This window comes from Cellulomonas carbonis, assembly GCF_014636275.1.
Classification (GTDB): Bacteria; Actinomycetota; Actinomycetes; order Actinomycetales; family Cellulomonadaceae; genus Actinotalea; species Actinotalea carbonis.
In genome coordinates, this window is record NZ_BMEB01000004.1 from 115,343 (window position 1) to 344,793 (window position 229,451).

Below are 229,451 nucleotides of genomic sequence, written 5' to 3' on the forward strand. Positions count from 1 at the left end.
CTCCGTCACGCCGCGCCCGGGCGTGCGCGCGCTCGCCGCGGCCGCCCGGCGCGACGCCGGGGCCGCGGTGCGTCACCTGCGCGCCGGTGGCGTGCGCCAGGTCGTCGCCAAGGTGCGCTGGCGCCTCGCCCGTCGGCGCTGAGGTTCGTCCGGGCAGGTCACCCGGGCGGACCCAGGTCCGCCGGTCTGGCCCCGGCCTCCGCGCCCTCGTGGCGGCCGGCGGCCCGTCCGGCGTGACCGGACCGACCGTCAGCGCACCGAGCGGTGGTTCACGTACGGGTCGTGCGCCGCGAGCGCGAGCGTGCGCTCGACGAGGTACGCGCGCTCCCACGGGCGGACGTCCGCGACGCGCGTCGCGGACTCGTGGTGGTGCAGCGTCGCGAAGGGCGTGCAGACGACCCGAAGGCCCGTCGCGCCGACCTTGTGGCAGAAGTCGACGTCGTTGAACGCCATCGGCAGCTCCGGGCTGAACCCGCCGACCTCGACGTAGAGGTCGCGACGCGTCAGCAGGCAGGCACCCGTGACGACGAGGAAGTCCATGTCGACGACGCGCGCGCCGAAGTTGCCCGTGTCGTCCGGGGCGCCGCGGAACGCGTGGACGGGCAGCCAGCTGTCGTCGTGCACGATGCCGACGTGCTGGATGCTGCGGTCCTCGAACAGCAGCTTCGCGCCCACGACGCCGACGGTCGGGTCCTGCGCGACGGACACCATGCGCTCGAGCCACCGCGGCTCGAGGACCTCGGTGTCGTCGTTGAGCAGCAGCACGAGCTCGCCGCGCGCGGCGCGGACGCCCTCGTTGACCGAGTGCGAGAACGAGAACTCACCCGTGACGGGTGCGACGACGAGCCGGTCGCCGACGACCTCCCGCGCGATCTCGACGACGGAGTCCGGGGTGCCCTCGCTCGGGACGAGCACGAGCTCCCAGCTGCCGTAGGTCGTCCGGTCGACGAGGGACCGCAGGCAGGTCTCGACCAGCAGCGTCGACTCGCCGCGGACCTCGCGCACCCCGCCGCCGGTCGGCACGACGACCGACACGAGCGGGGGCGGGTCGGGCAGCGCGCGCCAGACGCGGAGGAACCCGTCCGGGTGGGCGACCTCGACGGTCGCGTCGATCCCGAGGCGCTCGTAGCGCCGCTCGACCGCACGACGCCCGGCCTCGACCGTGGCCGGGTCGGCGGGGGGAGGGGCTGCGCGGGTGACGCCGACGACCGGGACGTGCTCGATCACGGCCGCGCGCTCCGTCGCACGCAGGTGGAGGTCCCACTCCTCCGCGCCCGCCGTCTCGGGGCCGAAGGCGCCCTCGGCGAGCGGTCGGCGGACGAGGCACAACCGGCCCAGGTAGTCCCAGCCCTCGAGGTAGGAGGGCACCCAGTCGGGCTTGGTCTGGATGCCGTCGATCCCGGCGGCCGCCCACTGGTCGTCGGTGTAGAGCACGTCGACGGCCGGTCGGGCGGACAGGTACTCGACGAGCGCGGGCAGCACCCCCGGCTCGACCTCGTCGCCCTGCCCGAGGACCCCGACCCACGTCGCACCGGTCGCGTCGAGCCCTGCGGCGAGGACGGCGTGCGCGGGGCCGTCCCACGCCGCGTCGGTCCACGTGACGGAGCGTGCGGCCCGCGTGACGGCGGCACGGTCCGCGGGCGTCAGGCCGCCCCCGGCGACGACCGCGCGCCACGGACCCCTGCCCTGCCGCTGCAGCGACGCGAGCGTCCGCCCGAGCGCGGCGAGGTCGGCACCCGGCCGGACCAGGACGGCGACGGTCTGCGTCATCGTCCGCCGACGCCGGCGCGCACGACGCGCACGGCGCGTCCGGCGACCGAGCGCGCCTTGCGCAGCGCGCGGCGCGGGAGGGGGCCACGGGCTGCGCGAGGGTCGGCCAGGCGGGCCTCGAGCGCCGTGATCCGGGCCTCGCGCTCACCGAGCGCCAGGGACTGCTCGTGCAGGAGGCGCGACCGCACCGCGACCGCCTCGCGCAGCACCGCGAGCTCGGCCGTGAGAGCCGTGAGGCGCCGCTCGAGGACCTCGGCCTCGGTGGTCCGGGCGACGTCGGCCATGCGCTCGTGGCCTGCGCGGTCACGCTCGGCGAGGGTCGTGTGCCAGGGGGCGCCGGTCTCGACGCTGAGGGGGTCCGACGGCATGCCGACGAGGGTAGAGCATGCGTCGATCATGCGGACCCCGCCCCTAGACTTCACCCGATGCGCATCGTCCACGTCTCGGCCCACTACCCGCCGAACCTCGTCAGCGGGGGGACCCTCGTCCCGCAGCGGGTCGCACGCGAGCTGGTGCGCCGCGGGCACGAGGTCCACGTGTACGCGGGACACCTCGACCCCGAGCGCGAACCGCTGGAGACCTGGGACGAGGTCGACGAGGAGGGCGTCCGCGTCCGCTGGGTCGTCACGACGCCCTGGACGGCGTGGTCGGACCCGCGCAACAGCCTCAACCCCGACGTGACGCAGGACTTCGAGCAGTGGCTCGGCGAGGTGCGGCCCGACGTCGTGCACGTGCACTCGCTGCAGACCCTCGGCGCGGGTCTCGTCGCGGCCGCGCGGCGCTCGGGTGCGGCCGTCGTCGTGACCATGCACGACTTCTGGTGGACGTGCGCGCGGCAGTTCCTCGTCGCGCCCGACATGACGCCGTGCTCGCTCGTCGTCGACTGCGGCGACTGCCCGTGCGCGGCGAGCCACGACTGGCTCGAGGCGCGCAACGCGCGGCTGCGGCCGCTGCTCGACGAGGCGCACGTCGTGCTCGCGCCGTCCCGCAGCGCGGCTCGGGTCATGGCGGCCAACGGCGTCGACGCGCGCCGGCTGCGCGTCGACGAGAACGGGCTCCCGCCCGACGAGCTCGCGGTCGACGCGGGGGTCGCGGCCGACGGTGAGCGGGCCCCGGGCGCGCCGGCCGACCGGGCCGACGTCGCGAGCGGGCCGCTGCGCCTCATGTTCGCGGGCGGCACGGACCCCATGAAGGGCCTCGACGTGCTCCTCGAGGCCGTCCGGGCGCTGCCCGACGACGGCTCGTGGCAGCTCGACGCCTACGGGGTCCAGGACCGTCCCGTCCCGCGCGGGGTCCGCGCGCTCCCGCCGTACGGCCGGCACGAGCTCGCGTCGGTGCTGGCCCAGCACGACGTGCTCGTGCTGCCCTCCGTCATGCGCGAGTCGCACTCCATCCTCACGCGGGAGGCGCTCGCGGCGGGGCTCGCCGTCGTCTGCACGGACACGCTCGGGCCCGAGGAGGCCGTGCACCACGGGGTCAACGGGCTCGTCGTCCCCGCCGCGGACCCGGACGCCCTCGGTGACGCCCTCGGCCGCCTCGCCGCGGACCGTGCCCTCACCGCGCGGCTGCGCCAGGGCGGCCTCGTGGCGCCGATCCGGTCGCTGACGGACCAGGTCGACGGTCTGGAGGACCTGTACGGCGAGGTCGTCGCCGGGCTCACCGGACCCGCCGAGGTCACCGTGACGGACGACGCGACGCTCGAGGCCGAGGAGGCCCTCCTGCAGCGCGTCCTCGTCGTCGTCGGGATCCAGGGTGCGGCGCTGCGGTACCGCGCGCACCTGCCCGCCGAGGCCCTGCGCCTGCACGGCGTCCGGGCGGTCGTGCGTCACTACCGCGACCCCGAGCTGCCCGAGCTCGCCGCGCGCGCGGACGCCGTCGTGCTGTACCGCGTGCCCGCGACGCGCCAGGTCGCCGACCTCGTCGCGGCGATCCGCGCGCGACCGCGCGCCGTGCCGGTCGTCTTCGACATCGACGACCTGATCTTCGACCCGGGCCTGCGGGGCCAGGTGCACGGGCTGCACGTCCTCTCGGAGGACGAGGAGGCCCTGTGGTGGCGCGGCGTCGCGCGCTACCGGACGACCATGGAGATGTGCGACGCGTACATCGGCAGCACCGAGGCGCTGTGCGAGCACGCGACGACGGTCACGGGGCTGCCGTCGTTCCGGTTCCCCAACGGTGCGGGACGGGACCTCGCGCGGCTGAGCGAGGAGGCGATGCGCGCGCCCCGCGAGGACGGCCCGCCGCGCATCGGCTACTTCAGCGGGACCAACACGCACGACGCCGACTGGGCGGTCGTCGAGCCCGCCGTCGTGCGCGTCCTCGCCGAGCGCCCCGACGTCGAGCTCTGGCTGGGCGGCATGCTCACGACGGGTCCCGCGCTCGAGCCGTACGCCGACCGGGTCCGGCGCCTGCCGATGCTGCCGTGGACGGAGCTGCCCGCGCGGCTGCGCCAGGTCGACGTCAACCTCGCGCCGCTCGTCCTCGACAACCGGTTCAACGAGGCCAAGTCGGCGATCAAGTGGCTCGAGGCGGCGCTCGTCGGCACGCCGACCGTCGCGTCGCCGACGCAGCCCTTCCGCGAGGCGATCACCGACGGCGAGACCGGTGTGCTCGCGGCGACCGAGGACGAGTGGGCCGAGGGCATCGGCCGCCTGCTCGACGACGCGCTCCTGCGCCGTCGGACGGGGAGCCTCGCACGGCGCGAGGCCCTGCTGCGCTGGGGCCCCCACACCCAGGGTGCGGTGTACCTCGACGCGCTGCGGCGCGCGGCCGCCGTCCGCCGGGACGTCGGCCCACGACGCCCGACGGGCTGGGAGCCGGTGCTCGACGACGAGCCGTTCGACGCCGCCGAGGCGTGGGTCGACCCATACCCCCTCCCGCGCCGCACGACGGCAGCATGGCGGTCCGCCGTCGTCGCGACGGCCCCCGGGCGCAAGGCCGCGGCGGCCTACCGCGTGCTGAGGACCGCGGGTCCGGGTGCCGTGGCGCGCAAGACGCTCCAGGTGGCACGCCGCTCGACCGCGCGCTGAACGCTGCCGCTCGGTCCGGGTGACCGGCCGACGACGGCGGCGCGGCGGGTCGGCCTGCCCGTGTCGGGGCTGGTAGGAAGTCCTGCGACCCCACCCCTTCCCGGGGGGTGTCACGCCGTCCTACGCTCGAAGAACCCGTCCGGGAGGACGCACCGTGAAGACCCTCCGTCGACTTCTCGCCGCGACCACGGCGGCCGCCGTGACCGCCGTCCTCGCGCTCGTGCCGGTCGGCGCCGCGCAGGCCGCCGAGGAGGTCTACCCGGCCCCGTCGTCGGGCTACTGGACCGTGGACGGCCGCGGGTGGGGCCACGGACGCGGGATGTCGCAGTGGGGGTCACAGGGTGCGGCGCTCCAGGGCGTACCGGCGCACCGGATCCTCTCGTTCTACTACCCGGGCACCAACCAGCACTTCCTCGGCAACCCGCGGGTCACGGTCGCGCTCACGCGGTACGCGCCGACGTCGTCGGTGACGGTGTGGAGCCCGCGCGGTCGCACGATCCGGATGGGCGGGATCAGCGCCGAGCAGATCCTCCCGGCGGGACGCTGGACGGTGACCGTCTCCGGCGGGACCGTGACGGCGCAGCGACGCGCGCACGGTGACCCCACCGGACCGGTGACCGAGACCCGGACGTACACGGGTGCGCTGAACACGACGGTGCTGCGGTTCGAGTCCTGCACCGGGGCCACGGTGTCGACCTGCGACCAGGGCGGCATGGTCGTCGCGCCGTCGTCGACGTCGACGACGGGCCGCTGGTACCGCGGCGACCTGCAGATCGTGCCCACGGGCAGCGGCGGCGGCGCAGGCTTCGACGTGCGCAACGGCGTCTTCATGGAGGACTACCTGCGCAGCGTCGTCCCGCGCGAGTCGCCCGCGTCGTGGGAGTACGCGGCGCTCGAGGCGCAGTCCGTCGCCGCCCGCAGCTACGCGTGGCACAAGGTCGTCAACGGCAACCCGCTGTGCGACACGACGGCGTGCCAGGTCTACTTCGGGCGCGGTGACGCGAACGCGGCGGGCGACGTCACGGAGCCCTACGAGCACGCGCGGACGGACGAGGCGATCCGGCGCACGGGCGGGACGGTCCTGTACTACGGCGGGCGGATCGCGTTCACCGAGTTCTCGTCGAACAACGGCGGGTGGACCACCGCGAGCGACGTGGCCTACCAGGTCGCGAAGGAGGACCCCTGGACGGGTCCCTCGGCGCCGCGCACGACGTGGGAGCAGCGGCTCACCGTGGCGGCCGTCGAGCAGTCGTGCCCGTCCGGCGGGAAGCTGCGCAACCTCGTCGTCGTGAGCCGCACGGGCCTCGGGCCCCTGGGCGGCCGCGTCACCAGGGCCCGGCTCGAGTGCACGACCGGGAACCGCGAGATCTCCACCCCCGCGTTCGGGATGTACTCGAGCTGGTGGAAGCCCCGCCCGACGACGCCCGTCCTGGGCAGCCCCGCGATCTCGGCCACGACGACCGCGCCCGGCCAGCCCGTCGTCCTCGGCGTGACGCCGAACGTGAGCATGTCGTGGACGCTCACCGTGCGGGACACGAGCACGGGCCGCGTCGCGCAGACCGTGACCGGGAGCGCGACCGTGGGCGTCCGCTTCAACGCCGGGTGGGACACGAGCTACAGCCCGCGGGCCGTGGGCGTGTCGCCGTACGTCGGCCCCGGGGTCTACGAGCTCACGCTCGTCGGCAAGGACGCGACCGGGAAGACGACGGCTCCCGTGGTGCGCAGGGTCACCGTGACGAAGCCGGCGGACCCGCCGCGCGTGGCCGCCGTGCCGCTCGTGCCGAACGCGGGGTACGTCGCGCTGCCGCCCAAGCGCCTGCTCGACACGCGCACGACCTTCCAGTCGCTCGGCGCGGGGCAGCGCGTCGACCTGACGGTGCTGGGCCGTGAGGGCATCCCGACCACCGGGGTCAGCGCGGTCGTCCTCAACGTCACGATGGTGACCCCCACCACGGACGGGCACCTGCGGATCTGGCCCGCGGGCTCGAACCTCCCGAACGCGTCGGCCGTGAACACGACCGGGCGGCGGACGCAGGCGAGCCTCGTGACGGTCGGTGTGGGCGGCCAGGGCAAGGTGAGCCTGTGGAACGCGGCGGGGACGACGCACTACCTCGTCGACGTGCTGGGCTACTACACGACCTCGCTGACCACCTCCTCGCGCTACCTCGCCGCGCAGGCGCCCGTCCGTGCCGCCGACACGCGCTCGGGCGGTCCGCTCACCGCGACGACGCCGCTCACGGTGGACGTCGCCGCCGCGCTCGGCCAGCCCGCGGGCTCGATCTCGGCCGCCACGGTCAACGTCACGACGACGAGGGCCGGCGGCAACGGGTACGTCGTCGCGTACGGGTCGGGCGCCCTGCCGCCCACGTCGACGGTCAACCACATGCCCGGCGCGGACGTCGCGAACCGGGCGGTCGTGCCCGTCGTGAACGGGAAGGTCACCGTGGCGCTGCGCGGTGCCCCCGCGCACGTCGTCGTGGACGTCACGGGCTGGTACGCGGCCCGCGGCGCGACGACGGGTGCGGTCTTCACCCCGGTCCAGCCGAGCCGGCTGCTCGACACGCGCTCCGGGCGTCCGCTCGGGGCGGGGGAGACGCGGTCGCTCACCGTGACCGGCGGCGTCGTGCCGAACGGGGCGACCGCGCTCGTCGGGACGCTGACCGCCGTCGAGCAGACCGCGCCCGTGACCCACGCACGCGTGTGGCCCGCGGGTCTGCCGCTCACGCCGACGTCGGACCTCAACTCCGGGAGCGGCCGGACGCAGTCCAACACGGTCGTCGTCCGCCCGGGCACCGGGGGAGCCGTCCAGCTCTACAACGACGCGGGCCAGTCCGACCTGATCCTCGACGCGGTGGGCTACTTCCGCTGAGGTGCGGTCCGGCCGGGCCCTCGGGCTCGGCCGGACCCACCGCCCGGTGCGTGGCGCGGCTACGCGCCGTCGTCGTGCGGCGGCTCCAGGCCGGGGCGGCGGACGCCCGCGTCGCGGTGCGCGTCGAGCTCCTGGCGCAGGAGCGCGACCTCCTCCGCGAGCGTCCGCGTCTCCTCCTCGAGGTTCGACAGCTCGACGCTGAACTGGACGAGCACGACCAGTGCGATGACGCCGCCGACGAGGAACAGCAGGTTGACGGGGGTCTGCACGCCGAGGAGTCGGGCTGTCCCGACGAGCGCGCCCGGGAACGCACCGAGCAGGACGATGCCGGCGCCGAGCACGAACCACGCGCTCGCGTACTTCTCGCGCACCCGGCGGGAGCGCAGCAGCACGAGCATGACCGCGACGGTGAGCACCGCGAGGACGAGCGCGGTCGCGTAGGCCGTCATGCGTGCTGCTCCGGGGCGCTCGAGGTGCTCGGTGGTCTGGTGGCCGCGGGCCGGCTCAGCGCGACGACGAGCGCGAGCAGGGCCCGGACGAGGAACACGGCGGCCTTGACCGGCGACTGCGACGGCGTCCCGCCCTGCCGGGCGCGCATCGTCACCGGGACCTGCCGCACGGTCAGCCCGGCACGGGCCGCGAGCACCAGCGCCTCGACCGTGTCGCCCAGGTACTCGGCGGGGTACTCGCGCGCGAACAGCACCAGCGCCCGCGGCCCGACGTACTTGAAGCCCGACGTGGTGTCGGTCAGCCGCGTGCGCGTGACGCGCGACAGGATGACCGACAGCAGACGCATCGCGGCGCGCCGCGGGCCGCGGGCGGCGTAGCTCCCGACGCCCGCGAACCGTGCGCCGATCACGAGGTCGGCGCGCTCGTCGGCCGCCGCGCGCAGCAGGTCGGGGACGGCGAGCGGGTCGTGCTGCCCGTCCGCGTCGAGCTGGACGACACCCGTGTACCCGTTCCGGACGGCGTACTTGAAGCCCGCGCGCATCGCGCCGCCGACGCCGAGGTTGTACGGCAGGTCCAGGACTGCGGCGCCCGCGGCCCGCGCGAGCTGCGCCGTGCGGTCGGTCGACCCGTCGCTCACGACGAGGACGTCGGCGTCCAGACCCGAGGCGCGGACCTCGGCGAGCACCGCGGGGAGCGCCTCCTCCTCGTTCCACGCGGGGATGACCACGAGGAGGCTGCGCGGGGACGGCGTCGGCACGGTCAGAGGCTACCGGCGCGCGTCGCGACGAAGCCGAGCTCGTCGAGCGTCGCGGCGATCTGCTCGCTCGGGCGGAACCGGTCGAGCTCCGACGGCCGCCGCAGCTCGCGCCACCCGTCGAGGAACGCCGTCAGCCGGGCCGCGTCCATGCGCGTCAGGACGACGTTGGCGCCCAGGCCCTGGTGGCGCTCGGTGCGCTCGCGGTGCACGGCGCACGGGACGCCGAGCACCGCGCACTCCTCCTGCAGCCCGCCCGAGTCCGTCACGACGAAGTCGGCGCGCGCGAGCATCGGCAGGAACGCCGCGTACGCGCGCTTGTCCCACAGCTGGAAGCGGTCGTCGAAGAGGTGGTCGAGCCCGAGCTCCGTGATGCGGGCTCGCTCGCTCTCACCCGCGACCATGACGAGCGGCATCGCGTCCCGCGACGCGTGGAGCGTGCGCAGCACCTCCTCGAGGCGCTCGGGCTGGCGCAGCAGCTCGAACCGGTGCAGCGTCACGAGCCCGTAGTGCTCGGGCAGGCCCTCGACCTCGGGGGCGCGCTCGAGCGCGCGCCGCAGCGCGTCGACGACGGTGTTGGCGCCCGTCTCGACGACGACGCCACGGGCGCGTCGCAGGTTCGCGACCTCGCGTGAGGTCGGCGCGAAGTGCAGGTCGGCGAGGCGCCCGACGACGCGACGGTTGAGCTCCTCCGGGAACGGGCTCAGCATGCTCCCGCTGCGCAGACCCGCCTCGACGTGAGCGACGCGCGCGCCGACGACCCGCCCGAGCACCGCGCCCAGGACGGTCGTGAACGTGTCGCCGTGCACGACGACGAGGCCCGGGCGGCCGTCGCGCGCGAGGTCGGCGGCGAGTGCGCGGCGCTCGGCGACGGCGGTCCGCAGCACGCGCAGCGCCCACGCGGGCACCTGCGCGACGCGGCTGATGTGCGCGAGGTGCCGGCGGGGGACGAGCCACCGCTCGGGGTCGGGTGCGCCGAGGTCGCGCAGGGTGGGCTCGACCTCGTTCGTGTGCTGGCCGGTGCTCCACAGCGCGACGTCCGCGCCCCGCTCGACGAGCGCCTCGCGCACCGGTGCGACCTTGATGAGCTCCGCGGTGGTGCCCGCCACGAACGCGATCATCGACCCGCCTCCCTGGGTCCGGTGACCCGTATCCTGGGGCCCCACCGTATCCCCGCGGCCCACCCGAGGAGCGCAGCCCATGGTCGTCGAGCCCCTGGGCGTCGTCGTGCCCGTGATGGACGAGGAGCGCTGGGTCCGCCGCTGCGTCGCCGCCCTCCACGCGGCCGCCGAGGTCGCCGGGATCACGCTCGACGTGCTCGTGGTCGACGACGGCAGCACGGACGCGACCCCGGCGGTCCTCGACGAGATGGCGGACCGCGGCCTGGTCCGCGTGCACCACCAGCCCAACCGCGGCCGCTTCGAGGCCCGGCGCACCGGTCTGGAGATGCTCACGACCGAGGACGTGCTGCTGGTCGACTCGCGGGTCCTGGTCGACCCCGGCGCGTTCGCGCACGTGCAGCGTCTGCGCGCGGAGGACCCCTCGGCCCGCGTCTGGAACGGGCACGTCGAGGTCGACACGTCGAACCCCTACGCCGCGTTCTGGTCGGGCATCACGCGCGTGGGCTGGCGCGCGTACTTCGCGCGTCCGCGGCACGTCTCCTACGGACCGGAGGAGTTCGACCGGTACCCCAAGGGCACGACGATGTTCCTCGCGCCGCGTCGGACGCTGCTCGAGGCGGCGGGCGCGTTCACGTCGCTCTACGACGACGTCCGCCTCGCGAGCGACGACACGCGCATGCTGCGCGAGGTCGCGCGGGCCGAGCGCATCCACCTCTCACCCGGCTTCTCGTGCCGCTACCACGGCCGCGACTCGCTGCAGGGCTGGCTCCGGCAGGCGTGGTTCCGCGGCACGACGTTCGTGGACGGCTACCTGGGCGACGCCGGCCGCGCCGTCCCGGTCGCCGCGGGCCTGACCGCCGCGGCGGCGGTCGCGGGCGCCCTCGCCGTGCGGCGCCCCCGGACCGCGCTCGCCGCCGCCGCTGCGGGCTGCGCCGGGCTCGCGGGCCTGACGGCCGCCTCGGGCGGCACGGCGCGCGAGGTGCGCGCCGTCGCGGGTCTCGCCGTCCCGTTCGCGGCCGTGTTCGGCGCAGGTGTCGCGCGCGGGCTCGCGCTCGTGCTCCGGTCGCGGTGAGCCGCGGGGGCGCGCTCGGACCGCTGCGCAGCCTCGGCACGGTCGGCGGCGCGCTCCTGGCGAGCAGCGCGCTCGGCTACGTGCTGCTCGCGCTCGTCGCGCGGGTCCTGGAGGAGGACCGGTACGCCGTCTTCCTCTCGGCGTGGGGCGTCGTCTTCGGCCTCGGCAGCGTGCTGTCGGTCGTCGAGCAGGAGGTCTCGCGCTACGCCGCGGAGGCCCGCGCTGCGGGCCGGGCCACCCCACGCGCGGCGACGCAGGTCCTGGCGCTCGCGGGTGGTGCCGCCCTCGCGGTGTGCGCCGCACTCGCGCTCTCCCCGCCCGGTGCGCGCGTCTTCGGGGGGCTGCCGGTCCTCGGGCTCCTCGCGTGCGTGTCGACCGCGGGGTTCGCGGTCCAGTTCTTCGTCCGGGGCGTCCTCGTGGGACGCGGTCTGCTGCGCCCGTACGCGGCGGTCCTGCTCGTCGAGGCGGGCGTCCGTCTGCTCGTGGCGGGCGCCCTCGCGCTGTGGCTGGCCGCCGCCCCCGCGGGTGGCCCGGACCGGACGGTGGCGATGGTCGCCGCCGTGGTGACCGGCAGCTTCGCCTGGGTGGTCGCCGTGCGGCGCGTGCGGGGCGAGATGGCGTCGGCGGGGCCGAGCGAGCCGTGGGGCGCCCTCGCGCGCGACGTCGCGGTGCTGGCGACCGCGGCGGGGCTCACGGCCGTGCTGCTCACGGGCTACCCGAGCCTCGTCGTCCTCGTCGTCGGCGACAGCACGGGGCTCGCGGCCCTGTTCGCCGCGGTGACGGCGACGCGCGTGCCCCTCCTCCTGCTCGCGCCCGTCCAGGCGCTCGCCGTGCCCGCCGTCGTCCGGCTGGTGCTCGCGGGCCGCACCGACCGGCTGCGGATGCTGCTGGTGCGCGGAGGGCTCGCGCTCCTGGCGGTCGCGGCGGTCGGCGCCCTGGGCGGCGCGCTGCTCGGGCCGTGGGTCGTGGCCACGGCGTTCGGGTCGCAGTACCGGACGTCGGGCACGACGGTCGCCGTCCTGATGGCCGCGACGGTCGTCGTCGGTGGTGTGCTGCTCGAGTCGGCGGCGCTCCTCGCGCTGCGACGCAGGCCCGCGATGCTGGGGACCTGGGCGGCCGCGGCGGCCACCGCCGTCGTGCTGCTCGCGACCTGGCCCGGGACGGCGGAGGACCGCGGCGTGGCGGGGCTCGGCGGGGCCGCCCTCGCGGGCGCGGTCTGGGCGACCACGGCGCTCCTGCGCGCGACGCGCGGTGAGCCGGTCCGCGGGCACCAGCCGGGAGCCGCACCCGTTCCCGGACCGGGACCCGAGCCCGGTCAGAGGTAGAAGCGGTCGACGAGCGCCGCGAGCGCGAGCACGTGCAGCGTCCACATCGCGAGCGCGAGCACCCCGAGTACGGCCACGTCCCACGTGCGGGTCGCGGAGTCGGCCGGCGCGACGACCATCGGGTCGACCGTGCCGCCCGAGCGCGCCTCCGGGACGGCCACGGCGGCCGACGACGCGCCCGGCCCGCCCGCGGGGCGCGAGCCGGCACCCGTGCGCCGTCGTCGGGCGTACGCCACCCACGGAGCCGTCGTCAGCGCGGGGAGGGCGAGCAGCCCGGGGACCGCCATGAGCGCGTAGCGGCCCTGCAGCAGGCCGTCGTTCCCGTCGTTGAGGTAGCTCAGGAAGCCCGCCGCGAGCAGAGCGCCGAACGTGCCCACGACGAGCGCGAGCGTCGTCCAGGTGACGGCGGTGCGGGCGTCCCACGCGGCGCCCGGCCGTCGGCGGGCGAGCGCGACGACGAGCCGGCCGCCCTGCAGGACGACCCACAGCAGCGCGAGCGCCGCGGTGAGCAGCATGCCCGCCCAGATCCAGCCGTACGCGGGGGCCGGCAGCAGGACGTCGAGCCACGAGAAGCGGCCCCACAGCTGCTGCCCCCAGCGCAGCTCGGAGACGGCGAGCCCGTCGCGCGTCTGCAGGCGCAGGTAGTCGACGAGGCTCCGCGAGACGCCGTCGGACGCGGGCAGCGTCGCGGCCCCGATGTCGAGCAGGCGCCGCACCAGGACCCACGGCCCGTACGTCACCAGGACCCCCAGGCCGACGCCGAGGGCCGACGTCCCGAGCAGGCGCACGCCCTGGCCGACCGGCGGCCGACGCGTGAGGACGCCGCAGACGAGCCCCGCGACGACGACCGGGACCAGACCCACGCCGTACGGCTTGCCGAGCAGCGCGAGACCCACCCACGCGCCGCCCACGACTCCTGCGAGCAGCCCGACCCGCCCGCGCGCGGCCCCGAGCGCGGCCGCGAACGCGCCGACGCCCGCGGTCATGATGAGCGCGTCGTTGTTGACGATCGCGTACTGGTGCGCGACCACCGGCTGCAGGACGACCGCCAGGGTCAGCAGCACGGGCGCGGTCCGCCCCGCGGGCAGCAGGCGGCGCGCCGCGACGAGCACGAGGACCGCCCCCACGGCGCCGAGGGCGACGCTCCACAGGCGCATCGCGTCGAGCCGGTCCACGACCGTGCCGGGTGTCACCTCGTACAGGGCGGCCGCGGGAAGGTAGTAGCCGGGCGGGTAGCCCGAGGCGGGGGCCGAGCCGTTGGACGTCGGCGATGCCTGCGCGAGCGCGGCCTCGAGCTCGGCGTACGCCTCGTCGGTGAGGACCGCACGGTCGCCGGGCGGGGACGCGAGGCGGTTGTGGAAGTCCTCGAGGAGCTGGAGCTGGGGGCTGTAGTACTGGTCCGACCCCTCGTGCCACTCGCCGGGGCGGGGGAGCGTGCCCTCCTCGGCCACGAACTGCGCGTACGCCGCGTGCGCCGCCTCGTCCATGCCTTCCAGCGACGGCAGGACGGTCGCCCAGACGAGGCCGCGGCACACCGCGAGGACAGCGAGGCACGCGGCGACGGCCCGCCAGCAGCCCGCGAGCGCGAGCGCCGCCACGCCGGCTGCGGCGCCGAGCAGCACCCAGGTGACCACGGCCGCCGGCTGACCCCACCACGGCGCACCCGTCGCCGCCACGTCGAGCGCGTGGACGAGCTGCGACCACGTCGACCCGGCCTCGTACTCCAGCGCGGTCGCCGTCGCGACGCCGTCCGCGACGAGCGCCGCGTCCTCGGGGCCGAGGCCGGTCGCCTCGACCGGGGCGACGACGCCCTCGGGCTCGCCGACCCACAGCGTCACGGCGTCGTCGACCGCGGCGGCCGACCGGTACTCGACCACGTACGTACGGCCTCCGCTGTCCGCGACGGGCGGGAACGTCGCGACGACGGACGAGCCGTTGTCGCTCAGGGACCCGCACGGGACCGCTCCCGCGTGCACGAGCCCGCCGGCGTCGTCCGTGACGGTGACGTCGACCTCGCAGTCGGACCGCCCACCGAACGTCCCGAAGCTCGAGCTGACGCGCGTGAGCCCGTCCTGCGTCGCGAGCACGGGCTGACGGACGACGACGCCCTCGCTGAGCGCTGTCGCGAGCACCGCGGTGGTGCGGACCGTCTGCGTGACCGCGCCCTGCACGGGTCCGGGGTCGCGGACCAGCGTGACGAGGGCCGTGACGACCAGGACGAGGACAGCGGCCGCAGCGACCACCACGCGGCGTCGGCGGTCCGTCGGGCCGGTGGTCGCCGCGTCGTCGGTCCGCTCAGCCATCTGGTCCCCTCGTCCCCCCACCCGGCCGCCACCGGGGACGGACGGGCCCCGCGGTGCGGGCCGAGGGAATCCTAGTGGCGGACCTCGAGCCGTCCGCCGCGATCGCGCACCGCGTCCAGGACGCCTCGCGCCATCAGGACGGCCCGCCTCGCGCGCGGTGCGACGAGCAGGACGTAGAACCCGACGTACTTGACGATCCAGGCGACGTAGCCGACCCGCCAGGCGGCCGGCATGAGGTCGGTCCGGACCAGGAGCAGCGTGTTGCGCACCATGTAGTAGTTGCGCACGGGGGAGTGGACGTGGACGGGCCGCCGCCCCGGGATGCGCTGCGTCCGGTCACCGAGCTGGTGGTCGAGCCGCGCGCCGACGACACCGAGCAGGTCGAACCCGGCGCGCCGCGCACGCAGGCCCCACTCGAGGTCGACGTGGTCGATGAACCAGTCCTCGTTCATGGGCCCGACGGCGTCGAGCGCGGCGACGTCGACGAGCGTGCCGGACGCGATGAGGAACGTCGCGGGCACGAGCGCGCCGTCGACGTCGGGCACGTCGGCACGGCGCGGGCCCCAGCGGCGGTCGGCGAAGAGCAGCGCCGCGCCCTCGTTGCGCTCGTCGACCGTGACCGGCCCGACCGCGGCGACCGGCCGGGCCCCCGCAGCGCGGCGGGCGCGGGCGTCGGCCAGGCCGCGCACCAGGCGCTCGACCATGTCCGGCGCCGGGAGCGAGTCCTGGTCCGACAGCAGCACCAGGTCGGCACCGAGTCCACGCGCGCGCTCGATCCCGCGGTTCTGCGCTGCGGCGATCCCGGTGTTGTCGCCCAGCTCGAGCAGCTCGGCACCCGCGGTGGACGCGACCACCGTGCGGAGCGCCTCGGGGTCCGGGGTGCCGTTGTCGACGACGACGGTGCTCGCGACCTGCGGCGCGAGCTCCTCGAGGAGTCGCGCGAGCGGCTCCGGCCGCGGCCGGTACGTCACGACGACCGCGACGACGAGGGGGACGTCAGCCATCCAGCGTGGCCAGGTAGGCCTGCACGTCCTCGAACCGCGGGAGGAGGCCGCGCTCGCGGGCCTCGGCGAGCGTCGGGGCGGCCTCGTCCTTGGTCGACAGCTGCGGCTCGAGCGGGCGCCCGTCGCGGCCGACCGTGGGCCACTCGACCGCGACGTCCGGGTCGAGCGGGTGGATGCCGTGCTCGCGCTGCGGGTCGTACCCCGACGAGCACAGGTACAGGACGGTCGAGTCGTCCTCGAGCGACATGAAGGCGTGCCCCAGGCCCTCGGGCAGGTAGATCGCGCGCCGGTCGACGTCGTCGAGCAGGACCGAGTCCCACCGGCCGAAGGTCGGGGACCCGACGCGGATGTCGACGACGACGTCGAGGACGGCCCCCCGCGCGCACGTGACGTACTTGGCCTGGCCCGGCGGCACGTCCGCGAAGTGGATGCCGCGCACGACGCCCGCGGCCGAGACCGACAGGTTCGCCTGCCGCAGGTCGAGCCCGTGGCCCGCCGCGTCGCGGAACGGTGCGTCCTTGAACCACTCGAGGAACACGCCCCGCGGGTCGCCGAACTGCTGGGGGGTGATCTCCCACGCGCCCGCGACCGCGAGCTCCCGGTACTGCACGTACGTCTCCGTCCGACGGTCGGTCAGGGCCGTGCCAGCGTAGCCCCGCGCCGTCGCGACCCGCGGCGGCCCGGGGGGTCAGGGCCGGCGGCTAGCCTGTCCCGGACATCCCCCGTCGGAAGGAGACGCCGTGCGTTGGCTCGTGACCGGTGCCCACGGCATGCTCGGCCAGGACCTCGTCACCCGGCTCGGGTCGGGCGGGCACACCGTGACGGCCGTGGACCGCGAGGCGGTCGACATCACGGAGCCGGCGGCGGTCCTCGAGGCCGTGCGGGGTCACGACGTGGTCGCGAACTGCGCGGCCTGGACCGCGGTCGACGACGCCGAGACGCGTGAGGGCGACGCCTTCCGGATCAACGCGGTCGGGGCGGCGTCGGTCGCGCGCGCGGCGGCCGCGGCGGGCGCCCGGGTCGTGCACGTCTCGACCGACTACGTGTTCGACGGCGACGTGGGCGGCCCGTTCGACGAGCACGCCCCGGTCGCGCCCCGGACGGCGTACGGGCGGACCAAGGCCGCCGGCGAGTGGGCCGTCCGCGCCGAGGCGGCCGACCACCTCGTCGTGCGCACGGCGTGGCTCTACGGCGCACGCGGCGCGTGCTTCCCGCGGACGATCGCGCGGGTCGCGCGCGAGCGCGGGGGCCTCGACGTCGTCGACGACCAGCACGGGCAGCCGACGTGGACGGTCGACCTCGCTGACCTCCTGGTCCGCCTCGTCGAGCAGGACGCGCCGGCGGGGACGTACCACGGCACGTCGTCGGGCCACACGTCGTGGTGGGGCTTCGCGCGCGCGGTCGTCGAGGCCGCGGGGATGGACCCGGAGATCGTCCGGCCGACGACCAGCGAGGCGTTCGCACGTCCGGCGCCGCGGCCCGCGTGGTCGGTGCTCGGGCACGACGCGCTGCGCGCGGCCGGGGTCGAGCCGATCGGTGACTGGGCGGACCGGTGGCGGACCGCCGCGGAGGAGGTGCTGGGATCGTGACGGTGACCGGGGCACGGCGGAGCGTGCGGGTCGGCGACCACCAGGTCGGGGAGGACCACCGGCCGTTCGTGGTGGCCGAGATGTCGGGCAACCACAACGGCGACCTCGGTCGCGCGCTCGCGATCGTCGACGCGATCGCCGAGTCGGGTGCGCAGGCGGTCAAGCTGCAGACGTACACCGCGGACACGATCACGATCGACGCGGACGGGCCCGCCTTCCGGGTCTCGTCCGGGCACGAGCTGTGGGGCGGGAAGAACCTCCACCAGCTCTACACCGAGGCCCACACCCCGTGGGAGTGGCACGCGCCGATCTTCGAGCGCGCGCACCAGCACGGGCTCGTCGCGTTCTCGAGCCCGTTCGACGACACCGCCGTCGACCTGCTCGAGGACCTCGGCGCGCCGGTGTACAAGATCGCGTCGCTCGAGATCGGGGACCTCGCGCTGCTGCGCAGGGTCGCGCGCACGGGCAAGCCCGTGATCCTCTCGACGGGCGCCGCGACCGTGACCGACGTCGACACCGCGGTGCGGACCATCCGCGCGGAGGGCAACGACGACGTGGTCGTGCTCGCGTGCACCTCCTCCTACCCGGCGTCCCCCGCCGAGTCGAACCTGCGCTCGATCCCGGTCCTGCGGGACACGTTCGACGTCGTCGTGGGGCTCTCGGACCACACCATGGGCATCGGCGTGGCGGTCGCCGCGGTCGCGATGGGTGCGACCCTCATCGAGAAGCACGTCACGCTCGCGCGCGCCGACGGCGGCGTCGACTCCGACTTCTCGCTCGAGCCCGCCGAGCTCGCTGCCCTCGCGGCGGAGACCGAGCGGGGCTGGCAGGCGCTCGGCACGGTGCGCCTCGAGCCGACGCCGGGGGAGTCCGAGAGCCGCCGGCTGCGCCGCTCGCTGTACGTCGTCCAGGACGTGCGCGCGGGGGACGCGGTCACGCCCGAGAACGTGCGGTCGATCCGCCCGGCCGGTGGTCTCGAGCCCGCGTACCTGCCCGTGGTGCTCGGTCGCACGTTCCGTACCGACGCGGCCCGCGGCACGGCGCTGACCTGGGACCTCGTCTGACCTGACGCGACGTCGTCGGTCGGGCCGGTCCCGGCCGACGACTCAGCGCGCCGGGGTGGCCGGCAGCTTGACGAACGCCGTGACGACGTCGTCGCCGCGCTCGGGCGACGGCACGTAGCCCGCGCTCGTGAAGAGCCGGCCCGAGGCGGCGTTCTCCGGCCGGACGACGGCGAGCAGCCGCGGGTCGGGCCCCGCGAGGGCCCGCCACGCCTCCTCGGCGCAGGTGAGCACCGGAGCCGCCCAGCCCTGGCCACGCGCGTCCGGCGCGACCGTGATCGAGACCTCCCACAGCCCCGCCTCGGCGGTGCGGTCGAAGCGCACCGTGCCGACCGGGACCTCGTCGCGCGCGCTCTCGAGGACGAGGAGGAGCCGGTCGTCGTCGGCGAGCACGCGCGTGAGCCACGCGGTGTGCTCGGCGGCCGTCACCTCGCCCGTGCTGCGGGACGCGGCCCTCGTCGCGGGGTCGTTCCGCCAGCCACGCAGGAGGTCGGCGTCGTCGGCGGTCGCCGCGCGCGCGCGCACCGCCCGGCCGTCGGCAGCACCCGCGCCCTCGTCGTCGGCGTGGTCCGTCCCGGCCCCGGCGCGGCGGCGTGCGCGGTCGGCGACGACGTCCTCCCACGCCGCGACGACGCGCGACGCGCCGTCCGGGTCGACGACCCTCGGGCCCGCGGCAGCGAGCCGCCCGCGCGTCGCGGGGTCGGACAGCAGCGTCGCGAGCCGGCCGGCGGTCGGCCCCGCGAGGTCGTCGGGCGTCCCGAGCCCGGCGGTCAGCCCGAGGCCCACCGCACGCTCGTAGCCGATCCGCTGGTTCTCGGCCACCACGACCGCACCGGTCGCGACCCCGACCGCGGCGAGCTCCCAGACCGTCGTCCCGGCCGCGGTCACCACGACGTCGTGCGCGGCGGCGAGCGCGGGGAGGTCGTCCTGCGGGCCGACCAGGCGCAGCGGGAGGTCCGCCCCCGCACGACGCACGTCCTCGGCGTGGTCGGGCCGGACGATCACGGTGACCGCACCGGTCCGGACCCCGGTCCGGGCGATCGCGGCGACGACCGCCGCAGCCGCACCCGTGGCGTCGGTCCCGCCCAGCACGACCAGGACGTGCGGGTCACGTCCGGCCGGGGGTCGCGCGAGGTCGTGCGCGCGCGCCACGGCCGACCGCATCGGCGCGTGCCGCACGCCCAGCAGCACGGTGCCCGAGCCGTCCGCGGGCCGTCCGGCCGCCTCGGCCCCCGGGGTGGGGTCGACGACGACGTCGGCCTCGCGTCGCCCGAACGGCCCGTCCTCGACGCAGGAGAGCGCGCCGCCCGCCTCGCGGATCGCCGCACGGAGGCCCACGACCGGCGCGTAGTGGTCCACGTGCAGCACGTCCGCACGCGTCGCGCGGACCAGCGCGGCGAGGCGTGCGGGATCCAGGTCCGACGGCGGCAGGTGCGCGTCGGCGGGGACGTCGCCCGGGCCGTCGAACGGCAGGAGCGGGACGCCGCTCGCGGCGAGCAGGCGCCGGCCGAGGGGTGCCGTGACGCGCCCGACGACCGCGACGCGCCACCCGCGGGCCGTCGCGGCCTCGGCGAGCGCGAGGCAGCGCACGAGGTGCCCGACGCCACCCGCGGCGGTCGCGTCGCAGCGCAGGAGCGCGCGCATCAGCCCTCCTCGAGCGACTTCTGGCGCACGTCGGCCACGATCTCCCGCAGGTCGGGTCGCGACCTGAGCAGCGCGACGAGGTCGCGCCAGGCGGGCGGCGCGTCGCCGAGCTCGTCCGCGACGGCCGCGAGGAGCCGCGCGTCCTCGGGCGTGTCGAGCGTGACGCGCAGGTCGTGTGCGTCGGGCGTGACGACGAGCCCCAGCGTCCGGCAGCGCCCCGGCTCGCCGTAGAGCCAGGACGTCACGTGGACGCGGTCGTGGTCCGTCGCGCGGGCGTCCGCGAGGTCGAGCGCCGCGGCGGACACGAGCTCGACGTCGAGGCCGCGGGGCAGCGTCCGCACGAGGGTCGTCGCGACGTAGTCGAGGTCGGGCGCCGCGCGCCACGCCGCGGCGACCAGACCGATGAGCGCGGGGTCGAGCAGCGGGCAGTCGGCCGTGAGCCGGACCACGGCGTCCGCCCGTGCCGTGTCGCGCGCGAGCACGAAGCGCGACAGGACGTCGTCCTCGCTGCCGCGCACGACCGCGACGCCGAGCGAGGTCGCGAGGTCCGCGACGGCGTCGTCGCCCGGGGCGGTGGAGGTCGCGACGACGACCTCGTCGACGCCCGACGCGGCGCGGGCCGCGCGCACGACCCAGCCGAGGACCGGGCGGCCCGCGAGCGGGAGGAGGACCTTGCCGGGCAGGCGGTGCGACCCGGTCCGGGCCTGGACGACGGCGACGACGCGGGGGGCTGCGTGCGAGGGCTCGGGAGGCACCGTGCCATGATGCTCTACCGGGGCCGCCGCCCCCGAACGTCCCCGCGGCCGTGCCGCTCGTCCCCTCCGGGAGTCCCTGCATGTCGCTGCTCAGCGGTTCGTCGATCCTCGTCACGGGAGGCACCGGGTCCTTCGGCAAGGCCTTCCTGCGTGAGGTCCTCGACCACCACGACCCGCGGCGCGTCGTCGTCTTCAGCCGGGACGAGCTCAAGCAGTACGAGGTCCGCCGCCTGCTCGGCGACGACCCGCGCCTGCGCTGGTTCATCGGGGACATCCGCGACCGCCGCCGCCTCGAGCGCGCGATGCACGGGGTCGACCTCGTCGTCCACGCCGCCGCGCTCAAGCAGGTCGACACCGCCGAGTACAACCCCTTCGAGTACGTGCAGACCAACGTCCAGGGGTCGCAGAACGTCATCGACGCCGCGATCGACGCGGGCGTGAAGAAGGTCGTCGCGCTGTCGACCGACAAGGCGTCGAGCCCGATCAACCTCTACGGCGCCACGAAGCTCTGCGCCGACCGGATGTTCGTCTCGGGCAACCACTACGCCGCGGCGTACGACACGCGCTTCTGCGTCGTCCGGTACGGCAACGTCATGGGCTCGCGCGGGTCGGTCGTCCCGGTGTTCCGCCGCCTCGCCGAGGAGGGCGCGTCGATCCCGATCACGGACATGCGCATGACGCGGTTCTGGATCACGCTCCCGCAGGCCGTGAAGTTCGTCATCGACTCGTTCGCACTCATGACCGGCGGCGAGCTGTACGTCCCGCGCATCCCCAGCATGCGCGTGACCGACCTCGCGCAGGCCGTCGCGCCCGGGTCGCCGATGCACGAGATCGGCATCCGCCCGGGGGAGAAGCTCCACGAGGAGATGATCGCCGCGGACGACTCGCGCCGGACGGTGCGCCTGGGCGACCGGTACGTCGTCATGCCCTACGTCCACGGCTGGGGCTACGAGCCGCCGGCCGACGGCGTCCCGGTCGAGGACGGGTGGACCTACCGCTCCGACACCAACGACCTCTGGCTCGAGCCCGACGAGCTGCGCGACATGGTCGCGCGGTTCGCCTGAGGAGCGTCGTGCTGCCCTACGGCCGCCAGTCCATCGACGACGACGACGTCGCCGCGGTCGTCGCGGCGCTGCGCAGCGACTGGCTCACGACCGGTCCCGCCGTGGCCGAGTTCGAGGCCGCGGTGTCGGCCGCGTGCGGGGACGTGCCGGCCGTCAGCGTGACGTCCGGGACGGCCGCGCTGCACGTCGCGTACGCGGCCGCGGGTGTCGGTCCGGGTGACGAGGTCGTCACGACGCCGCTCACGTTCGTCGCGACCGCCGCGGCAGCGGCCCTGCACGGCGCGACCGTCGTCTTCGCCGACGTCGAGCCCGACACGGGCAACCTCGACGTCGAGGCCGCCCGGGCCGCGATGACCGAGCGCACGCGCGTCGTCGCGGCCGTCGACTACGCGGGGCTGCCGGCGGAGCCCGAGCGCTTCGCCGAGCTCGCGCACGCGCACGGCGCGCTGTTCCTCGAGGACGCCGCGCACTCGATCGGCTCGCGGTGGGCGGGCCGTCCCGTGGGCGCCTTCGCGGACCTCACGACGTTGTCGTTCTTCCCGACGAAGAACCTCACGACCGCCGAGGGCGGCGCGGTCCTGGCGACCGACCCCGGGCTCGAGCGGCGCGCCCGGCTCTTCAAGAACCACGGCCTGGTGCGTGAGCCCGACGCCCAGCGGTGGCCCGACGAGGGTCCGTGGCACCAGGAGGTCCACGAGCTCGGGCTGAACTACCGCCTCCCGGACGTGCTCGCGGCGCTCGGCACGTCGCAGCTGCGGCGCCTCGACGCGTTCCGCACGCGCCGGGCCGAGATCCACGCCCGCTACGACGAGGGGCTCCGCGACCTCGACGGGGTCCGCACGCCCGCCCACCGCGCGGACGCCGAGCCCGCGTGGCACCTGTACCCCTTGCGCGTGCTCGACGGCCGCCGCCGCGAGGTCTTCGAGTCCCTGCGCGCCGCGGGGATCGGCGTGCAGGTCAACTACATCCCGGCGTACTGGCACCCCGCCTTCGCGGACCTCGGGTACCGCAGGGGCCTGTGCCCGAACGCCGAGGCGTACTACGAGCAGGAGATCTCCCTCCCGCTGTTCCCCGACCTCACGGACGCCGACGTCGACCGGGTCGTCGAGGAGGTCCGGCGCGCGGTCACCGGCCGCTGACCCGATGACCGACGGCCCCGTCGAGGCGCCCGCAGCCTCGGCCTCGCGCACCGTCCTCGGGCGCGGCTCGCTCTACACGCTGGCGACGGCGGCACCCGCGCTCGCCGCGGTCGCCGTCGTCCCCGCCGTGACGCGGGCGCTGCCCGTCGCCGAGTACGACCTCGTCGCGGTCGCGACGGTCGTCGTCCAGGTGACCTACATCCTCCTCGGCCTCGGCATGGGTGCCGCGATCACGCGTCAGCACCTCCTCGACGCCGCGGGCGCGACCGGCTCGCGCGTGCTCGTGCTGCAGGGCGCCGGGCTGGCCGGGGTGCTGGGTGCGGTCGCGACCGCGACGTCGGGCTGGTGGTCCCCGCTCGTGCTCGGCCGGCCCGCCTCGACCGAGCTCGTGCTCGCGCTCGCGGCCTCGCTGGGCGGGGCCTGGATGGTGCTCGCCCAGGCCTACCTGCGGGGCGAGGACCGGGTCCGGCCGTTCGTCGGGCTCGCCGCGCTCGCAGGCCTCGTGGGCCCGGCGCTCGGGCTGGTCGGCGTGCTCGCCGTCGAGCGCAGCGCGACGGCGTACCTCGTGGGCCTCGCGGCCGGCTACGTCGCGGCGGGGCTGACCGGGCTCGGGCTCGTGGTCGCGTCGGGTCCCGCTCAGGGGCGCCGGGGTGGTCTGCGCGCCGCCCTGCGGATCGGCCTGCCGACCGTGCCGCACCAGGTGAGCCTCTACCTCGCGCTCGCGGGGCTCGTCGTGATCGCCGACCGGCTCCTGGGCGAGGGCGGCCGTGCCAACGTCGCCCTCACGTTCGGTGCCGGGGCGACCGTGGTGACCGCCGGTCTCAACAACGCGTGGGCGCCGCTCGTCTACCGGACGCCTCCCGCCGAGCGGGGACGCGTCCTGACCGAGACGACCAGGTCGGTGGGCCTGGTCACCGTGACGCTGTCGGGCGGCCTCGCCCTGCTCGCGCCCTGGGTGCTCGCCGTGGCCGCGCCCGCGCGGTACGCGACCGACGGCCTGGTCCCCGCGCTCGCGCTCGCCGCGGCGGCCGCGGTCCCGTCCGTCGTCTACCTCGCGAGCGGGCACCTCGTCTTCGCCGAGGGACGCACGCACGGTCTCGCGGTCACGACGCCTCTCGCGGTCGCCGGGGGCCTCGCGGTCGCGGCCGCCGCCGCGTCGTCGTGGGGCGTGACCGCCACGGGTGCGGGCTACCTCGGTGCGTACCTGCTCCTCGCGACGGGCACGACGGCGCTGCAGCGGCGCGTCGCGGGCCACGCGTGGTGGCCGCCGGGCATGCCGCTCGTGCTCGCGCTGTGGGTGCTCACGACCCTGGGGGGTGTGCTCCTGCCGACGGACGGGTCGGGGGCTGCGTGGCGCTGGGGCGGCGCCGTGGTGCTCGTGGTGGTCGCGGCCGCAGCGCTCAGCGGGCGACGTCCGCCGTGGGGACGACGACGGGGAGCGGCGCACCCGGCGGGATGACCCGACCGATCGGGTGCGGCAGGTAGGACGCGGCGGCGACGAGGAACCGGGTCGCCGACAGCGCGGCGGCCGCGGGGCCTGCGGCTGCCGGCGCCGCCGTCGGCGCGACCGTCGGGGCGGCCGTCGGCGCGGGATCGCCCGCGGCGCCGCGCCGACGTCGGACGGTCGTGACCGCGCGGCTCGCGGGTGCGCTCACCCAGTGCTGCCACCACGGGCCCACGCGCAGCGCGCGGTCCCAGCCGAGCAGGCGGACCAGCTCGTCGGGCTCGCGCAGGGACGCCAGGCCGAGCTCGTCCGCGGCGACGGCGCGGCGGTCGGCGAGCGGCACCGAGTCGTCGTGCATCTCGGGCCACAGCGTCCGCACGCGCGCGAGGGCCTGCGGGTCCTCGCCCTCGAGCGCCATGCCGTCGCCGTGCACGGCGGTGTCGATCCCGAGGGCCGCGGCGTACACGACGGGCGTCGAGAGCCGGTTGGAGACGACGCGCCCGGCGCCCGTGAGCAGCGTGTGCAGGCGACCGAGGAACGCCGGGTCGGTGCGCTCGCCGAGCGTCACGCACGTGTGGCCGGCGTCGACGTACGCCCTGACCACCGCGGGGTCGCGCGCCTCGACGTGGTAGAGGCACACGGTGGACGGGCCCTCGGTCCGCGCCCACTCGCGCGCGACCGCCCGGTGGTCGCCCTCCAGGCGCTGCGTCGCGATCCCGTGGACCGGCAGGATCACGGTGCCGTGCGGACCGGCCACCGTGCCGGTGCCCCCGGCCGCGCCCTCGTGGGAACCGTCACCCGGCGCGCTCCGCGCGTCGAGCGTGCCCAGCGCGGAGCAGAGGTAGAGCCACGGCGCGCCGATCGGCACGCTCGCGCGGTCCGCCGACGTGGGGTCCCACGCGCGCGAGCGGTGGCTCCACACGAGCAGACGGCGGTCGGCGGGCCCGTCCGCGGCGCCGATCCGCGGGAAGTCCCGGAAGTGCGTGCCGAGCGGCGAGACGGCGGTCCACCCGTGCTGGACCAGGCCGCGCACGTGCCGCGGCGCGGGCAGGCCGAGGTAGAGCGCGAAGGCGGCGCTGTGGCCGTAGTAGTGGTTCTGCGACTCCACGGGAGGGCACTCTACGGCGGCGGCCCCGCGGGACGGGCCTTGTACGCTGGTCCGACCCTCCCTCGGACCCTGGAGCCCCAGCCGGTGCGCAACACTGACGCCTGCCTGGTCGTCCCCCTGTACAACGAGGCGACCGTCGTGCACGACGTCGTCGCCGCGGCACGGGCGACCTTCCCCACCGTCGTCGTCGTCGACGACGGCAGCAGCGACGACTCGGCAGCGCGCGCCGAGGCGGCGGGCGCGATCGTCGTGCAGCACCCGATCAACCTCGGCCAGGGCGCCGCGCTGCAGACAGGGATCGAGGTCGCCCTCCGCCTGCCCGGGATCCGGTACGTCGTGACGTTCGACGCGGACGGTCAGCACCAGGTCGCGGACGCCGAGGCGATGGTCGCGCGCCTGCGGGCCGGCGAGGCCGACGTCGTCTTCGGCTCGCGCTTCCTCGACGACCGCACCCGGCCCGGTGCCCTCAAGCGGCTCGTCCTGCGCGCCGCGATCGCCTACACGAACCTCACGACGGGCGTCCGCCTGACCGACGCGCACAACGGGCTGCGCGCCTTCACGCGCGAGGCCGCCGCGCGGCTGGACGTCAAGCAGAACCGGATGGCCCACGCCTCCGAGATCGTGGAGCAGGTGGGCAGGTCGGGCGTGCGCCTCGTGGAGCACCCGGTGCACATCCTGTACACCGACTACTCGCGCTCCAAGGGGCAGTCGGTCCTCAACGCGATCAACATCCTCACCGAACTCCTCTACAGGTAGGTCGCCGCCGTGCTCATCAAGGTCCTCCTGCTCGCCGCGATCGCCCTCGTGGTGGTGCTCGGCATGCGAGCCCCGAGCGGAGCGCGGCACCTCGCGATGCGCCGGATGGCCCTCGCGGGCTTCGCGCTCTTCGCGGCGCTGTCGGTCGTGTTCCCCGACGCGTGGAACGAGGCGGCGGGCGTCGTCGGCGTCGGGCGGGGGACGGACCTGCTGCTGTACGGCCTGATCATCGCGTTCCTCCTGTCCCTCGTGACGATGTACCGCAGGCACCGCGAGATGGAGCGGCGGCTCACCCTGCTCGCGCGCCGGCTCGCGATCGACGAGGCGATCGGCCGCTTCCCGCCGACCGCCCCTGCGCCGCCCGCGCCCACGGCGCCCCCCACGCCGCCGACGACGACGGGGGACGACCGTGCGTGAGCGCGTCCGCGCGGCCGTCCGGACGCGGGACCCCCGCGCCGTCTTCTGGGCCGCCTTCCTCGCGATGGCGGCCCTGGGCGGGGTCTGGGCGGTCTCGAACCCGATGGCCGCGTCGCCCGACGAGCCGAGCCACATCGTCCGCGCGGTCGGGATCGTCCGCGAGCGGTCGCTCGGCGAGGAGGTCCGCGTCGGGATGCGGCAGGTCGAGGTCCCGCGTGTGTACGCCGCGACGCTCGAGATGCCCGGCTGCTACGCGTTCCGCGCCGACCAGCCCGCGAGCTGCTCGTTCGTCGACCTCACGACCCCGGCGGTCGACCAGCCGGCCACCACGACCGCGGACGAGGGCAACCCGCTGTACTACGCGATCGTCGGCCTGCCGAGCCTGCTGCCGCCGTCGCTCGAGGCCGCTTACCTCATGCGCATCGTCAGCGTGCTGCTGTCGAGCGCGCTCGTCGCGGCCGGCCTGCGGTCGCTCGCCGAGGCGCGGCTGGGCGGCTGGGCCGTCCTCGGCGCGGGCGTCGCGACGACGCCGATGGTCGTCTTCATGGCGAGCACGGTGAACCCCAACTCCGTCGAGGCCACCGCCGCGATCGGCCTGTGGCTCACGCTCCTCGCGGCGCTGCACCGCCCACGGCCCGAGCTCGCGCTGCGGCAGTGGTGGCGCGCCGGGGTGCTCGTGGTGCTGCTCGTCAACGCGAAGGCGCTCTCGCCGCTCTTCCTCGCGCTGGTGGTCCTCACGGTGCTGGTCACCGTCCCGTGGCGCCGGACGGCGGCCGTGCTGGCCGACCGGAGGCCGTGGCCCGGGATCGTGCTCGGCGCCGTCGGCAGCGCCGCAGCCGTCGCGTGGACGGCGGTCAACGGCGCCGTGTCGGGCGGCGACGTCGTGAACCACCCGGACCTCGAGTGGCGCGGGGCGCTCGAAGGGGCCCTGTCCCTGACGACGTTCTACTACGAGGGCATGGTGGGCCGGTTCGGCTGGCTCGACACGCGCCCGCCGTCGTGGACCTACTACTGGTTCACCGCGGTGCTGGGCACGGTCCTGGCCGCGGCGTGGGCCGTCGCCCGACGGCGTCAGCGCGTCGTCGTCGCCGTGCTCGCCGTCGCCGTGTGGCTCGTCCCCGTGGCGCTGCAGGTCCCGAACGCGCGCTACCTGGGCCTGCCGTGGCAGGGCCGGTACCTGCTCGCGGTCGCGGTCGGCGTGCCGATCCTCGCGGGCCTGGCCGTGCAGGCACGGGTGACCGCGATCCCGCGGCGCGTGACGCGCCGCGTGCTCGTCCTGGGCGTGACGACGCTCGGCGTCGTGCACCTCGCCCAGCTCCTCGCCAACCTGCGGAGGTACGTCGCGGGGACCGAGGCCCCCTGGTTCGAGCCCGTCGCCAACCCCTGGTACCCGCCCGTGCCGCTCCCGCTCGTGCTGGTCGGTGCCGTGGTCGCGGTCGTGGCCTGGAGCGCCGTCCTGGGGTGGTTCGCGCTCGGCCGCACGGCGCCCGAGGCGACCGACGAGGGGCTCGCCGACGTGGACGGGGTCGTGCGGGCGCACGACGACGGCACGACCCGCCCGCTCGACCGCGCGTCCCGCCCGCTGGACGGCTCGCCTGCCACGGGGAAGGGTGCCGGCGCGGCCCCGAGCGGGTCCGTCGCTGGGCCGTCGGCGGCGCCCAGGTGCTGAGCGCCGCCGAGCCGGTCAGCGCTCGGTCTCGAGGAGCCCGAGCAGGTAGGTGCCGTAGCCGGACTTCACGAGGCGCTCGGCACGCTCGCGCAGGCCGTCGTCGTCGAGGAAGCCCTGCCGCCAGGCGACCTCCTCGGGCGCGCCGATCTTCATGCCCTGCCGGTGCTCGATCGTGCGGACGTAGTCCGAGGCCTCCAGCAGCGAGTCGAACGTCCCCGTGTCGAGCCACGCGGTGCCGCGGGGGAGGACCTCGACCTGGAGGCGGCCCTGCTCGAGGTACGCGCGGTTCACGTCGGTGATCTCGTACTCGCCGCGGGCGGACGGCTCGAGGTCGCGTGCGATCGCGATCACGTCGTTGTCGTAGAAGTACAGACCCGGCACCGCGTAGCTCGAGCGCGGCTTCGCCGGCTTCTCCTCGAGCGACAGGGCGCGTCCGTCGGCGTCGAACTCGACGACGCCGTACGCGGTCGGGTCCGCGACGCGGTACGCGAACACGGCACCGCCGTCGACGTCGTGGAAGCGGCCCAGGCGCGACCCGAGGCCCGGTCCGTAGAAGATGTTGTCGCCCAGGACGAGGGCGGCGCTGTCCGTCCCGACGAAGTCCGCACCGAGCACGAAGGCCTGCGCGAGGCCGTTGGGCTCCGCCTGGACGGTGTACTCGATCGAGATGCCGAACTGCGAGCCGTCGCCGAGGAGCCGGTGGAACTGCTCGGCGTCGTGCGGCGTCGTGATGACGAGCACGTCCCGGATGCCGGCGAGCATGAGCGTCGACAGCGGGTAGTAGATCATCGGCTTGTCGTACACCGGCACGAGCTGCTTGCTCACGCCGAGGGTGATGGGGTGCAGGCGTGTGCCGGACCCGCCGGCCAGGATGATTCCGCGCATGGGCCCCAAGTGTGCCGTACGTCTCGCGCACGGCGGGCACGGGTATGTCCGGTTCGTCCCGTTGCTACAGTGGCCGACGACCTCACCCCGAGCGGGAGGACGGCCTGTGCACCGCCTCGAGAACCCTGTCCGCGAGTACGACTGGGGGTCACCGACGACGATCCCCGAGCTCCTCGGTCGTCGACCCACGACGAAGCCGGCCGCGGAGCTGTGGCTCGGCGCCCACCCGTCGGCCCCGTCGACGGCGCTCACGCCGGACGGGCCGGTCCCGCTCGACGAGTACATCGGCGACGACCCGGCCGGCGTGCTCGGTGCGGACGTCGTCGCGCGCTTCGGCGCGTGCCTGCCGTACCTGCTGAAGATCATCGCCGCGGACAAGCCGCTCTCGCTCCAGGTGCACCCGTCGGCGGACGCCGCGCGTGCGGGGTTCGAGCGCGAGGAGCTCTCGGGGGTCGCGATCGACGACCCGCACCGCAACTACAAGGACCGCAACCACAAGCCCGAGCTGGTCTTCGCGCTCACGCCGTTCCAGGCGATGTGCGGGTTCCGGGCACCGCGCCGCGCGGCCGAGCTCGTCGCCGGGCTCGACGCCGAGCTGGCGCACGTGCTCCACGCGGACCTGCGCGCCGACCCGTCGTTCCGGGGGATCCGGGCGGCGTTCCGCCGCCTCCTCGACCCGCACGACCCACCCACGGCCGCCCAGGTCGGGGAGGTCGTCGACGCGTGCCGCGAGCGCCTCGCCGCGGGCTCGCCGTCCCCGCGTGCGGACGGCACCGTGGTGCTGCTCGCCGAGCACTACCCGGGTGACCCGGGCGTGGTGACGTCGCTGCTGCTCAACCCGGTCACGCTGCAGCCCGGCGAGGCCCTGTTCGTCCCGGCGGGTGGCGTCCACGCCTACCTCTCGGGGACCGCGGTCGAGATCATGGCCAACTCGGACAACGTGCTCCGCGCGGGGCTCACGTCCAAGCACATCGACATCCCCGAGCTGCTCGACAACGTCGACTACGTCGCGGCCCCGCCGATCCGTGTCGCGCCCGAGGCGTTCCACGGCTCGACCAAGGCGTTCTACGCCCCGGTCGACGACTTCGAGCTGTCCTTCACCCGGCTGACGGACGGCGCGGTGCACCCGCTGCCCGGTCGGGGGCCCCGTGTGCTCCTGTGCCTCGAGGGGGCCGTGACCCTCGAGTCGGCGACGGGCGACAAGCTGGACCTCGTGCGCGGCGAGTCGGCCTTCGTGCCCGCGCGCGACGGGTCGCTGGTCGCCTCGGGTGTCGGCACGGTCGTGCAGGCCGACGTCCCCTGACGCGCGGAGGACGTCGGCCCGCCCCCCGCGTCAGACGAGGCGGCCCACGCGCTCGGTCTCGACCAGGTGCTCCCGACGCGCCGCGTCCTCGGCGAGCGCGGTGGTGACGTCTGGCGACGTGAGCACGACCGAGCCGTCGGCGCCGAAGACCACGACGGCCGCCGCGACGACCGCGAGGGCGTCGTCGTCGCGCGCCTGCAGCAGCGCCCGGTAGGCCACCGACTCGTCGGCCGCGTCGAGCCACTCCTCGCCGGGCCAGCGGGCGTCCGCCGTCTCGCGCGCCCACGCGCCGAGCTCGGCGTGCGCACGCGTCGTCGCCCCGGGGCCGAGGGTGCGGACCGCGCACGCGGCAGGGGAGTGCTCGCGGACGTACGTCAGCACGTCGCCGTAGCCGAGCACCGCCGCGGAGGAGTCGGTGACCCCCGGGGGGAGCGCTCCGTCGAAGCGCCGCGCGAGCGCGGGGAGCGCGACGGCGACGACGTCGGCGGGCGTGCCCGCCCAGCGCTCGGGACGGTCGGTCACGACGACGGTGCCCGCCTCGACCGTGCCCGGGTCGTCCGTCGCCACGCACGCGCCGGCGCGCCACGCGGCGAACGCCCAGACGACGGTGCGCCAGTGCGGCGGCAGGTCGAGCACGACCTCGGACGCGGGCCCCGCGTGGAACTCCTCGACGAGGAGGTTGGTCGCCTTCGTGACCCAGTTGTCGAGCACGTGGCCCGAGAGCTCGATGCGCTCGCCGTCCGGGCCGTACCAGGTGAGCCGCGGCCGACCGGGGTCGGCGGTGACGGTGCTGAGGACGCGGGGGAGGAGGGCACCGGACGGGGCCGGCGGCTGCTGGTGGGGGGTGCTCGCGGTCACACGGGACAGCGTAGGGTGTCCGCTTCGTCCACCTCTGCCCGCCGAACGGGTGCTGATACCACGCTCCGGCTTGACCCTCACGGATGACACGCGTGTAATTTGACTCATGCCGTCCCGACAGCCGTCGATGGTGGACGACCGTGAGGGACAGCATGCAGGACGCCCCGAGGGGACCAGGCGGCACGGAAGGCTCTGACATGTGGAACTTGCTCGACGACGACGCATCGTTCCTCGCGCCGCCACGCCCGACCGAGGGCGCGACGGTGCTGCCGCTCTTCGGCACGGCGGACGAGGACACGGCGCTCGGCTGGCAGGAGCGCGCGCTGTGCGCGCAGACCGACCCTGAGGCCTTCTTCCCGGAGAAGGGCGGCTCGACGCGCGAGGCGAAGAAGGTCTGCCTCGGCTGCGACGTCCGCGCCGAGTGCCTCGAGTACGCGCTCGCCAACGACGAGCGCTTCGGCATCTGGGGCGGGCTCTCCGAGCGCGAGCGCCGCAAGCTCAAGAAGCGCGTCGTCTGAGCGCGCCCCCGGGCGCGCCACAGGACCTCATGACTGACGGCAGCGCCTCCGCAGCGGTGCCCCGGCGCCATCGCACGTCCTCGGTCACGGCCGTCGTCGTGACGCGCGGCGACACCGAGTACGCCTCCGAGACCCTGACGGCGCTCGCGGGGCAGGTCCGCCCACCGGCCCACGTGCTGCTCGTCGACGTCGGGACCGAGCCCGCGCACGTCGCGCGGACGCTCGCCGCCCAGCTCTTCGCCGGCCCCGACGCGCCACGCCTCTCCGTGGTGGAGGCGACCCGCGCGCGCACCTTCGGGGCGGCCGTCCGGGCGGGCCTGGACGCGGGCTCGGAGGTGCTCGGGCGCGACGACTGGCTGTGGCTGCTGCACGACGACAGCGCGCCCGCCCCGGACACGCTCGCCGAGCTGATGCGGGCGGTCGAGATCGCCCCCTCGGTCGGCGTCGCGGGCTGCAAGCAGCGCACGTGGTCCGGTCCGGCCCGAGTCCTCGAGGTGGGCGTCTCGACGTCGCGGTTCGGGCGGCGCATGACGGGCATCGAGGGCGCCGAGGTCGACCAGGGGCAGTACGACGGCCGCGAGGACGTGCTCGCGGTGGGGATCGCCGGTGCCCTCGTGCGTCGTGACGTCTGGGACGCGCTCGGCGGGCCCGACCCGGCGCTCGGCCCGTTCGGCGACGGGGCGGACCTGTGCCGCCGCGCCCGCCTCGCCGGTCACCGGGTCGTCGTCGTCCCGAGAGCGGTGGTCCGCCACGCGCAGGCGTCGCTCGCCGACCCCGTGTCCGGTGCCGTGGTCAACCGGCCGGGCTGGGACGCGCGCCGGTCGGCCCGGGCGCGCCGCGAGGCCTACCTCCACGGCCAGCTCGTCGGGGTGCCGCTGCCGCTCGTCCCCGTCGTGACGGTCCTCGCCGTGGTGAGCGGCGTCGTCCGCGCGCTCGGACGGCTGGTCTCCAAGGAGCCGCACCTCGTGCTCCCCGAGCTGGTGGCGCCCTGGTCGGTCCTCGTCCGCCCGCTGCGCGTGGTCCGCGCGCGCCGACGCCAGGCCGCGACGCGTCGGCTCCCGCGGCGGTCGCTGCGCCCGCTGCAGGTCACGTGGCGCGAGGTCGTCCGCCAGACCCGCGACCGTCGCCTCTCGGCGGCCGAGCGCCGTCGCCACGCCGAGGCGCCGAGCGAGCTCGAGCTCCGCGAGCTCGCGGCGCTGCGGCGACGACGCCGTGGCACGGGCCTGCTGGTCCTCCTCGGGGCCGCCGCGGTCACCACGGCGGTGCTCGGACCCCTCGTGACGCGCGTGCTCGCAGGCGAGCGGCTCACAGGCGGGACGCTGCCCGGCGCGGCGTCGTCGGCGCTCGAGACGTGGCGCGTGGTCCGCGCGGCCTGGGTGCCCGCCGACCTGGGCCACCCCGGTCCCGTGGACCCCGCGCTCCTCGCGACTCTGCCGCTCGCCGCCGTCGCCGGGTCCCTGTCGGTGGGGATCGGCGTCGTGGTCCTGCTCTCGCTCGTCCTGGCCGCCGCCGGCGCGTGGTTCGCCGCGGGTGCCGCGACCCGGTCCGTGGCCCTGCGCGCGTGGGCGGCCCTCGTGTGGACGGCCGCCCCGAGCCTGCTCGTGGGTGTCGCGGACCTGCGCTGGGGTGCGGTCCTCGCGCACGTCCTCCTTCCGTGGGTGCTCCTGGGCGTCGCACGCGGCGTCGGGGCCGCGCGAGTCGACGTCGTCGCCTCCGGCCTGCTCGGCGCCCAGCGCCTGGTCGACCGGGCGCCGGACGCCCCGCCGGTCCCGGGGACGCTCGCCGTCGAGGACCGGTGGGCCGGCTTCGGCGACGACGACGCCGACGACGTCGACGGCGCCGACGACGTCGACGGCGCCGACGACGACGACGGCGAGGACGCCGACGCCTCCCAGGACTTCGAGGTCCCGTCCGAGCGCGCCGGGAAGGTCGCCGGCTCCGGCGGGTCGGAGGCGGTCGACGCCGTGCCGGCCCGGTCCGTGCCCACCCAGAAGGTCCACGCCCCGGTGCCGAACCCGGTGCCGAACCCGGTGCCGAACCCGGTGCCGAACCCGGTGCCCACGCCGGAGCCGCCCGTTCCCGCCCACGCGGTGCCGGCCCACCCGGCGCCCGCCCCGCTGCCCGTCCGACGCGCACCGGCCTCGCTCGCGGCGCTCGCCGGCGGGTCGCTCGCCCTCGCCGCGGCGTCCGCCGGCGCACCCGTGCTGCTGCCGGCCGCGCTCCTCCTCGTGCCCGTGCTCGCGCTCGTCGTGCCGCGTCGCCGCGTCCTGTGGCTCCCGGTCCCCGCGCTCGCGCTCCACGCCCCCGTGGTCGTCGAGGCGGTGCGGACGTGGGGTGACGGTGGCTGGCGCGCGCTGCTCGCGGACCCGGGGGTCCCCGTCGCGAGCACGGCCGCCCCCGCGTGGCAGCAGCTCCTCGGGCACCCGGTCGCGCCCGACGCGCTCCCGTGGTTCGACGGCGTCGCGGCCGAGGTCGCGCTGCTCGTGGCCGGAGGCGTCCTCGTCCTCGTCGCGGCCCTCGCGCTCACCCGCGGCTCGGCGCTGCGCGCCGCGTGCGTCGGCTGGGCCGCCGCCGCCGTCGGCCTGCTGGGCGGCGCGCTCGCCGGTCGCGCCGTCGTCGCGCGGTCCGGCGACGCCCTCGTGACGGCGTGGCCGGGCGGTGCCGTCAGCCTCGTCGTCGCGGGGCTCGGCGCTGCCGCCCTGGTCGGTGCCGACGGGTTGCGGTCCCGGCTCGCGCGGCGCTCGTTCGGCTGGCGCCAGCTCACGGCGGGCCTGCTGACGGTGCTCGCCGTGCTTGCCCCCGTCGTCGTGCTCGGCACCTGGACGTACCAGGCGCTCGTCGCGCCCGGAACGGCCCTGGCTGCACGGACGACGGACGTGGCCGTCGTCCCGGCCGTCGGTCGGCAGCTGCAGTCCTCACCCGACGACGTGCGGGTCCTCGCGGTCGGGGCGCGCTCGTCCGACGAGGTCTCGGCGACGCTCCTGCGCGACGACGGCGCACAGCTGGTCGAGTGGTCGCGCAGCGTGACGGCGCGTGAGGTCGCCGGGTCGTGGGACGCCCCCGGGCCCGTCGGCCCCGACGACGCCGAGCAGGAGCTGCTCGCCGTCGTCGGGACGCTCGTCACGGGCACGGGTGACGACGTCGCGCAGGACCTCGCCCTGCTCGGGGTCGGCGCGGTCCTCGTGCCACCGGCCGCCGACCTCGACGCGTCCGGAGGGCCCGGCGATGCGGACGCCGACCAGGACGGCGGCGCGGACGCCGTCGCCCGCACCGCGCGGACCGAGCTCGTCGCGCGGCTCGACGCGACGCCCGGTCTCGAGCGGGTCACCGAGACGGGGTCCGGCATCATCTGGCGCGTCGCACCCGGCGCCGGGACGACGACGGCGTGGGCACGCCTCGTGGGCGGCGACGCCGTGCAGCCCGTCGCGTCCGACGACGGCACGGTCCGGACCCGGGTCGAGGCCGGGGGGCCCGGTGCCGAGCGCCGGCTCGTGCTGGCCGAGCGTGCCGACCCCGCGTGGCGCGCGACGCTCGACGGTCGGCCCCTGCGCTCCGTCACCGAGGGCTGGCGTCAGGCGTTCGAGGTCGGCGAGGACGGGGGGCTGCTCGTGGTGACGCGTGCGCCGACCGAGCGCACGGCCTGGACCGCGGTCCAGGGGTCGGTCCTCCTCGTGACGCTCCTGCTCGCGGTGCCTGTCCGACGACGGCGTGGAGGGACCCGATGACCGACGAGACCCCACCCACGGCTCCCACCGCTCCGGCCGCGGGCACGTCCGGGACGCGCGCGGAGGTGCAGTCCTTCCGGCCACGCGTCGGCGCCGCGCGGCGCGTGGCCCGCGCCGCGGCGCACGCCGGCGCCGCGCTCCTCGTCCTCGGTGTCGCGGCCGGCGTCGCGGTGCTCGACGAGAGCGTCGACCGGCCGGCGCCCGTCGAGGCCGGGGCCGACGCCGTCAGCGTGCCGCCGGCCGCCGTCCGGCTCGTGTGCCCGGGGGGCGTGCGCCTCCCGACCGAGCCGGTCCCCGGTGAGGACGTGAGCTACGACGCGCAGTTCGACCCCTCGCCCGAGGACGCCGTCGAGCGGCTCGTGGCCGTCCTCGACGGGGCCGGCGACGCCGGCGTGGGTCCGATCGGCGGGGACACGACCGGCCTCGACGTGGCCGAGGACGCCGGCGAGGCGACGCTCGAGGACGTCGACGGCGGCTCGGTCCTGGAGGTCGTCCCGGAGGACGTCGTCGTGGCTGCCGGCGTCGTCACGGCGTCCGTGGGCAGCGGGGACCTGCGGGGCATCACCGCGGCGGGCTGCGTCCGGCCCGCCGCCGAGCAGTGGCTGGTCGGCGGGGGCACGTCGGTCGGCTCGAGTGCTCGCCTGGTGCTGCAGAACCCGGGTCGCACCGCGGCGAGCGTCGAGGTCGACCTGTGGGGCCCGGCCGGACCCGTCGAGCTCGCCGGTGCGCCCGAGTTCCTCGTCCCGGCGGGGTCCGAGCGGGTCGTCCTCCTCGAGGGTGTCGCCGCGGACCAGCGCCGGGTCGTCGTGCGTGTCACGGCGAGCGGCGGGCTCGTGGGTGCGTACGTGCAGGACAGCGAGCTGCGCGGGCTGGTGCCCGCCGGCGTCGACCACGTCGTGCCGGGTGCGGCGCCCTCGACGCGCCAGGTGGTGCCTGGGATCGACGTGCCGACGACCGAGGTGGAGGGGGCCGACCCGGCGCTCCTGCGCCTCCTGGCACCCGAGGCGGGCACGACGGCGCGCATCTCGCTCGTCGGACCCGAGGGGGTCGTGCGCCTACCCGGCGCCGAGGAGGTCCGGCTCGAGGCCGGGACGGTCCTCGACGTGCCCCTCGGCGGGCTCGCGCAGGGCGGCTACACCGCGGTCGTCGAGGCGGACGAGCCGGTCGTCGCGGCGGCCATGGTCACGCGCGGGCGGTCGGTCGGCCGCACGGACGGGGTCCGCACCGACCCGGTCGACCGTGCGTGGGCAGCCTCTGTCCGGCCCGGCGGCACCTCGGCCGTCGCGCTGCCGTCGGACGTGCCGGGCCGTCTGGTGCTCGGCGTCGTCGAGGGCGACGGTCCGCGGGTCGTCGAGGTCGGCGTGCGGCTGCTCTCGACCGGAGGCGGGGTCGTCGCCGAGGGCACCGTGACCCTCACGGAGGGCCGCAGCACGACCGTGGGCCGCGCGGAGCTCCTCGAGCTCGTCACGGGCGAGGAGGCCGCCGCGGACGACGTCGGCCGGGTCGCGGGGGTCGTGGTGGGCACCGACGACGAGCGCGTCGCGTGGGCGTCGGTCCTCACCGCGCCGCTGCCGACCGGGGACGTCGTGTCGGTGATCGTCCCGACGCCCGCGCTGGAGAGCCGCACCGAGGTCGCGGTCGCGCTGCGCTGACCCCGCCCGCCCGCCCGCCCGCCCGCGCGCGCGCAGGCCGGGCCCGTCGCGCACGACCTCAGCGGTCGGTGCCCTCGGGGCCGACGGCGCGGGTCTCCCACGCCTCGCGAACGCGGAGCCCGAGCCGCGCCGCGGCGCGCAGCGGCCACTGGTACGCGTGCGGGTAGTGCCGGGCGACGTAGCGTGCGGCGCTGCGGTGGTGCGCGCGGATCATGGGCGCGGGACGCTCGCGCCACGACGTCCCGCCGACGTGCGTGACGGCCGCGGACGGCACGTGCACGTTGGCCCAGCCCCGGCGGCCGAGACGCTCGCCCAGGTCGACGTCCTCGAAGAACATGAAGTAGCCCTCGTCGAAGCCGCCGACCTCCTCGAACGCCTCCCGGCGGAGCAGCAGGCAGGACCCCGACAGCCACCCGGCGGGCCGCTCGTCCTGCGACGCGGCGTCGCTGCGGTAGGCGCGCGTCCACGGGTTGTCCGGCCAGACCCGGCCCAGGACGGCGTGCCCGACGCCCGACGTGAACGACGGCAGCGCGCGCGCGGACGGGTAGCGCGTCCCGTCCGTGTTGAGCACCGCGGGGCCGAACGAGCCGCCACGGGGGTACCGGTGGGCGGCGTCGACGAGGGTGTCGAGCGACCCCGGGTGCCACACGATGTCCGTGTTGGCCACGACCACCCACGGCTCGTCGCCGTCCTGCGCGCCCCGGTTCGCCGCGGCGCCGTAGCCGAGGTTGCGGCCCGCACGGAGCACGACCGCGCCCGCGCGCGAGGCGACGTCGTCGACGACCGTCGGGTCGTCGCCGTTGTCGGCGAGGACGAGGGTCACTGGTCGCGTCGTGGCCGTCCGGAGCGACGCCGCGAACTCGGCGAGCTCGGGTCCGGGGTTGTAGGCCACGCACACGACGCGGATCGCGTCGCCGTCCCGAGGGGTCGAGGGCTGGTCGGCCGGTCCGGAGGGCGTGCTCATGGTGGGGTCAGCCTAGCCGGGGCCCGTCGCCCCGACGGCCTGACGACGGGCGGGCGGCGAGGCCGGTCGGACGGTCGTGGGAGAGGAGCGGACGGACGGGGACGGACGGGGACGGACGGGGCCGGACGGGGCCGGACGCGGTGCTCAGCCGCGGTAGTGCGGGTCGACGTCCTCGGGGGGACGCGAGAGCAGGTGCGCGACCTGCTCGACCAGCACGTCGCGGACGAGCTCGGCGAGCTCGCCCTCGTCGACCGCCCGCGTCTCGACGGGGCGCCGGTAGACCACGATGCGCGCGGCCGTGCCGACGTCGGCGGGGAAGCAGCGCCCCAGCGGGACGCCCCCGCGCTCCCAGGGCGCAGGCTGCGACGGCGGCACGTCCTCGACCGCGAACTCCGTGCCCTCGAGCTCGTCCGCCCACCGACGCTCGAGGCGCTCGACCTCCTCGAGCACGGTGTCGTCGAAGCGCTCGGCGCGCGTGCGGTAGGCGGGCAGCGACGGCGGGACCACGAGACCGCGGGGTCCGCGTCCGCGACGGTCACGTCGACGCGTCCCGACGGGCCCCGCGTCGCGCGCGGGACGGACGGGCAGGGTCACGTCGTCCACTCTAGGCACCGCGACCACCGTCGGCGCGCGAGCCTGCAGCACCCGGGGGGAGGGATCTGCCCCTACCCGTCACCCGACCGGCGGTGCCCGGGTGGACGGTCGCCGTGTCGCGGCGGCCGTGTCGGTGCAGGCAGGTACTCTCGCTCGGGTGAGGTCAGGACGGCAGTGCTCCCGCAGCGCGTGCGGACGCCCGGCGGTGGCGACGCTGACCTACGTGTACTCGGACTCGACCGCGGTCCTCGGGCCGCTCGCGATGCTCGCCGAGCCCCACTCCTACGACCTGTGCAGCGAGCACGCCGGGCGCCTCACGGCGCCGCGCGGGTGGGAGGTCGTCCGGCTCACCCCGGAGTTCGTGCCGGTCGGCCCGAGCCCCGACGACCTCGTGGCGCTCGCCGAGGCGGTGCGCGAGGCAGGGCGCTCGACCACCGAGCAGCCTGCGGTGGAGCCGGCCGTGGCCGAGACCGCGCGGCGGGGGCACCTGCGCGTGCTGCGAGGCGAAGGGGGCTGACATGGCGGACGCCACGGGCGCAGGGGGCACGCCGCGGCGTCGCAGGTCGGCACGGCCAGCGACGCCCGAGCCCGCGGCCCCGACCGGTCCCGTCGGGCCCAGCGTGTGCTCCTCGTGCGCGAGCGACGACCTGACCCGGCTGTCCATGGTCCTCGCCGACGGCACCGACGTCGTCTTCCTCTCGTGCCGACGGTGCGAGAGCCGGGAGTGGGTCCAGCCGGAACCCGACGGTGGCTGGTCCTCGATCCCGATCGACTCGGTCATCGCGCGCTCGGCCCGCCGACGCTGACCCGGTGGCCGGCCCACCGGTGCGGAGCGGTCCTGACCGTTGCGCGGCGTCGGAGCGCGGCGTCCCGTCACGTGCTGGTCACCCGCACGTGACCCCCGCGACGCGACGGCCGCGGCAGAGTGGGACGGCGCCCACCACGAGGGCGCGCGCCGACCGTCGTCCCACGACTGCCTAGGATGCCCGCGTGACCCATGCCGCTACGCCCGACCTGCCCGATCTGCCCGACCTCTCCGGCCTCATCAAGGCCTACGACGTCAGGGGTGTGGTCCCGGACCCGTTCAGCCCCGAGGTCGCGCGTGCGATCGGCGCCGCGTTCGCCGACGTCGTCGTGCTCCCCGGTGCCTCCGGGCCCGGGCGCGCGACCGCCGTCATCGGCAACGACATGCGGCCCTCGGGACCCGACCTGGTGACCGCGTTCGCGGACGGGCTGACGCGTCGGGGCGTCGACGTGATCCTCATCGGCCTGTGCTCGACCGACGGGCTCTACCACGCGTCCGGCGCGCTCGACCTGCCCGGCGCGATGTTCACCGCGAGCCACAACCCCGCCGAGTACAACGGCATCAAGATGTGCCACGCGGGCGCCCGGCCCGTGGGCGAGGACAGCGGGCTCGCCGCGGTCCGCACGCTCGCCGCGCGGTACCTCGCCGAGGGGCTCCCGGCCGAGGTCGCCGTCCCGGGCACGACCGAGAACCGCGAGATGCTCGCCGAGTACGCGACCTTCCTGCGGACGCTCGTCGACCTCGGCGGCATCCGCCCGCTCAAGGTCGTCGTGGACGCGGGCAACGGCATGGCGGGCCTGACGGTGCCCGCGGTGCTCGGCACGGCTGCGGGTCTGCCGGAGCTGCCGCTCGACGTCGTCCCGCTGTACTTCGAGCTCGACGGGAGCTTCCCGAACCACGAGGCGAACCCGCTCGAGCCCGAGAACCTGCGCGACCTCCAGGCCGCGGTCGTCGAGCACGGTGCGGACATCGGCCTCGCGTTCGACGGCGACGCGGACCGGTGCTTCGTGGTCGACGAGCTCGGTGCCGCGGTGAGCCCGTCCGCCGTCACCGCGCTCGTGGGTCTGCGCGAGGTCGCGCGCGAGCTCGAGGCCGGCCGCACCCCGACCGTGATCCACAACCTCATCACGTCCCGCGTCGTGCCGGACCTGCTCAGCGGGGCCGGGGCGACCACGGTCCGCACGCGCGTCGGCCACTCGTTCATCAAGGCCGAGATGGCGGCGAACGACGCCGTCTTCGGGGGCGAGCACAGCGCGCACTACTACTTCCGCGACTTCTTCTTCGCGGACACCGGGATGCTCGCGGCGATGCACGTGCTCGCGGCGCTCGGCACGTCGACGACGCCGGACGGCCGCCCCGTCACGATGTCCGCGCTGGCCGAGGCCTACGAGCCGTACGTCGCGAGCGGCGAGATCAACTCGCGCGTGGACGACGTGCCCGCCGCACGGGCCCGCGTCGTCGAGGCGTACGTGACGCAGCAGGGTGCGGGGCCGGTCGAGGTCGACGAGCTCGACGGGCTGACCGTGTCGCACTGGGACGACCACCCCCGCTGGTGGTTCAACCTCCGCGCCTCGAACACCGAGCCGCTGCTGCGGCTCAACGTCGAGGCCGCCGACGAGGACGTCATGGTCAAGGTGCGCGACGACGTGCTCGCACTCGTGCGCCAGGGCACGATGGTGGCCTCGACGCAGCCTGAGGAGGGGTGATGAGCGGGACGGACCACGGCCTGCCGGGGGACGACGGCCCGCGGCTCGACGCCTGGGTGCGGGACATCCTGCGCTGCCCCGGCTGCGGCTCACCGCTGCGTGACGGCACGCGCCCCGACGGCTCGCCCGAGCTCGTGTGCACGGGCGAGTCCTGCGCGCTCGCGTACCCCGTGCGGGACGGGATCCCCGTGCTGCTGGTCGACGAGGCGTACCCGTCCTCCGGGACCGTCTGAGCGCTCGCCGGTGCGTCGTCGTCCCGCGCGCGTGAGCCGGCCTGCCCCGCCGCTGGGCCCCGCCTCCGACCCCGCCTGACTCGCCGCGGGGCCGGGCTCCGTCAGTCGACGGGGTCCGGCACCGCGTGCGGGAGGCGGTGCAGGAGCGAGGCCTCGGCGCGCGCCCGGTCGGCCGCACGCATGCCCCGGTCGTACTCGCGGTCGCGCCGCTCGGCGAGGACCGCGGCGATGAAGCGCTCGGGATGGGTCCCGGGGGGAGGGCCCGGGGCGACGTAGCCCTCGATCTCGGCGGCGAGACGCACCCCGAGCCGTTCGCGGGACGCGGGGTGCAGCGTGGTCGCGCGGCCGAGGAACTGGCGTGCGGAGAGGGCGACGCCGTCTGGCAGGCGCCGGATGTCGGTCCGGGCCGCCCACGCCGCGAGGTCCGGCGGCATGACGAGCGGTGGCAGCGCGCGTTGACCGCCGCGCACCCGCACCGCGTAGGTCCCCGCCACGACGTCGCCGAGGCGCTTGCCCTGCGGGTGGACGAGCGAGGTGATCAGCGCGACGGAGCCCAGCGTGAGCCACAGCTCGCCGACGCCGACGAGCGCCCGGACGACCGCGTGCCGGAAGCGCACGGGACCTCCGTCGTCGCGCACGACGCGGATGCCGGCGGCGAGCTTGCCGAGCGAGCGCCCGCGCGTGAGGGTCTCGACGGCCGTCGGCACGACGACGAGGAGCAGGACCACGCCCGCGATGCCGACGGCTGCACCCGCGGCGTCGTCGAGGCCCTGCCCCAGGGTCCCCATGAGCGTGAGGACCACGGCACCCGCGACGAGCGTGACCGCCAGGTCGACGACGGCGCCGAGCGTGCGCGTCGCGAACGACGCGGGCCGCGCGTCGAGCACGACGCCCTCACCGATGAGGATCTCGTCCGACACGTGCCCTCCCGTCGCGGCCGCGGTCCCGCCCGGGACCGCTGTGGCAGGCTACCGGTCGTGGACCTCGACGCCTTCTCCGCCGTGCACGGTCCGACCTGGCGGAGGCTCGACGAGCTGGCGCGGCGTCGCCGGCTGTCGGGTGCGGAGGGCGACGAGCTCGTGCGCCTCTACCAGGAGGTCGCCACCCACCTGTCGGCCGTGCGCTCGGCCGCGCCCGACCCCGCGACGGTGTCGCACCTCTCGGACGTCCTCGGCCGCGCGCGCGCGGCGATCGGGGGAGCGCACGAGCCGTCGTGGCGGGACGTGACGCACTTCCTCGCGCGCGCCCTGCCCGCCGCGCTCTACCGGATCCGGTGGTGGACGGTGGCCGTCACGCTCGCCTTCTGCGTGGTCGCCGTCGTCGCCGGGTTCCACGTCGCCCTGACGCCCGAGGCGCAGGCGGCCATGGGGACGCCGGCCGAGCTCCGCGCGTACGCCGAGGAGCAGTTCGCGGCGTACTACAGCACGTACGACTCGAGCAGCTTCGCCGCGCAGGTGTGGACGAACAACGCGTGGATCGCGGCCCAGTGCGTCGCCTTCGGGATCAGCGGCGTGTGGCCCGTGTGGGTCCTGTTCCAGAACGCCGTGGGCGTGGGCGCGGCGGGCGGCGTCATGGCGCTGCACGGCGGGCTCGCGGAGTTCTTCCAGCTGATCCTCCCGCACGGCCTCATGGAGCTCACCGCGATCTTCGTCGCGGGGGCAGCCGGCCTGCGCATCTTCTGGTCCGTCGTCGACCCGCAGGGCCGCCCGCGGGGCCGCGCCGTCGCGGAGGAGGGGCGCGCGCTCATCACGGTCGCGCTCGGCCTGGTCGGCGTGCTCGGCGTCTCCGGGCTGGTCGAGGGCTTCGTGACGCCGTCGGACCTCCCGTGGTGGCTCAAGATCGCCATCGGCGCCGTCGTCCTCGCGGCCTTCTGGGTCTACGTCCTGGTGGTCGGTCGCCGGGCGTACGCCGACGGCGAGTCGGGCGACCTGCGCCGCGGTGAGACCGCGGACGTCCTCCCCGTCGCGGCCTGACCTGGCAGCGGCTCAGAGCCGCCCGGCCGCCTTCAGGGCGAGATAGGTGTCGGCGAGCCGCGGTGCGAGGTCGTCCGGCAGCGCGTCGACGACCTCGACGCCCCGCTGGCGCAGGCGGACGCTGACCGCGGCCCGCTCGAGGTCGGTGCGCTCTGCCGCCGCGGCGTCGTAGACCTCGGTCGCGTCGCCGCGGCGCGTGCGCATGGCCGCGACCTCCGGGTCCGCCACCGACGCGAGGACGACGGTGTGGTCGCCCGCGAGCGGTCCGACGACCGGCAGGACGCCGCTCTCGACGGCCGCGGGCTCGAGCGAGGTGAGGAGCACCACGAGTGCGCGCTGGGAGAGCCGCTGCCGGACGGCCGACACGACGCCGGGCCAGTCCGTCTCGACGAGCGCCGGCTCCACGGCCGCGAGCGCGTCGGCGAGGGCCGGCAGGAGCCGGGGGCCGTGGGCGCCCGCGACCTGCGCGCGCAGCCGTCGGTCGTAGGCGATCAGGTCGACCCGGTCACCCGCGCGCGCCGCGAGGGCCGACAGCAGGAGCGCCGCCTCGATCGACGCGTCGACCCGCGGCACGTCGCCGATCCTCGCCGCGGACGTGCGTGACGTGTCGAGCACGACGAGGACCCGCCGGTCGCGCTCGGGGCGCCACGTGCGCACCACCACCTCCGAGCGCCGCGCGGTCGCGCGCCAGTCGATCGAGCGCACGTCGTCGCCGATCACGTACTCGCGCAGCGAGTCGAACTCGGTCCCGGCGCCGCGGATCTGCACGGCCGTGCGGCCGTCCATCTCGCGCAGCCGCGCGAGGCGGCTCGGCAGGTGCCGACGCGACGCGAACTCCGGCAGCACCCGCAGCCGCCCGGGCACGTCGAGCGACACCTGGCGAGCCGCGAGTCGGAGCGGCCCGTAGGACCGGACGGTGACCCGGTCGGCGAGCCGGTCGCCGCGCCGCGTGGGTCGCAGGCGCGTCACGAGCCGACGCGCCTCGCCGGGCGGCAGGTCGACCTCGTGCCGGTTGGGGCCCGTGCCCGCGGACGGCTGCCACGCGTCACGGACCGTCGCCCGCAGGCGCCGGCGTGAGCGGTTGGTCAGCGTGAGCGTCGAGCTGCTCGTGTCGGTCAGCCGGACCGAGCGCGGGACCGTCCGCTGGACGGCGACCTCGCGCGGCGACGCGGCGAGCGCGACGTCGGTGCCGCACGCGAGCACGACGAGGAGCGCCCACAGCAGGACCGTGGCCGTCGTCGGCAGGAGCACGACCACGACCAGGCCCGCTGCGGCGAGCGCGGCTGCGCGCCAGGTGAGCGCCATGCGTCAGCGCGGCACGGGGACGGCGCCGAGGACCGTGTCGAGCACGCTCTCGGTGGTCACGCCCTCGAGCTCCGCCTCGGCGCGCAGCTGGACCCGGTGCCTCAGGGTGGGGTGGGCGAGCGCCTTGACATCGTCGGGTGTCACGTAGCCGCGGCCCGAGAGCCACGCCCAGGCGCGCGCGGTCGTCAGGAGCGCGGTCGCACCGCGCGGCGAGACGCCGAGCGCGAGCGACGGCGACTGCCGCGTCGCACGGCACACGTCGACCGCGTAGCCGAGCACCTCCGGCGCCACCTGCACCTGCGCCACCTCCGCGCGCGCACGCGCCAGCTGTGCCGCGTCCGTCACGGGACGGACACCCGCGGCGGCGAGGTCGCGCGGGTCGAAGCCGAGCGCGTGGCGCCGGAGCACCTCGATCTCGTGGTCCCGCTCGGGCAGGGGGAGCGTGAGCTTGAGCAGGAAGCGGTCGAGCTGGGCCTCGGGCAGCGGGTACGTCCCCTCGTACTCGACCGGGTTCTGCGTCGCGATGACGAGGAACGGGTCGGGCAGCGGACGCGGGGTGCCGTCGACCGACACCTGCCGCTCCTCCATCGCCTCCAGGAGTGACGCCTGCGTCTTGGGGGGCGTCCGGTTGATCTCGTCGGCGAGCAGGAGGTTGGTGAAGACCGGACCCTCGCGGAACGAGAACTGCGCGGTGCGCGCGTCGTAGACGAGCGAGCCGGTGACGTCGCCTGGCATGAGGTCGGGCGTGAACTGGACGCGCTTGGTGTCCAGCGCGAGCGCGGTGCTGAGCGTCCGGACGAGGAGGGTCTTGGCGACACCCGGGACGCCCTCGAGCAGCACGTGGCCCCGGCACAGGAGCGCGATGACGAGCCCCGTCACCGCCGCGTCCTGCCCGACGACGGCCTTGCCCACCTCGGCCCGCAGCGCGCCGAGCGCGTCGCGGAGCTCGGTCGACGGCCGGAAGCCGTGCGCGGGGACGTGGCGGTCCGCCGACGCACCGGTCGGTGCCGTCGTCGGTGCGGCGTTCGGGGCGGCCGTCGGTGCGGCCGGCGGTGCTGCCGCAGGCGTGCCGACCGGCGGTGTCGGCGTCGTCGGCGGGGTCGCGGGCGGCGCCGGGGGTCCGGGCGGTCCGGGTGGCTGCTGCCAGGTGGGTCCGGTCACGTGCGATGAACCTCGCTCTCGAGCTCGTCCAGCTGTCGGGCCAGGCGCAGCAGCCCGGCGTCGTCGGTGGGTGGTGGTCCGTACAGGAGGGCGGTGACCTGCTCGGCGGGACGTCGGGTCGCCCGCGCGACGGCGTCCACGACGTCGGTCGCGCCGGCCGAGCGCGGGAGGCCGAGCCGGCCTGCGGCGCGGCGTGCGGTCCCGGCCCGCAGCGCGGCTGCGGCGTGGCCGCGGGACCGGGCGCGGCGGTACAGCCGGGCACGTCCCTCGGTCGCCTCCGCGGCGCGCACGGTCACGGGGAGCGGCTCGGTGACGAGCCGACCCAGTCGCCGCGCACGCCACAGCGCGACGACGGCGAGCACGAGGCCCAGCTGGGCGGCGACGGGGCCCACCCACGGCGGCAGCAGCGCGAACGGGTCGGTCGCGGACTCGCCGGTGTCGGTCGCGCTCGGCAGGTACCACACGAGCTCGTCGTTCCGGCCGAGCAGGTGCAGTGCGAGGGCGGCGTTGCCCTCGTCGGCGACGTAGCGGTTGGTGAGCACGGAGCCGTCGGACACGAGGGTCACGCGGGCCCCGTCGACCGTCGCACTCGCGACGCCACCGGCGCCGTCCGAGCCGGTGAAGCACACGGACGCGGCGTCCGTCACGGCGACGTACGGCCCGCCCGAGGTCGTGAGCGTCCCGGCCGCTCGTGCCGCCGGGTCGTCGCAGCGCGGCTCGACGGTGGTCGACGCGGACCACACCACGTCGACGGCGCCCCCGGTCAGCACGGGGACGTGCCAGTCGTCGGGGCTCACGACCACGAGGTCGGCACCCGTTCCGCGCACCCGCTCGACCTGCTCGTCGGACAGGTACCAGGTGCTCGACACCAGCAGCGTCACGCCCGGGCCGGCGGCGCGTGCCGCGTCGGCCGTCGTCGACACCGGGGTGATCGTCACGCCCTGGCCGGTGAGGACCTGCGCGACGGCGCGCGCGCCGTCCGCCTCGGGGTTGTCGTGCCCGAGCGGGTCGGTCGACGTCCTGGGCTCGAGGACCGACGCGAGGGCGGCCGCGACCAGCACCCCGAGGAGGACCACGAGCGGCCAGCGTGCGCGCCGCCAGCGCGAGCGCGCGCGCCCGCGCGCCGTGGTGCCGTCACCGAGGACGGCGCCCGGCGCGACGTCGGGAGCGACGGTGGCCGGGGTACCCGTCGGCGGGACCGGGCGCCCCGCCGTCGTGGGCGCGCTCATGCGTCGACCTCGACGGTCGCCGCGGGCACGTCGGTCGGGGCCGGCCGCTCCTCGGCGACGCGGCGGTCGAGCCCGCGCAGCCACGCGTCGTCGTCGGCGTCGGCCTCCGCGTCGCCGTACGCGACGTCGTCGAACAGCGTCGCCGCGCGGGCGAGGTCCGCTGCCACGCCCGGCAGCCGTGCGCCGGCCTCGACGCCGGCCTCGTGGGCCGTCCGGCCCGGGCGCTCGTCGAGCACCGCGCGCTCCTCGAGCGACCGGAGCACCGCCCGGAAGCGCTCGAGGACCGCCTCGGACCACCGGCCGCGCGCCGCGAGGGCGTCGGCGGCGGCCCGGAGCTCGGCGGCCGTGCGCGTGTCGTCGCCGAAGACCTCGACCGACGCACGGGCGCGCCGCGCGCGCCGCACGGGCCCGGCGACGACGAGGGCGACGACCGCGCCGACGACGACGATCGCGCCCACGACGAGCGCGGCCGTCCGCACGTCGAGGTTGCCCGACGCGGTCCGGAGGTCCTCGAGCAGCTCGGAGACCCAGCGGAGGACGGCGTCCAGGAGGCTCGGGGGCTCGTGGTAGATCGGGTCGGCGAGCTCGTCCTCGAGCCAGCGGCGGGCGGTGTCGGCGTCGGGATCGACCGGCACGTCGGACGGCAGGTGCAGCAGGAGCGCCCCCACGACGGACGAGGGCGTCACCTGGTGCCCGTCCGGCCCGCCCCGGCCTCCGCGGCCGCCTCCGCCGCGCGGGCGAGCTCGACGTCGAGCCCCTCGCGGCGGATCCGCAGGTCGATGTAGAGCAGCGCGACCACGGAGGCGATGAACACCGTCGTGATCGTCTGGGCGATCCCCGTGCCGATCGTCGTCACGAAGATGTAGCCGGCCGACGTCGGGTCCGGGAACACCAGCAGCGAGATCACCGCGGCAGGGACGGCGACGATCTGCGTCACGAGGCCGACGACGACGGTCGCCAGCAGGTAGATGCCGAGCAGCCGCCAGAAGCTCCCGCGCGTGAGCCGCCACGCGCGCTTGACGGTGTCGACCACGCCGGCCCCCTCGAGGACCAGCGCGGGCGGTACCAGCAGGAGCCGGATGCTCAGCCACACCGCGACGACGACGCCGACGAGCCCGCCGAGCAGGCCGACGGCGATCGCGGCACCCACGGCGTCGCTGGTGGCCAGCAGCACGACGGCGCCCACGACGATGCCGACGACCAGCAGGATCGCCACCTGGCTCACGACCGTGAAGCCGAGCAGGACCCAGACGCGGCGTCCGTAGCGCGACCAGAGCTCGCCGACGGTCACCTTCTGCCCGATGACCGCGCGGCTCACGGCGGCCGTCAGGAGCCCGGTGAGGATCGCGGTCGAGACGAGGTACCAGGGGACCGCGCCGACGGTCGCGAGCGACGAGGCGAGGGAGTCGGTCAGCCCGATGTCGCCCGAGGGGTCGAGGAACGCACCGGTCCCCGCGAGGCTCCGGCTGATCGAGGGGATGACGAGGTACTGGGTCAGCCCGCTCAGCACGCTCGCGGTGAGCACGACGAGGGCCGCGAAGCCGAACATCACGCCCGGGTTGGCGCGGACGGAGCGGAAGGCGCCGTCGAAGATCTCGGCGAGCCCGAGGGGGCGTAGCGGGACGATCCCGCGCTGGACGGGGACGGGCACGTAGCCCGCGGGGGCGCCCGGGGCTCCGTACTGGGGTGCTCCGTACTGGGGTGCTCCGTACTGGGGTGCGCCGTACCCCTGGGGCGGTGCTCCGTACTGGGGTGCGCCGTACTGCGGTGCGCCGTACCCCTGGGGCGGTGCGCCGTACTGAGGTGCGCCGTACTGAGGTGCCCCGTGCTGAGGTGCGCCGTGCTGCGGCGCGGGCGCCTGCGGCACGGCGGGCCCGGCGGCGGCGTCGGCTCCCTGCGGGGGCTGCCCGTAGGTGGGCTGCCCGTAGGTGGGCGCGCCGTACGTGGGAGCCCCGTACGTGGGAGCGCCGTACGTCGGCTGGGCGTCGCCGGCCTGGCCGTACCCGGGCCGTCCGTGCTCGCCGGTGCCGTACCCACCCTGGCCGTACCCCACCTGGCCGTAGGGCGACGCGTCGCCGCCCCAGCCCGCGGGCGGCTGCGGAGCCGCCGGGGCACCCTCGGGGCGCTCGCCCTGCGGGTTCTCGGGGTGCTCGGGTCCGCTCACGGGTGCTCTCCTGACGACGCACGGCGGCGGCGAGGGTCCGCCGTCGCGCGCCCCATCGTGCCACGCTGACGTGCGCGTCCGGGGGACGCGCGGCGGCCCGTTCGCGCGGCGTGCACGCCGCTGACCTCCGGGATGACACCATGGGGCCATGAAGGGTCGCATCCTCGTGGTCGACGACGACGTCGCACTGGCCGAGATGATCGGGATCGTCCTCCGCTCGGAGGGCTTCGAGCCGTTGTTCTGCGACCACGGCGACGAGGCGCTGGGCGCCTTCCGAGCAGGTCAGCCGGACCTGGTGCTCCTCGACCTCATGCTCCCCGGCAAGGACGGGACGGAGATCTGCCGCCTGATCCGGGCCGAGTCCGGTGTGCCGATCGTCATGCTCACGGCGAAGAGCGACACCGTCGACGTCGTCCTCGGCCTCGAGTCGGGCGCGGACGACTACATCCCCAAGCCGTTCAAGCCCAAGGAGCTCATCGCCCGCGTCCGCGCACGGCTGCGCCGCACGGACGAGCCGACTCCCGAGCACCTGACCATCGGTGACCTGCAGATCGACGTCACGGGGCACCGCGTGACGCGCGACGGCCACGTCATCCCGCTGACCCCGCTGGAGTTCGACCTCCTGGTGGCCCTGGCCCGCAAGCCGTGGCAGGTGTTCACGCGCGAGGTCCTCCTCGAGCGCGTGTGGGGCTACCGGCACGCCGCGGACACCCGGCTGGTGAACGTCCACGTCCAGCGTCTGCGCTCCAAGATCGAGCACGACCCGGAGCACCCCGAGATCGTCGTGACCGTCCGCGGCGTCGGCTACAAGGCGGGCACCGGGCCGTCGTGACCGGGTGGTCGCCGTGACGGGCCCCGCGGCGCCCACCGGGCGGGGCGCCCCGGCGGGGCGGGTGGAGCGGCTCGCGGCTGCCGCCGAGCGTCGCGCGTCGGCCGCCGTGCACCGCTGGCGCTCGTCGCTCCAGCTGAGGGTCGTCACGTCCGCACTCGCGGCCGGCATGGTCGCCGTCGGGCTGCTCGGCGTGTACGTCTCGGACCGCATCGCGGACGGCCTGTTCGAGCAGCGGCGCGAGGAGGTGCTGCAGGAGAGCGCGCGCGCGACGCAGCAGGCGCAGGCGACGTTCGCGGCCTCGACCGCCTCGACCGGTCCCGAGCTCCAGACGCTGTTCTACGACCTCGTCCCCGCGCTGCAGACCGGCGGCTCGGGCAGCCGCGAGGTCTTCCTGCGCAGGTCACCCGGGGACCTCCCGCCGCTCCTCGTCAACGACGTCTCGACCGACCCGGCGCTGGGTGGGCTCATCACGCCGGACCTCCGGCAGGCCGTGCGGTCGGACGAGAGCCAGCGCTGGGTCTCGGTCGGCATCCCCCTCGGCGACGGCACGCTCGCCCCGGGGCTCCTGATCGGGTCCGCCGTCGAGGTGCCCGCCGCCGGGGACTACGAGCTGTACTTCCTGTACGACCTCGCGGCCGAGCAGGGCACCCTCGAGTTCGTCCAGCGCACCCTCGCGCTCGCCGGCGTGGGCGTCGTCGCCGCGCTCGGGGCCCTCACGTGGCTCATGACACGCCAGACGGTCCAGCCCGTCCGCAGTGCGGCGCGGGTCGCGGAGCGGCTCGCGGACGGCCACCTCGCGGAGCGGATGCCGGTGCGCGGGGCCGACGAGATGGCGACCCTGGCCCGCTCGTTCAACGAGATGGCCGAGAGCCTCCAGGACCAGATCATCCGCATGGAGGACCTCTCGCACCTGCAGCGGCGGTTCGTCTCGGACGTGTCGCACGAGCTGCGCACACCCCTGACGACCATCCGCATGGCCGCGGAGGTCATCCACGCGTCGCGCGACGAGCTCGACCCCGCCGCCCGACGCTCGGCCGAGCTCCTGCGGACCCAGCTCGACCGGTTCGAGGCGCTCCTGGCGGACCTGCTCGAGATCTCGCGCTTCGACGCGGGCGCCGCGGTGCTCGACGCCGAGCGGCGCGACGTCCGCGACGTCGTGACCTCCGCCGTCGAGGCGGCAGCCCCCATCGCCGAGAGGCGCGGGGTGTGGCTGACCGTCGAGCTCCCCGAGGAGCCCGCGCACGCCGACATCGACCCGCGCCGCGTCGAGCGCATCCTGCGCAACCTGCTCGTCAACGCGGTCGAGCACGCCGACGGCCACCCGGTCGAGGTCCAGGTCGCGGGCGACCAGCGCGCGCTCGCCGTGACGGTCCGCGACCACGGCGTCGGCATGACCGAGGAGGAGAGCGCGCACGTCTTCGACCGCTTCTGGCGGGCCGACCCGGCGCGCGCCCGGACGACGGGCGGGACGGGGCTCGGCCTCGCCATCTCGATCGAGGACGCGCACCTGCACGGCGGCTGGCTCGAGGCGTGGGGGCGTCCGGGCCGCGGCGCGTGCTTCCGTCTCACGCTCCCGCGCCGTGCCGGCATCACGCTCACGTCGTCACCGCTCCCTCTCGTACCCGACGACGGGGACCTGCCGACCCCCGCGCCGCCCGTCGCGCCGCGTCCGCGCGAGCTGGACCCGGCTGCGCTGCCCGACCTGGACCGGCTGGAGGCCTGATGACCGCGCGCCCCCGGACCCGACCGGACGCCTCACCGGTGCGCCGCCGCACGCGGGCCGCCGCGGTCGCCGTCGTCGCGCTGCTGGCCCTCGCCGGCTGCGTCGGCATCCCGACGTCGGGACCGATCGGGACGGGCGAGGCGGTGCTGACCGAGCCCGGCTCCGCGATCCCGCTCGCGAACGACCCCGAGCCCGACGCGACACCGGTGGAGCTCGTCAACGGGTTCCTCCGGGCCGTCGACGCGGGCCTGTACGACGAGTTCGCGGTCGCGCGGAAGTTCCTCAGCCGCGCGGCGTCGACGGAGTGGGACCCGCGGGCCCGTGTGGTCGTCTACCAGGGCAGGGGGCCCGAGATCACGGCCGAGCCCGACGGCGCCGTCGTCGTCTCGGTCCCGGTCGCGGCGACCGTCGACAGCACGGGGCACTTCGTCGAGGCGGGGCCGTCGGCGCGCGAGGAGGTCGCGTTCGAGCTGCGCCGCGACGGCGCGGGCCAGTGGCGCATCTCGCAGCTCGACGACGGCGTCCTGATCTCCGCGCCGACGTTCGAGCAGCTCTACCGGCAGACGCCCGTGTACTTCGCGAGCGCCGACCGGACGCACCTGGTCCCCGACGTCCGGTGGTTCCCGACGCGCAACCAGGCGACCTCGGCCGTCGAGGCGCTGCTGGCCGGCCCCTCGGAGTGGCTCCGCGACGCGGTGCTCACCGGTGCGCCGGAGGGTGCGCGGCTGACGACCGCGTCGGTCCCGGTGACCGACGGCGTCGCCCGGGTCGACGTGAGCGCGCAGGCGCAGCTCGCGGGCGCCGCGGACCGGGAGCTGCTGCTCGCACAGCTCGAGGCGACCCTCGGCCGGCTCCCGGGCGTGCTGGTCGACGAGGTGCGGCTCCTCATCGGGGGCGTCGAGGTCGAGACGACGGGCGCCGCGACGCTCGTGCGGGACCCGGGTCCCGCGGACGGGCCGTACGTGCTGTCCGGTGGACGCCTCGCGGTCCTCGAGCAGGGCGGGCTGAGCCCGCTCGAGGACGCCGCCGCCGTGCCGGCGACGGCGAACAGCCCCGCGCTCGGCGCGGACGGGGTGCCGCGCGTCGTCCGCGACGGCACCGACTCGTTGCTGCTCCTGCCGCCCGAGGCGGGCGCCCCGCAGGCGGTCGCGGCCGGAGCGGGGCTCGTCGCGCCGTCGGTCGACCGCTTCGACTGGGTCTGGACCGGCGAGCGCACGCCGGGCGCGTCGCTGCTCGTGGTGAGCCCCGGCGGGGGAGAGGTGCGCGTCGCGGCGGAGTGGCTCGAGGGCCGGACGCTCCAGGCGATCCGGGTGTCGCGCGACGGCACCAGGATCGCCGTCGTGTCCTCCGGCGTCGAGGGCGTCGCGCTCGACGTCGCGGCCGTCGTGCGCGAGGAGGACGGGACCCCCGGCCTGCTGGGTCCCGCGGCCCGCCTCGCGCCCGGTCTGCAGGAGGCGACCGACCTCGCCTGGGTGGACGAGGCGACCCTCGCTGTCCTCGGGCGGACGCAGGCCCAGTCCGCGGCGACCATGCACGTCGTCGTGGTCGGCGGGCGGTCCACCGCGCTGCCGCTCGTCGACGGTGCGGTCGGGGTGGCGGCCGGTCGTGGCGAGCGCGCGCTCTACGTCCGCACGGCGGACGGGACGCTGCACCTGCGGCAGAACCAGACCTGGGCCGTCGTGGCGGAGGACGTGCAGGGGGTCGCGTTCCCCGGCTGAACCGCCTGTGGACGACGCCCGCGGGCGCACCGTCCACGGTTGGCTCGTGCCGTGCCCTGGTCGACCCGCCCGTCCGCGTGGTCGGCCTCGAGCCCGCAGCCCTCGGCCTCGTCGTCCGGCGCGCAGGCGGGCCGGCAGGCCGGTGCGGTCCGAGCGCTCGCCGACCTCGCGCGGCTCGTCGTCCCCGTCGAGTGCCCGGGGTGCGGCCGGCTCGACGTCCGTCTGTGCGGTGCGTGCCTCGCGTCGTTCGACGGGCCGGTCCGCCGCGTCGAGGGTTCCGCGCCCCGCCTGGACCGGCTGGTCGGGCCGGGGCCCCTCCCGGTGTGGGCACCCGCCGCGTACGCAGGTCCGGTGCGCGGCGTGGTCACCGCGTGGAAGGACCACGGGCGGGCGGACCTGACCGCCCCGCTCTCCGGGGTCGTGCGTCGCGCGGCGCGCGGGACGGCGTCGGTCCTGGCCGAGGTGACGGGGGGTGAGCGGCTCGCGGTGGTCCCGGTGCCCACGCGTGCCTCCGCGCGGCGCCGGCGCGGGGACGACCTCGTCCTGCGGCTCGCGGGGGCGTGCGTCGAGGGGCTGCGTGACGGGGGCGTCGACGCCGTCGTCGTCCGAGCGCTCGCGGTCGTGCGCCGTCGGGCCGACCAGGCGGGCCTCGGTGCGCGGGCCCGCGGCGGCGTCGCGGGCTCGCTCGCGGTGCGCCGCGGCAGGGCCGCTCGGGCCCCGCTCGGCTGGGTGCTCGTCGTCGACGACGTGCTCACGACCGGCGGCACGGTGGCGGCCGCGTCCGACGCCGTGGTCCTCGCCGGAGGGGTCCCGCTGGGTGCTCTCGTGCTCGCCGCGACACCACCACCCGGTCGGCGGACGTCTGCGTTCCCGCAAACGCGCGAGGGAGGCTAACGTCAGGTCATGGAGCTGCTCCTCCGGTCCCGTCGGGGGGGACGGGTGGGCCTTCCGGGCCCCCGGGAGCAGGATCTCCGCGGGAGGAGGTGGTGCCCGCCGTCCGCCCCTCGAGGGTGAGCACAGCAGTCCACCGGACGGCCGCCGGGCCGTCCCACTTCCCAGGAGGTCACCATGGAGATCGTCGTCGTCGGCCGTCACACGGACGTGTCCGACCGCTTCCGCCGTCACGCCGAGGGCAAGCTCACCAAGGTCCAGCAGCTCGCCCCGCGCGCGCAGCGCGTCGACGTCGAGCTGACGCACGAGCGCAACCCGCGGCAGTCGGACGTGTCGGAGCGCATCGAGCTCACCGTCCGCGGGAAGGGTCCCGTGGTGCGCGCCGAGGCCTCCGCGGACGACGAGTACGCCGCGTTCGAGCTCGCGGCGACCAAGCTGATCGAACGGCTCCGCCGAGCGCGTGACCGCCACAAGGACCACCGCAAGAACGGCACGACGGCACCCGAGGACGTGGTCGACGTCGCCGTCCCCGAGCCCGAGCCCGCTCCGGCGGAGCCCGCGCCGCAGCCCACGGTCGACGGCGACGCCGTCGAGACGCCGTGGGGCGACTCGCCCGTCGTCATCCGCGAGAAGCTGCACCGCGCCGAGCCCATGACGCTCGACGACGCGCTGTACGAGATGGAGATGGTGGGCCACGACTTCTACCTCTTCATCGACGCCGAGACCGCGCTGCCGTCGGTGGCCTACCGCCGCCGCGGCTGGAGCTACGGGGTCATCCGGCTCGACGCACCCGTGAGGTCCGCTGCGGCCGTGTGATCGCCGCGGGCGCACCGCCCGGGGCCGGTCGGGGGTCGGTCCCGGGCGCTGACGACGTGTCGGTGGGGGGCGCGAGGATGGGCGGCATGCCCGCCTCGCGCCCCTCGCCCGTCAGGACGGCGTCGTCCGTCGCACCGCGCACGACGGCGACGTTGTCGCTGGCCCAGGCCCGTCGCGTCGCGCTGCGCGCCCAGGGCCTCGACCGCCCGCGACGCACCGGCGGGACGGTGACGATGCGTCACCTCGAGGCGCTCGTCGAGCGGCTCGGCCTCCTGCAGATCGACTCGGTCAACGTGCTCGCGCGCGCGCACCTCGTGCCCGTCTTCTCCCGGCTCGGCCCGTACGACGCGGGCCTCGTGCCGCGAGCGGCGGGCGTCGCGCCACGGCGGCTCGTCGAGGCCTGGGCGCACCAGGCGTCCTACGTCCCGCCGCGCACGTACCGGCTGCTCGGCTGGCGTCAGCGCGCCTACCTCGAGGAGTCCTGGGGCATGATCGCCGACGTCCCGCTGCGCCACGCGGCCGTCGTCGCCGAGGTGCTGGACCTCGTGCGCGCGCGTGGCCCCGTGACGGCGCGCGAGGTGCACGCGGTGCTCGAGCACGCGCACCCCCACGTGCGGGAGGGGTGGTGGAGCTGGAGCGTGGCCAAGCGGGTCCTCGAGTTCCTCTTCTTCACCGGCCAGGTGACGGCGGCGAGCCGCAACGCGGCGTTCGAGCGCTGCTACGACCTCACCGAGCGCGTCCTGCCGCCCGAGGTGCTCGCGATGCCCGAGCCCTCCGACGCGGACGCGGTGCGCGAGCTCGTCGAGATCGGTGCGCGTGCCCACGGGATCGGGACGGTGCGCTGCTTCGCCGACTACTTCCGCGTCCGGGGCCCCGCGGTCCGCCGCGCGGTCGACGAGCTCGTCGAGTCCGGGACCCTGGTCCCCGTCGAGGTCGAGGGGTGGGCCCGGCCCACGTACCTCCACCGCGACGCGACGACGGCCCGGCGCGCCGAGGGGCGCGCGCTCCTCAGCCCGTTCGACCCGCTCGTCTTCGAGCGCAGCCGCCTCGAGGCGCTCTTCGACGTGCGCTACCGCATCGAGATCTACGTCCCCGCCCCGCAGCGGACCTACGGGTACTACGTCCTCCCGTTCCTCCTGGGGGACCGGTTCGCCGCCCGCGTCGACCTCAAGGCGGACCGGGCGGCCCGGCGGCTCCTGGTCCCGGGGGCGTTCGCCGAGGACGCCTCCCCGGCGACGACGGTCGACGAGCTGGTCGACGAGCTCCGCCTTCTCGCGACCTGGCTCGACCTCGACGACGTCGTCGTGCCGGCCGACGCGCGCGGTGACCTGGCGCCCGCGCTGCGCGGCGAGCTCGCGCGGTGACACGTCGTGCGTCGGCCGGCGGACCCGGCCGCGCGGCATGGCGCGGCCGCGGACGCCCCTCGCCTACGATGGACGTTGGTCTGCGCTGACCGCCCGGGTGCGACCCGTGCCCGCCAGCGCCACACGCGTCCCCGCGCCCGGCGGGGCCGCCGAACACGTCTGGAGCACCGCGTGCCGTCGTTCGTCGACAAGGTCCTGCGCATGGGCGAGGGCCGGATCCTCAAGAAGCTCGCCGGGGTGGCCGACCAGGTCAACGCCCTCGAGGACTCGTTCACCGCGCTGTCCGACGCGGAGCTGCGCGAGGAGACGGACCGCTTCAAGGCGCGGCTCGCCGACGGCGCGACCACCGACGAGCTCATGCCGGAGGCGTTCGCCGCGGTGCGCGAGGCCGCACGCCGGACGCTCGGTCAGCGTCACTTCGACGTCCAGCTCATGGGCGGCGCCGCGCTGCACATGGGCAACATCGCCGAGATGCGGACGGGTGAGGGCAAGACGCTCGTCGCCACCGCGCCGGCCTACCTCAACGCCCTCACGGGCAAGGGTGTGCACGTCGTCACGGTCAACGACTACCTCGCGGGGTACCAGAGCGACCTCATGGGCCGGGTGTTCCGCTTCCTCGGCCTGACGACGGGCTGCATCCTCTCCGGGCAGCGTCCGGAGGAGCGTCGCGAGCAGTACGCGGCCGACATCACGTACGGCACGAACAACGAGTTCGGCTTCGACTACCTGCGCGACAACATGGCGTGGCGCCCCGACGAGCTCGTCCAGCGCGGGCACCACTTCGCGATCGTCGACGAGGTGGACTCCATCCTCATCGACGAGGCCCGGACGCCGCTCATCATCTCGGGACCCGCGTCGGGTGACGCCAACAAGTGGTACGCCGAGTTCGCGAAGGTGGCTCGCCGCCTGCAGCCCGAGGTCGACTACGAGGTCGACGAGAAGAAGCGCACGATCGGTGTCCTGGAGCCCGGGATCGCCAAGGTCGAGGACTACCTCGGGATCGACAACCTCTACGAGTCCCTCAACACGCCGCTCATCGGCTTCCTCAACAACGCGATCAAGGCGAAGGAGCTCTTCAAGCGCGACAAGGACTACGTCGTCATGAACGGCGAGGTCCTCATCGTCGACGAGCACACCGGCCGCATGCTGCCCGGGCGCCGCTACAACGAGGGCATGCACCAGGCGATCGAGGCGAAGGAGGGCGTCGCGATCAAGGCGGAGAACCAGACGCTCGCCACGATCACGCTCCAGAACTACTTCCGCCTCTACGACAAGCTCGGCGGCATGACCGGCACCGCCGCGACGGAGGCCGCCGAGTTCCAGGCGACGTACGGCCTGGGCGTCATCCCGATCCCGACCAACCGGCCGATGCAGCGCATCGACGGCAAGGACCTCGTCTACAAGAACGAGGAGGGGAAGTTCGCGGCCGTCGTCGCGGACATCGTCGAGCGGCACGCCGCGGGCCAGCCGGTGCTCGTCGGCACGACGAGCGTCGAGAAGAGCGAGCTGCTCTCGCGCCTGCTGCGCAAGCAGGGGGTCCCGCACGAGGTCCTCAACGCCAAGCAGCACGCGCGCGAGGCGTCGATCGTCGCGCAGGCGGGTCGCAAGGGTGCCGTCACGGTCGCGACCAACATGGCCGGCCGCGGCACCGACATCATGCTCGGCGGCAACGCCGAGTTCATGGCCGTCGCCGACCTCGCGGCGCGGGGGCTCGACCCGGCCGAGCAGGCGGAGGAGTACGAGGCCGCGTGGCCCGACGCGCTCGAGAAGGCCAAGGCCGCCGTCGCGACCGAGCACGAGGAGGTCGTCGCCCTGGGCGGGCTGTACGTGCTGGGCACCGAGCGGCACGAGTCGCGGCGCATCGACAACCAGCTGCGCGGACGGTCAGGCCGTCAGGGCGACCCGGGTGAGTCGCGCTTCTACCTGTCGATGACCGACGACCTCATGCGGCTGTTCAACTCGAGCCTCGCCGAGTCGATGATGACGCGCGCCGGGTTCCCGGACGACATGCCCCTCGAGTCGAAGATGGTCACGCGCGGCATCCAGAGCGCCCAGGCTCAGGTCGAGGCGCGCAACTTCGAGATCCGCAAGAACGTCCTCAAGTACGACGACGTCCTCTCCCGTCAGCGGTCCGTGATCTACGCCGAGCGCCGCCGGGTGCTCGAGGGCGAGGACATGGGCGAGCAGATCCAGCACTTCCTCACCGACGTCGTGACGGGCTACGTCGAGTCGGCCACGGCCGGCGGCACGCCGGAGACGTGGGACCTCGAGGGCCTGTGGACCGCGCTCAAGGCGGTCTACCCGGTCTCGATCGCGGTCGACGAGGTCGTCGACCAGGCCGGCGGGGCGACGCGCGTGACGCGACAGCTGCTGCTCGAGGAGCTGCTGTCCGACGCACGCCACGCGTACCAGACGCGTGAGGAGCAGCTCGGCTCGGACGCGATGCGTCAGCTCGAGCGCCGCGTCGTGCTGTCGGTGCTCGACCGCAAGTGGCGCGAGCACCTGTACGAGATGGACTACCTCAAGGAGGGCATCGGCCTGCGGGCGATGGCCCAGCGAGACCCGCTCGTGGAGTACCAGCGCGAGGGGTACCAGCTGTTCGCCGCCATGACCGAGGCGATCAAGGAGGAGTCGATCAGCTACCTCTTCAACCTCGAGGTCAAGGTCGCCGAGGCGCCGGCCGACGGTTCGGCGGCCGCCCCTGCCGGGACCCCGGTGGGTGACGGCGGGACGGCCACGCCGGCTGTCGGGGTCGCCACACCGTCCGCGGGGACGACCACGCCCGCCGCAGGGCGGGCGCCCGCGGAGGAAGCACAGCCCACCGTCGCGGCGGGCGGCACCCAGCCGGCCGAGGCGGACGCGGCGCAGGGGACCGGTGCGGCGGCTCGCCACCCGCGCCCCGCCGGCGCCGTGGCTCCGGTGCTGATCGCGAAGGGCCTCGACGGCCCCGACCGGCAGGCGCCGCTGCAGTACTCGGCCCCGAGCGTCGACGGCGACGCCGCCGTCGTCCGGACGCAGGAGGCGGTCGCGGCCGACAAGGACGGCCAGTCCTTCCCGGGGACGCCGCGCAACGCGCAGTGCCCCTGCGGGTCCGGCAAGAAGTACAAGGTCTGCCACGGCGTGAACGACGCCTGAGGCGGTCCGTCGGGATACGTCCCGGCAGGCCGACGGGGGGCCGGACGCTGCTGCGTCCGGCCCCCGTCGCGTCCCGTCAGCGGGTCTCGAGTGGTCAGCCGATCTCGAGCACCGTCGCGCGCCAGCGCCCGCGGTGCGCCTCGAGGCGGACGGCTGCGGCCCGGACCCGGGTCCCGTCGTGCACGACGACGGAGCCTTCCGCGGTCCGCTCGTCGACGCGGCACACGAGCGTCCGGAGCACCGTGATGCGTCTGCGGGGGCTCCCGTCGGGTGCCGCGGCCGCCGCCGTGAGCCGCTCGTAGAGCTCGGGGCTGACCCAGCGGACCAGCTGTGCGAGCGGCCGTCCGCCCTGGAGGGCCTCGACCGCGGTGAGCACGAGCGGCCCGCAGACCTCCTCGGGGTCGGGCAGGGGAGCGGTGGTCACGGTCCTCCGTGGGTCGTGCGGCCACGCCTCCTCGACCACGGCGGCGCGCAGCGACCGCAGCCGCGGCGGGACGGCGAGTGCGACGTCGGTCGCCGACCGCGCAGCGGGGCGCTCGGTGAGCGGGGGCAGGAGGAGCCGCGGTCGCGTGGCACCCGGGACCGCTCGTAGGGCTCGCCGTGATCGGTCGGCGGCTCCCCGGGTCGCAGGGGCCGGTCGTGCCGTGAGGGCCCCGGCCGGTCGTGCGGGGGTCGTCACGGTCCCGGCAGCGGGGCGCAGGGGCGCCGGCACCGTCCCGGCAGCGGGGCGCGGGGCTGCCGTCACGGTCACCGCGCTCATCGGGCCGCCTCGTCGGACGGGGCCACGAGCACGGTGCCGGGGAGGATGAGGCCCGGGTCGGGGCCGATCCGGTCGGCGTTGGCCTCGTACCAGTGGGGCCAGGCAGCGGCGACGGCGGCGTCGTCGGCGCCCGGCATCGTGGCGGCGGCGATCGACCAGAGCGTGTCGCCGGGCCGGACCACCACCGTGGGGTCGGTGCTCCCGACCGGCGCAGCGCGTCCGGGGTCGGCCTCGGGGCTCGCCGCCCTCGTCGCCGGTGCCGACGAGCCCGGACCCCCGGTCGCCGCTCCCACGTCGCGCGTCGGGCCGGCCGTCGCAGCCGCGTCGGCGGCCGGACCCCTGTGCGAGGGCGCCGGACCGGCCGCCGTGGCTCTCGCCGGCTCGGACGGGGGCGCCGGTGGGACCGCCGTCGACTCGGCGGTCGGCCGGTGCATCGACGCCGCGGGGCCGACCGCCGGCGCCAGCGCGGCCGCCTGTGCTGCCGCGGACTCGGTCGCGGTCACCCCTGTCGTCGTCGTGGCGAGCCAGCCCAGGTCCGTCTCGGACGCGCTGGCGGCCGTCGCGCCCGACATCCCGAGCCCGACCGCGACGCCCACGCCGACCACCCTGCGCAGGACCGCCGGGGTGAGCCGGTGGCCGAGGCTCTCCACGCGTCGCAGGCGGCGCCCCGACGCGCGGGCGAGGGTGCTGACGCACAGTGCGCCCGACCCGAGCGCGAGCACGGACGCGGCGGCGGACGCGACGAGCAGCACGACCGCGACGACGACCTCGTCGACCCGTGCTCCGGGACCTGCGGCCGTCGGAAGGGCCTGCGCAGCGGCTGCCACGAGCCCCGCGGCGAGCGCGAGCGTGCCTGTGGCCAGGGCGAGCGCGCGCAAAGCGGCGCCGGCGGATCGGGTCGTCGTCATGGTGCCCCCTGTAGGCGTTGGATGCAGTTTGGTGTCGTTTGGTGTGTTTCGACGGGCGAAGCCTCTCGCCCGGATCGGCGCGCTGTCCAGGTCGCGTCCGCGCCTGTGGACGACTCGCGTCGTCGGGCGCCCGCCGGGGCCTAGGTTTGGTCCGTGCGATGGGATGCGCTGTTCGCCGACATGGAGGCGCAGCTCGACGCGGTCGCCGCCGCCGACCGCGTCGCCGAGGTCGCCGACAGGACTCGCGCCGAGCGCGCGACCGTCGAGCTGGCCGACCGGCTGCGCTCAGGCCTCGGCCGACCGGTGCTGGTCGCGCTCCGGAACGGGCGCACCGTCGAGGGGTCGCTCGTCGACGTCGGAGCAGCCTGGCTCCTCGTCGCCGACGGTGCCCGGCAGCACCTCGTGCCCGCGTCGGCCGTCGACGCGGTCGAGGGGGCCGACGTCGTCGCGGCGCCGCGAGCGGGGGAGTCGGTGCGCAGGCTCGGCCTGGGTCACGCGCTGCGGGCGCTCGCCCGGGACCGCCGGCTCGTCCAGGTCGAGACCTCCGGGGGCGTGGTGCTCGGCCGGGTCGACACCGTGGGGGCGGACCACCTCGACGTCGGCGTCGCCGACCCGGCGACCTGGAGGCCGACCGGGCGTCGGCGCACCGTCCCGTTCACCGCTCTGCTGCGCGTCGGCGAGGTCTGACCTGGCGCCGACCCCGACGTCAGGTCGGGCCGATCGCCCCCTGAGGCCGCTCGGCAGTCACGTCCCGCTCGGCGTGCCGGTCGTGCTCGCCCGCCTCGGTGCCGGCCCGGGCGCGCTGCTGCGCGTACATCCGCTCGATGTAGGCCTCGAGCTCCGTCGCCTCGACGCGCCACACCCCGCGGCCCCCCACCTGGATCGCGGGCAGCTCGCCCGTCCGGACGAGCGCGTACGCCTGCGCGCTGGAGATGTTGAGGACCTCGGTGACGTCCGCGAGGGTGAGGAAGCGGGGCGGCATGCGGCCAGTCTGGCACGCAGCGGCTGGCGCTCCGCGTCGTCCACAGGGCTCCGCGGACGGGCCCCGGGCAGGCCCCTCGACACGGCATGATGGTCCGCGGCAATCGGGAGGAACCGGACACCGCGGGACGTGGTTCGACGTCCGGGCCTCCCTTTCGGGGCCGCCGTCGTCGGCGGTGGACACGCGGGGGACCCATGACCACGACGCAGGACCGCCGGACCGCACGAGCGGGGGAGCGCGTCCCGTACGACGACCTCCCCACCCCGGTGGCCGTGCGGCTGCGACGGCCGGGCTGGCGTGACCCGAGGCTCCTGCTCGGCGTCGCGCTCGTCGGGGTCTCCGTGCTCGTCGGTGCCTGGGCCGTCGGCACGGCCGGTCGGACGGTGCCCGTCCTCGTCGCCCGCGAGGCGCTCGTCCCGGGCGAGGCGGTGACCTCCGCCGACCTCGAGGTGCGCGAGGTGCGCCTCGGCACCGCGGACGGCCTCTACCTGGGCCCCGAGGACCTGGTCGACGGGCTCCACGCGAGCCGGACGGTCGCGGTCGGCGAGCTGGTCCCGGCGACAGCGGTCACGAACGAGGTCGACGCGGACCTGCGCACGGTGGCGGTGACCCCGCGGGGCCCGCTGTCGCGCGACGTCGTCGCGGGCGCCGAGGTCGAGCTGTGGCACGTCCCGGGCGACCGCACGGGCGGTGACGGCGGCGTCGCCGCGCCACGGCTGCTCGTCGCGTCCGCCACGGTCGCCGAGGTCGCCACGCCGTCGGGGGCCTTCACGACCGGCGGTGCGGTCAGCGTGCACGTGGTCGTCCCGCTCGACGTCCTGCCCGACGTCCTCGGTGCGGTCGCCGACGACGGCAGCGTCGAGGTCGTCCCGCTGCCCGGGCCGGCCGGCTCGTGAGCACGGGCGTCCTCTGCGCGGTCCGCGGGGCCGCGGAGGCGACCGCCGTCCAGCTGCTGGGGGAGTCCTCGCGCCTGGAGGTCACGCGTCGCTGCGCGGACCTCGCCGAGCTCCTCGCGTCGGCGGCGGCCGGGGCCGGTGCGGTGGCGGTGGTGACGGCGGGCGTCCCGGGCCTCGACCGTGAGGCGGTGCACCACCTGCACGGATCAGGCGTCTGGGTCGTCCTGCTCGTGGACGGGGTCGCCCCGTGGGAGGCCCTGCCCGCCGAGCTCGGCGCGGACGCCGTCCTCGACGTCCGCCACGTCGACGAGCTGCCCGCCGTGGTGACCGCCCTCCTCGACGAGGCGGGGCGGACAGGGGCGAGGCCCGGGTCGCCCACCCGCCCGGCGACGGCCGTGGATCCCGCGGCACGCCTGGAGGGTCCGGCACCGGACGCGGCCCCAGGTGGCGGCCGGCGGCCCGCCGAGGGCACGCTGGTCGCGGTCTGGGGGCCCACGGGGGCTCCCGGGCGGACGACCCTCGCGGTGAACCTCGCTGCCGAGCTCGCCGCGACGTCGGCCGAGCCCGCCGGAGGTTCGGCGCTGCTCGTCGACGCCGACACCTACGGCGGGACCGTGGCACCCGTGCTGGGGCTGCTCGACGAGGCGCCCGGCCTCGCCGCCGCCGCACGGGCGGCCGCGAGCGGTCGGCTCGACGTCGCCGTGCTGGCGACGCTGTCGCCGGTCCTCGACGGAGGACTCCGCGTCCTGTCTGGCATCAGCCGCGCCGACCGCTGGCCCGAGGTCGCACCCGCGAGCCTGGACGTGCTGTGGTCGGTCGCGCGCGAGCTCGTCAGGTGGACGGTCGTCGACTGCGGCTTCTGCCTCGAGGAGGACGAGCTCCTCGCGTACGACACCCGGGCGCCGCGGCGCAACGGTGCCACGCTGTCGGCCGTCGAGGCGGCGGACGTGCTCGTCGTCGTGGGCGCGGGTGACCCGATCGGCATGCAGCGGCTCGTGCGCGGTCTGGGCGAGCTGCGCGACCGCCTGCCCGCGGTCGAGCCGGTCGTCGTCGTGAACCGCGTGCGCGCGAGCGCGTCCGGGCCGCAGCCCGGCGACGCGATCCGTGACGCCCTGCACCGGTACGCAGGCGTGGCGGACGTCCGGCTCGTGCCTGACGACGGCCCGGCGTGCGACGCGGCCCTGCTCGCCGGCAGGACGCTCGTCGAGCACGTGCCGACGTCGCCGGCACGTCGTGCGGTGTCACGCCTCGCCGAGGAGGTCGTCGCGAGGCGGGCCCTCGTCACGGCACACTGAGCGGGTGCGGATCTACCTGCCGGCGACGCTCGCCGAGCTCGACTCGTCCACCGGGCTCACCCCCCGCGTCGTCCACGCCGTGACGGCCGGGCTGCGGGCGGCGCTCCCCGACGAGGACGAGGAGGGGCTGGAGTACGCGGCCCAGCTCCTCGCGGCCGACGACAGCCTGGACCTCCTGGAGCGGATGCCTCCCGGCCGACGTCGCCGCGTCGTCGTCGCGGCTGACGTGCCCGACGACGTCGTCGAGACGCTCGACGAGCCCGACCACGCACCGAGCGCGATCCGGCTGGTAGCGGGGGTCGGCTGGGGCGACGTGGCGTGCGCGCACGTCGACGAGCAGGCGGCCGAGTCGGACGTCGACGCGACGCTCGCGGGGGACGACGACGCCGCGGAGCGGCTCGCCGAGCGCGACCTCCTCTGGTACGACAGCACCGAGCTGGCTGCGCTCGCACGCGGCACCGCGCGCTGACGGCAGCTCGCAGGGCCCCGCCTCCGTGCGCCGGTCGTCCTGCGGCGACCTCCCCTGCGCTGCGGTCAGCCGCTGCCGAACGGGTCGAGGAACGCGCGGACCTGGTCGTGCAGCAGGCCGTTCGTGGCGAGTGCGGAACCCCCGAACGGGCCCGGCGTCCCCTCGACCGACGTGAACGTCCCGCCCGCCTCGGTGACGATGGGCACGAGCGCAGCCATGTCGTGCAGCGCCAGCTCGGGCTCGGCGGCGACGTCGACGGCACCCTCGGCGACGAGGACGTACGACCAGAAGTCCCCGTAGGCCCGTGTCCGCCACACCGCGCGTGTCAGGTCGAGGAACCCGCCGAGCAGGCCCCGGTCCTCCCAGCCGGACAGGCTGGAGTACGACAGCGACGCGTCCTCGAGCTGCGCGACCTTCGAGACCTGCAGACGCGTCGCCGACGCGAGCGACCTGCCCGTCCAGGCGCCGGCGTTCTCGGCGGCCCACCAGCGGCGGCCGAGCGCGGGCGCGCTGACGAGCCCGACCACGGGCCGTCCCGCGTCGATCAGCGCGATGAGCGTGGCCCAGACCGGGACCCCGCGCACGAAGTTCTTGGTGCCGTCGATCGGGTCGATGACCCACTGCCGCGGACCGTGACCCGTGTCGGGCATCTCCTCGCCGACCACGGCGTCGCGGGGCCGCGTCCGGGACAGCTGCTGCCGGACGATCTCCTCGGCGCTCCGGTCGGCGTCGGTCACGGGCGTCGTGTCCGGCTTCGTGTCGATCGTGAGGTCCTGCGCCCGGAACCGGCTCGTCGTCAGGCCGTCCACCTGGTCGGCGATCACGTGGGCGAGGCGCAGGTCGTCGTCGTACCCGGAGCGGACCGTCATGGCTGCACGCTAGCGCCCGACGACCGGGCCGTGAGCAGGCGTCGCAGCGAGTCGACGCGCTGGGCGCGGGCCGGGGCGTCCGGGCCGCCCTCGGCGACCCACGCGTCGAGTGCGCAGTCGGGCGCGTCGGAACCGTGGCTGCATCCGCGCGGGCACCGCTCCTCCGCCACGTCCGCGAGCTCCGGGAACGCCCCGAGCAGGTTCTCGACCTGGACGTGCGCGAGCCCGAACGAGCGGACCCCGGGGGTGTCGACGACCCAGCCGGCACGATCGGGCAGACGCAGCACGACCGCCGACGACGACGTGTGCCGACCGCGCCCGGTCACGTCGTTGACGTCGCCGGTGGCGCGCCCGGTGCCCGGGACCAGGGCGTTGACGAGCGTCGACTTGCCGACCCCCGAGTGGCCGACCAGCACCGACACCCTCCCCGTGAGCCGCTGCCGCAGGTCGTCGAGGCCGTCGATCGTGCGCCCGTCCGTGCCCTCGCGCACGGACGTGACGACGACCTCGACCCCGACCGGCGCGTAGAGCGCGACGAGCGGGTCCGGTGACGCGAGGTCGGCTTTCGTGAGGCACAGGAGCGCGTCCATGCCCGCGTCGTAGGCGGCCGCGACGACGCGGTCGATCATCCGGGTCCGCGGCTCCGGGTCCGCGAGGGCCGTGACGACGACGAGCTGGTCGGCGTTGGCGACGATCACGCGCTCGACGGGGTCCGTGTCGTCCGCCGTCCGGCGCAGCACCGTCCGTCGCTCGTGGACGCGGACGATCCGCGCGAGGCTCCCGCGGGTCCCGCTCGTGTCACCGACGACGTCCACGTGGTCACCGCAGACCACGCGCTCGCGCCCGAGCTCACGGGCCTTCATCGCGACGGCGGGTCGCTCGTCGGCCGTGTCGGGCGACACGAGGAGCGTGTAGCGCCCGCGGTCGACCCCCGTCACGAGGGCCTGGTCCGCATCGGCGTGGTCCGGTCGCTGCTTGGTCCGCGGCCGGGACCCCCGGGGGTTGGGGCGTGAGCGGACGTCGCTCTCGTCGTAGCGCCCGGCGATCCCGCTCATGCGGCGGCGGACGTCCTGGTCGCGGGGGCACCCGAGGTCATGCCACGAGGCTACCGGCGCACCCGGCGGGACGTCCGTCCGGGCCCGAGGCGGGGGTGGCTCCTGGCGTCGCGCAGCCCGCCCGGGGCTCAGCCGGACGTCCGCACCGGTCCGGTGCCGCGGCCCCGCTCAGTCGGTGACGCGGCGGGCCTCCTTGAGCGCGGCCTTGACCTCACGTCGCGCCTCGGCGACCGCCGCCCGCGCCTCCTTGGTGGTGGCCCGGTCGATGCGTGCGTGGCCGGCCCGCCACGCCAGACCGGGACGCCCTTCGAGGTCGACCGCGGCGATGATCGCGGCGCCGACGCGCGAGAGGTCCCCGAGGAACCGGTCGACGCCCTCGCCCCGACGGGTGAAGGGCTGGTCGACGACCGCGAGCGGGAGCGTCAGCACGGCGAGCGCGGCGGCGGCGGTCCGGGGCGCGCGCCCGACGGCGAGCGCGACGCCCGCGATCGCGACCGCGGCGCCGTGGATCCTCACGAGCGTGGTGAGCTGGGAGCGGTCGACCTGTGGCAGGTCGAGGCGGCCGGCGAGCGAGCGGTAGCCCTCCTCGGCACGGTCGACGTGCGCGTCGGGGTTGCGGACGGCGTCGACGCCGTCGGCGACGAACGCGGTGGCGAGCAGAGGCCTCGCGATCCTGCGGATCAGCATGGGTTGTCTCCTTGTCGACTCGACCCGGTCTGACTCGACCGACGTCCGCACGCTAACGCGTCACGGGTGACGGCGCGCCCGGGAATGCGCGGGGACCGTCCGCGCGTTCACCTGCTCATGAGCCCCTGCCTCACGGCGCACTCCGCGCCCGCGGCCGCCGTGCCGCTCGTCAGGGTCGGCGTCCACCCGCTCGCCGCCACGACGGGCGGCCCGCAGGTGGTGGCCACGAGGCTGTGGACCTCGGACGCGGGCCCGGACCGCATGACGCCGTGGACGTCGGACGCCGCGGCGCCGTCATGCGGTCTAGGCTCGTGGCCGATGAGCGAGGACACCCACCGCGCCCCGGTCGAGGAGGACGAGGCCGGCCGGGCCCAGCGGTTCGAGACAGAGGCGCTGGTCTACGTCGACCAGCTCTACTCCGCCGCGCTGCGCATGACCAGGAACCCGACCGACGCCGAGGACCTGGTCCAGGAGACGTTCGCCAAGGCGTTCGCAGCGTTCCACCAGTACCGGCCCGGCACCAACCTCAAGGCCTGGCTCTACCGCATCCTCACGAACACCTTCATCAACAGCTACCGCAAGAAGCAGCGGGAGCCGCTGCAGTCGGGCACCGAGGAGATCGAGGACTGGCAGATCGCCCGCGCGGCGTCGCACACCTCGACCGGGCTGCGCTCGGCCGAGGCGGAGGCGCTCGACGCGCTGCCCGACTCGGACGTGAAGGACGCGCTGCAGGCCATCGGCGAGGAGTTCCGGATCGCCGTCTACCTGGCCGACGTCGAGGGCTTCGCCTACAAGGAGATCGCCGAGATCATGGGCACGCCGATCGGGACGGTGATGTCCCGGCTCCACCGAGGCCGACGCCAGCTGCGCGAGCTGCTGACCGACTACGCGCGCGAGCGCGGTCTCGTCCCGTCGAACGAGGGAGGTGCGTCGTGAGCGACACGACCCGTCGCCCCGCCGACTGCGGCGAGGCCCTGGAGCGGCTGTTCGAGTTCCTCGACCACGAGATCCACGAGGCCGACGGGGACAGGATCCGTCAGCACCTCGCCGACTGCGAGCCGTGCCTCGCGGAGTACGACGTCGAGGACCACCTCAAGCGGCTGGTCAAGCGCTCGTGCCACGACCAGGCCCCCGAGCAGCTCCACGTGCGGATCCGGGAGCAGCTCACGATCCTGCGGACGCAGGTCCGCGAGTCCTGACCCCCGGTCCGGGTGGACGAAGGGCGGTGGACGCAGCTGCGTCCACCGCCCTTCTCACACCTGATCAGGCCGCCCTTCTCACACCTGATCAGGCGTTGGGGCGCCTGCCGTGGTTGGCGGCGCTGCCCTTGCGGGACCGGCGCTTGCGACCGCGCTTGCTCATCTGCGACTCCTCGGGACGTACCGGCCGGACCCTGACGTGCTCAGGGCCGGACACACGGACGCCATGGTCCCACACGGGGCGCCGTCGACGCGCACCGGGCTCGTGCCGTCGCCGTCCGACGGCGTGGGACCGGGCGACCCGCACCGCGGGCGTCCGGGTGACGTGCGACGGCCGGCCGCACGAGCGGCGCACCGCGCAGCGGTCGTGCACGCGGAATGTTCAAGTCCGGGCCCGATCCGGCCGATCTGAGGGCGTGACCCAGAGCCCTCAGTCGGTGATCCCGCTCCTGCACGCAGCGAGCAGCAGCAACGCGTCGGACCTCCACTGCAAGGTCGGCTCGCCGCCGCGCCTGCGCGTGGACGGTCGTCTGCGTCGCCTGCAGGTCCCGGACCTCACGCCCGAGGACATGGTGCACATGGTGGGCGAGGTGCTCCCGGTCAACCTCCGTGAGTCGTTCGTCGAGACCCATGAGGCCGACTTCGCGTTCTCGCTGCCCGGCGTGGGCCGCTTCCGCGTCAACGCCTACCAGGCGCGGGGCACGTACGGCATGGTCTTCCGACGCGTCGCGCACGGTGCGCAGAGCCTGGCCGAGCTGGGGCTGCCCGAGGTGGTCGGCGAGCTCGCGCTCGAGCCCCGGGGTCTGGTCCTCGTGACGGGCCCCACCGGCTCGGGCAAGACGACGACGCTCGCGTCGATGGTCGACCTCGTCAACTCGTACCGCGAGGTCAACATCGTCACGATCGAGGACCCGATCGAGGTCCTCCACCAGGACAAGAAGGCCATGGTGTCCCAGCGCGAGGTGCTGCACGACACGGCCGACTTCACGGTGGCCCTGCGCGCCGCGATGCGTCAGGACCCGGACGTGATCCTCGTCGGGGAGATGCGCGACGTCGAGACCGTCCGCGCGGCGCTCTCCGCGGCCGAGACGGGCCACCTGGTGATGTCGACGCTCCACACGATCGACGCGCAGGAGACGATCAACCGCATCGTCGACTTCTTCCAGCCGCACGAGCAGAAGCAGATCCGGGTCGCCCTCGCGAACGCGCTGCGCGGCATCGTGTCGCAGCGTCTCGTCCGCCGCGCGGACGGGAGCGGGCGCACCGTCGCCGTCGAGGTCATGGTCAACACCGGGCGGACGGCCGAGGCGATCATCGACCCGTCCGAGGCGCCCCCGATCGAGGACCTCATCGCCGACGGCGAGTTCTACAAGATGCAGACGTTCGACCAGCACCTGCTGGAGCTCGTGCGGGACGGACACGTCACGTACGACGAGGCGTGCTCGGTCGCGTCCAACCCTCAGGACCTCACGGTCGCGCTGCGAGGCGCCGGCGTCCTGGTCTGAGTCCGGACCGAGCCGCACCCCGAAGCGGGCGCGGCTCCGGCGACCTCGTCAGACGGCGTCGTCCGGCAGGCCGAGCCAGCGGTGCCAGCCGCCGTGCAGCACGAGCCACGCCATGAGCCCGTACCCGGCCTGGCCGGGCACGCGCCCGTCGCCCGAGGCGAGGTCCGCGAGCCACTGCTCGTGGTGGACGAGCGGCGTGAACATGTCGACGTAGGGGACGCCGCGTCGGCGAGCGACGTCGCCGAGCGCCGACGAGAGCTCCGCCTGGCGGCCCTGGTCCTCGTGCGCCCCTGGTGGCGGGCCGACGACGAAGGTCGCGACCTGCTTCTGCTCGGCGACGTCGAGCACGTTCGCGAGGTTGAGCCGGCTGCGCGCCAGCGAGATGCCTGCGGACAGGTCCGCGCGGCCGAGAGCGACGACGAGGTGGTGCGGCGAGTCGGACCGCGGGCCGAACCGGAGCGCGGTCTCACCCTCCCAGCGGCTGCTCAGGCCCGTCGTCGTCTCGCCCGGGACGGCGAGCGTCATGACGAGCGGGGGCGGCTCCGCGGGTGTGCGGGCCGCGACCCGGCCGACCCAGCCGAGGCCGCGCGGGTCACCTGCCCCGGCGACCAGCTCGTCGCCCACCACGCAGATGCGTGCTCCCGTCACGTCGCCTCCCGTCCGGCGCCGCGGGGTGCGGCGCGCGGCCCCCATCCTGCCGCACGGCCCGCACCGGGACGGTGAGCACGACACGGTGGGCCGGCACGGTGACCTGGCCCGGACGGGCCGGTCAGACGGTGTCGCGCGGGCCCCGAGGCGGCGGGCGGTGCCCGTACCCGTCCCCGCGGAGCGTCCGGGGGAGGGCGGAGGCGGACGAGACCGCCGTCGCGAGCACGGCCAGGATGAGGATGAGGTGCACGGTGTCCATGGCAGAAATCGTGCTCCCGACAAGATCCTGCCGCGAGTGGCAGAGGGGTCGCTCTGCGTCGATATCCCGCCATCGATGCGGCACACTCGACCCATGCTCCGATCCGTCGCCGCGATCGCGGTCCCCGGTGTCTCGCCGTTCGAGCTGGCCGTCGCGTGCGAGATCTTCGGCATCGACCGGACAGACACGGGAGGCCCGTCCTTCGACTTCGTCGTGTGCGGGGAGCGCCCTGGCCCGGTGCCGACCAAGCTCGGGATGGAGATCGTCGTCCATGCGGGCCTGGACGCCACGCACGACGCGGACCTGGTGGTCATGGCCGCGTACGGGGCGCCCGGCGCGCCGTCGGACGAGGTCCTCGACGCGCTCCGGGCTGCGCACGACCGGGGGGCCTGGGTCCTGAGCCTGTGCAGCGGGGCCTTCGCACTGGGCTGGGCCGGGCTCCTCGACGGCCGGCGCTGCACCACCCACTGGATGTACACCGAGGACCTCGCGGCCCGGTTCCCCGCCGCGACGGTCGACCCGGACGTCCTCTACGTCGAGGACCGCGGCGTCGTGACGAGCGCCGGGACGGCGGCCGGCGTCGACGCCGGCCTGCACCTCGTGCGCCGCGAGCTCGGCGCGACCGCCGCCGCCGCGATCGCGCGACGCATGGTGGTCCCCCCGCACCGCGACGGCGGGCAGGCGCAGTACATCGAGACCCCGGTGCCGGAGCGGGCCGACGGCGAGCTGGGACCCGTGCTCTCGTGGGTGCTGGACCACCTCGACGAGGAGATCACCGTCCCGCAGCTCGCGCGCCGGGCGCACATGTCGGAGCGGACCTTCGCCCGGCGGTTCCGCGCGGAGACCGGGACCACGCCGGCCGGGTGGACGGCACGGCAGCGTCTCCTGCGGGCGCAGGAGCTGCTCGAGCGGACGCCGCTGCCGGTCGAGGAGGTCGCACGCCGCGCGGGCTTCGGCGCGGCGCCCGCGATGCGGCACCACTTCGTCCGCGCGCTCGGCACGACGCCCACCGCGTACCGCCGGACGTTCGGCGGCCAGCCCGGGGACGCGAGCACGCGGTCCGCCAGCGGCGGCGAGGCCCGGCCGGCCTGACCTCGCCGCGTCGGCGTCCGGGCGTCGTCGGGCCGACGGCCCGGACGCAGGCGCGGGCGGGTGCCGGCCGCTGCCGCTCCGCCCGACGCCTCAGCGCTCGAACGCCCCCTGCACCAGCTCGGCCTGCTCGCGGGCGTGGGTCTTGGCCGAGCCCGCCGCCGGGGAGGCCGCGGCGGGGCGCGAGACCACGCGCAGCGGGCGACCGAGCAGCGACGGCAGCGCGTTGCTCATGAACGTCCAGCCGCCCTGGTTCTCCGGCTCCTCCTGGACCCAGACCAGCTCGGCGTCGCCGAACGGCTCGAGGGCGGTCCGGAAGGCGTCGGCGTCGAGCGGGTACAGCTGCTCGACGCGCACGAGGGCCGTCCGCTCGTCGCCCCGCTTGGCGCGCTCGGCGAGGAGGTCGTAGTAGACCTTCCCGGCGCTCAGCACGACGCGGTCGACCTGGCCCCGCACGTCGGCGGGCAGGTGCTCGTCGGGGACGACCGGCCGGAAGGTCCCGGTCGTGAAGTCCTCGACCGCGGACGCGGCCGCCTTGAGCCGCAGCATCGACTTCGGCGTCGCGACCACGAGGGGGCGGCGCGGGCGGTCGTACGCCTGACGCCGCAGCAGGTGGAAGTACGACGCCGGCGTGGTCGGCATCGCGACCGTCATGTTGTCCTCGGCGCACAGCTGCAGGAACCGCTCGACGCGTGCGGAGGAGTGGTCCGGTCCCTGACCCTCGAAGCCGTGCGGCAGCAGCAGGACGACGGACGACCGTTGGCCCCACTTCTGCTCCGACGACGAGACGAACTCGTCGATGATCGTCTGGGCGCCGTTGACGAAGTCGCCGAACTGCGCCTCCCAGAGCACGAGCGCGTCCGGGCGCTCCACCGAGTACCCGTACTCGAACCCGAGGGCCGCGAACTCCGACAGCGACGAGTCGTACACCCAGAACTTCGCCTGGTCGCTCGAGAGGTACAGCAGGGGCGTCCACTCGGCCCCCGTGCGGCGGTCGTGGAGGACGGCGTGCCGCTGCACGAAGGTGCCGCGTCGCGAGTCCTGGCCGGCGAGCCGCACCGGCGTGCCCTCGACCAGGAGGGACCCGAAGGCGAGGAGCTCGCCGTAGCCCCAGTCGATCCCGCCCTCGCGCGACATCTGCTCGCGCTTGGCGAGGAGCTGCTCGAGCTTGGGGTGCACCGAGAAGCCCTCGGGCGGGCGGACGTGCGCACGGCCGATCCGCGCCAGCACCTCGGGTTCGACCGCGGTGCGCCAGCCGACCATGGTCCCGGCGTCCTCGAGCTGCGACTCGGGCTTCTCCAGGCCGGCGATCGGCTCGGTGCCCGCCGGTGCCTGGTACCCCACCTCGCGCGTCTCGGTGAAGACCCGCTCGAGCTGGGACTGGTAGTCCTGGAGCGCCTGCGCGGCCTCCTCGACGGTGATGTCGCCCCTGCTCACAAGCGCCTCGGTGTAGAGCTTGCGCACCGAGCGCTTCGCCTCGATGAGGTTGTACATCAGCGGCTGCGTCATCGAGGGGTCGTCGCCCTCGTTGTGCCCGCGGCGGCGGTAGCACACCATGTCGATGATCACGTCGCGGTCGAACTGCTCGCGGAACTCGAAGGCGAGCTCGGCCACGCGGACGCACGCCTCGGGGTCGTCCCCGTTGACGTGGAAGATCGGGACCTGGAGACCCTTGGCGACGTCGGTCGCGTAGTGCGTCGAGCGCGACGACGACGGCCCGGTCGTGAAGCCCACCTGGTTGTTGACGATGACGTGCACGGTGCCGCCCGTGCGGTACCCGCGCAGCTGCGACAGGTTGAGCGTCTCGACGACGACGCCCTGGCCGGCGAACGCCGCGTCGCCGTGCACGAGGACGGGGAGGACGGAGAACCCGTCGCCGCCGAGGTCGATGCGGTCCTGCTTGGCGCGGACGACGCCCTCGAGGACGGGGTCGACCGCCTCGAGGTGCGAGGGGTTGGCCGCGAGGTACACGCCCGTCGTCGCACCCGACTCGGCCGTGAAGGTCCCCTCGGTGCCGAGGTGGTACTTGACGTCGCCCGAGCCCTGGACGCTCTTCGGGTCCTGGTTGCCCTCGAACTCCGAGAAGATCTGCGCGTAGCTCTTGCCCGCGATGTTCGCCAGCACGTTCAGCCGACCGCGGTGCGCCATGCCGATGCAGACCTCGTCGAGGCCGTTCTCGGCGGCCTTCGACAGCACGGCGTCCAGGAGCGGGATGAGGGACTCGCCGCCCTCGAGCGAGAACCGCTTCTGCCCGACGTACTTGGTCTGCAGGAACGTCTCGAACGCCTCGGCGGCGTTGAGGCGCCGAAGGATGCGCAGCTGGTCCTCGCGCGGCGTGCGGGCGTAGCCGGACTCGAGGCGCTCCTGGAGCCAGCGGCGCTGACGCGGGTCCTGCAGGTGCATGTACTCGGCGCCGATCGTGCGGCAGTACGAGTCGCGCAGCAGGCCGAGGATCTCGCGCAGCGTCGCCTTGGGGCGTCCGGTGAACCCGGCGGTGGGGAAGACGCGGTCGAGGTCCCACAGCGTCAGGCCGTGGTTCTGGATGTCCAGGTCGGGGTGACGTCGCTGGCGGTAGGCCAGCGGGTCCGTCTCGGCCATGAGGTGCCCGCGCGAGCGGTAGGCGTGGATGAGCTCGGCGATGCGCGCGGGCTTGGCGGCCTCGGTGTCGGCGTCGACCGTGTTGTCGCGGACCCAGCGCACGGGCTCGTACGGGACGCGCATCGCGGTGAAGACGCGGTCGTAGAACCCGCCCTCACCGAGGAGCTTGGCGGCGACCACGCGCAGGAAGTCGCCGGACTGCGCACCCTGGATGATGCGGTGGTCGTAGGTCGACGTCAGCGTGAGGACCTTCGAGATGCCCAGGCGTGCGAGCTGCTCGTCCGACGCGCCCTGGAACTCGGCGGGGTAGTCCATCGCACCGACGCCGATGATCGTCCCCTGGCCCGCCATGAGGCGCGGAACGGAGTGCACCGTGCCGATCGTGCCGGGGTTCGTCAGGGTGATCGTCGTGCCCTGGAAGTCCTCGGGCGTGAGCTTGTTGTTGCGCGCGCGGCGGACGAGGTCCTCGTACGCGGCGAGGAACTGGCCGAAGTCCATCGAGTCGGCGGCCTTGATGCTCGGCACGAGCAGCTGGCGCGTGCCGTCGGGCTTCGCGAGGTCGATCGCGAGGCCGAAGTTGACCGCACCCGGCTGGACGACCGCCGGCTTGCCGTCCACGAGCGTGTAGCCCGCGTTCATCTCCGGCATCTCGGCGAGCGCCTCGACGACCGCGTACCCGATGAGGTGCGTGAACGAGACCTTGCCGCCGCGCGTGCGGCTCAGGTGGTTGTTGACGACGATCCGGTTGTCCACCATGAGCTTGGCCGGGACGGCGCGGACCGACGTCGCGGTCGGGACGGAGAGGCTCGCCTCCATGTTGGTCACGACGCGCGCGGCCGGACCGCGCAGGCGCTCGACGGCCGCCTCGGTCGACGGCCGCTGCTCGAGGCGCGACGACGGGACCTGCGCGTACGGCGCGGTGGCGGGCTGCGCCGCCGCGACGGGTGCTGGGGCGTCGGGTCGGGGCTCGCGGGGCGTCCGCGGCGTGGCCTGGGCCGGTGAGCGCTGGGCGCGCGGCTCCGGCGCCGGCCGGTCCGACGGCTCGGTGGGAGCCGGGGTCGCGGGGGAGGGCTGCTGCGTCGCAGCGCCCGAGGCGCGTGCGCTCGTCGCGCCCTGGCCGTCGCCCTGGGGCGCCTTCGCCGAGGTCTGCGTGGGAGCGCCCTGGGCCGGTGCCGGCCGCGCGGCGGGGGCGCCCGGGGCGCCGGTCGACGCCCCGTTGCCCTCACCGGGCCGGTAGTCCTCGAAGAAGTCCCACCACGCGGGGTCGACCGCGTCCCGGTCCTTCAGGTACTGGTCGTACAGCTCGTCGACCAGCCACTGGTTCGCTCCGAACTGCGCCGCTGCATCCGGGTGCGCCTTCTGGGACACGCGAGGATCGCCCTCTTCCAAGCACGGGACCTAGGGCCGTTGTCCGGCCCTCTCTCGTGGTCCACCCTAGGCCACCCGGAGGCGTGGGACGCGCCGTGACGGACCGCCGGACGGGTGCTCGTGGGCCTCGCCGACGGCCCGGGACGGCCCAGGTCATGACGCGGTCAGCGGTCCGCCGGAGGCCGGCCAAGAGGCCGTCAGGCGGTCGTCAGGTGATGTCGCGCCGGAACGTCGTCGCGCGGCCGATCGCCGCCAGGACGAGCGCGTACGCCGCCAGGACGAGACCGCCCTGCCACCACTCGAGGAGGTCGCCCGCCCCCACCGCCGTGTAGATGCTCGACCCCACGAGGGCCTCGGCCGCGGCGCCCGGCAGGAACCTCGTCACCGGCTGCCCCCACTCGAGGCTGCCCAGGAACAGCCTGAGCAGCGGCTCCACGAGCTGGTTGTACGCGAGCACGACGACGACGGCGGCGACCTGGTTCGTGAGCACCGTCCCGAAGCCGACGCCCAGGACGGCCCAGAGCCCGAGCGCGAGCACCGACAGCGCGAGGCCGCGCAGGACCTCGGGCTCACCCAGGGCGGTCTCACCGCCGGTGAGCGTGAGGACGGTCGCGCCGCCGGCGACGGTGGCCGCGGTGCCCACGAGCCCGAACAGCAGGCCCACGGGCAGCGCGGCGAGCAGCTTCGCCCCGAGGACGACGCCGCGCCGAGGCTCGGCCAGGAGCGTGGGCGTGATGGTCATGTGCCGCAGCTCGCCCGTCACGGCGAGCGCCCCGACCACCACGGGGAAGACGTACCCGAAGCCCGCCGCGACGGAGTACACCGAGAGCGCGACGTCCGTCGGCGTGAGCGCCGGCAGGCCCTCGCCGCCGCCCATGCCGCCCTGGTCGGCCGGGACGCTGAACGTGAACGCGAGCGACGCGCCCATGAACACCATGACGAGGGCCATGGCCACGAGCAGGACCCACCACAGCCGCGTCGTGACGAGCTTGCGGTACTCCGTCAGCAGTGCGGCCCTCATGACCGGACCCCCGCCGGCTCGTCCGCGGGTGGTGCCGTGAGGCGCAGGAAGATCTCCTCGAGCCCGACCGAGAGCGACGCGAGCTCGTGCAGCTCGAGCCCCGCGTCGAACGCGGCCCGCCCTGCCTCGGCCGGCTCGACGCCGTCGACCTCGACGGCTCCCGGGGCGAGCCGACGCACGGCCGCACCCCAGCGGCCGGTGACCCGGTCGAGCCCGTCGGGGTCGGGTGAGCGCAGGCGTGTCCCGGTCCGCTCGAGCGCCGCGAGCCCCGCGAGCGACGACGCGTGGACGAGGCGCCCCCGGGCGATGATCACGACGTCGTCGACGGTCTGCTGGACCTCCGACAGGACGTGGCTCGAGACGAGGACGGTGCGTCCCTCGCCCGCGAGGAAGCGCAGCAGGTCCCGCAGCCACCGGATCCCCTCGGGGTCGAGCCCGTTGGCGGGCTCGTCCAGGACCAGCACGCGCGGGTCGCCGAGCAGCGTCGTCGCGAGTCCGAGGCGCTGCCGCATGCCCAGCGAGTAGCCCCCCACGCGCCTGCCCGCGACGTCGGCGAGCCCGACCAGGCCGAGGACCTCGTCGCAGCGTGCGTCGTCGACCCCGACCTGCGGCGCGTAGACGCGCAGGTGGTCCCGTGCCGTCCGCCCGGGGTGGAAGCTCGCGGCCTCGAGCGCCGCGCCCACGACGCGCTGGGGGCGGGGGATCTCGGTGTACCGGCGACCCCCGATGGTCGCCGTGCCGGCGGTCGGGCGGACCAGGCCGAGCAGCGCGCGCAGCGTGGTCGTCTTCCCCGCGCCGTTGGGCCCGAGGAACCCGGTGACGCGCCCGGGCCGGACCTCGAAGGTGAGGTCGTCCACCGCGCGCACCGGGCCGAAGGTCTTCGTCAGGCCGTGCACCGCGATGACGCCGTCGTCCCGGGCCGGGGCGGGTGCCGTGTCCGCGAAGCTCACGGCGCGAGGCTAGCGGGGTGGCGCGCCGCCCGGGGCCGGTTCGCGGGGAGCCGTACGCGCATCACGCAGCCGGTGGCCGAGTCGGCGACCTCGACCGTCCCCCCGTGCAGGCCTACGGCCCAGCGGACGATCGCCAGGCCCAGGCCCGTGCCGCCCGTGCTCGTGCGCCCCTGGCCCGGTGCGTTGCCGCGCTGGAAGCGCTCGAAGACCCGCTGCCGGTCGGCGGGGGCGATGCCCGGCCCGTCGTCGGCGACGTCGAGCACGACGTCCCGGCCCTGCCGCCGCGCGGAGAGGCGGACCTCACCGCCCGTCGGTGAGTGCCGGACGGCGTTCTGGAGGAGGTTGAGGACCACCTGGTGCAGGCGCTCGGAGTCGGCGGGGACCGTCAGGTCCCCGGGCTCGACGTCGACCGTGAAGCGCAGGTCCTTGTCGGTCGCGACCGGGCGCACGTCGTCCGCGGTCCGCTCGAGGAAGCGCTGGAGGCCCACGTCGCGCACCTCGAGCGCGACCGCACCCGCCTCGATGCGGGACAGGTCCAGCAGGTAGGTGACCAGCCGGCCGAGCCGCTCGACCTGCTGAAGCGCGGACTCCAGGGCGGGGGCGTCCGGCTCCGTCACGCCGTCGACCATGTTCTCGAGCTGGGCGCGCAGCGCCGCGACGGGCGTGCGGAGCTCGTGCGACACGTTGGCGACCATCTCGCGGCGCAGCGTGTCGACCTGCTCGAGGTCCTCGGCCATGCGGTTGAACGCGTCGGCGAGCTGGCCGACCTCGTCCCGGCTCGTCGCACGGACGCGTTGCGAGTAGTCGCCGCCCGCCATCGCCCGCGCGGCCGCCGTCATCTCGCGCAGGGGGGACGTCATGCCGCGGGCGAGGACCTGCACCGCGAGGACGCCCACGACGACCGCGAGCGGCAGGGTCCTGGTCGGTCCGAGCTGGTTGTACAGGCCGGCCCACGTGACGAACGCAGCGAGCGTGACCGTGGCCGTGACGAGCACGCCGAGCTTGATCTTGATCGACGAGAACCGGTCGAGGGGCCGGACGTCGGGCAGGCGGCCGTGGCGCGGCGGCACGTCAGGCCCCCGTGGGCTCGAACGCGTACCCGACGCCGTGCACCGTCCGGATGAGGTCCGCCCCGAGCTTGCGGCGCAGGGCCTTGACGTGCGAGTCGACCGTCCGCGTCCCGCTCGCGTCGACCCAGTCCCAGACCTCCGCGAGGAGGCGCTCGCGCGTGAGGACCGTCCGGGGGCTCGTCGCGAGCGCAACGAGGAGGTCGAACTCGGTCGGTGTGAGGTGCACGTCCTGACCGCCGCGCGACACGCGCCGCTGCGCACGGTCGACGACGACGTCGCCCACGACGAGCGCGGGCGTCGGCGAGGCGGCGCCCGCGAGCTGCGCGGACCGCTCGACGCGGCGCAGCAGGGCACGCGTGCGGGCCACGAGCTCGCGCATCGAGAAGGGCTTCGTCATGTAGTCGTCCGCACCGACGCCGAGGCCGACGAGCAGGTCGGTCTCGTCGTCGCGCGCGGTGAGCATGAGGACCGGCACCGGGCGCGCGGCCTGGATCCGGCGGCACACCTCCAGGCCGTCGAGGCCGGGGAGCATCACGTCGAGGACGACGACGTCCGGCGTGAGCCGCGCGGCCGCGGAGACGCCCGAGGGGCCGTCGGAGGCGACCTCGACACGCCAGCCCTCGGCGGCCATGCGGTGCGCGATCGCGGTCGCGATCGCCGGCTCGTCCTCGACGACGAGGACGACGGCGGCCTTCCCGTCCGCTGCGGGAGTCTCGGCTTCGGCTGCGGGCATGGGGTCATCGTGGCACGCGTCCGTTATGCTCCCTGCCACCATGGCCAGCTCAAGTAGCGGCCGGTACCGGTCTCCCGGTACCGGCTCGCCCCAGGTCCCCGAGCGGCTCGCGCGATGACGGTCGACGCGCTGCTCATCCTCCTCGGCGTCGCGCTGACGGCCGGGACGGCGGTCTTCGTCGCCGCCGAGTTCGCGCTCGTGACCCTCGACCCCGGCCTCGTCGACCGTCAGGTCGCGGCCCACGACGACCGGCGCTCACGCTCGGTCCGTGCGGCGCTCGCGCACCTGTCGACGCAGCTCTCGGGTGCGCAGGTCGGCATCACCCTGACGACGATCCTCCTGGGCTACACGACCCAGCCGGCCCTCGCGCGGCTGCTCGGGGGGCCCGTCTCGCAGGGGCCCTGGGACGAGGCCGCGGCGGCGGGTGTCGCGGCGACCGCGTCGATCCTGCTCGTCAACGGCTTCTCGATGCTCTTCGGCGAGCTGGTCCCGAAGAACCTCGCGCTCGCCCGCCCGCTCGGGACGGCACGTCAGGTGGCGCCCCTCCAGCGGGGCTTCACGGCCGCCCTCAAGCCGCTCATCGTGGCGCTCAACGACAGCGCGAACGCCCTCCTTCGCGCGGTCGGCGTCGAGCCGCGCGAGGAGCTCTCGGGCGGGCGCTCGGCGCAGGAGCTCGCGGCCCTCGTGCAGCGCTCGGCCGAGGTCGGCACGCTCGACGTCGGGACCGCGCGCCTGATCACCAACTCGATCGAGCTCGAGGAGCTGACCGCGGCGGACGTGATGACGGACCGGACGCGCATGGAGGTCGTGCACCGCGAGGACACCGCCGCCGACGTCGTCGCGCTCGCGCGCCGCACGGGACACTCGAGGTTCCCCGTGATCGACGCGTCGCACGACGACGTCGTGGGCCTCGTCCACCTCCGCCGGGCGATCGCCGTCCCGTGGGAGCGGCGGCCCGAGGTCCCGGCGGCCGCGCTGATGGACGACGCGCCTCGGGTGCCCGAGACCGTGCGCCTCGGCCCGCTCCTGGTCGAGCTGCGCGGGCTCGGCCTGCAGATGGCGCTCGTCGTCGACGAGTACGGCGGCACGGCGGGCGTGGTCACGCTCGAGGACCTCGTCGAGGAGCTCGTCGGCGAGGTCGCGGACGAGCACGACCCGCGCCGTACGGGCGTGCGCGCGGCGGCGGACGGCTCGTGGAGCGTGCCGGGCCTCCTGCGGCCCGACGAGCTGCTCGAGTCGACGCACGTCGTCGTCCCGCAGGACGGGCCCTTCGAGACGCTCGGCGGGTTCGTCATGGCCGAGCTCGGGCGGGTGCCGCGACCGGGCGACGTCGTGCGGACCGGGCCCGTGACCCTCACGGTCGAGGCCATGGACGGTCGGCGGGTGGACCGGCTGCGCGTCCGCGTCGACGTCGAGGCGGGGGAGGGCGGCAGGTGAGCACCGGGGCAGCGCTCGCGGTCGGCCTCGTCCTGCTCGCCGTCAACGCGTTCTTCGTCGGGGCGGAGTTCGCGGTCATCTCGGCCCGACGCAGCTCGATCGAGCCGCTCGCGGCCGGCGGGTCCCGGCGCGCGCGCACCGTGCTGTGGGCGATGGAGCACGTGTCGCTCATGCTCGCGTGCGCGCAGCTGGGCATCACCGTCTGCTCGACGTCGCTCGGCATGGTCGCCGAGCCCGCGATCGCGCACATGCTCGAGGGGCCCCTCCACTCGGCGGGCCTGCCCGTGGCCCTCGCGCACCCCGTCGCGGTCGTCGTCGCGCTCACGGTCGTCGTCTACCTGCACGTGGTCCTCGGGGAGATGGTGCCCAAGAACCTCGCCGTGGCGGGCCCGGACCGGGCCGTGCTGTGGTTCGGGCCGCCGCTGGTCCTCGTCGCGCGCGTCGTGTCGCCCGTGATCACGGCGCTCAACTGGCTCGCCAACCACGTCCTGCGCCTGGTCGGCGTCGAGCCGCGGGACGAGGTCGCGTCGGCGTTCACGGCCGAGGAGGTCCAGTCGATCGTGCGCCGCTCGCAGGACGAGGGCCTGATCGAGGACGCCCAGGGGCTGCTCACGGGGGCGATCGAGTTCAGCGACCGGACCGCGCGCGACGTCATGGTGCCGCTCGGTGGTCTCGTGTCGCTGCCGCTCGGGTGCAGCGTCGAGGACGTCGAGCGTCAGGTCGCCCGCACCGGGTACTCGCGATACCCGGTGCTCGACGAGGCGGGGCTGCCGCTCGGGTACCTGCACCTGAAGGACGTCCTCTACGCCGACGTCGCGGACCGTGCGCTGCCCGTCCCGTCCTGGCGCGTCCGCACCCTGGCGAGCGTCGCCCCCGGCGACGAGGTCGAGGACGTCCTCGCCGCGATGCAGCGCACGGGGACGCACCTCGCCCGGGTGGTGCAGGAGGGGACCGTCGTCGGCGTCGTGTTCCTCGAGGACATCCTCGAGGAGCTCGTCGGTGAGGTCCGCGACGCGATGCAGCGGCGCGCAGGACGCTGACCGGGCGCTGACCAGGGCGCTCGTCCCGCTGGCGTCCGCCCGGGCGGCCCTCGGGCCGGCCGACGGCCGCGCACGCGGCGGCCCGGGTGACCCCTGTCACCCCGTCGTGGGACCTTCGGGACTTGGTCGACGCGGTCGGCCTCCGTTACTGTTCCGTGACCGCAGTCGAGGGCGCGCCGCAGAGGCCGTCGCCCCGGCGGGTCGCCCCCCTGGGCCCTTCGAGGGCCGTGTCCTTGCTCGTGCCGCGTGCGCGCGGCTGCGTCTCGGAGGTGTCGTGGAGCCAGAGCAGGTGCGCTCGTCGGCCACTCCGGCGACCTCACGGCGCGAGCTCCACCGTGCGGGCGACGCGGCTCGACGCCAGCGCTCGACGCGCTCCGCGCGGTCCACGACGGCCCTCGGCCGATGGGCGCCCCGCGGTGCGGTCCTGGCGGCGCTGGCCGCCGCGACCATCGCGTTCCCGGTCGCCGACGCGACCTTCACGACGCAGGACGCGCCCGAGGGCGTCACGCCGGTCGCCGCCGCCGTCGGCCTGCCGACCGCGTACGAGGTGCTCTCGTCCACCACGGTCGGGACGACGCCGACGACGCTCCTGGCGGCCGCTCCCGGCCGTGCGGTGCTCGCGGACGTCGCGAGCCGCTCGGTCGAGCGCGAGCCGCTCCCCGGCTGCGACGGGCTCGCGCGCACGGACGGCGCCAACGGCCAGATCGCCTCGTCGGACCTGTGCGTCCTGTGGGACCCCGCGCAGTCGCTGCGCGGGGACGCCGCGGTCGCGCTGTCCGAGCTCAACGCGAACTACCGTGCGGCGTTCCGACGGGACCTGTGCATCACCGACTCCTACCGCCCGCTGGCCGTCCAGCGCCGGCTCGCGGTGACCAAGCCGGGCCTCGCCGCGACCCCTGGCCGCTCGAACCACGGCTGGGGTCTCGCGATCGACCTGTGCGCGACGGAGACGAACAGCTCCGACGTCATGGCGTGGCTGCGGGCGAACGGCCCGACCTACGGCTGGGACAACCCGCAGTGGGCCCGCCGCGGCGGTTCGGGGCCGTACGAGCCGTGGCACTGGGAGTACGTCCCGGGAACCACGGCGCTCGGCACCAACTGGGACTGAGCCCGGACGCGGCCCAGCGGGCTGCGGCCTCTCCGCACGAGCGGGCTGCGCCGTCGGCGCCCCGAACGCGCTGCGCCGTCGGCGCCCCAACGCGCTGCGCCGTCGGCGCACGAACCGCCCAGGACGACGCGAGGGGGCCGGTCCATCAGGACCGGCCCCCTCGTGCGTCCGGCGAGGGTCGTGCCCCGCCCGCGGCGTCGCGACGCTCAGAGGAGCGCCGCACCCCAGGTGACCTCGTGCGACTCGCCCGGCGCGAGGCGCACGAGCCGGTCGCCGGTGCGGAACGCGTCGGCCACGCAGCTCTGCGGCTCGGCCGCGAGGCCCGTGCGGCGCCACTCGACGACCCCGAGGTGGTCGCCGGTGCAGGCCTGCCACGTGTCCATCGACTCGTCCATCCAGACCGCGGCCGTGCGGCCGTCGCCGCCCGTCAGCCGGATCCAGGACAGCCCGTCCTCGTCGCGGAGCACGTCGACGAACGCGTCGTCGAGGTCCACCTCGTCCGCGCGCCGCGGCGTGCGGAGGTCGTACTGCCCGTCGACCGCGGCCGTGCCGGTCGGCAGGAGCCGGTCGTCGACGGTCACCCGCGACGCGGCGTCGATGCGGATCGTGCACTCGTCGAGCGAGCCGGCACCCGGGGAGAGCCACGGGTGGAAGCCGATCCCGTACGGCGCGGCGGTCGCGCCGAGGTTCGTGGCGACGGCCTGCACGTGCAGCCCCGCGGCCGTGAGCCGGTACGTGACCTGCATGAGGAGGTCGAACGGGTAGCCGCCGCTCGGCGCGAGACGCAGCTCGAGCGTGACGGCGTGGCCGTCGCGGTGCGCCGCGTCGTCCACCTCGACGACCTGCCAGCGCTGCCACATCACCAGTCCGTGGAGCGCCGTGCCGCGCTCGGGCTCGGTGATGTCGAGCTGGTGCTCGACGCCCTCCCACGTGTAGCGGCCGTCGCGGATGCGGTTGGGCCAGGGCGCGAGGACCGCGCCGTGACCGGCCGGCGCGTAGGTGTCCGCGGGGAACGGGGTGAAGACGTCGCGGCCGCCGACGGCGTAGCGGCGGACCTTCGCGCCGACGTCCGTGACGGTGGCCTCCTGGTCGCCGAGGACCAGCTCGATCTGGTGCCCGGACAGGGGCGCAGGGGTCGTGGAGGAGAAGGTGGGGTTCACGACGCCACGCTACTGGTGGCGTGCGCTCAGGAGGTGCTCGGCACGTCGTCGAGGTCGCCCCGGATGCGCTCGATCTCGTCCGACAGCCGACCCACGGCGTCACGCACCGCACCGTTGGTCCCGGACGCGAGCTCCTCGAGGCGCGCACGAGCGTCGTCGAGCGCCTGACGCGCCCGCTCGACCTCCTGCTGCGCCTCGGGCGAGAGGTCCTGCTCGGCGTCCTCGAGCGCGCGGCGTGCGTCCTCGACGGCGGTCTCGGCCTCGGCGAGGGCCTGCTCGCCCTCGGTCCGCAGGCCGTCGTCGGACAGCTCCTCGAGCGAGCCCCGCAGCTCGTCGGCGGCGCCGCGGGCGTCCTCGGCCGCCGTCTCGACCTGCTCGCGCACGCCGTCGAGGTCGAGCCCGCCCTCCGCGGTGCAGCCGGCCGCGAGGGTCGCGGTCACCGCGACGGCGACCAGGGCCCGGGAGGCCGGGACCGCGCGGGAGGTGAGCGGGGCCTGGGTCGTGTGGCGGGTGGGCCGTCGGGTCATGGGGCGCTCCGTGGCGTCGGGGTCGGCGCGGGTCGGCCGGCGTCGTGGCGGGTCGTCACCGCCCAGTCTGCCGCGTCACCGTCCTCGTCGTCCGCCGACGACGAGGACGGCCCCGGTCACCGCGCGTCGCGGTGGCCGGGGCCGTCGGGTCGGGTCGGCCCGCGCGACCGGGCCGACCCACGGAGGTCAGGCGGTCGTCGTCTCCTGGGCGGGCGACTCCGCGTCCTCCGTCGCGCGCCGGGAGCGCACGTCCTGCAGCGACGTCCCGAAGTACGCCGCGGTCATGAGGTCCTTCATGTCGTCGAGCATCGGCATGCGCGGGTTCGCGGGCGCGCACTGGTCCTCGTAGGCACGCATCGCGAGGTCGTCGAGCTTGCCGATGAAGGCGCGCTCGTCGACGCCCTGCGCCTGGAACGAGCGCGGGATGCCGACGGCGTCGCGCAGCTCCTCGACGGCCCGGGCGTAGGACTCGACGCCCTCCTCGGGGGTCGAGGCCGGCAGGCCGAGGGACTTCGCGATCGCCTGGAAGCGCTCGGGTGCGACGTAGTACTCGTACTTCGGCCAGCTCGTGAGCTTGGTCGGGACGCTGCCGTTGTACCGGATCACGTGCGGCAGGAGCGTCGCGTTCGTGCGCCCGTGGACGAGGTGGAACGTCGACCCGATCGTGTGCGCCATGGCGTGCACGATCCCGAGGAACGCGTTGCCGAAGGCCATGCCGGCGATCGTGCCCGCGTTGTGCATCTTCTCGCGTGCGGCCACGGCGACCTCGCCGCCCTTCACGGACGCCTCGAGGTTCTCGAAGATCAGGCGGATGGCCTGGAGCGCCATGCCGTCGGTGAAGTCGTTGGCGTACACCGACACGAACGCCTCGGTGGCGTGCGTGAGCGCGTCGAAGCCGGAGTCGGCCGCGAGCGACGCCGGCATCTTGCCGGTGAGCGCGGGGTCGATGATCGCCACCGTCGGCGTGAGGGCGTAGTCCGCGAGCGGGTACTTGACGCCCGTGTCCTGGTCGGTGATGACCGCGAACGGGGTCACCTCGGCGCCGGTGCCGGACGTCGTCGGGATGCAGACGAGCTTGGCCTGCGCGCCGAGCGTCGGGAACTTGAACGCGCGCTTGCGCACGTCGAAGAACTTCTCCCGCATGTCGGCGAAGACGACCTCGGGGTGCTCGTAGCGCAGCCACATGACCTTGGCGGCGTCCATGGGCGAGCCACCGCCGAGCGCGATGATCGTGTCGGGCTTGAACTCGCGCATGCGCTCGGCACCGCGGTCGACGGTGCGGATGCTCGGCTCGGGCTCGATGGTGTCGAGGATCTGCAGCGCGACCTTCTCGGGCCGCCGCGCGAGCACGTCGAGGATCTTGTCGACGAAGCCGAGCTTGGTCATCGTCTCGTCGGTGACGATCGTGACGCGGTGGACGTCGGGCATGTCCTCGAGGTAGCGGATCGCGTTCGGCTCGAAGTACGTCTTGGCCGGGACCTTGAACCACTGGAGGTTGTTGTTGCGCCGTCCGATCCGCTTGATGTTCACCAGGTTGACCGCCGAGACGTTGTTGGACACGGAGTTGGCGCCGTACGACCCGCAGCCGAGCGTCAGCGAGGGGATGAACGAGTTGTAGATGTCGCCGATGCCGCCCTGCGACGACGGCGAGTTCCAGATGATCCGGACGGCCTTCATGCGGCTGCCGAACTCCTCGACGAGCGCCTTGTCCTCGGAGTGGATCGCGGCGGAGTGGCCCAGGCCGTCGAACTCGACCATGCGCTCGGCGAGCTGCATGCCGTGCTCGGTGGTCTCGGCGCGCAGGACGGCGAGGACGGGGCACAGCTTCTCGCGCGTGAGGGGCTCGGCGGGGCCGACCCCGGACACCTCGGCCAGGATGATCGAGGTGTCGGCGGGCACCGTGAAGCCGGCCTGCTCGGCGATCCACACCGGGCTCTGCCCGACGACGGCCGCGTTGAGCTTCGCGCCGGCGCAGTTCGCGGAGTCGGCCTCGACACCGAAGATGAAGCGCTCGAGCATCGCCTTCTCGTCGGGCGTCGCGCGGTAGGCGTGCAGGCGGTCGAACTCGGCCATCGCGTCGTCGTAGATCTCGGCGTCGAGGATGACGGCCTGCTCGGACGCGCAGACCATGCCGTTGTCGAAGCACTTGGACATCACGACGTCGTTGACGGCCCGCTTGAGCTTGGCCGACCGCTCGATGTACGCGGGCACGTTGCCGGCGCCGACGCCCAGCGCGGGCTTGCCGCACGAGTAGGCGGCGCGGACCATCGCGTTGCCGCCGGTCGCGAGGATCAGCGACACGCCGGGGTGGTTCATGAGCTGGTTGGTCGCCTCGATCGACGGCTGCTCGACCCACTGGATGCAGTGCTCGGGGGCACCCGCGGCGACGGCTGCGTCGCGCACCACGCGGGCGGCTGCGACGGACGACTGCTGCGCGGACGGGTGGAACGCGAAGACGATCGGGTTGCGGGTCTTGAGCGCGATGAGCGACTTGAAGATCGCGGTCGACGTCGGGTTCGTGACGGGCGTGATGCCGGCGACGACGCCCACGGGCTCGGCGATCTCGACGATGCCGTGCAGGTCGTCGCGACCGACGATGCCGACGGTCTTGAGTCCGGCCATCCGGTGGGTCACGTGCTCGCACGCGAAGATGTTCTTGACTGCCTTGTCCTCGAAGACGCCGCGGCGGGTCTCCTCGACGGCGGCCTTCGCGAGGTGGCCGTGCTGGTTGAGGGCCGCGACCGACGCCTTGCGGACGATCTGGTCGACGTCCTCCTGCGTGAAGGTCGCGTACGCGGACAGCGCCTTGAGGGCGTTCGCGACGAGGCCGTCGATGGCGGCGCCGGGCGTGGCCGGCACCTCGGTCTGGGTCGTACGGGCGGATCGGCTCACGGGAAGCTCCCGGTCGTGTCGCAGGTTCTCGGTGGGTGGATCGCCGTTGACCCGTTGCCGACGCTAGGTGTGACCGTCGTCGCGACCCTGTGCCGAAGGTCCCGATCGGGTGACGAGCGGCGTCCGTGGCGGGCCCGCGGGGCGCCCGACGGGACGGAGGTCCCGCCCCCGGGACCACCTCTTGGCACTCGCGGCATGAGAGTGCTAATACAGAGGTGTAGCCGCCGCCCGGGGACGCGGACCGCTCCCGGGTGCGAGGCGCCCCGGAGGGACCGGGGTGCACACAGGAGGAGGTGCACGATGGCTACGCGCTTCGACCCGTTCACCGACACCGCTCGCTGGATGGACCAGCTGCTCGGCACCGCGCGCGAGGCGACCGCCTCGGCGCCGGTCATGCCGATCGACCTGTACCGGTCGGGTGACCACTACGTCATGCACGTCGACCTCCCGGGCGTCGACCCGGGCAGCATCGACGTGGCCGTCGACGACCGCGTGCTCACGATCCGCGCGCAGCGCTCGGGTCGGGGGGAGTCCGACGTGCAGTGGCTCGCACGCGAGCGCACCACGGGCACGTACGTCCGCCAGCTCACCGTCGGACGCGGGCTCGCCCTCGACGCGATCGACGCGACCTACACCGACGGCGTGCTGACGCTCTCGATCCCGGTGGCAGAGGAGGCCAAGCCCCGCCGGGTGGAGATCAAGCACGGCGCCCAGGGCCAGCAGCAGATCGGCTCCACGCACGACGAGCCGGCGGCGACGGCCTGAGACCACGAGGGCCCGGTCCCGGCCGGGTCCTGCCCTCCGCGGTCAGCGCAGGCAGGCCGCCAGGCGACGACCCGCCTCGACGACGAGCGGGCGCGGCATCGCGAGGTTGACCCGGACGAAGCCGCGCCCGGCCTCGCCGCACGCCGCCCCGTCGACGACCGCGACGCCCGTGCGCTCGCGGACCCACCGGGCCAGGTCGTCCGGGACGACCTCGAACGCCGGCCGCAGGTCGAGCCACGCCAGGTAGGTGCCCTCGGGGGGCGTCCAGCGCACCCGCGTGCCGACCGCCTCCGCCAGGCCCTCGGCGAGGGCCGTCCGGTGCTCGCCGAGGACCGCGACGGCGTCGTCGAGCCAGCCCAGCCCGTGCCGGTAGGCCGCGATCGCGGCGGCCACACCCACGGTCGAGGCTCCGTGCGTGGCGACGTGGTCCACGCGCGGCCAGACGTGGACGTCACGGTCGGCGGTGAGCACGAGCTGCGCGCACTTGAGCCCCGGGACGTTCCAGCCCTTCGACGCCGAGGTCGCGGTGACGGCCTGCGACGCCGCGAGGGCCGAGACCGACGCGTACGGGACGTGGCGCCGGCCGTCGTGGACGATGGGGGCGTGCACCTCGTCGGCGAAGACGCGCGCACCCTCGTGCCGCGAGACGACGTCGGCGAGCGCGGCGAGCTCGTCGCGGTCGTGCACGCGGCCCGTCGGGTTGTGCGGGTTCGTGAGGACGACGACGCGACCGCCCGCGCGCAGCGCGTCGTCCACCGCGTCGAGGTCCAGCGCCGCCCGACCGGCGTCGTCCGTGCGCATCGGCACCGGCAGGACCTCGCGGCCCCAGAGGCGCGGTGCGGTCAGGAAGGGCATGTACGCGGGCGTCGGGACGACGACGGGGGCACCCGCGGGGGAGAGGTGCTCGACCGTGACCTGGAGGGCCGTCAGCACGTCGGCGACCGGGTGGACGCGGGCCGGGTCCACGTCCCACCCGTAGCGCTCGGCGTGGAGCTCGGCCGTCGCGGCACCGAGGTCGGCGCGCAGCGCGGGTGGCAGGTAGCCGACGAGCCCGGCGCCGACGGCGTCGCGCGCCGCGGCGAGGACCACGGGCGCCGTGCCGAGGTCCGACTCGGCGACCCAGGCGGCGATCTGCGCGTCGACGCCCGTCCACTTCAGGGAGCCCGCGTCGCGCAGGCGTCCCGCCAGCGTCGACGGGTCGGCGGACGGGTCGGACGTCATGGGCCGACCGTAACCGGACCCTCGCGACCTCAGCGCGTCAGCGCGGGCGAGGCTGGTTGAACCGCAGCTCGTTGCCCGCGGGGTCTCGGAAAGCGCAGTCGCGCACGCCGTACGGCTGGTCCATCGGCTCCTGGAGCACCTCGGCGCCGGCCGCGCGGACCCGCTCGAACGTCGCGTCCACGTCGTCGGTGCGCAGGATGACCCCGCGCAGCATGCCCTTGGCGAGCAGGGACGCCATGGCCTCGCGGTCGGCGGCCGGGGCGTTCGGGTCCGCGAGCGGCGGCTCGAGCACGATGTCGACGTCCGGCTGCGCGGGGGACCCGACGGTGACCCACCGCATGCCCTCGAAGCCGACGTCGTTGCGGACCTCGAACCCGAGCACGTCCCGGTAGAACGCGAGCGCACGGTCGTGGTCGTCGACGGCGATGAAGCACTGGGCGAGGGTGATGTCCATGCCCGTCACGCTAGGGGCGTCGCGTCGGGGCGCGCTTCTTCGTTCCTGACCGGTCTGGTCCCGACCCGGGCGACGCACGCGGGGATGGCGGCGCCCGCCGAGTGGTCGCGCGCGCGGTACGCGCTCGGGCTCTCGCCCACCAGCTCCGTGAACCGCGTGCTGAACGAGCCGAGCGACGTGCAGCCGACCGCCATGCAGACCTCGGTGACGCTGAGGTCACCCCGGCGCAGGAGGGCCTTGGCCCGCTCGATGCGGCGCGTCATGAGGTAGCCGTACGGGGTCTCGCCGTAGGCGGCGCGGAAGCTGCGGGAGAAGTGTCCGGGGGACATGAGCGCCGTCCGGGCGAGCGACGGCACGTCGAGGGGCTGAGCGTACTCGCGGTCGATCCGGTCGCGTGCCCGGCGCAGGCGGACGAGGTCGTCGAGCGTCACGACCCCACGATGGCACCGCGCCCGCGGGAGGGGCACCCCTCGCGCACGCGAGAGGGGCGCCCCCGGTCGGGGGCACCCCTCTCGCTACTGCCGTCCGGCCTGGTCGGAGCCGGCCGCAAGCCGGTCAGGACTGGTCAGAGCCGGTCAGGGGTGGTCGACGTCGCCGCGCCAGCCGCCGGTCTCGACGCCGCGGGACTCGATGAACTCCTTGAACCGCTCGAGGTCCTTCTTGACCTGGCGGTCGTCGACGCCGAGCGCGGCGCCCGCCTTCTCGACGAGCGACTCGGTCTCCCAGTCGATCTGCACCATGACCCGGGTGGTCGTGTCGCTGAGCCGGTGGAAGGTCACCACGCCGGCATGGGTCTTGCCGTCGACGGACGTCCAGGCCACGCGCTCGTCCGGGTGCTGCTCGGTGATCTCGGCGTCGAACTCGCGGTCGACCCCGCCGATCGACGTCTTCCAGTGCGTGAGCGTGTCGCTGACCTGGGTGATGCTGTCGACGCCGCCCATGAAGTGGGGGAAGTCCTCGAACTGCGTCCACTGGTTGTAGACGGTGCTCAGGGGGACCTCGACGTCGATCGACTCCTGCACGCTCGGCATGTCTCGTCTCCTCGTCGGTCGGGGATGTGGTGCGTCATCGCCACGCTAGGTCGGGTCGCGCGGCACCGCGCGTCGAGCCGCAGGGGGCGGGCGAGCGGTCACCCGAGGTCGCGGGTCGTCGCACCCGGTCGGCTCCGGCTGTGCCCGTTCCCGTGCGCTCCGCGGGACTCCGCGGATGCGCAGGTCACGGGGCTGCGGCGGCGCCGCGCGTGCGGCGAACGGGTGAATGTTCACGTTCACAGGCGCCCGACCGTTGCACGGATGTCCGGATTTGTGGCACGGTGTCGGTTGTCAGCGAAAAGGGCAAACCCACCGTGAGGTGGGGACGCAAAGCCAACGGGACCCTTCGGGTCGGCCGGGCTCACCGAACGACGAACGGAGTGGCGCCATGTCGCCTCAGATCTCTCAGCAGGACCGTACCGACGCCCCCGGCGCGCTGCTCACGCCCGCCGAGGTCGCGAGCATGTTCCGGGTCGACCCGAAGACCGTGACGCGCTGGGCCAAGGCCGGCAAGCTCTCGGCGATCCGGACGCTCGGCGGGCACCGCCGCTACAGCGAGGCCGAGGTCCGCGGCCTGCTCCACGGCGTCCCGCAGCCGCGCGACGCCGAGGTCTGACCCTCTGACGAAGCCCCCGCCGGTCACACCGGCGGGGGCTTCGTCGTGCCCGGGGCTGTTCCCGGACCCGTCGGGGCTCCTACGGACGTCGACAGGAACGCCGTCGGCATCGCCCCGACCTGGCCCGCTGCAGCCGCAGCGCCCACCCTGCGCCGTGAGCACGTCCTGACGACGACGAAGCCCCGGTCACCTTGGGGTGACCGGGGCTTCGCTCTGTGCCCGCGGCAGGAATCGAACCTGCGGCCTTCTGCTCCGGAGGCAGACGCTCTATCCCCTGAGCTACGCGGGCGGGGCGCGCAGAACACTACCAGCCCGGCGGGACGCATCGTGCCCGCCACCCGCCCGCGTCAGGGGAGGTGGACGTCGCCGATGAGCTCGCTGAGGTAGTCGGTCACCTCGCGGATCGCCGCGTCGGCGTCGCCCGCGGCGATGGCCTCGACCAGCTCGTGGTGCGAGTCGTCGTCGTGGGCAGGGTGCTCGAAGTTGAACCGGATGTTCTCGGTGATCGCGTCGAGCAGGTTCTCGTACAGCGCGAGGAGCACGGGGTTGCCCGACGCCCGGGCGATCGTGCGGTGCAGGACCAGGTCCGCGTCGACCATGTGCTCGAGGTCGCCGCCCGCGAACGCGTCCGCGCGGCGGTCCCTCAGGTCGCGCAGCTCGACGACCTGCTCGGGGGTCCGTCGCAGCGCCGCGAGCCGCGCCGCCTCGACCTCGAGGCTGCGCCGGACCTCCAGCACGTCGCGCTGGTGGGCGCCCGCGATCTGGCGCCCCATCGCGTTGCCGAGCTCGGAGTTGGAGATCACGTACGTCCCCGAGCCCTGGCGGCGCTCGAGCATCCCGGCGTGCACGAGGGACTGCACGGCCTCGCGGACGGTGTTGCGGCCGACCCCGATCAGCTCGGTCAGCTCCGGCTCGGCGGGGATCCGGGTCCCGACCTCCCACGCGCCCGACGTGATCTGCTGACGCAGCCGTCCGACGGCGAGGTCGATGAGGTTGGTGCGGCGTGTCATCCCGTCTCCGGTCGTGGGGGTGGGAGGCAGTCAACACCGATCGGTCCCTCCCGCGCGACCCGCTCACCCGCACGGGGGGCGGGTCGGACGGCCTCGATAGGCTTGTCCGGTGACCCCCGCTGAGCTGTCCCAGGCGCTGCACGCCGTCCTCACGTCCGCCGTCGACGACGGCGCGCTCCCGCTCGACCCGGCGGCCGTGCCGGCCACGGTCTCGGTCGAGCGCCCGCGCTCGCGCGAGCACGGGGACTGGGCCACCAACGTCGCGCTCCAGCTCGCCAAGCGGGCAGGCGTCCCGCCGCGCACGCTCGCCGACCTGCTCGCCGAGCGGCTGCGCGGCGTCGCGGGCGTGGCGGGGGTCGACGTCGCCGGGCCGGGCTTCCTCAACATCACCCTCGACACGGCCGCCGCGGGCGAGCTCGCGCGCACCGTCGTCGAGGCGGGGGAGTCCTACGGCCGCAACGCGACGCTCGCGGGCGAGCGCATCAACCTCGAGTTCGTGTCGGCCAACCCGACGGGGCCGATCCACATCGGCGGCGTGCGCTGGGCCGCCGTCGGCGACTCGCTCGCGCGCCTGCTCCAGGCGAGCGGTGCCGAGGTGGTGCGCGAGTACTACTTCAACGACCACGGCGCGCAGATCGACCGGTTCGCCCGGTCGCTGCTCGCGCGTGCCCGGGGCGAGGACGCACCCGAGGACGGGTACGGCGGCCAGTACATCGCCGACATCGCTCAGCAGGTCATGGCGGACGCCGCGGCCGCGGGCGAGCCGGACCCGCTGACGCTCCCCGACGCGGAGGCGCAGGAGGCCTTCCGGCGGCGCGGCGTCGAGCTCATGTTCGGCGAGATCAAGGCCAAGCTGGCCGAGTTCCGGGTCCACTTCGACGTGTACTTCCACGAGGACGCGCTGCACGAGTCGGGCGCCGTCGAGCGCGCGGTCGCGCGGCTGCGCGAGCTCGGCCACATCTTCGAGGCCGACGGCGCGACGTGGCTGCGGACCACGGAGTTCGGCGACGACAAGGACCGCGTCATCGTCAAGTCCGACGGCAACGCCGCGTACATCGCGGGCGACCTCGCCTACTACCTCGACAAGCGCGAGCGCGGGTTCGACCGCGCGATCATCATGCTGGGCGCCGACCACCACGGGTACATCGGCCGCATGATGGCGATGTGCGCCGCGTTCGGCGACACGCCCTGGACGAACCTCGAGATCCTCATCGGCCAGATGGTCAACCTCGTCAAGGACGGCCAGCCGGTCCGCATGAGCAAGCGCGCGGGCACCGTCGTGACGATCGACGACCTGGTCGACGCGGTCGGCGTCGACGCCGCGCGGTACGCGCTCGCACGGTCCTCGACCGACACGACGATCGACCTCGACCTCGACCTCCTGGCACGCGCGAGCAACGACAACCCGGTCCACTACGTGCGCTACGCGCACGCCCGGACCGCCGCGATCGGACGCAACGCGGCCGAGCTCGGCGTGCGGCGCGAGGACGGCTTCGACCCCGCGCAGCTCGACCACCCCAGCGAGAACGCGCTGCTCGCCGCGATCGGCGACTTCGGTCGCGTCGTCGCGCAGGCCGCGCAGCTGCGCGAGCCGCACCGTGTCGCGCGGTACCTCGAGGAGCTCGCCGCCGCGTACCACAAGTGGTACGACCAGAACCGCCGCGTGCTGCCCATGGGCGACGAGGAGGTCACCGACGTCCACCGGACGCGCCTGTGGCTCAACGACGCGACGCGCCAGGTGCTCGCGAACGGGCTCGGGCTGCTCGGCGTGAGCGCACCGGAGCGCATGTGAGCGGGGTCCCCGGCGACGCGCTCGACCCGCAGGTCTGGCCCGCGGGTGCCGAGGTCGGCGAGGACGGCGCGGTCCGCATCGCGGGCGTCGACCTGCGCTCGCTCGCGGCAGAGCACGGGACGCCCGCGTACGTCCTCGACGAGGCGGACTTCCGCCGTCGGGCGCGTGCGTGGCGGACCGCCTTCGAGGAGGCCTTCGCCGCGATCGGCGCCGGCGTCGACGTCTACTACGCGGGCAAGGCCTTCCTCAGCGTCGCGGTCGCGCGCTGGGCGCACGAGGAGGGCCTGCGGATCGACACCGCGACCGGGGGCGAGCTCGCCGTCGCGCTGCGGGCGGGCGTCCCGGGTGAGGACATCGGCCTGCACGGGAACAACAAGTCCGACGCCGAGATCGACCGCGCTCTCGCGGCGGGGGTCGGGCGCATCGTCCTCGACTCGCTCGTCGAGGTCGACCGCGTGGCGGAGGCGGCGGCCCGGGCCGGCGTCCGCGCGCCCGTCATGGTCCGCGTGACGACCGGCGTGCACGCGGGTGGCCACGAGTACATCTCGACCGCGCACGAGGACCAGAAGTTCGGCCTGTCCGTGGCGGGGGGCCAGGCCCTCGAGGCACTCCGCGCGGTGCTCGCGCGTCCCGAGCTCGAGCTGCTCGGGATCCACTCGCACATCGGCAGCCAGATCCTCGACCCGTCGGGGTTCGAGGTCGCCGCGCGGCGCATCCTCGAGCTCCGGTCCGCGCTCGCGCGCGAGACGGGCGTGCTCGTCAGCGAGGTCGACCTGGGCGGCGGCTACGGCGTCGCGTACGTCCCGGGCGAGGTCGCGCTCGACCCGGTCGAGACGGCTCGTGCCGCGGCGCGCGCCGTCGGCGACGAGTGCGCGCGCCTCGGGGACGCCGTACCGCGGATCTCGATCGAGCCGGGGCGCGCCGTCGTCGGCCCGACCACGGTGACGCTCTACACCGTCGGGACCGTCAAGCCCGTGACGGTCGACGGCGCCCCGACCGGCGACGCCCGTGACGCCCGCGACGCCCGCGACGACGGAGCGTCCGCCGAGCCCTTCGTGCGCACGTACGTCTCGGTCGACGGCGGCATGAGCGACAACCTCCGGCCCGCGCTGTACGGCGCGCGGTACTCCGCGCGCGTCGTCTCGCGCCGCGGCGCGGCGACGACGGTCCGGTCGCGCGTCGTCGGGAAGCACTGCGAGAGCGGGGACGTCGTCGTGCACGACGTCGAGCTGCCCTCGGACGTGCGCGCGGGCGACCTGCTCGCGGTCCCCGTGACCGGCGCGTACGGGCGCTCGATGGCGTCCAACTACAACCACGTGCCGCGGCCGCCGGTCGTCGCGGTGCGCGACGGCGCCGCCCGCGTCGTCGTGCGCCGCGAGACCGAGGACGACCTGCTCGCGCTCGACCTGGGCTGACGGCGCGGCCCGGCGGGACCGTGGACCGTCGCGCGCCGAGGCGTGCGGCCGAGCCGGTCCGACGTCCCGCGGTGGACGCCCCGTCCGGCGTCGGTGGGCCGCCCCTATCCTGGGCGCGCCCGGCCGGAGGCGGGGCGGAACTGGATCGGCCCGCGTACGGCGGGTGCGCCGGACGAGGGAGGGTCACGCGTGGACGCGAGTGGACCGGTACGGGTCGCGCTGCTGGGCTGCGGTGTCGTGGGCACCGAGGTCGCACGGCTCCTGCTCACGGACGCCACCGAGCTGGCTGCCCGGGTCGGTGCTCCGCTCGAGCTCGTGGGCATCGCCGTGCGCGACGTCGCGGCGCCGCGGGACCCGGTGGTCGACCGCGCGCTCCTGACGTCGGACGCCGAGGGGCTCGTGCGCCGCGCGGACGTCGTCGTCGAGGTGATGGGCGGGATCGAGCCCGCCCGGTCGCTCCTGCTGGCGGCGATCGAGGGCGGGGCGTCGGTCGTCACCGCGAACAAGGCGCTCCTGGGGCAGGACGGCCCGACGCTGTACGCGGCGGCCGACGACGCGGGCGTCGACCTGTACTTCGAGGCGGCCGTCGCCGGTGCGATCCCGCTGGTCCGGCCGGTGCGCGAGTCGCTCGCCGGCGACCGCGTGACGCGAGTCCTCGGGATCGTGAACGGCACCACCAACTTCGTGCTCGACCGCATGGCGACGGACGGGCTCGAGCTCGACCAGGCCGTCAAGGAGGCGCAGGCCCTGGGCTACGCCGAGGCGGACCCCACGGCCGACGTCGAGGGCCACGACGCGGCGGCGAAGGCCGCGATCCTCGCGTCGCTCGCGTTCCACACGCGGGTGAGCGTCGACGACGTGCACCGCGAGGGCATCCTCGCGGTCACCGCGCAGGACGTCGCGCTCGCGGCCGAGACCGGCCACGTCGTCAAGCTGCTCGCGGTCGCCGAGCGCGTCGCCGACGGCGTCGTCGTGCGCGTCCACCCGGCGCTCGTGCCGACGGGGCACCCGCTCGCGAGCGTGCGCGGCGCCTTCAACGCGGTGTTCGTCGAGGCCGAGTCCGCCGGCGAGCTCATGTTCTACGGCCGGGGCGCGGGCGGTGCGCCGACGGCGAGCGCGGTGCTCGGCGACGTCGTGACGGTCGCGCGGCACCGCGTGCTCGGCGGCAAGGGCCCGGTCGAGTCGAGCCACGCCGCGCTCACGGTCCACCCGGTCGCCGAGGCGCTCACCCGGTACCAGGTCCAGGTGCGGGTCGACGACCGACCGGGCGTGCTCGCCCAGGTCGCCTCGGTCTTCGCCGGCCACGGCGTGTCGATCGAGACGGTCCGCCAGGCGCGGGCCGACGGCGACCAGGCCGACCTGCTCGTCGTGACGCACACGGCGCGCGACGCCGACCTCGCGGCGACGGTCGTCGACCTCGCCGAGCTGCCCGTCGTCCGGGCCGTCCTGTCCGTGCTGAGAGTCGAGGGAGCCTGATGGCCCACCAGTGGCGCGGCGTCATCGCCGAGTACGCCGACCACCTGCCCGAGCACCTCACCCGGCGCGTCGTGACGCTGGGGGAGGGCGGCACGCCGCTCGTCCCCGCCGCGGCGCTGTCGGACGCCGTGGGTGCGGACGTGCGGCTCAAGGTCGAGGGCATGAACCCGACCGGGTCGTTCAAGGACCGCGGCATGACGACGGCGATCTCGGCCGCCGCGGCACGCGGGGCCAAGGCGGTCGTGTGCGCATCGACCGGGAACACGTCCGCGTCGGCCGCCGCGTACGCCGCCGCGGCGGGCATGACCTGCGCGGTCCTCGTGCCCGACGGCAAGATCGCGATGGGCAAGCTGAGCCAGGCCGTCGCGCACGGTGCGCGCCTCCTCCAGGTCGACGGCAACTTCGACGACTGCCTCGTCGCCGCGCGCAAGCTGGCCGAGGTCCACCCCGTCGAGCTCGTGAACTCGGTCAACCCGGACCGGATCGAGGGCCAGAAGACGGCGTCGTTCGAGATCGTCGACGCGCTCGGCGACGCGCCGGACGTGCACGTCCTCCCGGTCGGCAACGCGGGCAACATCACGGCGTACTGGAAGGGCTACGACGAGTACGCCGCGGCGGGCGTCTCGACGAGGCGCCCCGCGATATGGGGCTTCCAGGCCGCCGGCGCCGCGCCGATCGTCGCGGGCCACCCCGTCACGCACCCCGAGACCATCGCCACCGCGATCCGGATCGGGAACCCGGCGTCGTGGCAGCAGGCGCTCGCCGCGCGCGACGAGTCGGGCGGGCTGATCGAGTCCGTGACCGACGAGGAGATCCTCGCGGCGCACCGGTTCCTCTCCTCGCGCGTGGGCGTGTTCGTCGAACCCGCCTCGGCCGCCGGCGTCGCGGGCCTCCTGCGGCTCGCCGAGGCCGGACGCGTCCCGGCGGGCGCGCGCATCACGGTCACCGTCACGGGCCACGGGCTCAAGGACCCGCAGTGGGCGTTGCGGAACGCCGACGGCGAGGAGGTCGTCCCGGTCCGGGTGTCGGCGGACGTCGTGTCCATCGCCGACGCGCTCGACCTGGGCTGAGGCGCCGTGCGACTCGCCCACGACCACGTCCGCGTCGAGGTGCCCGCCACGAGCGCCAACCTCGGGCCCGGGTTCGACGCGATGGGCCTCGCGCTCGCGCACCACGACGTCGTCGACGTGCGCGCGCTCGGCAGCGCCGAGGTGACCGTCGAGGTCACGGGCGAGGGCGCCGGCCAGGTGCCGACGGGGGAGGACCACCTCGTCGTCCACGCCCTGCGGACGGCCCTGGAGCACGTCGGTGCGCCGCAGACGGGCCTGCACCTGCGGTGCCACAACCGCGTGCCGCACGGCCGGGGCATGGGCTCGTCGGCCGCGGCCGTCGTCGCGGGGCTGCTGGCCGCCCGCATGCTCGTCTCCGACCCCGAGGCGCTCGACGACGCGACCGTGCTGATGCTCGCGACGCGGCTCGAGGGGCACCCCGACAACGCCGCACCCGCGCTGCTCGGCGGGGCGACGGTCGCGTGGGAGACGCCGAGCGGCCCGCGGGCGGCCGTCCTGCCGCTGCACGACGACGTCGTCCCCGTGGTGCTCGTTCCCGACGAGCGCTGCGCGACGCGTACGGCACGCGGTGTGCTGCCCGCCCAGGTCCCGCACGCCGACGCGGCCTTCACGGCGGGCCGTGCCGCACTCCTCGTCCACGCGCTGTGCCACGAGCCGTCGTTGCTGCTCGAGGCCACGGCGGAGCGCCTCCACCAGGACTACCGCGCCTCCGTCATGCGTCCCACGTGGGAGCTCGTCCGTGCGTTGCGGGCCGAGGGGCTCCCGGCGGTCGTGTCCGGCGCGGGCCCGTCGGTCCTCGTGCTGACGCGCGGCACCGACGGCGACGCGGCGGGGGAGGTGCTCGACCGGGCCCTCGGGGCGCGGGACACGGGCGGTGCCACGGCGGCCGGCTGGCGCGTCCTCGCGCCGGGCGTCGCGGGTGGTGCGCGCGCGGTGCGGCTGGGCTGAGCCCGTCGACCGCCGGCCGTGACGGTCGGTGTCGGGGCCCTCAGGCAGCGGCGCGACGTGAGCCCGACCGGGTGACGTGCGCCACACGGTGCACGGTCGGCGCGTGGACCGGTGGTACCGTGGAGCATCCCCCGGCGGTCCAGCCGAAGCCAGCAGCAAGCCAGCGGCTAGCAGTAGCGCGTTGCGTGCCGGAGGGATCCCCGCCACCGCTCCCACGGTCGAGCCGCTGCAGGCTGCGCCCGTCGTGACCGGTCGCGACCACCGCGTTCCGGGTTCCCGGACGTCGAACCCTGCGGCCCGTCGTGCCATGCACCCCGGCCGCCGACGAGGGAAGGATCCTTCGTGACAGAGACCATCGAGGTCGTCGGCAGCGGCGCAGGCGCGTCCGCCGCCCGCTCCGGCGCCCTCTCCGCGCTCCGCCTGCCCGAGCTCCAGGCCCTCGCCGCCGAGCTGGGCCTGCGTGGGACGTCCGGGATGCGCAAGAGCGACCTGGTGTCCGCGATCCGGGAGCGCCGCGCGGGCGGGACGTCGTCCGCGGCGCCCCGCGACGAGGCCCCCGCGCGCGAGCAGGCCGCGAGCCCGTCCACGTCGGAGCCGCAGGCCGAGACCCCGTCCGGGGCGCCGGTCGCGCGTCGTGCGTCGCGGCGCGCTGGTCGGCCCGCCGGGTCGCCCGCCGCCGAGGTGACCACCCGGACGACCGTCGACGAGCCCAGCGGGCGCGCCGACGAGGTCCGCGCCGAGCGCGTCGACGACGACCGGGCCGGGCGTGCCGGCGGGCGCACCGACCGGGGCCGGACCGGGCGGACCGACGAGCGCGCCGACGAGCGCGCCGAGGGCCGCACCGAGGGCCGCACCGACGAGCGGCAGGTCGAGCGCCCGACGCTCGACCTCGGGGACATCGCCGCGCACGCCGAGCGGCGCGCGGCCGAGGCCGCCGCGAACGACGACCGCGCCGCGCGGGCCGCGGAGGCCGCTCGTGCCGTGTCGGTCGACGGGCGCCGACCCCGCCGCGGTCGCGACGGCGAGGCCGACGGCCCGCGCGCGGCCCGCGAGGGTCAGCGGGACCCACGGCAGCAGGCCCAGCAGAGCCAGGGCACGCAGGTCCAGCGCGACCAGCCCGTCCAGCGCGACCAGGCGCAGCAGCCACGGGTCGACCGCCAGGGCGGCCCCGACGTCGCCCGTCTCGACGACGACGAGGAGGGTGGCGGCCGCCGTCGTCGCGGTCGCTACCGCGACCGGGACCGCAACAAGCGTCGCGGCCGGGGGACGCGTGACGAGCTCGGTGGCTACGACGAGGTGGAGGTCGGCGACGACGACGTCCTGCTGCCGGTCGCAGGCATCCTCGACATCAAGGACAGCTACGCGTTCGTGCGCACGAGCGGGTACCTGCCGGGCGACAACGACGTGTACGTCTCGATGAACCAGGTCAAGCGCCACGGCCTGCGCAAGGGCGACGCCGTCATCGGAGCCGTCCGCCAGCCGCACGAGGGCGACCCGCAGCCGCAGGGCCGCAACAGCAAGGTCAACGCGCTCGTCCGGCTCGACTCGGTCAACGGCATGCCGCCCGAGCAGGCCCGGACGCGTCCCGAGTTCGGCAAGCTCACGCCGCTGTACCCGCAGGAGCGCCTGCGCCTCGAGACCGCGCCGAACGTCCTGACGACGCGCGTCATCGACCTGGTCGCGCCGATCGGCAAGGGCCAGCGCGGTCTCATCGTGTCGCCGCCCAAGGCAGGCAAGACGCTCGTTCTCCAGGCGATCGCCAACGCGATCACCACGAACAACCCCGAGGTCCACCTCATGGTCGTGCTCGTCGACGAGCGCCCCGAGGAGGTCACGGACATGCAGCGCACGGTGAAGGGCGAGGTCATCGCCTCGACCTTCGACCGGCCCGCCGACGACCACACGACCGTCGCGGAGCTCGCGATCGAGCGCGCCAAGCGGCTCGTGGAGCTCGGCCAGGACGTCGTCGTGCTGCTCGACTCGATCACCCGGCTGGGCCGCGCGTACAACATCGCGGCGCCCGCGTCGGGCCGGATCCTGTCGGGTGGCGTCGACTCGAGCGCGCTCTACCCGCCGAAGCGGTTCTTCGGTGCGGCGCGCAACATCGAGAACGGCGGCTCGCTCACGATCCTCGCGACGGCGCTCGTGGAGACGGGCTCGAAGGCCGACGAGGTCATCTTCGAGGAGTTCAAGGGCACGGGGAACATGGAGCTCAAGCTCTCCCGGCAGCTCGCGGACAAGCGCATCTTCCCGGCCGTGGACGTCGACGCGTCCGGCACGCGCCGCGAGGAGATCCTCATCCCCGCGGACGAGCTCAAGATCAGCTGGAAGCTGCGCCGCGTGATGAGCGCGCTCGACCAGCAGCAGGCGATCGAGCTCCTGCTCGGCAAGCTGCGCGAGACGCACAGCAACGTCGAGTTCCTGCTGCAGGTCCAGAAGACGACGCCGACGCCCCCGGGGCACCACGGCGACTGAGTCGCCCGGCGCGTCCCCGTCCGGGGACGCGCGGTGACCGGCCCGGAAGATTCGGCCGGTCGCCGGCGTTCTGGCAGACTGTCCCCTCGGTCTCCGGTTCACGTGGGCGAGCCCGCCCGCGACCCGGGGACGACCCGAATGGAGAGAGACCCGTGAAGAAGGACATCCACCCCGACTACGTCGAGACGACGGTCACCTGCACCTGCGGGAACACGTTCACGACGCGCAGCACCGCGACGAGCGGCCAGATCCACGCCGACGTCTGCAGCGCCTGCCACCCGTTCTACACGGGCAAGCAGAAGATCCTCGACACCGGTGGCCGTGTGGCCCGGTTCGAGGCCCGGTACGGCAAGAAGCCGGCCGCCAAGTAGCCACCCGCCTGCGCCGGCGGGACGCATCCAGCGATGCCGTCCCGCCGGCGCAGTCGTGTCCGGGGTCGGTCGGACCGGCCCGAGCCGCGGTGATGGACGGATGATGGACGCATGATCGACGCGGTCGCCCACCTGCTCGTCGAGCACGAGGAGATCGAGGCCCAGCTCGCGGACGCCGCGGTGCACGCGGACCCGGTGCGTGCGCGGGCGCTCGGCCGCCGGTACGCCGAGCTGAACCGCGTCGTCGCGGCCTACCGCGCGTACCAGCAGGCCGCCGACGACGCGGAGGCCGCCGAGGAGCTCGCGCGCGACGACGCGGCCTTCGCCGAGGAGCTGCCCTCGCTGCGCCACGCCGCGGAGGAGGCCGCCGAGGTGCTGCGCCGCGTCCTCGTCCCGCGCGACCCCGACGACGCGCGCGACGTCCTGCTGGAGATCAAGGCGGGCGAGGGCGGCGAGGAGTCGGCCCTCTTCGCGGGCGACCTCCTGCGGATGTACCAGCGCTACGCCGAGCGGCGGGGGTGGCGGACCGACGTGCTCGAGTCCACGCAGTCGGACCTGGGCGGGTACAAGGACGTCACGCTCGCGGTGAAGGCGCGCGGGACGGTGGGGGACCCGTCGGAGGGCGTGTGGGCGCACCTGAAGTACGAGGGCGGCGTGCACCGTGTCCAGCGCGTGCCCGTCACCGAGTCGCAGGGGCGCATCCACACGTCGGCCGCGGGCGTCGTCGCGCTGCCCGAGGTCGACGACGCCGGCGAGGTCGAGATCGACCCGAACGACCTGCGCATCGACGTGTACCGCTCGTCCGGTCCCGGCGGCCAGTCGGTCAACACGACGGACTCGGCCGTGCGCATCACGCACCTGCCGAGCGGGATCGTGGTCTCGTGCCAGAACGAGAAGTCGCAGCTGCAGAACAAGGAGTCCGCGCTGCGGATCCTGCGCGCGCGTCTCCTCGCCGCCCAGCAGGAGGAGGCCGCTGCGGCGGCATCGCAGGCGAGGCGGTCCCAGGTGCGCACCGTCGACCGGTCCGAGCGGATCCGCACCTACAACTTCCCCGAGAACCGGATCGTCGACCACCGCACGGGCTACAAGGCGTACAACCTCGACCAGGTGCTCGACGGCGACCTGGACCCGGTGGTCCGTTCCGCGATCGACGCCGACGACGCCGCACGCCTCGCCGAGGCCGGCGGGTCGTGAGCGGCGACCGCGACGTGACCCCGCACGCCCCTGCCACGGGCGTCCGGGACGACGCCGACGCGCGCCCGACGCCGTCGTTCCGGCGTCTCGTCGCGGCGGCCGGCACGGTCCTCGCCGAGGCGGGGGTGCCGTCGCCCGAGCACGACGCGCGGGCCCTCGCGGCGCACGCGCTGGGGGTCACGCGGTACGAGCCGGCCCTCGCCCCCGAGCCGGCCGACGAGGTCCGCGTCGCGTTCGCCGCGCTCGTCGAGCGCCGCCGCCGCCGGGAGCCGCTGCAGCACATCGTCGGTTCGGCCCCGTTCCGGCACCTCGTCCTGCACGTCGAGCCGGGGGTCTTCGTGCCCCGGCCCGAGACGGAGACGGTCGCGCAGGTCGCGGTCGACGAGGCCGCTGCGGTCACGAGGGCGGGCGACGTCCCGCTCGTCGTCGACCTGTGCTGCGGTGCCGGCGGCATCGCCGCGTCCGTCGCGAGCGAGGTGCCCGGCTCGCGCGTCGTCGCCGTGGACGTCGACCACGCCGCGGTGTCCCTCACGCGGCGCAACGTCGAGGCGCGTGGCGTGACGGTGCACCGCGGCGACGCGACAGCGGCGGACGTCCTCTGCGAGCTCGACGGCACGGTCCACGTCGTCGTGTCGAACCCGCCGTACATCCCGCCCGACGCCGTCCCGACCGAGCCGGAGGTGCGCGAGCACGACCCGGACCGTGCGCTCTACGGGGGTGGGCCCGACGGGCTCGAGGTCCCCGGGGGTGTCGTGCGTACGGCGTCGCGCCTCCTGCGGCCCGGCGGTCTGCTGGTGATGGAGCACGCCGAGGTCCAGGCGGAGGCCGTGCGGCGACTGGTCGCCGGGACGGGCGCCTTCGTGGACGTGGCGACACGCCAGGACCTCACGGGACGGGACCGGATGGTCGTGGCGCGGCGGGCCTCGACCGACGTCCGGGCGGGCGTGGGAGACTCCCGACCGTGACCGTGATCGACTGCCGCGACCCCGGCTCGTGGGGCGCCGCTCTCGACGAGGCGGTCCACGCGCTCGGTCGCGGGGCGCTCGTGGTCCTGCCCACCGGGACGGCCTACGGCGTCGCCGCCGACGCGTTCTCGCCCACCGCGGTCGACGCGCTCGCGGCGGCCAAGGGGCGCGGCCGCGTGGCCCCGCCCGTGCTCGTCCCGGACGCGCGCACGGTCGACGGCCTGTGCACCGACGTCCCCGACGAGGTCCGGGCGCTCCTCGCGCAGGAGTGGCCGGGACCGCTGACCCTCGTCCTGCGCGCGCAGCCGTCCCTCGCGTGGGACCTCGCGCCCGACGGGACGGTCGCGGTGCGCTCGCCCGACCACCCCGCCGCGCTCGCGCTCCTGCGCCGCACGGGACCCCTCGCGGTCACGGGTGCCCACCGCGCGGGCGGAGCCCCCGCGACGACCGTCGAGCAGGCGCGCGAGCAGCTCGGCGACGCCGTCCACGTGTACCTCGACGCCGGGCCGCTGGACGGCGGCGAGCGGTCGACCGTCGTCGACGCGACCGTGACCCCGGCCCGCGTCCTCCGCCCGGGCGCCGTTCCCGCCGACCGGCTCGCGACCGTGCTCGACGCCGCGACGGGGGAGGGCGACGCATGAGGATCTACCTCCTCCTCATGCTGCTCGCCGCGGCGGTCACGTACCTCACCACGCCCCTCGCCCGGTGGCTCGCGCTGCGGTCCGGGGCCATCACGGCCGTGCGTGACCGGGACGTGCACGCGATCCCGACGCCCCGGATGGGCGGTGTCGCGATGCTGCTCGGCATGGTCGTCGCGATGCTCGTGGCGTCGCGCATGCCGTACCTCGAGGGCGTGTTCTCGTCGCACACGACGTGGGCCGTCCTCGGTGGTGCCGCGATGGTCGCGGCGCTCGGGGCCGCCGACGACGTGTGGGACCTCGACTGGTTCACCAAGCTGATCGGGCAGGTCCTCGCGGCGGGGATGATCGCGTGGCTCGGCGGTGTGCAGCTCGTGTCGCTGCCGATCTTCGGCGTGACCGTCCCGTCCGCGCAGATGTCGCTCGTCGCGACGGTGCTCGTCGTCGTCGTCGCGATCAACGCCGTGAACTTCGTGGACGGCCTCGACGGCCTCGCGGCGGGCCTGGTGGCCATCGGCGGCACGGGCTTCTTCGTCTACACGTACCTGCTCACGCGCGAGTCCACGCCGACCGACTACGCGAACGAGGCCAGCGTCGTCGTGGCGGTGCTCGTGGGTGCGTGCGTCGGGTTCCTGCCGCACAACTTCCACCCCGCGCGGATCTTCATGGGCGACTCGGGCTCGATGGTCATCGGGCTGACGATCGCGGCCGCGGGCATCGTGGTGACCGGCAACATCGACCCCGACATCGTGTCCCAGCGCCAGCAGATCCCGGCGTTCCTGCCGATCCTGCTGCCGGTCGCGGTGCTGATCCTGCCGCTGCTCGACATGGGCCTGGCGGTGCTGCGCCGCGTCGGTGCCGGCCGCAGCCCGTTCCACCCCGACCGCAGGCACCTGCACCACCGGCTGCTCCAGCTCGGCCACTCGCACCGCCGCGCGGTCGTCATCATGTACCTCTGGACGGCGCTCTTCGCCTTCGGGGCGGCCGCTCTGGCCGTCTGGACGACCACCACGACGCTCTGGATCCTCGGCGCGGGAGCGCTCGCCGTCCTCGCACTGACCCTCGGACCGCTGCGCGGCAAGGCCCGCCGCCCTTCCCCCACAGGAGCCCCGGCATGACGACGCCCGACCCCGTGCCCGACCGGCCCGTGCCCGACCAGCCCGCCCTCGCGGGGGAGGCGCGCCCGTCGGGAGGTGCGGTGCACGCGGTGTTCCGTCGTGCTCTGCGCGACATGCTCGTGCTGGTGGCCGCCGTCGCGGTGCTGGGCGTCGGGATCGGGTACGCCCTCGAGGGCGTACCGGGCGTCTGGGGTGCGCTGATCGGAGCCGGTGTGGCACTCGTGTTCAGCGGGACCACCGTGCTGAGCATGCTGCGCACCGCGGACGCGTCCGCGACGACCACGGGTGCGGTGATCCTCGGCGCGTGGCTCGTGAAGATGCTGCTGCTCGTCGTCCTCTTCGCCGTGCTCGACGACCTCACGTTCTACGACCGCGAGGTGCTCGTCGTGGTCGTCCTCGCAGGTGTGCTCGGCTCCGTCTACCTCGACTACCGCGCCGTCCGGACGGGCCGCGTCCCGTACGTCGAGCCCGCCGCGGGCCACGGCTCGTGACCAGGGACGTACGGCCCTTGTCCTACATGTGAAAGAATGCACAAAGGGTGGGACGGAGGTCCTGCCGGTGGGTCGCGATGGGTTACGATTCCCGCGATCCAACACGTCATCGGTCCGATGGTGCGCCCGTGCATGGTCGCCCTCGCGCCACGACCCCGGGAGTGCGCTCTGACCACCGTCGCGACGAACCAGCTGCTCGCCGCAACCGGTGAGGAGGGTGGTGGGTTCCACCCGCCCTCGATCGCCGAGTTCTTCCCGGCCTCGTTCCTCTTCGAGGGCACGCCGTTCGAGATGAACCGGATCATCCTGGTCCGGCTCGTCGCGGCCGCCGTCGTCGTCGTGCTGTTCGTGATCGCCGCGCGCCGCGCGCAGCTGGTCCCCGGGCGCGGCCAGAACCTCGCCGAGATGGGTCTGGACTTCGTCCGGGTCAACATCGCCGAGGAGACGCTCGGCCACAACGCGCGCCGGTTCCTGCCCATGCTCACGACGATCTTCTTCGCCGTGCTGTTCATGAACCTCACGGGTGTCGTGCCGTTCCTCAACATCGCGAGCACGTCGCTCATCGGCATGCCGATCGTCCTGGCCCTGTGGGTCTACGTGATGTACATCGGTGTCGGCGTGCGCAAGTTCGGCGTCGGCGGGTACCTCAAGAACAACCTGCTGCCGCCGGGCCTGCCCAAGCCGCTCTACGTGCTCGTCACGCCGATCGAGGCGCTGCAGGTCTTCCTCTTCCGGCCCGCGACGCTCGCGCTCCGGCTCACCGCGAACATGATCGCCGGGCACCTGATCCTCGTGCTCTGCTTCGGCGCGACGCACTACTTCCTCTTCGAGGCGGGCGGAGCGCTCAAGATCGCGTCGGTCTTCGGCCTCGTCGCCGGTCTCGCGTTCACGCTCTTCGAGGTGCTGGTCGCCGCGCTGCAGGCCTACATCTTCACCCTCCTCTCGGCGGTCTACCTGAACATGGCCGTCGAAGAGGAGCACTGATCGTCCGACCGCCTCGCGCACCGCGTGCGGGCACCGACACGACGTCCGGGTCGCCGGACGCCTCACGGAAGGAACACCCCTAGTGGACAGCACCACGCTCGCTGAGGTCAGCGGCAACGTCGCGACCATCGGCTACGGCCTCGGCACGCTCGGCCCGGGCATCGGCCTCGGCATCCTCATCGGCAAGGCGCTCGAGGGCATCGCCCGCCAGCCCGAGGTCGCCGGCCAGCTCCGCACGACCATGTTCATCGGTGTCGCGTTCGTCGAGGTGCTCGCGCTGCTCGGCCTGGTCACCGGCTTCCTCTTCTGATGACCTCCCTCGCCGACACCGCGGCGCTCGTCGCCGCCGAGCCGGGCGAGGAGGTCGAAGGCATCAACCTCCTCATCCCGGCGGACTACGACATCATCTGGTCGCTCGTCGTCCTGCTGATCATCGCCGTCGCGTTCTACAAGCTGGTGCTGCCGAAGTTCCAGGCGGTGCTCGACGAGCGCACGGAGAAGATCCAGGGTGGTCTGGCGAAGGCCGAGAACGCGCAGGCCGAGGCCGCAGCCGCGCTCGCCGAGTACCAGAAGCAGCTCGCCGAGGGACGCGCCGAGGCGGCGCGGATCCGCGAGGAGGCCCGTGCCGAGGGCACCGCGATCATCGCGGAGCTCCGGGCGAAGGCGTCCGACGACGCGGCTCGCATCCTCGAGAACGCGCAGCGTCAGATCGAGGCGGAGCGCCAGCAGGCGTCCGTCGCGCTCCGCGCGGAGATCGGCACGCTCGCGACCGAGCTCGCGTCGCGCATCGTCGGCGAGTCCCTCGCCGACTCCGCGCGTCAGAGCCGCGTGATCGACCGCTTCCTCGACGAGCTCGAGTCCTCGACCGGTGAGGTCCCCGCTCGCGCCGGACGCCCGGGCCAGGAGGGCTGATGCGCGGCGCGAGTCTCGCCTCGTACGAGGCCGTCGCCGAGGCGTACGAGCCCGTGCTCCGGGCGGCCGGGGGCCAGGGTCAGCAGCTCGGTGAGCAGCTGTACCAGGTCGTGGACGCGCTCGACCGGTCGGGCTCGCTCCGCCGCGCGCTGGGCGACCCGTCCCGGCCGGGCACGGACAAGGCGCGCCTCGCCACGACGCTGCTCGGCGGCAAGGTCGACGACCGCGTGGTCGAGGCCGTCGCGGGGCTCGCGCGTGCACGGTGGACGTCCGAGGCCGACCTGACCGACGCCGTCGAGCTGCTCGCGGCGCACTCGCTGCTCGCGTCGGCCCAGGCCGACGGCGCGCTCGAGCAGGTCGAGGACGAGCTGTTCCGTCTCGAGCGCATCCTCACGGGAGACCGCGCGCTGCGTCAGGCTCTGTCGGAACGGCGGGCGTCGTCGGCCGCGCGGTCGGCGCTCGTCCACGACCTCCTGGGTGCGGGTCGCGTGCACCGCGTGACGCTCGCCCTGGTCAGCCGCGTCGCGGCGCAGCCGCGTGAGCGGTCCGTCGTGGCCGCGCTCGCTGAGCTCGGGCGCCTCGCGGCCGAGCGACGCGACCAGCTGGTCGCGGAGGTGACGGCCGCCGTCCCGCTCACGCCCGAGCAGGAGCTGCGGCTGACGACCACGCTGTCCCGCGCCTACGGCCGGCCGGTGAAGGCCAACGTCGCGGTCGAGCCGGGCGTCGTGGGGGGCGTGAGTGTTCGCGTGGGCGACGAGCTGGTCGACTCGACCGTCGTCGCGCGTCTCGACGAGGTGCGGCGCAAGCTCGCCGGCTGATCGAGGCACAACAGGCATCAGGACCCGCGGGGTCCGTGGAGGACGAACGACAGCACCGCCAGGTGCGGTCGACGACAGGAGAGAAGCAATGGCTGAGCTGACGATCAGGCCCGACGAGATCCGGGCCGCCCTCGACAGCTTCGTGAAGTCGTACGAGCCGCAGGGTGCCGTCCGTGAGGAGGTCGGCCGGGTCACCCTCGCCGGCGACGGCATCGCGCAGGTCGAGGGCCTGCCCGGCACGATGGCGAACGAGCTGCTGGAGTTCGAGGACGGGACGCTCGGCCTCGCGCTGAACCTCGACGTGCGGGAGATCGGCGTCGTCGTCCTCGGCGAGTTCACGGGGATCGAGGAGGGCCAGACCGTGCGTCGCACGGGTGAGGTCCTGTCCGTGCCCGTCGGCGACGGGTACCTCGGGCGCGTCGTGGACCCGCTCGGCAACCCGATCGACGGCCTCGGTGAGGTCGCGACCGAGGGCCGCCGCGCGCTCGAGCTGCAGGCCCCGGGCGTCATGGCGCGCAAGAGCGTGCACGAGCCGCTCCAGACGGGCCTCAAGGCGATCGACGCGATGATCCCGATCGGACGCGGGCAGCGCCAGCTCATCATCGGCGACCGCCAGACGGGCAAGACGGCGATCGCGATCGACACGATCATCAACCAGAAGGCCAACTGGGAGTCGGGCGACCCGACCAAGCAGGTGCGCTGCATCTACGTGGCGATCGGCCAGAAGGGCTCGACGATCGCGTCGGTCCGTGGCGCCCTCGAGGAGGCCGGCGCGCTCGAGTACACGACGATCGTCGCCGCCCCGGCGTCCGACCCCGCGGGCTTCAAGTACCTCGCGCCCTACACCGGCTCGGCCATCGGCCAGCACTGGATGTACGCCGGCAAGCACGTCCTCATCATCTTCGACGACCTGTCCAAGCAGGCCGAGGCGTACCGCGCGGTCTCGCTCCTCCTGCGTCGCCCGCCGGGCCGCGAGGCGTACCCGGGTGACGTCTTCTACCTGCACTCCCGCCTGCTCGAGCGCTGCGCGAAGCTCAGCGACGAGCTGGGCGCGGGCTCGATGACGGGTCTGCCGATGATCGAGACGAAGGCCAACGACGTGTCGGCCTACATCCCGACCAACGTCATCTCGATCACCGACGGCCAGATCTTCCTCCAGTCCGACCTGTTCAACGCCGACCAGCGTCCCGCGGTCGACGTCGGCATCTCGGTGTCCCGTGTCGGTGGCTCGGCCCAGGTCAAGGCCATGAAGAAGGTCTCGGGCACGCTCAAGATCGACCTCGCGCAGTACCGGTCGCTCGAGGCGTTCGCGATGTTCGCGTCGGACCTCGACGCCGCGTCGCGCCAGCAGCTGACGCGGGGCGCGCGCCTCATGGAGCTGCTCAAGCAGCCCCAGTACTCGCCGTACCCCGTGTCCGAGCAGGTCGCGTCCATCTGGGCGGGCACCAAGGGCAAGCTCGACAAGGTCGCGATCTCCGACGTGCGCCGGTTCGAGCAGGAGATGCTCGACCACCTGCGTCGCCACACCGACGTCCTGTCGACGATCGAGCAGACCGGTCAGCTCACGGACGAGACCGAGGCGGCGCTCGCCGCGGCGGTCGACGAGTTCGCGGCCGGCTTCCAGGCCGGGGAGGGTGCCGACAACGACGCGACCCTGGCCGACGGCGAGGCGGCGGACGTCGAGCAGGAGCAGATCGTCACGCAGAAGAGGGGCTGACCGTGGCCGGCCAGCAGCGCGTCTACCGGCAGCGGATCCGGTCGACGCAGTCGCTCAAGAAGATCTTCCGCGCGATGGAGCTCATCGCGGCGTCCCGCATCGGCAAGGCGCGTGCGCGCGTCGAGGCGGCGTCGCCGTACGCGAGGGCCATCACGCGGGCGGTCTCGGCCGTCGCGACGCACGCCGACGTCGAGCACCCGCTCACGACCGAGCGTTCGGGCGTCTCGCGGGTCGCCGTGCTGGTCGTCACCGCCGACCGCGGCATGGCGGGCGCCTACTCGGCGTCGGTCCTGCGCGAGGCGGAGCGGCTCGTCGAGCAGCTGCGTGAGGAGGGCAAGGACCCGGTCCTCTACGTGACCGGCCGGCGCGGCGTCTCGTACTACTCGTTCCGGCACCGCCCGATGGCGGCGTCCTGGACCGGGTCGTCCGACGCGCCGTCGGTCGAGACGGCGCGCGAGATCGCCGACACGCTGCTCGACGCGTTCCTCACGGACGACGAGGGCACGATGGTCGGCGAGCTGCACGTGGTCCACACGCAGTTCGTCAACATGGTGACCCAGGTGCCCCGGGTCGTGCGGATGCTCCCGCTCGAGATCGTCGAGGGCGTCGCGGAGAAGGGCACCGAGCCGCTCCCGCTGTACGACTTCGAGCCGTCGCCCGAGGCCGTCCTCGACGCGCTCCTGCCGCGGTACGTCCAGAGCCGCATCTACAGCTTCCTGCTGCAGGCCGCGGCGTCCGAGCTCGCGGCGCGCCAGCGCGCGATGCACACCGCGACCGAGAACGCCGAGGACCTCATCCGCATGTACACGCGACTGGCCAACCAGGCGCGCCAGGCGGAGATCACCCAGGAGATCAGCGAGATCGTGTCCGGCGCGGACGCCCTCGCCGCCTCCTGAGCACAGACCAGACCACGCACCACACCACCGGGGCCCGCTCCGGTCGAGCGAAGCGAGAGAGACCATGACTGCCACCACCACCGACGCCGTCGCCCAGGCCGCGGGTGGGTCCGGTACGGGCCGGGTCGCCCGGGTGATCGGCCCGGTCGTCGACATCGAGTTCCCGACCGACGCCCTCCCCGAGATCTACAACGCGCTCGAGGTCGACATCGACCTGTCGTCGCAGGGTGAGGGGGAGTCGCGGTTCACGCTCCGCCTCGAGGTCGCCCAGCACCTCGGCGACTCGATGGTGCGTGCGATCGCGCTCAAGCCCACCGACGGCCTCGTCCGCGGCGCCGTCGTGCGCGACACGGGCGCGCCCATCAGCGTGCCGGTCGGCGACGTGACCAAGGGCCACGTCTTCGACGTCACGGGAGAGCCGCTCAACCTCGCACCTGGTGAGCAGCTCGAGGTGACCGAGCGGTGGCCGATCCACCGCAAGCCCCCGGCGTTCGACCAGCTCGAGTCGAAGACCCAGATGTTCGAGACCGGCATCAAGGTCATCGACCTGCTCACCCCGTACGTCCAGGGCGGCAAGATCGGCCTGTTCGGCGGCGCCGGCGTCGGCAAGACGGTCTTGATCCAGGAGATGATCTACCGCGTCGCGAACAACCACAACGGCGTCTCCGTGTTCGCCGGTGTGGGGGAGCGGACCCGTGAGGGCAACGACCTCATCGAGGAGATGACCGAGTCGGGCGTCATCAAGCAGACCGCCCTGGTGTTCGGTCAGATGGACGAGCCGCCGGGCACGCGTCTGCGCGTCGCCCTGTCGGCCCTGACCATGGCCGAGTACTTCCGCGACGTCCAGAAGCAGGACGTGCTGCTCTTCATCGACAACATCTTCCGGTTCACCCAGGCGGGCTCCGAGGTGTCGACGCTGCTCGGCCGGATGCCGTCCGCCGTCGGTTACCAGCCGAACCTCGCGGACGAGATGGGCCAGCTGCAGGAGCGCATCACCTCCACGCGTGGCCACTCGATCACGTCGCTCCAGGCGATCTACGTGCCCGCGGACGACTACACCGACCCGGCGCCCGCGACGACGTTCGCGCACCTCGACGCCACGACGGAGCTCTCGCGCGAGATCGCGTCGCGCGGCCTCTACCCGGCCGTCGACCCGCTCGCCTCGACCTCGCGCATCCTCGACCCGCGTTACGTCGGCAAGGACCACTACGAGACGGCGACGCGCGTGAAGTCGATCCTGCAGCGCAACAAGGAGCTGCAGGACATCATCGCGATCCTCGGCGTCGACGAGCTGTCGGAGGAGGACAAGATCGTCGTGTCGCGTGCGCGGCGCATCCAGCAGTTCCTCTCGCAGAACACGTACATGGCGACGCAGTTCACCAACGTCCCCGGCTCGACGGTCCCGCTCAGCGAGACGGTCGAGGCGTTCTCGAAGATCGCCGACGGCGAGTTCGACCACATCGCCGAGCAGGCCTTCTTCAACATCGGTGGCCTCGAGGACCTCGAGCGGAACTGGGCGCGCATCCAGAAGGAGATCGGCTGACCACGGTCGCCGAGCCTTCCCACCCGTACGCATCGCAACGACACGAGGAGAACGACGTGGCTCACCTGGAGGTCGACCTCGTCGCGGCCGACCGCAAGGTCTGGTCGGGCGAGGCCAGCATGGTCAGCGCGCCCGCGGCTGACGGCTACATCGGCATCCTGCCGGGCCACGCACCGCTGCTCTCGCTGCTCAACCCCGGCACGGTGCGGATCACGCCGACGTCGGGCGGGTCGCAGGAGGTCAGGGTGGACTCGGGGTTCCTCTCCGTCGACGCGGACCGTGTGACCGTCGTGGTGGACGCGGCCGAGGCCCCCGGCTCCGGCACGACCGCTCGCTGACCGGGACGCCCGAGACACCACCGTGGACGTGCTCGCAGCGCTGCTGGGCGTCGGTGCCCTGCTGCTCGTCGCGGCCACGGTGGTGGGGTTGTTCCTGTCACGCCAGTCGACGCTCTCGGGGCGGGTGGGCTCGTTCTCGTGCGGCCTGAGGGTCGACGACGGTGACGAGGGCGCCTGGACGAGCGGCATCGCGCAGTACGCGACCGGTCGGCTGGTGTGGTGGCGCGTGCTCTCGCTCGCGCCCCGGCCGGCACGCACGTGGTCGCGCACCGAGCTCACGCTGGCCGAGCGCATCGCGACGGACGAGGTCGACCACCACGGGCAGCCGCTCGTGCGCGTCCGGTGCACGCACGGCGCCCAGTCCTTCCAGCTGCTCATGACCGAGCCCGCGTGCGCGGGGCTCGTGTCGTGGCTCGAGTCCGGCCCGCGACCCGTGGGGAGGGTGATCTGATGCGCCTCGTCGTCGCGCGTTGCTCGGCGCAGTACACCGGACGCCTCTCCGCACACCTCCCCCTCGCGACCCGGCTCCTGGTCGTCAAGGCGGACGGGAGCGTCCTGCTGCACTCGGACGGCGGCTCGTACAAGCCCCTCAACTGGATGAGCCCGCCCTGCACGCTCGCGCAGACGACGCCCGACGACGACGCCGTCGCGCGCGGCGTCACCGCCGTCTGGTGCGTGCAGCACACCAAGAGCGACGACCGCCTCGAGATCGAGCTGCACGACGTGCTGCACGACTCGCAGCACGAGCTCGGAGTCGACCCGGGTCTCGTCAAGGACGGTGTCGAGGCGCACCTCCAGGCCCTGCTCGCGGAGCAGATCGGGCTCCTCGGCTCGGGTCACACGCTCGTCCGGCGTGAGTACCCGACCGCCATCGGGCCCGTCGACATCCTCGCGCGCGACGCCGACGGCGCGGCGGTCGCGGTCGAGATCAAGCGGCGCGGCGACATCGACGGCGTCGAGCAGCTCACGCGCTACCTCGAGCTGCTGAACCGGGACCCGCACCTCACGCCGGTCCGCGGGGTCTTCGCGGCGCAGGAGATCAAGCCGCAGGCGCGCGTGCTCGCGCAGGACCGGGGCATCACCTGCCTCGTCCTCGACTACGACGCGATGCGCGGCGTGGACGACGTCGACTCCCGCCTCTTCTGACCGTCGGCGGGGTGGGGGAGCGCCACTCCGTCGTGGCCTGGGCGCGCGTGCCACGATGACCCGCATGGAGAACCGCAGCCCGTCGCCAGGGACGCCCGAGGCGTCGGGCGCGACCCACCGGAGGCGACTCGCCGACCTGCGTCAGTCGTACGAGCGCGGCTCGCTCGACGTGCCGGACCTCGCTCCCGACCCGTTCGAGCAGTTCCACCGCTGGTTCGACGAGGCGGTCGGGGCCCGTCTCCCCGAGCCGAACGCGATGGTCCTCGCGACGGCGGACGTCGACGGCGTGCCGTCGGCGCGGACCGTGCTGCTCAAGGGCCTCGACGACCGGGGCTTCGTGCTGTTCACGAACCACCGGTCGCGCAAGGGCCGCGACCTCCTCGCCAACCCGCGCGCGTCGCTCGTGTTCCCGTGGTTCGAGATCGACCGTCAGGTCGTCGTCCTCGGCTCCGCCGAGGTCGTCGACCGCGCGACCACGGAGGAGTACTTCCGGTCGCGTCCGCGCGGGTCCCGGCTCGGGGCGTGGGCGAGCGACCAGTCGACCGTCGTGCCGTCGCGGGCGGCGCTCGACGAGCGGCTCGCGGAGGCCGAGCGACGGTGGGCCGGGGACGCGGACGTCCCCGTGCCCGACCACTGGGGAGGGTTCCGGGTGGTGCCGGCCTCCGTCGAGTTCTGGCAGGGTCGGCCGTCGCGCCTGCACGACCGCCTGCGCTACCGGCTGACGGCCGACGGCTGGGCGGTGGAGCGGCTGGCGCCCTGAGGGCGTACGCCCGCTCGGTTCCGTCCGGCCCCGCCCCGCGCCGACGCCGCACCGCCTGGTCCGGATCCCGTCCGACCTCTTGACCCCGTCGTTTAGTTCGGTGAATACTCGCAATCACATCGAAGCGCTTCGACGAAGCGCTTCGACACGGGTTGCACCCGCGCCCGTGACGACGTCGACGAGGACGGTCCATGGCGACGATGCAGGACGTGGCGCGACGCGCTCAGGTCTCCCTGAGCACGGTGTCGTACGCCCTCAGCGGGACGCGGCCCGTCTCCGCGGCCACGAAGGCGCGCATCGAGGCCGCCATGGCCGAGCTCGGGTTCCAGCCGAACGTCATGGCGCGCGGGCTGGCCAGCAAGCGCAGCAGGACCCTCGCCCTGATCTTCCCCGCGATGGAGCTCGGCATCAGCGGGACCGTGCAGGAGTTCGTCGCGAGCGCCGCCACGACGGCGCGCTCGCACGGGTACCACCTGGTCCTGTGGCCCTTCCCGCGCGACGAGGCCGACGAGGTGCGTGACCTCGTCGTCGGCGGGATGGCCGACGGCGTGCTCCTCATGGAGGTGTGCCTCGACGACGTCCGCGTCGACACGCTGCGCGCGGCCGGCGTTCCGTTCACGATGATCGGCCGCACCGAGGACCCGGACGGGATCTCGTACGTCGACATCGACTTCGACCGCACCACCGAGGAGGCGGTCGCGCACCTCACCGCGCTCGGTCACGAGCACATCGGCTTCCTCAACCACTCCGAGCGCAGCCGGGAGGAGGGCTACGCACCGACGGTCCGGGCCGAGGCCGGCTACCGCGCGGCGATGCGGCGTCGCGGCCTGGAGCCGCTCGCGGTCCTGTGCGACGAGCGGCCGGCCGCGGGCCGGGACGCCATCGCGCACCTGCTCCAGGCCGACCCGGGTCTGACCGCCGTGGTCACGATGAACGAGATGGCGACGTTCGGTGCGACCGTCGAGCTGCAGGCACGCGGGCTCCGGGTGCCCGACGACGTGTCGGTCCTGTCCATCGTCACGTCGCCCGGCGTCGCAGCGATGACGAACCCGCCCCTGACGACCATGCACGCGCCGGGCGCGGCACTCGGGCGGCTCGGGGTCGAACGCCTCATCGCTGCGGTCGAGGGGACGTCCCCGACCGCCGACCCCGTGCTCCTGCCGTGCCTCCTCGAGGAGGGCGAGAGCACGGCCCCTGCCGCGGGGCACCCCCCGGGCACGCACTGACCGATCGCCGGCCCTCGGGCCGACCGACCTCCGGGCCACGGCCCGACCGAACCCCGGGCCCCGGCCCGGTCCGCACGTCACCCCGGCGCCCCCGCCGTGGTGGGCAGGCGCGCGCCCGTGCGCCCTGTCACGCCCATGCACCGCTCGAAGAGGAGAAGGACATGCGTACACGCCGGACGACGGCCGTCGTCGCGGGGCTCGTCGCCCTGCCGCTCGCGCTCACCGCGTGCGGGGGTGGTGACACCGACGCCGGAGAGGGCGGCGGCGACGACACCCTCCGTCTGTGGCACTACGAGGGCGAGGACAGCGCGATGGGGATCGCGTGGGACGAGGCGATCCGCGTCTTCGAGGAGGAGACGGGTGCGACCGTCGAGTTCGAGCGCAAGGCGTTCGAGCAGATCCAGCAGACCGCGGGCATGGTGCTGAGCTCCGACGAGGGCCCGGACATCATGGAGTACAACAAGGGCAACGCGACCGCAGGCCTGCTCGCGTCCCAGGGGCTGCTCACCGACCTGACCGACGTCGCCGAGGAGCGCGGCTGGGCCGGGGCGCTGCCCGAGAGCATCCAGACGACCGCCCGGTACGACGAGCGGGGCGTCATGGGCTCCGGCAGCTGGTACGGCGTCCCGAACTACGGCGAGTTCGTCACGGTGTACTACAACGAGGACCTGTTCGCCGAGCACGGCGTCGAGGTCCCCTCGACGCTCGAGGACCTCGAGGCGGCGATGAACACCTTCGTCGCCGCGGGCATCACGCCGATCGCGACGGCGGGCGCGGAGTACCCGGCCGGACAGCTGTTCTACGAGCTCGCGCTGAGCAAGGCGGACCGTGACTTCGTGACGGCGTACCAGACGTACACCGACGAGGTCGACTTCTCGGCCGACCCCCTGCGGTACGGCGCCGAGACGTTCGCCGAGTGGGTCGACGCCGGCTACGTCGCGCAGGACGCCGCGAGCCTCAAGGCCGAGGACATGGGCGTCGCCTTCATCAACGGGACGGCCCCGATGATGGTGTCCGGCTCGTGGTGGTACGGCCGCGTCGTCGCCGAGGCGCAGTTCGAGTGGGGGATCTTCAACTTCCCGGGCAACGACCTCAACGCCGGCTCGAGCGGCAACCTCTGGGTCGTCCCGGAGAACAGCCGCAACAAGGAGCTCGCGTACGAGTTCATCGACATCACGATGCGCCCCGAGATCCAGGCGATCCTCGGCAACAACGGCGGCCTCCCGCTCGCCGCTGACCCGGCGGACATCACCGACGAGAAGAGCCAGGAGCTCATCACGGCCTTCAACGAGGTCCTCGAGAACGACGGCCTGGCGTTCTACCCCGACTGGCCCGTGCCCGGGTACTACGACGTGCTCGTGTCCGGCTTCCAGAAGCTGATCAACGCGTCCGCGACGCCCGACCAGGTCCTCGAGGAGATCGGCACCGCGTACGCCGACGGCGTCGCCTCGATCGAGTGAGCCGAGCGGCGGGGCCGGTCCGCCGGCCCCGCCGCCGCCAGAAGGAGGACCGCGTGACCACGCTCTCCCTGCCCCGCCGTGCGCCCGCGCCGCGGGACGCCCCCGGCCGACCGGCACGGGCCCGACGCCACGGGCGACCCGTCTACTGGCTCTACCTGGTCCCGGGTGCGGTGCTGTTCGTCGCCGTGATCGTCGTGCCGTTCGTCATGAACGTCTACTACTCGTTCACGCGGTGGCCCGGCATCGGCGACCCCCGCTGGACCGGGCTCGACAACTACACCCGACTGCTCGCCGACGAGACGTTCTGGACGTCGTTCCGCAACTCGGTCGCGATGGTCGTCGCGATGGTCGTCGTCCCGACCCTCATCGGCCTGCTGCTCGCGGCGGTCCTGTTCGACTACCTGGGCAAGCGCTTCGGGCCTCGCGTCGCGAGCGTGCTGCGCGCGACGTACTACCTGCCGCAGGTGCTCCCCGTGGCCGTCGCCGGCATCCTGTGGAGCTGGATCCTCAACCCGCAGACCGGTGCCCTCAACGTCCTGCTGCGCGAGGCGGGCCTCGACCGGCTCGCGCTCAACTGGCTCGGCGACACGTCGACGGCGCTCCCGAGCGTCATGACCGTGATGATCTGGGTCCAGGTCGGCTACCCCGTGGTGATCTTCATGGCGGCCCTGCAGCGCGTCGACCCGGAGCTGTACGAGGCGGCCGAGCTCGACGGGGCCGGGTGGTTCCGCCGCTTCCGCGCGATCACGCTGCCGCAGATCAGGCCCGAGACGTTCGTCGTCACGCTGACGTGCACCATCGCGGCCCTGAAGGTGTTCGGGCCGATCTACGTCCTCACGCGGGGCGGACCCGAGAACTCGACCAACGTCCCGTCGTACTTCGCGTACCAGAGCTTCTTCCCGAAGTCGCAGGTCGGGTACGGCGCGGCGATCGCGACCGTCCTGACGCTCGTCGTCGTCGTGGTCGCGCTGGTCTTCATCCGCCTCCAGGCGGCGTCCGAGCGCAGGGAGGGCTGAGCCGTGACCACCGAACCCGTCGTCCTCGCACCGCCCGCGCCGTCGCGCGGGACCGCGCGGACGCCCGTCGTGCAGCGCACGCGCGACCGCAACCACCGCGGGGCGGTGCGGTGGGTCGTGCTCGCCGCGGCCGTCGTCGTCGCCGTCGCGATGATGGTGCCGTTCGCAATCATGCTGCTCAACGCGTTCAAGGCGCCGGGGGAGTACTCCGCCGAGGGACCGCTGAGCCTGCCGAGCAGCCTGTACACCGACGGCCTCGTCGCCTTCTGGCAGCGCGTGGACTACCCGGAGAAGCTGCTCAACTCGACCCTCATCGCCGGGTCCGTCGCGGTGCTCGCGACGCTCGTGTCGCTGCTCAACGCGTACGCGCTCGGGATCGGCCGGATCCGCGGCCGGATGTGGGTCGTGGCGCTGTTCCTGCTCGCGAACATGCTCCCGCAGGAGGCGCTCGTCTACCCGCTGTACTTCCTGGCCAAGGAGACGGGCCTGTACAACACCCAGCTCTCGGTCATCATCATCTTCACCGTGATCCAGAGCGCGTTCGGGACGTACCTGCTCGCCTCGGTGCTCTCGACGTTCCCGCCCTCGGTCCTCGAGGCGGCCGCGCTCGACGGCGCGTCGTCGTGGCAGGTGCTGTGGCGGGTCGTCTTCCCCATCGCGCGCCCGACGCTGTCGGTCCTGCTCATCTTCTTCTTCATCTGGACCTGGAACGAGTTCTTCATCCCGCTGGTCATGCTCATCGACAACTCGACGCAGACCATCCCCGTCGCGCTCGCGTCCCTGCAGGGCGACCGGCTCATGGACGTGCCGACGATCAACGCGGGCGCGCTCGTGAGCCTCCTCCCCGCCGTCGTCTTCTTCCTCGTCTTCCAGCGCACGCTGACGCGCGGCATCACCGCCGGCGCCGTCAAGTGACCCGAGCAGAGAGCAGCCCAGCATGAAGTTCACCGACGGGTACTGGATGGTCCGCGAGGGCGTCCACCCCGAGCACCCGGCCGAGGTGCACGACGTCGTCGTTTCCGACGACGCGCTGACCGTCTACGCGCCGGTCCGCCGCATCGAGCACCGCGGGGACACGCTCAACCGCGCGCTCGTCACGGTGACGTACAGCTCGCCGCTCGAGGGCGTGATCCGCGTGCGCGTGGAGGGCCACACGGGCCGCCCCGACCCGGGCCCGCGGTTCGACCTGAGGACGCCCGACCGCATCCCGGTCCAGATCGAGGTCGACGACGACGCCGCGGTGCTCACCTCGGGCGATCTCTCGGTGCGCGTCCACCGCGACCGGTGGCACGTCGACTTCGAGGCGGGCGGCCGGGTCCTGACCTCGAGCCCGCACAAGGGGATCGGGCTCGTCGCGACCGACGCGGGGGAGCGGTACGTGCACGAGCAGCTGACGCTCGGCGTCGGCGAGCACGTCTTCGGGCTCGGTGAGCGCTTCGGGCCGTTCGTCAAGAACGGCCAGGTCGTCGACATCTGGAACGCCGACGGCGGCACGTCGAGCGAGCAGGCGTACAAGAACGTGCCGTTCTACCTGACGGACCGGGGCTACGGCGTGCTCGTCAACCACACGGGGCGGGTCTCGTTCGAGGTCGCGTCGGAGGTCGTCTCGCGCACGCAGTTCAGCGTCCCCGGCCAGGTGCTCGAGTACCTCGTGGTGCACGGGCCGGCGCCCGCGGACGTCCTTCGGCGCTACACCGCGCTGACGGGCCGGCCGGCCCGCGTCCCCGACTGGTCGTTCGGGCTGTGGCTGTCGACGTCCTTCACGACCGACTACGACGAGGCGACCGTGACCCGGTTCGTCGACGGGATGGCCGAGCGGGGGATCCCGCTGAGCGTGTTCCACTTCGACTGCTTCTGGATGCGCGAGTTCCACTGGACCGACTTCCGCTGGGACCCGAGGACCTTCCCCGACCCCGAGGGCATGCTCGCGCGCCTGCACGACAAGGGCCTGCGGGTCTGCGTCTGGATCAACCCGTACATCGCGCAGCGGTCGCCCCTCTTCGCCGAGGGCGCCGAGAAGGGGTACCTCGTGCGCCGACCCGACGGGTCGGTCTGGCAGTGGGACATGTGGCAGGCGGGAATGGCGCTCGTCGACTTCACCAACCCCGACGCCACCCGGTGGTACACCGAGCACCTGCGGCGCGTGCTCGACATGGGCGTCGACACGGTGAAGACGGACTTCGGCGAGCGCATCCCGACCGACGTGGTGTGGCACGACGGGTCGGACCCCGAGCGCATGCACAACTGGTACGCCCAGCTGTACAACCGCGCCGTCTTCGACCTGCTCGTGCGCGAGCGGGGTGAGGGAGAGGCTGTCGTCTTCGCGCGGGCCGCGACGGCCGGTGGGCAGCAGCTGCCCGTGCACTGGGGCGGTGACTGCTGGTCGACCTTCGAGGCGATGGCGGAGTCGCTGCGCGGCGGGCTGTCGCTGTCGCTGTCCGGGTTCGGCTACTGGAGCCACGACATCGGGGGCTTCGAGGGGACACCCGACCCGGAGGTGTTCAAGCGCTGGCTCGCGTTCGGCCTGCTCTCCTCGCACAGCCGCCTGCACGGGTCGAGCTCGTACCGCGTCCCGTGGGCGTTCGACGAGGAGGCGGTCGAGGTCGCACGGCGGTTCACGCGGTTGAAGCTGTCCCTCATGCCGTACCTCGCGCGGCTCGCGGACACGGCGCACGCCGAGGGACTGCCGATGATGCGGCCCATGCTGCTCGAGCATCCCGACGACCTCACCGCCGCGACGCTCGACCGGCAGTACATGCTCGGCGACGCGCTGCTCGTGGCGCCCGTCTTCTCCGCGGACGGCACGGTCGACGTCTACGTCCCGGAAGGGGTCTGGACGGACCTGCTCTCGGGCGAGCGCCTCGAGGGGCCGCGCTGGTACCGCCAGACGCATCCCGCGACGTCGCTGCCGCTGCTCGTGCGGCCGGGGAGCGTGCTGCCCGTGGGGGCCCACGACGACTCGCCCGAGCACGACCACGCGGACGGCGTGCTCCTGCGGGTGGTCGAGCCGGTCGACGGCCGCACGGTGCGCGTCGTCGTCCCGCGCGGTGGCGACGCGCGCGGTCTCGCGCCCGCGGTCTTCGAGGTGCGCCGCGCGGGGGACCGGGTCACCGTGGAGGCGCACGACACCCCGGGCGCCTGGCGTGTCGAGGTCCTCGCCGGTGGTCGCACGAGCGGTGTGGTCGACGTGCCTGCGGGCGGCACGTCGACCGAGGTGGCGGTGTCGTGACCGCCGGGCGTGGACCGGGGATGGAACCGGTCCCAGCAGTCAGGCATGATGGGATGTCGAACCGATCCGATCCGGAGGCGAGCGCATGACCGTCCGTACCTTCCCCGCCGACTTCCTGTGGGGTGCGGCCACCGCGTCCTACCAGATCGAGGGCGCCGTCCACGAGGGCGGTCGCGGCCCGTCGATCTGGGACACGTTCAGCCGGACCCCGGGCAAGACCCTCGGTGGCGACACGGGTGACGTGGCGGCCGACCACTACCACCGCGTGGCGGAGGACGTCGGCCACATGAAGGAGCTCGGGCTGGAGGCCTACCGGTTCTCGATCGCGTGGCCCCGCATCCAGCCGACCGGCTCGGGTCCCGCCAACCCGGAGGGCCTCGCGTTCTACTCGCGTCTCGTCGACGAGCTGCTCGCCGCCGGGATCCGGCCCGTCGCGACGCTGTACCACTGGGACCTCCCGCAGGCGCTCGAGGACGCGGGCGGCTGGGCCGTCCGCGAGACGGCCGAGCGCTTCGCCGAGTACGCGCGCGTCGTCGCCGAGGCGCTCGGCGACCGGGTCTGGATGTGGACCACGCTCAACGAGCCGTGGTGCTCGGCGTTCCTCGGCTACGCGTCGGGCGTCCACGCACCGGGCCGGACCGACGACGCCGCCGCGCTCGCGGCCGTCCACCACCTCAACCTCGGGCACGGCCTCGCGGCCCGCGCGCTGCGCGACGTGCTCGGCGACGACGCGCGCGTCTCCCTCACGCTCAACCTCCACGTCACCCGCGCCGCGACGGACGGCCCGGAGGACGTCGACGCGAAGCACCAGGTCGACGCGATCGCGAACGAGGTCTTCCTCGGCCCGGTCCTCGAGGGTGCCTACCCCGAGCGGGTCCTGGCCGAGACCGCGCACCTGACCGACTGGTCGTTCGTGCGCGACGGGGACCTCGAGCTCATCCACCAGCCGCTCACCGTGCTCGGCGTCAACTACTACTCGACCGGTCGCGTCCGCCGTCTCCAGGGCGAGCGTCCCGTCGGCGACGGGTCGCCCGGTGCCGACGGCCACCGGTCGTCCGCGCACAGCCCGTGGGTGGGCTGCGACCGCGTCGAGTGGCTCCCGCAGCCGGGGCCGCACACCGCCATGGGGTGGAACATCGAGCCGCAGGGCCTGGTCGACCTCCTCCTCGAGCTGCGCGACCGCTACCCGTCGCTCCCGCTCGTGATCACGGAGAACGGCGCGGCGTTCGAGGACGAGGTCTCGCCCGACGGCCGCGTCCACGACCCCGCGCGCGTCCGCTACGTCGCCGACCACCTCGAGGCCGTGGGCCGCGCCCGCGACGCCGGGGCCGACGTGCGCGGCTACTTCGTGTGGTCGCTCATGGACAACTTCGAGTGGGCGTACGGGTACGACCGTCGCTTCGGCATCATCCGCGTCGACTACGAGACGCTCGAGCGCACGTGGAAGGACTCCGCGCTGTGGTACCGCGAGGTCGTCCGCACGCGGTCGCTCGTGCCGGCCGAGCAGGCGGCGTCGCTCGCACCCGTCGGCTGACGCGCACCGCCCCGGCGGCCACCGGCCGCCGGGGCGGGCACTCCTTGGGAGGATGGACCCATGCCGTCCCGTCGACGCTCCACGAAGCGCCCGTACGGCGACGAGCCGCCGCCCCTGGACCTCGAACGCGCCCTCGGCGGCAGGCGCTCGGAGTCCGCGGCCGACGGCGACTGGACCGTGCAGCGCGTGCGCGGCGGGGACAAGGCGTACACGTGCCCGGGCTGCCGGCAGCAGATCCCGCCGGGGACGGCGCACGTCGTCGCGTGGGCCGCGGACGGCCTGCTCGGGCCGCAGGCCGCGCTCGACGACCGGCGGCACTGGCACTCCGCGTGCTGGCAGCACCGCGCCCGTCGCAGGTGAGTACCGCGGACGAGCGATCCGGGGGCGGTGAGCCCCGCCCCCGACGACGGGCGCAGTCCCGCGGCACGCCACTAGGCTCGCTGCGCGCCCCGAGCGGGGCGGCGCACGGCCGGGCCGGCGGGCACGCGACCCCCTCGCCCGCCCATGCGCGGACGGCACGGACGAGGAGGACGGGATGACCGCCGACGGGATGCTGCAGGTCCACACGCTGCGCAAGGGCGCACCGGACCGGCCCCCGCTCGTCCTGCTCCACGGCTTCCCGCTCGACCACCGCATGTGGCTCGACGTCACGGACCTCCTGCCCGGTGACCCGACCGTGCTCGCGCCCGACCTCCCGGGCTTCGGCGGCTCGCCCACGGGCGACGACGTCGCTACCACGCTCGGCTCGGGCGGCGACCCGTCGCTGGACCTCGCTGCCGACGCAGTGGCGGCCTCGCTGAGGAACCTGGGCGTCGAGCGCGCCGTCGTCGCGGGCCTCTCCATGGGCGGGTACGTCGCCATGGCCCTCGCCGAGCGTCACCCGCGGCTCGTCGCCGGGCTCGGCCTCGTGGACACCAAGTCGACGGCCGACGACGACGCGGCGCGCGACCGCCGCCTCGTGATGGCCGAGACGGTCCTCGCGGAGATGCGCGTCGACGCGGCGCTCGGCATGCGCACCGCGCTGCTCGGTACGACGAACCGGATCGCGCGTCCGGACCTGGTGGACAGGATCGAGGGGTGGATCCGCGACCAGGGGCCCGCGGCGATCGCGTGGGCGCAGCGTGCGATGGCGGCCCGGCCCGACCGGACGGAGGTGCTGCGCTCCTACGGCGGCCCGTCGGTGGTCGTGGTCGGTGACGAGGACGAGCTCGCACCGGTCGCCGCCGCGGAGCACATGGCGGGCGCGCTGAGCGACGCAGAGCTGGTCGTGGTCCCCGGGGCTGGACACATGACGAGCAACGAGAGCCCCGAGCCCGTGGCGGCGGCGCTCGCCGGGCTCGTCCGCCGGGCGGGCTAGCCGGTCAGGCGTCGCCGAGAGCGATGCGCAGCGCGTCCGGGAGGTCGATCGACTCGCCGTCACGACCGCCCTTGCCGAGCACCATCGGCGGCTCCGACGGCTCGGGCGTCACGCCCCGGACGAGCGCCAGCACGCTCGTCGGCACGCCCAGGACGTAGAGCTCACCGTCGGTCCCGACCGCGACCGACTCGTTGCGCCGCAGGTACCAGCCCTGCAGCGGCGTCCGGTAGCGGTGCCGGCCGTCGTAGCTGCGTGCACGCAGGGGGACCGGGGCGATGCTGCGACGGCGCGCCTCCGCCACGAACTCGGCGATGAGCGCGCGCGCCTGGGCGTGCTCGACGGCCTGCCGTCGGGCGAGCGCGTCGGCGTGCGCGCCGGCGGCCTCGCGCCGACGCTCGCGCCAGTCCTGCGTCACTCAGCGCCTCGGTGCGGTCGTCGGCGCGTCGGACGCCGCCGCCTCGTCGGACGCCTCGGGGGTCGGCTCGACGTCAGCGTCGGCCGTCTCGGGCGCGCCGTCGTCGTGGGTCGACGTCGGCTCGTCCGCGTCGGCGCCGGGTGCGTGCGCCTCGTCGGAGCTGTCGAGGTCGACGGTGGCCGGGGTGTCGACGGCGTCGTCGGCGTCCGCATCGTCGCCGCCGCGGAGCGCCTCGGCGTCGTGCTCGTCGGCGGCCGGCTCGCCTGCGGCACCGCTGTCACCGCTGTCGTCGCCGCCGCTGTCGGCGAGGCCGGCCGCGGCCTCGAAGCGCGCCTCGGCGTCGATCGCGCGCTCGAGCGTGCGCTTGGACGGGACCGGGTCGTGCCCGAGGAGGTTGCGGAGCTCGTCGAGGTAGGACGTGATGGCCTCGCGCTGGCGGTTGAGGTCCTCGACCTGCCGCTGCGCCGTCGTGCGCTCGCGTTCCGCCTCGGTCATCGCCTCCGACAGCGTCCGCTCGGCGTGGTCGCGGGCGTCGGCGACGACCCGGTCCGCGTTGCGGCGGGCGTTGGAGACGGTCTCCTTGGCGTGCTCGTCCGCGTCGCGACGGATCCGCTCGGCCTGCTCGAGCGCGTGCGCGACGCGCTGCTCCGCCTCGGCTGCGTGGGCCTCGGCGTCGCGCACGAGACGCTCGGTCTCCGCGCGCGCGACCTCGTGCTGCTCGGCGTCGGCCCGCTCGGCCGCCTCGTGCCGCGCGGCGATCTCGAGCTCGGCGTCGGCGAGCGCCTGACGCGCCTGCTCGCGCAGCGAGTCGGCCTCGGTCCGGGCGGCGGCGGTGACCTCGGCGGCCGCGCGCTGCGCCTCGGTCGTCGTGCGCTCGACCTCGAGGCGCGTGCGCTCGCGCAGCTCCGTCGTCTCGCGGACCGTGGTGGCGCGCAGCTCGGCGGTCTCGCGCTCCGCGAGCGTGCGCAGCTCCGCGACCTCGTGCGCCGTCGTCGCGCGCAGGTCCGCGGTCTCGCGCTCGGTCCGCTCGCGCAGCTCGGCGGTCTCGCGCTCCGCGGCCGAGCGCAGCTCGTCGGCGTACAGCTCGGCGTCACCGCGCTGAGCGGCCACCTCCTCGGCGGCCGTCGCCCGCAGCGCGGCGACCTCGTCCGCGACCGCGGAGCGGATCTCGGCGACCTCGCGGTCGACCGTCGCACGCTGGAACGCCGCGTACTGGTCCGCCTCGGTGCGCACCGCCGCGGCCTCGGTCTCGGCGCGCTGCGCGGCGGCCCGCGCGTCGCGCTCGGCCGCACCCCGCACCCCGTCGGCGTACTCCTGCGCCTGCGTGCGCAGCGCCGCAGCCGCCGCGTCGGCGTCGCGGCGCAGGGCGGCGGTCTCCCGCTCGGCCGTGCCGCGCAGCGTCGCGGCGTACTCCTCGGCCGCCGAGCGCTGTGCGGCCGTCTCGTTCTCCGTCCGCTGACGCAGCTCGGTCGTCTCCGCGTCCGCGGTCGCGCGCAGGTCCTGCGCGTAGTGCTCGGCCTCCTCGCGCAGACGCGCGGCGTCGGCCTCGGTCCTGCTGCGGAGCTCGGCCGCAGCGCGCTCGGTCGTGACGCGCAGCTCCGTCGTCTCGCGCTCGACCGTCGCGCGCAGCGTCCCGAGCTCGCGCTCGAGCGTCGTGCGGCGCTCGCTCTCCTCGGTCGTGACCGCGCTCGAGATGCGGGCGGCCTCGCGCTCGGCCGAGCCCACGAGCTCCTCCGCGCGCCGCTGCGCCGAGGTGACGGAGCTCTCCGCCTCCGACGCCGCACCGCTGCGCAGCTCCTCGGCCTCGCGTCGCGCCGTGGCGAGCAGCTCGGCGACCTCGTTCTCGGCGCGGGCCCGCAGCTGGCCCGCCGCGAGCTTGGCGCGCGCCATGGCGTCGGCCGCCTGCGCGTTGGCCTGCGCGACCACGTCGGAGGACTGCTCCTCGGCCGACCGGAGGAGGTGCTCGATGCGCGAGCCGAGGCCCGAGTAGGTCGGCCGCTCGGCCTCCCGCAGCTGCCGGTGCGCCTCCGAGAGCTCCCCGGCGATCTGCATCACCTTGCCGTCGAGCTGCTCGACCTGCGCGCGTGCGTCGTCGAGCTGGCGCTCGAGGCGTCCGACCCGCTCGTCGACCTGGGCGCGGTCGTACCCACGCATCACCACGGGGAACGACGGACGCTCGTCGGGCACGACAACCTCCTGCAGGCAGCTGGGTGGCGGGGCGCCCGGGAGGCGCCGGTCACGGGCGCCGGTCCGAGCCCGGCGTGCGTGTGGTCCGGGGTCAGGGTATAGGGGCGGCGCACCACCGCGCAGGACCACGAGGGACCGCGCAGGCCGCGGCCGGGCAGCCTTCGTGCGACCCGTGCGGCGCTGCTGACCTATGGTTGATCGTCGCCTCAGGAGGGACCTCCCCGTGCTGCACCGTGCTCTGGCCGCGCTCATCGGCCTCCTCGGCGTGCTCGCGATCGGGCTCGCCGTCGCGTCCGCCACCGTGTGGCGGGCGTCCGACGTCCTCACCGCCTCGGCGACCGCGGCTGAGGGCGCGTCGTACGTGGTCACCGACCCCGGTGTGCTCGACCTCGCCGCGCAGGACGTGACGGTGCGCGCCGCGGCCCCGGACGGTGCGCCCGTCGTGCTCGCCCTGGGACGCAGCGCCGACGTCGACGCCTGGGTCGGCACGGACGCGCACACCCGGGTGACGGGCCTCTCGGACGTCGAGACGCTGGCGACCGACGACGTCGCCGCCACGACCACCGAGCCGGCGACCGAGGCGACCGCTGACCCCACCACCGAGCCCACCACCGAGCCGACCGCGGAGGCGACCGAGCCCGCCGCCGAGGCGCCCGCGACCGTCGCCGACCCGAGCGGCTCCGACCTGTGGGTCGAGGAGGTCCGCGGCGAGGGGACGGCAGAGCTCGCGTGGACGGCCGAGGAGGGGCGCTGGAGCGTCCTCGTCGCCGCCCCGGGCGGTCAGCGGCCCGGTGTCGAGCTGAGCTGGCCGCAGGAGGTCTCCACGCCGTGGCTCGTCCCGGGCGTCGCCGTCGGCTCGCTGCTCGTCCTCGTCGCGCTCGTGTGGGGCCTGCTGCAGTGGCGCGCGTCGCGACGGCCCGCCCGCACCACCGCCGGTCATGCGGTCGACGCCGCCGACGGTGCGACCCTGACGCGGCGGGAGCGCCGACTTCGCGAGGAGGCCCTCGCGCGTCAGCCGCGGGGGGATGCGCGCGAGACGCTCCTGCGCGGACGCACCGTCCGGCTCGCCGGACCGCGGGACACCGCCCCGAGCTCAGACGCCACCTCCGGGCCCGTGACGGGACCCGTTGCGGCGACAGGGCCGTCCGGTGAGCCTGGAGTCCCGACGACCGGGTCGACCGCAGCCGGCCGCCCGACCTCCGCCCCTCCCACCCCCGCGCCCGCGGACGGCGAGCGTGCCGCGCAGCCGACGCCCGCGACGCCGGGACGGCCCTCCGGCGCGACGGCCGGACCCGCGCGGGGCGCTCCGCCCTCGGCGGGAGGCCGCCCGTCGCCGGTGACCCAGGGAACCCAGGGGACTGGGGCCCCCGCGACGTCCGGTCAGGGGGACGACGTGGTCGCACCCGCTGCCGGCGGCGAGCCGCAGGGCACCCGGTCGTGGCAGCCCGCAGCCCCGTCGTCGGCCGACACCTGGCGGCAGACCTGGGGCCTCCCGCCCGCGCCGCCGGCGGGCCGCCCGGCCGAGAACGCCGAGGGTGGGGCCGGTGCGGGCGACGACGAGCCCGCCGTGGGACCCCGCGAACCCGGCCGTGACGACAAGGGAGGTGCCCGATGAGACGCGCCAGGACCACGACGGCGGCGCTCGCGCTCGCGGTCGCCCTGTCGGTCGGGGCCTGCTCGACGCCCCTGCCCGAGCCCGAGCCGGACGCGGTCCCCGCGAGCGCGGTCCCGGTGACCTCGCCCGAGCACGCCGAGGACGTCGTCGGACGGGTGCTCGAGGCACTCGCCGCGTCCGACGAGAGCGGGACCATCGAGCCCGTGGCGGGCCGCATCGGTGGGGTGGCCGAGCGCATGCGCACGGGGCAGCTCGTGCTCGCCGGGGCCGGGATCGCGAACAACCCGACGTCGGTGCCGACCGAGGTGCAGACGCTCGTCGTCCCGACCGACCCCGAGTGGCCGCGGACGATGCTCGCGGTGTCCGAACCGCCCGCCGACCTCACCCCGCCGGTGCTCGTCGCCCTCGTCCAGCAGCGGGCGCGCGACCCCTACCGCCTCGCCGCGTGGGCCCGTCTCTTCCCCGGGACGACGTTGCCGGCGACCGCGCAGCCGTCCGTGGGCACGCCCGCACCGCCGTCGGACGAGGAGCTGCTCGTCCCACGCGAGGAGGTGCTGGCGCGCTACATCGACGTCGTCGTCAACGGCGACGCGTCCGCGCACGCCGCGACCTTCCCGGCGGACCCCGTCCGCTCGGGCCTGGCCGAGACCCGCTCCACCTTCACGGCGGCCGCCGACGCAGGGACCGGGACCTTCTCCGAGACCCACACGCCGGTCGAGGGCTCGGGTCTCTCGGTCGCGACGGCCGACGGCGGGGCGATCGTCCTGTCCACGTTCGAGAGCGCGTTCACGCTCCAGCTCCAGGAGAGCTCCATCACGGTGTCCGCCCCGACGATCGTCGCCTACCTCGGGACGCCGACACTCCGCACGTCGATCACGGTCACGCAGCTCACGACGGTCGCGGTCCACGTCCCGCCCGCCGGGTCCACCGACCCGCTGCGCGCGCTCGGCGGGGACACCACCACGGTCGGTGCGAGCGGCTCGTGACCTCGCCGACCGCGCGACGCGTGCCCACCCGTGCCGCCGCGAGGACCGACCCTGGCGGCTCCACCGCACCCATGACCCCGAACCCCTGACCCTCGGAGTGAACCGATGAGCCAGCCTCCCGGCACCGGACCCCGCATCGACGTCCGCGGGGCCGTCGACCTGTCGAACCTCGGCCGCCCGGCGGCCCCCGCGCCCGGTGGTGAGGGGCAGCCTGCCTCGGGAGCCGTCGTCGACGTCACGGAGGCGACGTTCGCCGACGTCGTCCAGCAGTCGCTCGAGGTGCCCGTCGTCCTGAGCCTCTGGGCCGCGCGCGACGCCGCCAGCAGCCAGGTGACCGCGCTGCTCGTGCGCGTCGTCGGCGAGCTCGGCGGCCGGGTCCTCCTGGGGCGGGTCGACGTCGAGCGGAGCCCGCAGGTCGCCCAGGCGATCTCGGCCCAGGCAGGCAGCACCGTGGTCGCGGTCGTGCGCGGGCAGGCCGTGCCCCTGCCGCCGCTCGACCAGGCGACCATCGAGCAGGTCCGCGCGGTGCTCGACCAGGTCCTCGAGATGGCCGTCGCGAACGGCGTGACCGGCACCGTCGCGGGCGTGAGCCCGGGTGCGCCTGCGGAGGAGCCGGAGGAGCCGCCGCTGCCGCCGCTGCACCAGGAGGCGTACGAGGCGATCGACCGGGGAGATCTCGACGCGGCCGTCGACGCCTACCGCCGCGCCCTGACCGAGAACCCGCGCGACGACATGGCGCGAGCAGGCCTCGCGCAGGTCGAGCTGTTGCGCCGGACCGACGGGGTCGACGCGGCGGCGGCACGCTCCGCGGCCGCGGCGGCGCCCACCGACGTCGAGGCGCAGCTCGTCGTCGCGGACCTCGACCTGCTCGCCGGCGCGGTCGAGGACGCGTTCGCGCGGCTCGTGGACACCGTCCGGGCGACCGCGGGTGCCGACCGCGAGACCGCGCGCGTCCGGCTCGTGGAGCTGTTCGCGGTCGTCGGCGACACCGACCCGCGCGTCATGGCGGCGCGTCGCGCGCTCGCGAGCGCGCTGTACTGAGCGGGCAGCCCGGCCGGTGGGGTGAGCGGGCGCGTAGGCCGCGCCACGGTCCCCGCGCCGCGGGACACGCACGAGGGGCCGTCGACGGACATCCGTCGACGGCCCCTCGCGTGTCAGGTGTGGCTCAGCGCTCGAGCCCCCGGTCGGCGTCGGGCAGCGCGTCGCGCGACGGCCCCGGTCCGGGCGTCGGGAGCGGGTCGACGAGCGGCTCCGGCGTGGTCGGGGCCGGCGGCGGCCCGGGCGTCGAGTCGGGCGCAGGTGCGAGGCCGGGGTCGGCCGCGTGTGCGGCTGGGGTGACGGGTGCCGGTGCCGCAGCGCTCGTCGGGGCCACGCCCGGGTCGGTGCCCGGCGCGGGCGCTCCCGCCGTGGGCTCGGCCGCGGAGGTCGTGACCGCGGCGTCGACCGGCTCCTGGCCCTCGGGGACGAGGAAGAGCACGCCCATCGGCGGCACGCGCAGACGGACCGAGTGGGACTGGCCGTGCCGGTGCTGCGCCACCGCCTCGACCCGGCCCATGTTGCCGACGCCCGAGCCGCCGTAGACCTCGCTGTCGGTGTTGAGCACCTCGAGCCACGTCCCGCCGTGGGGGAGCCCGAGGTGGTAGTCCTCGTGCACCGTCCCGGCGAAGTTGACCACGACGACGACCTGACGGCCGCTGCCGTCGCGCCGGATGTACGAGAGGACGTTGTGGTCGGCGTCCTGACCGTCGATCCACTCGTAGCCGGCGGGGTCCGCGTCCAGCGCCCACAGGGCCGGCTCCCTGCGGTACAGGCGGTTGAGGTCGGTCACCAGCCGCGAGACGCCCTGGTGGCGGTCGTACTGCAGGAGGTGCCAGTCGAGCCCGGCGCCCTCGTTCCACTCCGAGCTCTGCCCGAACTCGCTGCCCATGAAGAGGAGCTGCTTGCCGGGGTGCGACCACTGGTAGGCCAGGAGCGCGCGGAGCCCTGCGGTCTCGAGCCACTCGTCACCGGGCATCTTGGCGAGCAGGGAGCCCTTGCCGTGGACGACCTCGTCGTGGCTCAGCGGCAGCACGAAGTGCTCGGAGAACGCGTAGACGAGCGAGAACGTGACCTCGTGGTGGTGGTAGCGGCGGTTGATCGGCTCCTCCGCGAGGTAGCGGAGGGTGTCGTTCATCCAGCCCATGTTCCACTTGAGCCCGAAGCCGAGGCCGCCTGCGTCGGTCGGTGCGGTGACGCCCGGCCACGCGGTCGACTCCTCGGCGATCATGAGGATCCCCGGCGTCCGCCGGTAGGCCGTCGCGTTGGCCTCCTGGATGAACCGGATCGCCTCGAGGTTCTCGCGGCCGCCGTGGATGTTCGGTCGCCACTGGCCGTGGCTGCGCGAGTAGTCGAGGTAGAGCATCGACGCGACGGCGTCGACGCGCAGGCCGTCGAGGTGGTACTCCTCGAGCCAGTAGGTCGCGTTCGCGACGAGGAAGTTGCGGACCTCGTTGCGGCCGAAGTTGAAGACGTAGGTGCCCCAGTCGGGCTGCTCGCCCAGCAACGGGTCCGGGTGCTCGTACAGCGGCGTCCCGTCGAAGCGGCCGAGCGCCCACTCGTCCTTGGGGAAGTGCGCGGGCACCCAGTCGAGGATGACGCCGATGCCGGCCTGGTGGAGCCGGTCGACGAGGTGACGGAACTCGTCGGGGGACCCGAAGCGCGCGGTCGGCGCGTAGTACGAGCTCACCTGGTAGCCCCACGAGCCGCCGAAGGGGTGCTCGGCCACCGGCAGCAGCTCGACGTGGGTGAACCCGAGGGACGCGACGTACTCGGTCAGCTGGTCGGCGAGCTCGCGGTAGCCGAGCCCGGGCCGCCAGGAACCCAGGTGGACCTCGTAGATGCTGATGGGCCGGTGGTGCGGGTCCGACGCCGAGCGCTGGGTGAGCCACGCGTCGTCCTGCCACGTGTAGTCGGACTCCACGACGACGGACGCCGTCGCGGGTGGGACCTCGGTGCCCTTCGCCATCGGGTCGGCCTTCTGCCGCCACGACCCGTCCGCGGTGAGGACCTCGTACTTGTAGCGTGCGCCCGCGCCGACGCCCGGGACGAACAGCTCCCAGACGCCGCTCGTGCCGAGCGCGCGCATCGCGTGGGCCGAGCCCTGCCAGTGGTTGAAGTCGCCGACGACGCGCACGGCCCGCGCGTTGGGCGCCCACACCGCGAACGACGTCCCCCGCACCTCGCCGAGCGCACCGGGGTAGGTGCGGACGTTCGCGCCGAGGACCGTCCAGAGCTCCTCGTGCCGCCCCTCGGCGATGAGGTGCAGGTCCATCTCGCCCAGCGTCGGGAGGAAGCGGTAGGGGTCGTCCGTGTCGCTCGTGACGCTGCCGTACGTCACGCGCAGGCGGTAGTCGGGTACCTGGTCGCCGGGGAGGACGGCGACCCACACCCCGTGGTGCTCGTGCTCCGCGACGACCTCGCCCGAGCCCGTCACCACGACGACCGCGTCCGCCAGGGGGCGCAGGACGCGGACCGTCACGACGCCCTGGTCCACGTGCGCGCCGAGGATCCGGTGCGGGTCCTGGTGCACCCCGGACGCGATCGCCTCGAGCTCCTCGCGGAAGACGGGACGGGGGGTCGGCTGCGCGGAGGACGCGGACGGGATGCTCATGGTCAGTACCCTGCCACGCGGCAGGGTGCCCCGCACCAAGACGCGGGCCGGGCTCCGGTGGTGGCCACGAGGCCCCGGGTCCCAGGCGGGACGACGGGCCCGGCGGGCCTCGACCGCGTCAGTCCTGCAGGAGCCGGTCGACCCCGGCGAGCGGGATGGGCACCCAGGTCGGACGGTTACGGACCTCGTACACGACCTCGTACAGGGCCTTGTCGAGCTCGAGCGCGCGCAGGAGCGCGAGGGTCACGTCGTCGGCCGTGCCGCCGCCCGACGCCGTGAGGTACCCGTCCACGAGTCGGGCACGCGCCTCGGCGTCCCACTCCGGCGACGTCGCCCCGCCGACCGCGGCCGCGTAGTCCAGGGAGCGGAGCATCCCGGCCAGGTCCCGCATGGGGAGGTCGGGTCGCATGCGCTCCTCGGGGCTGGCCTGCGGCTCGCCCTCGAAGTCGAGGACCGACCAGCCGCGCGCCGAGGAGTGCAGCACCTGGCCGAGGTGGTAGTCGCCGTGGACACGCTGCAGGGGCGGGAGGGTGCCGAGGCCCGTCACCGAGGACAGGACCCGGTCGACCGCGTCGGCCCGGTCGGCGAGGACGGGTGCCGCGGCGACGGCGGCAGCGGCGCGTGCCCGCAGCGTCCGGACGACGTCGTCGGCGGCAGCCGGATCCTCCGGGCCGGGGACCGGCACCGCGCGACGCAGCGCGTCGTGCATCTCGGCGGTGGTCCGCCCGAGGTCCAAGGCCAGCGCACCGAACGACTCACCGGCCCCGGCCATCCGGCACGCGAGCTCGAAGCCGTCCTCGGCGCCGACGACGAGCTCGCTGAGCACCCCGAGGTGGCCTGCGACGGTCGACCGTCCGGCGTCGTCGCCCGGCCACGCACCCGTGAGCCACGCGAGCGGGCGCGGGACGCCCGACCAGCCGACGTGGCTCAGCGCGAGCGGGACCTCGACGTCGGGGTTGGCCCCCGCGCCGACCCCGCGGAACACCTTGAGGATCCCCGGGGGCGTCGCGTCCGGCAGGAGCACCGACGTGTTCGACTGCTCGCCGGAGACGACCCGCATGGTGGACGCGGCGGTGGCGGGGTCCCCGACGGGGACGCCCGCGTCGCGCTCGGCGGACGCGAGCCACGCACGCACGAACGCCGCGTCGTGGCACCCGTCCACGACGACGCGCCCGTCGTCCAGGCGGCCCACCGTGGGCGCGCCCTCGAGGGGTGCGTCGTCGTCGTGCCGGATCACGAGCGGCACCTGGAGCAGGGCACCGGAGGGCAGCCGCACGAGGTGCAGCCCGACCTCGGCCTCGCCCGCGGGGTCGGTCAGCTCGACGACGGCGACGGGCTCGACGTCGCCCGTCGTGCCCTTCGCCGGGAACCACCGCTGGGCGGGCAGCCACGAGCGGAGCAGGTCGAGCAGCCCGGGCGTCCGCCAGGGCCCGCCGACGAGCGGGTTCGCCGTCGTGCTGGACGGGTCGGGCACCGGGTCACCTCCGGTCGGTGTGGTCGCCGCGTGGGCGCTGTCGGTCACGGGCTCGTCAGCCACCGGCCGGGTGCGACACCGTGAGCCAGTAGAAGTCGCGCGAGCCGAGCGTCATGAAGAGCGTCCCGTCCGCGCCGACCGTGCCGAACGTCGCGCCGCCGAACACGTCGTGCAGGACCGCCCCGGCGTGCTCGGCCAGCTTGAGCACGGTCGAGCGCGGCGTGGCCGCCATGTTCGCGACGCAGAGCATGGTCTCGTCCGGCGACGTGCGCAGGTACGCCAGCACGGCGTCGTTGTCGCCGTCGACGGGCACGAAGTCGCCCGTGCCGAGGACGGGGTGCTGACGTCGGACGGACAGCATCCCGTGGACCCAGTGCAGGAGCGACGCCGGCTGGGCGAGCTGGGCCTCGACGTTGACGGTCGTGTAGTTGTGCACGAGCGACTGGACGACGGGTAGGTACAGCTTGCCCGGGTCGGCGGTCGAGAAGCCCGCGTTGCGGTCCGGCGTCCACTGCATCGGTGTGCGCACGGAGTCACGGTCGGGCAGCCAGATGTTGTCGCCCATGCCGATCTCGTCGCCGTAGTACAGGCACGGGCTCCCCGGCAGCGAGAGCAGCAGCGCGTGGGCGAGCTCGATCTCGGCGCGCGAGTTGTCCAGCAGCGGTGCGAGGCGTCGCCGGATGCCGACGTTCGCACGCATGCGCGGGTCCGGCGCGTACCAGCCGTACATCGACGCGCGCTCCTCGGTGGACACCATCTCGAGCGTGAGCTCGTCGTGGTTGCGCAGGAACGTGCTCCACTGACCGCCCCGCGGGATCCGGGGCGTGTCCGCGAGGATGTCGACGATCGGCGTCGCGCGCTGGTCCTTGATCGAGTAGTAGATGCGCGGCATGACGGGGAAGTGGAAGCACATGTGGCACTCGGGCGCCGACTCGGTCCCGTAGTACGGCGCGACGTCCTCGGGCCACTGGTTCGCCTCCGCCAGCATGATCCGGCCCGGGAACTCCCGGTCGACCATCGCGCGGATCTCCGCGAGGTACTCGTGCGTGCGGGGGAGGTTCTCGCAGTTGGTCCCCTCCTCCTCGAACAGGTAGGGGACCGCGTCGAGGCGGAACCCGTCGACGCCGAGCCGCAGCCAGAACCGCGCGACGTCGAGCATCGCCTCGCGCACGTGCGGGTTCTCGAAGTTGAGGTCCGGCTGGTGGCTGAAGAAGCGGTGCCAGAAGTACTGACGGCGCACCGGGTCGAACGTCCAGTTCGAGGTCTCGGTGTCGACGAAGATGATCCGGGCGTCCTCGTAGCGCGTGCTGTCGTCGCTCCACACGTAGAAGTCGCCGTACGGACCCTCGGGGTCCGAGCGCGACGCCTGGAACCACGGGTGCTGGTCCGACGTGTGGTTCATCACGAGGTCGATGACGATGCGGATGCCCCGTGCGTGGCACTGCTCGATCAGCTCGGCGAAGTCGTTGAGCGTGCCGTACTGCGGCGCGATCGCCGTGTAGTCCGACACGTCGTAGCCGCCGTCGCGCAGCGGGGAGGGGTAGAACGGCGGGAGCCACAGGCAGTCGACGCCGAGCCACTGCAGGTAGTCGAGGCGCTCGATGAGGCCCCGCAGGTCGCCCGACCCGGCGCCCGTCGAGTCGCTGAAGCAGCGGAGCATGACCTCGTAGAAGACCGCGGTCTTGTACCAGTCCGGGTCGTCGCTCAGCCCTCGCGTGGGACCCGCGTGGGGCGGGGGCGACGGCTGCGGCCGCGCGGGCAGCGCGCGGGCGGGGTCGACGGTCCGCAGCGCACCCGTGTCGACGGGTGCGGGCTCCGGCCGGTCGCTCGTGGGGGTCGTCGTCACAGGGGCCTCACGGAGATGACGTGGGCGCACTGCGCCCACGGGTCGAGCCGGACGTAGGGGTGCGCACCCCAGGCGTAGACCGCGCCGGAGAGCAGGTCGTGCGCGGCCAGGACCGGGGCGTCCTCGTCCTGCGGGGAGGCGAGGCCGATGGCCTCGAGGTCGAGGTCGACGACGGCGTCCCGCGTGTTGTGCGGATCCGTGTTGACGACCACGATCACGGTGTCCTCCTGCCCCGTCGGCGACTGGCTCGCCGTCACGCGGCGCGAGAAGCACAGGATCGAGTCGTTCGACGTCCGGTGCACCTTGAGGCCGCGCAGGCGCTGCAGCGCCGGGTGCTCGCGGCGCACCTGGTTGAGCCGGCCGAGGAGGCGGGCGATGCCCAGGTCCTCCGCGGCGGCCCAGTCGCGGGGCTTGAACTCGTACTTCTCGTTGTCGATCTGCTCCTCGACGCCGGGGCGGGGCACGTTCTCGACGAGCTCGTACCCGGAGTAGATGCCCCACGTCGGCGAGCCGGTGGCCGCGAGGACCGCACGGATCGCGAACGCCGCGGCCCCGCCGTGCTGCATGTACGGGGTGAGGATGTCGTGCGTCGTCGGCCAGAAGCTCGGGCGCATGTAGGCCGCGGCGGGGCCGGAGACCTCCTTGAGGTACTCGGCCAGCTCGGCCTTCGTGTTGCGCCACGTGAAGTACGTGTACGACTGGTGGAACCCGATCTTGGCGAGCGTGTGCATCATGGCCGGCCGGGTGAACGCCTCGGAGAGGAACACCACGTCGGGGTGCCGCTCCGCGATGTCGCCGAGGATCCGCTCCCAGAACGTGAGCGGCTTGGTGTGCGGGTTGTCGACGCGGAAGGCCGTCACGCCGTGGTCGATCCAGACCTGGAGCATGCGCCGCATCTCGGCGTAGATGCCCTCGGGGTCGTTGTCGAAGTTCAGCGGGTAGATGTCCTGGTACTTCTTGGGCGGGTTCTCGGCGTACGCGATGGTCCCGTCGATGCGCGTCGTGAACCACTCGGGGTGCTCCTTGACCCACGGGTGGTCGGGCGAGCACTGGAGCGCGACGTCGAGCGCGACCTCCATGCCGAGCTCGCGCGCGCGGGCGACGAAGAAGTCGAAGTCGTCGAACGTGCCGAGCTCGGGGTGGATGGCGTCGTGGCCGCCGTCCTCGGAGCCGATCGCGTAGGGCGAGCCCGGGTCACCCGGCTCGGTCGTGAGCGAGTTGTTGCGGCCCTTGCGGTGCGTCGTGCCGATGGGGTGGATGGGCGTCAGGTAGACGACGTCGAAGCCCATGGCGGCGATCGCGGGCAGGCGCTCGGCGGCCGTGCGCAGCGTGCCGGACGTCCACGTGCCCGTCGCCTCGTCGTACGTCGCGCCCTCGGAGCGGGGGAAGAACTCGTACCAGGAGCCCACGAGCGCGCGCTCACGCTGGACGACGAGCGGGTAGACGGGGCTCGGGCTCAGGAACTCCCGCACGGGGTGCTCGGCCAGTGCGGCCTCGACCTGCGGCGCGAGGCCCGCGGCGAGCCGGTCGGCGGGCTGGCGGTGCGTGTCGCGCAGCCCGGCCACGGCCTCGCCGAGGACCGAGCGGTGGTGCGCGGGGACGTCGGGGCGGGCCGCGGCGCGCTCGAGGAGCGCGGCGCCCTCGGCGAGCATCAGCTCGACGTCGACGCCGGCCTCGACCTTCACGGCGGCGTCGTGGCGCCACGTGCCGTACGGGTCCGACCAGCCCTCGACGCGGAAGCCCCAGGTGCCGACGGCGTCCGCGACGAGCTCGGCGCGGTAGGTGTCGAGGCCCTTGTTGACGACGTCCATCCGGACCCAGGAGTGGTCGCTGCCGTCGGGCGCGACGAGGACGGCCGTCGCGGCCACCGCGTCGTGACCCTCGCGGAAGACGGTCGCGGTCACCTCGACCGCCTCGCCGACGACGGCCTTGGCGGGCCAGCGGCCCGCCTCGAGCACGGGGCCGACGTCGACGACGGGGATCCGGCCGATCGACGGTCGGTGTCCTGACGGGGGCGTGGGGGTCGCGGGGACCGGGGCAGAGGACCGCGCGCTCGTCGCGACCGGCTCGACCGCGGCGGCGGCGCTGGGTGCGCCGGCACGGTCGGGGGTCGGGAGGACGTCGGCGGGCTGCTGCGAGGGGGGCGGCGTCTGCGTCACGTGAAGAAAGTATCGGGGGTCGAGGACCCCTGGCACCTGGGACGGCGTGGCGTCGCACGGCCGCGACCTGCGGCGGGACCGGTCGCGGCTGGCCTCGGCACGACGACGACGCGGCGGCGCGCGTGTCCGGGACGCCCGGTTCATGCCGCTGACCTGCGCGTTCGTGGGCCGACGGCTGTAAGCGCTTGCATCGGCGCGCGGTCCGGCGCCGATGCGCCGACGGGCTCCCGGATGCTGAGAAACCCGTCGCGACGATGCGCCGTCCGGGGGACGTGCCGACGGCCCACCCGCGGCTCCGGGCCGCACGGGCGGTCAGACGGGCTCGGTCCGCCCGTCGACGGCCGACGAGCGCCCGAGGTAGAGCCGCATCGAGAGCGGCTCGGTGAGCACCGTGCCGCCCGGGCGCGCGTCCCGTCCCGCGCCGTCGCCGTTGCGGCCGACCTCGTCGGGGTGCTCGGCGACGCTGTCCCAGACGAGCTCCCAGCTCGCTGCGCCCTCGGCGAGCGTCACCTGGACGGGGTCGAGGGCCCCGTTGATCACGAGGAGCGCCGACGAGCCGTCCGGTGCGGTGCGGGTCATCTGCAGCGTCCGGACCGCAGGGTCGAGCCACTGGTCGTGCAGGAACGCGCGCCCCTCGGCGGTCCGCCAGTCGAGGTCGGGTCGGGGGTCGTGGACGGTGCCGTCCGGCGCCGTGCGCGGCCGGCCGAGGTAGAAGTCGGGCGAGCGCAGCGCGGCGTTCTCCCGCCGCAGGCGCAGCAGGTGGCGGGTCGTCGCGAGGAGGTCCTCGCGCCACGGCGAGAGCCGCCACGAGACCCACGAGATGTCGCCGTCCTGGCAGTACGCGTTGTTGTTGCCGCGCTGGGTGCGGCCCATCTCGTCGCCCGCGGTGATCATGGGCGTCCCCGCGGACAGCAGCAGCGTGCCCAGCAGGTTGCGGATCGAGCGGCGGCGCAGCGGGACGATCTCCAGGCCCACCGACCCGTCGAGCACGGGGCCCTCGATGCCGTGGTTCCACGACCGGTTGTCGTCCGACCCGTCGCGGTTGCCCTCGCCGTTGGCCTCGTTGTGCTTGTGCTCGTACGCGACGAGGTCCGCCAGGGTGAAGCCGTCGTGCGCGGTGACGTAGTTGACCGAGGCGACGGTCCCGCGCAGCAGGGGAGGGTCGCTGTGGCCGAAGAGGTCGGCCGAGCCCGCGAGTCGCGTCGCGAGATCTCGGACGCCGTGCCCGCGGCGTCCGTGCGCGGCCTGCCCGGGGTCGACGAGCCAGAAGGTGCGCGCCGCGTCCCGGAAGCGGTCGTTCCACTCCGCCATCGGCGGCGGGAACTGACCCGTCCGCCAGCCGCCCGGGCCCAGGTCCCACGGCTCGGCGACGAGCTTGCGTCCGCACAGCACCGGGTCGCTCTGGAGCGCGACGAGGAACGGGTGGTCCGGCGTGAACCCGTCGTCGTCGCGGCCGAGCGTCACCGCGAGGTCGAACCGGAAGCCGTCGACACCGACCTCCTCGACCCAGTAGCGCAGCGAGTCGAGCGCCATCTGCACGACGCGCGGCCGTCGGAAGTCCAGCGAGTTGCCGCAGCCGGTCACGTCCGCGAAGCGCGCCGGGAGGCCGCCGTCGTGCAGGTAGTAGACCGTCGGGTCCAGGCCCCGCCAGCTCAGGTGGAGCCCGTCCGTGCCGCCCTCGCACGTGTGGTTGAGCACGACGTCCAGGAGAACCTCGATCCCGGCCTCGTGCAGGAGCCGCACCATGCCCTTGACCTCGGCGAGGACCGCGGAGGCGCCCGCGTCCTGCGCGGCGCGCGTCGCGTACGGCGCGTGCGGCGCGAAGAAGCCGAGGGTGTTGTAGCCCCAGTAGTTGGTCAGGCCGCGCTCGGTCAGGTGGGGCTCGTCGACGATCGCGTGGACGGGCAGGAGCTCGAGCGTGGTCACGCCGAGCGAGCGCAGGTGCTCGATCGTCGCGGGGTGCGCGGCGCCGGCGTACGTGCCCCGCAGCTCGGGCGGCACGCCCGGCAGGTTCATCGTGAGGCCCTTGACGTGGGCCTCGTACACGACGGTCCGCGACCACGGCACCGACGGCCGCGGGACCGGCGGGGCGTCGAAGCGCTCGTCCACGACGACGGAGTGCGGGACGGCCGCGCGCGAGTCGGTCCCGTCGGGCTCGGGGAGCCGCCCGGGCGCGCCGGCGCTCCCGATCCGGTGGCCGTGGACGGCCTGCCCGAGCTCGACCGAGCCGACGATCCCCCGCGCGTAGGGGTCGACGAGCAGCTTCGCGGGGTTGTACCGCGCCCCGGACTGCGGGTCCCACCGCCCGTGGGCGCGGAAGCCGTACCGCTGTCCCGCGCGGACCCCGGGGACGTGCGCGTGCCAGACGCCGTGGGTCGGCCCCTGCAGCGCGACCCGCCGCTCGGACCACCCGTCGGGCGACGAGGGGTCGGGGTCCAGGAGGCACAGGTCGACGCCGGTGGCGTGCGACGCGAGGACGGCGACGTCGACGCCGTCGCCCGCGAGGCGGGCCCCGAGGCGGTGGGGGGTGGGGGAGGGCGCTGCGGAGGTCATGGCCCGACCAGTGTGCGCCACGCGGGCGCGCCACGGCCGTCGTCCCCGCCGCCGTGCCGCCCGACGCGTCCCGGTTTCACCCGTTCGCCCGGTCGGGGGGTGGTGGGACGCACAGCGGGACGTCCCCCGTCCGCGCAGCGTGGTCGCGGGTCCGCCCGCCGGACGTGCGTCCGCCGGGCCGACGACGTGCGTCCGGGCGGCGTGTGGCGCGTCGGTCGGCGAGGGTAGCCTTCGGCACGTCGTCCGCACCTCGGAGGGGTCCTCGCATGAAGATCGTGGTCTGCGTCAAGCACGTCCCCGACCTGCAGTCCGACCGCCGGTTCACCGAGGAGGGGCGCGTCGACCGGTCGCAGGGCGACGGCACCCTGAACGAGCTCGACGAGAACGCGGTCGAGGCCGCCCTCGTGCTCGCCGAGGCGACCGGCGGCACCGTCACGGCCGTCACGATGGGCCCGCAGGACGCGGAGGACGCGGTGCGGCGCGCGCTGCAGATGGGTGCGGACGACGCGGTCCACGTGCTCGACGACGCGCTCGCGGGCTCGGACGCGTTCGGCACGGCGCGCGTCCTCGCCGCTGCCGTCCGGCGGCTGTCCGACGACGCGCCGGTCGACCTCGTCGTGACCGGGATGGCCGCGCTCGACGGGCTGATGTCGGTGGTCCCGACGCTCGTCGCCGCCGAGCTCGGCCTGCCCGCCGCGACCCTCGGCGCGGAGCTGACCGTCGCCGACGGCGTCGTGCGCGTGCGCCGCGAGCTCGACACCGCGACCGAGGTGGTCGAGGCGCCGCTCCCCGCGGTCGTGAGCGTCACGGACCAGGCGAACCAGCCGCGGTACCCGAACTTCAAGGGGATCATGGCGGCCCGCAAGAAGCCCGTCACGGTCTGGTCGCTCGCGGACCTCGGCGTGGACCCGGGCGACGTCGGCGAGCCGGCCGCCCGGACCCGCGTGGTGAGCGCGACCCCCCGTCCGCCGCGCGAGAACCGCGTGCTCGTCGCCGACGACGGCGACGCGGGCACGCGCCTGGCCGCGTTCCTCGTCGAGAACCGACTGGTCTGAAGGAGCACCCCATGAGCGACCCCGCCCAGGACCTCGTCCTCGTCCACGTCGACCACCACGCCGGCGCCGTGCGCACGCCGGTGCTCGAGCTGCTGACCGCCGGTCGGGCCCTCGGTCGGGTCGAGGCCGTCTGGATCGGCGACGCGCCGGGAGCCGACGCGCTGGACGCCCTCGGCCGCCACGGCGCCGCGGTCGTCCACCACGTGCCCGCCGACCAGGGCGAGCTGCTCCCGCCGGACGCCGCGCACGTGCTGGCCCGGCTCGTCGAGGAGGCAGGCGCGCCCGTCGTCCTGCTCACCTCGACGTTCGAGAACAAGGAGCTCGCCGCGCGCCTCGCGTGGACCACGGGTGCGGGCCTCGTCGTGGACGCCGCCGCCGTGGACCGCACCGCGGACGGCCGGGTGCGGGTCGGCCAGCAGGCCTTCGCCGGGACGTGGACCCTCGAGGCCGAGGTGAGCGCGCCGCGCGCCGTCGTGACGGTCAAGGCGAACGCGGTGCCGGCCGAGGAGTCGGCGGCGACGACGCCCGAGGTGCGCGTCGCCGCGCCGGCCCCGACGGGGACGACGCCCCTGCGGCGCGTCGAGCGGGTCGAGCGCCCCGGGAGCGACCGGCCGAGCCTGACCGAGGCGCAGGTCGTCGTCGTCGGCGGGCGGGGGACCAACGGCGACTTCGGCCCGGTCGAGGACCTCGCGGACGCGCTCGGGGGAGCGGTCGGCGCGACGCGCGTCGCGACCGACGAGGGCTGGATCGGCCACGAGGCCCAGATCGGCCAGACCGGCGTCACCGTGTCCCCGCGGCTCTACGTGGGTGCCGGGGTGTCCGGCGCGGTCCACCACCGCGGCGGCATGCAGGCCTCGGGCACGATCGTGGCGGTCAACAGCGATCCCGAGGCGCCGATCTTCGAGATCGCCGACTACGGGATCGTCGGGGACCTGACGACCGTCCTGCCGCAGGCGGCCGCGGAGATCCGCCGGCTGCGCGGCTGACACCACCGACCGGTCTGCCGACTCCGTCGGCTGCGGGGCCGGGGGTACCGACGTCCCGACGAGCGTCGTCGGGTCGCCCTGCGACGGCCGTCAGAGCGACCGGAGCCACTCCAGGGCCGCGCGCCCCTGACCGAGCTGGAACGCGCGCAGGTTCGGGATGCCGGGCGGGGCCGGCCGGACGGCCGACTCGAGGAAGTAGCCGGTGATGCCCGCCAGCACCGCGCGCACGTCGCCACCGTCCGCGCCGACCGCCGCGGGGTGACCGGCGAAGAGCTCGGCGGGGGCGCCACCGCCCTGCATCGCGACGCTCGGCAGCATCGCGACGAGGTCGAACCACGCGCACCCCACGGCCGCGTGCGCCCAGTCGACGAGCCAGACCTCGTGGCCGTCCAGGAGCATGTTGTCGCCGCGCAGGTCGCCGTGCACCAGACGGTCCCCGGCGCAGGCCGCGGCCGCGGTGCCGGAACGCTCCACGAGCACCGGGAGCGACCGCTCGAGCCAGTGCGCGTGCTCCGGGACGACGTCGAGGACGAGCGCCAGCGCTGCAGGGTCGTCGGCGAGGCGCGCCCACCCGGTGACGACCTCGTCCAGGAGGCCCGGGAGCGGCCGGAAGCCTGCGGGCGCCCGTACGTCGGAGAGGTCCGCGACGGCGCCCAGCGCACGGTCGAGGTCCGCCTGGACCCACGGCGCCCCCGGTGCGTCGCCGTCGACGGCGCGCGAGCCGAGGAGCACCCAGGTGCCGTCGTCGTGCCACCACAGGAGCTCGGGCGCGCGGGCCTCGGGCGGCAGCACCGCGGTGACGGCGGCCTCGGCGCGCGCCAGGTGCGGTGACGTCGGGTTGTGCTCGGCCGACACCGCCTTGACGAACACCTCGGTCCCGTCGCCCAGCTCGAGGCGCGACGCGAACCCCGGGCTGAACCCGTTGGTCGCGGTGGTCTCGCTCACGACGTCCGCACCGGCGAGCTCGGCGATGCGCAGGCGCACGTCGCGCGGCAGGTCGCCCCACCCGAGGCGCGACCCGCTGAACGCGCGGGGCGGACGGGAGGGGAGCACGCCGTGATTGTGCCAGCGGGGCGGGCGGGCGTGCTTCGTAGACTCACGCCCCGTGAGCGTCTACCTCGACCACGCCGCGACGACGCCGGTGCACCCGGCGGTCGTGGAGGCGATGACGGCCGAGCTCGGCCGGCTCGGGAACCCCTCGTCGCTGCACGACGCTGGGCGGGCGGCGCGGCGCGTCGTCGAGGAGTCGCGCGAGGCGGTCGCGGCGCACCTCGGCGCGCGGCCCAGCGAGGTGGTCCTCACCGCGGGAGGTACCGAGGCGGACAACCTCGCGGTCAAGGGCGTCTGGTGGGCGCAGGTCGCGCGCGACCCGGCCCGACGCCGCGTCGTCGTCTCCGCCGTCGAGCACCACGCCGTGCTCGACCCCGCGGCGTGGCTCGCGGCGCAGCAGGGCGCCGAGGTGGTCCTGCTGCCCGTCGACGCGACCGGACGCGTCGACGTCGACGCGCTCGCCGACGAGCTCGCGCGGCACGGCGACCGCACGGCGCTCGTGAGCGTCATGTGGGCCAACAACGAGGTCGGCACGGTCCAGCCCGTGCGTGCCGTCGCCGACCTCGTCCACGAGCACGGGGTCCCGCTGCACGTCGACGCGGTGCAGGCCGTCGGTCAGCTCGACGTCGACTTCGCCGCCTCGGGTGCGGACGCGCTGACGGTGTCGGCGCACAAGGTCGGCGGACCGGTCGGGGTCGGCGCGCTCCTCGCGCGGCGGGACCTGCCGCTGGCACCGCTCACGCACGGCGGCGGTCAGGAGCGCGGCGTCCGGTCCGGGACGGTCGACGTCGTGGGTGCCCGGGCGCTCGCGGTCGCCCTCGGCCTCGCGGTGCCGGCCCGGGCTGTCGAGGGGGCGCGGCTCGCCGCGCTGCGCGACGACCTCGTCCGTCGCGTGCAGGAGGTCGTGCCCGACGCGGTGCTGCGCGGACCGACCGTGCCGGACGTGCCCGGAGGGACCGACCCGTCCATCCCCGACGACGGGCCGAGACGCCTCCCCGCGAACGCGCACCTGACGTTCCCGGGCTGCGAGGGCGACTCGCTGCTGTACCTCCTGGACAGCCGGGGTGTGCGGTGCTCGACCGGCTCGGCGTGCCGGGCCGGTGTGCCCCAGCCGTCGCACGTCCTGACGGCGATGGGGGTCGATGCACGGGACGCGCGCGGCGCGCTGCGCTTCTCGCTCGGGCGCACCACGACCCGGGCCGACGTCGACGCCCTCGTCGCCGTGGTCCCCGAGGTCGTCGAACGGGCCCGCGCGGCGGGTCGCGCCTGAGGCGCGGCCACCCGCCGGGCCCGGGTGCGGGCGACGGCCGCGGGTCGGGCCGACCGTACGCTGGGCGCATGCGTGTCCTGGCTGCCCTCTCCGGCGGCGTCGACTCCGCCGTGGCCGCCGCGCGCGCGGTCGACGCCGGTCACGACGTCGTCGGCGTCCACATGGCGCTCGCCCGGGAGCGCGCCGAGCTGCGCAACGGCTCGCGCGGCTGCTGCTCGATCGAGGACGCGGGCGACGCGCGGCGCGCCGCGGACGTGCTGGGCATCCCGTACTACGTGTGGGACCTCTCGGAGCGCTTCGAGGACACCGTCGTCGCCGACTTCCTCAGCGAGTACGAGGCGGGCCGCACGCCCAACCCGTGCGTGCGCTGCAACGAGCACATCAAGTTCCGTGCGCTGCTCGACCGGGCGACCGCGCTCGGCTTCGACGCGGTCTGCACCGGTCACTACGCGCGCGTCGTGACGGTCGACGCGGACGGCGGGCCCACGCGTGAGCTCCACCGCGCGGCCGACCTGGCGAAGGACCAGTCGTACGTCCTGGCCGTCATGGGGCCCGAGCGGCTCGCCCGTGCGGTGTTCCCGCTCGGCGACGTCGTGTCGAAGGCCGAGGTCCGCGCCGAGGCCGCCGCGCGGGGCCTGTCGGTCTCCGCCAAGCCCGACTCGTACGACATCTGCTTCGTGGCCGACGGCGACACGCAGGGGTTCCTGCGCGCGCGGCTCGGCAGCCGGCCCGGCGACGTGGTCGACGTGGACGGCGTGGTCGTCGGCTCGCACGACGGCGCGTACGCGTACACGGTCGGGCAGCGCCGTGGGCTCGGGCTGGGCCGTCCGGCGGCCGACGGCCGACCGCGCTACGTGGTCGACGTCCGGCCTGCGACGAACACCGTGGTGGTCGGCGCCGAGGAGCTGCTCGAGGTCCGCCGCGTCGTGGGTGACCGTGCCGTGTGGTTCGTCGACCCGCCCACGCGGTGGACGACGTGCGAGCTGCAGGTCCGTGCGCACGGGTCGCCGGTCGCGGCACGGGTCCGGGCGCTGCCCGACGACGGCATGGAGGTCGAGGTGACCGGTCGGCTGCGCGGCGTCGCGCCGGGCCAGTCGGCGGTCGTCTACGTCGGCACGCGCGTCGTCGGCCAGGCGACCGTCACGGGGACCGGGCGATGACGGGCCTGAGCCTCCTGGGGCCGTGGCCCGGGAGCGAGGTGCTGAGCGCGCAGACGACGGTGCTCGACCGCCTCGCCGCGGCGCCGACGGGCGTCGAGCCGCTGCCGTCGCTGGTCCAGCTGCCCGAGCGCGGCCCGTGGGCGGAGTCGACCGGCCGCACGGCGTCGCTCCTCACCGGCATGCCCGTCGAGCTGGGCCCGCACGGCTGGAAGCTGTGCGACCGGCCCGGGCGGGACCTCGAGCACGCCCAGGCGCTCCTGCGGGAGGACGTCGACGCCCTCGCGGTCGCCGCGCACGGGTGGACCGGGCCGCTCGTGGTGTCCGTCCGGGGTCCCTGGACGCTCGCCGCGGTCCTGTACCTCGCGCGCGGCGACCGGGTGCTCGCGGACGCCGGGGCCGTGCGCGAGCTCGTCGCGTCGCTCGCCGAGGGCGTCGCGACGCTCGTGGACCGGGTCCGCGCCGCGGTGCCCGGCGCCGAGCCGGTCGTGGTCCTGCGCGAGGCGGGCCTGCCCGACGTGCTCGGCGGCACGGTCGCGACCTTCTCGGGCCGGGGACGGATCCCGGCCGCGGACGCGGACGCCGTCGTGGCGGGCCTGCGCGGCGTCGTCGACGGGGCGCGCACCGCGGGTGCGCAGCGCGTCGTGGTCCACACCGGCGGGCGGTTCGCCGCCCGGTCGGTGCGCGCGGCCGCGGCGAGCGGCGCGGACGCGCTCGGCCTGGCGCTGGGACCCGTCCGCGGGCCGCAGTGGGAGCTGCTCGCCGAGGTCGTCGAGCAGGGGACCGGTCTGTGGTTCGCGCTCCCGCGCGAGCAGCACGGGCGACGCGACGACCCGGCCGCCGTCGCACGGTCGCTGAGCGGTCCGTGGAGCGCCGTCGGACTGCCCGCGAGCGGCCTCGCGGACGTCGTCGTGCACGTCGAGACGTCCGGCACGGTCGCCGGGGGCGACGTCGTCCTCGTCCGACCGCAGGCCGCGAAGCACGCCATCGGGACCGCCGCGCGCGTCGCGGAGGAGCTCGCGTCTCGGGCCGCCGAGGGCTGACGCGACCTCGGCGGGGCGCGGACGCGACCCGCCCGCGGCCGACCTGCCTCGCCAGGGGGCACCCTGTGGGCCCAGCGGGGCGATGTCGGTGGTTCGCGCCATGATGGGCCGGTGAGCGAGCAGACGGCGCGGCCGACCGACCTCGACCCGGCGGACCTCGACCTCGACGAGGTCGCCGCACGCCACCGCTGGGAGGACCTCGCGGCGCAGGTCCGGGAGCACCAGTTCGCGTACTACCTGCGCGACGCCCCGACGGTGAGCGACGCGGAGTACGACGCGCTCCTGCGGCGTCTCGCGGCGCTCGAGGACCACTACGAGGCGCTGGGTCTGCGGACGCCGGACTCGCCGACGCAGCGGGTCGGCGGGACGTTCTCGACCGAGTTCACGCCGGTCGACCACGTCGAGCGGATGCTCAGCCTCGACAACGCGTTCTCCGCCGAGGACCTGTCCGCCTGGGCCGAGCGCGTGCACCGCGACCTCGCCGGGTCCGACGGCGTGCCGGACCTGCACTACCTGTGCGAGCTCAAGATCGACGGCCTCGCCGTCGCGCTGCTGTACGAGCGGGGCAGGCTCGTGCGCGCGGCGACGCGCGGCGACGGGCGCACGGGCGAGGACGTGACGCTCAACGTGCGCACCGTCGAGGGCGTCCCGCACGTGCTGACCGGCGACGACGTGCCCGAGCTCATCGAGGTCCGCGGCGAGGTGTTCCTCCCGGTCGCGGGCTTCGAGGAGCTCAACGCGGCGCAGGTCGAGGCGGGCCGGGCGCCGTTCGCCAACCCGCGCAACGCGGCAGCGGGCTCGCTGCGCCAGAAGGACCCGCGCGTCACGGCGTCGAGGCCGCTGCGGATGCTGTGCCACGGCGTCGGCGCCGTGCGGTGGTCGGACGGCGGCGCCCCGGCCGCGCGCCAGTCGCAGACGTACGACCTGCTCGCCTCGTGGGGCCTGCCGGTGTCGGACCGCACCCGCGTCGTGGACGACCTCGCGGGCGTCCAGGCGATGATCGACCACTACGGCGAGCACCGGCGCTCGGTCGAGCACGAGATCGACGGTGTGGTCGTCAAGGTCGACGAGCTCGCGCTGCAACGGCGTCTCGGGTCGACGAGCCGCGCGCCGCGCTGGGCGATCGCGTACAAGTACCCGCCGGAGGAGGTCAACGCCCGGCTCCTCGACATCCGCGTCAACGTGGGCCGGACCGGGCGCGTCACGCCCTACGGCGTCATGGAGCCGACCCTCGTCGCGGGCTCGACGGTCGAGATGGCGACCCTGCACAACGCGAGCGAGGTCCGCCGCAAGGGCGTGCTCATCGGCGACACCGTCGTCCTGCGCAAGGCGGGTGACGTCATCCCCGAGATCGTCGGGCCGGTCGTCGCGCTGCGCGAGGGCCGCGAGGCCGAGCTACGCGAGTTCGAGATGCCGACGCGGTGCCCCGCGTGCGGGACCCCGCTCGCCCCCGCCAAGGAGGGCGACGTCGACATCCGGTGCCCGAACGCGCGCTCGTGCCCCGCACAGCTGCGCGAGCGCGTGTTCCACCTCGCGTCCCGGTCGGCGCTCGACATCGAGGCGCTCGGGTGGGAGGCCGCGATCGCGCTCACCGACCCGGAGCTGGGACGTCCCGCGGACGCCGAGGCCGAGCGCCAGACGCCGGTGCTCGACTCCGAGGCGGGGCTGTTCGAGCTCACGGCGGAGGACCTGCGGGACGTGCGTGTGTGGCGCGAGCGCAAGGTCAAGGGCGTCCGGACGGGCGAGCACGAGCAGGTGCCCTTCTTCTTCACACGCGGGACGGCGAAGGTGCCGCCGAAGCCGACGGCGACCACCGAGAAGCTGTTCGAGCAGCTTGAGCTCGCCAAGGAGCGACCCCTCTGGCGCGTCCTGGTCGCCCTGTCGATCCGTCACGTGGGGCCCACGGCCGCGCGGGCCCTCGCGACGCACTTCGGGTCGCTCGAGCGGATCCGTGCCGCCGACGAGGACGAGCTGGCAGGTGTCGAGGGGGTCGGACCGACGATCGCGGCCGCGGTGCGCGACTGGTTCGCCGAGGACTGGCACCGCGAGACGGTCGAGCGGTGGGCAGCCGCAGGGGTCCGCCTGGAGGACGAGCGGGACGCGGGCGTCCCTCGCACGCTCGAGGGCCTCACGGTCGTCGTCACGGGATCGCTCGAGGGCTTCTCGCGCGACGGCGCCAAGGAGGCCGTGCTCGCGCGCGGTGGCAAGGCGTCCGGCAGCGTCTCGAAGAAGACCGACTTCGTCGTCGTCGGTGAGAACGCGGGCTCGAAGCACGACAAGGCGCTCCAGCTGGGTCTCCGGATCCTCGACGAGGCGCAGTTCGTCGTCCTCCTCGAGCAGGGGCCGGACGCGCTCGGCACCGCCGACGACGACGAGGGAGCGACCGACTCCACCGCCCGGCCGGGCGGCGCCGCCGACGACGAGGCCGACGCGCGGCGGAGTGACGCATGACGCCCCCGGAGGTCCCCGGCCCCGCACGGGTGGTGACGCGCGCACCGGCCGACGCCCCGGCCGACGCCCCGGCCGACGCGTCGGCAGCCGGACCGCGCGCAGGGACCGGCTACGCCGTGCCGCCGGTGGACGTCGAGGTCGCGACGTGGCGCCCGGTGCGGGTCGTCGACGTCGACGGCTGGGCGGTCGGCGTCTCCGGCGGGTTCACGCGCCGCGCGAACAGCGTCGTCGCGACGGTCGACGTCCCCGACGTCGGTCGTGCGCTCGACGCGGCGGAGGACGTCTACGCCCGGGCGGGCCTCCCGGCGGTCGTCCGGGTCTGCCCCGCGACGCGCCCGCGCGGTCTCGACGACGTGCTCGCGCGACGCGGCTACGCGGTCGCCGCCCGGACCCTGCTCATGACGCGCGACCTCGGGTCGGGTGCGACGGGCGCGCAGCCGGCGCACGACGGCGGCACGGCTGCGCAGGCCGTCAAGGACGGCGACGTGGCGGCCCCGGCCGTGCAGGACGGCAGCGTCGCGCTCGCGACGGCGGACGCGCCGGACGACGCGTGGCTCCGCGGGTGGCTCGACGTCAAGGCGTCCTCGGCCGGTGTGGAGCTGGGGCTCGCGCGCGCCGTCGTGTCGGGCGCGCCGGCGTCCTACGTGACGGCGCGCGACGACCACGGCGTGGTGGGGGTCGTCCGCGTCGCGGTGCGCGAAGGGTGGGCAGCGGTCTCCTGCCTCATGGTGGCGCCCCGCGCGCGCCGCCGAGGGGTTGCGTCGGAGCTCACCGCGGCCGCCGAGCAGGTCGCCGGGGCGCACGGCGCACGTCGTGCGTTCGTGCAGGTCGAGGAGGGGAACGCCGGGGCCCGGTCGCTCTACGAGCGGCTCGGCTTCGCGACCGTGAGCGCGTACCACTACCGCGAGCGCCCGTGACGACGACGCCCGTGACGACGAGCCCGTGACGACGAGCCCGTGACGAGCGCCAGGACGACCACCACGCAGGTCACCCCGTCGGTCACCACGACGCACGACCACGGCGAGCGTCCGGCGACCGGGCGACGGACACTGGTGCGGTGATCTCCCGAGACCTCGCAGCCGAGCTCGCCCGTGCTGGTCTGCAGTGGCGCCCCGCAGCCGGGGACCGCTTCGTCATCCCCCAGCCCGAGCTCACGGGTGAGGTGTTCACGCTCAGCGAGATGACCATCGAGGCCCACGAGTTCCCGACCGGCACGGTGCTCGGGTTCAACGGCACGACCGAGTGGGCGCTCGACTCGGTCGCCCAGGAGGACGCCCTGTGGCTGCCTCGCGAGGACCAGCTCCGCGAGCTGCTCGGCGGCACGTTCGTCCGCCTCGAGTCGGTCGAGCGCGACGGCGAGCGGACGTGGGTCGTCACCACCGCGCGCGCCCCGGGCGCGGAGGAGCACTTCACCGCGGCGACGGCGGCGGACGCCTACGCGCACGCCGCGCTCGCCCTGGTCCGGGCCGCGGTCGGGGCCTCGGGGGACTGAGCGCGCGACCGGCCCACGAAACGGCCCCGTCACGACCGGCCACTAGACTTCCCGCCATGTCCACCATCTCTCGCGAGGAAGTCGCGCGCCTGGCCGGCCTGGCCCGGATCGACCTCACCGGACCGGAGCTGGACCGGCTCGCCGGCGAGCTCGACGTGATCGTCGAGTCCGTCGCGACGGTCAGCCGGGTCGCGACCGCGGACGTGCCCGCGACCAGCCACCCCCTGCCGCTGACGAACGTCTTCCGCGACGACGTCGTCGAGCCGACGCTGCCCGTCGAGGAGATCCTCGCTGCGGCGCCCGCCGCGCAGGACGGCCGCTTCCTCGTCCCGCAGATCCTCGAGGAGGACTGATGGCGGACGCACCCGTCGCCCCCACCGACGACCTGACGCGCCGCACCGCGGCCGACCTCGCCGATGCCCTCCGGGCCCGTGAGGTGTCGAGCGTCGAGGTCACGCAGGCGCACCTGGACCGGATCGCCGCCGTGGACGGTGCCGTCCACGCGTTCCTGCACGTCTCGGCCGACGACGCCCTCGCCACCGCGCGGGACGTCGACGCACGGCGCGCCGCGGGGGAGGACCTCGCACCGCTCGCGGGCGTCCCGGTCGCCGTCAAGGACGTCGTCGTCACGCGCGGCATGCCCACCACGGCCGGCTCGCGGATCCTCGAGGGCTGGGTCCCGCCGTACGACGCGACGATCGTCGAGCGCCTGCGCGCCGCGGGCATGCCGATCCTCGGCAAGACCAACATGGACGAGTTCGCGATGGGCTCGTCGACCGAGCACTCGGCGTACGGCAACACGCACAACCCCTGGGACCTGGACCGGATCCCCGGCGGGTCGGGCGGGGGCAGCGCGGCCGCGGTCGCGGCCTACGAGGCGCCGCTCGCGATCGGCACGGACACCGGCGGCTCGATCCGCCAGCCCGGGGCCGTGACCGGCACCGTGGGTGTGAAGCCCACCTACGGCGGGGTCTCCCGCTACGGCCTCGTCGCGCTCGCCTCGAGCCTGGACCAGGCCGGTCCGGTGACGCGCACGGTCCTGGACTCGGCGCTCCTGCACGAGGCGATCGGCGGCCACGACCCGCGCGACGCCACGTCGCTGCCGGACGCCCTCCCCGCGCTCGTCGAGGCGGCCCGCGCCGGCCGTACCGGTGACCTGCGCGGCGTCCGCGTGGGAGTCGTGCGCGAGCTCGACGGCGAGGGGTACCAGGACGGGGTCCGCGCTCGGTTCGAGGAGTCCCTGGACCTGCTCCGCGAGGCGGGTGCCGAGGTCGTCGAGGTCTCCTGCCCGCACTTCGAGTACGCCCTGGCCGCGTACTACCTCATCCTCCCGAGCGAGGCGTCCAGCAACCTCGCGAAGTTCGACGGGATGCGCTTCGGCCTGCGCGTCGAGCCCCGGGACGGCGTCGTGACGGCGGAGCGCGTCATGGCCGCGACGCGCGGCGCGGGCTTCGGCGACGAGGTCAAGCGCCGCATCATCCTCGGCACGTACGCGCTGTCGGCCGGGTACTACGACGCCTACTACGGCAGCGCCCAGAAGGTCCGCACGCTCATCCAGCGCGACTTCGCGCAGGCCTTCGAGCGCGCGGACGTGCTCGTCTCGCCCACCGCGCCGACGACCGCCTTCCGCCTCGGCGAGAAGCTCGACGACCCGCTCGCGATGTACCTCAACGACGTCGCGACGATCCCGGCGAACCTCGCGGGCGTGCCCGGGATGTCCGTCCCGAACGGCCTCGCCGACGGCCTGCCCGTCGGGTTCCAGGTCCTCGCGCCGGCGCGCGCGGACGACCGCCTGTACCGCGTCGGCGCGGCGCTGGAGATGCTGCTCGAGCAGCGCTGGGGCGGACCGCTCCTCGCCGGCGCGCCCGAGCTGCCCGTCCGCGCGCCCGAGGGGAGCACCCGATGAGCACCACGACCGCCGCCCTGGTCGACTACGACGAGGCCGTGAGCCGCTTCGACCCCGTGATCGGGATCGAGGTGCACGTCGAGCTCGGCACCCTCACCAAGATGTTCGACGGCGCCCCGACGGAGTTCGGCGCGGAGCCCAACACCCAGGTGACACCCGTGTCGCTCGGCCTGCCGGGTGCTCTGCCCGCGCTCAACCGGACGGCCGTGGAGTCCGCGATCCGGATCGGCCTCGCGCTCAACTGCGAGATCGCCGAGCTGTGCCGGTTCGCGCGGAAGAACTACTTCTACCCGGACGTCCCGAAGAACTTCCAGACGTCGCAGTACGACGAGCCCATCGCGCACGACGGGTGGATCGACGTCGAGCTCGAGGACGGCACCGTCGTCCGCGTCGAGATCGAGCGCGCGCACATGGAGGAGGACGCGGGCAAGAACACGCACGTCGGCGGCTCGACCGGTCGCATCCACGGCGCCGAGTACTCGCTCGTCGACTACAACCGCGCCGGGATCCCGCTCGTGGAGATCGTCACGAGGCCCATCACGGGCGTGGGCGACCGGGCCCCCGAGGTCGCGCGCGCCTACGTCCAGACGCTGCGGGACATCTTCCGCGCGCTCGGCGTGTCCGAGGCGCGCATGGAGCGGGGCAACGTCCGCGCCGACGTCAACGTGTCGCTCCGGCCGTCGCCCGACGCACCTCTCGGCACCCGGACCGAGACGAAGAACGTCAACAGCTTCCGGTCGGTCGAGCGTGCGGTGCGCTACGAGATCTCGCGCCAGGCCGCGGTGCTCGAGTCGGGCGGGGCCGTCGTGCAGGAGACCCGGCACTGGCACGAGGACACCGGCGTGACGACCTCCGGCCGCGTCAAGTCCGACGCCGAGGACTACCGCTACTTCCCGGAGCCGGACCTGGTCCCCGTGGCCGCGAGCCGGACGTGGGTCGAGGAGCTTCGCGCCACGCTCCCGGAGATGCCGGTCGCCCGTCGTCGTCGCCTCCAGGGCGAGTGGGGCTACAGCGACCCGGAGATGCGTGACGTCGTCAACGCGGGCGCGATCGAGCTCATCGAGGCCTCGGTCGCGGCAGGTGCCTCGCCGGCCGCGGCGCGCAAGTGGTGGATGGGCGAGCTCGCCCGCACCGCGAACGCCGAGGGCCTCGCTCTCGAGGAGCTGCGGGTCACGCCCGCCGACGTCGCCGAGCTCCAGCGGCTCGTGGACAGCGGCCGGCTCAACGACAAGCTCGCGCGGCAGGCGCTCGCGGGGGTGCTCGCGGGCGAGGGGTCGCCCGAGGAGGTCGCACGAGCGCGGGGCCTCGAGGTCGTCTCCGACGACGGCGCTCTCCTGACCGCGGTCGACGCAGCCCTCGCGGCGCAGCCGGACGTGGTCGAGAAGATCCGCTCGGGGAACCTGGGTCCCGTCGGCGCGATCATCGGCGCGGTCATGAAGGCGACCCGCGGGCAGGCCGACGCCGGACGCGTCCGCGAGCTGGTGCTGGAGCGCGTCGGCGCGAGCTGAGCGCGTGCGCCTCCGCCACGCGGCACGGTGGTCCGACCGCGGACCCCACGACCTGCGGGGGAGCCCGCGGACGGCACGCGGGCGCCGGGCGAGCAGGCGTCGACGAGGTGGGCAGGGGGTTGCCCACGGAGATGGGGTACGGGATGGACAAGCCGACGCTCGTGGGTGAGCTCGTGGTCCTGCGGCCGGTCCGCGCGGAGGACGCGGACGGCATGTGGGAGATGGTCAACGACCCCGAAGGGCGCCGTCTGACGGGTACGGTGCGCGACATCACGCGCGAGGAGAGCGACGCGTGGTGCGCGTCGGTCGCCTCACGTCCGGGCCGGATCGACCTGGCCATCACGGTGCACGGCTCGGACGAGTTCCTGGGCGAGATCGTCCTCATGGACATCGACGAGCGCGACGCGAACGCGTCGATGCGGATGAGCCTGCGTCCCGGCCAGCGGGGCCGCGGCTTCGGCGGCGAGGCGATCGGCCTCGTGCTCGCGCACGCGTTCGGCGCGCCGCCCGAGGGTCTGGGTCTGCACCGGGTCGCGCTCGACGTGCTCGAGATCAACCCTCGCGCCCGGATGCTCTACGAGAACCACGGCTTCCAGGTGGAGGGACGGCTCCGCGAGGTGCACCGCGACGGCGACTACTGGGTCGACGTCGAGCTGATGGCGATCCTCGAGGACGACTACCGCGCGGCCGCGGCGACGCAGCCGTCACGACCCTGATCGGAGCCCGCATGCTCACCGTCGTCGTGCCCGACGAGGCCCTCCGCACCGCGCTCGGCACCGAGCCCGACGTGGCCGCGGGCCGGGCCCGCCTGGTCACCTGGGACCTGGCGGGTGACCCGCCGCCGGGGCTCGACCCGGCCGAGGTCGACGTCGTCGTCGCGCCGAACTCGGGCATGACGCCCGAGCGCTTCGCGCCGCTGCACGGCATGGACGGTCTCCGCGTCGTGCAGCTCGCGAGCGCCGGCTACGAGCACGCGCTCGGGCTCGTGCCGGACCGTGTGACGCTGTGCAACGGCCGTGGTGTGCACGACGCCGGGACGGCCGAGCTCGCGGTCGGCCTCCTGCTCGCGGTCCAGCGGGGCGTCGTCGACGCGGTCCGGGCGATGCCCGAGGGCAGGTGGGAGCCGCGCCGGCGCAGCTCGCTCGCCGACCGTCGCGTCATGATCCTCGGCTACGGGTCGATCGGCTCGGCGGTCGAGCGTCGGCTCGCGCCGTTCGAGGTCGACGTCGTCCGGGTCGCCAGCACGCGCCGCGAGCACGACGGGCTCGTCGTCCACGGCGTCGACGAGCTGCCGGCGCTCCTGCCCCGCGTCGACGCCGTCGTCACGGTCCTCCCGCTGACGCCCTCGACCGAGCACCTCGTCGACGCGGCCTTCCTGCGCGCGCTGCCCGACGGGGCGGTCGTCGTGAACGTCGGACGCGGGCGGGTCGTCGACACGGAGGCGCTGCTCGCGGAGACGTCGTCGGGCCGCCTGCGCGCCGCGCTGGACGTCACGGACCCCGAGCCGCTGCCCCCGGACCACCCGCTCTGGTCCGTCCCGGGCGTGGTCGTGACGCCCCACCTCGGCGGCAACACGGACGCGACGGGTCCGCGGCTCGCCCGGCTCGTCGCGCGGCAGGTCGCACGGCTGGTGGCGGGCGAGGAGCCGGTCAACGTCGTCCGGGAGCCGCTGACGTGATCACCGTCGGTTCCGGTCCCGGGGCCGACGTGCCCGACGCCCCCGAGGGGCGGACGGTACGGAACCCGGTGCTCCCGGGCTGCCACCCCGACCCGACGGTGTGCCGGGTCGGTGACGACTACTACCTCGCGACGTCGTCGTTCGAGTACGTGCCCGGCATCCCGCTGTTCCACAGCCGTGACCTCGTGCACTGGCGGCCGATCGGTCACGCGGTCGACCGGCCCGAGCAGCTCTCGCTCGCGGGCGTGCGGTCGTCGGAGGGCCTGTACGCGCCGACGCTGCGCCACCACGACGGCACCTTCTACCTGACCAGCACGTTCGTCGGCCCCAACGGGTCCGGGCAGGTGGGCAACTTCGTCGTGACGGCGCAGGACCCGGCCGGGCCGTGGTCCGAGCCCGTGTGGTGGGAGGACGAGGGGATCGACCCGGCCCTGTTCTTCGACGACGACGGCCGTGCGTGGGCGACGGGGACGCGCGAGAGCCGGTCCCCGCAGTGGGACGAGCAGGCCGAGATCTGGGTCCGCGAGATGGACCGCACGACGTTGCGGCTCGTGGGCCCGGAGCACGTCGTCTGGCGCGGCGCGCTGCTCGGCGCCGCCTGGGCCGAGGCGCCGCGTCTGCTCAAGGTCGAGGGCTGGTACCACCTGCTCGCCGCCGAGGGCGGCACCGAGCACCACCACGCGGTGAGCGTCGCGCGGAGCACGCGCGTGACCGGGCCGTATGCGGGCAACCGCGCGAACCCCGTGCTCACGCACCGCCACCTCGGCCGGACGCACCCGGTCATGGGCGTCGGGCACGCCGACCTCGTGGAGCTTCCCGACCGCAGCTGGTGGGCGGTCGTGCTGGGGACGAGGCCGTACGGCGGCCTGTACGAGAACCTCGGGCGCGAGACGTTCCTCGTCCCGGTGACGTGGGAGGACGGCTGGCCCGTGTTCGCGCCCGGTGTGGGACAGGTGCGGCTCGTCGAGCGCGCGCCGTCGCTCCCGGCGCACCCGTGGCCCGAGAACCCCGTGCGCGACACGTTCGCCGGCGGGCTGGGGCTCGCCTGGAACGCCGTGCGCGGGCCTGCCGCCGCGTTCGCGCAGGCGGGTCCGGAGGGTGGCCTCGACGTCACGCTCCTGCCCGCGACCCTGGACGGCGCGCGGCCCGCGGCGTTCGTCGGCCGACGGCAGCAGCACGTCGACGTCGACGTGACGGCACGCCTGCGATTCGAGCCGGCGAGCGCGGACGAGTGGTTCGGCCTCGTGGTGCGGCAGTCGGACGACCACCACTACCTCGTCGTCGTCGCGGGCGCCGCCATGGAGGGCGGGCCGCGGCGCATCCTCGTGGTGCGTCGGCACGAGGGCCGCCGGACGGTCCTGCTGGTCGTCCCCGCACCGGACGGTGCGATCGAGCTCGGGCTGCGGGTGCGCGGACAGGAGTACGAGGCGGTGCTCGTGGGCGAGGACGGGGAGGACCAGCACCTGGTCACGCTCGACGGCCGCATGCTGGACAGCACGGTCGCGGACAGCTTCGTGGGCGTCTGGCTCGGTCTCTACGGCACGAGCAACGGCATGCCGTCGACGACGACGGCGCACGTCGAGTGGTTCGAGTACGCACCGGTGCCGCCCGCGGCCTGACCGGCCCCGGTCCGCGCCACGCACGGGGCGCGCGACGCGACCGCGTCACAGCGGGCGGCAGGTGCTCCGCTCGACGAGCTCGGTGGGCAGGCGCACGTGGATCTCCTGTGGCGGTGCGCCCGACATGAGGCCCACGAGCAGCCGGATCGCCTCGGAGCCCATGCGCTGCATCGGCTGGCTGATGGTGGTCAGCGGGGGAGAGGTGAGGGCCGACTCCGGCACGTTGTCGAACCCGATCACCGAGAGGTCGTCGGGCACCCGCATGCCGCGCGACCGCGCGACGTCGATCGTCGCGATGGCCGAGAGGTCGTTCGCCGCGAAGACGGCCGTCGGCCGGTCCGGCACGTCGAGCAGCTCGTGCGCGGGCGCCTCGGCGGTCTCGCGGCGGTAGCCGCCCACCCGGACGAGGGCCGGGTCGACCTCGATGCCGGCACGGCTCAGCGCGAGCCGGTACCCCTCCTCGCGCAGCCGCGACGACTCGAGGTCCGGGCGTCCGCCGAGGAAGCCGATGCGACGGTGGCCGAGCCGCAGCAGGTGCTCGGTCGCCACGACCGCGCCGGTCAGGTTGTCCGAGTCGACCGTCGGCAGGCCGGACGGCCCGCTGTGCGGGTCGATCGCCACGACGGGGACGCCCGCGTCGGCGTCGACGACCGTCGGCGTGACGAGGACCGCGCCGTCGATGAGGGTCCCGCTCAGCCGGGACAGGTAGCGGCGCTCCCATCCGACGACGCTCGCGGTGTGGCCGGAGTACGCGAGGAGCTCGTACCCCGTGTCGGCGATCGCGGCCGAGGCACCCTTGAGGATCTCGGTGCTGAACGGCTCGAACTCGGCGACGAGGATGCCGATCACGTTGGTGCGGTGGCTGCGCAGGGACCGCGCCACGAGGCTGGACTCGTAGCCGAGCTGCTCGATGACCTCGCGTACGCGCTCGCTGGTGGCGCCCGCGACGCCGTACCGGCCGTTGATGACCTTCGAGACCGTCGCGACGGAGACGCCCGCGGTCCGCGCGACGTCGTTGATGGTCACCCGTCCCTGACGCACGATCGAACGATACAGCGAGAAACCGTTATCGATAACGTTTTACCGCCGGTCGGTCCCGCGTGTCGGCACGCGGTGCCAGCATGGGGCCATGAGCGACATCCTCCCGCACGCCGTCGTGTCCCGGCGAACCGACGCGCGGCACTGGCGCGTCGTGCTGGGGACCCTGCGCGCGACCTTCCGCACCGGCTCGTTCGCGCGCGGCGCCGAGCTCGTCGCCGCGGTGGCCGCGACGGCGGACGAGCTGGATCACCACCCCGACGTCCTGCTGCGCTACGGCACGGTCACCGTGACGACGCTCTCGCACGACGTCGGCGCCCTGACCGAGCGTGACGTCGAGCTCGCGCGTCGGGTCTCGGCGCTCGCCGACGAGCGCGGCGTCGAGGCCGACCCGCGCGCGCCGCGCATGCTGGAGATCGCGGTGGACACGCAGGACGTCGCGGCGGTGCTCCCGTTCTGGCAGGCGGCGCTCGGCTACGAGCGGGACCCGCACGACGTCGAGCGCCTCGTCGACCCGGCGGGTGAGGGGCCGTGCGTCTGGTTCCAGCACATGGACTCCCCGCGCCCGCAGCGCAACCGCATCCACATCGACGTCGACGTCCCGCACGACGTCGCGCTCGACCGGCTGGGCGCCGTGCTGGCCGCCGGCGGGCGGCTCGTGAGCGACCGGCGCGCGCCCGCGTTCTGGGTCGTCGCCGACGCCGAGGGCAACGAGGTCTGCCTGTGCACGTGGCAGGGCCGAGGTCAGGGCGACTGAGGGCTGCAGGCGCGCCCGGGCGGTGGCCGCGTGGGCCGTCGATGTGCTCGCGGGGCCCTCCCGCAGGGCCGCACGGCGTCCTCGGGGAAAAGGTCCGCAGTGCGGCCACCTCGCCGGCCCGTGCTGCCCGCCGACCTAGACTCCGGCCATGAGTGACACCCTGCCCGCCGCCCCGCCCGCCGACCGGGACGCAGCGGTCGACATCAAGCCGCGCAGCCGCCAGGTGACCGACGGGCTCGAGGCCACGGCCTCGCGCGGGATGCTCCGTGCGGTCGGCATGGGCGACGAGGACTTCGCGAAGCCCCAGATCGGCGTCGCGAGCTCGTGGAACGAGATCACGCCCTGCAACCTCTCCCTCGACCGCCTCGCGAAGGCCGTGAAGAACGGCGTGCACGCGGGCGGCGGCTTCCCGCTCGAGTTCGGCACGATCTCCGTCTCCGACGGCATCTCGATGGGGCACGAGGGGATGCACTTCTCCCTCGTGAGCCGTGACCTCATCGCGGACAGCGTCGAGACGGTCATGCAGGCCGAGCGGCTCGACGGGTCCGTGCTCCTCGCCGGCTGCGACAAGTCGCTCCCCGGCATGCTCATGGCCGCGGCGCGCCTCGACCTCGCGTCGGTGTTCCTCTACGCGGGCACGATCGCCCCGGGCTGGGTCAAGCTCAGCGACGGCACCGAGAAGGACGTCACGATCATCGACGCCTTCGAGGCCGTGGGCGCGTGCGCGCGCGGGCTCATGAGCAAGGAGGACGTCGACCGGATCGAGCGGGCGATCTGCCCGGGCGAGGGTGCCTGCGGCGGGATGTACACGGCGAACACCATGGCGTCGGTCGCGGAGGCCATGGGCATGTCGCTGCCCGGCTCGGCCGCGCCGCCGTCCGCCGACCGGCGCCGCGACGCGTTCGCCGCGCGCTCGGGCGAGGCGGTCGTCGAGCTCCTCCGCCGCGGGATCACGGCGCGCCAGATCATGACCAAGGAGGCGTTCGAGAACGCGATCGCCGTCGTCATGGCGTTCGGCGGGTCGACCAACGCGGTGCTGCACCTGCTCGCGATCGCGAACGAGGCCGAGGTCGACCTGTCGCTCGCGGACTTCGCGCGGATCGGCGCCAAGGTGCCGCACCTGGGCGACCTCAAGCCGTTCGGCCGCTACGTGATGAACGACGTCGACCGCATCGGCGGCGTCCCGGTCGTCATGAAGGCGCTCCTGGACGCGGGCCTGCTGCACGGGGACTGCCTCACCGTCACCGGGAAGACGGTCGCCGAGAACCTCGCCGACGTGAACCCGCCGGACCCCGACGGCAAGATCCTCCGGGCGCTCGACGACCCGATCCACCGCACGGGCGGGATCACGATCCTGCACGGCTCGCTCGCGCCCGAGGGTGCGGTCGTGAAGTCCGCGGGCTTCGACTCCGACGTGTTCGAGGGCACCGCTCGCGTGTTCGACCGCGAGCGGGCCGCCATGGACGCGCTCGAGGACGGCACGATCCAGGCCGGCGACGTCGTCGTCATCCGGTACGAGGGCCCCAAGGGCGGTCCTGGCATGCGCGAGATGCTCGCGATCACCGGGGCCATCAAGGGCGCCGGTCTCGGCAAGGACGTTCTGCTCCTGACGGACGGCCGGTTCTCGGGCGGGACGACGGGCCTGTGCGTCGGGCACGTCGCCCCCGAGGCGGTGGACGCCGGCCCGATCGCGTTCGTGCGGGACGGTGACCGGATCCGCCTCGACGTCGCGAGCGCGACCCTCGAGCTCCTGGTCGACCCGGCCGAGCTCGAGGCCCGCGCGGCCGGCTGGGCGCCGCTGCCTCCGCGGTACACCCGCGGTGTGCTCGCCAAGTACGCCAAGCTCGTGCAGTCCGCGTCGAAGGGCGCCGTGGTCGGCTGACGTCGGAGGGCCCGCCCGGTGACGGGCGGGCCCACCGCGTCACCGGGCGGGTCCGCACCGGGGAGCGGTCGTCGACCTTGTCCGGATCGCGGTCTCGTGAACCACGATGTGAGACCCGTGCCGGTTCGCGTGACAGCGTCAGGGGCGAGGCGTAAGGTCGACCACGTGCAGACGACCGTTCTCGTAGTACTCGCCTAGGCGCTCGGGCCGACCCGCCAGCCAGGTCTCGTCCGCGCGCCACCCCTCGCAGCCCACCTGACGGGCGGAGGGGTTTTTTCATGTCAGGGGTCGCCGCACGGCGCAGCACAGCAGGACACCGCACGCACCACACCCCTCCAGGGAGAGCACATGGTCCAGGGCACGCAGCAGGCCCCGTCGCAGGGCGCGGGGCGCCCCGCCGACACCCGACCGGTCACGCCGGCGGACGTCCGGCCGGCCCAGGACCGTGTCACCGTCCCCAGCACGTCCGTCACGGGCGCGGAGTCGATCGTCCGGTCGCTCGAGGCGGCCGGGACCGAGGTCGTCTTCGGCATCCCCGGCGGTGCGATCCTGCCGACGTACGACCCGCTCATGGACTCCACGAAGCTGCGGCACATCCTCGTCCGGCACGAGCAGGGCGCCGGTCACGCGGCGTCGGGCTACGCCTACGCGACGGGGCGCGTCGGGGTCTGCATGGCGACGTCCGGGCCGGGTGCGACCAACCTCGTGACGCCGATCGCCGACGCCAACATGGACTCGGTGCCGCTCGTCGCGATCACGGGTCAGGTCGGCGCCTCGATGATCGGCACCGACGCGTTCCAGGAGGCCGACATCGTCGGCATCACGCTGCCGATCACGAAGCACAACTTCCTCGTCACCGACCCGGACGACATCCCGCGGACGATCGCCCAGGCCTTCCACATCGCCAGCACGGGGCGGCCCGGGCCCGTGCTCGTCGACATCGCGAAGTCCGCGATGCAGACCCGCACGACGTTCTCGTGGCCGCAGTCGGTCGACCTGCCGGGCTACCACCCCGTGACCAAGCCGCACGCCAAGCAGATCCGTGAGGCCGCGCGCCTGCTCGCGACCGCGCGCCGGCCGGTGCTCTACGTCGGGGGAGGCGCCCTGCGCGCCGGGGCGAGCGCCGAGCTGCGGCGTCTCGTGGACGAGTCGGGTGCCCCCGCGGTGACGACGCTCATGGCGCGGGGCGTCCTGCCCGACTCGCACCCGCAGCACCTCGGCATGCCGGGGATGCACGGGACGGTCCCGGCCGTGGCGGCGCTGCAGAAGGCCGACCTCATCGTGGCCCTGGGTGCGCGCTTCGACGACCGCGTGACCGGGAAGCTGTCGTCGTTCGCGCCGCACGCGACGGTCGTGCACGCGGACATCGACCCCGCCGAGATCGGCAAGAACCGCCGCGCCGACGTGCCGATCGTCGGCGACCTGCGCGAGGTCATCGCGGACCTGCTGCCCGAGCTCGCGCGCGAGCACGCTCAGCACGGCAAGCCGGACCTCGAGGGCTGGTGGCGGCAGATCGACGACTGGCGCGAGACGTTCCCGCTCGGGTTCACCGAGCCCGAGGACGGCCACCTCGCGCCGCAGCACGTCATCCAGCGGCTCGGCGAGATCGCCGGGCCCGAGGCGATCTACGTCGCGGGCGTCGGCCAGCACCAGATGTGGGCCGCGCAGTTCATCCGGTACGAGCGACCCAACTCGTGGCTCAACTCCGGGGGCCTGGGCACCATGGGCTACTCGGTGCCCGCGGCCATGGGCGCGAAGGTCGGCGACCCGGACCGCACCGTGTGGGCGATCGACGGCGACGGCTGCTTCCAGATGACCAACCAGGAGCTCGCGACCTGCGCGATCAACGACATCCCGATCAAGGTCGCGCTCATCAACAACTCCTCGCTCGGCATGGTCCGGCAGTGGCAGACGCTCTTCTACGAGTCGCGGTACTCCAACACGGACCTGCACACCGGCCACGGCACCGCGCGCATCCCGGACTTCGTCAAGCTCGCCGACGCGTACGGCTGCGTCGGCCTGCGCGCCGAGACGGCCGCGGACGTCGACGCGACGATCCGGCGCGCGATGGAGATCGACGACCAGCCCGTCGTCGTCGACTTCACGGTGTCGCGCGACGCGATGGTGTGGCCGATGGTCGCCGCGGGCGTGAGCAACGACGAGATCCAGTACGCGCGCGGCATCAGCCCCGCCTGGGACCGGGAGGAGTAGTGCGGCGCATCGGTCTGCTCGGCGGCACCTCGTGGGAGTCGTCGGCGCACTACTACGCCCAGCTCAACGAGGGCGTCCGCGAGCGGCTCGGCGGCTTCCACTCGGCCGACCTCGTGCTGCGGTCGGTCGACTTCGCCGAGGTCGAGGCGCTCCAGGTCGCGGGTGACTGGGTCGCGCTCGGGGAGCGGTACGCGGCCGAGGGCCGGGCGCTGCGCGCGGCCGGCGCCGAGCTGGTCGGCATCCTCGCGAACACCATGCACCTCGTCGCCGACGACGTCGCGGCCGGTTCGGGCCTGCCCGTGGTCCACGTCGTCGATGCCGTCGCCGACGCCGCCGAGCGCGCGGGTGCCCGGCACGTCGGCCTGCTCGGGACCGCGTACACCATGGCGTCCGACCTGTACCCGTCCCGGCTCGCGCCGCGCGGGATCGAGACGCTCGTGCCCGACCCGGCCGACGCCGACGAGGTGCACCGGCTCATCTACGCGGAGCTCGTGCACGGCCGCGTGACGCCGGCGACCCGGCAGGCGTACGTCGACGTCGTCGAGCGGCTCGTCGCGCGCGGCGTCGACGCGGTGGTCCTCGGGTGCACGGAGCTCGCGATGCTCCTCCCGGGCGACACCCCGTTCAGCCCCGTCCCCGTGCTCGACAGCACGGCCGTCCACGTCAACGCCCTGCTCGACGCCGCGCTCGCGGCCGGGCTCCCCGTCGAAGAAGAAGGTGCTGCATGAGCAGGCACACGCTGTCCGTCCTCGTGGAGAACAAGCCCGGCGTCCTCACGCGGGTCGCGGGCCTCTTCGCGCGGCGCTCGTTCAACATCCACTCGCTCGCGGTGGGGCCGACCGAGCATGAGGAGATCTCGCGGATCACGGTCGTCGTCGACGTCGACGAGCTCCCGCTCGAGCAGGTGACGAAGCAGCTGAACAAGCTCATCAACGTGATCAAGATCGTCGAGCTCGAGGCCGACGCGTCCGTCCAGCGCGAGCTCCTGCTCGTCAAGGTCCGCGCCGACGCGACCACGCGGTCGCACGTGCTCGAGGTCGTCCAGCTGTTCCGGGCGCACGTCGTCGACGTCGTGCCCGAGGCCGTCGTCATCGAGGCGACGGGCAGCCCGGGCAAGCTCGACGCGCTCCTCGCGGCGCTCGAGCCCTACGGCATCCGCGAGATCGTCCAGTCCGGCACCGTGGCCATCGGCCGCGGCGCGCGGTCCATCACCGACCGAGCCCTCGAGCGGGTCAACCGCTCGGCCTGACGGGCCCACCGGCCGTCCACCCGGCGGCCGCACGACCGGCCCGCGCCGCTCGTGCGCCACACTGCACGCACCACCCGAGAACCAAGGAGACACCCCCGTGGCAGAGCTGTTCTACGACGACGACGCCGACCTGTCCCTCATCGCCGGCCGGAAGGTCGCCGTCATCGGCTACGGCAGCCAGGGGCACGCGCACTCGCTCAACCTGCGGGACTCCGGTGTCGACGTGACCGTCGGTCTGCGCGAGGGCAGCCCGTCGCGTGCCAAGGCCGAGGAGCAGGGCCTCAAGGTCGCGACCGTCGCCGAGGCGGTCAAGGGTGCCGACGTCGTCGTCGTCCTCGCGCCCGACCAGTTCCAGCGGCACATCTACCGCAACGAGATCGAGCCCAACCTCGCCGAGGGCGCGGCTCTCGTGTTCGGCCACGGGTTCAACATCCGCTTCGGGTACATCAAGCCGGCCGCCGGCCACGACGTGCTCATGGTCGCGCCCAAGGGCCCGGGTCACCTCGTGCGCCGCGAGTACGAGGGCGGTCGCGGCGTGCCCGTGATCGTCGCCGTCGAGCAGGACGCGTCCGGTCAGGCGTGGGACCTCGCGAAGTCGTACGCCAAGGCCATCGGCGGGCTCCGTGCGGGCGGGATCAGGACGACCTTCACCGAGGAGACCGAGACCGACCTCTTCGGCGAGCAGGCCGTCCTCTGCGGCGGTGCGTCACAGCTCGTGCAGTACGGGTTCGAGGTCCTCACCGAGGCCGGCTACCAGCCCGAGGTCGCGTACTTCGAGGTCCTCCACGAGCTCAAGCTCATCGTCGACCTCATGGTCGAGGGCGGCATCGCGAAGCAGCGCTGGAGCGTCTCCGACACGGCCGAGTACGGCGACTACGTCTCCGGTCCCCGGGTCATCTCGCCCGAGGTGAAGGAGAACATGAAGGCCGTCCTCGCGGACATCCAGAACGGCGCGTTCGCCGAGCGCTTCATCGCCGACCAGGACGCCGGCGCGCCGGAGTTCACGGAGCTGCGCGCGAAGGGCGAGCAGCACCCGATCGAGGCGACGGGCCGCGAGCTGCGCAAGATGTTCTCGTGGATCAAGGACTCGGACTCCGACTACGTCGAGGGAAGCGCCGCCCGCTGACCGAGTGGTCCGCGACGCAGGAGCGGCCCGCGAGGACGAGGGCGGTGCGTCCCGAGCATCGGCGTGAGGGAAGCGCCGCCCGCTGATCCCCGAGGCCGGGTCGCTCTGCGGAGCCTCGGTCCGACGTCGACCACCCGGTCCTGGCGGGCCTCCCGCGAGACCCGGCCACGGCGTCGGACCGGGGCTCCGCTGCGCTGTGCCGCTGCGGAGCCCCGGTCCGACGGCTTGGGGCCTTCGGCGTCCTCGCGGGGCGTCTGGACGTCGGGTGAGGTGGTCGTCGCATCTGGGCCTCTTGACAGGACTACTGCGTCGACCCGCTCCGCGGATGCACGGTGTCGGTGTCGGGTGCGCGCGTGCGGCGGGTGTGGTCGTCGGCCGGGCCCGCGTCGGGCGGGTCGGGGCGGCCGACCGCGGTGTCGGCCTTGACGGCGTCGCGCTCGCCGCGCGCGCGCCACGGGCCGACCGTCGTGTCGTGGTCCGTCTGGTGCTCGGCCTCCGCGTTGACCTCGGCCCCGAGCAGCACGGCCATGCTCGTCAGCCACATCCACACCAGGAGCACGACGACGCCGGCGAGCGCCCCGTAGGTGCGGCTGTAGCTCGCGAACCACGTCACGTACAGCGAGAAGCCGGCCGAGACCAGGAGCCACAGGACCGTCGCGACGACGGCGCCCACGGTGACCCAGGGCAGGCGCGCGTCGCGGCGTTCGGGCGAGAAGCGGTAGACGCCGGCCAGCGCGACGGCCGAGACGACGGCGAGCGCGAGCCACCGCCCGGCGTCGAGGAGTGCGCCCGGGACGCCGTCGAGCGTCACCGTCACAGGAACGACCGCGACGAGCGCCACGAGCAGGACGAACGTGACGACGGCGCCGAGGGTGAACGCCAGGGCGATGAGGCGGCGCTTGACGAAGCCGACGCGCTCGGTCTCCTCGTACGCCATGTTGACCGCGGTCACGAGGTTGGCCACGCCGACCGACGCCGACCACACGGCGGCGACGAGCGAGACCACGAGCCCCACGGAGAACCCCTGCTGGTCGCCGGCGACCAGGTCGGTCAGCTGCTGCCCGACGAGACGTGTCGCGTCCGGAGGGAGGACCTCGGCCACCTGGCGCACGTGCCCGTCGAGGTCGGTGGGGTCCGCGACGAGCCCGTACAGCAGGACGGCGGCGATGAGGGTGGGGAAGATCGCGAGGAAGCCGAAGAACGCGACGCCCGCCGCGACGAGCGGCACGCGGTCCTGCGCCGACCGCACCACGGCCCGGCGGACGACCTGCCACCACCCTCGCAGGGGGATCTCGCGCGGGCTCGTCGCGTGCGCGCCGGGGTGGCGGCGCTCGAGGGCGCCGGCCGTGGCGTGGTCGGTCCGGGGGTTTTCCGTCCGGCTGCCGCCCGTCGGCGCCTCGTCCGTCCGCGCGCTGCCCGTCCGCGCGCTGCCCGTCCGGGCCGGGGGTTCGTCGCTCGGGGTCATGGCCTGCCTGGGTGGTCGAGGCTCGCCGACGTGGCCGTCGGCGCGTGCGTCCAGTGTGGTCGCCACGGCCGCGGGTCGCCTGACGACACGTCACCCCCGTGCACACTGACCGCATGGTGAGCCGGGCGTCCCGAGGGGTGGACGGGTGACGCTAGGGTGACCGGCATGGGACGCACTGTGAAGCTCGCCGTCGTCGCGGGTGACGGGATCGGTACCGAGGTCGTCGAGCAGGGGCTCGCGGTGCTCGACGCCGCGGTCGCCGGCTCGGACGTGACGGTCGAGCCGACGCACCTGGACCTCGGCGCCCGGAGGTGGCACGCGACGGGGGAGACCCTGACCGACGCCGACCTCGCGACGGTCCGCGAGCACGACGCGATCCTGCTCGGCGCGATCGGTGACCCGGGCGTGCCCTCGGGCGTCCTCGAGCGCGGGCTGCTCCTGCGCCTGCGCTTCGAGCTCGACCACTACGTCAACCTGCGCCCGGCGCGGCTCTACCCGGGCGTGACGTCCCCGCTCGCCGACCCGGGCGAGGTCGACTTCGTCGTCGTGCGCGAGGGCACCGAGGGTCCGTACGTCGGTAACGGAGGCGCGATCCGCGTCGGCACGCCCCACGAGGTGGCGAACGAGGTCAGCGTCAACACCGCGTTCGGCGTCGAGCGCGTCGTGCGCGACGCGTTCGCCAGGGCCCAGGCGCGCCCGCGCAAGCACCTCACGCTCGTGCACAAGCACAACGTCCTCGTGCACGCGGGCCACCTGTGGCGGCGCACCGTCGAGCGGGTCAACGCGGAGTTCCCCGACGTGACGACCGACTACCTGCACGTCGACGCGGCGACGATCTTCATGACCACCAAGCCGTCCCGCTTCGACGTGGTCGTGACCGACAACCTGTTCGGCGACATCCTCACCGACCAGGCCGCGGCCATCACGGGCGGCATCGGGCTCGCGGCCTCGGGCAACATCAACCCGGACCGGACGTCGCCCTCGATGTTCGAGCCCGTGCACGGCTCGGCCCCCGACATCGCGGGCCAGGGCAAGGCCGACCCGACCGCGACGGTCCTGTCGGTGAGCATGCTGCTGGAGCACCTGGGCCTCGACGAGGCGGCGGCCCGGGTCGAGCGTGCGGTCGCGGCGGACCTCGCCGAGCGCGGCGCGCGAGTACGGACGACGGCCGAGGTGGGCGCAGACCTCGCCGCGCGCGTCGCCGGCTAGGCGCTGTACCCCGTCGGCCGTCGCCCCGGTACCGTCAGGAACCGTGCGGGCTCGCGCCCCGGGGAAAGGATCGACATGAGCACCACTGCTGCTGCGCACCACGCCTCGACCGTCGACCGGTTCGAGGTCCGTGCGAACGACGCCGCCCGCACCGACGAGGAGCGCGCACGCCTCCTCGAGTCGCCGGCGTTCGGGACCGTCTTCACCGACCACATGGCCCGTGTGACCTGGACCGCCGACGGCGGGTGGGCCGACCGCCGCGTCGAGCGGTACGGGCCGCTCTCGATGGACCCCGCGTCGGCGGTCCTGCACTACGGCCAGGAGATCTTCGAGGGGCTGAAGGCCTACGCGCACGCCGACGGCTCGGTGTGGAGCTTCCGGCCCGAGGCCAACGCGCGGCGCTTCGCCGCGTCGGCGCGCCGGCTCGCGCTGCCGGAGCTGCCCGTCGAGGACTTCCTCGGGTCGGTCGAGGCCCTCGTCCGGACCGACCGGGGCTGGGTTCCCTCGGGCGGCGAGACGAGCCTGTACCTGCGTCCCTTCATGTTCGCGTCCGAGACGTTCCTCGGCGTGCGACCCGCGCGCGAGGTCGAGTACGTGGTGATCGCGTCGCCCGTGGGCCCGTACTTCGCGAGCGGCGTCAAGCCGGTCTCGATCTGGGTGTCGACCGACTACCACCGTGCGGGCCCGGGCGGCACCGGGGCGGCGAAGTGCGGTGGCAACTACGCCGCGAGCCTGCTGCCGCAGCAGGAGGCGTACGCGCGCGGCTGCGAGCAGGTGTGCTTCCTCGACGCGACGACCAGCACGCTGGTCGAGGAGCTCGGCGGGATGAACGTGTTCGTCGTCGGCGCCGACGGCACCGTGAGCACCCCGGAGCTGACCGGCTCGATCCTCGAGGGCGTCACGCGCTCGTCGATCCTCACGCTCCTCGCGGAGGCCGGCCACGACGTGCAGGAGCGGCCGATCCCGCTCGCGGAGGTCCGCGCAGGACTCGAGGACGGGTCCGTCGCCGAGGTGTTCGCGTGCGGGACGGCGGCGGTCGTCACCCCGATCGGACGCCTCGCGAGCGACGAGTTCGACCTGACCGTCGGTGACGGCGGCACGGGCGCCGTCACGGCGTCCGTCCGCGCTCAGCTGACCGACATCCAGTACGGCCGCGCCGCCGACCCGCACGGCTGGATGCGTCGGCTCGCCTGACAAGCGTCACCGGCCCGACGGGCTCGGTGCGGTGACGGGCTCGGCACGCGGTGCGGGGCCCGTCACCGCGTGCCGAGCCGGCCGGGGCACGGCACGCCGCGCCGGTGCTGCTGCCGTGCCGTCCCGCGGTCCGGATGCGTGTTCTCGACGTGCGAGACGTGTGGCATCATGGCGACGTGACCTGCATCACGCTCATCATCGTGTAGCGCGTCCGGCCCACCCGCCGGACGCGCAGACCTCCCGTACCCCGGGGGGTCTTTTTGTTGGTCGGGGCCCACCACGCCCAGGCCTGCTCGTCCATCTCCTGGCACCACCCCCGCCGGGAGGCGACCCCGCGGCACACTGCGGGGGAGCGCCGGACGGGCTCGACCGAGGACAGCACGACGCCGCCACGCGGCCGACCGAAGAGAGCACGCCGTGGACTCCACCACGTTCGACGTCTACGACACGACCCTGCGCGACGGCGCCCAGCAGGAGGGCATGAACCTCTCGGTCGCCGACAAGCTGACGATCGCCCCGCTGCTCGACGAGCTCGGCGTCGGCTACATCGAGGGCGGCTGGCCGGGCGCGATCCCCAAGGACACCGAGTTCTTCCGGCGCGCGGCCAAGGAGCTCGAGCTCGAGCACGCCGTGCTGGCCGCGTTCGGGTCGACCCGCAAGGCCGGGGCGCGCGCGTGGGAGGACGCCCAGGTGCGCGCGCTGCTGGACTCGGAGGCCTCCGTCGTGACGCTCGTCGCCAAGCACGACGTCCGGCACGTCGAGCGCGCGCTGCGCACGACGGCGGAGGAGAACCTCGCGATGATCGCCGACACCGTCGCGTTCCTCGTGGCCGAGGGGCGGCGCGTCGTCGTCGACGCGGAGCACTTCTTCGACGGGTACCGGTACGACGCGGACTACGCGCTGCGCGCGGTCGAGGCGGGCTTCGCCGCGGGCGCCGAGTGCGTCGTCCTGTGCGACACCAACGGCGGGATGCTCCCCTCGCGGGTGCACGAGGTCGTCTCGGCGGTCCGCGCGCGCACCGACGGGCGGCTGGGCATCCACGCCCACAACGACTCCGGCTGCGCGGTCGCGAACAGCATCGCCGCGGTCGAGGCCGGTGCGGTGCACGTCCAGGGCACGGTCAACGGCTACGGGGAGCGCACGGGCAACGCGGACCTGCTCACGGTGGTCGCGAACCTCGAGCTCAAGGAGGGTCGCGAGCTGCTGCGCGGGACCGGTCTGCGCGACATGACCCGCATCGCCCACGCGATCAGCGAGGTGACCAACATCGCGCCGTTCGCACGGCAGCCCTACGTCGGCGCGAGCGCGTTCGCGCACAAGGCCGGGCTCCACGCGAGCGCGATCAAGGTGGACCCGGACCTTTACCAGCACGTCGACCCCGTCGCGGTGGGCAACGACATGCGCATGCTCGTCTCGGAGATGGCCGGCCGTGCGTCGATCGAGCTCAAGGGCCGCGAGCTCGGCTTCGACCTCGCGGGCCGGACCGAGCTCCTGTCGCGCGTCACGAACCGCGTCAAGGACGCCGAGGCCGAGGGCTACACCTACGACGCCGCGGACGCGTCGTTCGAGCTCCTGCTCCGGGAGGAGCTCGAGGGGGAGCGGCCGGCGTTCTTCCGCACCGAGAGCTGGCGCGTCTTCGTCGAGACGGTGCCGGGCGACCCGACCGAGGCGAGCAGCGAGGCCACGGTCAAGGTGCACGTCGGCGGCGAGCGCGTGATCGCGACGGGGGAGGGGAACGGGCCGGTCAACGCGCTCGACCACGCGCTGCGCAAGGCGCTGGCGCCGTGCTACCCGGAGATCGAGCGCTTCGAGCTCATCGACTTCAAGGTGCGGATCATGGACACGCAGCACGGCACGGACGCGACGACGCGCGTGCTCGTGGAGACCATGGACACCGGCGCCGAGGCGACGTGGAGCACGGTCGGTGTCGGCCCGAACATCGTCGAGGCGTCGTGGGAGGCGATCGTCGACTCGATCGTGTTCGGGCTGCACCGCGCCGGCGTGACGCGCCGGGGCTGACCGCCCCGGTCGGGCGTGACGCGCCGGGGCTGACCGCACCGGTCGGGCGCGACGCGCCCGGGGCCGACCGCCCCGGGCGCCGCGGTCACCGCAGCGGCGTGTGCGCGGCGTCCACCCGCTCGTCGTCGCGCACGGGACCCGGGGCGGTGCCGTCGCCGAACGGGCGCCCACCGAGCTCCTCGCGGCCGTGCGGCGTGACCCAGCCGGACAGGTCGGGCCCGACCGGCACGACCTGGGTCGGGTTGATGTCGGTGTGCACGACGTAGTAGTGCTGCTTGATCTGCGCGAAGTCGATCGTGTCGCCGAACCCCGGCGTCTGGAACAGGTCGCGCGCGTAGCCCCAGAGCGCGGGCATCTCGGTGAGCTTCGTGCGGTTGCACTTGAAGTGCCCGTGGTAGACGGCGTCGAAGCGCACGAGCGTCGTGAACAGGCGCACGTCGGCCTCGGTGATGGTGTCGCCCACGAGGTACCGCTGCGTCGTCAGGCGCTCCTCCAGCAGGTCGAGCGCGTCGAACAGGCGGTGGTACGCGCGCTCGTAGGCCTCCTGCGACCCAGCGAAGCCGCAGCGGTACACGCCGTTGTTCACGTCGCGGAAGACGACGGCGTTCACCTCGTCGATCTCGGCGCGCAGGTGCTCGGGGTACAGGTCGGGTGCGCCCTCGCGGTGGTGGTCGACCCACTCGGTCGACAGGTCGAGCGTGATCTGCGCGTAGTCGTTGGTGACCACCGCCCCCGTCGTCACGTCCACGAGGGCCGGGACGGTGATGCCCCGCGAGTACTCCGGGTCGCGCCGCAGGTAGGCGTCCTGGAGTCGGTCGATGCCGAGGACCGGGTCCTTGCCGTCGGGGTCGAGATCGAAGGTCCACGACCGCTCGTCGTGCGTCGGCCCGGGCAGGCCCAGCGAGATCGCGTCCTCCAGGCCGAGCAGGCGGCGCACGATGATCGTGCGGTTGGCCCACGGGCAGGCGCGTGCCGCGACGAGCCGGTAGCGGCCGGCCTCGACCGGGAACCCGTCGCGGCCGTCGCGCGTGACCCGCGTCGTGATGTAACGGGTGTCCCGCGTGAACTCCTTGCCCTTGACCGTGTAGGTGCCGGCGGTGCTGTGCTCGGGGTGGTCCGCGGCCATGTCCGCTCCTCACGTCGCGTCGATCCTGATAGTTCAGTATTCAACTAGGCATAGGATCATGCCATGCGAGGCGAGTACAAGGTCCCCGGAGGCAAGCTGGTCGCGGTCGACGCCGAGGTCTCCGAGGGGAGGATCTCGCGCGTCGCGGTGAGCGGCGACTTCTTCCTCGAGCCGGACGACGCGCTCGAGGCGATCGACGCGGCCCTGCTCGGCATGTCCGCCGACGCGACCGTCGCGCGCCTCACCGGCGTCGTCGAGAGCGTGCTCGGGCCCGACGTCACCATGGTCGGGTTCTCGCCCGAGGCCGTCGCGATCGCCGTCCGCCGCGCGCTCGGGCACGCCACCCGGTGGGAGGACCACACGTTCGAGGTCGTCCACGAGGGGCCGCAGTCGCCAGTGATGCACATGGCCCTGGACCAGGCGCTCGCGGAGTCGGTGGGCGACGGCACGCGCCGCCCGACCCTGCGGATCTGGGAGTGGGGTGCGCCTGCGGTCGTCATCGGCTCGTTCCAGTCGCTGCGCAACGAGGTCGACCCCGAGGGCGCCGAGCGGCACGGCATCAGCGTCGTGCGGCGCATCTCGGGCGGCGGCGCGATGTTCATCGAGCCGGGCAACACCATCACGTACTCGCTCACGGTGCCCGCGTCCCTCGTCGAGGGCCTGAGCTTCGAGCGGTCCTACGCGTTCCTCGACGACTGGGTGCTCGGGGCGCTCGCCGAGCTCGGCATCCAGGCGACCTACGTGCCGCTCAACGACATCGCGTCGCCCGCGGGCAAGATCGCCGGCGCCGCGCAGAAGCGCCTCGCGAACGGCGCGGTCCTGCACCACGTGACCATGGCGTACGACATCGACGCGACCAAGATGCTCGAGGTCCTCCGGATCGGGCGCGAGAAGATGTCCGACAAGGGGACGACGAGCGCCAACAAGCGCGTCGACCCGCTTCGCTCGCAGAGCGGCATGCCGCGCGCCGACGTCATCGAGGCGTTCAAGGCCCACTTCCGGTCGCGCTACGACACGGTCGACGGCGAGGTCACACCGGCGGAGCGGGCGCGCGCCGAGGAGCTCGTCGAGACCAAGTTCGGCACGCGGGAGTGGACGGCGCGCGTCCCCTGAGACGGTCGGCGCGTGTCCGTGGGCCCGGCCCCTGACCCGGTCGCCTCACCGCGCCGGCCGGGCCGGACGGTCGCCGAACACCGCCGAGCCGACGCGGACGATCGTCGCCCCCTCGGCGACCGCGCTCTCGAGGTCGCCGCTCATGCCCATCGACAGCTCGGTCGCGTGGGCGGTGCCGGGCACCCCCGAGCCGGCGACCTCGTCGCGGACCTCGCGCAGCCGACGGAAGCCGGCGCGCACCACGGCGTCCTCATCGGACAGCGCGCCGACCGTCATGAAGCCCGTGAGCCGCAGCCGGTCCAGGCCCGCCACGTGCTCCGCGAGAGCGCCCGCACACTCCGGCGCGACGCCGTGCTTGGCGGGCTCGCCCGACACGTTGACCTGGATCATGACGTCGAGGTCGCGCCCGAGCGTGACGCAGCGACGGGCGAGGCGGTCGGCGAGCGCGACCGAGTCGACCGTCTGGACGCAGGTCGCCCAGCGCAGCGCGGCGTTGACCTTGTTCGACTGCAGGTGCCCGATCAGGTGGAGCTCCGGCCCGAGGTCCGCGATCCCGGGTGCGTGCGCGACGAGCTCCTGGACGGTGTTGTCGCCCAGCAGCGTCGCGCCCGCGAGCACCGCCTCGCGGACGAGGGCCTCGGGCTGACGCTTGACGGCGAGCATGAGGCGGACCGACGCGGCCGGGCGGCCCGCGGCGTCGGCCGCACGCCCCACCCGCTCCCGCACGTGCCCCAGGCGGGCCATGAGGTCGGTGGACACCCCGCGACCCTACCGGCGTGCTCAGGGGCCGGATCAGGTGGTTCCCCGATGCGCCCGCGCCGCGCGACGGCGAGGGTGGGTGCATGAGGACCCTGCTCAACCTGATCTGGCTCGTGTTCGCGGGTGCGTGGCTCGCCCTGGGCTACGCGGTCGCGGGCGTGATCTGCTGCGTGCTGGTCGTGACCATCCCGTTCGGCATCGCGTCGTTCCGGATCGCCGCCTACGTCCTGTGGCCCTTCGGACGGACGGTCGTCGAGCGGCGCGACGCGGGCGTGATGTCGGCGCTCGGGAACGTCGTGTGGCTCCTCGTCGCGGGCGTGTGGCTCGCGATCGGCCACGTCCTCACGGCGGTGCCGCTGTTCCTGTCGGTCATCGGGATCCCCATGGGCATCGCGAACCTCAAGCTCATCCCCGTGTCGCTCATGCCGCTCGGCAAGGAGATCGTCAGCACCGACCGCCCGTTCGCGCCGCGCTGAGCCGAGGGCGCCGCAGGCCCGAGCGGGTCGTCAGTCGCGCGCGATGTCCGCGACGACGGCGCCGGTGAGGCGCACGAGGTCAGCGGGGGCCAGGCCGACGTCGAGCCCGCGGCGCCCGCCCGAGACGTACACGGTGTCGAACAGCTCGGCGGTCTCGTCGACGACCGTCGGGTGCGCCGTCCGCTGGCCGAGGGGCGAGATCCCGCCGACGACGTACCCGGTGGCGCGCTCCGCCGCGGGCTTCTCGGCCATCGCGGCCTTCTTGCCGCCGACGGCGTGCGCGAGCGCCTTGAGGTCGAGCTTGCCCGTGACGGGCACCACGGCGACCGTGAGCGCGCCGTCGACCACGGCCATGAGCGTCTTGAAGACCTGCTCGGGCGGGATGCCGAGCACCTGGGCCGCCTCGAGCCCGTAGCCGACGTCGGACGACGCGTCGTGCTCGTACGGGTGCACCGTGTGCGCGACGCCCGCCGCCTCGAGCGCGACCAGCGCGGGCGTGCCGGACGGGGCCTTCTTCCTCACCACGAGCGTGACCCTAGAGCCGTCCGGCCGCCGTGACCACGATCGCCGGCTCGCCGCGCTCGTCGCTCGCGGCGAGGTCGACGACGGCGTCGATGCGCCAGTCGCGGTCGCCCGCAGGGTCGTCGAGGACCTGCCTGACCTCCCACCGCTCCGGCGTCGTCGCCGTCGCGGCGTGCTCGGTCACCAGCAGGAGCGCGGGGCCGCGCGCGTCGGGACCCGTGCCCACCTCGGCGTGGTCGTCGAAGTACGGGTCGAGCGCGTCGGCCCACCGGCCGGCGTCCCACGCCCGTCCGTCCGTGTCGACGTCGCCGAGCGCGCCGAGTGCCTCCCACCGCTCGCGCGCGACGAGCTCGACCCGGCGGAAGAGCGCGTTGCGGACGAGGACCCGGAAGGCCCGGCGGTTCGCGGTGACACTCGGGGGCGGGAGCTCCTCGTCGCGCTCGCGGCGCACGGCCGCGGCCTCGGGGTCGCGCAGCTGCTCCCACTCGTCGAGCAGGCTCGAGTCGGTGCCGCGCACGACCTCGCCGAGCCACTCGACGAGGTCCTCGAGCAGCTCGTCGCGCCGTTCGGGCGGGACCGTCTGGCGCAGCGCGCGGTACGCGTCGGCGAGGTAGCGCAGCAGCACGCCCTCGGTGCGCTCGAGGCCGTACGTCGAGACCGTCTCGGTGAACGTCATGGCGCGCTCGTGCATGTCCCGCACGACGGACTTGGGCGAGATCTCGTGGTCGGCGACCCAGGGGTTGGTGCGCCGGTAGATCGCGAAGGTGGCCTCGAGCAGCTCTGCGAGGGGCTTGGGGTAGGTGACGTCCTCGAGCAGCGCCATCCGCTCGTCGTAGTCGTACCCCTCGGCCTTCATGGCCGCGACGGCCTCGCCCCGCGCGCGGTTCTCCTGCGCGGCGAGCACCTGGCGCGGGTCGTCGAGCGTCGCCTCGACGACGGAGACGACGTCGAGCGCGTACGTGGCCGCCTCCCGGTCGAGCACGTCGAGCGCGGCGTACGCGAAGGGGGAGAGCGGCTGGTTGAGCGCGAAGTCGGGCGGGACGTCCACGGTGAGGCGCACGGTCCACCCCCGGCCGTCCGGACGCCGGACGCGCTCGACCACGCCGGCCGTGCGCAGCGACCGGTAGATCCGCACCGCCTGGCGCACGTGCCGGCCGCGGGCCTGCTCGGGCTCGTGGTTGTCGGTCAGGAGGTGCCGCATGGCCTCGACCGGGTCCCCGGGGCGGGACAGCACGTTGAGGACCATCGCGTGGGTCACCGCGAAGCTCGACGTGAGCGGCTCGGGCGGCGCGTCGCGAAGCCGCTCGAAGGTCTTGTCGGTCCAGTTGACGGAACCCTCGGGCGCCTTCTTGCGGACGATCTTCCGGAGCTTCTTCGGGTCGTCCCCGGCGCGGGCGAGCAGCTTGCGGTTCTCGATGACGTGGTCGGGCGCCATGACCAGGACGTCGCCCACCGTGTCGTAGCCCGCGCGCCCGGCGCGGCCGGCGATCTGGTGGAACTCGCGCGCCGAGAGGTGGCGCATGCGGACGCCGTCGTACTTGACCAGGGACGTGAGCACGACCGTCCGGATCGGCACGTTGATCCCCACGCCCAGCGTGTCGGTGCCGCAGACGACCGTGAGCAGGCCCTTCTGCGTCAGGCGCTCGACGACGCGCCGGTATCGCGGGAGCATCCCGGCGTGGTGCACGCCCACGCCGTGGCGAAGGAGGCGCGACAGGGTCTTCCCGAACCCGGTGCCGAAGCGGAAGGCCCCGAGCTCGGCCGCGATGGCGTCGCGCTGCGCGCGGTCGGCGACGGTGCCCGACAGCAGCGCCTGCGCGCGCTCGACCGCGTCCTTCTGCGTGAAGTGCACGAGGTAGACGGGAGCCCGCCGCGTGCGGACGAGGTCCTCGACGACCTCGTGCAGCGGCTCGACGACGTACTCGTAGCTCAGGGGCACGGGGCGCTCGGCGCTCGTCACCGCGGCCACGGGGACGCCGGTCCGCCGCTCGAGGTCCTCGACGAAGAAGCCGACGTCGCCGAGGGTCGCCGACATGAGCAGGAACTGCGTGCGCGGCAGCTCCAGCAGAGGGACCTGCCACGCCCACCCGCGCTGCGGGTCCGCGTAGAAGTGGAACTCGTCCATGACGACCTGCCCGACGGCGTCCTCACCCGGCACCGCGGGGTCGTCGACGTGGTCGGGCGCCTCGGCGGTGCCCTCGCCGGTCCGCAGCGCGATGTTGGCGAGGATCTCGGCGGTGCAGCACACGATCGGAGCACCCGGGTTCACGCTCGAGTCGCCCGTCATCATGCCGACCTGGTCCGAGCCGAACGCCGCCACCAGGTCGAAGAACTTCTCGCTCACGAGCGCCTTGAGCGGTGCCGTGTAGTACGTCCTGCGGCCCTGGGCGAGCGCGATGAAGTGCGCCGCCATCGCGACGAGGGACTTGCCCGAGCCGGTCGGCGTCGACAGGACCACGTGCGACCCCGTGACGAGCTCGAGCAGCGCCTCCTGCTGCGCGGGGTACAGCTCGAGCCCGCGGTCCGCGGCCCAGGCGACGAACGCCTCGTAGAGCGCGTCGGCGTCGTGCGGGTCCGCGGGGATGCGGTCGGTCAGCGACGCGGGGTCGGCCGGGGCGCCCGGGGCGGTGGTCGGTGCGGTGGCGGGGCTCATCGGGAGCCATCCTCCCAGGCTCGGGTCGCGCCGTCGTCGGCCCTACGCTGCGTCGCGGGACCACGGGTGGGTGGCCGAGCGGGAGGTGCACGTGGACGGGCGCACGGACGGCGGGCGGCGAGCCGTGGAGGCAGGTCGCGCTGCGCAGGGCCGCGCGGCGGAGCTCGAGCAGCACCGTCGCCGGCTCGTCGGGCTCGGTTACCGCATGCTCGGCTCGGTCGCGGAGGCCGAGGACGTCGTCCAGGAGGCGTGGCTCCGCCTCGCCGGGACCGACGACGTGCGGGACGTCGGCGCGTGGGCGACGACGGTCGTCTCGCGCCTGTGCCTGGACCGGCTCCGCTCCGCCCGTGCGCGACGCGAGGCGTACGTCGGGCCGTGGCTTCCCGAGCCGGTGCTGACGCGGGTCGAGGACGACCCGGCCGCGGTCGCCGAGCGGGACGACTCGGTCCGGCTCGCGCTGCTCGTCGTGCTGGAACGGCTCACCCCCGAGCAGCGCGTCGCCCTCGTGCTGCACGACTCCCTCGGGATCCCGTTCGCAGAGGTCGCCGAGGTGCTCGGGACGAGCGTCCCGACGGCACGTCAGCACGCGTCGCGCGCACGCCGCACGGTGGCGGACGCGACGCCGCCGGAGCCGGTCGCGCCGGACGTGCAGCGGTCGGTCGTCGCGGCGTTCGCGCGCGCCGCGGCAGGTGGCGACGTCGCCGAGCTCGTCCGCGTGCTCGCCCCCGACGTCGTGCTGACCTCCGACGGGGGTGGACGCGTCCGGGCCGCCCTGCGGCCGGTCGTCGGGGCCGACCCCGTGGCGCGGTTCCTCGTCGGCCTCGCGACCCGCGCGCGCGGGGACGTCCAGGTGGTGCCCGTGCTCGTCAACGGCGAGGTGGGCCTGGTCGTGCTGCTGGTCGAGGACGGGACCACGACCGACGTGTCGGTCGTGGTCCCGCACGTCGACGCCCACGGCCGGGTCGCGGCTGTCGACATCGTCCGCAACCCCGACAAGCTCGGGAGCGCGCGGTCGGCTCAGCCGGGCTGGCTGCCCGGGGCCACGGAGGCACCGTCGTCGGCGGCCGCGCCCGGCAGCGCGCACACCGCCGCGTCGGTGAACCCCTGAGCCGTCAGGCCCAGGCCGTGGTTGAAGCGCGAGCGGTGGTTCTCGAGCGCGACGAGGTGGGTGAGCTCCACGAGGCCCGCCTCGCCGAGCTCGCCGCGCAGCGCCTCGACCTGCGCGTCGTCGACCGTCGGCGGGGTCGCGGTGAGCGCGTCGGCGTAGGCGAGCGCGCGCTTCTCGAGCGGCGTGAGCAGCGGCGACGCCGCGTAGTCGGGGACAGCCATGAGGCGCTCGACCGTCAGTCCGGCGCGCAGCGCGAGCATCGCCCCGAAGTCGATGCACCAGGGGCAGCCGATGACGACGGCGACGCGGTGCGTCACGAGGTCGCGCAGCGAGGCGGGGAGCCGGTGCGGGGAGGCGAGGACGAGCGACTCGTGCACGAGGCCGGTCCAGAACACGCCGCCGTGGTGCGCCGCGACCGCGCTGGGCTCGAGCGCCCTGCCGTACAGCCGGCGCGTCACGGCGAGGGCGGCGCGGCGGAGCGGGGTGATGCGGCTGGGGGGAGAGATGCGGGCCATGGGTGTCCTCCGTGTCGACGGGCTGTCGAGAGGAGGACGGTGCTGCGCGGAGGAACGTGACAGGCGGGGCCGGTCCGGTTCGTGCGGACGCAGTGAGATGCGTCTCAGCCGGCGCTCACAGCACGGCGGCGCACACGGCGGCGAGCCGCGCCCGGAGCGGTGCGGCGGCCTCCGCGTGCGCGCGCTGACGCCTGACGTACTCGGCCTTGCCCTCGGCGGTCTCGATCGCGACGGGCGCCTCGCCCAGCGACGACAGGTCGTACGGCGACGCCTGCATGTCCAGGCGCCGGATCTCCGCAGCCAGAGCGAAGGCGTCGAGCAGCAGGTCCCCGGGCACGAGGGGACCGAGCTTGAGGCTCCACTTGAGCAGGTCCATGTTGGCGTGCAGGCACCCCGGCTGCTCCGTCGCCGCCTGGGTCTCGCGCGTCGGCGTCAGCTGGTTGCGGGGGACCGCCTCGGGCGTGAAGAACCGGAACGCGTCGATGTGCGAGCACCGGATCGTGTGACGCTCGACGACGGCGTCCGTACCCGCCCGGCCCAGGCGCAGGGGCAGGTCGTGCCGCAACGCGTCGTCCCGGCGGTAGACCATGGCCCACTCGTGCAGCCCGAGGCACCCGAGGTGCGCGGGCCGGGACGCGGTGGCCTCGAGCAGGCCGTGCACGTACCGCACCGTGTCACCGCGGTCCGCGAGGAACGCCCCCACGTCGAGCGTGGCGGCGCCGTCGTCGTCGCGGTACCAGCGCCAGCCCGCGTGCGGTGCCGGGCCCTCGGGACCGGGCAGGAGCGCGGTCCCGGCACCCGGGTGCCAGCGCGCGAGGAGCGCGGGCCGGACCCCGTAGTACTCGTGGAGGAAGTCCTCGACGGCGTGCCGATCACCCGTGCCACGTCGCGCCCGGTGACCGGCCGTGAGCGCGTCGGCGCGCTCGCGGTGCGCGTCGGCGAGCGCACGCCAGTCGGCCGCCGACAGCCGCCCGGCCCCCTGCCGGGCCGGTGCGTCCGGCTGGAGGGTCGGGGGCGCGCTCACGAGCCGAGGGTACGGCGCACCTCGGGCCCTCGGGCCCCGCCCAGGTGCGTCGTGAACCAGTCGCACGCGAGGCCCGCGACGACGTCGATCGCGCCCGGCTCGGCGAAGAGGTGGCCTGCACGCGGGACGACGACGAGGTCGTTCGGGCACCGCAGCATCGCGCGGGCGCGCTCGTTGAGCCCGAGGACGACCTCGTCCGCACCCCCCACCACGAGGAGGGTCGGCGCGACCACACGGTGCAGGCGCCGGGCCGCGAGGTCGGGCCGTCCACCGCGCGACACGATGGCGCGCACGGGGCTGTCCTCCTCCGCGGCCGCCCACAGCGCTGCCGCGGCGCCCGTGCTCGCGCCGAACCACCCGACCGGCAGGCCGTGCGCCCCGGGGTGCCGCCCGAGCCTCCTGGTCGCGGCGACGAGCCGGTCCGCCAGGAGGGGCACGTCGAACACGAGGGACCGGTCCTCCTCCTCGCCGGGCGACAGGAGGTCGACCAGGAGCGTCGCGAGCCCGGCGGCCTCGAGGGCGCGCGCCACGTGCCGGTTGCGCGGGCTGTGCCGGCTGCTGCCGCTGCCGTGCGCGAACACGACGAGCCCGAGCGCGCCCGCCGGGACCGTCAGCTCTCCCTCGAGCGCCACGCCGTCGGTGGGTACGAAGAGGTGCTCGCGCGCGGTCGGGGCCGGCGTCCGCCCGGTCGCGGCTTGAGTCCGCCCGGTCGGGGCCCGCGTCCGCCCGGTCGGGGACGTGCGGACGCGGCGGGCGGCGCGGTCGAGCGCGGCCACGACGTCCGCGTCGGGGACCTGCGTGAAGTCGTCGTAGTACCGGCCGATCGACTCGAGGTCGGCGGGCGTCTCGACGGCGACGAGCTCGTCCGCGCCGGCACCGACGGCCCCAGCAGGCGCCGCGCCCCGGAACCGCTCCTCCCAGCCGAGGGGGGCGACGGGCACGGCGAGCACGACGTGCCCGGCGCCGAGGGCGCGCACGACCGCGCAGGCGGCGCGCGCGGTCGAGCCGGTCGCCACGCCGTCGTCGACGACGACGACCGTCCGCCCGGCGAGCGGCACCCGCGGGCGCCCGGCGCGCAGGAGCTCGAGGCGCCTGGCGACCTCGGCCCGCTCTCGCGCCGCGACGCGCTCGACGTCCTCCTGGGTCAGACGCGTCGCGCCGAGCACGCGCGCGTCGAGGACCGTGACGCCGTCCTCGCCCACGGCGCCCATGGCGAGCTCGGGCTGCCACGGCACGCCCAGCTTGCGCACGACGACGACGTCGAGCGGCGCGTCGAGCGCGTCGGCGACCTCGGCCGCGACGGGCACGCCGCCGCGCGGCAGGCCCACGACCACGACGTCGTGACCCGCGAGGTGCCGCAGGCGCGCCGCGAGCCGTCGCCCTGCGTCGGCCCGGTCGCGGAACGGTGCGCGGAACGGCACGTGACCACCCCCGCTCCCACGGTCCGCCCCTCCGGTGCGTCTGTCCACCGGCCGGGTGGGACGCCGGGCGGTGCGGGTGCGCGTCCCGACACCCGCCGTGGCACCGCGTGCCGGGAGCGGGGTGCGCGAGACCTAGGGTGTCCTGCGTGCCGCAGACCTCCACCGACCCCTCGAGCGAGCCCGCCGTCGTCGAGATCTGGACGGACGGCGCGTGCAAGGGCAACCCCGGCCCGGGGGGCTGGGGCGCGCTGCTGCGGTCCGGCTCGCACGAGCGCGAGCTCTTCGGCGGCGAGGCGGGCACGACGAACAACCGCATGGAGCTGCTCGCCGTCATCGAGGCGCTCCGGGCCCTCAACCGTCCGTGCGCGGTGACGCTGCACGTGGACTCGACGTACGTCATGCACGGCATGACGCGGTGGATGGCGGGGTGGAAGCGCAACGGGTGGCTCACGGGCGAGAAGAAGCCCGTCAAGAACAAGGACCTGTGGACCGAGCTCGACACGCAGGTCGGACGCCACACCGTGACGTGGGTGTGGGTCAAGGGGCACGCCGGCGATCCCGGCAACGAGCGCGCGGACACGCTCGCGAACAAGGGCGTCGAGGCGGTCCGCGCGCGCGTGTGACGGTGCGGCGGGCGTCGCTCGCCCCGTCCACTCTGAGAGACGATCCGTCTGCTGGTTGATACGCGGCCGTCCGTCTGCCTCACTGGGACGATGACGACCTACACGCACGGCCACCACGCGAGCGTCCTGCGCTCGCACAGCCGGCGCACAGCGGCCAACTCGGCGCCCCACCTGCTGCCGCACCTCGTCCCGGGCTCGCGGCTGCTCGACGTCGGGTGCGGGCCGGGCACCATCACGGTGGACCTCGCGCGCGCCGTCGCGCCGGGCGAGGTCGTCGCCGTCGACGCCGCCCAGGCCGCCGTCGAGCTGACGGCCGCAGCGGCCGAGGAGGCGGGCGTCGCGGTCACCGCGCAGGTCGCCGACGTGCGGGAGCTCCCGTTCCCCGACGGGTCGTTCGACGTCGTGCACGCCCACCAGGTCCTCCAGCACCTCGCCGACCCCGTCGCGGCGCTGCGCGAGATGCGTCGCGTGACGCGACCGGGCGGGATCGTGGCGGTGCGCGACGCCGACTACGCCGCGATGACGTGGCACCCGGCGTCGCCCGGGCTCGAGGACTGGCTCGCGCTCTACCACGAGGTCACCGACGCGAACGGCGCCGAGGCCGACGCCGGCCGGCGTCTCCTGGGCTGGGCGCTCGAGGCCGGGTTCGACGTCGACGACCTCACGCCGAGCGCGTCCGCGTGGTGCTTCGCGACGCCCGAGGAGCGCGCGTGGTGGTCCCAGACGTGGGCCGAGCGCGTCACGTCGTCGGCGTTCGGGCGGACCGCGCTCGCCGAGGGCCTCGCGGACGACGTCGCGCTCGAGGCGCTCGCGGACGCGTGGCGCGCCTGGGGCGAGGCGCCCGACGGGTGGTTCGCCGTGCTGCACGGCGAGCTGATCGCGCGCGCCTGAGGCGCCCGGCCCGGCCCGGCCCGGCTCAGGGCACGTCAGCGGCCGTCAGGTCTCGTCAGCGCTCGTCACGGCACGAGCGCACGCGCCGTCGACGTCGACGCGGCGTGCATCGCACGCTCGAGCGGGCCGCGTCCCAGGGACGCGCGCCAGAGCCATGCGAGCGCGACCGTGACCACCACGAAGGCGAGCAGCACCGCGTTGCTCGGCGACCGTACGACGTCGTCGCCCAGCACGGCGATCGCGACGAGGTGCGTGCAGTACGCGGTCAGCGCGAGCGCGCCCGTCGCCGCGAGCGGCGCCAGGACCCGGCCGAGGTGCGGCGTGACCCACAGGCAGACGCCGAGCACGAGGAGCGCGACCCCGGTCGTGCCCACGACGTCCGGGGTGGTGTCGGCGTGCGGCTCCGCCGACACGAGCGGCACGACCGCGGCGGGCAGGGTCAGGCGTGCGGCGACGGCCGCCGCACCGTACCCGACGACCACGGCCGCGGCGCCGCCCAGCACGAGCCGCCGCGCCGTCCTCGGCGCGGCGAGGTCGAGGCGCCCGACGGCGAGGCCGACGAGCACGTAGAGGGCCCACACGAGCACGGGGTAGTACTCGCCCACGGCGATCTCGACGAGCTGCGGCGCGCCGCCCCAGGGCCCGAGCCCCAGCACGTCGCGCGCCGCGTGCACGAGGACGGGTGACACGACCGAGAGGACCGCCGCGAGCCCGAGCAGCGCGCGCACGGGCAGCCGCAGCACCACGGTCGTCGCGGCGAACAGCACCGCGTAGGACGGCAGGATCACGGCCACGGGTGTGCCGAGCGCGATGAGCAGCGCACCCAGGGGCCACAGCAGGAGCGCGCGCACGGTGATCCGCACGCGCGCACGCACCAGCGCGTCGCCCTCGGCCGGGACCGGACCGCCGCTGAGGAGCGCCGCCGCCACACCCGCGAGCAGGGCGAAGGTCGCGGCGGAGCGTCCGTCGGCGAGCTGGAGCCACCCGGAGGGCGTCGACCAGTCGGTCGACGCGGCGCCGACGTGCGCGGTGAACATCCCGAGCACGGCGGTGCCACGCGCGACGTCGACCCCCACCACGCGCTCCACGGCGGCAGCGTACGGGGGCGCCTAGGCTGCGGGGGTGCGCATCGCGAGGTTCACCACCGGAGACGACCCCCGCTACGCCCTCGTCGAGGGCGGGCCGGGGGAGGAGCAGCTCGTCGTCATCACGGGCGACCCCATCTACACGCCGGTCCAGCCGACGGGCGAGCAGGTCCCGCTCGACCGCGACGACGTCCGGCTGCTCGCACCCGTGATCCCCCGGTCCAAGGTGGTCGGCGTCGGCCGCAACTACGCGGACCACGCGGCGGAGATGGGCAACGCCGTGCCGACCAGCCCGATGCTGTTCCTCAAGCCGAACACGAGCGTCATCGGCCCCGACGACCCGATCGTGCTGCCGACGTGGACCGAGGAGGTCCACCACGAGGCCGAGCTCGCGGTGGTCATCGGCAAGGTCACCAAGGACGTCTCGCCCGAGAACGCCCTGTCGCGCGTGTTCGGCTACACGGTCGCCAACGACGTGACCGCCCGCGACATCCAGCGCTCGGACAGCCAGTGGACGCGGGCGAAGGGCTTCGACGGCTCGTGCCCGCTCGGGCCGTGGGTCGTCCCGGGCCTCGACGTCGACGACCTCGCGGTCCGCGCGCGCGTCAACGGGCAGATGCGCCAGGACGGGCGCACGCGTGACCTGGTCTTCGACGTCGCGACGCTCGTGTCGTACGTGTCCGAGGTCTTCACTCTCCTGCCGGGCGACGTGATCCTCACGGGCACGCCCGCGGGCGTGGGGCCCGTGGTCCACGGCGACGTCGTCGAGGTCGAGGTCGAGGACATCGGGGTGCTGCGCAACCCCGTGATCCGCCGCGACTGAGCGGCCGCCTGCCGACGACGGCGGGCCCCTGCGCACGCCCGACGGGCGGTACCTCGTCGTGCGCGGCCGGCTGTGGCGCGCGACGGACCCCGGGCTGGACCCGGACGAGCGCGAGCGCCTCGTGCACGAGCTCATGTCCGCGCGACGGGCGAAGGCTGCCGCGATGCGGTCGGGCGACGCGGACGCGCGCGAGGAGGCCCGGCGCCGCGTCGACGCCGCGAAGGTCGCGCTCGGGGAGCGCGGGCCGGTGTGGTGGGACGACGGCGAGCCCGACCTCACGCGCCGCACGGCCCGCACCACGCGCTACGCCGACTGGTACGCGGAGGTCGTCGGCGAGACCGCGCAGGAGGGTGCCACGGACACCGCGACGGGCGGCGCGGCGGGCGGTGGGGCCGACGGCGGGACGAGCGGCACCCGCCGATAGGCTGGCCGCACCATGCCTGAGAACACGCCTGAGACGCTCGCCTCGCCCGTCGCGCCCACCGCCACCCCGTCACCCGGGGCCGTGCGCGTCCGCTTCTGCCCCTCGCCGACGGGGACGCCGCACGTCGGCCTCATCCGCACCGCGCTGTTCAACTGGGCGTACGCGCGGCACACGGGCGGCACCTTCGTGTTCCGGATCGAGGACACGGACGCGGCGCGCGACTCCGAGGAGAGCTACCGCCAGCTCCTGGACGCGATGAGCTGGCTCGGCCTCGACTGGGACGAGGGCGTCGAGGTGGGCGGACCGCACGAGCCCTACCGGCAGTCGCAGCGCATGGACGTCTACGCCGACGTCGCGCGCCGGCTCCTCGAGGCGGGCTACGCGTACGAGTCGTTCTCGACGCCCGAGGAGGTCGAGGAGCGCCACCGCGCCGCCGGCCGCGACCCGAAGCTCGGCTACGACGGGTTCGACCGGGACCTCACCGAGGAGCAGAGGGCCGCGTACCGCGCCGCGGGCCGCGAGCCCGTGCTGCGGATCCGGATGCCCGACGAGGACGTCGTCTTCCGCGACCTCGTGCGCGGCGACCTCACCTTCCCGGCCGGTTCGGTGCCCGACTACGTCATCGTGCGTGCGAACGGGCAGCCGCTGTACACGCTCACCAACCCCGTCGACGACGCGCTCATGGGCATCACGCACGTCCTGCGCGGCGAGGACCTGCTGTCGTCGACCCCGCGCCAGGTCGTGCTGTTCCGGGCGCTCGTCGCGCTCGGCGTCGCGAGCGTCGAGCCCGTGTACGGCCACATGCCGTACGTCATGGGGGAGGGCAACAAGAAGCTCTCCAAGCGGGATCCCGAGTCCAACCTCTTCCTGCACCGCGAGCGGGGCTTCGTCCCCGAGGGCCTGCTGAACTACCTCGCCCTGCTGGGCTGGTCCATCGGGCCGGACCGCGACATCTTCTCGGTCGAGGAGATGGTCGCGGCGTTCGACGTCGCCGACGTCAACCCGAACCCGTCGCGGTTCGACGTCAAGAAGGCCGAGGCGATCAACGGCGCCCACGTGCGCCTCCTGCCGCCCGACGTCTTCCGCGAGCGCCTCGTGCCGTACCTGCACGCGTCGCGCGTCGTGTCGGCCGAGCGGTACGAGGCGCTCACCGCCGCCGAGCGCGCGGTCCTGGACGCCGCGGCCCCGCTCGTGCAGGAGCGCATGACGCTGCTGGGCGAGTCGGTCGGCATGCTCGGCTTCCTCTTCGTCGCCGACGACGCGCTCGTGGTCGAGGACGACGCGCGGGCGGCCCTGCGCGACGGCGCCGCCGAGGTGCTCGACGCGGCGGTGGCGGCGCTCGAGGCCCTTCCCGAGGAGGGCTTCACGACGGCCGCGACGCAGGACGCGCTCACCGCGGCGCTCGTCGACGGGCTCGGCCTCAAGCCGCGTCTGGCCTACACGCCGCTGCGCGTCGCGGTGTCCGGTCGCAAGGTGTCCCCGCCGCTGTTCGAGTCCCTCGAGATCCTCGGCAGGGCCTCGACGCTCGCGCGCCTGCGCTCGCTGCGCTCGTCGCTGTGACGGGCCGCCGCGTCGACGGTGTGCTGTTCGACGTCGACGACACCCTGGTCGACACGCGCGGTGCGTTCGCGGTCGCGCTCGCCGAGGTCGCCCGAGCCCACCTGCCGCACCTCGGCGAGGACGCGCACCCGGAGCTCCTGAGGGTCTGGCGTGCCGACGCCGGGGGCCACTACGCGCGGTACACGAGCGGCGGCACCGACTACCGCACGCAGCGCATGACGCGCGCGAACGAGCTCCAGGCGGCGTTCGGCGGCGACCAGCTCGACGACGCCGCGTACGAGGCGTGGAACGCGGTGTTCGAGGCCGGCTTCTCCGGCGCGTGGACGGCGCACCTGGACGCGCACGACGTCGTCCGGCAGCTGCTCGACGCGGGCGTCGCGGTCGCCGCGATGACCAACGCCGCGGTCGCGTACCAGACGACGAAGCTCGAGCGTGCGGGCCTCGGCGAGCACGTGACCGTGCTGGTCGGTGTCGACACGCTCGGGGTGGGCAAGCCCGACCCGGCGGTGTTCGTCGAGGCGTGCCGACGGCTGGGCACCGAGCCGGCGCGGACGGCCTACGTCGGCGACGAGCTCGACGTCGACGCGCGGGCCGCGGTCGCAGCCGGGCTGCTCGGGGTCTGGGTCGACCGGCCCGGGCCGCGTCGCGTCGACATCCCCGACGAGGACGTCGCCGCCGCGCGCGCCGCGGGGGTCGAGGTCGTCACGACGCTCGCGGAGGTGCCGGGGCTGCTCGGCGTCTCGTAGCCGCTCTGCCTCTCGTGGCCGCTCGGTGTGTCGTGGCGGCTCGTCGTGGCCCCTCAGCGCCCCACGGCGTAGCCCTGCATGCCGCGCGGGTTGGCGGCGGCGTGCAGCATGCCGTCGTGGCCGATGGCGGCCGCGCTGAGCCGGCCGAGCGACCAGGGTGCCGTGACGGTGACCTCGTGCCCGCGTCGGCGCAGCTCGCCGACGACCTCCGGACCGAAGCGCTCCTCGACGTGCACCCCTGCGGGGTCGAGGTCGCGCGGGTCGAACGACGACACGAGGTGCGTCGTGTGGAACGTCGGCGCGTCGATGGCCTCCTGGAGCCCCATCCCGAAGACGAGGTGGTTGAGCAGGAACGGCACCTGCCACTGGTCCTGCTGGTCGCCGCCGGGCGTGCCGCACGCGATCTCCGGCCGCCCGTCGCGCAGGACGAGGGTGGGGCTGAGCGTCGTCCGGGGACGTTTGCGCGGTGCGACCGACCCGGGGAACCCGTCCTCGACCCAGAACATCTGCGCGCGCGTCGGGAGCTGGAACCCGAGGGTCGGGATCACGGGCGACGACTGGAGCCATGCGCCGCTCGGCGTCGCCGAGACGACGTTGCCCCACCGGTCGACCACGTCGAGGTGGCACGTGTCGCCGCGCGTGGACCCGTCACGGGCGATCGTCGGCTCGCCGACGCCGGCGGCGCGCGTGGCGGGCGACACCGATCGCCCGGCACGGCGCGCCGCGACCGCGGCGGCCACGCGCTCGGCCACCGCGGGCGGGAGCGGCGGTGCGGGCCGTCCGTCGGGCGACCCGGGCGCGACGTCGTCGGCCGCGTCGGGGGAGACGAGGCGACGCCTCTCGTCGGCGTACGCCGACGAGAGGAGGGCCTCCAGCGGGACGTCCGTGCGGTCGGGGTCGCCGTACCAGTGGTCGCGGTCGGCGTACGCGAGCTTGGCGGTCTCGACGACGGCGTGCACGAGCTCGGCGGTTCCCGGCCGGGTGTCCGCGAGGTCCATCCCCGTCAGGAGCGCGAGGTGCTGCAGCAGGACGGGGCCCTGACCCCACGGACCGGTCTTGGCGACGGTCCGACCCGCGACCTCGAGCGTCGCGGGCGCCTCCTCGCGCACGCGCCACGCGGTCAGGTCGTCGGCCGTGAGCAGCCCGCCGTGCGCGTGCCCGGTCGAGTCCACGAGCGACTGCGTCGCGCAGAACCGACCGATCTCCTCCGCGACGAACCCCTCGTAGAACGCGCGCCGCGCGGCCTCGATCCCGGCCTCGCGCGAGGGGCCCGCGGCGCGCGACTCGTCCGCGATGCGCTCGAGCGTGGCGGCGAGGACGGGGAGCCGGAACCGTGACATCGGCTCCGGCACGGCGCCGTCGGGCAGGTACGTCTCGGCCGAGGTCGGCCAGTGGCTGCGGAAGTGGTGCGCGACCGCGCCGATCGTCGTGGCGGCCTGCGGGATGAGCGGGAAGCCGTCCCGGGCGTAGCCGATCGCGTACCGCAGGACGTCCGCGACGTGCCACGTGCCGTAGCGGGCGAGCAGGTCCAGCCACGTGCCGAACGCGCCGGGCACGACGGCGGCGAGCAGGCCGGTCCCGGGCACGTGGTCCAGCCCGAGCGCCGCGAAGGCCTCGGGCGTCGCGGCGGCGGGTGCCGTCCCCTGGCCGCACAGCACGAACGGGTCGCCGCCCGCTGTGCACGCGACGAGCGGCAGGTCACCGCCCAGCCCGTTCAGGTGCGGCTCGACGACGTGCAGGACGAGCCCGGCGGCGACCGCGGCGTCGAAGGCGTTGCCGCCGGCCTCGAGGACCGCCATGCCGGACTGGGAGGCGAGCCAGTGCGTCGACGCGACCATCCCCGTCGTTCCCACGAGCTCGGGACGGGTCGTGAAGGGGCGAGATGCAGGGGTCACCTCGCGATGCTCGCACGGGTCCGTGTGAGGTCGCTCACGCGCGGGCGCTCGAGAACCGGTCGGTTTGGCGAGCCGTCGTGCGTCGGGTAGAGTTCCCCGCCGGTACGACGACCGGATTCGGGGCTCCTTGGAGCCCCCGGAACGGGAGTCATACCCCCTTGGGGTATGGTGTAATTGGCAGCACGAGTGATTCTGGTTCACTTAGTCTAGGTTCGAGTCCTGGTACCCCAGCGTCCCGCTGACCGGCGGTTTCATCCCTCGCGGGATGTGGTCGAAGGCCCGGCGGACATGCTGTAGAGTTTCACGCGGTCGATCCCCGGAAGGGGAGAAACCGACTAGGCCCCCATCGTCTAGAGGCCTAGGACGCCGCCCTCTCACGGCGGTAACAGGGGTTCGAATCCCCTTGGGGGTACGGAACGAGGGCCCGGTCACCACGGTGACCGGGCCCTCGTCGTTCTCCGCCCCCTCGAGCCGGCCCTGCGGGTGGAGGGCAGCGCGAGCGGCGGGCGGCGGGTGCCGCCGACGGGCTCAGCCGAGCGCGACCGCGATCACGGCCGACACGGCGGCGACGACGCCCGCCAGGACGGTCGCGGCGGCAGGTCCGCGCCGGTCGGTGGGGAGCGGGGCGAACCACTGCGACACCCGCGCGAGCACTGTCATGGGCGGCGCCGCGCGGCGGACGTCCCGTGCGGCCTTGGGTCCCGCCCGGTCGACGACGGCGGGCAGGTGCCCGACCGCGCGGACGAGGGGCGCGACGGTGCGGCTGCGCCGTGCCGAGCGTCGTCCTCGCAGGACGTCCTCGAGCGCGTCGCGGACCGCCCGGTCGTCGTTCGCCCAGTGGATGCGCGCGGAGATCCGCCCCTCGGGCGTGAGCACGTACGCGGCGTTGGGCTTGGTCCCGAGCGCTCGGTGCAGCGTCCCGTCGACGTCGTCGACCGCGACCTCGTGGCGGACGCCCAGGTCGGCAGCCATGGCTGCGGCGGCGGCGAGCTTGTCCTGCGCCGTGCCGGGCTGCGTGATGACGTCGCCCGGGTGCGCCTCGCGCGTCTGGACCAGCACGAACCGCACGCGGTCGCCGTACTCGTCGAGGAGCGCGTCGATGCGCGGCACGCCGCTGCGCGTCACCGGGCAGGTGCGCGATCCGAGCACCAGCAGGACAGGACGGGCACCGAGGGCGTCGGAGCGCAGTCGGCCCCCGTCGAGCGTGGGGAGGTCGAACGCGGGGACGAGGTCGCCGGGCGCCGGGTCGGACCGGCGGTACCGCAGGTCCTCGAGCATGTGGTGCGTCCGGAACGTGTCGAACCGGTAGCGGTCCGCCGCGGCGGCCGCGGCGGGGCGCCCGGCGTCCCTGTCCGTGGTGCCGGTGGTGTCGTGCGTCGTGGTCCTCATCGGTGCACCTCTCGTTCGGTGGAGAACTTGACCGATCGGTCAAGTCGAAGGCCGTGCCGACGGCAGGGCCGGTTCGTGCGGGCTCAGCCCGGGGGGAGGAGGCGGCGGACCGTCGCGGCGAGACCGTCGAGCAGGGTCAGGTCGTCGTGCGCGCGCGCGAGCGCGGCCGAGCCCTGGACCACGGCGACGACGTCCCGCGCGAGCCCGACCGGGTCGAGGTCGCGTGCGACGTCCCCGCGGGCCTGTGCGTCACGGACGGTGTCCGCGACACGCGTCACGTAGCGGCCGAGGACGTCGGCGACGCGCTCGCCGAGCGGGCCGCCCGCCGCCGGCAGCTCGGTCGCGAGGTTGCCGATCGGGCAGCCCGGAACGGCTCCCAGCCGTCGCGACATGTGCCCCATGAGCGTGACGAACGACGCGACGAACCGGTCGAGGCGCTCGAGCGGAGGCTCCTCGCGGTCGAGCGCGTCGTCGAGCACCCCGGACATGAGCTCCCAGTCGCGTTCGAGGACCGCGAGCCCGAGCTCGGCCTTGGACGGGAAGAAGTGGTACAGGCTGCCCTTGCGGACGCCGGCCGCGCGGCACACGTCGTCGACGCCCACGTCGGCGTACGACGCCGCGTGCACGAGGTCCCGTGCGGTGGCGAGCACGCGCTCGCGGGTGTCGGACGGCATGTCGCGACCGTAGGCGAGAGTTGACCGATCGGTCAACAGTCCGCTCCCAGGATGGCCGGTCGTGAGCGGGACGTCGGTGCGGGGCCGCGGGGTGGTCGGGCGCGTCGTGCGACGACGCAGCGTCGGGGGACCGCGGTCGAGCGCGCACCCCCGGACGACGGCACCCCGGGGCGCGGCGCGGTCGTGCGCGTGCCCCGGGGTGGTGGACGGTCACTCGGCGGTGCGGCGCAGCACCTCGGTCAGGCGGTTGGCGGCGGCGACGACCGCGGCGGCGTGCAGGCGACCCGGCTGGCGCCCGAGGCGCTCGACCGGTCCCGAGATCGAGACCGCTGCGACGACGCGCCCCGACGGGCCGCGCACCGGGGCGGAGACGGACGCGACGCCGGCCTCGCGCTCCGACACCGACTGGGCCCAGCCGCGGCGACGGACGCCCGAGAGGATCGTCGCGGTGAACTTGGCGCCCTGGAGCCCGCGGTGCAACCGGTCCGGCTCCTCCCACGCGAGGAGGATCTGGGCCGCGGAGCCGGCCTGCATCGTGAGCGTCGCGCCCACGGGGATCGAGTCGCGCAGACCCATGGGTCGCTCCGCCGCGGCGACGCAGATGCGCTGGTCGCCCTGGCGCCGGTACAGCTGGGCGCTCTCCCCGCAGTGGTCGCGCAGCGCGGTCAGCACGGGGTTCGCGGCGGCGAGCAGGCGGTCCTCGCCGGCTGCGGTCGCGAGCTCCGACAGACGCGGGCCGAGCACGAACCTGCCCTGCATGTCGCGGGCGACCAGGCGGTGGTGCTCGAGCGCGACGGCGAGGCGGTGCGCGGTGGGGCGGGCAAGATGGGTGGCGGCGACGAGCTGGGCGAGCGTCGCCGGGCCGGCCTCGAGGGCGCTCAGGACCGACGCGGCCTTGTCCAGGACGCCGACTCCGCTAGAGTTGTCCATACGTCGATACTGGCGTCTCGCGACGTGAGACGCAAGTCCCTCGGCCCGACGACTTCCCGGGACACCCCTCCGGGCACGCGGAACGCGAGAGGAAGAGCAGATGGCCGGCACGTTGGCGGAGAAGGTCTGGGACGCGCACATCGTGCGCCGTGGTACGGACGGGGCGCCCGACCTGCTCTACATCGACCTCCACCTGGTGCACGAGGTGACGAGCCCCCAGGCGTTCGAGGGCCTGCGGCTCGCGGGTCGGCCCGTCCGGCGGCCGGACCTCACGATCGCGACCGAGGACCACAACACCCCGACGCTCGACATCGACCTGCCGATCGCGGACCGCACGAGCCGGACCCAGATCGAGACGCTAAGGCGCAACGCCGCCGAGTTCGGCGTCCGGCTGCACTCGCTCGGCGACGCGGACCAGGGCATCGTCCACCAGGTCGGGCCGCAGCTCGGGCTCACGATGCCGGGCCTGACGGTCGTGTGCGGTGACTCGCACACGTCGACGCACGGCGCGTTCGGCGCGCTCGCGTTCGGCATCGGGACCAGCGAGGTCGAGCACGTCCTCGCGACGCAGACCCTGCCGCTCGCGCCCTTCAAGACGATGGCGATCACCGTCGACGGCGAGCTCCCCAAGGGCACGACGTCCAAGGACATCATCCTCGCGATCATCGCCAAGATCGGGACCGGCGGCGGCCAGGGCTACGTCCTGGAGTACCGCGGTGAGGCGATCCGTGCGCTGTCGATGGAGGCGCGGATGACGATCTGCAACATGTCCATCGAGGCCGGTGCCCGCGCGGGGATGATCGCGCCGGACGAGACCACCTTCGAGTACCTGAAGGGGCGTCCGCACGCGCCCGAGGGCGCCGACTGGGACGCGGCGGTGGAGTACTGGCAGACCCTGCGCAGCGACGACGACGCGGTGTTCGACGCCGAGGTGGTCCTCGAGGCCGCCGACCTCGAGCCGTTCGTCACGTGGGGGACCAACCCCGGGCAGGGCCTGCCGCTCTCCGCGTCCGTCCCCGACCCCGCGGCGATCGCCGACGAGAACGAGCGCGCGGCGGCCGAGCGCGCGCTGGAGTACATGGCGCTCACCCCCGGCACCCCGCTGCGCGACGTCGCGGTCGACACGGTCTTCATCGGCTCGTGCACCAACGGCCGCATCGAGGACCTGCGGTCCGTCGCGAAGCTCGTCCGGGGCCGGCGCAAGGCCGACAGCGTCCGGGTCCTCGTCGTCCCGTCCTCGGCGCGCGTCCGGCTCCAGGCCGAGGCCGAGGGCCTCGACCGGATCTTCCTCGACTTCGGCGCCGAGTGGCGCAACGCGGGCTGCTCGATGTGCCTGGGCATGAACCCCGACCAGCTGGCCCCGGGTGAGCGCAGCGCGTCCACGTCGAACCGGAACTTCGAGGGCCGGCAGGGCAAGGGCGGTCGCACGCACCTCGTCTCGCCGCTCGTGGCGGCCGCGACCGCGATCCGCGGGACCCTTTCGTCGGTCGCGGACCTCGGCCCCGACGTCGAGGTGCCCGACGGCAGCCCGCTCGCCGACGCACCGCTCGAGACCGCCGGACGCCGGACCGCCTGAGAACCCGCCGGCCCCGGCGACGAAGGAGCTGACCACGATGGAGAAGTTCACCCAGCACACGGGTGTGGGCGTGCCGCTGCGGCGCAGCAACGTCGACACCGACCAGATCATCCCGGCCGTGTACCTGAAGCGCGTGACGCGGACCGGCTTCGAGGACGCGCTCTTCGCGGCGTGGCGCGGCGACCCCGAGTTCGTGCTCAACCAGGACGCGTACCGCGCCGGCTCGGTCCTCGTGGCCGGACCGGACTTCGGCACGGGGTCCTCGCGGGAGCACGCGGTCTGGGCCCTCAAGGACTACGGCTTCCGCGCCGTCCTGTCGACGCGCTTCGCCGACATCTTCCGCGGCAACTCCGGCAAGCAGGGTCTGCTCGCGGCCCAGCTCGCCCAGGAGGACATCGAGCTCGTCTGGAAGGTCATCGAGGCCCGGCCCGGCACCGAGGTGACCGTCGACCTCGTGGCCCGGCAGGTGCGGGCCGAGGACGTGGTCGTCCCGTTCCAGGTCGACGACTACACCCGCTGGCGGCTCATGGAAGGCCTCGACGACATCGGGCTCACGCTCAAGCACGAGCCCGAGATCTCGGCGTTCGAGGAGACGCGTGAGCCGTGGCGGCCCCGCACCCTGCCCGCCAAGCACCTCCCGCCGGTCGAGGTCGTCGCGGCGCGGCCCGTCGCGGTCCCTCGGCACCGGGACGACGCGCTGTCCTGATCGTCGCGGCCTGACGGGGCGCCGCCGTGAGCTCCGGGCCGCGGCGGCGCCCTCGTCCCGTCCTGCCACGGTCCGGTCGCCGGCGCGGGGGTGTCCAGCGGTGCCGTAGCCGGTCAGCGGTCCCGTAGCCGGTCAGCGGTCCCGTAGCCGGTCAGCGCGGCGGTCCTTGCTCGACGAGCGCCCGGAGCGCGGCGGGGGTGTCTCGCGCCGGGTCCCAGCGTGCCTCGACCCACCACGTCGCGCCGGCCTCGGCGAGCGCCGCGAGGCGGTCCTGCGCCGCGGAGGCGTCCCCCGGCAGACGTCCCTGGACGACCACGTCGAACGGGGTGTCGGGCCGCACGCCTGTGTCCGGCGCGGCGGCGAGGCGCTCGCGACGCTCGCGGAGCCATGCGACCGCGTCGGCGACCTCGGCGGGTGTCGGGTCCCGCTCCTCACCGACGTGCTGCAGGACCGCGCCGTCCCACCGGGCCGCGCGCCCCATCGACCGTGCCGACCCCAGACCGGCGACGGGCCACACCGGAACGCGCGGGCGCTGCACGGGTGGCGGGGCGATCACGAGGTCCGTCACGCGGTGGTGCCGTCCCTCGAACGAGAACGGCCGGCCAGAGGCGGCCAGGTCGAGGATCGCGAGTGCCTCGTCGAGCCGCTCGGCGCGCTCGCGGAGCGCCGTGGCCTCGCCGCTCACGCGGGACAGCCCGCCGTCGTCGAGCACGCCGAGCCCGGCGGGCAGCACGAGGCGGCCACCCGAGAGGTGGTCCACCGTGAGCACCTCGCGCGCGAGCTTCCACGGACGTCTGCGCCCGGGGACGAAGACGAGCGCACCGAGCGTGATCCGACTCGTCACGGTCGCCACGGCGCCGAGCAGCGTCCACGGGTCCCAGGTGTCCATGCCGCCGAGCGAGATGCCGTCCCACGTGAAGAAGCCGTCCCACCCGGCTTCCTCCGCGTCACGGGCGAGCCCGACCACCTCGGTCGCGCTCCCGTAGGTCCCCACCACACCGATACGCACGTCGCCCTCCTCGTCGTCACGTCGTGCGGTCGTCCGCGACGCTAGCCGTGAGGTCCGACACAGGCGCCGCCGCTGCGACGGGCTGACCTGGGTGCGTGTGGCGGCGGCGCTGCGGACGGGCCGCGTCGCGTGCGTGCGAGGTGACGACCGCGCCCCCGGTGGGGGAGCATGTGCGCATGAACGACGTCCTCTACGTGAACGGTGGCACCCCGCTGCACGGCGAGATCACCGTCCGCGGGGCCAAGAACTTCGTGTCGAAGGCCATGGTCGCGGCTCTCCTCGGCGAGGGCCCGAGCGTGCTGCGCAACGTGCCGCAGATCAGGGACGTCGGCGTCGTCACCGGGCTGCTCGAGCTGCACGGGGTCTCCGTCACGCACGACGAGGCGGCGGGCGTCCTCACCCTCGACCCGAGCAACGTCGAGTCGGCGCACGTCGCGGACATCGACGCGCACGCGGGCTCGAGCCGGATCCCGATCCTCTTCTGCGGTCCGCTGCTGCACCGCCTCGGGGAGGCGTTCATCCCCGACCTCGGCGGCTGCCGCATCGGTGACCGCCCCATCAACTACCACCTCGACATCCTGCGCCAGTTCGGGGCCGTCGTGGAGAAGCGTGCGCAGGGCATCGAGCTGCGGGCCCCGAACGGGCTGCACGGCACCAAGATCGAGCTGCCGTACCCGTCGGTCGGCGCGACCGAGCAGCTGCTCCTGACCGCGGTGCGCGCGGACGGGTTGACCGAGCTCAGCAACGCCGCGATCGAGCCCGAGATCATGGACCTGATCAACGTCCTGCAGAAGATGGGCGCGATCATCTCGGTCGACACCGACCGAGTCATCCGCATCGAGGGCGTCGGGCGGCTCGGCGGGTACCAGCACACCGCGCTCTCGGACCGCATCGAGGCGGCCTCGTGGGCGTCGGCGGCGCTCGCCACGCGTGGCGACGTGTACGTGCGGGGCGCGACGCAGCCCGAGATGACCGCGTTCCTCAACACGTTCCGCAAGGTCGGCGGCGAGTTCGAGATCGACGACGACGGCATCCGCTTCTTCCACCCCGGGGGCGACCTCCGCTCGATCGTCCTGGAGACCGACGTCCACCCGGGCTTCATGACGGACTGGCAGCAGCCGCTCGTCGTCGCGCTGACTCAGGCGACCGGGCTCTCGATCGTCCACGAGACCGTGTACGAGAACCGCTTCGGCTTCACCGACGCGCTGCGCGGCATGGGCGCGACGATCCAGGTCTACCGCGAGTGCCTCGGCGGGCACCCGTGCCGGTTCGGCCAGCGCAACTTCTACCACTCGGCCGTGATCTCGGGCCCGACGCCGCTCGCGGCAGCGGACATCGAGGTCCCGGACCTGCGCGGCGGCTTCAGCCACCTGATCGCGGCCCTCGCCGCGAAGGGCACGTCCGCGGTCCGGGGCATCCAGCTCATCGACCGCGGCTACGAGCACTTCCAGGACAAGCTCGGCGCCCTCGGCGCGGAGTTCTCGCACGGCTGACCGGTCCACGCGGTGCAGCCGACGGAGGCCGGGTCGGCCGACGCACCCTCGGACGGCGGCCCTGACGGTGCCTGACGGCGGCCACGACGGTGCCTGACGGCGGCCACGACGGCGCCTGACTGCGGCCCGGGCGGACGGGGCGTCGTCGGCCGGGGCGGGCCCCAGTAGCATCGGCTGCCGTGCCAGCCCCCACGAGGTCCAACGCCGCCTACCGCGCCGTGGCGCGCGTCGTGCGCCCGCTGCTGTTCTCCGTCTCACGGCCGCAGTGGCGCGGTGTCGAGAACCTGCCCCGCGACCGCGGCTTCATCGCGGCCTCGAACCACATGACGAACCTCGACCCGCTGACGTTCGCCCACTTCCTGTACGACAGCGGATTCGCCCCCAGGGTGCTGGCGAAGTCGTCGCTGTTCTCCGTCCCGTTCGTCGGTCGCGTCCTGCGTGCCACCGGTCAGATCCCGGTGCACCGCGACACCGCGCAGGCCGGGCGGTCGCTCGAGTCCGCCGTGGAGGCGCTCGAGCGCGGGGAGTGCGTCGCGGTGTTCCCCGAGGGCACCCTCACCCGGGACCCCGACCTGTGGCCCATGGTCGGCCGGACCGGGGTCGCGCGGCTCGCGCTCACGACGCGCGCACCGGTGATCCCGATCGCGCAGTGGGGTCCGCAGGACGTGCTGGGCCGGTACGCGAAGGTCCCGCACCCGTTCCCGCGCAAGAAGGTCCAGGTGGTCGCCGGGCCACCGGTCGACCTCGACGACCTCTACGGACGCCCGCAGGACACGGTCGTCCTGCGGGAGGCGACGGAGCGCGTCATGGCGGCGATCACGGCGCTCCTCGAGGAGCTCCGGGGCGAGGCGGCGCCGGCGCGGCGGCACGACATGCGCAGGCGCACGCAGGACGGCGACGCGTGAGCGGCGCACCCACGCGCGTCGCCGTCCTCGGTACGGGCAGCTGGGGGACGACGTTCGCCCTCGTGCTCGCCGAGGCCGGGGGCGACGTCGTGCTCTGGGGGCGCGACGCCGAGGTGTGCCGCCAGGTCACCGAGGAGCACCGCAACGACCGCTACCTTCCCGGCGTGGCCCTGCCCGTCGGGATCCGGGCGACGACGGACGTCGCGGACGCGCTGCGGGGCGCGTCGGTCGTCGCGGTCGCCGTCCCGGCCCAGAGCGCGCGAGCCGTGCTCGAGCCGCTGCGGGGGCTCCTCGAGCCGGACGCCGTCGTCGTGTCGCTGATGAAGGGCGTCGAGCTCAGCTCGGACCGTCGGATGAGCGAGGTCCTGTCCGAGGCGCTCGACGTCGCACCCGACCGGGTCGCCGTGGTCTCGGGTCCGAACCTCGCGCGCGAGATCGCGGAGCACCAGCCGACCGCCACCGTCGTCGCGTCGTCGTCGGCGGCCACCGCGCGACGCGTGGCCGCGGCGTGCGCGACGCCGTCGTTCCGGCCCTACACGAACACCGACGTCGTGGGTGTCGAGCTGTGCGGGGCGGTCAAGAACGTCATCGCGGTCGCGGTGGGCATCGCGCAGGGCCGCGGCTTCGGGAACAACACGACCGCGACCGTCATCACGCGCGGCCTGGTCGAGATCACGCGGCTCGGCCTGGCGCTCGGGGCGGACGCCGAGACGTTCGCCGGCCTCGCCGGCATGGGCGACCTCGTGGCGACGTGCGCCTCGCCGCTGTCGCGCAACCACACGCTGGGCGTGCACGTCGGCCGTGGCCTGACGCTCGAGGAGGCGGTCGCCGCGACGGGCGGCACCGCCGAGGGCGTCAAGTCCTCGACGTCGGTGCTCGACCTCGCCCGCACCGTCGGCGTCGACATGCCCATCACGGCCGCGGTCGTCGCGGTGCTGCACGAGGGACTGCCCGTGGACCGCATGGCCCAGCTGCTCCTGGCCCGACCGCACCGCGCCGAGGGCGTCGAGGGCGCGCACGAGGAGCTGCCACTCCCGCGACCGACCGCCTGACCGCGACCCCGGCGGGCGGGGAGCGCCGTTCTCAGGCGACGGAGCGCAGCGCCGCGTCGAGGTCGGCCCAGAGGTCCTCGACGTCCTCGATCCCGACCGAGAGGCGCAGGAGGTCCTCGGGGACGGTCGGCGACTCCGTCGCGAACCGACGGCGCCGCTCGAGCGTCGACTCGACACCGCCGAGGCTCGTCGCCGGCACCCACAGCCGGAGCGCGTCCACGACGGCGTCGGCCGCCGCCGCGCCACCGCGCGGACGGACGCCGATGATCGACCCGAACCCGTCGAGCAGCCGCGCGGCCCGCTCGTGACCAGGGTCGTCCGGCAGGCTCGGGTGGCGCACCTCGACGACCGCGGGGTGCGCGGCGAGCCGCGCGGCCAGGTCGGCAGCAGACCGCTGGGACCGCTCGACCCGCAGCGCGAGCGTCCGCAGGCCCCGCAGCGCGAGCCACACCTCCCAGGGTCCGGCGACGGCGCCGTGCAGCGTCCGGTACCCGGCGAGCCGCGCACGCAGGCCCGGGTCGTCGGACAGCGCGGCGCCCAGCACGACGTCGGAGTGGCCCGCGAGGTACTTCGTGACGGAGTGCACGACGACGTCGGCGCCCACGGTCAGCGGTCGCTGCCCGAGCGGCGTCGCGAAGGTGTTGTCGACGGCGACGAGCGCCCCCACGGCGTGCGCGCCCTCCACGAGCGCAGGCAGGTCCGCGACCTCGAGCATCGGGTTGGTCGGCGACTCGACCCAGAGCATGTCCGCCGGACCCTCGCCCGCGTCGCCGCGGACGGCCTCGAGGACGGCGTCGGTGTCGGCGACGTCGACGCGCTCGACGCGCAGACCGGTCCGGGCGGCGAGGTCGGCCGCGATCCCGAGGGTGATCTGGTACGCGTGGCGCGGCAGCACGAGCCGTCCGCCGGGCGGGACGAGGGACAGCGCCGCGGCGACGGCGGCCATCCCGGACCCGAACACGAGCGCGGGCGACGACGACCTCTCGAGCGCGCCGAGCGCCTCCTCGAACGGGAACCAGGTCTCGGTCCCGCTACGCGCGTAGAGCAGCTCGTCCGGGCCTGGCACACCCGCCGACACGTACGTCGAGGACAGGACGACGGGCGGGTTCACCGGCGCGCCCTGCGCACGGTCGGGCCGCCCAGCGGTGACGACGAGCGTGTCGGGCGACTGCGAGGGGGAGTGGCTCACCGTGGCAGGGTAGTCGTCGGCCGGCCGGTAGGGTCGTCGCCGATGGACGAGACCGCCGCCCCCGCCCCCCAGCGCCCCACGGACCGCACGTCGGGCTCCGGGCCGGAATCCACGGACCCGACGCGGCGCACCCGGGTCGCCGTCGTCTTCGGGGGACGCTCGGGCGAGCACGCGATCAGCTGCGTGACCGCGGCGAGCGTCCTGCGCGCGATCGACCGGACCCGCTACGACGTCGTCCCCGTGGGCATCACGCGGGACGGCCGGTGGCTCCTCGTCGCCGACGACGCGGACCGCTGGTCGCTCGTCGACGGCCGGCTGCCCGAGGTCGTCGCGGAGGGCTCCGCGACGGACGTCGTCGTCCCGCTCGCGTCGGGCGACGACGAGCTCGTCGCGTGGGACGGGGACGCCCGCAGGTCCCTCGGCGCGGTCGACGTCGTGCTGCCGCTGCTGCACGGGCCGTTCGGCGAGGACGGCACGATCCAGGGCATGCTCGACCTCGCGGGGATCCGGTACGTGGGTGCCGGTGTGCTCGCCTCCGCCGTGGGCATGGACAAGCACTTCATGAAGCTCGTGCTGGCCGGCAACGGGATCCCGGTCGCGCCGTGGGTGCTCGTCGCGCCCGGTCGCTGGGAGCGGGACGCCGCGGCCGTGACGGCCGAGGTGGCCACCCTGGGGCTGCCGGTCTTCGTCAAGCCCGCACGTGCCGGCTCGAGCCTGGGGATCTCGCGCGTCGACGACCTCGCCGACCTCCCGTCCGCGATCGCCGCGGCGCACGAGCACGACCCCAAGGTGATCGTCGAGGCCGGCGTGGTCGGGCGTGAGGTCGAGTGCGCGGTGCTCGGCGGCCGCGACGGCGGGTCGCCCCGCACGTCCGTGCCGGGCGAGATCGTCGTCGTCGACCCGGGCCACGCCTTCTACGACTTCGAGGCGAAGTACCTCGACGAGGACGGCGTCGTCCTCCGGTGCCCGACGGACCTGCCCGACGGGGTCGAGGAGCGCGTGCGTGAGCTCGCCGCCCTGACGTTCGACGCGGTCGGCTGCGAGGGCCTCGCGCGCGTCGACACGTTCGTGACGCCCGACGGCGAGGTGCTCGTCAACGAGATCAACACCATGCCGGGCTTCACACCCGTGTCGATGTACCCGCGGATGTGGGAGGCCTCGGGCGTGTCCTACCCCGAGCTCGTCGACGAGCTGCTGCGGCTCGCGCTCGAGCGGCCCACCGGGCTGCGCTGACGACGACCGCATCGAGCCGGTCGGCCGACGCCGGGCTCACAGGCAGGCGCGCGTCTGCTCGACCCGGGACACGGCCGGGCCGAGGTCGATGAGGAACGACGTCGACCGGCTGGCGGCGACGTCCGCGGGCAGGAACACCTCGACGGCGGGCGAGCGGCCGTAGGTCGTGAACGTCCAGTCGGCCGCGCCGTCGGCCCGGGGCTCGCCCTCGACGAGCACCCAGTCGACGCTCGTCGTCCCGTCGTCGGCCGCGACGCAGGCGTCGGTCGTCGGCCCGGGCGGCTCGACCCCGCAGCGCAGGACGACGGGCGCGCCGCCCTCGCCCCAGGCGACCGTCGCCTGGCTCGTCGTGTCGCGACGGGGCATCCCGTCGAGCTCGTCGGGGAGCGCGAGGACGACCTCGGCGCACAGCGGGTCCGCCGCGTAGGGCGCCACCTCGACCGGGACGGCGGACGCGCACCCCGCCGACGCGAGCACCGCCAGCGAGGCGAGCACGCGGACGGCACCGCGCGTCGGGGGACGCGCAGGGACGCGCGGGCGGCCACGTGGGGGCAGGGGGAGGGGCCGGGGCGCTCGGTCGTGCACGGCGTCACGCTACCCAGCCGCGCAGGGGGCGAGCGCATCGGCGGCCCGGACCGCAGCAGCCCCGACGCGGCTGGGTAGCGTGGCCCGGTGAACTCGACCCCCGGACCGACGGTCGCCGACCTCGGGGAGGACGCCCTCCTCGCCCAGGTCTTCCCCCTGCTGCCGGCCGGCTCGCGGACGCTGCTCGGACCCGGGGACGACTGCGCCGTCCTCGCGGCTCCCGACGGGCGCTTCGTCGTGTCGACGGACCTGCTCGTCGAGGGCAGGCACTTCCGTCTCGACTGGTCGGACGCGGAGGACGTCGGCGCGAGGGCCGCCGCGCAGAACCTCGCCGACGTGGCGGCGATGGGCGCCGTGCCGACCGCTCTCGTCGTCGGGCTCGTCGTGCCGCCCGACCTGCCGGTCGCGTGGGTGCTCGGGCTCGCCCGTGGGCTGGCGTCGGTGAGCGGACCGCACGGCGTCGGCGTGGTCGGCGGGGACCTCTCAGGCGGCCGGGACGTCGTCGTCGCGGTGACGGTGCACGGCGACCTCGAAGGTCGGGACCCCGTCCTGCGCAGCGGCGCGCGCCCGGGGGACGTGGTCGCGCACGCGGGGGTGCTCGGCCGGTCGGCGGCGGGCCACGCGCTGCTCGTCCGCGAACACGACGGCGTGGGTCGGCCCGCCGCCGGGTCGGCCGGTGCGCCCGGCGCTGCCGCGGGCGGCGTGCCGGCCGACGTGCACGACGCCCCCGCCGACGTCGGGCCCGGCGCGGCGCTCGACCGCGCCTCGGTCGTCGCCGCCCACCGCACGCCCGACCCGCCGCTCGCGGCGGGTCCGGCCGCGAGCCGCGCGGGAGCCACGGCGATGCTCGACGTGTCCGACGGCCTGCTGCGCGACGCGGGTCGGCTGGCGCGCGCGTCCGGCGTCGTCGTCGACCTCGACCGGGACGCGCTCGCGCCCGACGTCGAGGCGCTCGGGGCCCTGGCGGCGCGCGCCGGCGCAGATCCCTGGGAGTGGGTCATGACCGGGGGAGAGGACCACGGCATGCTGGCGACCTTCCCGCCCGACGTGCCGCTGCCCGGGGCGTTCCGGGTGCTCGGCGTGGTGGCCTCACCCGGGGACCGCCCGGGGGGCGCCGGGCGCCCGGGCGTGCTCGTCGACGGTCGCACCCCCCGGGTCGCGACCGTCGGGTGGGACCACTTCCGCCGGTAGTCAGCGACGGACGAAGCGGATCTCGCGCAGCTGCTCGTGGTCGTAGGGGCTGAGGCGCTCGACGCCGTCGGCCATGAACCCGTGGCGCCGGTAGAAGTGGTGCGCGCGCTCGTTGGTGCTCAGCACCCACAGCGTGACGGTCGCGCCCGCGGGCACGTGCTCGAGCAGGGTGCGCATGAGCCGGCGCGCGACGCCGCGTCCCCACGCCGCGGGCTCGAGGTAGATCGTGTAGATCTCGACCGTGGTGCGCTCCGCGTCCTCGTCCCGGCTCGGGCCGACCGACGCGAAGCCGACGACGTGGCCGTCCTCCTCGTCCTCGGCGACCCACACCTGGATGTCGTCGCGGGCGCTGCTCTCGAGGACCGACTGCCAGCGCGTGGCGCGCTCATGGACGTCCATCCGAGCCAGGTACTCCTCGGGCACCGCCCCGGCGTAGGCCTCGCGCCACGAGGCGATGTGGACCGCCGCGATCTGCTCGGCGTCGTCGACCGTCGCGGGCCGGATGATCACGTCTGGGAGGTCGTCCACCATGCCGCACACCTTGCCACCGGCGGGTCCGCGAATCCAGCGCTTGCCCAGTGCTTGGTCGTCCCTTGGCCTGTCACACCGGTCCCGACACGCACGCCGTCCGACGGCGCGACCTGGGGGCAGACGTCGAGACGCCCGTGGAGCGGACTCCACGGGCGTCTCGGTGGTGCTCGTCCGCGTCGAGGACGCGGGGCTCAGGACGTCGGCGCGCGACGTCCCGAGGGGGTGTCGTCAGGCGTGGCGCTGCACCTTGCCGGCCTTGAGGCACGACGTGCAGACCTGCAGGCGCTTCGGGGCACCGGCGACGACGGCGCGCACACGCTGGATGTTCGGGTTCCAGCGGCGCTTCGTGCGGCGGTGGGAGTGCGAGATGCTGTGCCCGAAGCCCGGGCCCTTGCCGCAGACGTCGCAGTTGGCAGCCACGTTCTTCTCCTGATCGTCGTGCATTGCCGCGCGCTCCGGTGGAGGGCGGCTGAGCTGGTCGGGGTGCGGGTCCCGGCACGGGCGGGTGCCGTCCGGGGGAGTCCCGCGTGCCCAGGCGTCACCGGGCAACCTCGATAGGGTAGCCGATCGCGAGGCGCCGCCCAAACGCGCGGCCGCCGTGCGCGACCGGGTCCGTGACCCGGCGCGTGGCCCGGTGCGCGACCGGGTGCGTCCCGGCAGCGCACCGGGTGCGAGATCGGGTCGGTGTCGGGTAGGCGAGGAGGTCGCGTGCCGGGAGGTCGAGGGCGTGCCACGCCACGAGCGGCGACCGTCGGGACGACCGGCGCCGCCGACGTGCTGACGCGCTGGGTCGAGCGGTCGGCCGCGGCCCTGGTCGGGGCGAGCGCTCGGATCGACGCCCTCAACGTCTTCCCCGTCGCGGACGCGGACACCGGCAGCAACCTCGCCCTCACGCTCGCCCACGCGCGCGATGCGGTGGCCGCCGTGCCGGCCGCGGGCGACGGGGCCGACGCGGGGGCCGTCGCGTCCGCGCTCGCGCGCGGCGCGCTCGTCGGCGCCCGGGGCAGCTCGGGGGTGATCGTCGGCCAGTACGTCGGCGCCCTCGCGCGGCGGCTCGTGCGCGAGCCGCGCCCCGGCGACGACCGCTCCGAGGTCCCCGAGCGCGCGCTCGTCGAGGCGCTCGCCGACGCCGCGGCAGCCGCGCGACGAGCCGTCGCGAGACCGGTCGAGGGGACGGTGCTCTCGGTCGCCGACGCCGCGGCCGCGGCCGCTTCCACGACCGCGGCCGCGCGACGGGACGCGCTCGCGACCCGCCGGGCCGTTCAGGACGGGTCGCCCGACGACAGCCACTCGTGCGACTCCTGCGACCCCTGCGACTCCTGCGACTCCTGCGACTCCTGCGACTCCTGCGACACGGTCGTCGCCGTGCTGGTCGCCGCGGTCGTCGCCGCCCGGGACGCGCTCGAGCGCACCCCGTCGCAGCTCGAGCCGCTGCGCCGGGCGGGGGTCGTCGACGCCGGGGGGTACGGGCTCGTGCTCGTGCTCGAACAGCTCGCCGAGGTCCACGGTGCCGGCCTTCCCCCCCGTCACGAGGTGCCCGCCGGCCGTGCGGGGCGGGGAGCTCGCCCGGGCACGGCGGTGGGCACGGCGGTGGGCACGGCGGTGGGGACGGCGGTGGGCACGGGCGCGCTCCCGGCGTCCGGGCGCGGCGACGGTCCGCCCGGACCGCCTGCGCGGCCGGTGGAGCCAGGGCTCCACGCGACGTGCCCCGCTGAGCCCGACGGCGAGCTCGAGCTCATGGCGGTCCTGCGGGTCCGCGCACGCACGACGCCGGCCGCCACGGCCGTCGACGGACCCGGGGGCGCCGGACCGGCCGCCCGGCTGCGACGGCGCCTCGCGGAGGTCGGCAGCTCGGTCGCCGTCGTCGACGGCCCGGGCCTGCTGCACGCGCACGTCCACACGGACGACCTCGTGCGCGCCCTCGTCGCGCTCGAGGACGCAGAGCTCGACCGCGCCGAGGTGGGCGTCCGCCACCTCGGGCGGCAGGCGGGTGTGCACGGCTCCCACCGGCCGTCGCTCGGACTCGTGGCGGTCACCCGGGCGCCCGGTCTCGCCGCCGACCTCGCGCGGTCGGGCGCCGTCGTCGTGCTGACGACCCAGGAGGAGGTCCCGGGGGACGTCGTCGCGAGGGCGGTGGCCGACACGGGAGCCGCGGACGTGCTCGTGCTCGTCCCGCGCGGCGTCGTCGTCCGTGACGCGCCCGCGGTGTGCGAGGTGCGCGCCGGGCTGCCCGAGGTCGTGACGGCGGCGGCGGCGGCCACGCGAGCCGTCGCTGAGGACCGGGCGGCGGCGGACGCCGTCGACGGCCCTGGCGGGCCACCCGACGCGCCGGCGGCGGACCCGGGGGTGCGTCGCGCGGTCGAGGCGTGCCTGGCGCGCGCACGCGCAGCCGAGGTGGATGTCGGTGCCGGCGGGCATGCTGGGGTCGTGGACGCGGTGACGGACCTGCTCGACGCAGCTGCGGGGCGGTCGTTCGAGCTGCTCACCGTCCTGACCCGGGCGGGCACGCCGGACTGGGTCGGGCCGGCGGTGCGTGCGGCGGCCGAGGGGGTCGACGCCGGGCTCGAGGTCGTCGTCCTGCACGGTGGTGCCGCCGGGAGCCACGTCGAGCTCGCCGTGGAGGGTGGCTGGTGACCGTCCCCGCCCCGCGGCGCCCCGTGGCGGCAGGCGCGCGGCAGCCGGTCGACGCCGGCGACCGCCTGCCGGGTCCGCTCGACGCCCCGCTCACGCGTCAGGTCGGCGCCACGATGGCCAAGAAGCTCGAGGCGCTCGGCCTGCGGACCAGCGGCGACCTGCTGCGGCACCTCCCGCGCCGGTACGCGGACGCCGGCTCGCTCACCGACCTGGCGTCCGTCGCGGTGGGCGAGCACGTGAGCATCCTCGCCCGCGTGCGGTCGGCCAGGTCGCGGCAGATGCAGGCGCGCCGCGGCGCGATGCTCGAGGCGGTCGTCACCGACGGCCACCGTGAGATGAGCCTCACGTTCTTCGCGCGCGGCGCGGGTGCGCTCAGGTCGCACGAGGCACGCCTGAGACCCGGACGGGTCGGGGTGTTCAGCGGGGTCGTCAAGGTCTACCGGGGCATGCTCCAGCTCACGCACCCGGACTACCACGTGGTCGGCGTGGACGCCGACGACGAGGCGGCGGCCCTGGTCGAGGCCAGCCGCCCCATGCCGATCTACCCGGCGTCCGCCGGGGCCGAGACGTGGCGCATCCAGAAGGCGGTGCGGACCGTCCTCGACCCGCTGCGTCCCGGGGACGTGCCCGAGCCCGTCCCGGTCGAGGTGCGCGCGCGCCACGGCCTGCAGACCGCGTTCCAGGCGATGCACGACCTGCACGCGCCCTACGACGACGACCAGTGGCGGCGCGGGCAGCGCTACGCACGGTTCGAGGAGGCGTTCGTCCTCCAGGTCGCGCTCGCGCGCCGCCGGGCGCTCGTCGCGGACCAGGACGCGGTCGCCCGGCCGGGGGCGCCCGCCGGCACCCGCGGCATCCTCGCGGCGTTCGACGACCGGCTGCCCTTCACCCTCACGCAGGGGCAGCGGGAGGTCGGCGACCGCATCGCCGCGGACCTCGCGCGTCCGCACCCGATGCAGCGCCTCCTCCAGGGCGAGGTCGGGTCCGGGAAGACCGTCGTGGCCCTGCGGGCGATGCTCCAGGTGGTCGACTCGGGCGGCCAGGCGGCGCTCCTCGCCCCGACCGAGGTGCTCGCGGGGCAGCACCTGCGGACGCTGCGCACCCTCCTCGGCGAGCTCGCCGAGGAGGGCATGCTCGGCGCGGCGGAACGCGCGACCCGCGTCGTCCTGCTGACCGGCTCGCTGCCCGCCGCGGCGCGCAAGGAGGCGCTCCTGGACGCCGCGTCGGGCCGTGCGGGGATCGTCGTGGGGACGCACGCGCTCCTCGGCGACCAGGTCCGCTTCGCCGACCTCGGCCTCGTCGTCGTCGACGAGCAGCACCGCTTCGGCGTCGAGCAGCGCGACGTCCTGCGCTCGCGCGGCGGGACCACGCCGCACCTGCTCGTCATGACGGCGACGCCGATCCCGCGCACGGTCGCGATGACGGTCTTCGGGGACCTCGAGACGTCGACCCTGGCCGAGGTGCCCGCAGGTCGCCCGGGCGTCACGACGCACGTCGTCCCGGCCGACCGCCCGAGCTGGCTCGAGCGGGCCTGGCAGCGGGTCCGCGAGGAGGTGGACGCCGGGCACCGGGTCTACGTCGTCTGCCCGCGCATCACGGCCGACGACGACGTGGGTGCCGATCCCTCGGCCGACAAGGACCCGACGGACGCCACGGACGACGCCGACCTCCTCGCCGACGAGCCGCCGGGCACGGTGCCGGGCCAGGCCGACCGGCCGGTGCGGCCGCCGCTGCGCGCGGTCGAGGAGGTGGCCGCCCAGCTCCGGACGACGGCCGTCCTCGAGGGCGTCCCGGTCGGCGTCCTGCACGGGCGGCTCCCCGCTGCCGAGAAGGAGGAGGCCGTCCGCCGCTTCGCCTCGGGCGAGGTCCCGGTGCTCGTCTCGACCACGGTCGTGGAGGTCGGTGTCGACGTGCCCGAGGCGACCGTCATGGTGGTCCTCGACGCCGACCGCTTCGGCCTGTCGCAGCTGCACCAGCTGCGCGGACGCGTCGGGCGGGGCACCGCGCCGGGGCTGTGCCTGCTCGTGTCGGCCGCGCCCGACGGGAGCGACGCCTCGGTGCGGCTGCGCACGCTCGCCGAGACCACGGACGGCTTCCGCCTCGCGAGCGTGGACCTCGAGCTCCGCAAGGAGGGCGACGTGCTGGGGGCGTCGCAGTCGGGGAGCGCCCGGTCGCTGCGGATCCTGCGGGTCGTCCACGACGCCGAGGTCATCGTGGCCGCGCGGGAGGACGCGGAGCAGGTCGTCGCGGCCGACCCCGAGCTCGTCGAGTGGCCGGACCTGCGCCGCGCGATCGAGACGTGGCTCGACCCGGAGCGTGAGGAGTTCCTCGAGCGCACCTGACAGCGACGGGGGCACCGTCCCCGTGCACCTAGCCTGGTCACGTGACGAGGATCGTGGCCGGCGCGGCCGGGGGCCGCACGATCGCCGTGCCGCCGCGGGGGACACGACCCACGAGCGACCGGGTGCGCGAGGCGCTGTTCTCCCGGCTCGACCACGCCGGCGCGGTCGACGGCGCCCGCGTGCTCGACCTCTACGCGGGTTCGGGCGCGCTGGGGCTCGAGGCCGCCAGCCGCGGGGCGCGCGAGGTCGTCCTCGTCGAGTCCGGGCGTGCGGCGGCGCAGGTGTGCCGCCGCAACGCCGCCACCCTCGGGCTGTCCGGGGTCCGGGTCGCTCCCGAGCCGGTCCTCACCCACCTGCGCCGCCCGCCGGGCGAGGCGGTCGACCTCGCGCTGCTGGACCCGCCGTACGACCTCGACGAGCCCGGGCTGGCGGCCGTCCTCGACGCCCTGACGCCGCACCTGGCACGGCACGCCGTCGTGGTCGTCGAGCGGTCGTCCCGGACCGCGGAGCCGACGTGGCCCGACGGGCTCGTGCGCACCGACGAGCGCCGCTACGGCGAGACCCTGCTGTGGTTCGCCGAACCCCGCGCAGGGACCGCGCCGTCCTGACCGCGTCGCCCCCGCACCCGCGCGTGCCCGCCCCTACAGTGGGCGCGTGAGCACCGCCGTCTGCCCGGGGTCGTTCGACCCCGTGACCCTCGGCCACCTCGACGTCGTCCGGCGCGCCGCCGGGCTCTTCGACACGGTCGTCGTCGCCGTCGCGACGAACTCCTCCAAGCGGGCACTGCTCGACCCGTCCCGGCGCGTCGACCTCGTGCGGGCGGCGACGGCCGACCTGCCGGGCGTGCGCGTCGAGCTCGTCCCGGGTCTGCTCGCGGACTTCTGCCGGGACGTGGGCGCGACGGCGCTGGTCAAGGGTGTGCGCGGTGGCGCCGACTGGGACGCCGAGCTGCCGATGGCGCTCATGAACCGGCACCTCGCGGGCGTCGAGACCGTCTTCCTGCCCGCCGACAGGGCCGTGTCCCACATCGCGTCGTCGCTGGTCAAGGACGTCGCGCGGCACGGGGGTCCGATCGACGACCTGGTGCCGCCCGGCGTCGGCGACGCGGTGCGGGCGGCTCTCGCGGCCGCCGGCGACCGGTAGGGCGACGCGCCGGGCTCGCGGGGGCGCAGCGCGTCGTCGGGCAGACGCACGCCGCAGGCGCGCCGACGAGCACGGGCACTCAGGACGGATCCACGAGGAGGTCGTAGACATGGGCGACGAGCACGCCGACCGGCACGACGAGCACGACCAGCACGACGCCGAACGTCGCCGGCCCGAGGGTCTGACGGGCGTGCTGGACGCGCTCGAGCACGTCATCACGTCGGCGCGGGCCATGCCGATGTCCTCCTCCGTCCTCGTCAGCCGGGCAGAGGTCCTCGACCTCCTCGAGCAGGCGCGCTCGGTCCTGCCGGACCAGCTCGCCCGTGCCGACGACGTGCTGGCGGACGCGGACCGGGTGCTGGCCGAGGCGAACGAGGAGGCAGAGCGTCTCGTCGCCGACGCGCGCGAGCGCGCCGAGGAGCTCGTCGCGCACGAGCCCGTCGTGCACGCGGCCGAGCAGCGGGCGGCCGAGATCGTCGCGGAGGCCGAGCGGACCGGCGAGGGCCTGCGACGCGATGCGGACGACTACTGCGACCGGCGGCTCGCCGAGTTCGAGATCGACCTCGGCAAGGTCCTGGCCCAGGTGCAGGCCGGGCGCGCCAAGCTCGCGGGACGGCTCGACCGCGAGCTGTGACGCGGCGGGTTGGGGACGGGCCGCGGATGCCGTAGGATCGACCGCTGGTCCTGTCGCTCGCGGCGCGGACCGAGACCCCTCGACCCAGACACACCACAGTGGAGCGCGCCATCAGCCTCGACCCCCGGTCGCCGTTCGTGCTGGACACGCACGATCTCGCGCGCCGGCCGGGGACGATGCGGACGCTCGAGCGCGTGGTGCCTGCGCCGGAGGACCTCGGTATCGCCGTGATCGGCATCCCCGCCGGGACGGACGTCGAGCTCGACCTGAGGCTCGAGGCCGTGATGGAGGGGATCCTCGTCTCCGGGAAGGTCCGGGGCCGGGCCGTCGGGGAGTGCGTGCGCTGCCTGGAGGAGGTCGTCGACGAGGTCGACGCCGACCTGCAGGAGCTGTACTACTACCCTGACCGCGCCCGCGTCGCGGCCGAGGAGGGCGACGACGAGGACGAGATCCGCGAGCTGGAGGGCGAGCTGCTCGACCTCGAGCCCGCGGTCCGGGACGCGGTGGTGACGGCGCTGCCGTTCCGCCCGGTCTGCATGCCGGACTGCCCCGGCCTGTGCCCGCACTGCGGGGCAAGGCTGGCCGACCCGGAGAACGCCGACCACACGCACGAGGTGATCGACCCACGGTGGGGCGAGCTCGAGCGGATGAAGACCATGTTCGACGACCAGAGAGAGAGCTGACCGTGGCTGTTCCGAAGCGCAAGATGTCGCGCAGCAACACCCGTGCGCGTCGGTCGCAGTGGAAGGCCACTGCCACGACGCTCACCACCTGCCCGCGGTGCAAGGCCGCGACCAAGCCCCACACCGCGTGCCCGGCCTGCGGCGCCTACAACGGCCGCCAGTACGCCGAGGCGCTGCGGTCCGAGCACGAGGTCCACTGACCCGTTGCCGGACGCGAGTGACCGGTCGATGACCGCGGAGCCCGCAGGCCTGCTCGTCGAGAAGCTCGGGGTCCACCTGGACCCCGAGCTTCTCGTGCTGGCGCTCACCCACCGCTCGTTCGCGCACGAGGCGGGCGGCATCCCGACCAACGAGCGGCTCGAGTTCCTCGGCGACACCGTGCTCGGCCTGGTCGTGACCGAGGCGCTCTACCGACGCCACCCGGACCTGTCCGAGGGCGAGCTCGCGAAGATGCGCGCGGCGACGGTGTCGCAGCGCTCCCTGGCCGCGATCGCGCGGCGCCTCGACCTCGGGGCGTACCTGCTCCTCGGCAAGGGCGAGCTCGCGACGGGCGGCCGGGACAAGGACTCGATCCTCTCGGACACGCTCGAGGCGCTGTTCGGCGCGGTCTACCTCACGCACGGGCTCGAGACCGCCCGGACCGTCGTCGAGACGCTCGTGGACCCCACGCTCGAGGTCGCCGCCGACCTCGGCGCAGGGCTGGACTGGAAGACGTCGCTGCAGGAGCTCGCCGCGCGACTCGCCCTCGGCGTGCCCGAGTACCGGTGCGAGGCCGACGGGCCCGACCACGCGCGGCGGTTCACGGCGAGCATCGTGCTCGACGGCGAGGTCCGCGGCGTGGGCACAGGCACCGCCAAGAAGGTCGCGGAGCAGGAGGCCGCCGCAGCCGCCTACCGCGCGCTCCAGGAGCTCGTCACCCCCGACGACGGCGTGACCGCTGCCGTCGCCGCGTCGTCGCAGCGCCCGGCGCGCGCGACCTCGACGGGTTCCGCCGCCGGCGCCTGACCCGAGCCGTGCCCGAGCTGCCCGAGGTGGAGACCGTCCGGGACGGGGTGGCCCGCCACGTCCTCGGCCGGACGGTGCACGACGTCGAGGTCCGCCGTGCGTCCGCCGTGCGTCGGCACGAGGCCGGCCCGGCCGACCTCGTGGCCCGGCTGCGCGGCCGGACGCTGCACGCCGCGGTGCGCCGCGGCAAGTACCTGTGGGTCCTGCTCGACGACGACGCGTCGGGGGAGGCGCTCGTCGCGCACCTCGGGATGAGCGGTCAGCTCCTCGTCCGCACGGGTGACGACCTGCCCGAGCACCCGCACCTGCGCGCGCGGTTCCGCCTCGACGGCGGCGCACTCGACTTCGTCGACCAGAGGACGTTCGGCCACCTGGGCCTGGACGACCTCGTGCCGACGCCCGACGGAGCCCCGGGCGGTCACGGCAGCGGCGTCGCGGCCGTGCCCCGGGCCGTGGCCCACATCGCCCGCGACCTGCTGGACCCGCACCTGGACCGTCCGGCGCTGGTCGCGCGGCTCCGCTCGCGGCGGACCGAGGTCAAGCGGGCCCTGCTGGACCAGACCCTCGTCTCGGGCATCGGCAACATCTACGCCGACGAGGCGCTGTGGCGGGCGGGGCTGCACGGGGCGCGGCCGACGGGCGCCCTCCGACCGGTCGACGTGCGCCGCCTGCTCGACGCGGCGGAGGAGGTCATGCGCGCCGCGCTCGCCGCCGGCGGGACGAGCTTCGACGCGCTGTACGTCAATGTCAACGGCGCGTCCGGCTACTTCGACCGCTCGCTCGCGGTGTACGGCCAGGCGGGTCGGCCGTGCCCGCGGTGCGGCTCGACGGTGGTCCGGGACGCGTTCATGAACCGCTCGTCGTTCCGGTGCCCGCGGTGCCAGCCACGTCCACGGACGGCGGGCCTGGGACGTACCGGGCGCGGGACTGCCTAGGATCGGTCCCGTGACCGCCAACGTCCCCCCTGCGTCCGAGCGCAACGCCGACATCGCCGTCATGATCGTGGACGACCACGAGGTCGTCCGCCGAGGCATCGCGGAGGTGATCGAACGCTCCGAGGGCATGACCGTCGTCGCCGAGGCCGGCACGGTCGCGGAGGGCGTCCGCCGCGCGACCCTCGTGCGGCCCCAGGTGATGCTGGTGGACCTCCAGCTCCCGGACGGCACGGGCATCGAGATCATGCGCGCCGTGCGCGAGGCCCTCCCCGAGACCCGGGCGATCGTGCTCACGTCCTTCGACGACGACGACGCCCTCGCGGCCGCGCTCGACGCAGGCGCCGCCGCCTACGTGCTCAAGACGGTGCGCGGCGCGGAGATCGCCGACGTGGTCCGCTCGGTCGCGGCGGGCCGGACGCTGCTCGACGAGCGGACGGTCACGCGACGCCGCGCCGGCCACGACGACCCGACGGCGGACCTCACGCCGAGCGAGCGCAAGGTCCTCGACCTGATCGGCGAGGGCATGTCGAACCGGGAGATCGCGGAGCGTCTGGGCGTGGCCGAGAAGACGGTCAAGAACCACATCACGTCGCTGCTGTCGAAGATGGGGCTCCAGCGCCGGACGCAGGCCGCGGCCTGGGTCGCGGGCCACAAGCGCAGCGCGTGGAAGCCCGACGCCGACTGATCCCGGCCCCACGTCGTCCGTCAGCGACCCCGACCCTGGACGGGCGCCTGCCACACCAGGAGCGTCCCGCGCCCGTGCGCTGACGCCCCGAGCGAGAACGTCCCGCCGTACCGGCGTGACCGTGCGGCGAGGTTGTCCGTGCCCGACCGGCGCTCGCGCGCGGGCGGCAGGCCCGTGCCGTCGTCCTCGACCTCGACGGTGATCGTCCCGGTCGGGGCGACGCCGTGCAGGTCGACGCGGACGGCGACCGACGACGCGCGGGCGTGCCGGGCGGCGTTCGCGAGTCCCTCACGCACCACGGCGACGACGTCGTCCGCGAGGTCGTCGCCGACGACGTCGTCGAGCGCGCCCGCGTCGCCCTCGAGGCTCTGCGGCGAGTCGAGGACCCGGCCGTCGACCGTGATGAGCAGCGACGGCGCGAAGCCGAGGCCCGTGCGGGCGAGGGACGCCTCGCGGCGCAGCCGCTCCGCGAGCGGGGCGGTCGCGTCGGGGTCGCGCAGCGCGTGCACGATCGACCGGATCTGGCGCACCGTCGAGTCGACGTTGTCGAGCGCCTCCTCGACGATCCCGGTGAGCTCGGCCGGGTCGACACCACGCGCCGCGCGGCGGCGAACGGTCTCGAGCTGCATCCCCGTCGCGAACAGCTGCTGGATCGCCAGGTCGTGCAGGTCGCGGGCGATGCGCTCGCGCTCGTCGAGCAGCGCGGCGACGTCCTGCGCGTGGCGCGCCTCCGCGAGGACGAGCGCGAGGGCCGCCTGGGCGGCGTAGGCCTCGGCCGTCGCGAGGTCGGTGGGCTCGAACGGCGCCGAGCCCACGCGCCGGAGCAGGACCAGGACGCCGATGCCGCGCCCCTCGGCCTGCATCGGCGCGTACATCGCGGGCCCGAACTGCCTCAGAGAGTCGACGCGCATCGCGCGCGAGCGGGACAGCGAGTCCACCACGAGCCCGTTGCCGTCGCGCAGGACGGTCCGCGCGCGCCCGTCCGGGGGCATGACCGTGCCGACGAGCTCGTCCTCGCCGACGCCGTCGACGATCTCCATGACCCACGTGTCGTCGAGGCCGGGCAGCACGAGCGCGGCGGTGTCCGCGCGGGCGACCTGACGCGACGAGGAGGCGATCTCGGCGAGGACCTCCTCCTCCTCGGCGCCCGAGAGCAGCATCGTCGTGATCGTCTGGCCGGCCTGGAGCCAGTGCTCGCGGTGCTCGGCCTCGGCGTACATCTGGGCGTTCTGGATCGCGACGGCCGCGGCGGCCCCGAGGGTCAGGACGACCTCGTCGTCGTCGTCGGTGAAGCCGCCGTCCTTCTCCGACAGGTACAGGTAGCCGTAGACCCGGTCGCGCACGCGGACAGCGGTCCCGAGGAACGAGCCCATGGGCGGGTGGTTCGGCGGGAAGCCCTTGAAGCTGGGGTGCTCCATGAGGTCGGCGAGCCGCAGCGTGCCGCGGGTCGGGATCGCACCGAGGACGCCGACCGCGTGCGGACCACGGCCGAGCAGGGCCGCGAGGTGCTCCTCCATGCCCGTGTGGACGAACGTCGTCGAGCGCCCGCGCGCGTCGAGCACGTTGATCGCGCCGTACCGCGCGCCGGTCAGCTCGGTGCTCGCGGCGACGAACCGGTGCAGCACGGTCGGCAGGTCGAGGTCCGACGCGAGGTTGAGCGCGGCCTGCAGGAGCTCGGCCGCGGCGACGGACCCCTGGTGCGTGTCGTGGGCTGTCATGGGGTCTCCGAGGTCAGGCGGTCGGACCCGCCGGTCGTGCGGCCTGCGCCGTATCGCGGTCCCGTGCGGTCCCGGCCCGTTGGCGGGGACGTGCGCGGCTGACGCTACCGGTCCGCGCGAGCGCGATCACCTCGTCGGCCGCGTCCAGCCCGCCCGTGCGGTGCGTGACGACGAGGACGCCGCGGCCCGGGGCGAGCGAGCCGTCCAGCAGAGCGGTCATGAGGTCGTCCCCACCGGCGTCGACGTGCTCGGTGGGCTCGTCGAGCAGCAGCAGCGGTGCACGCGAGACCAGGGCGCGCGCGAGCAGGAGGCGGCGGCGCTCGCCGCCCGACACGCGGGTCGCGTCCGCGCCCAGGACGGTCGCGAGGCCGTCGGGGAGCGCGTCGAGCCAGGCACCGAGACCGACCGCCGCGAGCGTCGACGTCGCCTCGGCGGCGGTGACGTCCCCGCGGGCGACCCGCAGGTTCTCGAGCACGGTCGTGTCGAACACGTGGGCGTCCTCGGGGACGACGACGACGGACCGGGCCGCCTCCGCGCGCCCGAGGTCCGCGACGTCCACGCCGTCGAGCGTCACGCGGCCCGCGTGCGGGCGCAGGAGACCCGCGAGGGTCAGCAGCAGGGTCGTCTTGCCGAGACCGCTCGGCCCGACGACGGCGACGCTACGGCCGGGGACGACCTCGAGGTCCAGGCCGCCGACGAGCGTGGGCCCCGAAGGCCAGCCGACGTCGGCGCCGCGCGCGACGAGCTGCGGGGCCCGGCGTGCGTCGGCGACCGACCGGTCCCGCCCGGGGGCGCTCGGTGAGCCGCCTGCCGACCCCGCGACCGACCGCCGCTCCGGCACGGGCCCGTGGGCGTCCGGTCCGGCGCCGCGGACCGCGGGACCCGGTGGCACGCCGCCGTCGACCGCCGTCGCCGGGTCGAGCAGCGCCATGACGCGCTCGGCCGCGGCGCGGGACCGCAGCACCTGGAGCGCGGCGGCAGGCAGCAGGGCCACGGCCTCGAACGCCGCGAGCGGGGTGAGCACGACGACGGCGAGCTCGACCGGGGCGAGCGTCCCGGCTGCCGTCGCCTGCGCGCCCAGCACGAGCGCCGCGAGCACCGCGAGCCCGGTGGCCGCGGGCTGCAGCGCGGCCGCGACCGACGCCGGTCGTGCACCGTCGTCGGCGGCGTGCGCGGTCCGCGCGTCGGAGTCGCGGAGGCGGTCGACGAGCTCGTCGACGCGCCCGGCGACCGTCAGGACGGCGGCCCCGTCGAGCAGCGTCGCGGCCGTCGCTGCGACCTCGGCGCGCGACGCGGCGGACCTCTCCTCGGCGCGCCGTGCACCGCGCGCCGCCAGCCACGGAGCGACCAGGCCCGCGACGACGAGGCTTGCGGCGAGCGCGGCGCCGGCCGCGGGCAGGAACGCCGCGAGGAGGGCCACGCTGCCCGCGCCGACCGCGACCGCGACACCGGCGGGCAGCAGACCCCGCACGACGACGTCACCGATCGCGTCGACGTCGGCGCCGACGCGGGCGAGGAGGTCCCCACGGCGGACCTGGACCAGCGCCGCGCCGTCGCCCTCGGACAGCCGGCGGTAGAGCGTCGTGCGCAGCGTCGCCATGCCGCGCAGCGCGACGTCGTGCGAGACGAGGCGCTCGACGTAGCGCAGCAGCCCGCGGGAGACGCCGAACATGCGGACGGCGACCGCCGCGACGGTCAGGTGCATGACGGGCGGCATCTGCGACGCGCGCGCGATGAGCCACGCCGAGACCGCCGCGAGGGCCACCGCCGAGCCGAGGCTGCCCGCGCCGGCGAGGAGGGCCGCGGCCACGCGTCCGGGCCGCACCTGGAGCAGGCGCACGGCGCGCACGAGCGGGTCGCGTCGAAGGCGCGCCGCACGACCCGTCCGCTCGGACGCGGCGGGCGCACCGGCCGGCACTGCGCGACGCGCCGGGGTCATGCCGCACCACCGACGCCCAGCGGCGGTTCGACGCGCGCGTGGACGTGGACGACGCGGTCGGCTGCGGCGAGCAGCGCGGGACGGTGCGCGACGAGCACGACCGTCCTGCCCTCGGACCGGAGCCGGGCGACGGCGTCCAGGACCGTCTCCTCGCTCACGGCGTCCAGGTGCGCGGTCGGCTCGTCGAGGACCACGAGCGGCTGGTCGCCCACGAGCGCCCGCGTGAGCGCGACGCGTTGGCGCTGGCCCAGGCTGAGGCCCGCACCGCCCTGGCCGACCCGGGTCGACCAGCCGCCCGGCGCGGCCGCGACCACGGCGTCGAGACCCGTGAGCCGTGCGGCGGCCTCGAGGCGCTCGGGGCTCACGGCGGCACCCACGGCGTCGCGCAGGGTCCCCGGCTCGAGGACGGGACGCTGCGGCGTCCAGGCGACCTGGCGCCACCACGTGGCGGGTTCGAGGTCCTCGAGGGGGACGGACCGGCCGTCGTCCTCGACGAGGACCCGACCCGCCGTGGGCGGCACGAGCCCGAGCAGCACCGCGACCGCCGTCGACTTCCCGGCACCGTTCGGTCCCGCGAGCGCGAGCACCTCGCCGGGGACCACGACGAGGTCGAGGTCGTGCGGCGCGGTCGTCGCCCGCCCGGGCGCGGCCACCCCGACGCGCTCGAACCGGACCACCGCCCGGCGCAGGTCCGGGGCGGCGGCGGTGCCGCGCCGGGGGAGCGGGCGCTCGAGCAGCTCGAACGCCGACGTGGCGGCCGCGACCCCGTCCGTCGAGGCGTGGAAGTGCGCCCCGACCTGGCGCAGCGGGAGGTACACCTCGGGCGCCAGCACGAGCACCGCGAGCGCGGTCGTGAGGTCGAGCTGCCCGTACACCAGGCGGAAGCCGACGCCCACCGCGACCAGCGCGACGGACAGCGTCGTGAGCAGCTCGAGGACCATGCCGGACAGGAACGCGACCCGCAGCGTGCCCATGGTCGCGCGACGGTGGGCGTCGCCGAGGGCCCGCACACGGTCGGCCGGACCGCGCTCGCGGCCGAGCGCGCGCAGCGTGGGCAGGCCCGCGAGCAGGTCGAGCACCTGGTGACCGAGGCGCGTCATGGCCGCCAGGCGCCGTTCGGCGTGGCCCTGCGTCATCACGCCGACGAGCCACATGAACAGCGGCACGAGCGGCAGCGTCACGGCGATCGTCACGGCGGCGACCCAGTCGAGCCCGAGCACCACGGCGAGCGCCGCGGGCGTGACGGTCGCGGCGAGCAGCAGCTGGGGGAGGTAGCGGACGAAGTACGGCTCGAGCGCCTCGAGCCCGCGCGTCGCCAGCGTCACCGCCGCACCGGTGCCGTCGGCGTCCTGCCGGCTCGCCACGAGCGCGACGCCGTGCCGCACGACCTGCTCGCGCAGCTCGGCGACGGCCCGCGTCGCGGCCCGGTGCGCCCACCGTTCCTGGAGCGCCACGACGAGCGTGCGCGCGACGACGACCGCGGTGAGCCCCGCGACGGCGGGCACGACGTCGGCCACGTCCGCCTCGCGCGTCACGAGCGGTGCGAGGGCGTGGGCGAGGAGCAGTGCCTGCACGACGACGAGCGCGGCCGTGACCGCACCGAGCCCGGCCGTCAGCAGGACGTACCGGCGTGCGTGGCGTGCCCGGCGCAGCAGGCGGGGGTCGAGCGGCTTCACACCCGCTCGAACGTCAGCCCGGTGTGGTCGGGGATGTGCTCGACCGTGAGGCGCTTGCGGAAGACCCAGTACGTCCAGCCCTGGTAGAGCAGGACGACGGGCGTGAGGACGACGGCGACCCAGGTCATGATCGTCAGCGTGTAGTCGGTCGAGGACGCGTTGTCGACGGTGAGCGAGTTGGCGGGGTCGACCGCGGGCATGACGTCGGGGTACAGCGAGCCGAAGATGAGCACGACGGCCGCGACGATCGTGCCCGCGGACGCCACGAACGCCTGGCCCTCGCGCCGCGACCGGGTCGCGACGACCAGCCAGCCGAGCCCTCCGGCCGCCACCGCGGTCGCCGCCCACGTCCACGGCACCGAGTACGCGACCTGGGCCCAGACGGCGAACGCCCCGGCCACCACGAGCGTCACCACGGCGAGGCGCGCGGCGAGCGCGCCCGCCCGGCGACGCATCTCGCCGTCGGTCTTGAGCGCGAGGAACACCGCGCCGTGCGTGAGGAAGAGCAGCGCCGTCGTCGCGCCGCCCAGCAGCGCGAACGGGTTGAGGAGGGCGAAGAAGCCACCCACGTACTGGTGGTCGGCGTCGAGCTCGACGCCGCGCACGATGTTGGCGAACGCGACGCCCCACAGCACGGCTGGGACCCACGAGCCGACGACGAGCGCCCGGTCGGCCCACGCGCGCCACGCCGGGTCGTCGATCTTCCCGCGCCACTCGAACGCGACGACCCGCACGATGAGCGCGAGCAGGATGAGGAACAGCGGGAGGTAGAAGCCCGAGAAGAGCGTCGCGTACCACTCGGGGAACGCGGCGAACGTCGCACCGCCGGCGGTGAGCAGCCACACCTCGTTGCCGTCCCACACGGGGCCGATCGTGTTGATCATCAGGCGGCGCTCGCGGTCCTTGCGGCCGAGCACGGGCAGCAGCATGCCGACGCCGAAGTCGAAGCCCTCGAGGACGAGGTAGCCCGTCCACAGGACGGCGATCAGTCCGAACCACAGGGTCGAGAGGTCCATGGTCGTCGCTCCTCAGTACGCGAAGGACAGGGGGCGGTCGACGTCGTCGTCGGCGGAGCCGTCGCCGCGCCGGGCGTCGGGGCTGGGGTCCTTCTCGGACTCCGCGACGCCCTGGACGGCGTACCGGTGCATCAGGCGGTACCAGACGACGGCCAGGACGCCGTACAGCAGCGTGAACCCGACGAGCGACGCGAGGATCATCCCGGCGGGGACGGCGCTGGAGACGCCCCGCGCCGTGAGCATCCACACGCCGTCGACGCCGCTCGGGTTCGGGTTGGGCACGACGACCCACGGCTGGCGACCCATCTCCGTGAAGATCCAGCCGAACGCGGAGGCCAGGAACGGCGTGGGCAGCGCGACCAGGCCCAGCCGGCCGAACCAGGTGTGCCCGACGACGTCGCGGCGACGCAGGAGCAGGAGGACCGCGGCGGCGAGGGCGGCGCTGCCGACGCCGAACCCGATCATGAGCCGGAAGCTCCAGTAGGTGACGGCGAGGTTCGGGCGGTAGTCGACGCCCTCGCCGTACAGGGCCTCCGACCGCTCCTGGAGCTCGTCGACGCCGGGCAGGTACGAGTCGAAGTCGCCCGACGCGAGGTACGACGTGACGCCCGGGATGGTCAGGACGTGGGTCACGCCCTCGCACGAGTTCGACAGGTCACCGATCGTCAGCAGGGAGAACGAGGCGCCGTTCTCGCCCTCGCACAGCGCCTCGGCCGAGGCCATCTTCATGGGCTGCTGGTCGAACATGAGCTTCGCCTGCCAGTCGCCCGAGAGCGCGACGCCGACGCCGGAGACGAGCATCGTCACGGTGCCGAGGACGACCGCGGAGCGGTAGACGCGGGCGGTCGCGGTGTCGCCCCGGCGGACCGAGCGGACCATCCACCACGCGCCGATGCCGGCGACGAAGGTGCCCGCGGTGAGGAACGCGGCGGTGATGGTGTGCGGGAACGCCGCGAGCAGCGTGACGTTCGACAGGACGGCGCCGATGTCGACCATCTCGGCGCGACCGGTCTCCTCGTTGAGGACGGCGCCCACGGGGTGCTGCATCCACGAGTTCGCGGCGAGGATGAAGTACGCGGAGAGGTTGGTCGCGATCGCGACGGCCCAGATGGTCGCGAGGTGGACGCGCTTGGGGAGCTTGTCCCAGCCGAAGATCCACAGGCCGAGGAACGTCGACTCGACGAAGAACGCGGCGAGCGCCTCCATCGCGAGCGGGGCACCGAAGACGTCGCCGACGAAGCGCGAGTACTCGCTCCAGCTCATCCCGAACTGGAACTCCTGGACGATGCCCGTCGCGACGCCGATCGCGAAGTTGATCAGCATGAGCTTGCCGAAGAACTTCGTCAGGCGGAGCCAGCGCTCGTCGCCCGTGCGGTGCCACGCGGTCTGCATGATCGCCACGAGCGGCGCCAGCCCGATCGTGAGCGGCACGAAGATGAAGTGGTAGACGGTGGTGATGCCGAACTGCCACCGTGCGAGGTCGAGCGCGTCCACCGGGGTCTCCTCCGACGTGCCTGGGGCTCCAGCTGCGGCCGTCGGCGGCCGCTGCGTCGGGGCCGGTCCCGTGGGGCCGCGTGGCGCGGGACGTCCCGCACCGCTCCCGACGCTAGGAAGCGCGTGCCCGCTGGACATGGGACGAAAGTCCTTCGAGGTGACACGGCGTCACTTCGACGGCGTGTCGCTCGTGGGCACGACAGGGCGTCGAGGGGCCGCTGTGCGATACTGACGCCGCCACGAGGGTCGCCACACCGTCCCCCGTGCAGACGACCCCGGACGTGGTCCGCGACCACCGGGCGCCGCCGTCGACAAGGCAGGCAGGCGCTCCCGCCCATCCGTCCGGGCCGACCACAGACTTCCGTCGCGGCGCGCAGCGCACGACGACGACCGAACCGCCCGAGGGCCGGCGAGTGTGGACAGCCCCCGGGCCAGGAGCACATCCCGTGGCAGACGAGAACACCCCCAGCAGCAGCAGCAGCGCGACGACGCCGGACGGGGGAGCGGGCGCCGAGCCGACGACCGCCCCCGGCCGCCCCCGCCGCAGCCGACGCGCGACGAGCGCCGTCACGAGCCCGGCCGCGGCCGACACGTCGGCGTCCGCGCCGGCCCGCGCCTCGGCCGGGAAGGCGGCGGACCCCCTCGCGGAGGCGCCTCGCGGAGCGGCGACGGCCGACGCCGAGGCTCCCGGCACGTCGGCCGGGACGGGGTCGACGGGCGCCGCGCCCCGCCGCTCGCGCAGCCGACGCGCGTCCGCACCTGTGACGGCGCCCAGCGGCGACACCGGCTCCGCGCAGTCCGCGGGCTCCACCACGACCGCCGACCCGCGTTCCGGCACGGGTACCGCAGGTGCAGGGTCGGGCGAGGGCGCTCCGGTCGCCCCCGAGGCGACGGAGACCGCACCGCGCAGGCCCGCACGTCGTTCGCGGCGCGCGACGAGCCGCCCGGCTGACGCGGCATCGCCCGAGCCGGGCGACGGGACCGGCGACGGGACCGGTGCCGAGGCGTCGGCCGAGTCGGCTCCCCGGTCGACCGACGAGCCCGCCGCCGACGCGCCGGACCGCACCGCCGACGACGCCGAGGCCGCGCCCAAGCGGCGCCGCGCGCCGCGGAAGACGACGCGCAAGCAGGCCGTCCAGGACGCGCCGGCCGCCCAGGAGGACCAGGGGACCGGCCCGGCCGACGCCCCTGTCGACGCGAGCACGGCCGGCCCCGTCGCCGCGCCGACCGACGAGACCGCTGCGGCGGGTGGCACGCCCACGACGGGCCGGGGCTCGGCCCGTGGCCGCCGCGGCGGCCGCGCGGCGGCGACCTCGACGACGGTGCAGGACGAGGCCTCGTCCACGCCGTCGACCCCGCCGGCCGGCGACGAGCAGGCGGCGGACGCGCCCGTGCTGGACGTCCTCGCCGAGCTGGGGCAGCCGCGTCCGGTCACGACGACCGGCGGCCCCGCACCCCGGCTCGCGGCGACCGCTCTGCTGTTCCAGGCGCCCGACCCCGCGGGCCGCTCGCGGCGGCGTCGCGCGCAGGCCCCTGCCGGTCCGCCGGTCGCTGCGGACGGGGCGTCGGGCGAGCCCGGCGCCCCTGCGCCCGAGGACGAGGCGCCCGCCACCGTCGCCGACGACACGTCGGTGCTCGCCGAGGACGCCGTCGTGCCCGTCGACCTCGAGGCCGAGGACGCCGGGGACACCGAGGGCACCGAGGACACCGAGGACACCGAGGGTGCCGAGCCGTCCGAGGAGGGCTCGGAGCGTGACGAGGACGAGTCCGCTGAGGCGGGCCGCCGGCGTCGTCGTCGTCGTGGGGGTCGCGGCCGTCGCAGCCGGGCCGACGCCACCGACGACGAGGCGTCAGAGGCGCCCTCCGCCCAGGACGAGCCCGCGGAGGACGCCGACGCCGAGGCGGACGCGGTCGCGGGCGACGACACGGACGAGGGTGGCTCGAGCCGTCGTCGGCGTCGTCGTCGCCGCAGCGGCCGGGGTGGCGACGTCGAGCCCGAGGCGGAGCCGCGCCGCGCGCGCTCCCGCACGGCGTCGGACGAGGTCACCGCGCTCAAGGGCTCGACGCGGCTCGAGGCGAAGCGTCAGCGTCGGCGCGAGGGCCGCGACGCGGGCAGGCGGCGGACGGTCATCACCGAGGCCGAGTTCCTGGCACGTCGCGAGGCGGTCGACCGCGCCATGGTCGTCCGCGAGAGCAACGGTCGCGTCCAGATCGCCGTGCTCGAGGACGGCGTGCTCGTCGAGCACTTCGTCTCGCGCACCGGCAGCGGCGGCAGCTCGTCGACGATGGTCGGCAACGTCTACCTCGGCCGGGTCCAGAACGTCCTGCCGAGCATGGAGGCGGCGTTCGTCGACCTGGGCAAGGGGCGCAACGCCGTGCTCTACGCCGGTGAGGTGAACTGGGACGCGGCGGGCCTGGAGGGCCAGCCGCGCCGGATCGAGCAGGCGCTCAGGTCGGGCGACTCGGTCCTGGTCCAGGTCACCAAGGACCCGATCGGGCACAAGGGCGCCCGCCTGACCTCGCAGATCACGCTCGCCGGCCGCTACCTCGTCTACGTCCCCGGCGGCGGCATGACGGGCATCTCGCGCAAGCTGCCGGACACCGAGCGCGCGCGCCTGAAGAAGCTGCTCAAGGAGATCGTGCCCGACGACGCGGGCGTGATCGTCCGGACCGCCGCCGAGGGTGCGTCGGACGAGGAGCTGCGTCGCGACGTCCAGCGCCTGCAGGAGCAGTGGGCCGCGATCGAGAAGAGGTCGCGCACCGCGTCGGCACCCGCGCTGCTCCAGGGCGAGCCCGACATGGCGATCCGCGTCGTGCGCGACATCTTCAACGACGACTTCCGCTCGCTGGTCGTCCAGGGGGACGACGTGCACCGGATGATCGACGACTACGTGACGTCCATGGCCCCGGACCTCGCGGACCGGGTGTCGAGGTACACCGGGACGGGCGACGTCTTCGCGGAGCACCGCGTCGACGAGCAGCTCGCCAAGGGCATGGACCGCAAGGTGTGGCTGCCCTCGGGCGGGTCGCTCGTGATCGACCGCACCGAGGCGATGACCGTCATCGACGTCAACACGGGCAAGTTCACCGGCGCGGGCGGGACCCTCGAGGAGACGGTCACCCGCAACAACCTCGAGGCCGCCGAGGAGATCGTCCGCCAGCTCCGGCTGCGTGACATCGGCGGCATCATCGTCATCGACTTCATCGACATGGTGCTCGAGTCCAACCGCGACCTCGTCCTGCGGCGCCTGGTCGAGTGCCTCGGCCGCGACCGGACCAAGCACCAGGTGGCCGAGGTCACGTCGCTCGGGCTCGTGCAGATGACGCGCAAGCGCGTCGGCCAGGGCCTCGTCGAGGCGTTCAGCGAGACGTGCGACCACTGCAACGGCCGCGGGTTCGTGGTGCACACCGACCCGGTCGAGCGCTCGAACGGCGGGTCCGAGGGCGGCTCGTCCGAGCAGCAGCAGCCCGCGGGTGAGTCGAAGCGGTCGCGGCGCAAGAAGGCCCCCGCGACGGCCCCCGCGGCGGCCCCGGTCGCCGTGCCCGTCCTGCCCGAGGCGCGCGAGGCCGTCAAGGCCACGCTCGCGACGATCGCGGCCGCGGCGGCGCACGCCCACGACCACGCCGGGGAGCACGACCACGGGCCCGTCGGTCACGAGCCGG

201 protein-coding genes, 3 tRNA genes, 1 pseudogene and 1 riboswitch (2 of these 206 running past the window's edge) are annotated in these 229,451 nt (G+C 74.9%); of the genes and pseudogenes, 129 read left to right on the forward strand and 76 right to left on the reverse strand.

The window, feature by feature from the left end; all coding sequences use genetic code 11:
• A protein-coding gene (locus tag IEV86_RS12895) for a glycosyltransferase family 4 protein (RefSeq protein WP_229734641.1) crosses the window boundary here: on the forward strand, positions 1–142 show its end. Its footprint begins 1,316 nt before the window's first position; the window shows 142 of its 1,458 coding nt (coding positions 1,317–1,458); its start codon lies beyond the left edge, outside the window; the stop codon is at positions 140–142.
• Positions 143–249: 107 nt separating this feature from the next.
• Here the strand turns inward: IEV86_RS12895 and IEV86_RS12900 are convergent, their stop codons facing one another.
• Together IEV86_RS12900 and IEV86_RS12905 are read right to left on the reverse strand one after the other, a co-directional pair.
• A complete protein-coding gene (locus IEV86_RS12900) occupies positions 250–1,770 on the reverse strand; it encodes a glycosyltransferase (RefSeq protein ID WP_052426481.1) in 1,521 nt (506 codons plus the stop codon).
• Positions 1,767–2,138, reverse strand: a complete 372-nt coding sequence (locus IEV86_RS12905; RefSeq protein WP_043609033.1) for a hypothetical protein — start codon at positions 2,136–2,138, stop codon at positions 1,767–1,769. The genes IEV86_RS12900 and IEV86_RS12905 overlap by 4 nt, the downstream gene beginning before the upstream one ends.
• 57 nt (positions 2,139–2,195) lie before the next feature.
• Between IEV86_RS12905 and IEV86_RS12910 the strand changes: the two genes are divergently transcribed.
• Positions 2,196–4,799 (forward strand): glycosyltransferase, encoded by a 2,604-nt coding sequence (locus tag IEV86_RS12910; RefSeq protein WP_043609036.1) that lies wholly within the window; start codon positions 2,196–2,198, stop codon positions 4,797–4,799.
• 154 nt (positions 4,800–4,953) lie between these two features.
• Entirely contained in the window at positions 4,954–7,668 is a 2,715-nt protein-coding gene (locus tag IEV86_RS12915; protein ID WP_043609038.1) for a SpoIID/LytB domain-containing protein, read from the forward strand.
• Positions 7,669–7,727: 59 nt separating this feature from the next.
• Here the strand turns inward: IEV86_RS12915 and IEV86_RS12920 are convergent, their stop codons facing one another.
• The 3 genes from IEV86_RS12920 to IEV86_RS12930 are packed head-to-tail and all read right to left on the reverse strand — an operon-like array spanning position 7,728 to position 9,993.
• Positions 7,728–8,117 carry a DUF2304 domain-containing protein gene (locus IEV86_RS12920; protein WP_052426482.1) on the reverse strand — a complete coding sequence of 130 codons (390 nt, stop codon included), beginning with the start codon at positions 8,115–8,117 and terminating at the stop codon, positions 7,728–7,730.
• Positions 8,114–8,875: a glycosyltransferase family 2 protein gene (locus IEV86_RS12925; protein ID WP_052426483.1), complete on the reverse strand. Its 762-nt coding sequence runs from the start codon at positions 8,873–8,875 to the stop codon at positions 8,114–8,116. The genes IEV86_RS12920 and IEV86_RS12925 overlap by 4 nt, the downstream gene beginning before the upstream one ends.
• Before the next feature lie 2 nt (positions 8,876–8,877).
• Positions 8,878–9,993 carry a UDP-N-acetylglucosamine 2-epimerase gene (locus IEV86_RS12930; protein WP_043609040.1) on the reverse strand — a complete coding sequence of 372 codons (1,116 nt, stop codon included), beginning with the start codon at positions 9,991–9,993 and terminating at the stop codon, positions 8,878–8,880.
• Positions 9,994–10,072: 79 nt separating this feature from the next.
• Here IEV86_RS12930 and IEV86_RS12935 point away from each other — a divergent pair, with 79 nt between their 5' ends.
• Positions 10,073–11,065, forward strand: a complete 993-nt coding sequence (locus tag IEV86_RS12935; RefSeq protein ID WP_188484695.1) for a glycosyltransferase family 2 protein — start codon at positions 10,073–10,075, stop codon at positions 11,063–11,065.
• Complete coding sequence (locus IEV86_RS12940; RefSeq protein WP_052426514.1) at positions 11,062–12,390, forward strand: hypothetical protein; 1,329 nt, start codon at positions 11,062–11,064, stop codon at positions 12,388–12,390. Before IEV86_RS12935 ends, IEV86_RS12940 begins: the two co-directional genes overlap by 4 nt.
• Here IEV86_RS12940 and IEV86_RS12945 read toward each other — a convergent pair.
• The 3 genes from IEV86_RS12945 to IEV86_RS12955 form a co-directional block, all read right to left on the reverse strand.
• Positions 12,381–14,693 (reverse strand): glycosyltransferase family protein, encoded by a 2,313-nt coding sequence (locus IEV86_RS12945; protein ID WP_043609488.1) that lies wholly within the window; start codon positions 14,691–14,693, stop codon positions 12,381–12,383. The genes IEV86_RS12940 and IEV86_RS12945 overlap by 10 nt on opposite strands.
• A gap of 71 nt (positions 14,694–14,764) precedes the next feature.
• Entirely contained in the window at positions 14,765–15,697 is a 933-nt protein-coding gene (locus IEV86_RS12950; protein WP_043609489.1) for a glycosyltransferase family 2 protein, read from the reverse strand.
• Positions 15,690–16,307, reverse strand: coding sequence for a dTDP-4-dehydrorhamnose 3,5-epimerase family protein (locus IEV86_RS12955; protein ID WP_043609492.1), 618 nt, complete (start codon positions 16,305–16,307; stop codon positions 15,690–15,692). The genes IEV86_RS12950 and IEV86_RS12955 overlap by 8 nt, the downstream gene beginning before the upstream one ends.
• A 130-nt stretch (positions 16,308–16,437) precedes the next feature.
• On the opposite strand from IEV86_RS12955, the gene rfbD reads away from it, so the two are divergent.
• Complete coding sequence (rfbD, locus tag IEV86_RS12960) at positions 16,438–17,286, forward strand: dTDP-4-dehydrorhamnose reductase (protein ID WP_043609494.1); 849 nt, start codon at positions 16,438–16,440, stop codon at positions 17,284–17,286.
• Positions 17,283–18,350, forward strand: a complete 1,068-nt coding sequence (pseI, locus tag IEV86_RS12965) for a pseudaminic acid synthase (RefSeq protein ID WP_229734642.1) — start codon at positions 17,283–17,285, stop codon at positions 18,348–18,350. The genes rfbD and pseI overlap by 4 nt, the downstream gene beginning before the upstream one ends.
• Before the next feature lie 42 nt (positions 18,351–18,392).
• Here the strand turns inward: pseI and IEV86_RS12970 are convergent, their stop codons facing one another.
• Together IEV86_RS12970 and IEV86_RS12975 are read right to left on the reverse strand one after the other, a co-directional pair.
• Positions 18,393–19,991: a bifunctional UDP-2,4-diacetamido-2,4,6-trideoxy-beta-L-altropyranose hydrolase/GNAT family N-acetyltransferase gene (locus IEV86_RS12970; protein WP_188484696.1), complete on the reverse strand. Its 1,599-nt coding sequence runs from the start codon at positions 19,989–19,991 to the stop codon at positions 18,393–18,395.
• Entirely contained in the window at positions 19,991–20,746 is a 756-nt protein-coding gene (locus tag IEV86_RS12975; protein WP_081978936.1) for a cytidylyltransferase domain-containing protein, read from the reverse strand. The genes IEV86_RS12970 and IEV86_RS12975 overlap by 1 nt, the downstream gene beginning before the upstream one ends.
• Positions 20,747–20,826: 80 nt before the next feature.
• Here IEV86_RS12975 and pseB point away from each other — a divergent pair, with 80 nt between their 5' ends.
• From pseB to IEV86_RS12990, 3 genes are read left to right on the forward strand one after another with little or no spacing between them, the layout of a single operon-like run.
• On the forward strand, positions 20,827–21,810 hold the full coding sequence (gene pseB / locus IEV86_RS12980; protein ID WP_043609962.1) for a UDP-N-acetylglucosamine 4,6-dehydratase (inverting): 984 nt from the start codon (positions 20,827–20,829) through the stop codon (positions 21,808–21,810).
• 8 nt (positions 21,811–21,818) lie between these two features.
• Positions 21,819–22,949, forward strand: coding sequence for a UDP-4-amino-4,6-dideoxy-N-acetyl-beta-L-altrosamine transaminase (pseC, locus tag IEV86_RS12985; protein WP_043609965.1), 1,131 nt, complete (start codon positions 21,819–21,821; stop codon positions 22,947–22,949).
• A 4-nt stretch (positions 22,950–22,953) separates the two neighbouring features.
• Complete coding sequence (locus IEV86_RS12990; RefSeq protein ID WP_043609967.1) at positions 22,954–24,408, forward strand: polysaccharide biosynthesis protein; 1,455 nt, start codon at positions 22,954–22,956, stop codon at positions 24,406–24,408.
• Here the strand turns inward: IEV86_RS12990 and IEV86_RS12995 are convergent.
• Complete coding sequence (locus IEV86_RS12995) at positions 24,350–25,501, reverse strand: hypothetical protein (RefSeq protein ID WP_188484697.1); 1,152 nt, start codon at positions 25,499–25,501, stop codon at positions 24,350–24,352. The genes IEV86_RS12990 and IEV86_RS12995 overlap by 59 nt on opposite strands.
• 84 nt (positions 25,502–25,585) lie before the next feature.
• Here IEV86_RS12995 and IEV86_RS13000 point away from each other — a divergent pair, with 84 nt between their 5' ends.
• The 3 genes from IEV86_RS13000 to IEV86_RS13010 are packed head-to-tail and all read left to right on the forward strand — an operon-like array spanning position 25,586 to position 28,343.
• A complete protein-coding gene (locus IEV86_RS13000; RefSeq protein WP_043609216.1) occupies positions 25,586–26,257 on the forward strand; it encodes a glycosyltransferase family 2 protein in 672 nt (223 codons plus the stop codon).
• A gap of 9 nt (positions 26,258–26,266) precedes the next feature.
• Entirely contained in the window at positions 26,267–26,674 is a 408-nt protein-coding gene (locus tag IEV86_RS13005; protein ID WP_043609217.1) for a DUF2304 domain-containing protein, read from the forward strand.
• Positions 26,667–28,343, forward strand: a complete 1,677-nt coding sequence (locus IEV86_RS13010) for a DUF2142 domain-containing protein (RefSeq protein ID WP_043609218.1) — start codon at positions 26,667–26,669, stop codon at positions 28,341–28,343. The genes IEV86_RS13005 and IEV86_RS13010 overlap by 8 nt, the downstream gene beginning before the upstream one ends.
• A 15-nt stretch (positions 28,344–28,358) precedes the next feature.
• Here IEV86_RS13010 and rfbA read toward each other — a convergent pair whose 3' ends face one another.
• Positions 28,359–29,228: a glucose-1-phosphate thymidylyltransferase RfbA gene (gene rfbA / locus IEV86_RS13015; RefSeq protein ID WP_043609220.1), complete on the reverse strand. Its 870-nt coding sequence runs from the start codon at positions 29,226–29,228 to the stop codon at positions 28,359–28,361.
• Between the two features lie 106 nt (positions 29,229–29,334).
• Between rfbA and manA the strand changes: the two genes are divergently transcribed.
• Positions 29,335–30,531 carry a mannose-6-phosphate isomerase, class I gene (manA, locus tag IEV86_RS13020; RefSeq protein WP_043609223.1) on the forward strand — a complete coding sequence of 399 codons (1,197 nt, stop codon included), beginning with the start codon at positions 29,335–29,337 and terminating at the stop codon, positions 30,529–30,531.
• Positions 30,532–30,561: 30 nt separating this feature from the next.
• Here manA and IEV86_RS13025 read toward each other — a convergent pair whose 3' ends face one another.
• Positions 30,562–31,389: a TIGR03089 family protein gene (locus tag IEV86_RS13025; protein WP_043609226.1), complete on the reverse strand. Its 828-nt coding sequence runs from the start codon at positions 31,387–31,389 to the stop codon at positions 30,562–30,564.
• Between the two features lie 197 nt (positions 31,390–31,586).
• Here IEV86_RS13025 and IEV86_RS13030 point away from each other — a divergent pair, with 197 nt between their 5' ends.
• The 3 genes from IEV86_RS13030 to IEV86_RS13040 are packed head-to-tail and all read left to right on the forward strand — an operon-like array spanning position 31,587 to position 37,284.
• On the forward strand, positions 31,587–31,907 hold the full coding sequence (locus tag IEV86_RS13030; RefSeq protein ID WP_043609229.1) for a WhiB family transcriptional regulator: 321 nt from the start codon (positions 31,587–31,589) through the stop codon (positions 31,905–31,907).
• A 29-nt stretch (positions 31,908–31,936) separates the two neighbouring features.
• Positions 31,937–35,632 (forward strand): glycosyltransferase, encoded by a 3,696-nt coding sequence (locus IEV86_RS13035; protein WP_188484698.1) that lies wholly within the window; start codon positions 31,937–31,939, stop codon positions 35,630–35,632.
• Entirely contained in the window at positions 35,629–37,284 is a 1,656-nt protein-coding gene (locus IEV86_RS13040; RefSeq protein ID WP_043608733.1) for a DUF5719 family protein, read from the forward strand. The genes IEV86_RS13035 and IEV86_RS13040 overlap by 4 nt, the downstream gene beginning before the upstream one ends.
• Before the next feature lie 58 nt (positions 37,285–37,342).
• Here IEV86_RS13040 and IEV86_RS13045 read toward each other — a convergent pair whose 3' ends face one another.
• Both IEV86_RS13045 and IEV86_RS13050 read right to left on the reverse strand, forming a co-directional pair.
• A complete protein-coding gene (locus IEV86_RS13045) occupies positions 37,343–38,248 on the reverse strand; it encodes a glycosyltransferase family 2 protein (protein WP_043608736.1) in 906 nt (301 codons plus the stop codon).
• A 144-nt stretch (positions 38,249–38,392) separates the two neighbouring features.
• Positions 38,393–38,842, reverse strand: coding sequence for a metallopeptidase family protein (locus tag IEV86_RS13050; RefSeq protein ID WP_306460085.1), 450 nt, complete (start codon positions 38,840–38,842; stop codon positions 38,393–38,395).
• A 157-nt stretch (positions 38,843–38,999) separates the two neighbouring features.
• Here IEV86_RS13050 and IEV86_RS13055 point away from each other — a divergent pair, with 157 nt between their 5' ends.
• The 4 genes from IEV86_RS13055 (at position 39,000) to IEV86_RS13070 (ending at position 41,586) form a co-directional block, all read left to right on the forward strand.
• On the forward strand, positions 39,000–39,359 hold the full coding sequence (locus IEV86_RS13055) for a DUF3499 domain-containing protein (RefSeq protein ID WP_043608753.1): 360 nt from the start codon (positions 39,000–39,002) through the stop codon (positions 39,357–39,359).
• 1 nt (position 39,360) lies between these two features.
• The gene (locus IEV86_RS13060; RefSeq protein ID WP_043608739.1) at positions 39,361–39,648 is read left to right on the forward strand and encodes a hypothetical protein; all 288 of its coding nucleotides are present in this window, start codon (positions 39,361–39,363) and stop codon (positions 39,646–39,648) included.
• Between the two features lie 184 nt (positions 39,649–39,832).
• Positions 39,833–41,353 carry a phosphomannomutase/phosphoglucomutase gene (locus IEV86_RS13065; RefSeq protein ID WP_229734643.1) on the forward strand — a complete coding sequence of 507 codons (1,521 nt, stop codon included), beginning with the start codon at positions 39,833–39,835 and terminating at the stop codon, positions 41,351–41,353.
• On the forward strand, positions 41,353–41,586 hold the full coding sequence (locus IEV86_RS13070; protein ID WP_052426455.1) for a Trm112 family protein: 234 nt from the start codon (positions 41,353–41,355) through the stop codon (positions 41,584–41,586). Before IEV86_RS13065 ends, IEV86_RS13070 begins: the two co-directional genes overlap by 1 nt.
• Before the next feature lie 101 nt (positions 41,587–41,687).
• Here the strand turns inward: IEV86_RS13070 and IEV86_RS13075 are convergent, their stop codons facing one another.
• Positions 41,688–42,506: an RDD family protein gene (locus tag IEV86_RS13075; protein WP_043608742.1), complete on the reverse strand. Its 819-nt coding sequence runs from the start codon at positions 42,504–42,506 to the stop codon at positions 41,688–41,690.
• Positions 42,507–42,563: 57 nt separating this feature from the next.
• Between IEV86_RS13075 and IEV86_RS13080 the strand changes: the two genes are divergently transcribed.
• A complete protein-coding gene (locus IEV86_RS13080) occupies positions 42,564–43,559 on the forward strand; it encodes a stage II sporulation protein M (protein WP_043608745.1) in 996 nt (331 codons plus the stop codon).
• A gap of 12 nt (positions 43,560–43,571) precedes the next feature.
• Here IEV86_RS13080 and IEV86_RS13085 read toward each other — a convergent pair whose 3' ends face one another.
• Genes IEV86_RS13085 through IEV86_RS18205 form a run of 5 tightly spaced genes read right to left on the reverse strand, consistent with a single transcriptional unit; the run spans position 43,572 to position 49,418 of the window.
• Positions 43,572–44,864, reverse strand: coding sequence for a DUF58 domain-containing protein (locus tag IEV86_RS13085; RefSeq protein WP_043608748.1), 1,293 nt, complete (start codon positions 44,862–44,864; stop codon positions 43,572–43,574).
• 3 nt (positions 44,865–44,867) lie between these two features.
• Positions 44,868–46,025 (reverse strand): AAA family ATPase, encoded by a 1,158-nt coding sequence (locus tag IEV86_RS13090; RefSeq protein WP_043608750.1) that lies wholly within the window; start codon positions 46,023–46,025, stop codon positions 44,868–44,870.
• Positions 46,022–47,254, reverse strand: a complete 1,233-nt coding sequence (locus tag IEV86_RS13095; protein ID WP_188484699.1) for a DUF4350 domain-containing protein — start codon at positions 47,252–47,254, stop codon at positions 46,022–46,024. The genes IEV86_RS13090 and IEV86_RS13095 overlap by 4 nt, the downstream gene beginning before the upstream one ends.
• Positions 47,251–47,940: a DUF4129 domain-containing protein gene (locus IEV86_RS13100; RefSeq protein WP_229734644.1), complete on the reverse strand. Its 690-nt coding sequence runs from the start codon at positions 47,938–47,940 to the stop codon at positions 47,251–47,253. Before IEV86_RS13100 ends, IEV86_RS13095 begins: the two co-directional genes overlap by 4 nt.
• Complete coding sequence (locus IEV86_RS18205; RefSeq protein WP_308463448.1) at positions 47,937–49,418, reverse strand: DUF7847 domain-containing protein; 1,482 nt, start codon at positions 49,416–49,418, stop codon at positions 47,937–47,939. Before IEV86_RS18205 ends, IEV86_RS13100 begins: the two co-directional genes overlap by 4 nt.
• Positions 49,419–49,566: 148 nt before the next feature.
• Between IEV86_RS18205 and mtrA the strand changes: the two genes are divergently transcribed.
• From mtrA to IEV86_RS18280, 8 genes and pseudogenes are all read left to right on the forward strand, one after another.
• Positions 49,567–50,250 (forward strand): MtrAB system response regulator MtrA, encoded by a 684-nt coding sequence (mtrA, locus tag IEV86_RS13110; RefSeq protein WP_043608583.1) that lies wholly within the window; start codon positions 49,567–49,569, stop codon positions 50,248–50,250.
• A 13-nt stretch (positions 50,251–50,263) separates the two neighbouring features.
• Entirely contained in the window at positions 50,264–51,973 is a 1,710-nt protein-coding gene (gene mtrB / locus IEV86_RS13115; RefSeq protein WP_052426439.1) for an MtrAB system histidine kinase MtrB, read from the forward strand.
• Positions 51,973–53,691, forward strand: coding sequence for an LpqB family beta-propeller domain-containing protein (locus tag IEV86_RS13120; protein ID WP_043608580.1), 1,719 nt, complete (start codon positions 51,973–51,975; stop codon positions 53,689–53,691). The genes mtrB and IEV86_RS13120 overlap by 1 nt, the downstream gene beginning before the upstream one ends.
• 51 nt (positions 53,692–53,742) lie before the next feature.
• Positions 53,743–54,585 carry a ComF family protein gene (locus tag IEV86_RS13125; RefSeq protein WP_188484700.1) on the forward strand — a complete coding sequence of 281 codons (843 nt, stop codon included), beginning with the start codon at positions 53,743–53,745 and terminating at the stop codon, positions 54,583–54,585.
• Positions 54,586–54,759: 174 nt separating this feature from the next.
• Positions 54,760–55,398, forward strand: a complete 639-nt coding sequence (gene hpf, locus IEV86_RS13130; protein ID WP_043608578.1) for a ribosome hibernation-promoting factor, HPF/YfiA family — start codon at positions 54,760–54,762, stop codon at positions 55,396–55,398.
• Positions 55,399–55,484: 86 nt separating this feature from the next.
• Positions 55,485–56,762, forward strand: a complete 1,278-nt coding sequence (locus tag IEV86_RS13135; protein WP_052426438.1) for a winged helix-turn-helix domain-containing protein — start codon at positions 55,485–55,487, stop codon at positions 56,760–56,762.
• A 201-nt stretch (positions 56,763–56,963) separates the two neighbouring features.
• A pseudogene (gene secA / locus IEV86_RS13140) lies at positions 56,964–59,738 on the forward strand (preprotein translocase subunit SecA); the annotation flags it as partial.
• On the forward strand, positions 59,727–59,897 hold the full coding sequence (locus IEV86_RS18280; protein ID WP_438501609.1) for an SEC-C metal-binding domain-containing protein: 171 nt from the start codon (positions 59,727–59,729) through the stop codon (positions 59,895–59,897). The pseudogene secA and the gene IEV86_RS18280, both read left to right, overlap by 12 nt.
• A 94-nt stretch (positions 59,898–59,991) precedes the next feature.
• Here the strand turns inward: IEV86_RS18280 and IEV86_RS18235 are convergent, their stop codons facing one another.
• Both IEV86_RS18235 and IEV86_RS13150 read right to left on the reverse strand, forming a co-directional pair.
• Positions 59,992–60,321: an Rv3235 family protein gene (locus tag IEV86_RS18235; RefSeq protein ID WP_188484701.1), complete on the reverse strand. Its 330-nt coding sequence runs from the start codon at positions 60,319–60,321 to the stop codon at positions 59,992–59,994.
• A gap of 332 nt (positions 60,322–60,653) precedes the next feature.
• Positions 60,654–61,565: a LysM peptidoglycan-binding domain-containing protein gene (locus IEV86_RS13150; protein WP_188484702.1), complete on the reverse strand. Its 912-nt coding sequence runs from the start codon at positions 61,563–61,565 to the stop codon at positions 60,654–60,656.
• Between the two features lie 153 nt (positions 61,566–61,718).
• On the opposite strand from IEV86_RS13150, the gene IEV86_RS13155 reads away from it, so the two are divergent.
• Entirely contained in the window at positions 61,719–62,252 is a 534-nt protein-coding gene (locus tag IEV86_RS13155; protein ID WP_043608098.1) for a hypothetical protein, read from the forward strand.
• A 19-nt stretch (positions 62,253–62,271) separates the two neighbouring features.
• Here the strand turns inward: IEV86_RS13155 and IEV86_RS13160 are convergent, their stop codons facing one another.
• Positions 62,272–62,547, reverse strand: coding sequence for a helix-turn-helix domain-containing protein (locus tag IEV86_RS13160; RefSeq protein WP_052426374.1), 276 nt, complete (start codon positions 62,545–62,547; stop codon positions 62,272–62,274).
• Positions 62,548–62,741: 194 nt separating this feature from the next.
• Between IEV86_RS13160 and IEV86_RS13165 the strand changes: the two genes are divergently transcribed.
• The 3 genes from IEV86_RS13165 to IEV86_RS13175 are packed head-to-tail and all read left to right on the forward strand — an operon-like array spanning position 62,742 to position 65,207.
• Complete coding sequence (locus tag IEV86_RS13165) at positions 62,742–63,443, forward strand: SAF domain-containing protein (protein ID WP_052426375.1); 702 nt, start codon at positions 62,742–62,744, stop codon at positions 63,441–63,443.
• Positions 63,440–64,738: a CpaE/TadZ family protein gene (locus IEV86_RS13170; RefSeq protein ID WP_043608099.1), complete on the forward strand. Its 1,299-nt coding sequence runs from the start codon at positions 63,440–63,442 to the stop codon at positions 64,736–64,738. Before IEV86_RS13165 ends, IEV86_RS13170 begins: the two co-directional genes overlap by 4 nt.
• A 4-nt stretch (positions 64,739–64,742) precedes the next feature.
• Positions 64,743–65,207: a DUF6912 family protein gene (locus IEV86_RS13175; protein WP_043608100.1), complete on the forward strand. Its 465-nt coding sequence runs from the start codon at positions 64,743–64,745 to the stop codon at positions 65,205–65,207.
• A 65-nt stretch (positions 65,208–65,272) separates the two neighbouring features.
• On the opposite strand, the gene hisN is transcribed toward IEV86_RS13175, so the two are convergent.
• The 3 genes from hisN to IEV86_RS13190 form a co-directional block, all read right to left on the reverse strand.
• Entirely contained in the window at positions 65,273–66,076 is an 804-nt protein-coding gene (hisN, locus tag IEV86_RS13180) for a histidinol-phosphatase (protein ID WP_043608103.1), read from the reverse strand.
• Positions 66,073–67,131, reverse strand: coding sequence for a ribosome small subunit-dependent GTPase A (gene rsgA / locus IEV86_RS13185; protein ID WP_043608106.1), 1,059 nt, complete (start codon positions 67,129–67,131; stop codon positions 66,073–66,075). Before rsgA ends, hisN begins: the two co-directional genes overlap by 4 nt.
• Before the next feature lie 168 nt (positions 67,132–67,299).
• Positions 67,300–67,818, reverse strand: a complete 519-nt coding sequence (locus IEV86_RS13190) for a DoxX family membrane protein (protein WP_052426376.1) — start codon at positions 67,816–67,818, stop codon at positions 67,300–67,302.
• 261 nt (positions 67,819–68,079) lie between these two features.
• Between IEV86_RS13190 and IEV86_RS13195 the strand changes: the two genes are divergently transcribed.
• On the forward strand, positions 68,080–68,754 hold the full coding sequence (locus tag IEV86_RS13195) for a sigma-70 family RNA polymerase sigma factor (RefSeq protein ID WP_081978838.1): 675 nt from the start codon (positions 68,080–68,082) through the stop codon (positions 68,752–68,754).
• Positions 68,751–69,017, forward strand: a complete 267-nt coding sequence (gene rsrA, locus IEV86_RS13200; protein WP_043608108.1) for a mycothiol system anti-sigma-R factor — start codon at positions 68,751–68,753, stop codon at positions 69,015–69,017. The genes IEV86_RS13195 and rsrA overlap by 4 nt, the downstream gene beginning before the upstream one ends.
• A gap of 88 nt (positions 69,018–69,105) precedes the next feature.
• On the opposite strand, the gene IEV86_RS18285 is transcribed toward rsrA, so the two are convergent.
• Positions 69,106–69,180, reverse strand: a complete 75-nt coding sequence (locus tag IEV86_RS18285; protein ID WP_370449906.1) for a 50S ribosomal protein bL37 — start codon at positions 69,178–69,180, stop codon at positions 69,106–69,108.
• A gap of 253 nt (positions 69,181–69,433) precedes the next feature.
• Between IEV86_RS18285 and IEV86_RS13205 the strand changes: the two genes are divergently transcribed.
• Complete coding sequence (locus IEV86_RS13205; RefSeq protein WP_043610325.1) at positions 69,434–70,522, forward strand: type IV pilus twitching motility protein PilT; 1,089 nt, start codon at positions 69,434–69,436, stop codon at positions 70,520–70,522.
• A 48-nt stretch (positions 70,523–70,570) separates the two neighbouring features.
• Here IEV86_RS13205 and IEV86_RS13210 read toward each other — a convergent pair whose 3' ends face one another.
• Both IEV86_RS13210 and IEV86_RS13215 read right to left on the reverse strand, forming a co-directional pair.
• Positions 70,571–71,215 (reverse strand): GDSL-type esterase/lipase family protein, encoded by a 645-nt coding sequence (locus IEV86_RS13210; protein WP_052426577.1) that lies wholly within the window; start codon positions 71,213–71,215, stop codon positions 70,571–70,573.
• Between the two features lie 76 nt (positions 71,216–71,291).
• Positions 71,292–71,429 carry a hypothetical protein gene (locus IEV86_RS13215; protein ID WP_161784088.1) on the reverse strand — a complete coding sequence of 46 codons (138 nt, stop codon included), beginning with the start codon at positions 71,427–71,429 and terminating at the stop codon, positions 71,292–71,294.
• A 93-nt stretch (positions 71,430–71,522) separates the two neighbouring features.
• On the opposite strand from IEV86_RS13215, the gene IEV86_RS13220 reads away from it, so the two are divergent.
• Positions 71,523–72,521, forward strand: a complete 999-nt coding sequence (locus tag IEV86_RS13220; RefSeq protein WP_052426578.1) for a GlxA family transcriptional regulator — start codon at positions 71,523–71,525, stop codon at positions 72,519–72,521.
• A 90-nt stretch (positions 72,522–72,611) separates the two neighbouring features.
• Here the strand turns inward: IEV86_RS13220 and IEV86_RS13225 are convergent, their stop codons facing one another.
• From IEV86_RS13225 to IEV86_RS13245, 5 genes are all read right to left on the reverse strand, one after another.
• The gene (locus IEV86_RS13225; RefSeq protein ID WP_188484704.1) at positions 72,612–76,484 is read right to left on the reverse strand and encodes a multifunctional oxoglutarate decarboxylase/oxoglutarate dehydrogenase thiamine pyrophosphate-binding subunit/dihydrolipoyllysine-residue succinyltransferase subunit; all 3,873 of its coding nucleotides are present in this window, start codon (positions 76,482–76,484) and stop codon (positions 72,612–72,614) included.
• Between the two features lie 208 nt (positions 76,485–76,692).
• Positions 76,693–77,505 (reverse strand): ABC transporter permease, encoded by an 813-nt coding sequence (locus IEV86_RS13230; RefSeq protein WP_043607087.1) that lies wholly within the window; start codon positions 77,503–77,505, stop codon positions 76,693–76,695.
• Positions 77,502–78,455 (reverse strand): ABC transporter ATP-binding protein, encoded by a 954-nt coding sequence (locus tag IEV86_RS13235; protein ID WP_052426249.1) that lies wholly within the window; start codon positions 78,453–78,455, stop codon positions 77,502–77,504. The genes IEV86_RS13230 and IEV86_RS13235 overlap by 4 nt, the downstream gene beginning before the upstream one ends.
• On the reverse strand, positions 78,452–79,525 hold the full coding sequence (locus IEV86_RS13240; RefSeq protein WP_043607089.1) for a HAMP domain-containing sensor histidine kinase: 1,074 nt from the start codon (positions 79,523–79,525) through the stop codon (positions 78,452–78,454). The genes IEV86_RS13235 and IEV86_RS13240 overlap by 4 nt, the downstream gene beginning before the upstream one ends.
• Position 79,526: 1 nt before the next feature.
• Positions 79,527–80,258 (reverse strand): response regulator transcription factor, encoded by a 732-nt coding sequence (locus IEV86_RS13245; protein WP_043607091.1) that lies wholly within the window; start codon positions 80,256–80,258, stop codon positions 79,527–79,529.
• Positions 80,259–80,372: 114 nt separating this feature from the next.
• On the opposite strand from IEV86_RS13245, the gene IEV86_RS13250 reads away from it, so the two are divergent.
• The 3 genes from IEV86_RS13250 to IEV86_RS13260 all read left to right on the forward strand — a co-directional run bounded on the left by IEV86_RS13250 (position 80,373) and on the right by IEV86_RS13260 (position 83,843).
• Positions 80,373–81,695, forward strand: coding sequence for a hemolysin family protein (locus IEV86_RS13250; RefSeq protein WP_043607093.1), 1,323 nt, complete (start codon positions 80,373–80,375; stop codon positions 81,693–81,695).
• Positions 81,692–82,735, forward strand: coding sequence for a hemolysin family protein (locus IEV86_RS13255; protein ID WP_043607095.1), 1,044 nt, complete (start codon positions 81,692–81,694; stop codon positions 82,733–82,735). The genes IEV86_RS13250 and IEV86_RS13255 overlap by 4 nt, the downstream gene beginning before the upstream one ends.
• 274 nt (positions 82,736–83,009) lie before the next feature.
• Entirely contained in the window at positions 83,010–83,843 is an 834-nt protein-coding gene (locus IEV86_RS13260) for a M15 family metallopeptidase (protein ID WP_052426250.1), read from the forward strand.
• Positions 83,844–84,049: 206 nt separating this feature from the next.
• Here IEV86_RS13260 and IEV86_RS13265 read toward each other — a convergent pair whose 3' ends face one another.
• The 3 genes from IEV86_RS13265 to adhE all read right to left on the reverse strand — a co-directional run bounded on the left by IEV86_RS13265 (position 84,050) and on the right by adhE (position 88,422).
• A complete protein-coding gene (locus tag IEV86_RS13265; RefSeq protein ID WP_043607097.1) occupies positions 84,050–85,003 on the reverse strand; it encodes an aldose 1-epimerase family protein in 954 nt (317 codons plus the stop codon).
• Between the two features lie 26 nt (positions 85,004–85,029).
• Entirely contained in the window at positions 85,030–85,530 is a 501-nt protein-coding gene (locus IEV86_RS13270; protein WP_052426251.1) for a hypothetical protein, read from the reverse strand.
• A gap of 186 nt (positions 85,531–85,716) precedes the next feature.
• Positions 85,717–88,422, reverse strand: coding sequence for a bifunctional acetaldehyde-CoA/alcohol dehydrogenase (gene adhE, locus IEV86_RS13275; protein WP_081978762.1), 2,706 nt, complete (start codon positions 88,420–88,422; stop codon positions 85,717–85,719).
• A gap of 300 nt (positions 88,423–88,722) precedes the next feature.
• On the opposite strand from adhE, the gene IEV86_RS13280 reads away from it, so the two are divergent.
• Entirely contained in the window at positions 88,723–89,187 is a 465-nt protein-coding gene (locus tag IEV86_RS13280; protein WP_043607099.1) for an Hsp20/alpha crystallin family protein, read from the forward strand.
• Positions 89,188–89,229: 42 nt separating this feature from the next.
• On the opposite strand, the gene IEV86_RS13285 is transcribed toward IEV86_RS13280, so the two are convergent.
• The 4 genes from IEV86_RS13285 to IEV86_RS13300 form a co-directional block, all read right to left on the reverse strand.
• On the reverse strand, positions 89,230–90,408 hold the full coding sequence (locus tag IEV86_RS13285) for a MalY/PatB family protein (RefSeq protein ID WP_043607103.1): 1,179 nt from the start codon (positions 90,406–90,408) through the stop codon (positions 89,230–89,232).
• 37 nt (positions 90,409–90,445) lie between these two features.
• Positions 90,446–90,862, reverse strand: a complete 417-nt coding sequence (locus IEV86_RS13290) for a VOC family protein (RefSeq protein ID WP_043607134.1) — start codon at positions 90,860–90,862, stop codon at positions 90,446–90,448.
• Between the two features lie 5 nt (positions 90,863–90,867).
• Positions 90,868–91,293, reverse strand: coding sequence for a helix-turn-helix transcriptional regulator (locus IEV86_RS13295; protein WP_043607105.1), 426 nt, complete (start codon positions 91,291–91,293; stop codon positions 90,868–90,870).
• Between the two features lie 144 nt (positions 91,294–91,437).
• Complete coding sequence (locus tag IEV86_RS13300; protein WP_043607108.1) at positions 91,438–91,893, reverse strand: SRPBCC family protein; 456 nt, start codon at positions 91,891–91,893, stop codon at positions 91,438–91,440.
• Positions 91,894–92,185: 292 nt separating this feature from the next.
• Positions 92,186–92,262: riboswitch (cyclic di-GMP riboswitch) on the forward strand.
• Between the two features lie 19 nt (positions 92,263–92,281).
• Here IEV86_RS13300 and IEV86_RS13305 point away from each other — a divergent pair.
• Complete coding sequence (locus tag IEV86_RS13305; RefSeq protein ID WP_052426253.1) at positions 92,282–92,509, forward strand: BldC family transcriptional regulator; 228 nt, start codon at positions 92,282–92,284, stop codon at positions 92,507–92,509.
• A 216-nt stretch (positions 92,510–92,725) separates the two neighbouring features.
• On the opposite strand, the gene IEV86_RS13310 is transcribed toward IEV86_RS13305, so the two are convergent.
• Together IEV86_RS13310 and IEV86_RS13315 are read right to left on the reverse strand one after the other, a co-directional pair.
• Positions 92,726–92,798 (reverse strand) — tRNA-Arg (locus IEV86_RS13310).
• A gap of 58 nt (positions 92,799–92,856) precedes the next feature.
• A complete protein-coding gene (locus IEV86_RS13315) occupies positions 92,857–93,519 on the reverse strand; it encodes a FadR/GntR family transcriptional regulator (protein ID WP_043607110.1) in 663 nt (220 codons plus the stop codon).
• A 109-nt stretch (positions 93,520–93,628) separates the two neighbouring features.
• Between IEV86_RS13315 and argS the strand changes: the two genes are divergently transcribed.
• The 31 genes from argS to IEV86_RS13470 all read left to right on the forward strand — a co-directional run bounded on the left by argS (position 93,629) and on the right by IEV86_RS13470 (position 126,408).
• The gene (gene argS, locus IEV86_RS13320) at positions 93,629–95,311 is read left to right on the forward strand and encodes an arginine--tRNA ligase (protein WP_043607112.1); all 1,683 of its coding nucleotides are present in this window, start codon (positions 93,629–93,631) and stop codon (positions 95,309–95,311) included.
• Complete coding sequence (gene lysA, locus IEV86_RS13325; protein ID WP_043607114.1) at positions 95,308–96,726, forward strand: diaminopimelate decarboxylase; 1,419 nt, start codon at positions 95,308–95,310, stop codon at positions 96,724–96,726. The genes argS and lysA overlap by 4 nt, the downstream gene beginning before the upstream one ends.
• A gap of 189 nt (positions 96,727–96,915) precedes the next feature.
• Positions 96,916–98,202 (forward strand): homoserine dehydrogenase, encoded by a 1,287-nt coding sequence (locus IEV86_RS13330; RefSeq protein WP_043607116.1) that lies wholly within the window; start codon positions 96,916–96,918, stop codon positions 98,200–98,202.
• Positions 98,202–99,272 carry a threonine synthase gene (gene thrC, locus IEV86_RS13335; RefSeq protein WP_043607118.1) on the forward strand — a complete coding sequence of 357 codons (1,071 nt, stop codon included), beginning with the start codon at positions 98,202–98,204 and terminating at the stop codon, positions 99,270–99,272. The genes IEV86_RS13330 and thrC overlap by 1 nt, the downstream gene beginning before the upstream one ends.
• A gap of 6 nt (positions 99,273–99,278) precedes the next feature.
• The gene (thrB, locus tag IEV86_RS13340) at positions 99,279–100,220 is read left to right on the forward strand and encodes a homoserine kinase (protein ID WP_043607120.1); all 942 of its coding nucleotides are present in this window, start codon (positions 99,279–99,281) and stop codon (positions 100,218–100,220) included.
• Positions 100,221–100,562: 342 nt separating this feature from the next.
• On the forward strand, positions 100,563–102,695 hold the full coding sequence (gene rho / locus IEV86_RS13345; protein ID WP_188484705.1) for a transcription termination factor Rho: 2,133 nt from the start codon (positions 100,563–100,565) through the stop codon (positions 102,693–102,695).
• A gap of 152 nt (positions 102,696–102,847) precedes the next feature.
• Entirely contained in the window at positions 102,848–103,066 is a 219-nt protein-coding gene (gene rpmE, locus IEV86_RS13350; protein WP_043606417.1) for a 50S ribosomal protein L31, read from the forward strand.
• A 111-nt stretch (positions 103,067–103,177) separates the two neighbouring features.
• Positions 103,178–104,260, forward strand: a complete 1,083-nt coding sequence (gene prfA / locus IEV86_RS13355; RefSeq protein ID WP_043606420.1) for a peptide chain release factor 1 — start codon at positions 103,178–103,180, stop codon at positions 104,258–104,260.
• Positions 104,257–105,225 carry a peptide chain release factor N(5)-glutamine methyltransferase gene (prmC, locus tag IEV86_RS13360; protein WP_268235234.1) on the forward strand — a complete coding sequence of 323 codons (969 nt, stop codon included), beginning with the start codon at positions 104,257–104,259 and terminating at the stop codon, positions 105,223–105,225. The genes prfA and prmC overlap by 4 nt, the downstream gene beginning before the upstream one ends.
• Complete coding sequence (locus IEV86_RS13365) at positions 105,222–105,866, forward strand: L-threonylcarbamoyladenylate synthase (protein WP_438501601.1); 645 nt, start codon at positions 105,222–105,224, stop codon at positions 105,864–105,866. The genes prmC and IEV86_RS13365 overlap by 4 nt, the downstream gene beginning before the upstream one ends.
• Positions 105,863–106,981, forward strand: coding sequence for an MraY family glycosyltransferase (locus IEV86_RS13370; RefSeq protein WP_043606422.1), 1,119 nt, complete (start codon positions 105,863–105,865; stop codon positions 106,979–106,981). Before IEV86_RS13365 ends, IEV86_RS13370 begins: the two co-directional genes overlap by 4 nt.
• The gene (locus IEV86_RS13375; RefSeq protein ID WP_043606425.1) at positions 106,978–107,472 is read left to right on the forward strand and encodes a Cg1360 family ATP-synthase-associated protein; all 495 of its coding nucleotides are present in this window, start codon (positions 106,978–106,980) and stop codon (positions 107,470–107,472) included. The genes IEV86_RS13370 and IEV86_RS13375 overlap by 4 nt, the downstream gene beginning before the upstream one ends.
• 132 nt (positions 107,473–107,604) lie before the next feature.
• The gene (atpB, locus tag IEV86_RS13380) at positions 107,605–108,456 is read left to right on the forward strand and encodes a F0F1 ATP synthase subunit A (protein ID WP_043606475.1); all 852 of its coding nucleotides are present in this window, start codon (positions 107,605–107,607) and stop codon (positions 108,454–108,456) included.
• Positions 108,457–108,538: 82 nt separating this feature from the next.
• Entirely contained in the window at positions 108,539–108,766 is a 228-nt protein-coding gene (atpE, locus tag IEV86_RS13385) for an ATP synthase F0 subunit C (protein WP_043606427.1), read from the forward strand.
• Positions 108,766–109,368, forward strand: a complete 603-nt coding sequence (locus IEV86_RS13390) for a F0F1 ATP synthase subunit B (protein WP_043606430.1) — start codon at positions 108,766–108,768, stop codon at positions 109,366–109,368. The genes atpE and IEV86_RS13390 overlap by 1 nt, the downstream gene beginning before the upstream one ends.
• Entirely contained in the window at positions 109,368–110,186 is an 819-nt protein-coding gene (locus IEV86_RS13395) for a F0F1 ATP synthase subunit delta (protein ID WP_043606435.1), read from the forward strand. The genes IEV86_RS13390 and IEV86_RS13395 overlap by 1 nt, the downstream gene beginning before the upstream one ends.
• Before the next feature lie 88 nt (positions 110,187–110,274).
• Entirely contained in the window at positions 110,275–111,903 is a 1,629-nt protein-coding gene (atpA, locus tag IEV86_RS13400) for a F0F1 ATP synthase subunit alpha (RefSeq protein ID WP_043606438.1), read from the forward strand.
• Positions 111,904–111,905: 2 nt separating this feature from the next.
• Positions 111,906–112,799, forward strand: coding sequence for a F0F1 ATP synthase subunit gamma (locus tag IEV86_RS13405; protein ID WP_043606439.1), 894 nt, complete (start codon positions 111,906–111,908; stop codon positions 112,797–112,799).
• Positions 112,800–112,863: 64 nt separating this feature from the next.
• Complete coding sequence (atpD, locus tag IEV86_RS13410) at positions 112,864–114,342, forward strand: F0F1 ATP synthase subunit beta (protein WP_043606443.1); 1,479 nt, start codon at positions 112,864–112,866, stop codon at positions 114,340–114,342.
• A gap of 56 nt (positions 114,343–114,398) precedes the next feature.
• Entirely contained in the window at positions 114,399–114,680 is a 282-nt protein-coding gene (locus tag IEV86_RS13415) for a F0F1 ATP synthase subunit epsilon (protein ID WP_043606445.1), read from the forward strand.
• A 28-nt stretch (positions 114,681–114,708) separates the two neighbouring features.
• Entirely contained in the window at positions 114,709–115,131 is a 423-nt protein-coding gene (locus tag IEV86_RS13420; protein WP_043606477.1) for a DUF2550 domain-containing protein, read from the forward strand.
• The gene (gene nucS, locus IEV86_RS13425; RefSeq protein ID WP_043606447.1) at positions 115,131–115,826 is read left to right on the forward strand and encodes an endonuclease NucS; all 696 of its coding nucleotides are present in this window, start codon (positions 115,131–115,133) and stop codon (positions 115,824–115,826) included. The genes IEV86_RS13420 and nucS overlap by 1 nt, the downstream gene beginning before the upstream one ends.
• A gap of 64 nt (positions 115,827–115,890) precedes the next feature.
• On the forward strand, positions 115,891–116,586 hold the full coding sequence (pdxH, locus tag IEV86_RS13430) for a pyridoxamine 5'-phosphate oxidase (protein ID WP_081978715.1): 696 nt from the start codon (positions 115,891–115,893) through the stop codon (positions 116,584–116,586).
• Between the two features lie 191 nt (positions 116,587–116,777).
• Positions 116,778–117,812: a LacI family DNA-binding transcriptional regulator gene (locus IEV86_RS13435; RefSeq protein WP_043606449.1), complete on the forward strand. Its 1,035-nt coding sequence runs from the start codon at positions 116,778–116,780 to the stop codon at positions 117,810–117,812.
• A 161-nt stretch (positions 117,813–117,973) separates the two neighbouring features.
• Complete coding sequence (locus tag IEV86_RS13440; protein WP_043606451.1) at positions 117,974–119,272, forward strand: ABC transporter substrate-binding protein; 1,299 nt, start codon at positions 117,974–117,976, stop codon at positions 119,270–119,272.
• Between the two features lie 53 nt (positions 119,273–119,325).
• On the forward strand, positions 119,326–120,288 hold the full coding sequence (locus tag IEV86_RS13445) for a carbohydrate ABC transporter permease (RefSeq protein ID WP_043606454.1): 963 nt from the start codon (positions 119,326–119,328) through the stop codon (positions 120,286–120,288).
• A 3-nt stretch (positions 120,289–120,291) separates the two neighbouring features.
• Positions 120,292–121,203: a carbohydrate ABC transporter permease gene (locus tag IEV86_RS13450; protein ID WP_438501602.1), complete on the forward strand. Its 912-nt coding sequence runs from the start codon at positions 120,292–120,294 to the stop codon at positions 121,201–121,203.
• A 22-nt stretch (positions 121,204–121,225) separates the two neighbouring features.
• On the forward strand, positions 121,226–123,517 hold the full coding sequence (gene yicI, locus IEV86_RS13455; RefSeq protein ID WP_052426188.1) for an alpha-xylosidase: 2,292 nt from the start codon (positions 121,226–121,228) through the stop codon (positions 123,515–123,517).
• A gap of 85 nt (positions 123,518–123,602) precedes the next feature.
• The gene (locus IEV86_RS13460) at positions 123,603–125,051 is read left to right on the forward strand and encodes a GH1 family beta-glucosidase (RefSeq protein ID WP_043606456.1); all 1,449 of its coding nucleotides are present in this window, start codon (positions 123,603–123,605) and stop codon (positions 125,049–125,051) included.
• A gap of 60 nt (positions 125,052–125,111) precedes the next feature.
• Positions 125,112–125,411 (forward strand): Rv1322 family protein, encoded by a 300-nt coding sequence (locus IEV86_RS13465; protein WP_043606459.1) that lies wholly within the window; start codon positions 125,112–125,114, stop codon positions 125,409–125,411.
• A gap of 175 nt (positions 125,412–125,586) precedes the next feature.
• Positions 125,587–126,408, forward strand: coding sequence for an alpha/beta fold hydrolase (locus tag IEV86_RS13470; RefSeq protein ID WP_043606461.1), 822 nt, complete (start codon positions 125,587–125,589; stop codon positions 126,406–126,408).
• 4 nt (positions 126,409–126,412) lie between these two features.
• Here IEV86_RS13470 and IEV86_RS13475 read toward each other — a convergent pair whose 3' ends face one another.
• Together IEV86_RS13475 and IEV86_RS13480 are read right to left on the reverse strand one after the other, a co-directional pair.
• On the reverse strand, positions 126,413–126,823 hold the full coding sequence (locus IEV86_RS13475) for a hypothetical protein (RefSeq protein WP_043606463.1): 411 nt from the start codon (positions 126,821–126,823) through the stop codon (positions 126,413–126,415).
• Positions 126,824–129,010, reverse strand: a complete 2,187-nt coding sequence (locus tag IEV86_RS13480) for a coiled-coil domain-containing protein (protein WP_052426189.1) — start codon at positions 129,008–129,010, stop codon at positions 126,824–126,826.
• Between the two features lie 223 nt (positions 129,011–129,233).
• Here IEV86_RS13480 and IEV86_RS13485 point away from each other — a divergent pair, with 223 nt between their 5' ends.
• The 3 genes from IEV86_RS13485 (at position 129,234) to IEV86_RS13495 (ending at position 132,652) form a co-directional block, all read left to right on the forward strand.
• Positions 129,234–130,625: a hypothetical protein gene (locus IEV86_RS13485; RefSeq protein ID WP_188484706.1), complete on the forward strand. Its 1,392-nt coding sequence runs from the start codon at positions 129,234–129,236 to the stop codon at positions 130,623–130,625.
• Positions 130,622–131,611, forward strand: a complete 990-nt coding sequence (locus tag IEV86_RS13490) for a DUF8094 domain-containing protein (RefSeq protein ID WP_043607762.1) — start codon at positions 130,622–130,624, stop codon at positions 131,609–131,611. The genes IEV86_RS13485 and IEV86_RS13490 overlap by 4 nt, the downstream gene beginning before the upstream one ends.
• Before the next feature lie 105 nt (positions 131,612–131,716).
• The gene (locus IEV86_RS13495) at positions 131,717–132,652 is read left to right on the forward strand and encodes a tetratricopeptide repeat protein (RefSeq protein WP_043607763.1); all 936 of its coding nucleotides are present in this window, start codon (positions 131,717–131,719) and stop codon (positions 132,650–132,652) included.
• A 124-nt stretch (positions 132,653–132,776) separates the two neighbouring features.
• Here the strand turns inward: IEV86_RS13495 and glgB are convergent, their stop codons facing one another.
• From glgB to glgX, 5 genes are all read right to left on the reverse strand, one after another.
• On the reverse strand, positions 132,777–135,260 hold the full coding sequence (gene glgB / locus IEV86_RS13500) for a 1,4-alpha-glucan branching protein GlgB (RefSeq protein ID WP_043607764.1): 2,484 nt from the start codon (positions 135,258–135,260) through the stop codon (positions 132,777–132,779).
• A 118-nt stretch (positions 135,261–135,378) separates the two neighbouring features.
• On the reverse strand, positions 135,379–136,734 hold the full coding sequence (locus tag IEV86_RS13505) for a maltokinase N-terminal cap-like domain-containing protein (RefSeq protein ID WP_229734645.1): 1,356 nt from the start codon (positions 136,732–136,734) through the stop codon (positions 135,379–135,381).
• A gap of 55 nt (positions 136,735–136,789) precedes the next feature.
• The gene (gene treS / locus IEV86_RS13510) at positions 136,790–138,523 is read right to left on the reverse strand and encodes a maltose alpha-D-glucosyltransferase (protein WP_188484724.1); all 1,734 of its coding nucleotides are present in this window, start codon (positions 138,521–138,523) and stop codon (positions 136,790–136,792) included.
• A gap of 53 nt (positions 138,524–138,576) precedes the next feature.
• Positions 138,577–140,739, reverse strand: a complete 2,163-nt coding sequence (locus IEV86_RS13515) for an alpha-1,4-glucan--maltose-1-phosphate maltosyltransferase (RefSeq protein WP_438501606.1) — start codon at positions 140,737–140,739, stop codon at positions 138,577–138,579.
• Positions 140,740–141,051: 312 nt separating this feature from the next.
• Positions 141,052–143,292, reverse strand: coding sequence for a glycogen debranching protein GlgX (gene glgX / locus IEV86_RS13520; RefSeq protein WP_052426334.1), 2,241 nt, complete (start codon positions 143,290–143,292; stop codon positions 141,052–141,054).
• 266 nt (positions 143,293–143,558) lie between these two features.
• On the opposite strand from glgX, the gene IEV86_RS13525 reads away from it, so the two are divergent.
• Together IEV86_RS13525 and IEV86_RS13530 are read left to right on the forward strand one after the other, a co-directional pair.
• Complete coding sequence (locus tag IEV86_RS13525) at positions 143,559–144,347, forward strand: electron transfer flavoprotein subunit beta/FixA family protein (RefSeq protein ID WP_043607766.1); 789 nt, start codon at positions 143,559–143,561, stop codon at positions 144,345–144,347.
• Between the two features lie 11 nt (positions 144,348–144,358).
• Positions 144,359–145,333 carry an electron transfer flavoprotein subunit alpha/FixB family protein gene (locus IEV86_RS13530; protein ID WP_043607767.1) on the forward strand — a complete coding sequence of 325 codons (975 nt, stop codon included), beginning with the start codon at positions 144,359–144,361 and terminating at the stop codon, positions 145,331–145,333.
• 90 nt (positions 145,334–145,423) lie between these two features.
• On the opposite strand, the gene IEV86_RS13535 is transcribed toward IEV86_RS13530, so the two are convergent.
• Positions 145,424–146,386, reverse strand: a complete 963-nt coding sequence (locus IEV86_RS13535) for a phosphotransferase family protein (protein ID WP_043607768.1) — start codon at positions 146,384–146,386, stop codon at positions 145,424–145,426.
• Between the two features lie 52 nt (positions 146,387–146,438).
• Between IEV86_RS13535 and IEV86_RS13540 the strand changes: the two genes are divergently transcribed.
• The 12 genes from IEV86_RS13540 to IEV86_RS13595 all read left to right on the forward strand — a co-directional run bounded on the left by IEV86_RS13540 (position 146,439) and on the right by IEV86_RS13595 (position 160,507).
• Positions 146,439–147,653: a cysteine desulfurase family protein gene (locus tag IEV86_RS13540; protein WP_043607769.1), complete on the forward strand. Its 1,215-nt coding sequence runs from the start codon at positions 146,439–146,441 to the stop codon at positions 147,651–147,653.
• A gap of 68 nt (positions 147,654–147,721) precedes the next feature.
• Entirely contained in the window at positions 147,722–148,813 is a 1,092-nt protein-coding gene (gene mnmA, locus IEV86_RS13545) for a tRNA 2-thiouridine(34) synthase MnmA (protein WP_043607771.1), read from the forward strand.
• Entirely contained in the window at positions 148,810–149,853 is a 1,044-nt protein-coding gene (locus IEV86_RS13550) for a uroporphyrinogen decarboxylase/cobalamine-independent methonine synthase family protein (protein WP_188484707.1), read from the forward strand. Before mnmA ends, IEV86_RS13550 begins: the two co-directional genes overlap by 4 nt.
• A 111-nt stretch (positions 149,854–149,964) precedes the next feature.
• The gene (gene ligA, locus IEV86_RS13555) at positions 149,965–152,304 is read left to right on the forward strand and encodes an NAD-dependent DNA ligase LigA (RefSeq protein ID WP_081978660.1); all 2,340 of its coding nucleotides are present in this window, start codon (positions 149,965–149,967) and stop codon (positions 152,302–152,304) included.
• Entirely contained in the window at positions 152,301–153,221 is a 921-nt protein-coding gene (locus tag IEV86_RS13560; protein ID WP_052426123.1) for a GNAT family N-acetyltransferase, read from the forward strand. Before ligA ends, IEV86_RS13560 begins: the two co-directional genes overlap by 4 nt.
• Positions 153,222–153,361: 140 nt before the next feature.
• Entirely contained in the window at positions 153,362–153,796 is a 435-nt protein-coding gene (locus tag IEV86_RS13565; protein ID WP_043605373.1) for a hypothetical protein, read from the forward strand.
• A gap of 56 nt (positions 153,797–153,852) precedes the next feature.
• Positions 153,853–154,149, forward strand: a complete 297-nt coding sequence (gene gatC, locus IEV86_RS13570) for an Asp-tRNA(Asn)/Glu-tRNA(Gln) amidotransferase subunit GatC (protein ID WP_043605370.1) — start codon at positions 153,853–153,855, stop codon at positions 154,147–154,149.
• Positions 154,149–155,702: an Asp-tRNA(Asn)/Glu-tRNA(Gln) amidotransferase subunit GatA gene (gene gatA / locus IEV86_RS13575; protein ID WP_043605367.1), complete on the forward strand. Its 1,554-nt coding sequence runs from the start codon at positions 154,149–154,151 to the stop codon at positions 155,700–155,702. The genes gatC and gatA overlap by 1 nt, the downstream gene beginning before the upstream one ends.
• Positions 155,699–157,210: an Asp-tRNA(Asn)/Glu-tRNA(Gln) amidotransferase subunit GatB gene (gene gatB / locus IEV86_RS13580; RefSeq protein ID WP_043605363.1), complete on the forward strand. Its 1,512-nt coding sequence runs from the start codon at positions 155,699–155,701 to the stop codon at positions 157,208–157,210. Before gatA ends, gatB begins: the two co-directional genes overlap by 4 nt.
• Before the next feature lie 119 nt (positions 157,211–157,329).
• Positions 157,330–157,926 carry a GNAT family N-acetyltransferase gene (locus IEV86_RS13585; RefSeq protein WP_306460064.1) on the forward strand — a complete coding sequence of 199 codons (597 nt, stop codon included), beginning with the start codon at positions 157,330–157,332 and terminating at the stop codon, positions 157,924–157,926.
• 11 nt (positions 157,927–157,937) lie between these two features.
• Complete coding sequence (locus IEV86_RS13590; RefSeq protein ID WP_043605361.1) at positions 157,938–158,888, forward strand: 2-hydroxyacid dehydrogenase; 951 nt, start codon at positions 157,938–157,940, stop codon at positions 158,886–158,888.
• On the forward strand, positions 158,885–160,507 hold the full coding sequence (locus IEV86_RS13595; RefSeq protein ID WP_229734646.1) for a glycoside hydrolase family 43 protein: 1,623 nt from the start codon (positions 158,885–158,887) through the stop codon (positions 160,505–160,507). The genes IEV86_RS13590 and IEV86_RS13595 overlap by 4 nt, the downstream gene beginning before the upstream one ends.
• 45 nt (positions 160,508–160,552) lie before the next feature.
• Here the strand turns inward: IEV86_RS13595 and IEV86_RS13600 are convergent, their stop codons facing one another.
• Positions 160,553–161,551, reverse strand: a complete 999-nt coding sequence (locus IEV86_RS13600) for a LacI family DNA-binding transcriptional regulator (protein ID WP_043605360.1) — start codon at positions 161,549–161,551, stop codon at positions 160,553–160,555.
• An 85-nt stretch (positions 161,552–161,636) separates the two neighbouring features.
• Between IEV86_RS13600 and IEV86_RS13605 the strand changes: the two genes are divergently transcribed.
• The 6 genes from IEV86_RS13605 (at position 161,637) to ilvC (ending at position 168,770) form a co-directional block, all read left to right on the forward strand.
• A complete protein-coding gene (locus IEV86_RS13605) occupies positions 161,637–162,302 on the forward strand; it encodes a 4a-hydroxytetrahydrobiopterin dehydratase (RefSeq protein WP_043605358.1) in 666 nt (221 codons plus the stop codon).
• A gap of 148 nt (positions 162,303–162,450) precedes the next feature.
• Positions 162,451–164,184, forward strand: a complete 1,734-nt coding sequence (gene ilvD / locus IEV86_RS13610) for a dihydroxy-acid dehydratase (protein ID WP_052426122.1) — start codon at positions 162,451–162,453, stop codon at positions 164,182–164,184.
• Positions 164,185–164,532: 348 nt separating this feature from the next.
• Positions 164,533–166,395, forward strand: a complete 1,863-nt coding sequence (locus IEV86_RS13615) for an acetolactate synthase large subunit (RefSeq protein WP_043605357.1) — start codon at positions 164,533–164,535, stop codon at positions 166,393–166,395.
• Positions 166,395–167,123 (forward strand): aspartate/glutamate racemase family protein, encoded by a 729-nt coding sequence (locus IEV86_RS13620; RefSeq protein WP_043605356.1) that lies wholly within the window; start codon positions 166,395–166,397, stop codon positions 167,121–167,123. Before IEV86_RS13615 ends, IEV86_RS13620 begins: the two co-directional genes overlap by 1 nt.
• Positions 167,120–167,644, forward strand: a complete 525-nt coding sequence (gene ilvN / locus IEV86_RS13625) for an acetolactate synthase small subunit (protein ID WP_043605354.1) — start codon at positions 167,120–167,122, stop codon at positions 167,642–167,644. The genes IEV86_RS13620 and ilvN overlap by 4 nt, the downstream gene beginning before the upstream one ends.
• Positions 167,645–167,741: 97 nt before the next feature.
• On the forward strand, positions 167,742–168,770 hold the full coding sequence (ilvC, locus tag IEV86_RS13630; RefSeq protein ID WP_043605351.1) for a ketol-acid reductoisomerase: 1,029 nt from the start codon (positions 167,742–167,744) through the stop codon (positions 168,768–168,770).
• Between the two features lie 301 nt (positions 168,771–169,071).
• On the opposite strand, the gene IEV86_RS13635 is transcribed toward ilvC, so the two are convergent.
• Complete coding sequence (locus IEV86_RS13635; RefSeq protein WP_081978659.1) at positions 169,072–170,235, reverse strand: YihY/virulence factor BrkB family protein; 1,164 nt, start codon at positions 170,233–170,235, stop codon at positions 169,072–169,074.
• Positions 170,236–170,400: 165 nt separating this feature from the next.
• Here IEV86_RS13635 and IEV86_RS13640 point away from each other — a divergent pair, with 165 nt between their 5' ends.
• The 3 genes from IEV86_RS13640 (at position 170,401) to cimA (ending at position 174,657) form a co-directional block, all read left to right on the forward strand.
• Positions 170,401–171,444, forward strand: a complete 1,044-nt coding sequence (locus IEV86_RS13640; protein WP_043605393.1) for a 3-isopropylmalate dehydrogenase — start codon at positions 170,401–170,403, stop codon at positions 171,442–171,444.
• A 75-nt stretch (positions 171,445–171,519) separates the two neighbouring features.
• Entirely contained in the window at positions 171,520–172,638 is a 1,119-nt protein-coding gene (locus IEV86_RS13645; RefSeq protein ID WP_043605349.1) for a branched-chain amino acid aminotransferase, read from the forward strand.
• Between the two features lie 480 nt (positions 172,639–173,118).
• Positions 173,119–174,657: a citramalate synthase gene (cimA, locus tag IEV86_RS13650; protein ID WP_229734657.1), complete on the forward strand. Its 1,539-nt coding sequence runs from the start codon at positions 173,119–173,121 to the stop codon at positions 174,655–174,657.
• A gap of 85 nt (positions 174,658–174,742) precedes the next feature.
• Here the strand turns inward: cimA and IEV86_RS13655 are convergent, their stop codons facing one another.
• Positions 174,743–175,783 (reverse strand): glutathione S-transferase family protein, encoded by a 1,041-nt coding sequence (locus IEV86_RS13655; RefSeq protein WP_043605344.1) that lies wholly within the window; start codon positions 175,781–175,783, stop codon positions 174,743–174,745.
• Positions 175,784–175,846: 63 nt separating this feature from the next.
• On the opposite strand from IEV86_RS13655, the gene lplAB reads away from it, so the two are divergent.
• Positions 175,847–176,896: a lipoate-protein ligase LplAB gene (gene lplAB, locus IEV86_RS13660; RefSeq protein WP_043605342.1), complete on the forward strand. Its 1,050-nt coding sequence runs from the start codon at positions 175,847–175,849 to the stop codon at positions 176,894–176,896.
• A gap of 45 nt (positions 176,897–176,941) precedes the next feature.
• Here the strand turns inward: lplAB and IEV86_RS13665 are convergent, their stop codons facing one another.
• Positions 176,942–177,640, reverse strand: coding sequence for a YggS family pyridoxal phosphate-dependent enzyme (locus IEV86_RS13665; protein WP_043605391.1), 699 nt, complete (start codon positions 177,638–177,640; stop codon positions 176,942–176,944).
• Positions 177,641–177,738: 98 nt separating this feature from the next.
• Here IEV86_RS13665 and IEV86_RS13670 point away from each other — a divergent pair, with 98 nt between their 5' ends.
• Positions 177,739–178,131, forward strand: a complete 393-nt coding sequence (locus IEV86_RS13670; protein ID WP_043605388.1) for a YccF domain-containing protein — start codon at positions 177,739–177,741, stop codon at positions 178,129–178,131.
• A gap of 30 nt (positions 178,132–178,161) precedes the next feature.
• On the opposite strand, the gene ybaK is transcribed toward IEV86_RS13670, so the two are convergent.
• Together ybaK and IEV86_RS13680 are read right to left on the reverse strand one after the other, a co-directional pair.
• Entirely contained in the window at positions 178,162–178,656 is a 495-nt protein-coding gene (gene ybaK, locus IEV86_RS13675) for a Cys-tRNA(Pro) deacylase (RefSeq protein ID WP_043605340.1), read from the reverse strand.
• 10 nt (positions 178,657–178,666) lie between these two features.
• Positions 178,667–181,306: a DEAD/DEAH box helicase gene (locus tag IEV86_RS13680; protein ID WP_052426121.1), complete on the reverse strand. Its 2,640-nt coding sequence runs from the start codon at positions 181,304–181,306 to the stop codon at positions 178,667–178,669.
• A gap of 70 nt (positions 181,307–181,376) precedes the next feature.
• On the opposite strand from IEV86_RS13680, the gene sigJ reads away from it, so the two are divergent.
• Entirely contained in the window at positions 181,377–182,414 is a 1,038-nt protein-coding gene (sigJ, locus tag IEV86_RS13685) for an RNA polymerase sigma factor SigJ (RefSeq protein ID WP_229734647.1), read from the forward strand.
• Here sigJ and IEV86_RS13690 read toward each other — a convergent pair.
• From IEV86_RS13690 to IEV86_RS13700, 3 genes are all read right to left on the reverse strand, one after another.
• Positions 182,324–182,929: a carboxymuconolactone decarboxylase family protein gene (locus IEV86_RS13690; protein ID WP_043605338.1), complete on the reverse strand. Its 606-nt coding sequence runs from the start codon at positions 182,927–182,929 to the stop codon at positions 182,324–182,326. The two genes, sigJ and IEV86_RS13690, sit on opposite strands and share 91 nt — an antisense overlap.
• Positions 182,930–183,044: 115 nt before the next feature.
• Entirely contained in the window at positions 183,045–183,953 is a 909-nt protein-coding gene (locus tag IEV86_RS13695; RefSeq protein WP_438501597.1) for a 3-methyladenine DNA glycosylase, read from the reverse strand.
• Positions 183,950–185,374: a phosphoribosyltransferase family protein gene (locus IEV86_RS13700; protein WP_188484708.1), complete on the reverse strand. Its 1,425-nt coding sequence runs from the start codon at positions 185,372–185,374 to the stop codon at positions 183,950–183,952. Before IEV86_RS13700 ends, IEV86_RS13695 begins: the two co-directional genes overlap by 4 nt.
• A gap of 146 nt (positions 185,375–185,520) precedes the next feature.
• On the opposite strand from IEV86_RS13700, the gene rnhA reads away from it, so the two are divergent.
• A complete protein-coding gene (gene rnhA, locus IEV86_RS13705) occupies positions 185,521–185,997 on the forward strand; it encodes a ribonuclease HI (protein ID WP_043607553.1) in 477 nt (158 codons plus the stop codon).
• Positions 185,998–186,087: 90 nt separating this feature from the next.
• Positions 186,088–186,888, forward strand: a complete 801-nt coding sequence (locus tag IEV86_RS13710; RefSeq protein WP_043607552.1) for a methyltransferase domain-containing protein — start codon at positions 186,088–186,090, stop codon at positions 186,886–186,888.
• A gap of 65 nt (positions 186,889–186,953) precedes the next feature.
• Here IEV86_RS13710 and IEV86_RS13715 read toward each other — a convergent pair whose 3' ends face one another.
• The gene (locus IEV86_RS13715) at positions 186,954–187,976 is read right to left on the reverse strand and encodes a heparan-alpha-glucosaminide N-acetyltransferase domain-containing protein (protein WP_043607550.1); all 1,023 of its coding nucleotides are present in this window, start codon (positions 187,974–187,976) and stop codon (positions 186,954–186,956) included.
• Positions 187,977–188,010: 34 nt separating this feature from the next.
• Here IEV86_RS13715 and IEV86_RS13720 point away from each other — a divergent pair, with 34 nt between their 5' ends.
• Genes IEV86_RS13720 through IEV86_RS13735 form a run of 4 tightly spaced genes read left to right on the forward strand, consistent with a single transcriptional unit; the run spans position 188,011 to position 191,526 of the window.
• Positions 188,011–188,796, forward strand: a complete 786-nt coding sequence (locus IEV86_RS13720; RefSeq protein ID WP_043607549.1) for a fumarylacetoacetate hydrolase family protein — start codon at positions 188,011–188,013, stop codon at positions 188,794–188,796.
• A 58-nt stretch (positions 188,797–188,854) separates the two neighbouring features.
• On the forward strand, positions 188,855–189,220 hold the full coding sequence (locus IEV86_RS13725) for a hypothetical protein (protein WP_202595175.1): 366 nt from the start codon (positions 188,855–188,857) through the stop codon (positions 189,218–189,220).
• A 12-nt stretch (positions 189,221–189,232) separates the two neighbouring features.
• A complete protein-coding gene (gene gltX, locus IEV86_RS13730) occupies positions 189,233–190,780 on the forward strand; it encodes a glutamate--tRNA ligase (RefSeq protein WP_052426301.1) in 1,548 nt (515 codons plus the stop codon).
• Positions 190,777–191,526 (forward strand): HAD family hydrolase, encoded by a 750-nt coding sequence (locus tag IEV86_RS13735; protein WP_043607548.1) that lies wholly within the window; start codon positions 190,777–190,779, stop codon positions 191,524–191,526. Before gltX ends, IEV86_RS13735 begins: the two co-directional genes overlap by 4 nt.
• Before the next feature lie 53 nt (positions 191,527–191,579).
• Here IEV86_RS13735 and IEV86_RS13740 read toward each other — a convergent pair whose 3' ends face one another.
• Positions 191,580–193,364: a gamma-glutamyltransferase family protein gene (locus tag IEV86_RS13740; protein WP_052426300.1), complete on the reverse strand. Its 1,785-nt coding sequence runs from the start codon at positions 193,362–193,364 to the stop codon at positions 191,580–191,582.
• Between the two features lie 216 nt (positions 193,365–193,580).
• Between IEV86_RS13740 and IEV86_RS13745 the strand changes: the two genes are divergently transcribed.
• Both IEV86_RS13745 and IEV86_RS13750 read left to right on the forward strand, forming a co-directional pair.
• Positions 193,581–193,652, forward strand: a tRNA-Gln gene (locus IEV86_RS13745).
• Between the two features lie 108 nt (positions 193,653–193,760).
• A tRNA-Glu gene (locus IEV86_RS13750) sits at positions 193,761–193,833 on the forward strand.
• A 116-nt stretch (positions 193,834–193,949) separates the two neighbouring features.
• Here IEV86_RS13750 and IEV86_RS13755 read toward each other — a convergent pair.
• The 3 genes from IEV86_RS13755 to IEV86_RS13765 all read right to left on the reverse strand — a co-directional run bounded on the left by IEV86_RS13755 (position 193,950) and on the right by IEV86_RS13765 (position 196,414).
• Positions 193,950–194,810: a TlpA family protein disulfide reductase gene (locus tag IEV86_RS13755; RefSeq protein WP_052426299.1), complete on the reverse strand. Its 861-nt coding sequence runs from the start codon at positions 194,808–194,810 to the stop codon at positions 193,950–193,952.
• Positions 194,811–194,893: 83 nt separating this feature from the next.
• A complete protein-coding gene (locus IEV86_RS13760) occupies positions 194,894–195,484 on the reverse strand; it encodes a TetR/AcrR family transcriptional regulator (RefSeq protein WP_052426298.1) in 591 nt (196 codons plus the stop codon).
• 210 nt (positions 195,485–195,694) lie between these two features.
• The gene (locus IEV86_RS13765) at positions 195,695–196,414 is read right to left on the reverse strand and encodes an IclR family transcriptional regulator (protein ID WP_043607546.1); all 720 of its coding nucleotides are present in this window, start codon (positions 196,412–196,414) and stop codon (positions 195,695–195,697) included.
• Positions 196,415–196,514: 100 nt separating this feature from the next.
• Between IEV86_RS13765 and leuC the strand changes: the two genes are divergently transcribed.
• Both leuC and leuD read left to right on the forward strand, forming a co-directional pair.
• The gene (gene leuC, locus IEV86_RS13770; RefSeq protein ID WP_043607545.1) at positions 196,515–197,990 is read left to right on the forward strand and encodes a 3-isopropylmalate dehydratase large subunit; all 1,476 of its coding nucleotides are present in this window, start codon (positions 196,515–196,517) and stop codon (positions 197,988–197,990) included.
• A 37-nt stretch (positions 197,991–198,027) separates the two neighbouring features.
• Positions 198,028–198,696, forward strand: a complete 669-nt coding sequence (gene leuD, locus IEV86_RS13775) for a 3-isopropylmalate dehydratase small subunit (protein WP_043607544.1) — start codon at positions 198,028–198,030, stop codon at positions 198,694–198,696.
• Between the two features lie 151 nt (positions 198,697–198,847).
• On the opposite strand, the gene IEV86_RS13780 is transcribed toward leuD, so the two are convergent.
• Positions 198,848–199,705 (reverse strand): LLM class flavin-dependent oxidoreductase, encoded by an 858-nt coding sequence (locus IEV86_RS13780; protein WP_043607543.1) that lies wholly within the window; start codon positions 199,703–199,705, stop codon positions 198,848–198,850.
• A 176-nt stretch (positions 199,706–199,881) separates the two neighbouring features.
• Here IEV86_RS13780 and murA point away from each other — a divergent pair, with 176 nt between their 5' ends.
• The 3 genes from murA to IEV86_RS13795 all read left to right on the forward strand — a co-directional run bounded on the left by murA (position 199,882) and on the right by IEV86_RS13795 (position 203,155).
• A complete protein-coding gene (murA, locus tag IEV86_RS13785) occupies positions 199,882–201,198 on the forward strand; it encodes a UDP-N-acetylglucosamine 1-carboxyvinyltransferase (protein ID WP_043607542.1) in 1,317 nt (438 codons plus the stop codon).
• A gap of 179 nt (positions 201,199–201,377) precedes the next feature.
• Positions 201,378–202,103, forward strand: coding sequence for a lysophospholipid acyltransferase family protein (locus IEV86_RS13790; RefSeq protein WP_043607541.1), 726 nt, complete (start codon positions 201,378–201,380; stop codon positions 202,101–202,103).
• On the forward strand, positions 202,100–203,155 hold the full coding sequence (locus tag IEV86_RS13795; RefSeq protein ID WP_052426297.1) for an NAD(P)H-dependent glycerol-3-phosphate dehydrogenase: 1,056 nt from the start codon (positions 202,100–202,102) through the stop codon (positions 203,153–203,155). Before IEV86_RS13790 ends, IEV86_RS13795 begins: the two co-directional genes overlap by 4 nt.
• A gap of 31 nt (positions 203,156–203,186) precedes the next feature.
• On the opposite strand, the gene IEV86_RS13800 is transcribed toward IEV86_RS13795, so the two are convergent.
• The gene (locus IEV86_RS13800; RefSeq protein ID WP_043607540.1) at positions 203,187–204,344 is read right to left on the reverse strand and encodes a trans-sulfuration enzyme family protein; all 1,158 of its coding nucleotides are present in this window, start codon (positions 204,342–204,344) and stop codon (positions 203,187–203,189) included.
• Positions 204,345–204,386: 42 nt separating this feature from the next.
• On the opposite strand from IEV86_RS13800, the gene IEV86_RS13805 reads away from it, so the two are divergent.
• Complete coding sequence (locus IEV86_RS13805; protein WP_043607539.1) at positions 204,387–205,577, forward strand: D-alanine--D-alanine ligase family protein; 1,191 nt, start codon at positions 204,387–204,389, stop codon at positions 205,575–205,577.
• A gap of 36 nt (positions 205,578–205,613) precedes the next feature.
• On the opposite strand, the gene IEV86_RS13810 is transcribed toward IEV86_RS13805, so the two are convergent.
• Positions 205,614–206,072, reverse strand: a complete 459-nt coding sequence (locus IEV86_RS13810; protein ID WP_043607538.1) for a DUF3515 domain-containing protein — start codon at positions 206,070–206,072, stop codon at positions 205,614–205,616.
• Between the two features lie 177 nt (positions 206,073–206,249).
• Between IEV86_RS13810 and IEV86_RS13815 the strand changes: the two genes are divergently transcribed.
• Positions 206,250–207,353, forward strand: a complete 1,104-nt coding sequence (locus IEV86_RS13815; protein WP_188484709.1) for a thiamine-phosphate kinase — start codon at positions 206,250–206,252, stop codon at positions 207,351–207,353.
• On the opposite strand, the gene IEV86_RS13820 is transcribed toward IEV86_RS13815, so the two are convergent.
• Entirely contained in the window at positions 207,354–207,884 is a 531-nt protein-coding gene (locus tag IEV86_RS13820) for a GNAT family N-acetyltransferase (protein ID WP_043610500.1), read from the reverse strand.
• 228 nt (positions 207,885–208,112) lie between these two features.
• On the reverse strand, positions 208,113–208,304 hold the full coding sequence (gene rpmB / locus IEV86_RS13825) for a 50S ribosomal protein L28 (protein WP_043610501.1): 192 nt from the start codon (positions 208,302–208,304) through the stop codon (positions 208,113–208,115).
• Positions 208,305–208,592: 288 nt separating this feature from the next.
• On the opposite strand from rpmB, the gene IEV86_RS13830 reads away from it, so the two are divergent.
• The 10 genes from IEV86_RS13830 to IEV86_RS13875 all read left to right on the forward strand — a co-directional run bounded on the left by IEV86_RS13830 (position 208,593) and on the right by IEV86_RS13875 (position 217,945).
• On the forward strand, positions 208,593–210,518 hold the full coding sequence (locus tag IEV86_RS13830; protein WP_188484710.1) for a DAK2 domain-containing protein: 1,926 nt from the start codon (positions 208,593–208,595) through the stop codon (positions 210,516–210,518).
• A gap of 113 nt (positions 210,519–210,631) precedes the next feature.
• The gene (locus IEV86_RS13835; RefSeq protein WP_152605750.1) at positions 210,632–212,860 is read left to right on the forward strand and encodes an ATP-dependent DNA helicase RecG; all 2,229 of its coding nucleotides are present in this window, start codon (positions 210,632–210,634) and stop codon (positions 212,858–212,860) included.
• A gap of 41 nt (positions 212,861–212,901) precedes the next feature.
• Entirely contained in the window at positions 212,902–213,468 is a 567-nt protein-coding gene (rsmD, locus tag IEV86_RS13840; protein WP_043608962.1) for a 16S rRNA (guanine(966)-N(2))-methyltransferase RsmD, read from the forward strand.
• A 46-nt stretch (positions 213,469–213,514) separates the two neighbouring features.
• Positions 213,515–214,003, forward strand: coding sequence for a pantetheine-phosphate adenylyltransferase (gene coaD / locus IEV86_RS13845; RefSeq protein ID WP_043608959.1), 489 nt, complete (start codon positions 213,515–213,517; stop codon positions 214,001–214,003).
• A gap of 109 nt (positions 214,004–214,112) precedes the next feature.
• Positions 214,113–214,637 (forward strand): ATP synthase subunit B family protein, encoded by a 525-nt coding sequence (locus tag IEV86_RS13850; protein WP_052426478.1) that lies wholly within the window; start codon positions 214,113–214,115, stop codon positions 214,635–214,637.
• Positions 214,638–214,735: 98 nt separating this feature from the next.
• Complete coding sequence (locus tag IEV86_RS13855; protein ID WP_043608956.1) at positions 214,736–215,320, forward strand: YceD family protein; 585 nt, start codon at positions 214,736–214,738, stop codon at positions 215,318–215,320.
• A 2-nt stretch (positions 215,321–215,322) separates the two neighbouring features.
• Positions 215,323–215,520 (forward strand): 50S ribosomal protein L32, encoded by a 198-nt coding sequence (rpmF, locus tag IEV86_RS13860; protein ID WP_043608954.1) that lies wholly within the window; start codon positions 215,323–215,325, stop codon positions 215,518–215,520.
• Positions 215,521–215,548: 28 nt separating this feature from the next.
• Positions 215,549–216,325, forward strand: a complete 777-nt coding sequence (gene rnc, locus IEV86_RS13865) for a ribonuclease III (RefSeq protein WP_043608953.1) — start codon at positions 215,549–215,551, stop codon at positions 216,323–216,325.
• Between the two features lie 8 nt (positions 216,326–216,333).
• Positions 216,334–217,260, forward strand: coding sequence for a bifunctional DNA-formamidopyrimidine glycosylase/DNA-(apurinic or apyrimidinic site) lyase (gene mutM / locus IEV86_RS13870; RefSeq protein ID WP_043608951.1), 927 nt, complete (start codon positions 216,334–216,336; stop codon positions 217,258–217,260).
• 61 nt (positions 217,261–217,321) lie between these two features.
• Complete coding sequence (locus tag IEV86_RS13875; protein ID WP_043608970.1) at positions 217,322–217,945, forward strand: response regulator; 624 nt, start codon at positions 217,322–217,324, stop codon at positions 217,943–217,945.
• Positions 217,946–217,965: 20 nt separating this feature from the next.
• Here the strand turns inward: IEV86_RS13875 and IEV86_RS13880 are convergent, their stop codons facing one another.
• The 5 genes from IEV86_RS13880 to IEV86_RS13900 are packed head-to-tail and all read right to left on the reverse strand — an operon-like array spanning position 217,966 to position 225,788.
• Entirely contained in the window at positions 217,966–219,663 is a 1,698-nt protein-coding gene (locus tag IEV86_RS13880; protein ID WP_043608949.1) for a GAF domain-containing sensor histidine kinase, read from the reverse strand.
• A gap of 13 nt (positions 219,664–219,676) precedes the next feature.
• The gene (cydC, locus tag IEV86_RS13885) at positions 219,677–221,602 is read right to left on the reverse strand and encodes a thiol reductant ABC exporter subunit CydC (RefSeq protein ID WP_188484711.1); all 1,926 of its coding nucleotides are present in this window, start codon (positions 221,600–221,602) and stop codon (positions 219,677–219,679) included.
• Entirely contained in the window at positions 221,599–223,278 is a 1,680-nt protein-coding gene (cydD, locus tag IEV86_RS13890) for a thiol reductant ABC exporter subunit CydD (RefSeq protein ID WP_043609999.1), read from the reverse strand. Before cydD ends, cydC begins: the two co-directional genes overlap by 4 nt.
• Positions 223,275–224,294 carry a cytochrome d ubiquinol oxidase subunit II gene (gene cydB / locus IEV86_RS13895; protein ID WP_043610002.1) on the reverse strand — a complete coding sequence of 340 codons (1,020 nt, stop codon included), beginning with the start codon at positions 224,292–224,294 and terminating at the stop codon, positions 223,275–223,277. The genes cydD and cydB overlap by 4 nt, the downstream gene beginning before the upstream one ends.
• A gap of 12 nt (positions 224,295–224,306) precedes the next feature.
• Entirely contained in the window at positions 224,307–225,788 is a 1,482-nt protein-coding gene (locus IEV86_RS13900; RefSeq protein ID WP_043610012.1) for a cytochrome ubiquinol oxidase subunit I, read from the reverse strand.
• A gap of 446 nt (positions 225,789–226,234) precedes the next feature.
• Here IEV86_RS13900 and IEV86_RS13905 point away from each other — a divergent pair, with 446 nt between their 5' ends.
• Positions 226,235–229,451: the 5' portion of an Rne/Rng family ribonuclease gene (locus IEV86_RS13905; RefSeq protein ID WP_188484712.1), read on the forward strand. The gene runs 344 nt beyond the window's last position; 3,217 of the gene's 3,561 nt are visible here — the first part of the coding sequence; its start codon is at positions 226,235–226,237; its stop codon lies off the right edge, out of view.

What these genes read in the sequence shown, in the direction of transcription:
- IEV86_RS12900 (WP_052426481.1), bottom strand. Translation starts at nt 1,770, where the DNA reads ATGACGCAGACCGTCGCCGTCCTGGTCCGGCCGGGTGCCGACCTCGCC.
- IEV86_RS12905 (WP_043609033.1), bottom strand. Translation starts at nt 2,138, where the DNA reads ATGCCGTCGGACCCCCTCAGCGTCGAGACCGGCGCCCCCTGGCACACG.
- IEV86_RS12910 (WP_043609036.1), top strand. Translation starts at nt 2,196, where the DNA reads ATGCGCATCGTCCACGTCTCGGCCCACTACCCGCCGAACCTCGTCAGC.
- IEV86_RS12920 (WP_052426482.1), bottom strand. Translation starts at nt 8,117, where the DNA reads ATGACGGCCTACGCGACCGCGCTCGTCCTCGCGGTGCTCACCGTCGCG.
- IEV86_RS12930 (WP_043609040.1), bottom strand. Translation starts at nt 9,993, where the DNA reads ATGATCGCGTTCGTGGCGGGCACCACCGCGGAGCTCATCAAGGTCGCA.
- IEV86_RS12935 (WP_188484695.1), top strand. Translation starts at nt 10,073, where the DNA reads ATGGTCGTCGAGCCCCTGGGCGTCGTCGTGCCCGTGATGGACGAGGAG.
- IEV86_RS12945 (WP_043609488.1), bottom strand. Translation starts at nt 14,693, where the DNA reads ATGGCTGAGCGGACCGACGACGCGGCGACCACCGGCCCGACGGACCGC.
- IEV86_RS12950 (WP_043609489.1), bottom strand. Translation starts at nt 15,697, where the DNA reads ATGGCTGACGTCCCCCTCGTCGTCGCGGTCGTCGTGACGTACCGGCCG.
- IEV86_RS12970 (WP_188484696.1), bottom strand. Translation starts at nt 19,991, where the DNA reads ATGCGCGCGCTCCTGCGCTGCGACGCGACCGCCGCGGGTGGCGTCGGG.
- pseB (WP_043609962.1), top strand. Translation starts at nt 20,827, where the DNA reads ATGTCGCTGCTCAGCGGTTCGTCGATCCTCGTCACGGGAGGCACCGGG.
- IEV86_RS12990 (WP_043609967.1), top strand. Translation starts at nt 22,954, where the DNA reads ATGACCGACGGCCCCGTCGAGGCGCCCGCAGCCTCGGCCTCGCGCACC.
- rfbA (WP_043609220.1), bottom strand. Translation starts at nt 29,228, where the DNA reads ATGCGCGGAATCATCCTGGCCGGCGGGTCCGGCACACGCCTGCACCCC.
- IEV86_RS13030 (WP_043609229.1), top strand. Translation starts at nt 31,587, where the DNA reads ATGTGGAACTTGCTCGACGACGACGCATCGTTCCTCGCGCCGCCACGC.
- IEV86_RS13035 (WP_188484698.1), top strand. Translation starts at nt 31,937, where the DNA reads ATGACTGACGGCAGCGCCTCCGCAGCGGTGCCCCGGCGCCATCGCACG.
- IEV86_RS13040 (WP_043608733.1), top strand. Translation starts at nt 35,629, where the DNA reads ATGACCGACGAGACCCCACCCACGGCTCCCACCGCTCCGGCCGCGGGC.
- IEV86_RS13045 (WP_043608736.1), bottom strand. Translation starts at nt 38,248, where the DNA reads ATGAGCACGCCCTCCGGACCGGCCGACCAGCCCTCGACCCCTCGGGAC.
- IEV86_RS13060 (WP_043608739.1), top strand. Translation starts at nt 39,361, where the DNA reads ATGGCGGACGCCACGGGCGCAGGGGGCACGCCGCGGCGTCGCAGGTCG.
- IEV86_RS13070 (WP_052426455.1), top strand. Translation starts at nt 41,353, where the DNA reads ATGAGCGGGACGGACCACGGCCTGCCGGGGGACGACGGCCCGCGGCTC.
- IEV86_RS13085 (WP_043608748.1), bottom strand. Translation starts at nt 44,864, where the DNA reads ATGGCGCTCACCTGGCGCGCAGCCGCGCTCGCCGCAGCGGGCCTGGTC.
- IEV86_RS13095 (WP_188484699.1), bottom strand. Translation starts at nt 47,254, where the DNA reads ATGAGCGCGCCCACGACGGCGGGGCGCCCGGTCCCGCCGACGGGTACC.
- mtrA (WP_043608583.1), top strand. Translation starts at nt 49,567, where the DNA reads ATGAAGGGTCGCATCCTCGTGGTCGACGACGACGTCGCACTGGCCGAG.
- IEV86_RS13120 (WP_043608580.1), top strand. Translation starts at nt 51,973, where the DNA reads ATGACCGCGCGCCCCCGGACCCGACCGGACGCCTCACCGGTGCGCCGC.
- hpf (WP_043608578.1), top strand. Translation starts at nt 54,760, where the DNA reads ATGGAGATCGTCGTCGTCGGCCGTCACACGGACGTGTCCGACCGCTTC.
- IEV86_RS13135 (WP_052426438.1), top strand. Translation starts at nt 55,485, where the DNA reads ATGCCCGCCTCGCGCCCCTCGCCCGTCAGGACGGCGTCGTCCGTCGCA.
- IEV86_RS13150 (WP_188484702.1), bottom strand. Translation starts at nt 61,565, where the DNA reads ATGACGACGACCCGATCCGCCGGCGCCGCTTTGCGCGCGCTCGCCCTG.
- IEV86_RS13160 (WP_052426374.1), bottom strand. Translation starts at nt 62,547, where the DNA reads ATGCCGCCCCGCTTCCTCACCCTCGCGGACGTCACCGAGGTCCTCAAC.
- IEV86_RS13165 (WP_052426375.1), top strand. Translation starts at nt 62,742, where the DNA reads ATGACCACGACGCAGGACCGCCGGACCGCACGAGCGGGGGAGCGCGTC.
- hisN (WP_043608103.1), bottom strand. Translation starts at nt 66,076, where the DNA reads ATGACGGTCCGCTCCGGGTACGACGACGACCTGCGCCTCGCCCACGTG.
- rsgA (WP_043608106.1), bottom strand. Translation starts at nt 67,131, where the DNA reads ATGAGCGGGATCGCCGGGCGCTACGACGAGAGCGACGTCCGCTCACGC.
- IEV86_RS13190 (WP_052426376.1), bottom strand. Translation starts at nt 67,818, where the DNA reads ATGCTGATCCGCAGGATCGCGAGGCCTCTGCTCGCCACCGCGTTCGTC.
- IEV86_RS13195 (WP_081978838.1), top strand. Translation starts at nt 68,080, where the DNA reads ATGACGCCGTGGACGTCGGACGCCGCGGCGCCGTCATGCGGTCTAGGC.
- IEV86_RS13210 (WP_052426577.1), bottom strand. Translation starts at nt 71,215, where the DNA reads ATGGGGGCCGCGCGCCGCACCCCGCGGCGCCGGACGGGAGGCGACGTG.
- IEV86_RS13215 (WP_161784088.1), bottom strand. Translation starts at nt 71,429, where the DNA reads ATGGACACCGTGCACCTCATCCTCATCCTGGCCGTGCTCGCGACGGCG.
- IEV86_RS13220 (WP_052426578.1), top strand. Translation starts at nt 71,523, where the DNA reads ATGCTCCGATCCGTCGCCGCGATCGCGGTCCCCGGTGTCTCGCCGTTC.
- IEV86_RS13230 (WP_043607087.1), bottom strand. Translation starts at nt 77,505, where the DNA reads ATGAGGGCCGCACTGCTGACGGAGTACCGCAAGCTCGTCACGACGCGG.
- IEV86_RS13245 (WP_043607091.1), bottom strand. Translation starts at nt 80,258, where the DNA reads ATGCCCGCAGCCGAAGCCGAGACTCCCGCAGCGGACGGGAAGGCCGCC.
- IEV86_RS13250 (WP_043607093.1), top strand. Translation starts at nt 80,373, where the DNA reads ATGACGGTCGACGCGCTGCTCATCCTCCTCGGCGTCGCGCTGACGGCC.
- IEV86_RS13270 (WP_052426251.1), bottom strand. Translation starts at nt 85,530, where the DNA reads ATGACCCGACGGCCCACCCGCCACACGACCCAGGCCCCGCTCACCTCC.
- IEV86_RS13280 (WP_043607099.1), top strand. Translation starts at nt 88,723, where the DNA reads ATGGCTACGCGCTTCGACCCGTTCACCGACACCGCTCGCTGGATGGAC.
- IEV86_RS13285 (WP_043607103.1), bottom strand. Translation starts at nt 90,408, where the DNA reads ATGACGTCCGACCCGTCCGCCGACCCGTCGACGCTGGCGGGACGCCTG.
- IEV86_RS13290 (WP_043607134.1), bottom strand. Translation starts at nt 90,862, where the DNA reads ATGGACATCACCCTCGCCCAGTGCTTCATCGCCGTCGACGACCACGAC.
- IEV86_RS13300 (WP_043607108.1), bottom strand. Translation starts at nt 91,893, where the DNA reads ATGCCGAGCGTGCAGGAGTCGATCGACGTCGAGGTCCCCCTGAGCACC.
- IEV86_RS13305 (WP_052426253.1), top strand. Translation starts at nt 92,282, where the DNA reads ATGTCGCCTCAGATCTCTCAGCAGGACCGTACCGACGCCCCCGGCGCG.
- IEV86_RS13315 (WP_043607110.1), bottom strand. Translation starts at nt 93,519, where the DNA reads ATGACACGCCGCACCAACCTCATCGACCTCGCCGTCGGACGGCTGCGT.
- thrC (WP_043607118.1), top strand. Translation starts at nt 98,202, where the DNA reads ATGGCCCACCAGTGGCGCGGCGTCATCGCCGAGTACGCCGACCACCTG.
- prfA (WP_043606420.1), top strand. Translation starts at nt 103,178, where the DNA reads ATGATCGACGCGGTCGCCCACCTGCTCGTCGAGCACGAGGAGATCGAG.
- IEV86_RS13370 (WP_043606422.1), top strand. Translation starts at nt 105,863, where the DNA reads ATGAGGATCTACCTCCTCCTCATGCTGCTCGCCGCGGCGGTCACGTAC.
- IEV86_RS13375 (WP_043606425.1), top strand. Translation starts at nt 106,978, where the DNA reads ATGACGACGCCCGACCCCGTGCCCGACCGGCCCGTGCCCGACCAGCCC.
- atpB (WP_043606475.1), top strand. Translation starts at nt 107,605, where the DNA reads ATGGTCGCCCTCGCGCCACGACCCCGGGAGTGCGCTCTGACCACCGTC.
- IEV86_RS13390 (WP_043606430.1), top strand. Translation starts at nt 108,766, where the DNA reads ATGACCTCCCTCGCCGACACCGCGGCGCTCGTCGCCGCCGAGCCGGGC.
- IEV86_RS13395 (WP_043606435.1), top strand. Translation starts at nt 109,368, where the DNA reads ATGCGCGGCGCGAGTCTCGCCTCGTACGAGGCCGTCGCCGAGGCGTAC.
- atpA (WP_043606438.1), top strand. Translation starts at nt 110,275, where the DNA reads ATGGCTGAGCTGACGATCAGGCCCGACGAGATCCGGGCCGCCCTCGAC.
- atpD (WP_043606443.1), top strand. Translation starts at nt 112,864, where the DNA reads ATGACTGCCACCACCACCGACGCCGTCGCCCAGGCCGCGGGTGGGTCC.
- nucS (WP_043606447.1), top strand. Translation starts at nt 115,131, where the DNA reads ATGCGCCTCGTCGTCGCGCGTTGCTCGGCGCAGTACACCGGACGCCTC.
- pdxH (WP_081978715.1), top strand. Translation starts at nt 115,891, where the DNA reads ATGGAGAACCGCAGCCCGTCGCCAGGGACGCCCGAGGCGTCGGGCGCG.
- IEV86_RS13435 (WP_043606449.1), top strand. Translation starts at nt 116,778, where the DNA reads ATGGCGACGATGCAGGACGTGGCGCGACGCGCTCAGGTCTCCCTGAGC.
- IEV86_RS13440 (WP_043606451.1), top strand. Translation starts at nt 117,974, where the DNA reads ATGCGTACACGCCGGACGACGGCCGTCGTCGCGGGGCTCGTCGCCCTG.
- yicI (WP_052426188.1), top strand. Translation starts at nt 121,226, where the DNA reads ATGAAGTTCACCGACGGGTACTGGATGGTCCGCGAGGGCGTCCACCCC.
- IEV86_RS13460 (WP_043606456.1), top strand. Translation starts at nt 123,603, where the DNA reads ATGACCGTCCGTACCTTCCCCGCCGACTTCCTGTGGGGTGCGGCCACC.
- IEV86_RS13465 (WP_043606459.1), top strand. Translation starts at nt 125,112, where the DNA reads ATGCCGTCCCGTCGACGCTCCACGAAGCGCCCGTACGGCGACGAGCCG.
- IEV86_RS13470 (WP_043606461.1), top strand. Translation starts at nt 125,587, where the DNA reads ATGACCGCCGACGGGATGCTGCAGGTCCACACGCTGCGCAAGGGCGCA.
- IEV86_RS13490 (WP_043607762.1), top strand. Translation starts at nt 130,622, where the DNA reads ATGAGACGCGCCAGGACCACGACGGCGGCGCTCGCGCTCGCGGTCGCC.
- IEV86_RS13495 (WP_043607763.1), top strand. Translation starts at nt 131,717, where the DNA reads ATGAGCCAGCCTCCCGGCACCGGACCCCGCATCGACGTCCGCGGGGCC.
- glgB (WP_043607764.1), bottom strand. Translation starts at nt 135,260, where the DNA reads ATGAGCATCCCGTCCGCGTCCTCCGCGCAGCCGACCCCCCGTCCCGTC.
- glgX (WP_052426334.1), bottom strand. Translation starts at nt 143,292, where the DNA reads ATGACCTCCGCAGCGCCCTCCCCCACCCCCCACCGCCTCGGGGCCCGC.
- IEV86_RS13525 (WP_043607766.1), top strand. Translation starts at nt 143,559, where the DNA reads ATGAAGATCGTGGTCTGCGTCAAGCACGTCCCCGACCTGCAGTCCGAC.
- IEV86_RS13530 (WP_043607767.1), top strand. Translation starts at nt 144,359, where the DNA reads ATGAGCGACCCCGCCCAGGACCTCGTCCTCGTCCACGTCGACCACCAC.
- mnmA (WP_043607771.1), top strand. Translation starts at nt 147,722, where the DNA reads ATGCGTGTCCTGGCTGCCCTCTCCGGCGGCGTCGACTCCGCCGTGGCC.
- IEV86_RS13550 (WP_188484707.1), top strand. Translation starts at nt 148,810, where the DNA reads ATGACGGGCCTGAGCCTCCTGGGGCCGTGGCCCGGGAGCGAGGTGCTG.
- IEV86_RS13560 (WP_052426123.1), top strand. Translation starts at nt 152,301, where the DNA reads ATGACGCCCCCGGAGGTCCCCGGCCCCGCACGGGTGGTGACGCGCGCA.
- gatC (WP_043605370.1), top strand. Translation starts at nt 153,853, where the DNA reads ATGTCCACCATCTCTCGCGAGGAAGTCGCGCGCCTGGCCGGCCTGGCC.
- gatA (WP_043605367.1), top strand. Translation starts at nt 154,149, where the DNA reads ATGGCGGACGCACCCGTCGCCCCCACCGACGACCTGACGCGCCGCACC.
- gatB (WP_043605363.1), top strand. Translation starts at nt 155,699, where the DNA reads ATGAGCACCACGACCGCCGCCCTGGTCGACTACGACGAGGCCGTGAGC.
- IEV86_RS13590 (WP_043605361.1), top strand. Translation starts at nt 157,938, where the DNA reads ATGCTCACCGTCGTCGTGCCCGACGAGGCCCTCCGCACCGCGCTCGGC.
- IEV86_RS13605 (WP_043605358.1), top strand. Translation starts at nt 161,637, where the DNA reads ATGAGCGACATCCTCCCGCACGCCGTCGTGTCCCGGCGAACCGACGCG.
- ilvD (WP_052426122.1), top strand. Translation starts at nt 162,451, where the DNA reads ATGAGTGACACCCTGCCCGCCGCCCCGCCCGCCGACCGGGACGCAGCG.
- IEV86_RS13615 (WP_043605357.1), top strand. Translation starts at nt 164,533, where the DNA reads ATGGTCCAGGGCACGCAGCAGGCCCCGTCGCAGGGCGCGGGGCGCCCC.
- ilvN (WP_043605354.1), top strand. Translation starts at nt 167,120, where the DNA reads ATGAGCAGGCACACGCTGTCCGTCCTCGTGGAGAACAAGCCCGGCGTC.
- IEV86_RS13635 (WP_081978659.1), bottom strand. Translation starts at nt 170,235, where the DNA reads ATGACCCCGAGCGACGAACCCCCGGCCCGGACGGGCAGCGCGCGGACG.
- IEV86_RS13640 (WP_043605393.1), top strand. Translation starts at nt 170,401, where the DNA reads ATGGGACGCACTGTGAAGCTCGCCGTCGTCGCGGGTGACGGGATCGGT.
- IEV86_RS13645 (WP_043605349.1), top strand. Translation starts at nt 171,520, where the DNA reads ATGAGCACCACTGCTGCTGCGCACCACGCCTCGACCGTCGACCGGTTC.
- cimA (WP_229734657.1), top strand. Translation starts at nt 173,119, where the DNA reads ATGAACCTCTCGGTCGCCGACAAGCTGACGATCGCCCCGCTGCTCGAC.
- IEV86_RS13655 (WP_043605344.1), bottom strand. Translation starts at nt 175,783, where the DNA reads ATGGCCGCGGACCACCCCGAGCACAGCACCGCCGGCACCTACACGGTC.
- lplAB (WP_043605342.1), top strand. Translation starts at nt 175,847, where the DNA reads ATGCGAGGCGAGTACAAGGTCCCCGGAGGCAAGCTGGTCGCGGTCGAC.
- IEV86_RS13665 (WP_043605391.1), bottom strand. Translation starts at nt 177,640, where the DNA reads ATGGCCCGCCTGGGGCACGTGCGGGAGCGGGTGGGGCGTGCGGCCGAC.
- IEV86_RS13670 (WP_043605388.1), top strand. Translation starts at nt 177,739, where the DNA reads ATGAGGACCCTGCTCAACCTGATCTGGCTCGTGTTCGCGGGTGCGTGG.
- IEV86_RS13680 (WP_052426121.1), bottom strand. Translation starts at nt 181,306, where the DNA reads ATGAGCCCCGCCACCGCACCGACCACCGCCCCGGGCGCCCCGGCCGAC.
- IEV86_RS13690 (WP_043605338.1), bottom strand. Translation starts at nt 182,929, where the DNA reads ATGGCCCGCATCTCTCCCCCCAGCCGCATCACCCCGCTCCGCCGCGCC.
- IEV86_RS13710 (WP_043607552.1), top strand. Translation starts at nt 186,088, where the DNA reads ATGACGACCTACACGCACGGCCACCACGCGAGCGTCCTGCGCTCGCAC.
- gltX (WP_052426301.1), top strand. Translation starts at nt 189,233, where the DNA reads ATGCCTGAGAACACGCCTGAGACGCTCGCCTCGCCCGTCGCGCCCACC.
- IEV86_RS13740 (WP_052426300.1), bottom strand. Translation starts at nt 193,364, where the DNA reads ATGGTCGCGTCGACGCACTGGCTCGCCTCCCAGTCCGGCATGGCGGTC.
- IEV86_RS13755 (WP_052426299.1), bottom strand. Translation starts at nt 194,810, where the DNA reads ATGAGGACCACGACGCACGACACCACCGGCACCACGGACAGGGACGCC.
- IEV86_RS13760 (WP_052426298.1), bottom strand. Translation starts at nt 195,484, where the DNA reads ATGCCGTCCGACACCCGCGAGCGCGTGCTCGCCACCGCACGGGACCTC.
- IEV86_RS13765 (WP_043607546.1), bottom strand. Translation starts at nt 196,414, where the DNA reads ATGGACAACTCTAGCGGAGTCGGCGTCCTGGACAAGGCCGCGTCGGTC.
- leuC (WP_043607545.1), top strand. Translation starts at nt 196,515, where the DNA reads ATGGCCGGCACGTTGGCGGAGAAGGTCTGGGACGCGCACATCGTGCGC.
- leuD (WP_043607544.1), top strand. Translation starts at nt 198,028, where the DNA reads ATGGAGAAGTTCACCCAGCACACGGGTGTGGGCGTGCCGCTGCGGCGC.
- murA (WP_043607542.1), top strand. Translation starts at nt 199,882, where the DNA reads ATGAACGACGTCCTCTACGTGAACGGTGGCACCCCGCTGCACGGCGAG.
- IEV86_RS13805 (WP_043607539.1), top strand. Translation starts at nt 204,387, where the DNA reads ATGGACGAGACCGCCGCCCCCGCCCCCCAGCGCCCCACGGACCGCACG.
- IEV86_RS13820 (WP_043610500.1), bottom strand. Translation starts at nt 207,884, where the DNA reads ATGGTGGACGACCTCCCAGACGTGATCATCCGGCCCGCGACGGTCGAC.
- IEV86_RS13835 (WP_152605750.1), top strand. Translation starts at nt 210,632, where the DNA reads ATGGCCAAGAAGCTCGAGGCGCTCGGCCTGCGGACCAGCGGCGACCTG.
- IEV86_RS13850 (WP_052426478.1), top strand. Translation starts at nt 214,113, where the DNA reads ATGGGCGACGAGCACGCCGACCGGCACGACGAGCACGACCAGCACGAC.
- rnc (WP_043608953.1), top strand. Translation starts at nt 215,549, where the DNA reads ATGACCGCGGAGCCCGCAGGCCTGCTCGTCGAGAAGCTCGGGGTCCAC.
- IEV86_RS13875 (WP_043608970.1), top strand. Translation starts at nt 217,322, where the DNA reads ATGATCGTGGACGACCACGAGGTCGTCCGCCGAGGCATCGCGGAGGTG.
- IEV86_RS13880 (WP_043608949.1), bottom strand. Translation starts at nt 219,663, where the DNA reads ATGACAGCCCACGACACGCACCAGGGGTCCGTCGCCGCGGCCGAGCTC.
- cydC (WP_188484711.1), bottom strand. Translation starts at nt 221,602, where the DNA reads ATGACCCCGGCGCGTCGCGCAGTGCCGGCCGGTGCGCCCGCCGCGTCC.
- cydB (WP_043610002.1), bottom strand. Translation starts at nt 224,294, where the DNA reads ATGGACCTCTCGACCCTGTGGTTCGGACTGATCGCCGTCCTGTGGACG.